Genomic DNA, 187072 nt, shown 5'->3' on the forward strand with positions numbered 1-187072 from the left:
GGGTCTTGACCACCTTGCGGATGTACCGCGCGTCCCGCTCACCCCGGTCGGCGATCACCCGGTCCCGGATGGCGTCCAGCTCCTTGCCGATGATCTCGATGTCCTCGGCGGTGAGGTGGGCGATCGGGTTGACGGCCTTCTTCTGGATCACGGTCACGTCGGTGGCCTCCTGTCAGAGTTCGATGTCGCAGGTACCGGCGGCCGCCGACACGCAGGTCTGGATGAGTACGCCGTCGCCGGGGAGGGCCGTGGTGAGGTCGCCGTTGCGCAGGTCACGGACCGCGCCCTGGCGCAGCGGGACCACGCAGCCGAAGCAGATCCCCATCCGGCAGCCCGACGGCATGAGCACCCCGGCGTTCTCGCCGGCGTCGAGGATGGGGGTGGCCCCGTCGGCCTCGACGGTCACGCCGGCACCGGTGAAGGTGAGCGTGCCGCCCTCCCCCGCGGAGATCACCGTGGGCCGGAACCGTTCGGTGTGCAGCCGGTCGGCCAGGCCCCGGGCGGACCAGTGTGCCTCGACCGCGTCGAGCAGGCCGACCGGCCCGCACGCCCAGGTCTGCCGCTGCGCGTGGTCGGGCACGAGGTCGTCCAGTTCGTGGACGCCGAGCAGCCCGTCGGTGTCGGTGTGCCGCTCAATCAGCCGCAGCGCACCGCGCGCGGCGAGCGCCCGCAGCTCCGCGCCGAAGACGACGTCGTCCTCGGTCGGTGCCGAGTGCACCAGCACGACGTCGGTCTGGGCCGGCAGGCCGGCACGGAGCATCGCCATGACCGGGGTGATACCGCTGCCGGCGGTGAGGAAGAGGATCCGCTCGGGGACCGCCTCGGGCAGCACGAAGTCGCCCTGCGCCTGGTCGAGCTGGACGATCGTGCCGGGCCGGACCCGGCGGACGAGGTGGTTGCTGACCTTGCCGTCCGGGATCGCCTTCACCGTGATCGCGATCCGGTGCGACGCGCCGCCGGGCACCGAGGTGAGCGAGTACGCCCGCCACTGGCGTACCCCGTCGACGTCCACGCCGAGGCGCACGTACTGCCCCGGCCGGTGGCCCCGCCAGCTGCGGCCGGGCTCGATGACCACGGTCGCGGCGTCCCGGGTCTCGGCGCGCACCGCGACGATCCGGCCACGCAGGGCGGCGCCGGCCCGCAGCGGCGCGACCAGGTCGAGGTAGTCATCCGGCAGCAGCGGGGTGGTGACCGTCTCGGCCAGCCGCAGCAGCCGGCGCCGGAAGGTGGCCTTCGGGCGGGCGGTTGTGGTCATGTGACCAGGGTGACTACCCGATCGCATAACATCTTGTCCGACAAAGGTGAATCAATCACAGGTTTTTGTGCGGAGAGAACAAGATGCTGGACGAGTCCGGAACGACACGCCACGCCGGCCACCTCGAACTGGACGAACGGGTCGCCTCCCGACTCCGCGAGCGCCTCCCCGTGGTGGCCGAGCGGACGGTCAGCGCCATCACCGGAGAGGTGCCCGCCTACTCCGGTGCGCTGAAGGGCGCCATGCGGGAGAAGATCGAGAAAGCCGTCCGGATCGCCCTCGGCACCTTCCTGCAGCTCATCGAGGGCGCGCAGTCGACCGACCCCAGCACCCCGCTGGCCCCGGCCCTGGAGGCCGCGTACGCCCTCGGCAGCGGGGAGGCCCGCTCCGGGCGGAGCATGGACGCGCTGCTGGCCGCGTACCGGGTGGGCGCCCGGGTGGCGTGGCGGGAGGTCTCCACCACCACCGTACGTTGGGGGCTGGCCGCCGGGACGGTGGCCGAGTTCGCCGAGCTGATGTTCGCGTACATCGACGAGCTGTCGGCGGCCAGCGTAGCCGGACACGCGGACGAACTGGCCAGCGCCGGCCGGGCCCGGCGCCGGAACCTGGAACGTCTCGCCCAGCAGCTGCTCGCCGGGGAACCCGAGGAGACCCTGCGGCGCAGCGCGGAGCGGGCCGACTGGCCACTGCCGCAGACGCTCACCGTCGTACTGCTGCCACGCCGGAACCTGCGCGCGGTGCTCGCCCTGCTCAGCACACACACCCTGGAGAGCGGCGAGGACCTGCCCGGGATGGACCCGGTCGAGGAACTGGCCGTCCTGCTGGTGCCGGACATGCACGGCGGCCGGCGCCGGCAGCTCACCCGGCTGCTGTTCGGGCACCGGGCGGTGCTCGGCCCGGCCCGGCCGTGGCACCGGGTCGCCACCTCCTACCAGCGCGCCACCCGGGCGCTGGCGCTCGGCCTCGGCGCGCCGGACGCCGGGCCGGTCGACACCGAGCAACACCTCGCCGAACTGCTGCTCAGCATGGACCCGGAGGGGCTGGCCGACCTGCGCGCCCAGGCGCTGCGCCCGCTGGCGTCGCTGCCCCCCGCCACCGCGCACCGGCTCGCCGAGACACTGCGGTCCTGGCTGCTGCATCAGGGCCGCCGCGACGACGTGGCGGCCGACCTGTTCGTGCACCCGCAGACCGTCCGCTACCGGATGGGCAAGCTGCGCGAGCTGTACGGCGACCGGCTGCACGATCCGGCCACCGTCCTCGACCTCACTCTCGCCCTGGCCGTGCCGCCGACCCCGCCGGAGGCCGCCTGAACAGGGACGACGGACCCGCTCACCGCAGGCCCTCCGGCCCTGTCCCCGGCCGTCCACGCCGGGAAGGATAGCCAGGGGACACGAGTAGCGAGGGGGCCGCGACCATGATCCAGCCATCGGCCGGGAGGGAGCAGGCGCCCACGGTACGGATGTTCGAGGCGGCGGCCCGGCAGTCCCTCCACGCACCCTCCGTGTTCAACACCCAGCCCTGGCGCTGGCGGGTCACCCCGGACGCCCTCGAACTGCGGGCCGACCCCGACCGGCAACTCGGCACCACCGACCCGGACGGCCGGCTGCTGGCACTGAGCTGCGGCACCGCCCTGCACCACGCCCGGGTGTCGCTGGCCGCCGCCGGCTGTCGCGTCACCGTCGCACGGCTTCCCGACGCGGGCGACCCGGCGCTGCTGGCCCGGCTGCGCACCACCGACCCGGTCGGCCTGGACATCACGGCAGGTCGCCTGGTGGCCGCCATCCCCCGGCGACGCACCGACCGCCGCGCGTACAGCGACCGGCCGGTGCCCGACACGCTGCTGTCCCAGTTGCGCGCCGCGGTCGAGGCCGAGGACACCCACCTGCACGTCGTCCGGCCCGACCAGATGCCGATGCTGGCCGTCTCCACCGCCCGCGCCGCCGACGCCGAGCTGGCCGACCCGGCGTACCTGGAGGAACTGCGCAGGTGGACCGACCGGCCGGCCGGCAGTGGCGACGGCGTGCCCACCGCCACGGCCGTCCGCCCCGCACCCCGACGGGTGCCGCTACGCGACTACGCACCCGCCGGCGCCGCCGGGCTGAGTGCCGGTGCCGACTTCGACCGGGGCGCGGCGTACGTGATCCTCTTCGGCGTCCGGGACGACCACGCGGCCTGGCTGCGGGGCGGTGAGGCACTGTCGGCGCTGCTGCTCACCGCGACCGCCGAGGGGCTGGCCACCGCACCGATCAGCGACGCGATCGAGCTGGCCTGGCCGCGCCGGATGATGCGCGACCTGCTGGCCGGGGTGGGCGAGCCGTACCTGGTGGTCCGGGTGGGCTGGGGACCCGACGCCGACCTGCCGCCCGTGCCCCGGCGGACACCCACCGACGTGATCGAGATCGACGCCTGACGGCGGGGCGGCGCGGACGGCCGCCGGCGACGTCCGACCTTCTATCCTGGGTCTGGTGAGCGCCCCGCCCCGTCAGGCCCCGGCCGACCTGCTGGTCCACCTGCGCCGGGCCCGGGACCACCTGGACCGGCACTACGCCCAGCCGCTGGACCTGGCCACCGTCGCCGCGGTCGCGGGGGTCAGCAAGTACCACTTCCAACGGCTCTTCACCGTCACCTACGGCCTCTCCCCCGCCGCCCACCTGTCCCGCCGCCGGATCGAGCGGGCCCAGGACCTGCTGCGGGCCACCAACCTCACCGTCACCGAGGTCTGCCACGCCGTCGGATTCGCCAGCCTCGGCTCGTTCAGCAGCCGCTTCCGGGACCTCGTCGGGGAGACGCCGAGCGAGTTCCAGCGCCGCTGGGCCGCGACCGGGGCGCCACGCATCCCGGGATGCTTCGTGCTGATGTGGGGGCTCGCCGAACGCCGCCGCTCCGCAAGCGAAGAGAAGCCGGGCTGACCAGCCAGTTCCTAGGCTGGTCGCATGATTACCAACATCTCGATCATCAGCCTGCTGGTCAAGGACATCGACGCGGCCAAGGCGTTCTACCTCGACGTGCTCGGGTTCGTCGAGCAGAACGACATCACCGTGGGCGACGGCGCCTACCGGTGGTGCACGATCACCCACCCGAGCCAGCCGGAGCTGCAGGTGCAGCTGACCCTGCCCGGCCCGCCGTACTCGCCGGAGGTGGCGGCCACCCTCCGGCGTGCGCAGGACGAGGGCAGCCTGTTCGGCCTCGGGCTCGACGTCGACGACTGCCGCAAGACCCACGACGAACTGCGTGCCAAGGGCGTCGAGTTCATCCAGGAACCGGCCGAGCGGCCGTACGGGGTGGAGGCGGTCGCCCGCGACAACTCCGGCAACTGGCTGGTCCTGGTGGAGCGCCGCGAGTTCGATCCCGCCGCCATGGGCTGACCCCGGAGGGCGGTCCGCGGAGGAAGCAGTAACCGCTGCGGCGATCGGGAATACCGACTTGCGGTCCGACTTCGCCGTCGCCCCTTGTCGTTTCCCGGCATCACAGCACAGGAGGTGGATGATCTAGGCAGCCGGTGGCATAGTCAGCAGTGCCCGGCACGCTGGGCCGAGGGGAGAGACGGTGCCTCGCCATCCGGACACCTTGATCAGGCCGAACACCGTGCTCAGCGGTGCCCGGAAACGATTACCTTCGCCGATACGCCCCGGCCAGTGCATGTCCCGGACCGAGCTGGCCGACGCAGTAAACACCGCGCTCGATTGGCTCTACCCGCACCGGGACCTCGCGGCGCACTACGTCGATTTCCGCTGGGTCGGCAAGTTGGAGCGTGGTGAGCATCGCTGGCCCAGCGAAGCACGCCGCGCAGCACTGCGCCAGGTTTTTGGCGCCCTGACCGACTTGGACCTCGACCTCTACAGCCCTCGACGTAGCGAGGGGACGTACGCCGCTGAAGAGGTGTCCAAGGCTCGACCCGGTAGTTGGGATGAGGCCATCCACCTGCTACGCGAGCAGTGGCACCTTCTGGTTCAGAACGACAAGATGTTCGGCCCCGAGTACGCCCTGATGGGTGTCACCAGGCAACTGTTTGCGATCCAGGATCTCCTGCATGAGGTGCCCTTAGCGCTACGCCCCGCCGCCGTCCGCCTCGCCGCCCAGTACGCCGAGTCCGCCGCCTGGCTCAATCAATCCCTGAACGAGCACGCGGCAGGCAACCGCTGGACACAGCAAGCGCTCTCCTGGGCGGGGCAGATCGCGGACCCGGTCATGACCGCGTGGGCCACCTACCGCAGCAGCCAACAACGGCTGACGAGCGGAAACCCCGTCCAGGCCCTCGGGGAGGCTGAAACGGCGATGCGCTACGACCAGAAGCTGCCCGGACCGATGCGGGCCGCGCTTCGTGTTCAACACGCGCACGCTCTGGCCGCCACAGGCGAGCACCGCGCGGCCATGCGCCTGCTGGACAACGCACATCGCTGGGCAGCGGACCGCCGCCCAGGCAAACCCGAAGGCGAACACGGCTCCTACTGCACCAGCGGCTACATCGAAGTACACCGCGGAGCATGCCTTCGGCTGGCACGGCGACCAGACGAGGCAATCACCGTACTGGAAGAAGCCCTTCCCACGATCCCGCAGCGGCACCGCCAAGACTTCGCAGCCGCTCTGCTGAACAAAGCCGCAGCCCACGCGGCAGCGAAACAACCCGACCGGGCCTCCTCGACGGCACACCACGCGCTACCGATTGCGCGAAGAACGGGATCTCGACGAATCCTGTACGAACTCGCGCAACTCGGCATCGCAGTCAGCGGCCACCAGCACCTGCCAGAGGTCCGCGCCTTCCTCGACGACCTCAAGGAGGCCATCTGATGGCATCCGCCGCCGAACTGGCCGCGATGCGGCAGGCGATCATGCTGTCATCGTTCGGCCTGGGCACCACGAGCCCAAACCCGCCCGTCGGCTGTGTCATCCTCGACCGCCACGGTAAGGCCGTAGGTGCCGGTTACCACCGGCGCAAAGGAGAAGCCCACGCGGAGGCGAACGCCCTTGCCGTGGCGGGGGCCGCAGCGCGAGGCGGCACAGCCGTCGTCACGCTCGAACCCTGCAACCACATCGGTGTCACCCCAGCCTGCCGCCAGGAGCTCATCAACGCCGGCATCGCCCGAGTCGTCATCAGCGTCATCGACCCGACCTCCCGAGGCGACGGAGGCGCCGCCGTGCTAACAGCCCACGGCATCGACGTTGAAACCAGCGTGATCCCTGACGAAACACTCGCCGTCCTCGGCCCCTGGCTCACCGCCACCCGTCGCCATCGCCCCTACCTGACCTGGGCCTACACGCTCGGTGAGGACAGCCACGACCTCAACGAGCAGCTAACCACGGACCTGCGCAGCGGGGCGGACCTCGTGCTCAGTGGCAAGGCAATCGAGGAGGGCGTACCCGGCGGCCATGCACCCGAGCACTTCACGGCGCCCAAAGACCTGACTGGCGATCTCGCTCGCTGGCTTTCGACCTGCTATGCCACCGGCTCTCGCGCCATCCTCGCTGTGGGAGCTCACCATTCCGGTGCGCTTCACGACAACCTCGACTGCGTCGATGAGATCGTGGTCGCCGTGGAAAATACCCCACCGATGGACGGTCTCGCTGCAACCACCGCGGACCTCACATCTGCGGGTTTCGAGTTGGACGGCGTTCGCCCCGCTGGTGCAGGTGTGCGTATTCGCCTTCGCCGACCCAAGCCGGTACCTGTACCGCGAGCTGATGATCCACTCCAGGTCGCACAAGAGGCGGCATCCGGCCTGCACTGAGACCACCACATGCCGCACATGGAGTCGATCAAGGTCCAGGGGCGGCCGGAGGCCGCTCAGCGGGGCAGCGCCGGGGCTGACTCCGAGGGGCCGACGGCCGGCGGCGCCAACCGGTCGTACCGGTCGGCCACGTACGACAGCGCGGTGAGCAGGCCGCCACTGGTCATCTCCGCCGGACGGCCACCGGCCGCCCGGTCGACCCGGACCGGCATCCGGCCGGCCCGGGCCCAGGCCAGCCGCCCCCCGGCGGTGATGTAGCCGCGCGCCTGCCCCGCGTTGTCCGGGTGCAGGCAGTACGGGATGTCGAGGTAGCCGCGTTCGAAGGCCCGGAGCAGGCCCACCCCGACGTCGGGGCTGAGTTCCAGCACCGCCTCGACCAGCGCCCGCGCCTCGGCGTAGATCCCGGTGTCCTCGACGCCGGTGGTGGCCGGCGGCTCGGCGGCGGCGACCCGGGCGGCGTGTTCCAGCGCCGCCACGTTCTCCTCGATCGTCGGGATGCGGTGCGCCTCGGCCGGGGTCTTCACGATCAGGCGGGCCGCTCCCCCGCGTACGGCGAGCCGGGCGGCGGCGCCGAGCAGCCCGAGCGCCCCCTCGGTGGTGCGCGGATACACCCCCATGTAGGTGTAGAGCACGAGGTGACTGTCCAGTTCGGGCAGCAGTTCGTCGACCAGCCGGTGCAGCGCGGCCAGCGCCTCCTCGTCCTGCTCCGGGCAGGTCTGCTGGGCGTAGCTCAGCGACACGCTGCGCAGCCCGTGCTGCCGGAAGAACATGCCCTCCAGCACGGCCACGGCTACCAGCAGGCTGGGCGGGCAGAGCTGCCCGAGCAGGCAACCGCCGAAGCTCTCCAGGTGCGGCTCGACGCCGATGTCGCGCAGCCGGGTGTAGGCGGCGCAGCAGCGCGCCCAACTGTCGACGGCGTCACGCAGCGGCACCCGGCTGTACGGCAGGCAGTACGAGACGGGGCCACCCTCGGTGGCGTCCACCCCGGTGCGCAGCAGCGCGGCGAAGATCTCCTCGGGCAGCGCCGAGCCGTGTCGTACCTGCACCGGCATGCCGTACGGCTGCGCGGCGGCGAGCACCCAGCGGGTCACCTCCATCGGGTGCGCGACGATCGGATAGCCGTTCAGGGGCGATCCGTCGGCGAGCGCACGCACCGCCGCCGCGTGGTCCCCGACCCGGGTGTAGCTGTCCAGCGTGACGGTGCCCGCGGTTGTCGCCCGGGCCCGGGCCACCGCGGTCAGCCCGGCGCGCATGGCGGCCGGGTCGCCGAAGCCCATCCGGGGCTGCACGACCAGCTCGCCCCGGTCCCGCGCGGCGGCGACGGCCGCGGCGAACGGCCCACGCGGCACACCGGCTCCCCCGGCGCTCACGCCACCCGTCCGGCCACCGGAAGTTCGAGGCGGCCGAGGTACTCTAGGAACCGGTCCTGGTCGGCGGCGTCGTCGAAGACGGCGGTGTAGCCGGCCGCGAAGAGCGCGTCGACCTGAGTCCCGGTCAGCCGGCCGGCGACGCCGAGCTTGCCGCCGATGACGATCGGCAGATCGGCCAGCGCCGGGTCGGCGCGCAGCACGGCGGCCAGCCGCTTGCCGTCGGTCCAGCCGTGCCCGTTGACGCTGGAGACCACCACCAGGTCCGGGTTGTGCCGATGGCACTCGGCGGCGAACAGTTGCTCAGGTACGCAGGCACCGAGGTTGATCACCCGGTGTCCGGCCTCCTCGAGCAGCAGTTGCAGGTAGACCAGGTTCCAGGTGTGCGCGTCGGAGGAGACCGTGCCGAGCAGCACGGTGCGCCCACCATCGCCCGGCGCCGGGCGGGCCGGGGCCGGGCGGACCGGCACCGGCACGGTCACCGGCGTACCCCGACGGTGGCCAGGGCGTCGAGGAAACCGTCGAGCCGCTCCAGGCCCCAGTACCGGTGCCGCCCGGCGATGAAGTACGGCACCGCGAAGATGTCGTCGTCGTAGGCGCTGGCCAGGGCCTGCAGGGCCGCCTCACGCAGGGCCGGGTCGGCCACGGCCGCCTTCGCCCCGTCCGGGTCGATCCCGGCCTCGATAGCGATGTTGGCCAGCACGACCGGGTCGCTGATGTTCTCGCCACGCTCCCAGCGGGCCCGCACCGCCGCCTGGTAGAACGCCCAGCCGTGCCCCTGCTGCTGGGCGTACAGCCAGGCCAGGTGCGGCACCGCCCAGTCGACGTCCATGTCGGCCGGCCACACCATCCGGTAGCCGAACCGCCGCACCAGCCGGTTGGTGTCGGCCAGCAGGTATTCGTGCTTGGCCCGGCTGATCGGCGTGTCCAGGAAGTCCGAGTCCGCCTCGGCCAGTGCGGCGCGCAGCCCGCCGTCCGGAACCCAGTGCGGCACGAAGGTGATGGCGTCCGGCGCTTCCGGCCAGCGTTCCGTGAGCTGGCGTACGGCGAGCCAGCTGCGCGGGCTGCGGAACGAGAAGTAGAGCCGGGGAGGCTTACGCATGTCGGGGGGTCTCCTCAGGTACAGGCGACGGTCGGTACGGACACCGCGAGAAACCGCCGGATCTCGGCGGTCACCGCGGCGGCCTGCTCCAGGTGGCAGAAGTGACCGCCGTCGGGCCTGGTGTGCACGGTCGCCACCGGCATCGCCCGGCGGAACGCGTCGGTGCGGGCGCCGGCGAGAGCGGCGTCGGTGGCACCACTGACCACCAGGGTCGGCACCGTGACGGTGTCGAGGGCCAGGTCGGTGGTGGTGATGAACTGGTGGAGCAGAGCGACGAAGCCGAGTGGGCCGACCCGGTCGAGCGCCTTGGCGACCATGGTGTCGACCAGTTCCGGGTCCAGCGGGCGCCGCCGCTCACCCAGCTTGAGCCGGATCCCCTCCCCGATCACGGCGCGGAACCGGGCGAGTTCCCGGTCGAAGAGCCGCCAGTCGATCGGGTCGTCGGGGGGACGGAAGTACGGGGCGAGGAGCACCACGGCGGCTGGCGTCGGCCGGTCCGCCTGGGCGAGGAGTTCCAGCAGCGCGTTCGCCCCGAACGAGTGGCCCACCAGCAGGGCGGGCGGCTCGGGGAGCAGCGCCAGGGCGTGCCGCAGCAGGTCGGCCGGGCCGGTGTGGTGCACCCAGCCGTACGCGGCGCCGGCCCGCCAGGGCAGGCAGAGGGCGTACGGGGTGAAGGGGATGTCACCGCGCAGCGCGTCGACGAACGGCTGCCAGGTGTGCCAGGAGTCTTCCAGTCCGTGGACGAGCACCAGCGCCGGGCCGCTGCCCGGGCCGCGGTGCACGGCGAGGGTTTCGCCGTCGCGCTCCACCTCGACGACGGGATACCAGGTCACGGCGTACCTCCGAGCCTCGCCCGCCGCGGGGTGGCCAGCTCGTGGCGGCTCCCCGCGGCGGGACCGGGGCGATCGATGTGGGTCAGTCCTGCCAGCCCGCGTACTGCTTGACGACGTCGTGGACGGCGCGCAGGTTCTCCATCTTGGGCAGCTCGGTCTGCGGGATCTCGATCTTGTACATCTTCTCCAGCCGCGCCAGGATCTCGATGGCCCGCAGCGAGTCCGCGTCGTGGTCGTCGACGAAGTGGCTGGTCTCGGTGATCTCCTCGGGCTCGACCTCGAGCACCTCGGCGACGACCTCGCGCAACTCGTTCATCCGGTCGCTCATGACCTGGGTCATCGTGTTGCTTCCCTTCTCTGGTGTGGTTGCTGGCTCAGCCGGTCGGCCCGGCGGCCAGTTCGGTGTCCGGCCGGGCGACCGCGAGCATCGAGCCGACGACGGCGATCCGCCGCTCACCGACCCAGGTCTCGCCGCGCATGACCGCGCTGTTGGGCTTGAGCGACTCCACGACCACCTCGTGGCGCATGACGTCGCCCGGGTACGCGGCGCCGAGGAACTCGAAGTCCCGGGCCGCGCCGAACACGAGGGTGCCGTCCGTGGCCTCACCGGCGGCCCGGGCGGTGAGCATCCAGAGCACCGCCCCGGCCTGCCCGAGCGACTCCACCATCAGCGACGCCGGGTAGGCGTACGCCTCCGTCGGCAGGCCGTCGGCGAGACCGGCGAAGCACGGTTCGCTTCCGCTGACCGCCTTGATCGCCACGATGCGGCGGCCGGGCTCCACCTCGAGCACCCGGTCGACCTGGAGGATCGGGTGCCGGTGCGGCAGGATCGCGGTGAGGTCGGCGTACTCAAGCATCGGCCGGCTCCGTCCGCACGCGCAGCTCCAGGGTGACCTTCGCGGTGGCCGCGCCGTCACCGCGGCGGCAGTCGGCGACCGCCCGGATCAGCCGCGGGTCGCCCGGGTCGGCGCTCAGCCGGCAGGAGACGGTGAGCACGTCACCGGGGAGCAGCGGCGCCTTGAAGCGCACCGACCGCACGGCGGCCAGCGCCACCCGGGCGTCCGGGCCGCGGTCGGCCTCGACCGCCCGCCGGGCCGCCTGGTAGACCGACTCCACGGTGAACACTCCCGGATAGATGGGAAAGCCGGGGTAGTGGCCCTCCAGGTACGGGTCGGTGGCCACGATCCGCTTGATCGCGGTGACCCCGTCCGCGCCGGGTTCCACCTCGTCGACCGCGTCGAGTGGCGCGGCGAAACTGCGGCTCATGACCCTCCTCCTGTGATCCGCTGGCGGTATTGCACCGGTGCCGGCTCGAGGCCGGCTTAAGGTCGGCTCGGGCCGTCAGAGCACGATCCCGCCGTCGACCTGCAGCACCTGCCCGGTGATGTACGCGGCCCGGTCGGAGGCCAGGAAGGACACCAGCTCCGCGACGTCGGCCGGCTGGCCGAGCCGACGCAGCGGGACCATGCCGACGGCCTTCGCGCGGGCCTTCTCGGGCAGGCCGGCGGTCATGTCCGTCTCGATGAACCCGGGCGCCACCACGTTCACCCGGATCCCGTACGGGCCGAGTTCCTTGGCCAGGGCCCGGCTCATCGAGTTGATCCCGCCCTTGCTCGCCGAGTAGTTGGCCTGGGTGGCGTTGCCGTACACCCCGGCGACCGAGGACATGTTGATCACCGTGCCGCTCTTGCGCTTCATGAAGCCGAACACCACCGACCGGCAGAAGTTGTAGGTGCCGGTGAGGTTGGTGCCCACCACCGCCTCCCAATCGGCGAACGGCATCAGCACCAGCGGCTTGTCCCGGACGATGCCGGCGCTGTTGACCAGCACCTCCACCGACCCGAGTTCCGCCTCGGCGGCGGCGACGAACTCCGTCACCGCCTCCGGGTCGGCCACGTCGCACGGGGCGTGGAAGCAGCGGACGCCCCGCTGCTTGATGGCGTCGGCGGTCTCCGCCGCCGCCTCGCCGCCGCTGCGGTAACAGAACGCCACGTCGTACCCGTCGTCGGCCAGCCGCAGCGCCACCGCGCGGCCGATGCCGCGCGAGCCGCCGGTGACCAGCGCGGTGCGCTGCTCCATCAGGTCCTCCTAGCGGTCCGCGCCGGCGCCGTCGGCGGCCATCGCGGCGATCAGGCTCTTCGGGCGCATGTCGCTCCACTCGCGCTCGACGTGGTCGAGGCAGGCCTGCCGGCTGTCCGCGCCGAAGGCGGTGTGCCAGCCGTCGGGCACCGGCACGAACGACGGCCACAGCGAGTGCTGGCCCTCGTCGTTGACCAGCACCACGTACCGGCCCTCCTCGTTCTCGAACGGGTTGCTGCTGCTCATCGCGGTTCTTCCTTTCGCTCGGTGCCGGCGCCGTCCCCGGCGTCGGCGGTGGTCCGGCCGCCGGCCGGGCCGGGACCGGCCGCGGCGTCGATCTCGCCCAGCCGCTCGGCCAGCACCCGGCCGACGGCGGCCAGCGGTTCCGGCTGGGTCATGTCGTTGTGCTGGCAGTCGATGTCGTGCACCCGCACCGCACCGGACAGGTGCGGCCGCCACGCCGCCACCGGGTCCGTCCGGGGCGCCCGGTCGCGGGTGGCGACGAAGAGCAGCGCGTCGAGGTCGACGTGCCCCGGCCGGTGCTCCCGGGCCAGCCGGGAGTTGTTGGCGAACACCTCGTACAGGGCGGTGACATGCCGGGCCTCCAGTCGGCCGAGCACCCCCTCGTTGCGGCTGAGCAGCTCGGCGACCTGCTCCTCGTCGACCGCCGGCCCAGCTGCGGCGTCGGCCGGGTAGCCGGCCAGTTGCAGCATCCCGGCCAGGAACTCGGTCCGGTTCAGGATCGCCGGTTCGGCCAGCTCCGCCTCGGTCTTCGGGAACGAGTCCAGCAGCGCCAGCAGCGCCACCTGTTCGCCGTCGGCCCGCAGCCGGGCGGCGATCTCGTGGGCGACCAGCCCGCCGAACGACCAGCCCAGCAGGTGGTACGGGCCGGCCGGCTGGATCTCGCGGATCCGGGCCAGGTAGTCCCCGGCGATCTGCCCGACGTCGCCCGGCAGCTCCTCGCGCTCGGCCAGGCCCCGCGACTGCAGCCCGTAGATCGGCCGGTCGGTGAGGTGCCCCATCAGGCCCGAGTACGACCAGCTGAAGCCGCTGGCCGGGTGGACGCAGAACAGCGGCGGGCGGGCCCCGTGCCGGCGCAGCGGCAGCAGCACGTCGAACGCGCCCCGGCCATCGTCGGCGGTGTCGAGCCGGTCGGCCAGCTCGGCCACCGTCGGCGCCTCGAACAGGGTCCGGATCGCCAGGTCCACCTCGAAGGTGGCGCGTACCCGGCTGATCAGCCGGGTGGCCAGCAGCGAGTGGCCGCCCAGGTCGAAGAAGCCGTCGTCGATGCCTACCTCGGGCACGCCGAGCACCTCGGCGAAGAGGCCGCACAGCACCCGCTCCCGGTGGCTGCGCGGGGCGCGGCGGTCGGCTCCGGCGCCGGTGGCGGCGGCGCCCGGCAGCGGCAGCGCAGCCCGGTTCAGCTTGCCGTTCGGGGTCAGCGGCAGCTCGTCCAGGACCACCACGGCCGCCGGCACCATGTACTCCGGCATCGCCGCGGCCACCGCCGCGCGCAACTCGGCCGGCCGCGGGGTCCGGCCGGGCGCCGGTACGACGTATCCGACCAGCCGCTGGTCGCCGGGACGGTCCTCGCGGACGATCACCGTGCCGCGCGCCACGTCCTGGTGGCCGGCCAGCACGGCCTCGATCTCACCCAGCTCGATCCGGAACCCGCGCAGCTTGACCTGGTCGTCGACCCGGCGCAGGAACATCAGCTCGCCGGTGTCGGTCCACCGCACGATGTCGCCGGTGCGGTACATCCGGGTGCCGGGCGCACCGAACGGGTCGGCCACGAACTTCCCGGCGGTCTGGTCCGGCCGGGACAGGTAGCCGCGGGCCAGGCCGCCACCGGCGACGTACAGCTCGCCGGGCACGCCGGGCGGCACCGGCCGCAGCCGGGCGTCGAGCACGTACAGCCGGGTGTTGGCCAGCGGCCCGCCGATCGGCAGCGGGCCCGGCGGGACCGCCGCGCACGGCTCGATCCGGTACTCGGTGCAGTTGACCGTGGTCTCGGTCGGGCCGTACATGTTGTACACCGCCACGCCCGGGTGCTCGCGGCGCCACTCGTCGACCACCTCACCGAGCAGCAGCTCGCCGCCGAGCAGCAGTTCCGCGGTCGGGGCGTAGTCGTCCGGCAGGGCGGCCAGCAGCGGCAGGTGGCTGGGGGTCGCCTTGAGGAAGGTGCAGGCGTGCCGGCTCAGCCGCTGCCGGGTGGCCGGGTCGTCGTCCAGGCCGGCGACGTGCACCGTGCCGCCCACGGTCAGTGGCACCCACATACCGGTGACGCTCAGGTCGAACGACACCGACGAGTGCAGCAGTGCGCTGCCGCGTACGCCCTGGTAGTCGCCGCCGGCGAAGGTGAGGTAGTCGGTGAGCGAGCGGTGCTCGATCACCACGCCCTTCGGCCGGCCGGTGGAGCCGGAGGTGTAGATGACGTACGCCGGATTGTTGAGCCGCGCCGCGACCCGGTCGGCGTCGGTGAGCGGCCCGGCGGCGAGGCCGTCCGGGTCGCACTCCTCCACCAGCAGCCGGGGCACCCCGTCGGCGGGCAGCTCGGCGGCCGTGGCCGCGTCGGTGAGCAGCAGCGCCGGCGCGGTGTCGGCGAGCATGAAGGCGATCCGGTCGGCCGGGTAGCCCGGGTCGACCGGGACGTACGCGCCGCCGGCCTTGAGCACCGCCAGCAGCCAGCAGACCAGGCGGGCCGAGCGGGGCAGCGCCACCGCGACGAACCGCTCCGGGCCGACGCCGCGCCCGACCAGCAGCCGGGCCAGCCGGTTGGTGTACGCGTCCAGCTCGGCGTAGGTCAGCTCGGTCTCCGCGTCGACCAGGGCCGGCGCATCCGGGGTCCGGGCGACCTGCCCGGCGAACAGCTCCGGCAGGGTCGCGGCGGGCACCGGGGCGGCGGTGTCGTTCCAGGTCACCAGCACCTGCTCGCGTTCCGCCCCGGTGAGCAGGTCCACCGCGCCGATCGGCTGGTCCGGGTCGGCGGCGAGGGCGGTGAGCATGGTGAGCAGCCGGTCGGCGATCCGCTCGACGGTGTGCTGGTCGAACAGGTCGGCGCTGTACTCGATCCGGCCGGCCAGCCCGGCCGGGGCACCCGCCTCGTCCTGCTGCTCGGCGAGGCTGACGTTCAGGTCGAACTTGGCCCCGCCGGTGGCCGCCGGCAGCCCGGACACGGTCAGCCCGGGCAGCTCCACGTCGAGGCGGGCGTGGTTGTGCACCGCCAGCACGACCTGGAACAGCGGGTGCCGGGCCACCGACCGGGTCGGGTTCAGCACCTCGACCAGCCGCTCGAACGGCACGTCCGCGTGGGCGTACGCGGCCAGGTCGGTGGCGCGGACCCGGTCCAGCAGCTCGCCGAAGGTCGGGTCGCCGGCGGTGTCGGTCCGCAGCACCAGCGTGTTGACGAAGAAGCCGATCAGCCCGTCGACGGCCTCGTCGATCCGGCCCGCGATCGGCGTGCCCAACGGGATGTCCTCCCCGGCGCCGAGCCGGGTGAGCAGCGCCGCCAGGGCAGCCTGGGCCACCATGAACAGGCTCGCCTGCCGCTCGCGGGCCAGGCCGGTCAGCCGGGTGTGCAGCTCGGCCGGCACCGCGAAGGTCACGCTGCCGCCGCGCCGGCTGGCCGCCGCCGGGCGGGGCCGGTCGACCGGCAGCTCAAGCTGCTCGGGCAGCCCGGTCAGGGCCTGCGCCCAGTAGCCGGTCTGCCGGCTGGCCAGGCTGTCCGGGTCGGCCTCGTCGCCGAGCACCGCACGCTGCCAGAGCGCGAAGTCGGCGTACTGGACCGCCAACGCGGGCAGGTCGGGCGCCCGTCCGCCGCGGCGGGCGGTGTACGCGGCGGCCAGGTCGGCCGAGAGCGGCCCGGCCGACTGCCCGTCGCTGGCGATGTGGTGCATGAGCAGCAGCAGGACGTGCTCGTCGGCGGCGAGGCGGAACAGGTCGGCGCGCAGCGGCGGCTCGCCGGCCAGGTCGAACCGGTGCCCGATCGCGGCGGCCAGCGCAGCTGGCAGCTCCGCCTCGGTGGCGTCGTGCTCGGTCAGCTCCGGCACCGCCGCCGCCGGGTCGAGGACCCGCTGGTACGGCTCGCCGTCGACCTCGACGAAGACGGTACGCAGCGTCTCGTGCCGGGCCGTCACGTCGACCAGCGCGGCGTGCAGCGCGGCCCGGTCCAGCTCGCCGGTCAGCCGCAGTGCCAGCGGCACGTTGTAGCTGACGTCGGACTCGTCGAAGCGGTTGAGGAACCACAGTCGACGCTGGGCGTACGACACCGGCACCAGCTCCGGACGCGGGCCCGGGCGCAGCGGCGGTCGGATCTCCCCGCCGGCCAGCAGCCGCGCGGCGAGGCCGGCCACGGTCGGCGTCTCGAAGACCGCCCGGATCGGCAGCTCCACGCCGAAGACCGCGCGGATCCGGTTGACGATCCGGGTGGCCAGCAGCGAGTGGCCGCCGAGGGCGAAGAAGTCGTCGTCCACGCCGACCCGCTCGACGCCGAGCACCTCGGCGAAGACGCCGCAGAGCAGCTCCTCCTGTGGGGTGCGAGCGGCCCGCCCGCCGCCGGAACCGAAGTCCACCGAGGGCAGCGCCTTGCGGTCGACCTTGCCGTTCTTGCTCAGCGGCAGCGCGTCCAGCCGGACCACCACCGAGGGCACCATCGCGTCGGGCAGCCGGGCGGCGACGTGGTCGCGTACCGCCTCGGGGTCGGTGTCGCCGACGACGTACCCGACGAGCCGGTTGGTGCCGGCCGGGTCGGTGTTCACCGCCACGGCGGCGGCGGTGACCCCGGCCGCCGCGCGTAGCGCCGCCTCGACCTCGCCCAGCTCGATCCGCTGGCCGCGGATCTTGACCTGGTCGTCGTTGCGGCCGAGGAACTCCAGCTGCCCGTCGGGGCGGTGGCGGACCCGGTCACCGGTGCGGTAGAGGCGGGCACCGGGCCGGGCGGAGAACGGGTCGGCGACGAAGACCGTGGCGGTACGCCGCGGATCGCCGAGGTAGCCGAAGCCGACCCCGACGCCGCCGACGCAGAGCTCACCGGGCACGCCGGGCGGGACCGGCTGCAGGTTGGCGTCGAGGACGTACAGCTCGGTGTTGCGGATGGACCGGCCGATCGGCACCCGGTCCGCGTCGGCGTCGGCCGGGGTGGCGATGATCGCGTGGGTGACGTCGTCGGAGCACTCGGTCGGCCCGTACGCGTTCATCAGCGGGATTCCCGGGAACCGGGCCAGCCAGCGGTGGCACAGCTGCGGCGGCAGCGCCTCGCCGGTGACCATCAGCCAGCGCAGCTTCGCCAGCTCGGGCAGCGGGGCGCCGGCGTCCCAGGCGTCCAGCGCGGTACGCAGCAGCGACGGCACCACCTCGAGGATGGTCACCCCGTGCCGGTCCACCCGGCCGAACAGGGCGCCCGGGTCCAGCGCGGTGTCGTCGTCGACCACGTCGACGCTGCCGCCGGTGAGCAGCGAGGAGAGCATCTGCCAGACCGAGACGTCGAAGGTGAGCGCCGCGTTCTGCACCACCACGTCGGCGTCGGTGAGGTCCAGGTCCTCCACCTTGGCCAGCAGGTGGTTCAGCATCCCCCGCCGGTGCACCATGGCGCCCTTGGGCCGGCCGGTGGAGCCGGAGGTGAAGATGACGTACGCCAGGTCTGCCAGGCCGGCGGCGAGCGGCGCCGGGGCGGCCGGCGGGCCGGCCTGGGGCAGCGGCAGGACGGTGACCGGGACGCCGGCGGCGGCGACCACCTCGGCGGCCAGCGCCTCGTGTGCCCGGTCGACCAGCAGCCAGCGGGTGCCGCTGTCGACCAGCAGGTCGGCGTTGCGGGACACCGGCGAGCGCACATCCAGCGGCAGGTAGGCGCCGTCGGCGGCGAGCGCGGCCAGCACCCCGGTGACCGCGTCGGCGCCCCGATCGGTCAGCAGCGCGACCAGCGAGCCCCGCCCGACGCCGGCGGCCCGCAGCCGGGCGGCCAGTTCGTCGACCCGGGCGAGCAGCCCGGCGTAGGTGAGCGTCTCCCGGGGGTCGGTCACGGCGACCGCGTCGGGGCGCCGCGCGGCGACCGCGCGGATCAGGGTCAGCGAGTCCTCGTCCGGCAGCGGCCGGACGGTGTCGTTCCAGTCGACGAGCAGCCGTTGCCGTTCGGCCGGGCCGACCACGTCCACGGCGCCGATCGGGGCGTCCGGGGTGGCCACGGCCGCCTCCAGCATCCGGACGAACCCGGCGAGGATCCGCTCGGCGGTGCCCTCGTCGAACAGGTCCCGGCTGTAGTCCAGCCGACCGTCGATGCCGCCGGCCGTCGCCGGACGTTCGGTGAGGTCGATCGACAGGTCGAACTGGGCCGCGTGCGCCCCGACGTTGTCCACGGCGACGCGCAGGCCGGGCAGGTCCAGGTCCACCGTGGCGTTGTTCTGCAGCACCAGCATGACCTGGAACAGCGGGTTGCGAGCCATCGACCGGGGCGGGTTGAGCACCTCGACCAGCCGCTCGAACGGGGTGTCCTGGTGCGAGTACGCGGTCAGGTCGGCCTCACGGACCCGGTCCAGCAGCTGCCGGAAGGTGGGGTTGCCGGCGGTGTCGGTACGCAGCACCAGCGTGTTGACGAACATGCCGACCAGTTCGTCGAGCGCGTCGTCGGTACGGCCGGCGATCGGGCTGCCGATCGGCACGTCGGTGCCGGCGCCGAGCCGGGTGAGCAGGGCGGCCAGGGCCGCCTGGCACACCATGAACAGGCTGGCCCCGGTGGCGTGCACCAGCGCGTTGAGCCGCTCGTGCAGGGCCGGCTCGATGACGAAGCTCAGCATGCCGCCCTGGTGGCTGGCGACCGGCGGGCGGGGCCGGTCCGCCGGCAGGGTCAGCTCGTCCGGCATGCCGGCCAGCGCGTCCCGCCAGAACCGCACCTGCTGCGCGATCTCGCTGTCCGGGTCGGACTCGTCGCCGAGCACCTCGCGCTGCCAGAGGGCGTAGTCGGCGTACTGCACGGGCAGCGGGGTGAGCTCCGGCGCCCGCCCGGCGACCCGGGCGGCGTACCCGGCGGAGAAGTCCCGGCCCAGCGGGGCCATCGACCAGCCGTCACCGGCGATGTGGTGCAGCACCAGCAGCAGGAAGTACTCGCCGGCCGGCTGGTCGGCGGCGGTGAGGGCGAACAGCCGCGCCCGCAGCGGCGGGTCGACGGCCAGGTCGAACCCGCGCCGGGTCTCATCGAGTATCAGCTCCCGGACCCCGGCCGGGTCGGCCGGCTCCACGGTGATCTCCGGGCAGGCCGCCTCGGCGTCCAGGATCACCTGGTACGGGTCGCCGTCGGCGTCCGGGTAGACGGTACGCAGACTCTCGTGGCGCTCGAGCACGTCACGCAGCGCGGACCGCAGCGCGGCCACGTCCAGCTCACCGGTCAGCCGCAGCAGGATCGGGATCTTGTACGGCGAGTCGGCGCCGGAGAGCCGGTTGATGAACCAGAGCCGGTTCTGCGCGTACGACAGCGGGGTCCGCTCCGGGCGGGCCATCGGCTCCAGCGCCCGTCGGGCCTGCCGGGCGCCGCCGAGCCGGGCGGCGAGACCCGCCACGGTGGGCGACTCGAACAGGTCCCGGATGGCCAGTTCGGCGTTCAGCGCGGTGCGGATCCGGCTGACAAGGCGGGTGGCCAGCAGGGAGTGGCCGCCGAGGGCGAAGAAGCTGTCCTCGATGCCGACCTCGGGCAGGCCGAGCACGTCGGCGAAGAGCGAGCAGAGCGCCTCCTCGGTCGGGGTGCGCGGCGCCCGGCGGGTCGAGCCGGCCGCGTAGTCGGGCGCCGGCAGGGCGCGTCGGTCGACCTTGCCGTTGCCGGTCAGCGGCAGGGTGTCCAGCACCACCACCGCGGCCGGGACCATGTACTCGGGCAGTACCTCAGCCGCGTACCCGCGCAGCGCGGCCGGGTCGGGTGCCGCCGCGTCGGCGGCCGGTACGACGTACGCGACCAGCCGCTTGTCGCCGGGCCGGTCCTCGCGGACCAGCACGGCGACCTGGCCCAGGGCGGGATCGCGGGCCAGCACCGCCTCGATCTCGCCGAGTTCGATGCGGAAGCCGCGGATCTTCACCTGCTCGTCGGCGCGGCCGACGAACTCCAGCGTGCCGTCGGGCCGCCAGCGCACCACGTCGCCGGTGCGGTACATCCGGTGGCCGGCGGTCCCCGCGCCGACGGCGCCGAACGGGTCGGCCACGAACCGTTCCGCGGTCAACCGGGGCCGGTTCAGGTAGCCGCGGGACAGTCCGGCGCCGGCGAGGTACAGCTCACCGGCCACCCCGGGCGGGGTGGGGCGCAGGTAGTCGTCCAGCACGTACAGCCGCATGTTGTCCAGCGGCCGGCCGATCGGCACCGAGTCGGGCACCTCGGCCACGGTGCGCATCAGGTGGTGCGAGGCGAACGTGGTGGTCTCGGTCGGGCCGTAGCCGTCGCCGACGACGAGGTCCGGGCAGGCGGCCAGCACCCGGCGCACCATCGGCGCGGGCACCACGTCGCCACCGGTCCAGACCTCCCGGATCTGGGCGAACGCCTCCGGGGACTCCTCGGCCAGCAGCCGGAACAGACCGGCGGTCAGCCAGAGCGCGCCGACCCCGCCACCGGTGAGGACGGCGCGTAGGTCGTCCATGCTCAGCTCGCCGGGCGGCGCCACGACCAGTTCACCGCCGTTCAGCAGCGGCACCCACAGCTCGTACGTGGAGGCGTCGAAGGCCAGCGGCGAGTGCAGCAGCACCCGGCGCTGCCGGTCGGTACGCCAGGCCCGGTCGGCGGCGAGGCTGAGCACGTCGTGGTGGGTGACCATGACGCCCTTGGGGGTGCCGGTCGACCCGGAGGTGTACATGACGTAGGCGAGCTGCCGCGGGTGGGCGGGCCGGCCCGGGTCGGCGTCCGGGCGGGCGGCGATCCCGGCGGCGGCGTCGCCGTCGACCGTCACCACGGTCATCCCGTGGTCGAACCGCAGGCCGGCCATGGCCCGGTCGGTGAGCAGCACCGAGCTGGCGGTGTCGGTGGCGATGTGGGTCAACCGGTGGGCCGGGTAGCGCGGGTCCAGCGGCACGTACGCGGCGCCGGCCTTGAGGATCGCCAGCACCGACACCACCTGGTCGATGGAGCGTTCCTGGAGCAGGGCGACCCGGTCCTCGACGGCGACGCCGAGCGCCACCAGATGCTGGGCCAGCCGGTTGGCCCGGCCGTCCAGTTCCCGGTACGTCAGCGTGACGCCGTCGGCGGCGCGTACGGCGACCTGGTCGGGGGTGCGGGCGGCCCGCGCGGCGAACCGGGCGGCCACCCCGCCGGCCAGCGCCGGCTCGGGCTGGGCGGTCGCGTTCCAGTCGGCCAGCACCAGCCGCCGCTCGGCCGCGTCGAGGACGTCCAGCCGCCCGACCGGGATGTCCAGGTCGGCGGCGACGCCGCCGAGCAGCCGCAGCAGCCGGTCGGCGAGGCGCCGGGCCGCCTCGGCCGGGAAGAGGTCGACGCGGTGGTCCAGTTGCAGCCGCAGCCGCTCGCCGGGGATCGCGGTGACGGTGAGCGGGTAGTGGGTGGCGTCCCGCCCGGACACCCCGGTCAGCCGCAGGCCGCTGCCGGGCAGGCTGAGCAGCTTCGGGTCGAGGGGGTAGTTCTCGAACACCACCAGGGTGTCGAAGAGGTCACCGTGCCCGGCCAGCCGCTGCACCTCGGTCAGCGGCAGATGCTGGTGCGCCATCAGCGCGGACTGCTGGTCCTGCAGGCGCAGCAGCAGTCGGGCGACCGGCTCGGCCGGGTCCAGGCGCAGCCGTACCGGCAGGGTGTTGATGAACAACCCGACCATGGTCTCCACCCCGGCCAGCTCCGGTGGGCGGCCGGAGACGGTGCCGCCGAAGACCACGTCACCGCGACCGGTCAGCGCGCCGAGCAGCACGCCCCACACGCCCTGCAGGATGGTGTTGAGGGTGACGCCGTACCGGCGGGCCTGCGCCTGGAGTGCGGCGGTCAGCTCGGCAGGCAGGTCGACGGTGATCCGGTCGGGCAGTTCCGGGGCCCGGCCCGGGTCGGCCGGGGCGAGCAGGGTCGGCTCGGCCAGCCCCGCGAGGGCGTCGGCCCAGGCCCGCTCGGCGGTCGCCCGGTCCTGGGCGCCGAGCCACGCCAGGTAGTCGCGGTAGGGGGCCACCCGGGGCAGCTGCCGGCCGTCGCCGGCCGCGGCGTACAGGGCCAGCAGCTCCCGCATCAGCGTCGGCACCGACCAGCCGTCGAGCAGGATGTGGTGGTTGGTGAGCACCAGCCGGTACGCGGTGGCGCCCAGGCGCAGCAGGGTGAACCGCAGCAGCGGCGGGCGGGCCAGGTCGAAGCCCTCGGCGCGGTCGGCGGCGAGCAGCTCGCGGACCCGCTCGTCCGGCCCGGTGCCGGTCAGCTCCCGCAGGTCGTGCTCCCGCCAGCCGGCGCGGATCCCGTCCACCACGACCTGCACCGACTCGCCGGAGGAACGTTGGCGGAAGCCGGCCCGCAGGTTGGCGTGCCGGGCCAGCAGGGCGTCGGCGGCGTCGCGCAGGGCCACCGCGTCCAGCTCGCCGGCCAGGTCGAAGCAGAGCTGCACGGTGTAGACGTCGCGGTCCGGCCCGTCGTACAGGGCGTGGAACAGCAGCCCCTCCTGCAGCGCGGAGAGCGGCAGCAGGTCACTCGCGGCCGGTTGGGCCGCCTCGATCGCCTCGATCTCCTCCTGGGACAGGGCCAGCAGCAGGTCGGACGGGGTGTGCCCGCCGGCGCCGGGGGCGGCGGCGTGCTCGACCAGGGCGTCCAGCGCGGCCAGCCAGTCGTCGGCCAGCTCGCGTACCTCCGCCTCGGCGAGCAGGCTCTGCGGCCAGGAGAAGGTCGCCGACAGGCGGGGACCGTCGGCGTGGTCCCGGGTGACCGCGTTGACCTCGATGGCGTGCGGCACCGGCAGGCCGCCGTCCGCGCCGCCGCCGAGGGCCTCGGTGTCCGCGGCGACCGCCCAGTCGGTGTCCCCGCCGTCGGCGGTGGCGAACCGGCCGAGGTAGTTGAAGCCGATCTGCGCGGCCGGCCGGTCGGCCAGCCGGCGGGCGGTGTCGGCGTTGAGGTGGCGCAGCAGGCCGTACCCGATGCCGTTGTCCGGCACCGCGCGGAGCTGTTCCTTGACCCGCTTGACGGCCCGTCCGGCAGCGGCGCCACCGGCGAACGCCTCGGCCAGGTCGAGCCGGCCGAGGTCGAGCCGGACCGGGTACATGCTGGTGAACCAGCCGACGGTGCGGGACAGGTCCAGGCCGGCGGCCAGCTCCTCCCGGCCGTGGCCCTCCAGGTCGACCAGCAGGCCGGCGGCGTCCGCCGCGTCGCGCCGGCCCCGCCACCGGGTGACCGCGAGGGCGAGCGCGGTGAGCAGCACGTCGTTGACCCGGCCGTGGAAGGCCGCCGGCACCCGGGTCAGCAGCGGTGCGGTGCGCTCCGCGGGCAGGGTGACGGTCAGCAGCCGGCCGGTGTCCACGGTGTCCCGCGACGGGTCGAGCGGCCGCCCGGCGAGCGGGATCCCGGCGGTGCCGAGCCGGTCCAGCCAGCCGTCCAGCTCGGCGGCCCGTTCCGGGCGCGCGGCCTCGGCGACCAGATGTTCCGCGAAGCGGCGCAGCGAGGTCCGCACCGGTTCCAGTTCGGGGGTACGTCCGGCGGCGACCGCCTGTGCGGCGGCGGCCAGGTCGGGCAGCAGGATCCGCCACGACACCCCGTCGACGACCAGGTGATGCAGCGCCAGCAGCAGCCGGCCGGGGCGGTCGGGGCCGGCGTCGAACCACATCGCCTGCACGACCCGGCCGTCGCCGGGGGCCAACCGGGCCTGGACGCCCTTGGCCTGTTCCTCGATCAGCGCTCGCAGCTCGCCGGCGTCCCGGCCGGTCGCGTCGACCCGGGTCACCAGCTCGGCGGCGGCCACGCCGCCCCGCGGGCCGATCACCTGCCGCCAGCCGCCCGGCTCGTCGCGGACCAGCCGCAGCCGCAGCGCGTCGTGGTGGTCGACCAGCGCCTGCACGGCCGCGACCAGGTGCTCCGGCCGCAGCCCGGCCGGGGTGTTGACCAGCATCGACTGGTGGAAGCCGTCGATCGGGCCGCCCCGCTCGCGCAGCCAGTGCACGATCGGGGTCAGCGGCACCTCACCCGTGCCGTCCTCGGCGGGGACCGGCGCGGTGTCCTCCGCCGCCGCGGCGGCGGCGAGACCGGCCACGGTGCGGTGCACGAAGACGTCCCGAGGGCTGAACGACAGCCCCGCCTTGCGGGCCCGGCTGACCAGCTGGATCGACACGATGCTGTCGCCGCCGAGGTCGAAGAAGCTCTCGTCGACGCCCACCGCGTCAAGCCCGAGCACCTCGGCGAAGAGCTCGGCGAGCAGCGTCTCGCGCTCGCTGGCCGGGGCCCGGCCGCCGCCCGAGCCGGTGAACCCGGGGGCCGGCAGCGCCCGCCGGTCGAGCTTCCCGCTCGGGGTCAGCGGCAACGCCGGCAGGCCCACGACGGCCGCCGGCACCATGTAATCGGGGAGGCTGGCACCGACGTGCGCCCGCAGCGCGGCCGGGTCGACCAGCGCGCCGGCGACCGGCACCACGTACCCGACCAGGCGCTTCACGCCCGGCTGGTCCTCCCGCGCGACAACCGCGACCTGCGCGACGGCCGGGTGGCGGGACAGCACCGTCTCGATCTCGCCCGGTTCGACCCGGAAGCCACGGATCTTCACCTGGGCGTCGGCCCGGCCGACGAACTCCAGCGTCCCGTCGGCGCGCCAGCGCACCACGTCGCCGGTGCGGTACATCCGGCGGCCGGGCTCGGCGCCGAACGGGTCCGCCACGAACCGCTCGGCGGTCAGCGCCGGCCGGTCCAGGTAGCCGCGGGCCAGCCCGGCCCCGGCGATGTACAGCTCACCGGGCACGCCCGGCGGGACCGGGCGCAGGAACCGGTCGAGGACGTATGCCCGGGCCCCGGCGACCGGGGCGCCGATCGGCGGGGCACCGGCCCCGGGTGCCAGCGGCGCGCTGAGCGTCGCGGCCACGGTGATCTCCGTCGGCCCGTACGCGTTGACCATGCGCCGGCCGGACGCGAACCGGGCGACCAGGTCCTCGCCGCAGGCGTCGCCGCCGACCACCAGGGTGCGCAGCACCGGCGGCGCCACGTCGGGCAGGCCGGCGAGCGCGGCCGGCGGGATGAGCGCGTGGGTCACCCGCTGACCGGTCAGCACGGCGGCCAGGTCGTCGCCCACCAGCGGCCCCGGCGGCGGTACGACCAGCGCCGCCCCGGCGCCGAAGGCGGCGCAGAGTTCCAGCACCGACGCGTCGAAGCTGGGCGAGGAGAACTGCAGCACCCGACTGGTGGCGTCGACGTCGAAGCCGGCCACGATCGCGGCGGTGAAGCTGGGCAGCCCGGCGTGGGTGACCACCACGCCCTTCGGCCTGCCGGTCGAGCCGGAGGTGTAGATGAGGTACGCGGGGTGCTCGGGCCGCAACGGGGCCGCGCGTTCCGCGTCGGTGACCGGACCGGCGGGCCGGGCCGACCAGGCCGCCACGGTGGACGGCTCGTCGAGCAGCAGCCGGGGCACGTCGATGTCGGGCAACTCGACTCCGGTCAGCGCGGCCACCAGCACCGGCCGCGCGTCGGTGAGCATGAACGCGATGCGGTCCGCCGGATAGTCCGGGTCGACCGGCAGCCACGCGCCGCCGGCCTTGCTGACCGCGAGCGCGGCGGTGACGAGTTCCGGGCTGCGCGGCAGGGCGAGGGCGACCACCCGTTCGGGGCCGACGCCGTGCTCGATCAGCAGCCGGGCCAGCCGGTCGGCGGCCTCGTCCACCTCGGCGTACGACATGGTGTCGTCGTCACCGATCAGGGCCGGCGCCTGCGGCCGGGCCGCGACCTGGGCGGCGAGCAGCTCGGGGAAGGTGCGCGCCGGCACCGGCGGCGGCCCGGCGGCCCAGGTGCCGAGGACGGCCGCCCGCTCGGCGTCGTCGAGCACGTCGAGCGCGCCAACCTGGGTCTGCGGCGCTTCGACGACGGCGGTGAGCAGGCGGACCAGGCGGTCGGCGACGCGCCGGGCGTCCGGTCCGTCCAGCAGGTCCGGCCGGTGGTCCAGCCGCAGGGTGAGCCGCTCACCGGGCAGCACGGCCAGGGTCAGCGGGTAGTGGGTGGCGTCGTGGCCGGCTACGGCGGTGACCCGCAGGCCGGTGCCGGGCAGGTCCAGCGCGGCCGGATCGAGGGGGTAGTTCTCGAACACGGTCAGCGTGTCGAACAGCTCGCCGTCGCCGGTGCCGGCGAGCCGGCGGATCTCGGCGAGCCCGACGTGCTGGTGCGCCATCAGCGCCGACTGCTCGTCCTGCACCCGGGCCAGCAGGGCGGCCAGGGACTCGGCCGGGTCGACCCGGACCCGTACCGGCACGGTGTTGATGAACAGCCCGAGCATCGACTCGACACCGGGCAGCTCCGGCGGACGGCCGGCGACGGTGGCGCCGAAGACCAGGTCGTCGTCGCCGGTGAGGGTGCCGAGCAGCAGTGCCCAGGCGCCCTGGACGACGGTGTTGAGGGTGACACCGAGCTTGCGGGCGGCGGCGGTGAGCCTGGCGGTGAGTTCGGCGGGCAGGGGCACGGTGAGCTGTTCGGGAGTGGCCGGGGGCCGCGCCGGGTCGGCCGGTACGAGCAGGGTCGGCCCGGCCAGCCCGCCCAGCGCGTCCCGCCAGGCCCGGTCGGCGGCGGCCCGGTCCTGCCGGTCGAGCCAGCCGAGGTAGTCGCGGTACGGGGTGACCGGCGGCAGCGTCCGGTCCTGCCCGCCGGCGGCGTAGTGCGCGAACAGCTCCTTGGCCAGCAGCGGCATCGACCAGCCGTCGAGCAGCACGTGGTGGTTGGTGAGCACCAGCTTCGCCCGCTCCGGCCCGGTCCGGATCAGCGCGGCACGCAGCAGCGGCGGGCGGGCCAGGTCGAACCCGGCGGTACGGTCGGCGGCGAGCAGCCGGGCCACCTCGTCGTCGCGGTCCACCGTGGCGTGGCCGGTCAGGTCGTGCTCCTGCCAGGCCGGGGCGACCTCGCGGGGCACCACGGCGACCGACTCCCCGGTCTTGCGCTGCCGGATGCCGACCCGCAGGTTGGCGTGCCGGGCCAGGACCGCGCCGACGGCGCGGCGCATCCGGTCGCCGTCGACCGGACCGGTCAGGTCCAGCGCGAACTGGACGGTGTAGAGGTCCGACGCCGATCCGTCGTACAGCGCGTGGAACAGCAGCCCCTGCTGCAACGGTGACAGCGGCAGGATGTCCTCGACGCGCGACTGCTTCCCCACGGTTATCCCCACTCCGCTTCCAGTTCGTCCTCGAACTCGTCGATCTCGTCCTGGGACAGCGAGGCCAGCGTCAGGTCGGACGGGGTGTGCCCGCCGGTCCCGCCGGCCGTGGCGTACGCCACGATCCCGACCAGGGCCGTCCGCCAGTCGTCGGCGAGTTGCCGGACGTCGCTGTCGTCGAGCAGCCCGCCCGGCCACCGCCACACCGCGGTGAGCCGCGGGCCGTCGGCGGTGTCGGCGGTCCAGGCGGCGACCTCGATCGGGTACGCCACCGGCTGTGCCGGGTCCGCGCCGCCGCCGATCCGCCCGGCGGAGCCGCGCCCGTCGGCGCCGCCCAGCCGGCCGAGGTAGTTGAACATGAGCTGCGGCTCGGCCAGTTCGGCCAGCACCCCGGCGGTCTCGCTGTTCAGGTGTCGAAGCAGGCCGTGGCCGAGGCCGTCGTCGGGCGTGGCCCGCAGTTGTTCCTTGACCCGCTTGAGTGCGGTTCCGACGGTCATCCCGCCGTCGCGCACCTGGTGCCACTCCACCGCCCCCGGATCGAGGCGGACTGGAGCCAGGCTCGTGAACCAGCCGACGGTGCGGGACAGGTCGACGCCGGGCACGTCGTCGGCGCGGCCGTGCCGCTCCAGGTCCACCAGCACCGCCGGGTCGGTGCCCGGGCCGCGCCGCTGCCGCCGGTGCGCCACCGCGAGGGCCAGCGCCGCCAGCAGCGCGTCGTCGACCCGGGCGTGGAACAGCGCCGGTACGGCGGTCAGTAACGGTTCGGTGTGCTCGGCGGGCAGCTCGACGGAGATCTCCGCGAGGGTGGCGACGGTGTCCCGGGCCGGGTCCAGCGGACGGCCGGCCAGGGGCGGCTCCGCATGGTCGAGCAGCTTGGTCCACAGTGGCAGCTCGGCCAGCCGGGCGGGGCTGTGCGCGTCGCGGACCAGGTGCTCCGCCCATTCGCGCAGCGAGGTGCCGACCGGGGTGAGTCGGGGCGGCGTGCCGGGCGCGGCGTCGAGTGCGGTGGCCAGGTCGGGCAGCAGGATCCGCCACGAGACGCCGTCGACGACCAGGTGGTGGGCCAGGACCAGGAGCTGTCCCGACGGTTCGCACCAGACGACGTGCAGCATCCGGCCGGCGACCGGGTCCAGGGTGTCCCGGGCCGCCTCGGCCAGCGCGGCGAGGTCGAAGCCCTCGTCGGTGGTGTGCACGTGCGTGATCAGGTCGGCGGCGGCCATGCTGCCGCGCGGGCCGATCACCAGCCCCCGCTGCCCGGCCGGGCCGGTCAGCCGCATCCGCAGGGCGTCGTGGTGGTCGAGCAGCGCCTGCACCGCGTCGCGCAGCCGGTCGGCGGTCAGTCCGGCCGACGTGGGCACCACCACCGACTGGTGGAACCCGCCCAGCGGGCCGGCCCGGTCCAGCCACCAGCGGGCGATCGGGGTCAGCGGCAGCTCGCCGATGCCGGCGTCGGGATCGGTCGCGGCACTGCCGGCCGCCTCGCGGGCCACCGCGGCCAGCGCCGCCACGGTCTTGTGGGTGAACACCTCGCGCGGGGTGAGTTCCAGCCCGGCCTGCCGGGCCCGGCTGACCAGCTGGATGGAGACGATGCTGTCGCCGCCGAGGTCGAAGAAGCTGTCGTCGACGGCCACCCGGGGCAACCCGAGCACCTCGGCGACGAGACCGGCGAGAAGTTCCTCGCGCGGGGTTGACGGGGCCCGCCCGTCGGTGCTGACCCCGGCGAAGTCGGGGGCCGGCAACGCCGCCCGGTCGAGCTTGCCGTTGGCGGTCACCGGCAGGGCGTCCAGGGCCAGCACCGCCGCCGGGACCATGTACTCCGGCAGCCGCGCGGCGACGTGCTCGCGCAGCACGGCCGCGTCGACCTGCTCCCCGGCGGCCGGTACGGCGTACGCGACGAGCCGCTTCACGCCCGGCTGGTCCTCCCGGGCGAGGACCACGCACTGCCCCACCGACGGGTGCTCGGTGAGCGTCGCCTCGATCTCGCCCAGCTCGATCCGGAAGCCGCGGATCTTGACCTGGTGGTCGGTCCGGCCCACGTACTCCAGCACCCCGTCGGGGCGCCAGCGCACCACGTCCCCGGTCCGGTACATCCGCTCCCCCGCCGTGACGGACGGGTCGGTGGCGGCCAGCTCGGCGGCGAACGGGTCGGCGACGAACCGCTGCGCGGTGAGCCCGGCCCGGCCCCGGTAGCCGCGGGCCAGCTGCACGCCGGCCAGGTACAGCTCGCCGGCCACGCCGGGCGGCACCGGCCGGAGGAGCCCGTCCAGCACGTACAGCCGGGTGTTCCAGACCGGCGCGCCGATCGGCACGCTCCGCTCCCCCGGCCGGCACGGCCAGTACGTGACGTCGACCGACGCCTCGGTCGGGCCGTACAGGTTGTGCAGTCCGATCCCGTGCGCGCCGGCCGGGTCGAGGGTGGCGAAGAACCGTTCGGCCAGGTCGGCGGGGAGCGCCTCGCCGCTGCAGATCACCCGGCGCAGACCGGTGCAGCCGGCGGCGGCCGGTTCGGCCAGGAACGCGGCCAGCATGGACGGTACGAAGTGCAGCGTGGTGACCCGTTCGGCACGGATCAGTCCGGCCAGGTACGCCGGGTCCTTGTGTCCCTCGGGTCGGGCCACCACCAGGGTGGCGCCGACGATGGTGGCCCAGAAGAACTCCCAGACCGACACGTCGAAGCCGGACGGGGTCTTCTGCAACACCCGGTCGGCCGGGGTGAGCCGGTACTCGTGCTGCATCCAGGCCAGCCGGTTGACGATGCCCGCGTGCGGCACCACCACGCCCTTCGGGCGGCCGGTCGAACCGGAGGTGTAGATCATGTACGCCGGGTTGGCCGGACGCAGCGGCCCGGTCCGGTCGGCGTCGGTCAGCGCGGCCGGGGAGCGCTCCGCCACGGCCTGGCGTACCTCGTCAGTGTCGAGGACCAGGCCGGCGCCGAGCGCCGCGGTGGCCGTTGTGGTGAGCAGCAGCGCCGGACGCGCGTCGTCGAGCAGGTACGCGATCCGGTCGGCCGGGTAGTCCGGGTCGACCGGCAGGTACGCCGCACCGGCCTTCAGCACCGCCCACAGCGCGACGACCAGTTCCAGCGAGCGGGGCACCGCCACGGCGACGAACCGTTCCGGGCCGGTGCCGTGGCCGATCAGCAGCCGGGCCAGCCGGTTGCTCGCCTCGTCCAGTTCGCGGAAGCTCAGGCTGGTCCTGTCGAAGACCACCGCGACGGCGTCCGGGGTGGTGGTGGCCTGCCGGGCCAGCAGGTCGGGCAGCGTGGCCGCGTCGACCGGGTGCCGGGTGGCGTTCCAGCCGACGAGCACCTGGTGGCGTTCGTCCGGCGTGGTCGGGTCGAGCCGGCCCACCGGCCTGGACGGCTCGGCGGCGATGTCGGCCAGCAGCCGGTGCATCCGCTCCAGCAGCGCCCCGGCGGCGGTCTCGTCGATCAGGTCGGGCCGGTACTCCAGGCGCAGCCCCAGCCGGTCGCCGGGGACCAGCACCAGGGTCAGCGGGTAGTGGGTGGCGTCGAGCCCGTGCACCCCGCGTACGGCCAGCCCGGTGCCGGCCAGGTCGAGCGCGGACGGGTCGACCGGGTAGTTCTCGAAGACCACGAGGGTGTCGAAGAGTTCGCCGTGCCCGGCCAGCCGCTGGATGTCGGGCAGGCCGAGGTGCTGGTGCGGTTGCAGCACGCTCTGCCGCTCCTGCAACCCGGCGAGCAGGGCGCCGACCGGTTCGGCCGGGTCCAGGCGGACCCGTACCGGCAGGGTGTTGATGAAGAGGCCGACCATGGTCTCCACGCCGGGCAGCTCGGCCGGGCGGCCGGCGACGGTGGCGCCGAAGACCACGTCGTCGCGGCCGGTGAGGCTACCGACGAGCACCGCCCAGGCGCCCTGCACGACCGTGTTGAGGGTGACCCCCGCCGCCCGGGCCGTGCCGGTCAGGGCCTCGGTGAGCGCCGCCGGCACCTCGCGCAGCAGCTTGGCCGGCGGCACCGGGCCGCGCTCGCCCGCCGCCGGCGCCACCAGGGTCGGCTCGGCCAGGCCGGCGAGGGCGTCGCGCCATGCCGCCTCGGCCGCGGGCACGTCCTGCCGGGTCCGCCAGGCGGGGTACGCTCGCGCGTCGGTGACCGGCGGCAGCGCGCCGGTACGCCCGCCCGTGCGGTACAGCGCGAAGAGTTCCCCGGCGAGCACCGGCATCGACCAGCCGTCGAGCAGGATGTGGTGGTTGGTCAGCACCAGCCGGTACCGCCGGCCGGGCAACCGGACGAGGGTGAAGCGCAGCAGCGGCGGGCGGGTCAGGTCGAAGCGTTCCGCCCGGTCGGCGGCGAGCAGCTCGGTGAGCCGGGCGTCCACGTCGGCCGGGGCGGTCCCGGTCAGGTCCGGTTCGCGCCAGTCCACCTCGACCGTCTCCGGCACCACCTGCACCGGCCGGCGCAGGTCGCGGTGGGTGAAGCCGGCGCGCAGTCCGGGGTGCCGGTCGAGCAGCGCCTGGGCGGCGGTACGCAGCCGTACGCCGTCCAGCTCGCCGTCGAGGTCGAAGACGAACTGCACGGTGTAGAGGTCGGGGGCCTGCTCGTCGTAGGCGGACAGGAACAGCAGCCCCTCCTGGAGCGGGCCGAGCGGCAGCACGTCGGCCAGCGCCGGGTAGCGCTGTTCCAGCCGTTCCACCTCGTCCTGGTCGAGCTCGACCAGGGGCAGGTCGGACGGGGTACGGCCGCCGGCGCCCGGCCGGGTCGCGTACTCGGTGACCGCCTCGATCGCGGCGAGCCAGCCGTCGGCGAGGTCCCGCACGTCGCCGTCGGTGAGCACCCCGTCCGGCCAGCTCCACTCGGCGGTGAGCCGGGGCCCGTCCGGGCCGTCCACCACCACCGCGTTGATCTCCAGCGGGTGGGCCACCGGCAGCGCGCTCGCCCCGCCGGCGGCGACCTCGCCGGCGACGGTCAGCAGCGACCAGTCGGCACCGTCGTCGGCGGTGAGCCGGCCGAGGTAGTTGAAGCCGATCTGCGCAGCCGTCCCCGAGGCGGACGTGTCGGGGCGGCCGGCCGGACCGGCGGCCCGCAGCTGTTCCTTGATCCGTTTCACCGCGCGGTCGGCGGCCGGCCCGCCCGCGAGGGCCTCGGCCGGGTCGAGGTCGCCGAGGTCGAGCCGCGCCGGGGCGAGCCGGGTGAACCAGCCGACGGTCCGGGACAGGTCCAGCCCGTCCACACCGTCCCGGCCGTGCCCCTCGACGTCGACCAGCAGGCCCCCGCCGGCGGCGGCGTCGTGGCGGCGCCGCCGGTCCGTCACGCTGACCGCCAGCGCGGCCAGGAGCAGGTCGTCGACGCCGGCGTGCCACCGGGGCGCGGCGGTACGCAGCAGCGCCTCGGTACGCGCCACCGGCAGCGTCACGGTCCGGCGGCGGGCCGCCGCCTCGGTGTCGTCCGGGCCGACCGGTCGCCGCCCGAGCGGCGGGTCCACGACCGACGGGGCCGGTCCGGTCGGCGTACCGGCCGCGGAACGCTCCACGACCCGGCGTGCCCAGGTGCGGTACGAGGTGGGGACCGGCGCCAACCGGGGTGGCGTGCCGGCCGTCGCCGCGGCCACGGCGGCGCCCAGGTCATCGAGCAGCATCCGCCACGAGACGCCGTCCACGGCGAGGTGGTGCACGGCGAGCACCAGCCAGCCGGAGCGGTCCGGGCCGGCGTCGCCCCACACCGCGCGCAGCAGCCGCCCGTCGCCCGGGCACAGCCCCGACAGCGCCTCCGCCCGGGCGGCGCCGACCGCTGCCGGGTCCGGCTCCGCGGCGGTGGGCACCCGGCGCAGGCAGTCGACGGCGGAGACCGCGCCCCGGTGCGGGACGGCCAGCCGCCACGCCGCGCCGTCGCGGTGCAGGGTCATCCGCAGGGCGTCGTGGTGGTCGAGCAGCTCCTGCAACCCGGCCGCCAGGTCCGCCTCACGCAGCCCGCCGGGGGTACGCACGACGACGCTCTGCGCGACGCCGTCGACCGGGTGGTCAGCGCCCGCCCGGCCACGCAGCCACTCGACGATCGGCGGCAGGGGCACCTCCCCGAGCGCGGCGTCCGGGTCCTCGGTCTCGGCCGAAGCGAGCTCACCGGCCACCCCGGCCAGGGCCGCCACCGTCCGGTGGGTGAACACGTCACGCGGGGTGAGGCGCAGCCCGGCCTGCCGGGCCCGGCTGACCAGTTGGATGGAGACGATGCTGTCCCCGCCCAGGTCGAAGAAGCTGTCCTCGGCGCCGACCCCGGGCAGCCCCAGCACCTCGGCGAAGAGCCCGGCCAGCAACTCCTCCCGCGGGTTGGCCGCGGCCCGTCCGGCGCCGGCCGCCGAGGCGAAGTCCGGTGCGGGCAGGGCGCGGCGGTCCAGCTTGCCGGTGGGGTTCAGCGGCAACGCGTCCAGCAGCACGAACGCCGCCGGCACCATGTACTCCGGCAGCGTCGCGGCGACGTGCTCACGGAGCTGGGCCGGGGTCGGGGCGGGCGCGGCACCGGCCGGGACCAGGTATCCGACGAGCTGGGCGGTGACCCCTCCGTCGACGCGGGCCACCACCGCGGCCCGGGCCACGTCCGGGTGGGCCAGCAGCACCGACTCGATCTCGCCCAGCTCGATCCGGTAACCGCGCACCTTGACCTGGTGGTCGATCCGGCCGAGATAGTCGAGGTGGCCGTCCGCCCGCCAGCGGACCAGGTCGCCGGTGCGGTACATCCGGGCGCCGGGCGGGCCGAACGGGTCGGCGACGAAGCGTTCGGCGGAGAGCCGTGGCCGGTTGAGGTAGCCGCGGGCCAGTCCGGCGCCGGCCAGGTACAGCTCACCGACGGTGCCGGGCGGCACCGGACGCAGCGCGCTGTCCAGCACGTACACCCGGGTGTTGGTGGTGGGCCGGCCGATCGGCGGGGCGGCGTCACCGGCGAGATCGCCGCCGTACCAGGCGGTGGAGTAGACGGTGGCCTCGGTCGGGCCGTAGATGTTCGCCACCCGGGCCCCGGGCAGCGCCGCGTTGATGTCCCGGACCGCCTGGGCGGACAGCGCCTCGCCGGCGAGCACCACCGAGTCGGCGTGCGCGTCGACCGCGCCGCCGGCCAGCAGCTGCGCGAACGCCGACGGCACCGCGCTGATCAGGCTGCCGGACCAGCCGTCGGCCCGCTCGGCGAGCGCGAGCAGGTCGTCGACCACCTCGATCTCGCCGCCGCAGGCGAGCGGGCCGAACATCTCGAAGACCGAGACGTCGAAGTTGAGCGAGGTGCTGGCGAGCACCCGGGACAGCGCGGCCGGGCCGATCTCCGCGACCGCCCAGCAGGCCAGGTCGACCGCGTTGTCGTGGCTGACCACCACGCCCTTCGGCCGGCCGGTGGAGCCGGAGGTGTAGATGACGTACGCCGGGTGGGCCGCGCGCAGCGGCCGCAGCCGCTCGGCGTCGGTCAGGTCGGTGCCGTCCTGCTCGCCGAGCAGGGCGACGACGGCGGGCTCGTCGAGCCGCAGCAGCCGGTCCGGGTCGCGTACCGGCAGCCCGTCACCGGCGCCACCGACGGTGAGCACCAGCCGGGGGTCCGCGTCGGCGAGCATGAACTCGATCCGGTCCGGCGGGTAGCGCAGGTCGACCGGCAGGTACCCGGCACCGGCCTTGAGGACGGCGAGCAGGGCGACCATCATCTGCGCCGACCGGGGCAGCGCCAGCGCGACCAGCCGCTCGGGTCCGGCGCCGCGGGCGACCAGCAGCCGGGCCAGCCGGTTGGCGGCGGCGTTGAGCTGGGCGTAGGTCAGCGTGGTCGGGCCGCAGGTCACCGCCGGGGCGTCGGGGGTGCGCGCCACCTGCTGTTCGATCAGCTCGGGCAGCCGTACGTCCGGCGCCGGCCGGCCGGTGTCGTTCCAGTCGCGCAGCACCAGCCGACGCTCGGCGGCGCCGACCAGGTCGAGCCGGCCGACCGGGGTGTCCGGCGCGTCCGCCGTGACGCGGGCGAAGGTGTCGAGGAACGCGGCGAGGCGCTCGGCGTGCCGGCCGACCTGCTCGTCGGCGTAGAGGTCGGGGTTGGCGTCCAGATCCAGCCGGACGTCGCTGTCGCCGCGCCGGGCGTCGAGCACGACGGCCAGGTCGTCGACCGGCCCACCGGCGAGGTTGTGGTCGGTGCCGGTGGCGGCACCGAACCTGGTGCCGGTCCCACCGGCGTCGAGCAGAAGGTTGACGTGCGGGCCGAGCAGCGACGCGCCGCCGGTCAGGCCCAGGTCGCGGTGCAGGTCCTCGAACCGGTAGCGCTGGTGGCGCAGCACGTCGTGCAGCTCCCGGGAGACACCGGCGACGAGCGCGCCGAGGGTGGCCTCGGCGCGTACCGCGAGGCGCAGCGGCGCGATCGCGGAGACCATCCCGGGTGTGGCCCGGGCCGCGGCACCCTGCCGGGCGGTCAGCGGCAGCGCGAGCACCACGTCCTCGTTGCCGGTCAACCCGTGGAAGTACGCCGCCACCGCGGCCACCACCACCGCCGGTACGGCGACGCCGTGCTCCCGGGCCGCCGCCCGCAGCCGGCCCATCGTCGCCGGATCCAGCGCGGCGGTACGCCGGACGAGCCGGCGCGGGGTGGCCGGCCGCCGGTCGGCGAGGCTGGCCGGGTTGGGCCGGTCGGCGAACCGTGCGGTCCAGTACCCGCGGTCACGGTCGAACTTCTCGCCGGCCCGGTAGGTGGCCTCCGCCTCAGCCAGCGCCCGCAGCGGCCCGAACGGCGACGGCGCGGGCTCGTCGCCGGCGGCGAGTGCGGTGTGGACCTCGGCCACCCGCCGGGCCACCAGCACCATGCCGTACCCGTCGAGGGCCAGGTGGTGGTAGCACTGGTACCACAGGGTCCGGTCGTCGGCGACGCGCAGCAGCGCGTACCGGAACAGCGGCGCCTGTCCCGGGTCGACCGGCCGGGCGGCGTCGGCCCGCATCCAGTCCAGCGCGGCGGCGTACGGGTCGGCCTCCCCGCGCAGGTCGAGCACCGGCAGCGTCCACTCGACCGTCGGCGCCACCGACAGCACGGGCTGCCCCTCGACGGGCTCCTCGACCCGGATCCGCAGGGCATCGGTGTCGGCGACGGTACGCTGCAGCGCCGCCTCGAACACCGCGTGGTCGAGCGGGCCGGTCAGGTCGGCGTACTCGGCGAGGTTGTAGATCGGGTTGTCCGGGTCGAGCCGCTGGGCCAGCCAGACCCCGAACTGCGCGGTGGTCAGCGGGCAGCGCACATCCTCGTGGTCGGGCACAGCAGTCCTCCGGAGCTACGGACGTGTTCGCGGGTGGCTGGATGCTCGGTGGGGCACCGTCCGGCCGCCCCGCCCAAGGGGGGAGTGGGCGGGGCGGCCGGCGGGTCCGTGGGGTCAGCGACCCCGGGCGGCCGCCCGGTAGGCGTGGGTGGCCAGCGCCGCGCTCATCACCAGCAGCGCGCAGATCAGCAGCAGCGAGGCGGCGACCGGGTGCCGCATCGGCAGGGCGTCGCCGGCCGAGCCCGGGTTGCCGAACAGGTCCCGGCAGGCGGCGACGACGGCGGAGAGCGGGTTCCACTCGCACACCGCGCGCAGCCAGGCCGGCAGCCCGCGCAGCGGGATGAACGCGTTGGACAGGAACGTCATCGGCATGACGACGAGGAAGGCCACCGCGCTGACCGCCTCGGCGGAGCGCAGCCGCAGCCCGAGGAGGACCCCGAGCCAGGAGGCGGCGAAGCCGAGCAGCAGCAACAGCCCGAAGCCGGCGAGCACCTGCGGCAGCCCGGCGTGCGTACGCCAGCCCATCGCGAAGCCCACCGCCGCCATGGCGACGCAGGCGACCACCACCCGGGTGAGGTCGGCCACGGTCCGGGCCAGCGGTACGGCGAGCCCGGCGATCGGCAGCGACCGGAACCGGTCGTCGATGCCGTTACCCAGGTCGTCGACCACGCCGAGCGCGGTGTGCTGCAGGTTGGTGAGCATCATCTGGGCGAAGATGCCGGCCATCAGGAACTCCCGGTAGCCGCCACCCTGCACCTCGATGACGCTGCCGAAGAGGTAACCGAAGATCACCACGTACGCGACCGGCATCACGGTCACGCCGAGCAGCCGCATCGGCACCCGGGAGAGGTGACGCAGGTGCCGGCCGACCAGGGCCGACGTCTCGACGGCGAGGGTGCTCATGCCGCTGCCTCCGGCTTCTCGGCGGTGCTCCGCCCGGTGAGGGAGAGAAAGACGTCGTCCAGGGTCGGCGCGCAGCTCGCGAAGGACTCGACGTCGATCTTGGCGACATCCAGCGCCGTCGCCACGGCCGCGATGCCGGTCAGCCCGTCGGTCAACGGCAGCCGCAGGCTCGCCCCGTCGTCGTCGAGGACCGGTTGGTGCGCCGAGACGGTGGCGAGGGCGGCCACGGCCTCGGACCGCTGCCCGCCGTCGCGCAGCCGGATCTGCACCTGATCGTCGCCGACCTTGCGCTTCAGCTCGTCGGGCGTGCCCTCGGCGATCACCTTCCCGCCGTCGAGGACCAGGATCCGGTCGGCGAGCTGGTCGGCCTCCTCCAGGTACTGCGTGGTCAGCAGCACCGTGGTGCCGGCCGCCACCTGCTCGCGGACCATCGTCCACAGGGTGCGGCGGTTGGTGATGTCCAGGCCGGTGGTGGGCTCGTCGAGCACCAGCACCGGCGGGTCGGCGACCAGGCTCGCGGCCAGGTCGAGCCGGCGTCGCATGCCTCCGGAGTAGGTACGGGCTGCCCGGCCGGCGGCGTCGGTGAGCGCGAAGCGCTCCAGCAGTTCGTCGGCCCGGGCGCGGGCCGCCCGGCGGCCGAGGTGGTGCAGGACGCCGATCAGGACGAGGTTCTCCCGGCCGGTCAGCAGCTCGTCCACGGCCGCGTACTGGCCGGTGAGGCCGACCCGCCGGCGTACCTCGCGCGGTTCCCGGACCACGTCGTGCCCGCAGACCCGGGCGGTGCCGCCGTCCGGCTCCAGCAGCGTCGACAGGATCCGCACCATGGTGGTCTTGCCGGCGCCGTTCGGTCCGAGCAGGCCGAGCACCGTGCCGGCCGGTACGGCGAGGTCCACCCCGGCCAGCGCGGTGTGGCTGCCGTAGTTCTTGCGAAGCCCCTCGGCCTCGATCGTCAGGTCCATGTAGCCACCCCCTCGGTCAGTTCGCCAGCGGGAAGAAATCGGCGATGGATCGGCCACCGCCGGCGGCGCGTACCCGCTCGAAGGCCCACGCCCCGACGGCGAGGTCGAGCACCCCGAGGCCGAAGGGCGCGAAGATCGCGGCCCGGTCGGGGTCCCGGTGGACCCGGCCGCGCAGCACGTCGGCGATGGTGCCGGCGACGAAGTCCCGGTGCCCCACCCGCTGTTCGGCCAGGTGCAGCGAGGTCCGCTCGCGGACCGCGTGGTCGACGTCGTCGGTGATGTTCTGGGCGGCGAGCACGATCTCCGGCGACAGGTCGCGCAGGGACAGGTGCAGCACCACCGGGCGGTGGGCGATCAGCGCCGGGTCGTGCAGGTGCGGCTCGCCGGCCACGGTGGCGAGCACCACGAGGTCGGCGGCGAAGGCGTCGGCGGCCTCGGGGACCACCTTGACCGCGTCCACCCCGTCGGCCCGCACGGTCGCGGCGAACCGCTCGGCCGCCGCCGGGTCCAGGTCGAACAGCCGGTACTCGCCGATCTCCCAGTCCAGGTCGCGCAGGAAGCGGCGAACGTGCTCGGCGATCAGGCCGGTGCCGATGAAGCCGACGCTGGCCACGCGCCGGCCGCCGACCAGCGCCTCGGCGCCGAGCACCGCGGAGCCCGCGGTGCGGGTCGCGGAGATCAGCGAGGACTCCAGGCAGGCGTACGGGTAGCCGGTGGCCAGGTCGTTGAGCAGCAGCACCGCCGAGGCCCGCGGGATGCCGTGCGCGGTGTTCCCGGGGAAGCTGGCGATCCACTTGATGCCGGCCACCTCGAAGTCGCCGCCGAGGTAGGCGGGCAGGGCGATGATCCGGTCCCGGGGCAGCCGCGGGAAGCGCAGGAAGCTGCTGTGCGGCAGCTCGCTGGTCGCCTCGTCGTGGGCGAGGTAGCAGCGGCGTACCGCGTCCAGGCAGGCGGGCCGGTCGGCCTCGACGGCGGCGGCCACCTCGGCGGCGGTCACCACCGTGAACGGCTGGACGGTCGGTGGGTGGGTCTCGGTCACTGAGGTTCCTCTCACACCAGCGCCACGGACTGGCCGCGGTCGCGTTCGGCGACGAAGCGGTCGACCCACTCCGGGTCGTAGACGGTGTCGGCGTAGCCGGTGCCTCGGTCGGCACACAGGAACGCGACGGTCGGGCGGGGCCCCCGGTGGTCGGCGAAGTACCGCTCGATCGCGCTGTAGACGCTGCCGGTCGAGCCGCCCGTGTACAGGCCGTGCCGCTCGAACAGCTCGTGGCAGCCGCGTACGGCGTCCACCTCGGGCACGATCATCACGTCGTCGATGCTGGCCTTGCCGACCAGCGGCGGCACGATGCTGGAGCCGAGCCCGGGCAGGCGCCGCCTGGCCGGCGAGTTGCCGAAGATGACCGACCCCTCGGCGTCCACGGCGACCACCCAGGCGTCCGGGCGCAGCCGCTTGAGCCGGGTGGAGAGCCCGGCGACGGTGCCGCCGGTGCTCACCCCGACGAAGAGGTAGTCGATGCGGGGCAGGTCCGCGCAGAGCTCGGCGCCGGTGAGCAGGTCGTGCGCCGCCAGGGCGTCCGGGTTGGCGTACTGGTTGGGCCAGTAGACCGAGGGCAGTTCCGCCTGCAGTTCCTCGACCCGCTGCAGCCGGGTGGACAGGTAACCGCCCGTCGCGTCCGGCTCGGTGACCTTCTCCACCCGGTCACACAGCCGGCGCAGGTACGCCTCGGTGCTGGCGTTGACGTTCGGGTCGATCACCGGAACGAAGGTCAGCCCCAGCCAACGGCAGAACGAGGCGAGCGAGATGGCGAAGTTGCCCGACGACGACTCCACGATGGTGGTCCGCTCGGTGACGTCGCCGCGCTCGACCGCCCGCTTCAGGATCCAGTACGCCGAACGGTCCTTGGAGCTGCCGTTCGGGTTGACGTACTCCAACTTGGCGTACAGGTCCAGCCGGTCGTGACGCAGCTGCACCAGCGGGGTACGCGGCATCGCCCGCCCGACCATGGCCAGGCGGCCCAGCAGCGCCTCACGGCTCACGGCTATCACTTCCGCACTGGAACATCACTCGTACTCCCGGTCCGGCTCGAAGGAGGCCCGGCGGCACACGTCAGGTGACGCGGCGGGGCATGGGACGCCCGCCCACGGTCGGTCACCCGCCTCGGGGTGGGCTCGGATCGGGATCGGGGACGGCTAGCAGGCGGCTCGAGCCGCCGGCCGGCCCGCCTCCCGGCGGAGCGAGCCGCCGCCGGCGCCCGGTCACCGTCGAGCCACGGTCGATCCCGCTTCGAGGGCGGCCCGACAGGCTGGTTCCCGTGCGACACCGGCGGCCGCCACGAGAGGCCGCCCGGGCCGGACCCGACCGGAGGCCGGCCAGGATCGCACCGCAGCGGGGCGTGGACCGCGGACCAGCGGCCGACGATCTCGGCCCGGTACTCGCCGACGCCCGGGGTACACCCGGGGTGCCGGCGCGGCCCGCCTTGCTGCCCCGGATCCCCCACGTCGAGGTCGGCCCGAGCCGGTCGCGCCGGCGGCCAGCGGTTCCGGCAGCTCCCGTGCCCCGGACCCGGCTCGAACCGGTTGCCGCCCGACGCCGCGTGCCCGGAGGGCGGCGGACGCCGGACGGCACCGACCGGCCGGCGGCCTCAGGGACAGCGGATCACCTGGCCGGCGTAGGTCAGCCCGCCGCCGAAGCCGAGCAGCAGCACCGGCGCCCCGCTGGGCACCTCCCGCCGCTCCACCAGCTTCGCCAGGGCGATCGGCGTGCTCGCCGACGACGTGTTGCCGGACGAGACGATGTCCCGGGCGATGACGGCCTGCTCGACCCCGAGGTCCCGGGCGACCGAGTTGATGATCCGCAGGTTCGCCTGGTGCGGCACGAATCCGGCCAGTTCCTCCGGCTTGATGCCGGCCCGCAGGCAGGCCTCCTCCGCGATCGGCGCGAGCGCGGTGGTGGCCCAGTGGAACACGGTCTGGCCGTCCTGCGCGATCCGCGCCTCGCGACCCTCGATGCGGATCGCCGGCCCACGCTGGGCGGACCCACCCCACACCACCGGGCCGACGCCCGGCTCGTCGGCGCCGACCAGCACCGCCGCTCCCGCACCGTCGCCGAAGAGGATGCAGGTGCTGCGGTCCTGCCAGTCGATGAAGTCGGTCAGCCGTTCCGCCCCGACCACCAGCGCGGTGCCGGCGGCGCCGGCGCGGATCGCGTGGTCGGCGGTGGCGAGCGCGTAGGAGAAGCCGGAGCAGGCGGTGTTGATGTCGTAGGCGGCCTGCCCCGTCATGTCCAGGTTCGCAGCTACCCGGCTCGCCACGTTGGGTACCCGGTCGATGGACGTGCAGGTGGCGACCACCACCAGGTCCACGTCCGCGGGCTGGACGCCGGCCGCGCCGAGCGCCTTGCCGGCGGCGGCGGTCGCCATGTCCGCCACCGACTGGTCCTCCGCGACGTGCCGCTGCTCGATGCCGACCCGGCTGCGGATCCACGCGTCGTCGGTGTCGACCATCTGGGAGAGCTGCTCGTTGGTGAGTACCCGCGGCGGTTGGTAGTACCCGAGCCCGGCGATGCGGGATCCCTGCCAGGTGCGCACTGTGGTCTCCTTCTCTGCCCGGCTAGCCGCAGCCGCCGGGCTCGTCGTGGTCGAACGAGCCGACCGTCGCCAGCGCCGCCACCGGCAGGCTGTTCAGCAGGTCGGTCGACCCGTCCGCCGGGTCCGCGTCGCGCAGCGCCCGCACCGCCGCCTCGACCTCGGCGATCCGGTCCACGCCCCAGTAGCGCTGCCGGTCGACGATGAACAGCGGGATGCCGAACACCTCGTCGTGGTGCGCGCCGACCAGCGCCGCCACGCCCAGTTCCCGGATCCGGTCGTCGTCGACCGCGGCCATCAGCTCGGCGCCGGGCAGCCCCGCCGCGTCGCAGGCGGCCCGCAGCACCGCCGGGTCGCTGATGTTGTCGCCCCGGTCCCAGCGGGCCTCGGTGACGACCCGGTAGAACTGCCGCTCGCAGCCCAGTTCGCGGGCGCGCAGCCAGCCCAGCGCGGACGGCTCCCACCAGGGCGCGACGTCCACCGGCCAGACCAGGCGGTAGCCGAAGCCGGCGGCGAGCCGCTTGGTGTCGTGCAGGATGTACAGGTGCTTGGCCTTGGACATCACCGTGTAGTGGAAGTCCGCGCCGTGCGCGTCCAGGCCGGCCCGGGTACGGGTGTCCGGGTCCCAGAAGGGCACATACTCGAACCGGTCGGCGAAGTCGGGCACGCGCTCCTCGAGCTGCCGTAGCGCCATCCAGCTGAACGGGCTCTGGAACGAGAAGTACACCCGCGGTCGGCCGGTCACGACTCGCTCCACAGCAGCGCGGCCTGCGTCTCCGCGTCCATCACGGCGACCTGGCCGGCGTCCGGTCCGCTGGCCACCCCGTACCCGTGGGTGATCGAGGCGGTGGCCGTGTGCACGATCCGGCCGTCGCGGACGACGTAGCAGTCCATCCGGCCGGTGAACATGACGTCCTTGACGATGTCGTCGACGGTGAAGACGGTGTGCAGCTCCTCCTCCAGGTACGCGTCGGCGAGCAGCCGCACCTGGGACCGGGTCACGGCCGGGATCCAGTTGCGTTCGGTGAGCATCCGCCGGATCGAGAGACCCCGCGCGGCGAGGTACCGGTGCACCACCTCCTCCAGGTCGCGTACGTAGCCGGAGTGCTGCAACCGGTCGGAGAACTGGCAGTGCGGGTACGGGATGGTCTCGCTCCACGTGAAGCCCGGCCGGAACGCGGCGGGCTGCTCGGCCGGCGGGCGCAGGGCGGCGACGTCGGCCACCACCCGGCTCGCGAACTCCGCCGGCGGATCGCCGACGGTCCCGGCGGGCGCGACGAACGCGACTCGGACCTTGCCCTTGAGCACCGGCACCGGCTGTCCGGCCCGCTGCACGGTCAGCGTGACGGTGAAGGTGTCCTCGGCGCTGTTGCCGCCCGGCGCGAGCGTCGCCTCGGCGTACACCTCGTCGTCGACGAAGACCGGGCCGGGCAGCCGGACCGAGTGCTCCACGAAGGACAGCTGCACGCCGGAGCCGTGGAACAGCTCGCCGGGGCCGGTCCCCCGGTCGCGGTAGTACTGCAGCACCGCGTCCTCGGCCAGGTACACGAACTGCTTGAAGCCGACCCAGGTGCCGATGTTGGCACCCTCGTACCGCGGCCGGCCGCGGTACGTGGTCGGGTGGGCGTCGAGGGCGACGGTCATACAGAAACCTCCATGATCGGACCGGTCGACGCCGGCGCCGGCACGACTCGGTCGAGGAACTCGGCACACTCGGCGGCCACCTCGGTCGCCTGCGTGATGTGACAGAAGTGGCCGTAGTGCAGGCGGATCCGGACGTCGACCGCCGGCATCACGGCCAGTGAGCTGGCCCGTATCCCGGCCAGCCGCTGGTCGCCCTGGCCGGCCAGGACGAGGGTCGGCGTGCCGACCTGGCGCAGCGCGGGTCGCGGCGTCGCGAGGAGCCGGTCGAGCACCACCTCGGCGGCGCCGTCGGGAACCCGTTGCAGGGCCTTGTCCACCATCGACGCGAGCACGTCGTCGGCGACGTGGGCGGCGCGCGGGCCGAGCCGGGCGCGCAGCCCGTCGGCCACCACCTGCCGGATCGCCGCCCGGGTGCGGGCGATCAGCACCGGGTGCGGGGCCTGCTCGGCGGGGCGGACCAGTGGTGCGAGGAGCACGGCGGCGCGGATCGCGGGCTCCGGCCGGGTGGCCAGGTGGTCCAGTACGGCGTTGGCGCCGAAGGAGTGGCCGATGAGGACGTCAACGGGTTCGGGCAGGGCCACCAGCGCCTGCCGCAGCCACCGGGCCGGTCCGGCCGACGGGTCCGCCCAGTCCACCAGCGACCGGCCCGAGTCGGCGCTCCACGGGGCGTCCCCGACGTACCACCGGTGGCCGGGGCCGAGCGCCGCGGCCAGGTCGTGCCAGGTGGTCCCGTTGTCGGCCAGGCCGTGTACCGCCGCCACCACCCGCCCGCGCCCGGGAGCCGGGTCGGCTCCGGGCGCGGTGAGCAGGCGCCAGGTCATGTCGCGTCCCCGTCGCGGTACAGCCGCGCGGTGGCGTATCCGTCGCCGGCCGAGCCGCAGGTCAGCACCGCCTCGCAGCCGTCGTCGACGCCGACCGGGCGGGTGGCCGGGTCGGTCAGCCACCGGGTGGCGAGCGCGGCCTGCAGCACCCCGGTCGCGCCGTAGCCGGCGTCGAACAGGACGGCCAGGTCGTCGCCGGGTCCGCTGTCGCGGGCCAGCCGGATGGTCGGCGGGCCGTCGGCCGGCATCACCTCCGGTGCGCGGTGCCGGCGTACGGAGTGCAACCGCACCCCGCCGGGCCGCTCGGCCGGGGCGAGGATCACGCAGGCGGCGGTCCCCTGCGGCGGGCCCGGCGGCAGGCCGGTGGCGGCGCGCAGCCCGGTCGCGATCTGGTCGGCCGGTTCGGTGCCCACCACGATCACGCGGGGCGCCCGCCCGCTGCGCACCAGCAGGGCGCCGAGCCGCACCGCGTCGAGCCCGCCGGTCGCGCCGGAGCAGACCATCAGGTTGGGGCCGGTGAAGCCGTACCGGATGGCGATGCTGCTGGCGATGATGTTGCTGGACGCGTTCGGCGCCTGCATCGGGCTCACCCCGCGCAGGTCGTCCGCGCGCACCTGGTCGACGATGTCGCAGACGGTGGCGACGTTGCCGAGGTTGGAACTGACCACCACGGCCGTGCCGGCGGCGCCCGGAACCGGCGCGGTCGGCCGGCCCGGCGGCAGGCCCAGAGCCCGGTGTACGGCGCACATCGCGATCCGCACCGCCGGCTCCTTGAACAGCAGGCCCTTGCGACCGAGCAGGGTGTGCGCCTCGTCGGGGCCGCAGTCCGGCTCGGTGGCCGTGGCGATCAGCCGGTCCGGGGCGATCCCGGGCACGTGTACCGCCGCGGCCTGGACCGCCACCTGGTCACCGCTCACGCCGCACCTCCACCAGGCAGACGGCGTTCACGCCGCCGAATCCGAACGCGTTGACCTGGGCCACCCGGGCGTCGGTGGCGGCCGGTTCGCCGACCACCAGGTTCAGCGGGGCCGCCTCGGCGATCGGCGTCCGCAGCCCGACCACCGGCGGCACCCGGCCGTGCCGCAGCGCCTCGACGGCGACGAGCAGGCTCATCAACCCGGCGCTGCCGGAGGTGTGCCCGATCGCGCCCTTGATCCCGGTGATCAGCGGTCCGGGGCCGGCGTCGGCGAAGATCCCGGCCAGCACGCCCGCCTCGGTCGGGTCGTTCAACGCGGTGCCGGTGCCGTGGGCCAACACCAGGCCGATGTCGGTCGGGCTCAGGCCGGCCCGCCGGTAGGCGTCGGTCATCGCCGCCCGCAGGCCGTCCGGGTCGGGCGCGGTCTCGTGGTACGCGTCGCACGACATGCCCACCCCGCGCAGCAGCACCGCCGCGTCGGTGTCCGGGGCCCGCTGCACCACGACGGCCACCGCGCCGTCGCCGAGCAGCACCCCCTTCCGCTCGGCGTCGAACGGACGTACCGCGTCGCTGGACTCGTCGCCGACCCGCCCGATCATGGCGAGCATGCTCTCGGTCATCGCGTCCGCGCCGCAGGCCAGCACCGCGTCGGCCTCGTCGAGCTCGATCAGGTCGGCGGCGAGCGCGAGCGCGTGCGACGAGGCCGAGCAGGCGTTGGAGACGGTGACGACGTCCTCGACGCCGGGCAACGCACCGCGTACGGCGGCGCCGAAGTGCAGCGCGTCCGGTTCCACCGGCTGCCCGTCGGCCCGCCACCGCTCCACGGCCCGCAGTTCGCGCAGCCCGGTGCCGACGATCGCGACGACGCGCTGCCGGGTGCAGTCGAGGCCGGCTTCCCGCGCCGCCGCCGCCACGCAGCCGGCCAGCCAGGCGCTGGCGCGGTAGGGCTGCTCCGGGCCGGCCGCGTCGACGTGGTAGCCGTGGCGGACGTTGACCCTGGCGGGGGCGACGTACCGCAGCGGCTGCCGGCCGGATTCCCCGGCCAGCAACGCCTGGTAGGTCTCGGCGGTGTCGCCGAGGCTGGTGCGCATGGCGCTACCGGTGATCGCGAGCGGCACGCCCGTTCCCCCTCAGCAGGGCGGCGCCGACGGAACCGTCGGCGGTGCTGGCCACGATCAGCGAGAGGCAGCCGTCGGGTTCGGGCGCGCCCCGGTGGTGGGCCAGCACGGCGGCGACCTGGAGCGCTCCGGCGGCGGTCGGGCAGTTGCCGGCGAGGTCGGTGATCGCCACCCGGTCCGCGTCGGGGCCGACGGTCAGGTCGAGGGCGTCCTCGTCGGCGGCCGCCCCGGAGGTGACCACTGTGGCCAGTTCGTCGGGGGCGACGCCGGCCTGGTGCAGCACCCGGCGTACCCGCTCGGCGAGCGCCGTGGCGGGGTCGGCCCGCCCACCGGTGTGGCCGAGGTCGACGGCGAGGATCTCCGCTACCGGCTCCCGGCCGGCGGCCCGCATGGCGGCGGCGTCCTCGACCAGGAAGACCGCGCCGCCCTCGCCGCCGGTGGTGGTCGGCGCGTCGCCGGCCCGGTGGGCGGCCCACGCCGCGTGCGGGGTGTACTCCTCCATCGCCCCGACCAGCAGCGCCTCCGCGCGGCCGCGCCCGAGCATCGTCATCGCGTAGCGGAGTGCGGCGAGGGTCGCCATCCCGCCGCCGGCGAGGGTGGCGTTGATCCCGCGCAGCCCGTGCCAGATCGCCGCCTGGCCGGCCGCGCAGTTGAGCACGGTGTTGGGGAACAGGATCGGGTTGACCAGGTAGGGCTTCTCCTCCACCAGCGTGTCGCGGCTGTAGTCGCTGGTCGACTGGAGGCTGCCGACTCCGGTGCCGAGCACCACGCCGACCCGGTCCCGGTTGTCGTCGCCGACGACGAGGTCGCTGTCGGCGAGCGCCTGGCGGCAGCCCAGCACCGCGAAGGCGGTCCGCCGGTCGAGGAAGCTGGTGCCCTTGCGGCCCAAATGGTCTCGGGCCCGGAACCCGGCCAGGGCGTACGCCCGGGGGTCCGGAACCGGCGCGTCGGTCAGCTTCGCCGCGTCGACCGTGGCGTCGCGCCCGGTACGCAGCCCGGCGGTGAACTCGTCGGCGCCCAGCCCGTACGCGGAGAGCACGCCCCAGCCGGAGACGCCGAGCACGAGGGTGGAGGTACGCGGATCGGTGGTCACGGTCATGCGAGCCGTCCAAGGATCGTGATGGCGTTGTTGCCGCCGAAGGCGAAACCGTTGACCTGGACGACGCGCGGCTGTTCGGCGCGCGCCTCGTTCGGCACCACGTCCAGGCCGGGCATTGCCGGGTCGGTGGTCACGTGGTTGATGGTCGGGGCGAGAAAGCCGGACGAGATGGCCAGTGCCCCGGCGAGGGCGCTGAACCCGCTCGCCGCGCCCATGGTGTGGCCGAGCATCGACTTGACCGAGCTCATCGGGGGCATCCGGTCGCCGAAGACCTCGCGCACCGCCTCGTACTCGGCGGAGTCGTTGGCGGGGGTGGCGGTGCCGTGGGCGCAGATGAAGTCGACCTCGTCGGGCTTGATGCCGGCGTCCCGGTGGGCCAGCCGCATGCAGCGGGCCACGCTCGCCGCGTCCGGCGCGGTCGGGTGCTTGGCGTCGCAGGTGAGCCCGTAGCCGAGCACCTCGCAGTAGATGTGGGCGCCGCGGTCCCGGGCCGAGTCCAGGCTCTCCAGGAACAGCGCGACGCCGCCCTCGGCGGTGATCACTCCGGCCCGGTCCCGGTCGAACGGCGCGCACCGCTCGGCGGCGAGCGCGCCCAACCGGTAGAAGCCGGCGTGCGCCCACCGGCACACCGAGTCGGCCCCGCCGACCATCATGTAGTCCTGTTCGCCGGTGGCGATGGCGTCGAAGGCGTACCCGAGGGCGTAGTTGCTCGCCGAGCACGCGGTCGAGACGGTCAGCGTGGTGCCGGTCAGGCCGAGTTCGCGGCTGACCGCCTCGGCGACCCGTCCCGCGGGCAGTTGGCGGGCCAGCGCCGGGCTCGTGTCCGGGTAACCGTGGTTCAACCACTGCTCGGTGAGCCGCTCCACGACCTGGGATTCGCCGCTGGTCGTACCCATGCAGACGCCGAACCGGTCGGACCGGTCCGGTAGATCGGTGGCCCGCGCGTCGTTGAGTGCGAGCCGGGCCGCCGCGGCCGCGAAGAGGCTGCTGCGGCCCCAGTCCGCCGGGTCGAGCCGGGCGACCATCCGATCCGGCTCGAACTCGTGCACCTCGCCGGCCCGTTCGGTGAGGAAGCCGGTGGTGTCGAAGCTGGCGATCGGCGTGATCCCGCTGCGCCCGGCGCGCAGTGCCGTCGTGAAGGCGTCGATGCCTATGCCGATGCTCGACACCGGCCCGAGCCCGGTTACCACAACCCGTCGGTTCATCACCCAGGAGTCCTTCGTGAGTCCTTGGGCCGCGCCCGGCGGCGAGCGCGGCGCGCCGCCCCGTCATCCGCAGCGTGGTCGGGTTCTCACCGTCGAGCCATCGCCTTGTGGCGGCCTCGCGGCGGCCTCGACATCGCCTCGAACGCGCCGGCGCCGAAGTCGAGCGAGGGTAGAGGCCGTTTCGAGGGCGAGGGCCGAGCCTGGCGGCGGCGGACGCGCCCGGCCCGACGTGCGCCGATACGATCCCGCTGGACCGACGAACCCGACCAACCGGGAGGACCGTTGACCCGCACAACCGCAACGAACACCGACGGCCGGCGTGGCGGCGGCACGGCCGCCCCGGCGGGACGGAACCGCGTCCGGCCGGGCGCGTGGGCCGGACACGGCGCCTGTCTCTGGTCGCTCCTGTTCGCCGCGCTGAGCTTCTACTGGGCGGCTGGTGGGCTGGTCGGCGCGGGCACCATCGGCCCGGCGGTCGAGGGCCCGGCGCTGGCCCGCGAGCCGGCCTTCGTGGCCGTGTTGTGGGCCACCGCGGTGCTCAAGCTGATCGCCGCGGCACTCGCCCTCGCACTGGTCCACGAACGTCCACGATGGGCACCACGGTGGCTGCTGCTGCTCGCCGGCTGGGGCGCCGCCGCGCTGCTCTCGCTGTACGCCGTGGCCAACCTGGCGCAACACCTGCTGATCGTGGCCGGGGTGATCGCGGTTCCCGCCGGGCTGGGCAGGGCGGCGCTGCCCTGGCACCTGGGGCTCTGGGATCCGATCTGGCTCGCCGGTGGTCTGCTGTTCACTCTCACGGCAATCCGCTACTCGCGGCTCACCTCACGAACAACACAGCACAAATTGGTGAACTAGTGCCTTAGTGTGGCAAGGGATCTTGCAGACTTGCCAGGACGCAATGGAAACTTGCCTCTCGCGGAGACAGTTCGGCGAAGGGTAAGAGACTAATGGATCCAAGCGCGCTCGCCACGGGATTCGCCATCGCGAGCGCGTTCGAGGCCCAACACGACACCGTTGTGGACACTTTCCGTAAGCGCCTCATCGAGGTCTGCGGCCCGTTGGGATTGGAAGAACCGCTTCTCAACCAGGCAATCGCCCAAGCCCGCCAGGTCCTGGCCGATGTGACTGAGAGTGTCCGAACTGGACAGATCCAGGTCAACGAGACGGCGATCGCCCTCGTCTGGCAGAGCGGAGCGGCCGGGGTGCACAGCTTGCACCCGGTCGAGTCGCTGCGGGCCGCGACCGAGCTGTTCGAGCCGGCCCTCGACGCGGTGATCGAGACCGCCGCCGGCCACCCGGATGCCACCTGCATCATCCGCACCGCCACCCAGGCCCTGCAGCGCAGCGTCATGACGCGGGTCCGCTGGGCCTCCGAGTCGTACATGGCGTTTTTGCTCGACGGCGTCCACCAGGCCCAGCTCGCCGAGCGGCGGCGGATGGCCCGCGAGCTGCACGACCGGGTCGGCGGCTCGGCCAGCGTGGTGAACCGCAACCTGGAACTGGCCAGGACGTACGCGGAGACCGATCCCGACCGGTGCCAGAGCAAGGTGGACGTGGCCTACCAGGCCAGCGTGCACACCCTGGAGGCGGTCCGGGGCGTCGCCACCGACCTGCGGTTGGAGTCCAGGTTCGACAACCTGGCGCGGGCGTTGCGCGGCTTCCTCGACGCCATGGCCGAGGGCAACGCGACGGTCGACCTCAAGGTCAGCGGGGACGAGTCCTGGGCCTCCCCCGAGGTGCTGGCCGAGGTCTTCCTGGTGGTCCGCGAGGCGCTGCGCAACGCCTTCCGCCACTCGTACGCGAGCACCGTCCTGAGTCACGTGGACATCGCACCGCACGAGATTCGCGCCTGGGTCAGCGACGACGGCGTAGGGTTCGATCCCGACCGCGGCGTACGCGGCGGCGGAAGTGGACTGGCCTCGATGCGGGAACGGATCGAACTGCTCGGTGGAAAGCTCGCCCTGCACAGCGTGCCGGGGCACGGCACCCGGATCGAGGCGTACATCCCTTTGACCAGGACGGTAAAATGACGCCGATTTCCGAGCCCGCCAGCGCGACCAGGATCCTGCTCGTCGACGACCACGCGCTGTTCCGGCACGGCCTTCGCGAGCTGCTCACGATGGAACCGGACCTGACCGTGATCGGTGAGGCCGGCAACGGGGCCGAGGCCGTGGCGTTCGTCGCCGCGCACCAGCCGGACGTCATGCTGCTCGACGTGGGCATCCCCGGCGATCACGCCGCCACCACCATCACCCGGGCCCTCGCGGCGGCACCGGCCACTCGCATCATCATCCTGAGCATGTTCGACGAGCCGACCGTGGTGAAGGAGCTGCTCGGTGCCGGCGCCCGGGCGTACCTGCTGAAGAGTGTGACCCGCGACGACCTCGTCGCGACGTTGCGCAGCGTGCGGACCGACCCCGACCGGATCATGCTGTCGATCTCGCGGGAGAGCTTCGAGCAGGTCAGTGACACCAGCGCCAAGGTCCTCTCGGATCGCGAGGTGGAGATCGTCGAACTGGTGGCGCAGGCGTACAGCAACTCGCAGATCGCCCGGCGGCTGGAGATCACCGAGGGCACGGTCAAGCGGCACCTGCGCAACGTGTTCACCAAGCTGGGCGCGGTGTCCCGGATCGACGCGGTGAACAAGGCCATCGCGATGAACCTGCTCAGCCCGGAGAAGCCGGCGGCGCCGCGACTGCGCCTCTGACCGCGTCCGGCGCCGGCCCGTCGGGGAGCCCGCTCCGCCGGCATCGCCGGGCGGCCGACGCCCCCGTCCCACCGGGTCCGGACACGCCGGGCGGGGGTCGGGGGCATCGGCGTACGGGTCAGCCCGCGGCCACGAGCAGTCGCGCCGGGGTGCCGTTCAGCACCTGTCGCTGAAGTTCCTGCAATTCCGGCGTCGGCTCGAGACCCAGTTCGTCCGAGAGGGTCTGCCGGAGGTTCCGGTACGCGTGCAGCGCCTCCGCCCGCCGGCCACACCGGTTCAGCGCGGTGATCAGCTGGGCGTGGAACCATTCGTTGAACGGGTGGGCCGCGACCAGGCCCCGCAGTTCGGTGATGAGTTCCCGGTAGCGGCCCAGCCGGGCGTCCGCCTCGATGCGCAGCTCCAGCGCCCGCATCCGCAGTTCGCCGAGGTGCGCGACGTCGGCGGCCATGGAGTCCTCGACGTGGACGTCGGCGAGCACCGGCCCCCGCCACAGGGACAGCGCCTGGCGCAGTCGCTGGGCGGCCTCGGCCGCCCGCCCGCCGTCCAGCAGGGCACCGCCCTCGTCGCAGAGGCGGGCGAAGACGGTGGTGTCGAGCTGTTCCTCGCCGAGCGAGAGCAGGTAGCCGGTCGGTCGGGTGATCAGGAGCTGGTCCGCGGACCCGGCGACGCCCACCCGCTCGAACAACGCCCGGAGCTGGTAGACGTACGTCTGGGTGGTGGTGGCGGCGCTCCGGGGTGGCCGGTCGCCCCACAACCAGTCGAAGATGGCGTCCTGGCTCACCGTGTGGTTGGCACGGAGCAGCAGCAGCGCGAGGACGGCACGGACCTTGGGTGCGGTCGGCGTGCAGTCAACGCCCTGGTGACGGACTTCCAGGCTGCCGAGGATGTTGAAGCGGAGCATTTTGTGACCCTCTTCTCTCTGCATCTGGCATAGACGCTAACCGTCCCCTGGCCATCCTCAAGATCTCTGCTTCCAAGGAGAGCGCCACCAGACCCATCGGGCCTCATCGATACCACTTTAGAGGTATCGCACGGTGTCCGACGGTACGCAAATTTGACGCGTCAAATTTGTCGGAAGCGAATAACGAAAAGCGCCGCCGCCTCCGTGCCGGCACCGCGGCTCACTCCGTACGCGCGCTGGCCTCGGCGAGTTCCTTGATGTTGAGCAGTTGCTTTCGGCCCATGAGCGCGTCACCGACCGCCAGCGCGGCCCGGCGGGCCCGTTCGAAAGCGGTGGTGGCACCGACGTCGAGCCGCCCGACCAGCCGGGTTCCGGCCGCGGTCGGGGTAACCCGGTAGGTCACCGCCACCTCGCCGTAGCTGCGCCGGTGCCGCTGGGCGATCAGCCCGGTGAGATGCTCGTCGCGGACGAACTCGACCACCTCGAAGATGAGGAACTTCTGGCCGACCGCCAGGTCCTCGGCACCCGGGGTGAGGGTCCGGGGACTGCGCCGGCCCGGGTTGTCGACCAGGTCGTAGCTGTACGGCGCCACCTTGAACTGGCACAGCCACCGGTACACCACCGGGACCGGCGCAGCCACGTCGATGGCCCGGACGAACGAACGGAACGGCACGGTCAGGTGGCGATCACACGGATACTCGGCCGCCACCTCCTCCGGCGTGGCGTTCCACACCCAAGGGTCCCATCGCCGCTTTTTCTCTCGCAGCACCGCTGATCGCCTCCGCATCCACCGGCCTGGCCGCGCCAGGGCCGAACATCGATCCGTACGCACAACTTCCGCCCGCCATCGTGACCACGGACGGGTCGAGCCGACGTCGATGACCGGTCGAGGTCGGCTCCTTCTCCGGCACGCCGGCGTCGCCAACGGTGAGGTGGTGCCGGTCGTTCGAGCCTGATCGAAGTCCCCTGTCCCGGGGCGCGCCCCGGTCCGAGGCTGTCTGCTGACGGGCGCGTCCGGCGCCCCGGGCGGCCGAGGTGGGTGTCATGGCGGGTGTGTCGCGCCAGTCACGGTCATGGTGGTACGCGGTCGCGGTCCCGGCCGTCCTCGCGGCCGCGGTCGCCGGAGTGCTGGGTGCGGGCCGGGACACCACACCGCCGACCGGCGACCGCGGCGCGGCCGGGTCGCAACCGGCGGCGACCGCGCCGGCCCCGTCCGCACCGGCCCGGTCCACGCCGGCCGCGGAGGTGCTGCACGACGCCACGCAGCTGCTGATCCGCGACTGCATGCAGCGCCGCGGGTTCCGCTACTGGCCGGTGCCCTGGCGCCCGGTGCCGGAGCTGCGCGAGTTCCCGTACGTCCTCGACGACGTGTCCTACGCCCGCCGCTACGGCTACGGCGGGGTGCTGGAACGCCGGTTACAGGCGGCGTTGGCGGCCGACCCGAATGCCCGGTACTCCCGGGAACTACCGCAGGAACGCGGTGCGGCCGCCGTACGCGCCATCAACGGCGACCCCGGGGAGCCGGACGCCCTGCGCGCGACGCTGCCGGCCGGCGGCGTGCTGCGCCGCAGCAGCCACAGCTGCACCTCGGAGGCGGAGCGCCACCTCTACGGCGACCTGCCCACCTGGTACCGCGCCGCCAAGACCACCGACAACCTCCCGGGGCTGCGCGTCGGCCGGGTGCTCGCCGACCCCCGCTACGCCGCCGGCGTGACGGAGTGGCGGCGTTGCATGCGCGCCGCCGGGCACGAACACGCCGACCCGGCCGCCGCCCGCGCGTCGGTGCCCGAGCCGGCGTCCGACACCGTCCCGGCCGGCGAGGTCCGGCTGGCCGTGGCCGAGGCGACCTGCGCCACGGACACCGGGCTCGGCCGGCTCGCCCGGCGGCTCGACGCCGAGCACCGGCGCGCCGTCGAACGGCAGTTCCGCACCGAAGTGGCCGACCGGCTCCGCCTCGAAGGCGCCGCGCTGCCGCGCGCCCGTGCCGTGCTGGCCGCCGGCTGACACCCCCCAGAGACGTCCGCGGCAGACCGCCACGGGCAGGATCCGACCGGAAGGAAACACCATGAGAGCAGTACGGTCCGCACTGGCCACCTTGCTCGCGGCGATGGCCGCGCTGGCCCTCACCGCCACCGCCGCGCACGCCGCGCCCAAGCCGGCACCGCACGCCGACGCGCAGCGCGCGGCGGCCGGCAGCGGCTACCTGTACGTTAGCCAGGACGCCAACTGGGCGGGCCGGTGGTGCTGGTGGTACAACGCCGACACCAACTGGGACACCATCAACGTCGCCGAGAACGCCAACTGCGACAACAACAACCGGGCCAGCATGCGCAACCTGGCGTCCTCGGCGTGGAACGACTCGAACACCGGCCGGCCGGTCGCCCTCTACATCCACCCCAACTACTCCGGCGCGTACGCCTGCCTGGGTGCCGGCGACGCATGGGACAACCTCACCGGAGCCTGGTTCACCTGGGGCTCCAACCGCGACGGCTACATGCAGAACGCCAACGACAACATCGCCTCCCACCGGTGGCTGTCGAGCTGCAGCGTCGGCTGACAGGCGACACCCCCGCACGGGGCGGCAGCCGTTCGGCTGCCGCCCCGTCCGGCCGTCGCTCGTCGTCCGTCGGTGTTCCGCCCCGCCGCCGGATGTCGACATTCGTCGATGTCGTAGATGAGACTGAGAGCGGCGGTCGATCTCGGAACACTGTCTGCCATGCGGACACTGCGGATCCACTTCACGGCCGAAGACCTCAGCCGCACCCGGCTGGCGGTCCAGTCGGATCCACTGTGGGAGATCGTCTGCAGTCTGCACCGCCTGCAGACCCGCGCCGGCCACGCCGGTTACGCCGGCTGGCACCGGCAGGTGCGCCGGGACCTGCAACGGGCCGGCCTCGTCGCGCTGATCCGCGAGCGGCTGCTGCCCATCGCGCCGCTCGACCGGTACTTCCCGGACTTCCTGACGCCCGGCCCGGTCACCGACCTCGGCGAGGGAATCGACCGGGTGCTCGGCACCCCGGCCCGGCGGATCCGCACCGAACTGGGGCGGATGGCGGCCCCGATCAACGGTGGCTGGCTGGGCGACCTGGCCGCCGGCCGACTCGCCGCCCTGCACGGCCTCGGCGATGCGCTGCGCGCCTACTTCCGGGTCGCGGTCGCCCCGTACCGGGCGCAGATCGGCGCCGCCGTCTCCGGCGAACGGGCCCTGCGCGGGGCTCGGGTGCTCGACACCGGCGCCGGGCAGATCCTCGACGACCTGGGCCCGGACGTGCGCTGGGACCCGCCGGTGCTGTCCGTGCACGGTTACCCGGAGGACCGGGAGATGCACCTCGACGGCCGGGGGATCGCACTGACCCCGTCGTACTTCTGTTGGCACGCGCCGATCGCGCTGGCCGACCCCGAACTCCCCCCGACCCTGGTCTACCCGGCTCGCCGGCAGCGACCGGACCCGACGGCCGGGCCGGCGTCACCGGCCGACCCGGAACGCCGGCTCGGCCCGCTGCTCGGCCACACCCGCCTGGCCGTCCTGCGCGCTGCCGCCAGCGGCGCCACCACCGGCGAACTGTCCCGGCGCGCCGGCATCTCGCCGGCCACCACCAGCCACCACACCACGATCCTGCGCGAGGCCGGGCTCATCACCAGCCAGCGGCACGGCAACCTCGTGCTGCACCGCCTCACCGCCATGGGCGAGACGCTGCTGGGCGACATACCGCCGCACCCTGGTGCGCCATTGGGTTCCGGCGGCGACACCCGTGACATCCGGTGAGTCCCGGGACCGCCGGTCCGTGCTCGGTCGTCCCCGGCTCGCCGACCGGTCCGTGCTCGCCACCAGCAGCGAAGACCACGCCCTGCGGCTGTGGGAGGTGGCGCCCTCTGACGATCTTTGGCCGCGGGCGGTTGGCCGCTAGGACGCCTGGCGGACGGGCATGTCGGCCAGCCAGACGTCGGCCAGGTCGCTGAGGGGGACGTCGAGGGCCTGGCTGAGGCCGACCACAGTGCCGAACGCCGGTGCGGGAAGGCGGCCCGCCTCGATCTTGCGCAGCGTCTCGGGGGAGATGCCAGCCGCCAGGGCCACCTCGACGAGGCTGCGGCCGGACCGCGCGGCCCGGAGGGCAGCTCCGAGGCGCTGGCCCGCGGCGATCTGCTCGGCGGTGAGTGGTTGGCGAACCATGCCAGCAGGATATCCCCCCGAGCACCCGGAACTGGCGTGGTATAAAAATACCGCATGGGGAGAGGGAGGCTGCCGTGATCGAGCTCAAGACCGCCGAGGAGATCAGCCAGATGGCGGTGACCGGCCAGTTCGTCGGCGAGTTGCTCGCCGAGCTGGGCGACATCGCCGCAGTCGGCGTCAACCTGATGGACCTCGAACATCACGCCCGCCGCCGGGTCAAGGAACGCGGCGCCGAATCCTGCTACTGGGACTACGCCCCCTCGTTCGGCCGCGGCCCGTTCCGCAACGTGCTGTGCCTGTCGGTCAACGACGCGGTGCTGCACGGCCTGCCGCACGACTATGTTTTGCGGGACGGTGACCTGCTCAGCATCGACATGGCGGTCGGCATCGACGGCTGGGTCGCCGACTCCGCGCTCTCCGTCATCGTCGGCACCCCCGACCCGGCCGACCTGAAGCTGATCGAGGCCACCGAGGTCGCACTGGAGGCCGGCATCACCGCCGCCCAGGCCGGCGGCCGCCTCGGCGACGTCTCCGCCGCGATCAGGGAGGTCGCCCACTCCTACGGCTACGGCGTCAACGCCGAGTTCGGCGGCCACGGCATCGGCCGCACCATGCACGAGGCGCCACACGTCGCCAACAACGGCCGCGCCCGCCGCGGCATGAAACTCCACCCCGGCCTCACCATCGCCATCGAGCCCTGGTTCTGCCGCTCCACCGACAAGATCAGGTTCGACAACGACGGCTGGACGATCCGCTCCGCCGACGGCTCCCGCACCGCCCACTCCGAACACACAGTCGCCATCACGGCTTCCGGCCCCCAGGTCCTGACCCGCCGCCCCACTCGCGGCGTCACCTCGGCCGATACCACCAAAAAGCCCGCCGCGGCCTCCTGACCGGCTGCCGCCATGGCGTGACTCAGGGAAACGTCCACTCCGTGGACGGCAGCCACCGCCGCATCTCGGGTCCGCACCACCACCGAGGCTCGGCGGTGGCTGCCGGTCAGGGCAGGATCTCGACGTACCCGTCGGTTCCGTGCACGCGGATCCGCTGCCCGTCCCGGATCAGCCGGGTGGCATCCGCCACACCGACGACGGCTGGCAGGCCGTACTCCCGGGCGATCACCGCGCCGTGGGTCATCAACCCTCCGACCTCCGTCACCAAGCCCGTGGCAGCGACAAAGAGGGGCGTCCAGCTGGGGTCCGTGTGGGCCGTGACGAGGATGTCGCCCGGTTCGAGATCGGCCCGTGCCATGTCGAGGATGACGCGGGCTCGCCCTTCGACGGTCCCAGCGGAGACCGGTAGGCCGATCAGCGCGTCGGCCGGCATGTCGTCGCGTCGGTACGTCCCGGCGATGACCTCGCCATCCGACGTGAGCACCCGGGGCGGCGTGAGCGCCTGATACGACCTGAACGCGTCCTTGCGCCGGCCGATGAGCTGGTCATCCACGCGGTTCGTGCGCACGACGTCGTGGAGCTCCTGGAACGTGAGATAGAAGATGTCCTCCTTCGCACGAAGTACGCGGGCCCGCACCAGGCGCTCGGCTTCCTCCAACAAGGCCTGCTTGTACACGAAGTAGCGGCTGACCATGCCGTACTTCGGATACTCCCGGTACCCGATGAAGGTCCGGACCCGGTCGATCATCCGCTTCGTCTCTTCGGCCCTGCGCTCCCCGTCCGGCAGGGCCCGCAAGCGTTCCAGCAGCTCCTGCTCCTTCTCCCAGGCCTCCTGCCGGCCCCGCTCGAAACGCCGCTCGCCGGCTCCCGGCTCGAAGTTCTTGATGTTGCCGAGGATCATCGGCACGAGCGTGGAGGGCCGTTCACTCCAGCGCGGCCGGGTGATGTCGATCTCGCCGACGCAGCGCATGCCGTACCTGTCGAGCCAGGTCTCGATGGCGTCACGCGTTTCCCGCCCGCCGGTGAGCTTGGGCAGCTCGTCCAGGAAGCCCTCGTCCTCGACGTGCTGCAGAAACGCCACCACCTCCGGATATGGGCGAATCACGTCAGCGACGTCCAGGAGCGCCAGCCCCATCTCCGACGTGACGTTGTGGGGCACGGACTGGGTGAGCGCGTCCGCCGCGTTCTTCTCCCCCAGCCATGCCTCCAACTGCTCGTTGAGCCACCACGTGGCCTCCATCGCCGACATGAACACCTGATGGCTCTGCCGATCGAACAAGATCCGCCTCAGCTCCTGCATGTCCGCCCGGATGAAGTCGAGCAGCGCCTCTCCGGACTTCGTGCGGATGTCGCGTTCGGAGGCGGCGATGGATGCCTCGCTGCGCCCGATCAGCTCGGTGACGATGGCCGGATCGGTCTCGATCGGGGCTGGCGCGCCGCCAAGCAGTGGCCCGGGGGGACCCTCGTCAGGGAGCGGCCGGATGAAGCCGTCGCGCTCGAGGATGGTCTGCAGCGCGTCCCCGGTCAGCGGATCGGACTTCCCCACGAGCTCCAGGAGGCCGGCGCGGCTCGCCGGCGAGGCCAGCCTCTGGGTGACGTCGACGAACAGGCGGCCGCCGGCCTCGGCCATGGGCGCCGGGGTCGTCATCTGCCAGAAGGAGAGCCCCAGGGGCTTCATGGGGTCGGTCATCATCTGCTGATGGCCGACAGAGAGGTAGACGTGGTTCTCCCGGTCGCCGGACTCGGGGATGGGGAACAGCGTGGTGATCGGCCGACTCTGGACGATCCGGAAGCCGCCGTCGACCAGGCACCATTCGATGTCCTGGGGACGGCCGAAATGCGCTTCGATCCGCCGGCCGAGCTGCGCGAGCCGCACGACCTGCGCATCCGTCAGCGCCGGCTGCTCCTGCCGCTGCGGGTCGATCGCCACTTCCTGGGTCCCGCCAGCCGGCAGGGCGTGAATGGCGCGCTGTTTGGCGGCGACCGCCTTGGCGACGACCTCGCCGTCGCGCACCTTGAAGACGTCCGGGTTCACCAGGCCGGAGACCAGGGCCTCGCCGAGGCCGAAGCTGGCGTCCACGGAGGTGACCTTCCGGTTGCCCGTCACGGGGTCGGCCGTGAACAGGATGCCGGCCGCGTCCGGGAAGACCATCTGCTGCACGACCACGGCCATGTGGACCGTGCGCTGGTCGATGCCGTTCCGCAGGCGGTAGGTCACGGCCCGCTCGGTGAACAGCGACGCCCAGCACCGGCTGACGTGCTGGAGGACCGCGGCCGGGCCCACGACGTTGAGGTACGTGTCCTGCTGGCCGGCGAAGGAGGCCGTCGGCAGGTCCTCTGCCGTCGCGCTGGATCGGACGGCGTAGGCCGCCTGTTCACCGAGCCGGGCGAGGGCGCGGGTGATCGCCGCCGTCAGATCGTCCGGGATGGCGATCCCTTCGATGGTCCGGCGGATCTCCGCGCTGAGCGTCCGGATCGCCTCCCGGTCGTCCGGGTTCAGGCGCGCCAGCTGTTCGAGCCGATCGCCGATCGACGGCACTTCCGCCATGATCCGCCGGAAGGCGTCCGTCGTCACACAAAAGCCCGTCGGCACGCGGGCGCCTTCGATCCGCGACAGCCCGCCCAGGTGCGCGCCCTTGCCGCCAACGACCGCGACCCGCGTCTCATCAACCTCTTGAAGATCCACCACGTACTGCTCGATCATTGCGACACCTCCGAGGCAGCCGTGCTCCCCGCCAGTCCCAGCACTGGTTCGACGTCACCGCGTCCCCCATACGTCGACAACAACACAGGCACGTCGCGCCCCCCATTTCCGCAGGTCGTGGCCTCGGCCGACGATTCTGCGCCACAACAGGGGTCTTGCCGCAAGCCCCCCGGTGCGTTATACGTTAGAAGTGGCAAGGAGAGAGATCTCCTTGCCTTTGCCTTTGTCGTCCACCGGAACTGACCAGCCGCGGTGGAGCCAAGCTCGCCCAAACGGACGCGGCGTAGGCCAACCACGGCCGCCCGAAGCCGGACCCCGACCTCAGCCGGCGAAAGCGGTCTGGGTCCCGACCTGGGCAACGACGCCACGACCCGGCGCAGGTCCCAACCCCGGCAAAGGTGACTCGACCGGCTGCTGACCCCACCAGCGCCTACTGAGGCTTGTCCAGGTACCCGTACACCAGAAAGGGTCGTGGCATGTCCAGCGACCGTCTCATCCGCATCCACGGCGCCGAGTTCCAGGCCATGGCCGAGAGGGTCCTGCGGGTCACCGAGCTCACCTCCCGCCTGAACGTCCTGCCCTTCGAGGACGAAGCAGGCAAGGCGGAACTGTTCGAACAGATCCTCGGCAAGCCGCTGCCGCCGAGAGTCACGATCTACCCGCCCTTCTACACGGACCACGGCCTTCGCCTCGACCTCGCCGAGCGCGTGTTCGTCAACCAGAACTGCACGTTCCTGGACTACGCCGGCATCCGGCTCGGCGAACGCGTGATGGTCGGCCCGAAGGTCACGTTCATCACTGTCGGTCACCCGGTCGATCCCGAGGAGCGACGGGGGTGGCTCAGCGGCGGGCCCATCGACGTGGCGGAGAACGTCTGGATCGGCGCCGGTGCCACGATCCTGCCCGGTGTCAGCATTGGCCGTGACGCCGTGGTCGCCGCCGGCGCGGTCGTGGCCGATGACGTTCCGCCGGCAAGCCTGGTGACCGGCACCAAGGCAACCGTGCGCCGACGGTGGTGAAGGAGAGGGCCGTCCGAAGCTCGTATAGTCACGCGGTGGACCTGGAGCACGTGGGGCAGGCGTATTCGTCCGTCGCGGACCTCTACATCGAGCTGTTCGGTAGCAGTCAACAAGTACACGTCGATGACCTCGCCTTCATCGAGCGACACCTGTCGAACCGGTCCGGCACGGTGCTCGATCTGGGCTGTGGACCTGGCCATATCACCGGCCACCTTCGCTCGCTGGGCGTCGACGCGCAGGGAATTGACCTGGTTCCCGAGTTCATCGCCCATGCAAGGACGGCCCACCCGAACGGCAAGTACCAGCTTGGGTCGATGGAAACGCTCGACGTTGCGGACCACTCCGTCGCCGGCATCCTGGCCTGGTATTCGTTGATCCATCTACCGCCGGAGGATCTCGGGGGCGTGCTCGCCGAGTTCCGGCGAGCGGTGGCCCCGGACGGAGCGTTGGTGGTCGGTTTCTTCGACGGCGATGAGGTCAGCGCCTTTGACCACAAGGTTGTGACAGCCTATCGCTGGCCCGTTGACGAACTTTCGGAGCGGCTGACGCGGGCCGGCTTCACGACAGTCGAGCATGTTCGGCGCCCCAGCGACGGCACTCACCGGCCGCTCGCCGCGATCGCCGCGATCGCGGCCGACGTCTGAGCGGAGTCCGCGAGCCCAAGTGCACCCTCGTCATTCTGCTTCCAATTTCATGGGACAGATATTCCCGCAGTTCCTTCTGGATGGTGGCGTTCGCGGTGGTTGGGGCGCTCACAGCGAGGCGGCCGCGGCGAAGGTGCATACCGCCGCGGCAAGGATCAGCGTATGCAAGATCATGTGCTCGAGGTTTGGCCGTGGCCGGTCGCCGATGGGTGGCAGCACGGTAAGGGTGTGCGCGTAGGTGCGGGCGTGCAACTGCGACCAGGAGACGCCGTTTCCTGCCGTCGCCCACGGAGCGGTCACGCCGATGAGGTACGGCATCCACCACAGCATCAGGCCGCCGAGGGCGATGAGCAGTTCGAGGGCGCCGGCGATGTATCCCAGCGCGGGCAACGAGGTCGCCGCCGCCGCTACGAGGAGGGCGGCGGGCAGCGTCATCACCGGCGCATTCACCAGGATCTCCACCACCTGCTCTGAGCGCTTCGCGTCCCGCACGTTGTTGAACGGGTACAGGTCGACCAGTGTGGTGACGAGGAAGTAGGCGACTGTGGTGAGGAGCAGGGCCAGCGCGAGCGCGAGCATGTTGGCCTCCATGGGTGCCCTCCGGCGGCGATCCACCGGATGCGGCGCCACTCTCTTACGGCGTAAGACAGCACTTGATTGATAGTGTGTCTTACGCCGTAAGAGGGGTCAAGGAGTGGGCCGTGGCAGATCGCCGTACCGGCACCAAGGCGGGCTTGAGCCGCGAACGAGTACTCGACGCCGCGTTGGAGTACCTGGACACGTACGGGCTTCCCGCCTTGTCGATGCGGAAGCTGGGCGCACACCTGGGTGTCGAGGCGATGACGCTCTACCACTACGTTCCGAACAAGAATGCCCTGCTCGACGGGCTCGTCGATCGGGTCATGGTGTTGGCCTTCGCCGGACTGGAGGAGCCGGTCCCGGGCCGGACACGATCGTGGGTGCCGTGGATGCGGCGGTTCGCCCATGCATTGAGGGCGGCGTTGCTGGCCCATCCCGGGGTACTGCCGTTGGCCGCCACCCGGCCGGTGAACTCCCCCGACGCGTTGCGCATGTCGGAGCGGTGGCTGGCCGTGATGCGGGCGGCCGGGCTCCCGTTGGGCCGGGCTATGGACGTGGTCAACGTGCTGGCCACCTTCACCATCGGGCACACCCTCGCCGAGGTCGGCCAGACACCCGGCCACGAAGGCTCCGAGCCCGACCTCGACCAACACGCCGACGACCTCGATCCGCACGAGTTCCCGAACCTCACCGAGGTCATCCGCACCCGCGCCGGGCTCGACTTCGACCAGCGGTTCGGACAAGCTGTCGACATCCTGCTCGGCGGCTACGCCGCACTGGATGCCGGTGACGCGCAGTCGCCTTGACCACGCTCCGAGGCCATCGGGCCGGCGCAGGTCAACGTGCGGTGGGTCCGCTCTGGTAGGCATCGCCGGCTTCCCAGATCCAGGCGGCGATACCGACCCGGTTGCGGACCCCGAGTTTCTGCTGGATTCCGGCGAGATGGTTCTTGACGGTGCCAGCGGCGATGAACAGCTCGGCCGCGATCTCGGCGTTCGTCCGGCCCTGGGCGACCAGCCGTGCGACCTCGCGCTCGCGCGTGGTCAGCGGCATCGGCTCCGCGTTGCGGGGCCCTGGAGCTGGCGGTGTGGTCAGGTGCCGCAGTAGGCGGACAGTGACTTGCGGGCTGATGAGCGCGTCGCCGGCCATCGCGGCGCGTACGGCCTCGGTGAGCAGGGTTGGCCCGGACCGTTTGAGCAGGAAGCCGCACGCTCCGTTACGCAGCGCCGCGTGTACGTACTCGTCGAGGTCGAACGAGGTCACCACGACGATCCGGAGCGGGTCGGGGGCCTGCGGGCCGGCGAGGATACGGGTGAGTTCCAGGCCGTCCACCCGGGGCATCCGGATGTCGGCGAGCACCACGTCGGGCCGAAGGTGGCGGGCCTGCTCGACGGCCGAGGCGCCGTCCGCGGCCTCGCCGACCACGATCATGTCGGGTTGGGCGTCGAGGATGATGCGGTACGCGACGCGGATGTTCTCCTGGTCGTCGGCGATGAGGATCCTGATCCGGTGGTCCGTCATGGTGTTACTGCCCGATCGGGGCGGCGGCGGGACGCGGGTGCAGCGGAAGAGCCGCGGTGACCCGCCAGCCGACCGACTCGGCCGGTCCGGTGCTCAGCGTGCCGCCGAGGGCCTCCACTCGGGCGGCCAGACCGGCCAGCCCGTGTCCGCCGCGCCCCGGTCCGGCGGGCACCCGGCCGGCCAGCCCGCCGTTGTCGGAGATCTCAACCCGAACCCGGTCGCCGGTCGTTCGGGCGACCGTCACCTGGACACGCTCGGCGCCGGTGGCGTGCCGGCGGACGTTGGTGAGCGCCTCCACGACAATCCGATACACCGTCGTGGCAACCTCGGGTGGTAAGACGGGTGATGCGCCGGTGGCCGGCGCCAGTTCGGGGTCGAGGGCGAGGTGGGCGGTGATCGGCCCGGTGGCGGTGAACCGGTCGACGAGCCCCGGCAGGTCGTCCATCGTGGGTTTCGGCAGTCGCGGCACGCTGTTCGCATCGGACTCGCTGGCCGCCTCGGCATGGAGGAGATGGACGGTACGGTCCACGGTCCTCAACGCGCGTAGCGCTGTTCGTTCGATCCGGCGAAGCACGTCCCCGACTCCGGCCCCAGCCACGGCACCCTCGACAAGAACCTGCCCAGCCTGTGCCTGCAGGAGCATCTCGTTGATGTCGTGGACGACGAAGTCGTGCAGGTCATCGGCCAACTCCAGCCGCTGGACGCGGCGGGCCGCGGCGACCGCCCGGGTGCCGCGCTTGTCCAGCGCCCGCAGGTACAACCCGACAACGACGGCGAGCACCGGGAGCATCGCCCAGGCGGCGTAGCCGCCAACGGACTGCGTCGACCAGGTCGGAATGCCGAATCGCAGCAGCCACAGCGGAACGGCGAGTCCCGTCAGGGTTCCGGCCACGATCGCGACGGGGGCCCGCGAGCCCCGCACCACCAGTACGGTCAGGGCCAGCAGCACGACCGTCTCCACGAGAGCCAGCATGTTCGCCAGGGTCATGCCCTCGGAGTACGGTCTGCCCCACGCCAGCACCGCGGCGTCGGCGGCGATCGACACCACGCCCGCCCCGGCTGCGGCCACCCCACGCCTGTCCAGCCCGTGCATGGGATCGAGGGTAGACCCCGGCCGCCGGTCCGCACCCGTGCCGAACGGCACATCGACATCCGCTCCCAGAGGGGGCCGCCTGCCGGATGGCAGGTGCTCAAGCCGCCCGCCCTCGCCTACCACCTGCGCCGACGCGGCCCCTGCCCCCACTGCGGCCGTACCTGAGTGCCAGCCGGCCGCCGCGCCGCACGAAGGATGGCGAGCCATGGCATCAACTGGGCCCCGAGCGGCGCCAGGGCCAGCGCGACGCCGTATCCAACGCCGGCCAGGAAGAGCTGCTGAGAGGCGCGCTTCTCGCCACGCCGGTCAACGATACTCACGACGCCGGGGCCGGTGGCCGGCCAGCTCAGCAGATTGGGGTCCTTCATACCGGGCGGGTACACGTCCAGTCGGTATGCGGGCGGCACGGTGGGCGGCCGGCGATCGGTCGCGGACAGCTCGTCGAACTGCAGCTGCTCGGTAAGTTCCTGAGTCGTGACCTGCGCCTGATACTGCGACGCGTGGACAGTTGCGTTGGACTGACCCCTGGTCCGAACGAACTCGTCGAAGAGGTTCCGATCCGCGACCGCCCTCGGCACGGACGGCGGCGAGAGCGTGGTGCGTACGCCGTCACGGGTGGCGAAGGTGCCCGCCATTCGCAGGAACAGCCGCACGTCCAGTGAGCCGGGCTGCCGAGAGTCGAGCCAGCCGTCGATCGCCTGCCCCTTGATCATGCTGCCCTGTGAGAAGGTGGTGAAGCTTCTCGCCGGGGGCTCGAGAAGGATCAGCTGCTTGCGCTCCTCGCGATCTGGTACGTGGAAGAAGCTGAGCACGGTCGCCGAATCGACCTCGCGCCCATCGGCGGTGACGCGCCCAGGTGCCGTAGCCAGCTCCGGGTCCGGTGGCATCGTGGTGAGTGTTGCGTCGCCGGTGAGCTGCAGGCAGACCCGGGCGAGGTCGGCGGAGTCCGCGGCGGCAATTCTGAGCTCAAGCTGCACGGCCATTGGATAGGCCCGCCCACCGTTGAGGTAGTAGTCGTCGCTGCCGATGAAGGTCACGGTTCCCGACACAGAGTTGGTGGCGGAGGGAACGATGACCTGCACCGAGCCCGAGTCTTGCGGGATCTCGAGGTCGCCCTGCGATCCGTTCCGATAGATGATCGAGGAGTAGGCGAAAGTCAACGCGCCGGTGAGCATGAGCGCCCCGGCCAGCGCGATTCGCGCCCAGCTCAGCCCGGATGGACCGGTCCGGCCGGACTCCGGCGACGGTACGGAGTCCGCGTCCGACCGCAGCGTGCTCAGATCCACCGCGCCTCGCGTATCCATCGAGACAACAGTAGGGAGGATCAGCAAGCCGAAACCGATCGGTCATCTGCCCCAGCGAGGTGGCCGTGGCCAACCGTCGGGTCTCCGGTCAGGCTCGCGTCCGGAACGGGGCAAGGGTGGCGCGGACCTGGTCGCCCGCGCCCCAGTCGTCGTCGAACTGGGCCAGCACGGCGAGGTGTTGTCGCAGCTGGACAATCGGCATGCGGGCCCGCCAGCCGCCATCGAGGGAGGTCAGTTCCGCATAGACCTCGAAGAACCGTTGCGCCTCGGGCGGGGGCGCGGTGGACCACACGTGGGCGAGGTCGACCTCCGCCCACAGGTAGGACACGGCCGGGTCGATCAGCGCGGGCTGCCCGTCCGGGGTGGCCAGGACGTTCTGTGCCCACAGGTCGCCGTGCGTCAGGCAGGCCGGCCGGTCCGGCAGCAGGTCGGGCAGCCGGTGACACAGCCGCTCCAGCGCCGCCCGGTCTCCGGCGTCGAGTGCCGCCTCGACCCGAGGCTGCCCGAGCCACCGAAGCAGCCGGTGCTGCGCGAAGAATGCAAAGCCGTCGTCAGTCCAGGTGTTGATCTGCCGGCGGCGGCCCAGCCAGTTGTCGCGGTGCCATCCGAAACGAGGATGGGTCGTGCTCATGTGGAGGCCGGCGAGCGCGTGCGCGAACTGCTCCCAGAAGGTCTCGCTGCGCGGCCTCGGCCGCAGCATCGACAACACGAGCAGATCCCGGTCCGCCAGGATCACCTCGGGTGTCGCCACGCCGCCGAGCTCGCGCAGGACGGCCAGCCCTTCGGCCTCCGCGACGAAGACGTCGTCGGCCGGCGTGTCGGCGAAGGCCTTGACGAACACCGACGGCGCGTTCCGGCGGGTGGCTATGCCCGCGAGCGCGGCGAGCCCACCCGTCGCCGGCTCCACCGTGACGACGTCACGCATCCCGGACCGGAGCAGGCATTCCAGCAGAAACTCCGTCGAGCGTACGATGACCGGCTCCTCCCTGTCCGGGGTGCTGGTTCGCCAGATCCTAGGTGAACAACGGTTGCCCGCCTCCGGAGGACCGACCTGCGTGGTCGAGGTCCGACGACCCGGCATACCGCCGTCCGGGCGTTCAGTGGGGAAACGCGCGGGGGATGCGCGCGCTGAGGAGTTCGTCGCGGAACGCTTGGATGCGCGTGATGACCTGTCGCCTGCCGACAGTGTTCTCGATGCGGTCGAGGTAAAGGCATCGGGCGGCGAGTTTGTCGAGGTCGACGGTGAAGTAGATCGCCATCAGCGGGTTGACGAACAGGTCGCCTCCGTCGGTGCGCCGGGTAAAGCGTACGTCTCCGAACGCGCCGCTGGTGGCGGCGGCGATCTGCCCTTGGACGATGCTCGGCCGGTCCGGGGTGGCGGCCTGGGCGTCGGCGACAGCATCGCGGTACAGCGCCGCCTCCCAGCTGGAACCGGGGATGGACAGGGCACCGAGGTAACCCCCGTCGCGGTCGAGTGCGGCGAGGTTCTCCAGCACCTGGACGTGGTTGACGCCGTCGTAGGCGTCGATCCCGAAACCGAGACTGGACACCAGCTTGACCGGCCCGTCCAGCGCGGCCACGGCGGCCAGGCTGGTGATGTCCTCCACGGGGGTGCCGAGGTCGCTTTCGTCACCACGCAGCAGGACATCGGTGCCGCCGTCGACCAGCACCACCGCGTCGATGTCGAGTTGTTCGATCAGGTACCGGTATGCCGCCCGTAACGGCTGGACGCCGAGCGGCGGAAAGGCGTACACGGTCGACGGCATCTCGTGAGCCGCCAGCCACCGGGCGAGCGTCCGTTCGGGGAAGTACCAGTCCGGGCTGGTCGTGTCCGGCCGCACCGCCACGACGTGCTCCGCCACCCACGCGTCCCGGTCGATCAACTCGAGCTGGGAGAAGGACAGGCTGGCCAGGTGCACCTGCGCGCCGCCGCGCCACAGGGAGAACGCCAACGGCAGGCCGGCGTACACGTCGAACCCCCCGCCCGCGCCGGCGATGAGGATGCTCCGCGCCGGAGCCAGCGCGGCGAACAGCGGCGGAACGGCCAACGAGAACGCACCGGGTTCGGCGGGCAGCGCGACAGGATTGGGCACCGCCCAATGATCAACCACGCGTCCAGGCCCTCGTGGCCCCCTGCGACCGGCAACAGCGATCGGGCGCCAGGGCGGTCACGTCGTCGTGACCGCCCTCGGGCCGGTTTTAGTAGCGCCAATCGGTTTGTTGTGCAAACCTATTGGCATGACCACTGATTCGGTACCCGCCGGCGGTGACCCCCGCCGGCTACTGGCTGACGCGCGCGACCTCGCGCGCCGGGTCCGTCTTGACCAGCGGGTGACATGGCTGCCGCTGCTGGTGCTGGCCCTGGTGATCTTCGGAGCGATCCCGGCGTACCGGTACGGCCATGTCGTCAGCGACTGCCAGACGGTGAACGACGGCGAGGTGTGCAACGTCTGGCTCCAGACCGTGACGTTCTACTGGTTGGCGGCGCTGGCTCTGGCGTATCTGGTGATCGCCGGCGGGTACCTGCGGGTGGCCCGGGCCCGGGGCGTGGACGCCCGGGTGCTGCCCTACGCCGTCATCGGCATCGCGCTCGTCGGGCTGGGCTTCGCCTTCGCGGCGGTGTGGGTCCGCCTCAACCCGCTGACCTTCCCGGAGGAGCCGTCCGCCCTCGCCCAGTCCCTGTTCCGGCTGCTCGACCCGCCGGGCGCGATCGGGTTGGCCCTGCTGGTGCTGGCCTGGCTGGAGCGGCACGTCGCGCTGCTGCTGTTCGCCATCGGGTACCTGACGGTGGTGCTGGTGCCGATCAACTTCGGCTGGGGCACGCACTGGGGCCCACACACCTGGTTCATACCCCAGCTGGTCATCAACGGCGGCACACTGCTGCTGGGCAGCGCCGGCTTCGCACTGGCGCAACGGCTGCGGCGGCCCCGATGACCGACCCCGCCAACACCCCCGATCCGGACGAGACTGAATCCCCGCACCCGGTCACCGGCCTGGACGACGTGGTGCACCAACGGGTCCGGCTCGGCATCCTCACCATCGCGCACGAGGCCCGCCGAGTCGAGTTCGGCTACCTACGCACCCAGCTGGAACTGACCGCCGGAAACCTCTCCCAGCACCTGACCGTGCTGGAGAACGCCGGCCTGGTCCAGGTCGAGAAGGGCTACGCCGGACGGCGTGGCCGGACCTGGATCACTCTCACCGCCGCCGGCAACACCGCCCTCGCCGAAGAGATCGAGCGCCTGAAGCTGCTCATCGCGCGGGTCCAGACCACCGACACCCCGCGGGACCGATGACCATCGCACCGACCCGCCGACACCCGCTCGCAACCGGAGCCGCCGTGCCGCTCGGCGGCGCCGGCCGCGAGATCCGACCAGCGGGGCGCGAGCCAGGCGCCGCCCGGGGGTAGGTGGGGGCACTATCGTTCTGGCGTGCACATCCGTTTTGACGTCCCAGCCGATCCCGCCTACCCAGGACGCGTGGCCGCTGCGCTCAGCAGTGTTCGACTACGCAAGTACGGTTATATCGGCGCGGTGCTGGCGGCGGTCGGGGCGATCGGTTTCGCTGTCTCGCTGGGGTTCGGGTGGGGCGACAAGGTCTCACCGCTGTTCATGGCGATGGTCGTGGGTGGCCTGCTGTCGATGCTGTACTCGCCGTGGGTGCGGTTGCGCGCCCGCCGCCGTTCCAGTCAGTACGCGGTCGAGGGCGCCTACGACATCACCGACGACAACATCATGATGCGCAGCGGCTCGGAGTCCGGCGGCATCGCCTGGGACGGGGTCGCCCGGGTAAGGGACACCCCTGAGTTCTGGATCGTGTACGTCGGCCGGATGCCCGCGACCGTGATCCCTCGCCGTTTGATGTCCGCCGAGGACGCCGAGACGTTGCGGGCCCATATGACCAAACGCGGGCTGCTCCAGCCTCGGTGAACTCAGGACCGGCACAAGCTACAGCCCGTTCCAGCTGGAGGAACGGGCCGTAGCCGTGCTCAAGGGGCGGCGGGGAGCCGACGATCAGATGGTGAAGCCGCCGTCGACGTTGACCGTCGCCCCGGTGATGTAGCGCCCGTCCGAGCCGGCGAGGAACGCCACCGCGGCGGCCACGTCGGCTGGTTCGGCGTAGTGCCCCAGGGCGGTGAACCCGTTGATCGCGTCGGCGTTGGGGCCGTCGGCCGGGTTCAGTTCGGTGTCCGTTGCTCCTGGATTTACCAGATTCACCGTGATGGCCCTGCCGCCGAGCTCGCGCCCGAGCGCTTTGGTCAGGCCGATCAGGGCGGTCTTGCTCATCGCGTACAGCGAGAAGCCCGGGAAGACTGCCCGTTCGGCCATGTTGCTGCCGATGTTGATGATCCGCCCACCGGCCGCCATGTGGCGTACCGCGGCCTGCGAAGCGACGAACGGTGCCCGGATGTTGACCGCGACAGTCTGTTCGAACTCTTCCAGGCTCAATTGCTCCACCGGTCCGAGCAGGAACGCGCCGGCATTGTTGACCAGGACGTCCAATCGACCAAACTCCCCGGCGACCCGGTCCACGGCCGCGACCACCGCCGCCGGGTCGGAACTGTCCGCCTGCACGGCGACCGCCCGCCGTCCCGCGGCCTTGATCTGGTCCACCACGTCGTCGGCGCGCTGCTGATTCTGCTGGAAGGTCAGCGCCACATCGGCGCCCTCCTCGGCCAAGCGCAACGCCACGGCGGCACCGATGCCACGACCCCCACCGGTGACCAGAGCTACCTTGCCGTCAAGTGTCTTGTGCATGCCGGAAAGCCTGGTCGACAAGGGGCCAGCCGTCTGGCGGCGGTCGGACGCTGCGTTCGGCTGCGCCACCGCCGGCGTGCATTGCCAGCGGCAGAAGAGCGTCATCGCCGGCCGCGACGGCAGGGCTGCCGATCGAGCCCCGCGGCAGTAGAGTGCCCGCCGTGAAGACATTGATCGGCCGTCTCGTCCTGCCCGGGATCTGCGTGCTGCTCGGCTGGGGCGTCTACGCGTTCGGCGGGATCGGAGAGGGCGACGAGCTGCGCTGCGGCGACCGCGTCATGAGGACCACTGACACGTGCGAGCACGTCACCAACGGCGCGACGCGCACCAACGACTACGACCAGGAGAAGGCCGAAAGCGAGCGCCTGTCCAACCTGGTGAAGAACGCTGGCCTCGGCATCATGGGGCTGGCCGGGCTGTCAATGCTGTACGTGCTGGTCAGCAGCGGCGTGCAGGCGGCTCGGAAGAAGACACCCGCACAGCTGCAGTAGCGCGAACGGTGGCCCTCTCCAAGTGCTGTGCGAGTCCGACAAGCGGCCGTGGCGCCGAGAGGCGGGCAGCTACGCCTGGTACGCCGACACGCCGAGCAGCTGGTCCACCGTCACGAACCGGTAGCCTCGGGCCAGCAGCCCGTCGATCGTCTCCCGCACCGCTACGACCGTTTCGGCGCGGTTGCCGCCCCGGCTGTCGAACCCGTCGTGGAAGATGAGAATCGAGCCGGGGCGCGTCTTGGCGACGGCGCGGCGGGCCATCCGCACGCCGGACGGCTGGAACACCTCCAGCGCATGGCCGAATTCACCGGCGACCGGATGCAGGCCACCTCGGCGCAACATCCGCAGCAGGCCCGGCTGGCGCCACAGCCAGGGTGTGCGGGCCAGCGCCGGGGTTCGGCCGGTGACTCGCGCCAGGATGCGTTGGGTCCGCTCGACCTCGCGCTCGTACGCTCTCGGCCGCAGGTACGTGCCGAACCGGTGGCTCAGCGAATGGTTGCCCAGGACGTGGCCGGCGTCGATCGCGCGTAGGGCGACCTCGGGGTGGCGCTCGACGCACCGTCCGACGTGGAAGAAGGTCGCCCGGATGCCGCGTGCCGCCAGGATGTCGAGGATCTGGGAGGTGTACGGCTCGTTCGGGCCGTCGTCGAACGTCAACGCCACCACTCGTTCGGCGGCCGGGCCACGGTAGGGGTAATCGCGCGAAGACGGGGCGAACGGCGACATCAGCAGCCAGTACGCCGCGCCGATGGCCAGCAGCAACAGCCCGATCAGGACGATCATCGGGCCTCCTCGCGGCCGGCCGCCAGGGCTACCTCGAACGACCCCGCGTGGTCGCGGAACGCCGGCGCCGATCCGAGCACGCGCCGCCCCGCGATCCGGTTCACGGCGTAGGTCAGCAGGTAGTGCACCGGCAGGGTCACGAACAGGTTGTACGCGAGCCCGCGGGTGAGCCTCCGACCCGATGTACTGGTCGGGTTGTCATGGTCGTAGACGACCCGCCCCTTCTTCCGTAGCCGACGTAGCTGGTCGAGCTCGTCGCCGCCCTGCGTCAGGCTGGTGTCATAACCCGTCCAGGCCTCGCGGCGGAAAGCGATGTTCGTCGCGCTCGCGTAAACGGCGCGGCCGGTCAGTCGGTAGACGCCGTTGACCGCTCCGAACAGCATCCGGCCGTAGAGCCGGCCCCACCGAGGACCGTCTTCGTACTGGCAAGGGCCGACGACCGCGACGATGCGGCCATCGCTGCGAAACCCGGCGTCGATACGGCTGAGCCAATCGCGGCTGTGGACCGTATCGGCGTCGGTGGAGACGATGATCTCACCACGCGCCGCCTCCGTGCCGCGCTGGCGGGCGTTGCACACCCCGGGCACCGGCTCGACCACCACTCGCGCGCCGAGGTCGCGGGCGATGTCCGCGGTCTCGTCCGTGCAGTTGTTGTCAACCACGATGACCTCGCACACTCCGTCGAAGTCCTGCTTCTGCAGGGACAGGAGTGCGTCAGTGAGATAACCGGCCTCGTTGAAGCACGGGATGACGACGGTGAACCTGGGCCTCTCTGGCATGCGAATCAGTATTGGGCGGCGGATCCGCCGAAACGATCCGGAACTCCCCCGACTTCAGCCGGGGGCTGTCCCCCCTAGGCGCATCGGGCTTCCCCCTAGGAGGCAGGCGACAGCCAGGTGTGGACGGCGATCGAGGTGGTATTCGGATGTCTCTGGCGAGGAACGGAGGCCCGTGTGGCTGTCAAGACCGAAGAGCGGGTGGGTATCGCAGGTGTCCGACCGTTCACGATTGAGGTCCCCGAGGCGGAACTCGAGGCGCTACGGACGCGCATCAGGGCCACGCGCTGGCCCGAGAGGCAGACCGTCGATGATCAGTCGCAGGGCGTACCGCTCGAAACAAGCCAGGCGCTCGCGCGCTATTGGGAGAAGGAGTACGACTGGCGCAAGGTCGAGGCGAGGCTGAATGCATTACCGAACTTCATCACCGAGATCGACGGGCTCGACATCCACTTCATCCACGTCCGATCGAAACACGAGGGCGCCCTGCCACTCATCGTCACACACGGCTGGCCCGGCTCGATCATCGAGCAGCTGAAGATCATCGGCCCGCTCACCGATCCCACGGCCCACGGCGCGAGCGCGTCGGACGCCTTCCATCTGGTGATCCCGTCCCTGCCGGGCTATGGATTCTCCGGCAAGCCGACCACGCCAGGCTGGGGCCCGGAGCACATCGCACGTGCCTGGATCGAACTGATGAAGCGCCTCGGCTACACCCGATTCGTCGCCCAAGGCGGCGACTGGGGCGCGCTCATCACCGACCTCATCGGTCTGCAGGCACCTCCGGAACTGCTCGGCATTCACACCAACATGCCCGGTACGGTTCCGCCCGACATCGATGCACTGATCCAGTCCGACATCACCGGGATCAACAAGGCGCCCAGCAAGCTGCCCGCCAACCTCTCGGAGGAGGAAAAGCGCGCCTGCGGGCAACTCGACTTCTTCTGGAAGCACGGAGCGTACGCTCTCGTGATGGGGACGCGACCCGAGACGTTGACTGGCCTCGCGGACTCACCCATCGCTCTGGCGAGCTTCATGCTGGACCACGACGCGGCCAGCCTGGAGCTGATCTGCCGGGCCTTCGCCGACCAGCCCGGCGGCCTCACGCGAGACGACATCCTCGACAACATCACGCTCTACTGGCTGACGAACACGGGGATTTCTGCGGCTCGTCTCTACGCGGAGAACAAGTTGTCCTTCTTGTCCGCGAAGGGCGTTTCCGTGCCAACCGCCGTGAGCGTCTTCCCGGATGAGCTCTACCAGGCGCCGCGGAGCTGGGCGGAGCGGGCGTACCCCCGTCTCATCCACTACAACCGGCTCGACCGGGGCGGGCACTTCGCGGCCTGGGAACAACCGCAGCTCCTCTCCGAAGAGCTTCGTGCGGGTTTCCGGTCGCTCCGCTAGTCGAGGCCATCAACTGTCGGGGGTTGATTGGCGGAGCGAGGCCCGTGCGGGAGACCGGGTCCACTCCATAAAGCAACCTGCGGAGGGCAGCGTGTTTCCACGCGCCGCTTCGGCCGGGTGCCGCCGGGCTCGGACGCGCGGTGACACGCGGTCCCAGCCCGGCGGCATGCAACCCCCTGAGTGTCGGTTTACGGCCGACGATCGAGGCGGCGGTGGCCGGCTGTCCCTACTGCAGCCGCACCGTCACCGTGTGCACCGCCCCATCGCCCAGGTCGATCCGGACCCGGTAGTCGCCCGCGGCAAGCCCCTTCGTGCTCCAGTTGTACGCGTACAGGCCACTGGTCTCGGCCAGACGCATGAGGTTGGCATCCTTGCCGGACGCCGAGGTCGCCGGCGTCTCGGTGCCCACCTGCCCATCGGTGACCGATGCGACGAAGACGCGTGGGGCGGCATCCAACACGGGCTTGCCGGCGGCATCGGTCAGGACGAACTTCACCGGGATGACCCGGCCGGCCTTGAACGGTGCGGTCGTGTCGCTCAGTGGATCCTCGAGTTCGCCGAACACGTACTCGACCCGATAGGTGATCGCCACTGTTGCCGTGTTGCCGGCGCGGTCGGTGGCGGTGAAGCGAACGGTGTGCGGTCCCGGCGTCCTGGTGTCGAGCTGCTCGTCACTGGCCACGTCCCCTCGGGACTCGGCGACCCCGGAGGTCGCGTCACTGGCGCTCCACGTCACCGGCACGGCCTGGTTCAGCCTCACCACCTGACCGTCGGTGACGCCGTTCACCGTGATGACCGGCGCCGTCCGATCCACGACGAACGCCACCGACGACTCCGTTCGGTTCCCCGCCTTGTCAACCGCGACGACCTTGAACTCGTAGTTCCCGTCCGCCTCGATCGGGCGACCGTCGTAGGGGCGACCGTTCAGCGTCACCGTGGTGGTGCCGGCGTGGGCGTCGGTCACCTTCACCACCGGGGTCACCGCGTGGTTGTAGACCCCGTGGTCAGCGACACCGGACACGGTGACCACGGGCGAGTCGACGTCCTTGACGAGGCTGTACTCCTCGATGATCGACTCATCGGCCCGCTTCGCGATCAGCGACAGCTTGCCTCCGGCGACCTCGACGGTGACGTACATGGCGAACTGGCCGTCGTCCATCACCGCGAAGCTGCCGTCGTTCACGGCCGAGTAGTGCTTGGGCCCGGTCGTCCCGGTCACCACGTACACGGTGCCCCCGTCGGTCTTCACGCCCGCCTTCAGCGGGTCGGTCCGGCCGTAGGAGTGGTCGTGCCCGGAGAAGACCAGGTCGATGCCCAGCTCGTCGGCCACCGGCGCCAGGGCCCTGAACAGGTCGGAGTCCTCCGGGTTGGTCGCGTACGGCGGCTGGTGGGTGACCACGACCTTCCACAGCTTGTCGGAGGCGGTCATGTCCTGCTTCAGCCAGTCCAGCTCGGCCTTCAGCGTGGCCGCGTCGTCGGTCCATCCGATCACCGCGACGTGCATGTTCTGGTAGTCCATGGAGTAGGTGCCGTCCGGGTTCGCCTTCGACCCGTTGTTGGGCTGCCCGAAGATGCGTACGGCCTTGGACCCGTCGTCGCCCATGTACTCGTGGTTGCCGAGCACCCGGACCATGTCGGCGGACCCGATCTTCTCGTGGTCGCTGAGCAGGCCCGCGATGGCATCCATCTGGGCGAACTTGCCGGCGTCATCGGTGAAGTCGCCCACGTGCATCGTGAAGTCCGGCAGCTTCGCCTGGCCCTCGATCGAGGTCAGGATCTTGTCGAACTGGGCCAGGCCGGCGCGGTCCGGCGACTGGGTGTCGCCGAACACGCTGAAGGTGAAGTCGGTCGCGTCGCTGGTAGTGGTGAACTCGCGCACGCCCGACCAGCTGACACCGTCGCCGACCCGGTACACATAGTCGGTCCCGGCGGCCAGCTTCGTGGCCGTGGCCGAGTGGGAGCGCACGACGCCGTTCTGCGCGATGTCCTCGTAGCCGGCGTAGGTCAGCTCCTTGGCGGTGCCGTCGAAGCTGGTGAACGCGGCCTCGCCGCCGGCCCGGTAGGCGGCCTTCGTGGCGACCTGCAGCACCGCGGCGTCCCGGGAGGTCAGCGGGTTCGACATCCAGGTGATGGTCTTGGTGGTCGCCGGGTCGGCACTCGCACCGGCCATGATGTTGCTCGGTGCCTGCTGCTTCAGGGGCGGGAACGACTGCGTGGTGATCGCAAACGACCTGCCCTGTTCGGTCTGGGCGAACAGGTCGTACTTCTTCACCGTGTCGGTCAGCTGCGCCGAGGTCAGAGCGCCGTCAGCACCCGTGGTGCCCAGCTTGGTCGGCTTGCCGGCCAACAGCATCGTCACCGTGGCACCGGCGACCGGCTTGCCGGCCGCATCGGTCACGGTCACCGCCCCCGGCCGTCCGACCACGGTGCTGTTGACGGCCAGCTTCAGCGCGGCGACGACATCGACCGACGCCGGCCGCGCCGAGAAGGTGGGGGCGAACTTCGACGGCCGGTCGCTGGCATAGCCGATTGTCGAGCCGGTGACCTCCCAGCTCAGCTTGGTCCCGGGTGCCACGTCGCCGGTCACCGACACCTTGACGGCCGCCAGCGTCGCGGGCCCGGCCGCGGCATTCGAGTTCACCACGTGCAGGGTGAGGACGCCGGTGGCAGCGTCATAGCCCCACGTGCTGCCCGACGCCGACGCGGCGAAGTCGACCCCCGTCACCGGGAAGTCCTTGCCGATCCGGATCTTCGTGTCGACGCGGGTGACATCGGCAGCGTCGGTGGTGGTGAGGTTCAGCCGGTAGGTCCCGCCGAGGCTGGCTACGGCGTCCGGGGAGGACAGCCCGACCGAGGTGCCCGAGCCCGTCTTCACCGTGAAGTAGCCGGTCTTGACGGTCTCGTTCCCGAAGTTGTCCTGGACGTTGACGTCGACCCGGTGGATACCGTCGGCGAAGCTCAGGTGCGACAAGCCGACCGTGTTCAGGCCCTTGTTGAGCGCGTAGACGCCCTCGGCGTTGGTGTACTCGGTGCCGTCAACCCACATCCGCACCCGGTCGTAGTTGATCCCGGTGGCGTGCTTGTCGGTGGTGTCCTCGTCGAAGGACGTCGAGATCTCCACCTGCGAGCTCGTGAAGGTCCCGCCGTCGACGTTGATGCCGTGCACGATCGGCGGGAACATGTCGTCAACGGACGCGCCGTAGGTGACCCGCACGTTGTCGATCGCCATGGACCCCTTGCGTAGCGGGTTCCCGTCCGGCATCCCCGACTTCAGCGCCATGATGCGGAACATCTGGTTGGGGAAGGTGGTGAACGGGCCGACCATGTCGTCGGGGATTTCCGCCTCGACGTACTTCCAGCCCAGCCAGTCGATGCCCTCGGTCTGCGTGGTGAAGTTGATCGGCTGGAACTGGCCCTTGGCGTCATAGATGTAGCAGCGCAGCCAGTAACCCTGGGCCTCGGGCGTCCCGTGCACCCAGGCCCCGATCGCCTTCGGGCGGCCCGGGATGGGCTTGCTGGTCGCGGGCCCGGCGTAGGCGCCGAGGGTGGCATTCAGCTGGCCCTTGGTGAAGTCGAAGTTCACCTGGAGCGCATGCTCGCCGAACCGGGTCAGGGCATCCGGGTAGGTGTTCCACTGCAGCTGGCTGACCTCACCGCGGCCTGCCGTGCTGGCCTTCCAGTCGCCGATGCCGTCCTCGAAGTCGTACAGCACGACGGGTAGCTGGCCCAGCAGCACGTGGACCGACGCCTGCAAGCCGCCCCCGGTGAGGGTCGCGGTGACCTGGGTGTCGAAGCTGCCCGACGACGCGGCGTGGAAGACATTCGCGTCATCCATCGTGCCCATCCCGACAGGGATACCGCCCCAGGCGATGTCGCCGTGCTTGAGCCGCACGTCACGGCCCTGGTAACGAGCGGTCAGCCCGAGCGGCTTCACCGCCCCATAGTCGAGGCTGATCTCTGCCTGCCCGAAGGCGAGCGTGTCCGGCAGCGCCACCTCGACCCAGGCCGAGCCGACCTGCTTCCCGTTGTGGGACAGGATCGCCTGCGTCTGGCCCTGCCTGCCGGTCGAGGTGAACAGCCCGTTCGCGTCGATTGTGCCGAACGCGGGATCCGCCAGGCTCCAGCTCAGCCCGGATGTCGGCATGGGCGCCGACGCGCCGGTGGCGTCCTGTCCCTTGGCCGAGAACTGCACGGTCGAGTTCGGCGTGACGGTCATCCCGTTCGGGGCGACAGCGGCAGACGCGAACTCGTGGGCCATCGGCGCGGAGGAGACCAGCAGGAACCCGTTGGCGACCGGACGCTCCTCGCCGTCAGAGGGGCGGTTGACGACCTGAACGGTGTCGGTGCCCGGCGTCCTGGTGGCGAAGGTCGCGCTGCCGCCACTGTCGAGGTGGATCGCGTTGTAGGCACCCAGGGACAGCATGTAGTCGGCGAAGTCCGACATGGTCAGGCCGCGGCTGAAACCGGTCTGCCGACCGTCGATCTCGGCGAAGAACATGGTGCCGTCGCGCCTGACGCCGATGCCGATGCGCGGGTCGAGGTTGTTGGGGGCGCCCTTGGTGGCGATCTGGTTCTCGTCGCGGGCACCGTTCTTGATGACCTGCGCGTCACCGGACAGTGCCTGTTGCAGGTCGTTCTTGACCTGGTTGAACAGGGTGCGGTCACCCATCAGGTAGCTGCCGTCCTTCTTCATCCCGAAGAAGAACCAGTTGGCGGCCATGTCGGCCTTGAGGACGGTGCCGTCCTTCACGACCACACCCAGTGGGTAGCCGTCAGACATGTTGTAGTAGTCGGCGTTGATAGCGGCGATGACCTGGTGGCCGGGACGCGTGGCCGCTGCGGCCTGCTTGCTCATCGGCTGCATGCCGTACCAGGGGCTGCCCTTCCCGTCGTTGGGCAGGCCCGCCTCGATGGTCAGCTCGGGGCGTTTCGGCATGTCGATGTCCAGGACGTGGGACTCCATCCGCTGGCCGTCCCGGTCGTTGAAGATGTAGTCGCTCTGAACCACGCCTGGCGCGATCTGCTGGGTGTTCTGGTTGATCGGGGTCGCAGTGATCGGCGAGGTGGGGCTGAAACCTCCCATTGCGGACGCCGACTGCGCATTGCCCACCACCAGGGCGGACGCCGCCGCAACCACCAGGATCGCCTGACTTCTCTTCCGCAAGAGTTTCATTGCCCTCTTTCACCCTTCGCCCGGTACCTGCACGAGATGCCACGCCGGGAATGCGAGCATCCGGTGAACGATCCCGGAGATCGAGTTCAACCCTGCGCGAAATAGGACGGTCGACGACTGGTGATGTCGACGCGACGGGCACTGCACGCGCTATCGGTAGCCTCGCTTGAGCAGGTACTTGGCTCCTGCCTCGAAGCCCTCGGGGCTCAGCACCTCGAAGTCGAAGGCGTCGCCGAGCCGAGCGGTCGTGTTGAACGCGACGCAGACCGCCAGCGCGTCCTCAACCTGCTCGCGTGAGACGCCGGCCGACAGCACTTCCCGCATCTCCTCGGCGCTGAGTTTTCCTTCGACGGTGAGCTTGCCGAGCATCCGCAGCGTCGCCCGCAGCGGCTCTTCCACCGGGGCCGATTCCAGGTCGGCCAGCACCGCCGCGACCATCGGCCCGTCCTGGTATGCCCGCTGAGCGGTCGCGGTGTGCGCGGCTACGCAGAACGCCGACCCGTTCACCTTGGACACGTAGGCCGCCATCAACTCCCGGTCGCCCACCGACCAGGCGGACGGCCCGCGCATCGTCTCGTGGGTGAACTCCTTCGCCCGGGCACCGTAGAAGTCGGGCCGGTAGAAGACCAACCTGGCCGCGTCTGGCACCGGGTGCCCGGAGACCAGCCGGATGAGCGCGAACAACAGCTTGGTTGCGGGGCTGTAGCCATGGTTGAGGATGTCAAGGCGCATTATCCGGCCTCTCCGTTGGCGGTTGCTTCGGCCAAGGCCGCCAGTCCCGCCTCGTACAGCCGGGCGGACTGGCCGACCGCAGCGCATATCACCAGCTCGAACAGCTGATCCTCGCTGAAGCCCGACGCCTTCGCCGCGGCGAAGTCGGCCTCGGTGACCTGCGTCGGCCTCGTGGCGACCTTGCCGACCAGCGTGTCCACCGGCGGGGACAGGCCGTCGTTACCGAAGGCACGGGCTCGCTGCTCCGTGGATGCCCTGCCCGCTCCGTTCAGGATGCGATCGACCAGCGCTCGGTGTGCTGCCCGCTTCTTGCCCTCGTCCGGCATGGCGTCCTCCGCCTCTCTGCAGCTCGGCTGTTTGCCCTCAGATATACGACGATCTGCGCGCCACCGAAACACGGCACGCGGCCAAGAAATGCCTGTCTGCCAGCCTGTCCGCCGTGGCCGCATACGGGTACACCGTGAAGGCGGCATCAGGGGGCGGCGACGTTACACCGGCCGGACCTGAACCAACCTGCCATCACCTCAGCTCTCACCTCACCCCACCGGCGAGCGGTCATGGTTCCTCCCCGCTCTGGCACTCGCGAGGAGGCCACCGCCGACCATGCGGAGAAGCCGGAATGGGCAGATGCCCGGGCGGCCACGGGACCTGGCCGCCCGGGCATCGCCGGGAGGGTGTGTTACTTGCCGCCGGACAGGGCAACCAGGGCGCTGGCGGTGCGGAAGTACGGGTTGCGGCCGAGGTCACCGATCGTGACGATGCCGAGCGCCTCCTTGAGCAGCTTGGCGCCACCGTCGCTGACCCCGGCGAGGGCGGACACCGGGGCGTCGACCAGCTCGGTGAGGTTCTTGTCCTGGAATGCCTTGTCGACCAGCTTGGTGAGGTCGGCGGTGACGGGCATGCACACTCCTTCTCCACGTAGCCTGGAATTCCCAGCTACATCGGGCGAACCGGGTTGAATTAGATCATCATCCGCGCAAAGAAGTCCACAAGGGAGCCCGGGGTCGGGGCCATCGCCAGGACGATTCCAAGCGTCGAGCCGGTCGGTACGGGTCAGGTGGCGCTCCCCGCTCGCACGCGACGATGTGCCTGGGCCCGGAAGTACGCATCCGCTGACGGCACGAACATCAACACACAGCCGGTGAGTACGGCGGCGACGTGAACAATTCGGCTCCCACCGAATACCAGGTCGATGATCCCAGCCTGCGCGATCAGGTGGGTGAGCGAATTGCCGTTCGCCAGCCACATGACCGGACCGACGGCCAGCGACAGGGTGCCGCCGATCCCCAGTGCCACGACAAGGGCCAACCGGGCCCACCCTCGGCCGGAGAACATTCGCAGCGCAACGACAGTGGCGGCGACGAAGACGGCGGTTCGGACCACCACACCGGCGGCCGCACCGTTGCCGGCTCGGCCGCTGAGCACCACGAGGATCGTTTCGAAGACGCCTGCGCCGATCGCGACCAGCCACATAGCGAGCGCTGCTCGTACGGCCGTCGGAGCCTTGTTGTCGCTTCGCATGCTGTCGATGCTGCCGAACCGGGCCGGATCCCCGCGATCCCGTTATCCGCCCAATCCATGGTGGGGTTGTCCCCCGCAGGTTGCGTACCGTCCACCACGGTAGCTGACCCGGAAGGCCGGACGACGTCGCCTCGCTCAGCCGGAAGACGGTTGGCGGCTGGCAGCACCGCTGTCCGACGGGGCCGGGTCTGGTGGTGTGCGCGGTGTGACGGGTGGATCGCCGAAGCTGGCCAGCAGCCGCTCGGCGGCGAGTGCCGGGGTGAGGGTGCCCGCGAGGACCTGCTGCTCCACGTCCGGGGCGAGCGCCCGCACCGCGGGATGGGTGCGGAGCCGGTCGAGCAGCTCATCCCGGACCATCGCCCACACCCAGCCGATCTGCTGCCGGCGGCGGCGTTCGGCGAGCTCGCCGGAAGCGGTCAGGGTGTCCTGGTGGTGGCGGATCTGCTGCCACACCTCGTCGAGGCCGGTCTGTTCCAGCGCGCTGCAGGTGACCACCGGGGGCTGCCATCCACCGTCGGCCGGGTGCAGCAGGCGCAGAGCGCCGGCGAGCTCGCGGGCGGCGCGGCGGGCGTCGGTCACGTGTGGGCCGTCGGCCTTGTTGACGGCGATGACGTCGGCGAGTTCCAGCACGCCCTTCTTGATGCCCTGGAGCTGGTCGCCGGTGCGGGCGAGGGTGAGCAGCAGGAACGTGTCGACCATTTCCGCCACGGCGGTCTCGGACTGGCCGACGCCGACGGTTTCGACCAGGACGACGTCGTAGCCGGCGGCCTCGACCACCACGATCGCCTCCCGGGTGGCCTTGGCGACGCCGCCGAGGGTGCCGGCGGTCGGCGACGGCCGGATGAAGGCGGCCGGATCGGTGGCGAGCCGGGCCATGCGGGTCTTGTCGCCCAGGATGCTGCCGCCGGTGCGGGTCGACGACGGGTCGACCGCGAGCACCGCCACCCGGTGCCCGTCGGCGGTGAGGCGGCTGCCGAGGGCGTCGATGAAGGTGGACTTGCCGACTCCGGGTACCCCGGTGATGCCGACCCGGCGGGTGCCTCCGGCGTACGGGGTGAGCGCGGCCAGCAGGCGCTGCGCCGCCGCCCGATGGTCGGGGCGGGTGGACTCGACCAGGGTGATGGCCCGAGCGATCCACGCCCGCGAGCCGGCCCGCACCCCCTCGGCGTACGCCTCGATGACCGGAGGGCGCACGGCGCCGCCGCTCATGCGTCCGGGTGACCGAGCCGTCGGGACAGCTCGGCGAGCAGGTCCAGCGCGGCCTCGGCGATGACGGTGCCGGGCGGGAAGATGGCCGCCGCGCCGGCCGCGCGCAGCGCGTCGAAGTCCTGTGGTGGGATCACGCCCCCGACGATGATCATGATGTCGTCGCGGTCCAGGGCGGCCAGTTCGTCGCGCAGGGCCGGCACCAGGGTGAGATGTCCGGCGGCCAGGCTGGAGACTCCGACGATGTGCACGTCGGCCTCGACAGCCTGCCGGGCCACCTCGGCGGGGGTCTGGAACAGCGGGCCCACGTCGACGTCGAAGCCGAGGTCGGCGAAGGCGGTGGCGATCACCTTCTGGCCGCGGTCGTGGCCGTCCTGGCCCATCTTGGCCACCAGGATGCGGGGCTGGCGCCCCTCGGCGGTGGCGAACGCCGCGGTGGCGGCGCGGACGCGCTCGATCGCGGAGACCGCGCCCGCCTCGTCCCGGTACACCCCGGAGATGGTACGGATCTGCGCGGCGTGCCGGCCGTACACCTTCTCCAGCGCCTCGGAGATCTCCCCGACGGTGGCCTTTGCCCGCGCGGCGTGGACCGCCAGGGCGAGCAGGTTTGCGTCGAGCCCTGGCCCGCGGGTGCCGTCGAGCGCGGCACCGGCCGCTCGGGTCAGCGCGTCCAGGGCCGCCGTGCAGGTCTCCTCGTCCCGTTCCGCGCGCAGTCGGCGCAGCTTCTCCACCTGCTGCGCGCGGACCGCCCGGTTGTCGACCTTGAGCACGTCGATCGGCTCATCAGCGTCGGGGCGGTACTTGTTGACTCCGATCACCGGCTGCCGGCCGGAGTCGATCCGCGCCTGGGTACGGGCGGCGGCCTCCTCGACCCGCAGCTTCGGGATGCCCTCGTCGATGGCGCGGGCCATCCCGCCGGCCTCCTCGACCTCGCGGATGTGCTGCCAGGCACGGGCGGCCAGGTCGTGGGTGAGGCGTTCCACGTACGCGCTGCCGCCCCAGGGGTCGATCACCCGGGTGGTGCCGGACTCCTGCTGGAGGACCAGTTGGGTGTTGCGGGCGATGCGGGCGGAGAAGTCGGTCGGCAGCGCCAGGGCTTCGTCGAGGGCGTTGGTGTGCAGCGACTGGGTGTGTCCCTGGGTGGCGGCCATCGCCTCGACACAAGTACGGACCACGTTGTTGAAGACGTCCTGCGCGGTCAGTGACCAGCCGGAGGTCTGGCAGTGTGCCCGCAGGCTGAGCGATTTCGGATTCTTCGGTCCGAAATCGCGGACCAGGCGGGCCCACAGCAGACGCGCGGCCCGCAGCTTCGCGACCTCCATGAAGAAATTCATCCCGATCGCCCAGAAGAACGACAGCCGGGGCGCGAACGCGTCGATGTCGAGCCCGGCGTCACGTCCCGCGCGCAGGTACTCGACCCCGTCGGCGAGGGTGTAGGCCAGTTCCAGGTCCGCGGTCGCGCCGGCCTCCTGGATGTGATAGCCCGAGATGGAGATGGAGTTGAACCGGGGCATCCGCGCCGAGGTGTAGGCGAAGATGTCGGAGATGATCCGCATCGACGGCTGCGGCGGGTAGATGTAGGTGTTGCGGACCATGAACTCCTTGAGGATGTCGTTCTGGATGGTGCCGGAGAGCTGTTCCGGTGCCACCCCCTGCTCCTCGGCCGCGACGATGTAGAGCGCCAGCACCGGCAGCACCGCACCGTTCATCGTCATCGACACGCTCATCCGGTCCAGTGGGATGCCGTCGAACAGTTGCCGCATGTCGTAGATGGAGTCGATCGCCACCCCGGCCATGCCCACGTCGCCGGCGACGCGGGGGTGGTCGGAGTCGTAGCCGCGGTGCGTCGGCAGGTCGAAGGCGACCGACAGTCCCTTCTGCCCGGCGGCCAGGTTACGCCGGTAGAAGGCATTCGACTCCTCGGCGGTGGAGAAACCCGCGTACTGGCGGACCGTCCACGGCTGAGTGGTGTACATGGTCGGATACGGGCCGCGCAGGTACGGGGCGATGCCCGGATAGGTGTCGAGGAAGTCCAGCCCGGCGAGGTCGGCGGCGGTGTACAGCGGGGCGACCGCGATACCTTCCGGGGTCTGCCAGTTCAGCGCGTCGGGCTCACCGCCGATCTCGGCACGCACCGCGTGCCGCCAGCGGCCAAGGTCGGCGTCGGCAACCGGGGCGCCGAGCTCGATGCCGGAGAAATCGGGAATCCGGCCGTCCATCACGCCACCCCCAGGTCAGACAGGGTCGTCTCCAGCACTGCCACCGCGTCGCAGCCCGCGTACAGGTAGTCGTCCACGCCGGGATGGCCGGCGGGCCGACCGGCCGCCCAAACCCGGATCGCGCCGGCGTCGGCCAAGGCCCGCGCCACCGGCTCCGCGGATTCGGCGTAACCACGGTCGGAGGAACACAGACAGGCGACGCGGGCTCCGCTGGCGGTGAACTCTGCGGCGAGCCGGGCTGGATCGTCGTCCCCGGCCGACGGCCGGGCGGCGGCGACCCCGCCCGCCGCGAAGAGGTTCGCGGCGAAGCCGGCCCGCGCGTTGTGCACCGCCGCCGGGCCCAAGGTGGCAAGGAAGACGGTGGGTCGGGCGCCGGTGGCCTCCGCGTGCGCGTCGGCCCGGTCCCGCAGCGCCTCGTACGCCTCCGCGTACCGGTGCCGGGGCAACCCGCCATCGGGCGGGCCCGGCGCGGGTGGACGGGCCGGCAGCCGCTCCTGCAGGTGCGGGAACTCGCTGACCCCGGTCAGCGGGTCCTTGCGGTGTGCCAGGTTGTCGGCCCGCCGCTGCCACGTCGCGGCGAGCCGGTCGGCGATCAGGCCGCTGTCCAGCGCCGCCGCCATCCCGCCGGCCCGCTCGATCTCGGTGAACCACGCCCAGGCCGCCTGGGCGAGTTCCTCGGTGTGCCGCTCGACGTACCACGAGCCACCCGCCGGGTCGATCACCCGGCCCACGTTCGCCTCCTCCAGCAGCAGCGACTGGGTGTTGCGGGCGATCCGCCGGGCGAAGCCGTCCGGCAGGCCCAGGCGGTGGTCGAATGGCTGCACCGTGACCGCATCCGCGCCGCCGACGCCGGCGGCGAAGCAGGCCAGCGTGGTGCGCAGCATGTTCACCCACGGGTCGCGGGCGGTCATCATCGCCGTGGACGTCACCGCGTGCTGCCGCTGCGCGCCCGCCTCGGGCGCGCCGCACACCTGCGCCACCCGCGCCCACAGCCGGCGAGCGGCGCGCAGCTTCGCGATGGTGGCGAACTGGTCGGCGGTGGCCGCGTACCGGAACTCCAGTTGCCCCAACGCTGCCGGCACGTCCATCCCGGCGTCGGTGAGTTCGCGCAGGTAGGCCACGCCGGTAGCCAGCGCGCAGCCGAGTTCCTGCGCGTCCGAGCCGCCGGCGTCGTGATAGCCGGTGGCATCGACCGTCATCGCCCGCAGGCCCGGGAAGCCGGCCGCGCACCGGCGGGCCCACTCGCCGGCTGGGCCGTCCCACCGCTGCCCGGTGCGCGCCCGCCAGCCGAGTGGGTCCACGCCGAGATTGCCCCGCACCTCGGCTGCTGGCCCACCCCGGTCCGCCAGCAGCGCGAACCACGCCGGCACCACCTCGACGGCGGAGGCTCCGGCGTCCAGCACCACCCCGGCCAGGTCCAGATAGACACCCTCCAGGGCCGCCGACAGGCCGGCCGGCGGCATCCCGCCCTCGCCGAGCACCAGCCACAGCGAAGTGGCCCCGTTCTCCAGGTCGGCGCGGACCGCCTCACCGGTGACCTTCGGGTCCGGGTCGGCGTGACGCTGCCGGATGTCCCAGCCCGCCACCACCGCGCCGGTCGCCCGCCCGCCCCGAGTGAACGGAAACAGCCCCGGCGGTCCCGGGACCGGTGTCGGGTCGCCGGCGGTGTACAGCGGTGCGAGCGTCACGTCGTCGTACCCGCGATGTGCCAGCAGTTCCTCGACCGCCTCGGTCGGGGTGTCCTCGCTGGCGAGGCCGGCCTTGCGCAGCACCCCGAGAGTCAACCGCCGCCACTGCTCATGCGTGGCGGCAGGAAAATCGGCGGCGAGCCGAAGCGTCTCCGACGGCACTGTCATGCCCGGATGGTAAGGGCGGCCGAACCCGCCCGGCGCCCGGATGTGAGAACACCAACTTCACCGGCGATCACGCGATGTGTCCGCCGGCTCACATATTGACATTGGCCGCTGTGGCGGATCAGACTGTCGCGACAACTCAACCAACGCGCGTGCGTGCGGGGGAAGTCCGGTCGAAATCCGGCGCTGGCCCGCAACGGTGGGCCGTCGAGGTGGGAGACACCCCGGCGGCGAGCCCGAATACCCGCCGCACTCGCGATCGTCCCTGCTTCCCACCCGTCGTGGCCCACGGGTCGGAGTCCGGTCGACCCTGCCCCACGGCGGTCGGCCGGGTTTCTGACGACCGCCGGGCCGGAAAGGCGCTTCCGATGGTCGTCCGCCTGAGCCGGCACTACGTGCTCGCCCTGTTCTGCGGTGTCCTCACCGCGCTCACCCTCGTCACACCAGCATCCGCCACGCCCGCGCGCGCCGCCGACCGCCCGGAGGCCGCCGCGGGCTGGCTCACCCGGCAACTCGTTGACGGGGAACGCTTCGAGGTGGTCTTCGACGGCGTCGCGTACCCCGACCAGGGGTTGACCCTCGACGCGGTGTTCGCCTTCGCCACCGCCGGTGTCGCCGACGATTCCGGCGCCAGGGCCCTGGCCTGGGTCACCCGGCCGGACGTCCGCGACGGCTACATCGGCGACGGTGCCACCGAGGCGTACGCGGGCGCCACCGCCAAGCTCGCGCTCGCCGTCGACGTACGCGGCGGTGACCCGGCCGACGTCGGCGGGGTGGACCTGATCGCCCGGCTGCGCTCCCTCCAGTCGCCCGCCGGCCGATTCACCGACCGGTCCGCGTACGGGGACTACAGCAACGCCTTCAGCCAGTCCTTCGCGATCCTCGCCCTGGGCCGCACCGCTCAGGGCGTACCCCCGGCGGCCGCTGCCTGGTTGGCCGGCACCCGGTGCACCGACGGCGGCTACCCGTTGCTGCCCGCGCAGCCGGTCTGCACGTCCGACGTGGACGCCACCGCGCTCGCGGTGCAGGCACTGCGGGCCGCCGGGCGCCGCGCCGACGCCGCCGCCGGGCTGCGCTGGCTGGCGTCCGTGCAGCGCGCCGACGGTGGCTTCGCCAACGCGGCCGGCACGGCGAACGCCAACAGCACCGGGCTCGCCGCGCAGGCGCTGCGCGACGGCGGCCGACCGCTGGCCTGGGCGCGAGCCCGCGTATTCCTGGCCGGGCTCCAGGTCGGCTGCGCCGGCACGCCCGCCGACCGGGGCGCGGTCGACTTCGACGGTGGCGCCTTCGACCCGGACACCGCCGCCCGCGCCACCGCCCAGGCCGTCCTCGGCCTGACCGGCACCGGGTACGCCCGGCTGTCCGCCACCGACGCCATGCCCGGCGCACCGGTCCCTCCCTGCCGGTGACCTGTCCCGTCTCCCGTCCACACCCAGGAGGATTCGTGTTCCCTCGCCGATTCGGCACCGGTAGACGCCTCGCCGGCCTGCTGGCCGCTGCCGTCACCGCCGTCGCCCTGACCGCCGTCGAGCCCGCACCGCGGGTCGCCCAGGCCGCCGGCTGCACCGGCACCTCGGGGGTCACCGTCGTGGTCGACTACGCCGCCCTCGGTGGCGGGGTCCAGGTCGGGTGCGCCCCCGGCGATCCGGCCACCGGGCTGGCCGCGCTCCAAGGTGCCGGCTTCACGGTGACCGGCACCGCACGCTGGGGACTGGCGTTCGTCTGCCGGATCAACGGCAAGCCGACCGCCGCGACCGAGCCGTGCGTCAACACCCCGCCGGCCACGGCGTACTGGTCGTACTGGCACGCGCCGCCCGGCGGTTCGTGGTCCTACAGCACCTCCGGTGCGACCAGCTACAACCCGGCTCCGGGCAGCGTCGAGGGCTGGTCCTTCGGCGCGGGCGCTCCGCCGAGCATCGCCGCGCCCTGACCCTAGGTCCGCGGTGTGACCTGGCGCACCGGGTGTCGGCCACCGCTCTGACGTCGCGCGACGGGGCGGCAGGGTGTCGGCACCCGGTACGCCGGGCACAACTACACAGGTCCCACAGCCGTGAGCGATATTGCGGTAGCCGCCCAGTCGTAGCCGTAGCAGCAACTGAACAAGCTGGCGCAGATCCGACCCTGATGTCACGGGCGGTGCTGGTGACCGGCAAGCGGAGAGCCCGGTCGCAGCGAGCCGAGAGCGTTGCCGTCATCGGCCGGCCCCGCCTGGGCGGATGCCGGGGAGGTGAACGTCGCGGTCGCCTGGAAATTGGCGCGGCGAGCGGCGCGGCGGAAGGCGGCGAGCACGGCTGGACCCGTGACGACGACGAGCACGGCGGTGGTGACAGCCCGGCCGGTGTCCCATCCCAGCGACGTGACGCTGAAGAAGACGAGATACCGCTGGAACTGTTCGAGCACGGGCAGGCCGGGCTGGTACGCGATGGAACTGCCCGGGTCGAGCGAGAACGGCCAGAACGACAGGTTGAGCATGAACCCGAAGCCGTATCCGGCGATCGCGGCGTAGCCGGCCAGAAGCCCGATCTCGGCCCGGCCGCGGGCCGCGGGAAGCAGGCCGGCGAACATACCGACCCAGGCGCAGCCGAACATCTGGTACGGCATCCATGGGCCGACCCCGCCGGTGAGCAACGCGGAGGTGAAAAGCGAGGTGCAGCCGAGCGCGAAGCCGAAGCCGGGCCCGTAAACGCGGCCGGCGAGGACGAGGACGAAGAAAACAGTCTCGATGCCGGCGGTGCCCGCGCCCAGCGGCCGCAACGCCGCGTTGATCGCGGACAGGACGCCGAGCATGGCCAGGGCTTTGGCGTCGATGCGGCCATCGGCGATCTCGGCGAAGACAACCGCGAGGACGAGCAGGAGCAGCGCGCCGAACATCAGCGGCGGCGTTTCGGTTGAACCGAACGTGCCGGGTGCGACGACGAAGGGCCACAGAAACGCGACGAATCCGATAAATGACGCCAGGGCGATTGTGGCGGTGGCGCGGGCGGGGACGCGGATGGCCGTCATGACCGCGCCGGCAGGTGATCGCCGGGTGATGTCGCGCCGGGGCCGGCATCAAGTGCGGCGGCGACCTGGTTGACGGTGAGGTACGGCAGCGGGGCGAGGATCTTCGCGATCTGCGGGGCGAACGTGGGTGAAGCGGTCAGCACCGTGGGCGCGGGTCCGTCCGTGACGATGTCGCCGGCGGCCATGACGACGACCCGGTCGGCTGCGGCGGTGGCGAACTCCACGTCATGGGTGGCCACGACGACGGCGTGGCCACGCGCGGCGAGCCGATCGAGGGTGCGGACCAGCGCGGCTTTGGCGCGGTAGTCGAGGCCGCGGGTCGGCTCGTCCAGCAGCAGCACCCGTGGGGTGACGGCGAGTTGCAGTGCCAGGACCAGCGCCAGTTGCTGCCCGGCGGACAGGTCACGCGGGTGCTCGGCGTCGGTGATGCCGGGAGCGATCTCATCGAGCAGGCGTCGGGCGGTTCCCGCTGGGGCGCCGTCACGGTCCGCTTGCCGGAGTTCAGCACCGACGCTGTCGAGGTACAGCAGATCGCTGGCGGTCTGCGGAACGAGGCCGACGAGGCGTCGGGATTCTGTCGGCTTGATCTTCGCCGGGTCACGGCCCGCGGTGCGAACGGTGCCGCCGGCACGCGGACCGGCGCCCTGCAGCGCCCACAACAGTGACGACTTGCCCGAGCCGTTGCGCCCCATCAGCGCCACGATCTGACCGGGGTGCAGGGTCATGGTCGCGCCCCGCACGGCGACGACAGGGCCGTGGCGGACGATGACGCCGACTGCGGCGAGCGCGATGTCCGCGGTGATGCTGCCCGGCATAGTGGTGGTCGGGGCGGAGTGGGCGGTCCGGTGGGGTGCGGGTGGGACGGCGGGCAGTCGCTGGCGAAGCACGGGTGCGCGGCGGCGGGCGTCGCGGACGGACAGCGGCGGCGGTGTCCAGCCGGCGAGGCGTCCAAGATGCACGATGGGCGGTGCGACCGTGCTGTCGGCGAGCAGGCTGGCCGGATCGCCATGCCGGACCGTGCTGTCTCCGTCGACCAGGATGAGTCGATCGGCGTAGGGGATGACCCGTTCGAGGCGGTGCTCGGCGAGCACGACGGTGATGCCCAGGTCATGGACGAGACGGGTGATGGTGGCGAGGACGTCCTCTGCGCTGGTCGGGTCGAGTGCGGAGGTCGGTTCGTCGAGCACCAGGACCCGGGGATGGGAGGTGAGGGCGGCGCCGATCGCGACTCGCTGCTGCTGCCCGCCGGACAGTTCGTGCAGGCCCCGTTCCCGGAGGTCGGCCAGGCCGAGGAGGTCGAGAGTCTCTTCGACCCGGGCGCGCATGGCGGTGGGATCCAGGGCGAGCTGCTCCATGCCGTAGGCGAGTTCTTCCTCGACGGTGTCGGTGACGAAACCGGCCACCGGATCCTGGCCGACGACGCCGACGAGTTCGGCGAACTCGCGTGGCGGGTGTTCGGCGGTCGAACGGCTGGCGACGGTAACGCGTCCGGCCAGGGTGCCGCCGGTGAAGTGCGGCACGAGACCGTTGATGGCGTTGAGGAGGGTGGACTTGCCGGAGCCGGTGTGGCCGACGACGAGACACAGCTCGCCTTCGTCGATGCTGAGGGTGACGTCCCGCAGAGCGGGCCGGTCCGCGCCGGTGTAGGTGATGGTGACGTGGTCGAATCGGATCACGGTCGGGCTCCGGCGGGGGTGATGGCGGGCAGCGGCCGGGGTGGCGGGGGCGAGGCGAAGGCGGCGATCGCCGCGACCAGAATGGCCCCGGTGGGCAGCAGCGGTAGCGTGGGCCAGCTCAGCGGGTACAGATCCGGGTTGAGCTCCGCGGGGTTGTAGCCGGTGCCGGCGCCCAGCACGACGGCGGCGGTCAGGCCACAGCCGGCGACCACCAGTTCGGGCCACTGCCAGCGGTCGGGGCGATAGCGGCTGCGCGACACCCGTCGGCCGCCGACGGCGAGCCCGGTCACGCTGAGCAGTGTCCCGGTGACGAGACCGCCCAACCCGACCGGTCGGGGAACACTCGGGTCCAGCAGGCCGTACACACCGACGCAGAGTCCGGCCATACCGGCGAGCATCAGCGCGCCGGTGACACGGCGGGACACGCGGGTCGCGGTGCCGGTGCGGCCGTATCCGCGCGCGTCCATGGCGGCGGCCAGGCGCAGCGAGCGGTCGAGCGCGTCGTGCAGGACCGGCAACGCGATCGCCCGCAGCGCTCGCAGACCCCGTGATCGACCGGCGCGTAGCCGCCGGGCCCGCGCGACTCGTTGCACGCTCTCCACGAGCTGCGGCGCGACATTCAACGCGACAGTGACGGCCACGCCGAGCTCGTACAGGGCACCGGGTAGGGCCTTCAGGGCGCGTTTCGGGTTGGCGAGGCTGTTCGCGGCGCCGATACAGCACAGCAGGCAGGCGAGGCGAAGCCCGTCCAGCGCCGCGGACAGGGTCGCTTCCAGCGACACCGGGCCGCCGATCTGGATACCTGCGTACCAGTCCGGGGTGGGCACCTGCGGCAGCCGGAACAGGATGTGGTCCTCGGGCGTGATGCCGGAGGCGAACACCGAGCGGAAGACGACCCGGATCGCGATCACGATCAGGGCCATGATCAGGTAGTAGTGGAACGCCCTGGCCCAGGGTGCCTCGGTGCGCCGAGCGGTGACGACGAATCCGAGCACCGCGAAGATCAACACGAGGAGCAGGGGGTTGGTCGTGCGGCTGGCCGCGGTGGCCAGGGCAAGCGCCCACATCCACCAGGCGACGGGATGCAGGCCGCGGGGCAGCCGCGCGGCGCGCAGCGACACCGCTGGCGTGGTCCCCGGACTCGCGTGGGTCCTGTTCACCGCGGGTTGATGGCGTCAACGTCGATGTCAGCGCGTCGTCGACGCCGGCGGGCCAGGGCGGCGCCGACGACACCCAGCACCGCAACCGCGCCGAGCGTGACGACCAGGGGGCCGGCCGAACCACGATCTGCGATCGTCGCCGCCTGGGTGGGCAACGCGTCCACCACGCTCGGCTCGGCCGCTGCGTGACCAGCGGCGTCGCTGGCCGAGGGGTTTGCGCTGGTGGTGGTCGCCGACGGCGACGCGGCGGCGGAAGCGGTGGTGACCGCAGCGCTGGGTGTGATGGCTGCGCCTACCGACGGAGGCGTTCCGCCGGGTTGGGTGCCGGTCGGCCCGGGACGCGCCGGCCGGCTGGACGGGGGTTTGGGCGTGGGCGCCTTCGGTTTGCTGGCGGGCGGGCCGGCGGTCACGGGGGTGGCGTTGTGCGCGCGGACGCTGTCCGGGCTGAACGTCGGCCGCCCTTCAGTGCCCTCGATGTTCGTCCCCCCGAAGATCCACAGGTCGACGCTGCCGGGTTTCGGCCGGTAGCTCATCGCACCGAGCTGGCTGTACTGCCAGGTGTTCGCGCCCGGGTCGGCGTGCCAGTACGACCAGTAGGCGCTTGCCGGCGGGGTGAGGATGCACTTCTCGTCGTCCGGAGTGGGGTATCGGGTGCCGTTGTTGAAGCCGGCATAACCGATCCGGCAGATGAACGCGGGGCCGTCGTGCTGCGTACCGGTGGTCTTCCAACCACCCTGGTTGAGCAGCTCGTAGCCGGTCGTCGGGGTGGTACCGCAGGACCGCATCAGCGGCCCGCCCCACCGCCGGAAGTCCACCGCGAGGATCACTCCGGAGGTGGTGGTGCACTGCCCGATCGCCAGTGGCTCGGCGGACGCCGGGGCAGGCATCGCCAGGACGGCGCTGGCGACGGCGACGACGCACAGCGCGCCGAGGGCGGCGCCGATACGGCGGATCACGACACGTCCCTGGGCGCGCCAGCCTCCCGGCGTCGCTGACGGGCGAGTAGCAGTAGCACGACGCCCACGATGATCGCGGTGGCTGCCGCCACCACCATCGCGGCAAGCGGAAGGCCGGTGACCGGCAGGCCACCCGGCGCGGCGGTGCCGGGCCCGGTGTCACCGGATGCCGGTGGTCGCGCGGTGGTCTGCGACGGCCACGGCGAGGTTGACCGCGACGGGGACGCGGACGGCGAGGCAGTGGGGTCGACGCCGTCGTGCACGTCGCGGACCAGTGTGCCGAAGGAGATGCCGGTGGCACCACTGACGACCTGGGTCGAAGCGCGCACGTCGGAGCCGGGCTGGCCGTCGGAGGCGACGTTGAACCCGCCGTCGGGATTCTGTTGCCCGGCCAGGAACGCCAGCGCCTTACCGATGTGCGCGGCGTAGGCGGACCGTCGCAGGGTGAGGCCCTGGATGGCCAACGCGGTGGAGTTGGTCGAGTCGCCGGCCGCGCCGGGGAACCCGCCGCCTGCTTTCTGCTGGGCGGCGAGCCAGGTGAGGGCCTTGTCGACGGCGGCGGTCGCCGCCGGGTCGTCGGTCAGCAGAGCCAAGGCCATCGCGGCCATCGCGGTGCTGTCGACCTCGTCTCCGCTACCGTCAGCGGGAATCAGGCTGGGGAAGGCACCGCTCGCGCGCTGGAGCTGTCTGAGGTACTCGATCGGTGCGGTCGCGTCCTGCTGCTGCCCGGCCCGCAGCTGCGCCATGATCCCGAGAGCCTGCGAGAACACCGAGGTGGCGTAGCGGTAGTTTCCCTTCCCGGCACAGCCCGTGGCGGCGTCAACACCGGTGCAGGTGATGTCACGGAGGGCGGCGATGAGGTCATGGCCGCCGAAAGATCGTGGATCATAGCCGCTGGCCTGGGCGAGGAGCGCAACCTTGCCGATCGCGCCACCCGACGGGTACGAGGTGCCGACGCCCAGCCAGCTGTCCACCGTGAACTCGCTGTCGCCGACCTTGCCGCCACCGCGGATGAACTCGATGATCGCCCGCAGCTTCGAGTCATCTCGCCCCGTCGCGGCCAAGGCGAACGCACCGTCGATGGAGAGGCCGAAGTCGGGGTAGCCAGGGAACGACTCATAATATCGGCCGTCGATGAGCTGCTTCGGCCCGACGAGCCACTCCACCCCCTTGGCGAGGTCTGGTGTGGGGCCCTGTGGTGGCTCGCCGCCGAGCGGGTGACTCAGAGTCGCGAGGTTGCCTCCGGCCAGCGTGGCGACCGCCCCCGAGGTTGCCACCAGGTCGGATTCGGTGATCGTGGTGTCCGCCGCGAGTCCTCCGTCGCCGGTGATGCGTGCGGTGAGGAAGGCGATCGCCTCGGCAGCCGGTTGGGTGGCGGCGGTCGCGATCAGCCCTTGCGCCGCGAGAGCCGTCACATACGTCTCGGGCGCGGCGGCACCGACGTAGGGCAGGAAGCCGCCGCCGGGCTGCTGCGCTCCGGTCAGGTACTGCCTGGCAGCGGTAATCGCGGCGTCGTGGCCACCGAGAACGGTCAACGCGAGAAGCGCCGTCCCGGTGTTCGCCGGGTCCTGCGTGCACAGTTCGCCAGGAGCGATCAGGGAATCAGCGAATCCGCCGCCGGCGCACTGCCACTGCAGCAGCCGCTCGACCGTCGACGCCGGAGGGGTGATCCCGGCGCGGCGCAGCGCCAGCAGTGCTGTCGCGTGTGCCGACGGGGACGAGGATCCGGCGAAGTCTCCCGCGGCCGCGCAGCCTGCCAACGGGTCGAGGGCAGTACACACCCGGTCGGTGAGCACCGCCGTCAGGTCGCGTCCACCGAACGTGTGCGGATCGCCACCGGTGATCGTGACGAGCAGCGACAGGCTGGCGGCGTTGTACTGATTCGGGGGCGCGGCAGCGCCGTCGGGGAAGACTGCCGCGTCGACGTGCGCGGCGAGGTAGTCGAGCAGCTTCGCCAGCGCGGGATCCTGACCACCCGCGGCGGCGAGCGCGGTGGCCACGACGATGGTGCGGGTGAAGTCGACCGTCTCCCAATCGGCGTCGTACACGTGATCGCCGTCGGTCAGATTCCCGGCCAGGAAGGCGGTCGCGGCGGCGATCTGGGCCGGGGTGGGCTGGGCACCGGGGCCGCCGGGCCCGATGGTGGGTGTGGCGGTCGCAGGCGGGGTGGTGCCGGCAGCGCGGACCTCATCCGGGGTGAAGGTCGGCTGACCCGTGGTGCCGCCCACGTCGGTGCCGCCGTAGACCCAGGCCTGCACCTCGCCGTGGCCGGGCACCTTGGCCATGGCGCCCAGCGGGCTGTAGGTCCAGGTTCGCTGGCCGGGTGGGGCGAACCAGTAGGACCAGTAGGCCGTCGCGGGTGGGGTCAGCGTGCACGCCTCCTGGTCGGGCTTGGGGTACTGGGTGCCCGCTTCGAAGGTGGCGTTGCCGATCCGGCAGATGAATCCGGGTCCGTCGTGGACAGTCCCGGTGGTGGTGAAACCCGCCTCGTGCAACAGATCGAAACCTGTGGTCGGCGTGGCGTCACAACCACGCAGCACCTGACCGCCCCAGGGGCGGAAATCGACAGCGACGACGGCGCCGTTGGCCGGTGTACACGACTCGATCGGGTCAGCCGCGGCCGGCACGGACACCACGACCGTGGTGATGCCGAGCGTGATCAGTGTCGCGAGGGAAGCCCACAGGCGGGATGATCGGCGGGCGGGAACCGGCATGACGCACTCTTCCAGGGGTGAGCGGCGCAGACGCGGACCCCGAACCGGCTCCCCGGCGCGATGCCCGCGCCGTGACCTCGACGACGCTGACGTGGCACCTCCAGCCAGGTAATCCGACTCGTCCCTGACGGGACCTACGGTTGCGGGCCAGTGCCGGAATTTGACCGGCTTCCCCTGATGCTGGAGCACCCCATCGCAACACACGCTCTTCGCCAACGTCAATCCTCGACGGGCGTCACCTGGATAACAGCAAGGCGTTGATCGATGTCGACACGCGCTCGGGGTTCGGTGAGCTGAGCCGGCGGTTCGGGCGAGGGACGTGGCTCACAGCCGGCTCCGGCACGACCGAACGATCGGTCGGAGCCTTGTAGGGTGGAGAACGGCGCTGGTTCGCCCGGTCCCTGACCGGGCGTCGTAAGAGGGAACCCGGTGGGAGTCCGGGACTGCCCCGCAGCGGTGAGTGGGAACGACCGCCGTCATCGGCACTGGGCCGCCCATGGCCTGGGAAGCGACGGCCAGTAGGAGACCGGCACGTCCGGCCGCGCCCGCGAGTCCGAAGACCTGCCCGCGCTGCGCACACGAGGGGTGTGCGCTGCCGTCGACCTCGCGGGCGGGTCGTGCGGGTGACACGCCATGGGGCGTGTCCTCGACGTGCGCTCCGGCCGGTCCGGCGGTCTGCTTCCCGAGGACGGACGACCCATGCACGACACCACCACACTCGCCGGCCGGCCGCCGTCGGCCTCGCGCCTGACCATGTCGCAGATCATGGACCAGCACCACACCAACCTGATGGGCACCGTGCACGGAGGGCGGATCCTCAACCTCATCGACTCCGTCGCCGGGGTGGTCGCCGCACGGCACTCCGACGGACCTGCGGTCACCGCCGCTATCGACGAGACCGCCTTCCTCCGCGCGGTACGGGTCGGTGACGTCGTCCACGTCGACGCCCGGATCACCTGGGCTGGTCGCAGTTCGATGGAGGTCGCCGTCAAGGTGAGCGCGGACAGGTGGGACCGAGCGGTACCGCCGGTCGATGTGGCGACCGCGCACCTGGTCATGGTCGCGGTCGACGACGACGGCCAACCCCGTGTCGTCCCGCCGCTGCTGCCGCAGACCGACGAGGACCAGCGCCGCTACCGCGAGGCGCAGATCCGCCGCGAGCACCGGCTGGCGTTGCGGCGGGCCCTGCTCGACGGCGCCGAGGAGGACTGAGACATGCTCGGACTGTCCGCGGCGACCGTCGCCGGCTACCTCGCCGCGATCACCGTCCTCATGGTCACCCCCGGCCCCGACATGATGTTCGTCCTGGCCAACGCCGCTCGCTACGGCACCCGTGCCGGGGTGGTCGCCGCTCTCGGCGTGGCGGCGGGCGAGGCGGTGCACGTCGCCGCGGTCGTCGGCGGCCTCGCCGCGCTCATCTCCGCCTCACCGGTGTTGTTCACCGCGATCCGCTGGGCCGGCGCGGCCTACCTGGTCGTTCTCGGGGTGCGGGCGCTACGAACCGCCGGCCGGCCGACCACCACCGCGCCGGAGCAGGGCGGCACCACCAGGCACGCGTTCCTCCGCGGACTGGTGACCAACCTGCTCAACCCGAAGATGATCCTGTTCAGCGTGGCGTTCCTGCCCCAGTTCGTCGACCCGGCCGCGGGTAACGCCACCGCCCAGTTGACACTGCTCGGCGCTCTCTTCGTGGTGGTGCAGCTCACCGTCGACATCGCGTTGGGCGCCGGCGCCGGCCGGCTCGCCGGCCGGATGTCCGAGGGCCGCTGGTCACGGTGGATCAACCGGATCTGCGCCGTCGCGTTCGTCGCACTCGGACTCCGGCTGGCGGCCGGCTGACAGGGACCGCAGGTGACGTACCGACACCGGGCGCATCCGGCCGCCGCCGTCGGCCACCGCCCAGGTCAATCGTGAATGGCGCACGTCCATCTTCGACCGCAGCGCCGCCGCGACGGCTCAGCGACCGGGGCTATCGGGATCAGGTCCGCCCCTGGGATCACCGACCACGGTCACCTCTCCGATGGTGATGACCTGGCGCTCGTCCTTGGCCCCGAGGAACACGTACGGGTCGCCCTGCAGTGCGGCGGCAGACTTCTCGTACACGCCGGCGCCCTGGTCCCCGGTCTCCAGCAGTATCACCCGATCACCGCGCACGTCGGCCACCGTCATCTGGTGCTGCCACCGGACGTACTGGGTGACCTTCTCTTCCCCGTCCGACTCACGGCGCACCCGCTCACCGGGTACGGCGATGTTTCGCCACGACGTGCCCGCGGGTGGGTCGGTCACCTTCGGATCGGGCTTGGGATCGGCCGTCGGAAAGGTGTAGTCGACACCGCCGGCCGCCTTCACCTCGTCGTGACCGGCGACCGCCCGGGCCCAGGTCTTGTCGATCCGGAACAGCACCGCGCCCGGGTGCAGGAACTCGGGAGCGACCCGACCGAAGTACATCCCGGCAGGTCGCTTGGTCGGATCCTTGGCATCGCTGCTGAAGAAGGCGGCGTTCGCCGCGATACCGCCGGGTAGGCGTACCCCCTGGTCAGCCATGATCGCCTCGGACAGTTCGTTGCACACGACGCCCAGCGCGATGTTGGCCGAGAAGCCGGTCATCCTGGTCCTAGCTCGCTCGAACATCTCCGCGCGCCAGCCGGTCGAGCCGAACGCGGGCCCGCGCTCGCCCGGGGCGATGTCCTTCGCGTTCTGCGACAGCCAGAGGTTGAGCACCCGCTGCCAGATCGCGTCCTCGTCGCTGGGCTTACCACCCTCTCCCTTCGGGACCGCGGCCGGTTTGTTCCAGTCCGGGTTGGTGTTGGCCGGATCGACCCGCAGATCCGTCTGGTAGACGATCCGTTGCCACGCCCAGAGCGGCACCTGGTTCTGCTCGCGCATCGCCTTGATCCGGCCGAGCGCCTCGCCGGTGGACAGCGTGAAGAACGCCGCCTGGGCCGCTTTCCCGATCCCCGGGTCGCGGGTCTTGGCCAGCGCCCAGAGGAGCCGCTGAGGCGAGTAGTAGGAGCCGTGCGCACTCTTGCCGCCGCCCTGATCGGTTCGGCCGTAGCGCATACCGGCGAACTCAATCATCGCCGTGGCCACCCAGTCCGGTAGGCCGAGCTCCAGGCCCAAACGAGTGATCTCGGTTTCCAGCGCGGCGAGGGACTGACCGGGCGTGGCGTGCTTGGACCTCCACTGCTTGGCCACCGCGAGCTTCGTGGCGGCGTCACGCTCGGCCCGCTTCAGCATCGCCTCGAGTTCCTGGGCCCGCTTGGTCTCCTCGGGTGTCTTTCTCCCCAGGCCGGTCAGTTTCGCCTGTTCCGCCCGGACCTCGCTGAGGATCTTCTCCAGTGTGGCCTCCTTCGTCACCGGATCGAGCTGGTCCAGCTCAATGGACTGGTACAGGCCAACGAACTTCTCCAGCATCTGCCGCCGGAACGGAAACAGCGCGCCCTGCAGATCCGGATTGCTCGACAGCCGACCGCCCCCGGGCGGGGTGAAGGTCGTCGCCGCCTTCGCCGCCGGATCCGGAAGGAGAGCTGCGGGGTCCTGCTGGCGTTGCACCACCGGCGCGCCACCGACGCCCCACCCGGGGGCGACCATGCCCCGCTGCACGACCCGGGTGACGGCCCCGTTGCCCGCCACGCGCTGCAGCCGCAACATCGACGCGGCCGCGGCCAGTTCGTCGTCACGCGACCGTCCCCCGCTGGCGGGTGGGGACTGACCTGGCTGCGGTGTCCGGTGGATCTTCGCCCGAGGGTGCATGCTGATCTCTCCCCCGATGGCAGGCTCGTGGGGTCAATCTAGGGACGCCAGGCGGCCGGATCAACGCGGCGAAGTCGGGCGGTGAGGCACACTTGCCTTCCCGAAAGGGCAGGAGCCATGCCGACAAGCGCAACGCGAGCCGCGTGCCGGAGTCCGTCTGCCGAGGCACGCGGGTCCCACAACCACTCGGCAGAGGTGGTGCAGTGAGGGTCGACCGGCGAGACGATGCATCCGGGCGCCCGCCGCACGAAATCGGGGTCGCCGTCTCCGGTCTGATGTGGACTATGGAATGCGGGCGACCAAGCCGTAGTTGGCGACCTCGTGCGGGGCGGGACGCGGCTGGGGCTCGTCCTCGGCGCGCCACTCGCTCACCGCGCAGACGCCCGGGTCCACGAGTTCGAGCCCGTCGAACAGCGCCGTGAACTCCTCCCGCGTCCGCGGCACGATATCGGCGCGGCCGGCCGCCCTCATCTGCTCGTATCCGGCGCGGGCCCGCGCGTCGGCGAGGTCCATGGTGCCGTGGCTCGCCGCGACGTAACTACCCGACGGCAGCGCCTCGACCAGGCGGCGCACAAGCGCGGCGGTCTGCTCCTCACCGTCGATGAAGTGCAGGACGGCGATGAGCATGAGCGCGACCGGCTGCGACAGGTCGAGCGTGGCGAGCAGGTCGGGGTGACCGAGGATCTTGTCCGGCTCCCGCAGGTCGGCCTCGAGGTAGGCGGTGCGGCCCTCGGGTGCGCTGGTGAGCAGCGCGCGGGCGTGCACCATGACCATCGGGTCGTTGTCGACGTAGACGATCCGCGACTCGGGTGCCACCGACTGGGCGACCTCGTGGGTGTTGTTCGCGGTGGGCAGCCCGGTACCGATATCGAGGAACTGCCGAATGCCCGCGTCGCGCGCCAGGAATGTCGCGGCCCGGCGCAGGAAGGCTCGGTTCTCCAGGGCGGCCAGCCGGACCGTGGGGAAGAGCTTGACCATCTCGTCGCCCGCGGCCCGGTCGGCCGCGAAGTTGTCCTTGCCGCCCAGCCAGTAGTTGTATCGACGGGCGGGGTGCGGCACGCTCGTGTCGAGTCCATCGTAGATCGCGCTGTCCTTGCCTGCTGGCTTGACCACGGGCGGCCCCCTTCGAGCGTGCTGCTGCGGCTGGCCAAGCCTATGTCACCCGCCGACGTGCCGGGGGGCGGTCGTCGCGACGGACTCGCCCGGCCCGCCAGCGTTACCTGAGAAGGAAGGCCGCTGCCGGGTGCGGAGATCGCCCGCGCCCAGCCACCATCGATGACCATCCGCAATGGACAGATGCCGGAGGTACGAGACGTCCCTCAGCAATCGGCGGTGGCGGTGGACCAGGTGCGGTAGCCGCCGTCGAGGTTGGCCGCGTCCCGGCCGGTGCCGATCAGCAGGGTGGCGGCGGTGTGCCCCCGGACGCCGAGCTGACAGTAGACGATCAGTTCACCGTCGGGCAGTTCGTCGAGACGCTCGCGCAGCTCGTCGACGGGCACGTTCAGCGAGCCGCGGATGTGGCCGGCGGCGTGCTCGGCCGCGGTCCGCACGTCGAGCAGGTGCACCCCGGCGGCGACCCGGTCGGCGACCTCGTGCCACTGCACCGTACGGGTGGTGCCGGTGCGGATGTTCTCCGCGATGTAGCCGAGCATGTTGACCGGATCCTTGGCCGAGCCGTACTGGGGTGCGTACGCCAACTCGAGGTCGGCGAGGTCGTCGGCGGACAGCCCCGCGTACAGCGCGGTGGCGAGCACGTCGACGCGCTTGTCCACTCCCTCGCCGCCGACGCCCTGTGCACCGAGGATCGACCCGGTCTGCGGGTCGAAGAGCAGCTTGAGCGCCATCGGCACAGCGCCGGGATAGTAGCCCGCGTGGGAGGTCGGATGGGTATGCACGGGCTGGCAGGGGCGACCGGCGGTACGCAGGCGCTTCTCGTTCCATCCGGTGACGGCGACGGTGAGGTCGAAGACCCGCACGATGGCGGTGCCGATTCGCCCGGTCAGCTTGACCGGGCGGCCGGCGATGGCGTCGGCAACCAGGCGGCCCTGGCGGTTGGCGGTGTTGGCCAGTGATACCGGGATCGTCCCGTGGTCGAGTCGGTCGGTCTTCTCGACGGCATCGCCGAGTGCGTAGATGCGTGGATCAGTGGTACGCATCGACTCGTCCACGGCGATGCCGCCGCGCCGGCCCAGCGCCAGGCCCGCCTGCCGGGCCAACCCGGTTTCCGGGCGTACACCGACGGCGAGCACGACCACGTCCGCGGGGAGCAGCTGCCCGTCGTCGAGCTCGACGGCGTCGGGCAGCACCGCCGTCAGGCCGGCGCCGAGCACGAGGCGCACCCCGTTCCGGCGCAGCTCGGCGTGCACGACGGCGGCCAGCTCGGGGTCGATCGGGGCGAGAACCTGATTGTCCAGTTCGACCACGCTGACCTGCAATCCGCGCCGGTGCAGTTTTTCGGCCGTCTCCAGCCCGATGAAGCCCCCACCGACGACGACGGCGCTGGCCGGGCGCTGCTCGGTCAGGAGCGCGGTGAGGCGATCGGCATCGGCCACCGTGCGCAGTGTGTGGGCCCGCTCGATGCCGGGCAGGTCCGGCGCGAACGGTGCCGCGCCCGGGCTGAGCACCAACCGGTCCCAGGGCTCGTCGTACTCGGCTGCGTTGTCCAGGTCGCGCACGCGTACCGTCTGGGCCTGCCGGTCGATTGCGACGACCTCGGTGCGGACCCGCACGTCCAGCCCGAATCGGGCACGCAGGCTCTGCGGTGTCTGCAGCAGCAGATCCCGGCGGTCGGCGATCACGCCACCGACGTGGTACGCCAGGCCGCAGTTCGCGTACGACACGTCACTGCCGCGCTCGAACACGACGATCTCGTGCTCCGGTCCCAGCCGGCTCAGTCGGGTAGCAGCCGACACGCCACCGGCTACCGCGCCCACGATGACAACCTTCACCGTCCACCGCCTTGCGTCTCTCCCAGTGCCCGAACATTACCCCCGGGGGTATACGAGGTGACCAGGGTCCAACGGCCCGTCCAGCGTGACCTGGGCGACGGACACCGGCTCGGGCATCTCCCCGCGAGTCGGGCCACAATCCCGGCGCGTCAGAGGTCGGCGACGGCGGTCGGCTCCGCGCCCACGGGCAGGTTCGCGATCGTCGCGCATTCGGCCGGTGGCGTGATCGGCGCCGAGGTCGCCCGGCTCGCGCCCGAACGTGTCAGCGCGTTCCTGGCGGTGGCTGCCGTGGTCCCCGAGCCCGGAGGATCGTTCATCTCGGCGATGCCGGCACCGAATCGGTGGGTGCTGGACGCGGCGATGCGGCTCGCCGGGACCCGTCCACCGAATTCTGCGATCCGCCGCCGCCTTGCGCACCGCCTCGACGACCAGACTGCTGACCGCATCATCGCGGACTTCGCCCCCGAGTCGCCTGGCCTGTATCGCGACAGGACCGCCCATCGCTCGTGGAGCGGCGTGCGGGGCTACGTACTTACCACTCAGGACCGCGAAGTGCCGATCGCGCTGCAACAGCGATGCGCCCGACGGCTCGGCCACGCTTGGGGGGACCGCCTCGACACCGGTCACCTACCCATGCTTGAAGACCCCAAGGCTCTGGTTGGCTCGATCGCCCGATTCCTCGATTCGCGACCTTGAACTCGACACCCATGGCGGCCAGTCCCGCTGCGGTGTCTCAGACCAGGAGAGTCTCCCGCATCCTCGCGCCCAGGTTGATTGCGCCGACCAACCGCGGACCGGTCGGATCGTGAATGTCGGTGGTGCTGTTGCGGCGCATCAGCTCGCGGACCGGAGGCGGCAAGCGGGGCGGGTCGTCGATGGCCGCGAGGACCTGCCCGGCGGTCGAGATCAGTCGATCGCCCAGGGCGGCCGCATCGGTGTCCACCCGCACCCGGCCGTACTCCCAGCCAGCGGTGGTGAGGTCGAGCACCTCGAACACGCGGGTCAGGATCGGGCCAGGGTCGGTCACCCGGCTGAGCCGGGGCGCCCGGCTGCCGACCACCGCGACGGCGGCGGCCACCTGCGCGTACGGGTGGAGGCCGCACGGCAGCGTGAACAGCGGCCACCGCAGCGCCGGTCCGGCCTCCTTCCACAGCGGCCGGTAGTTTCGGCGGTGCACCAGAAGCCGCCGGCCCGTCCGTCGGTGTACGTCGTGGGCCTGGGCCTGTAGGTCCGCGTGGGCCTCGTCGGCGGCCACGCTCACGATCCGGGCCGCCACCACCAGGCCGTCGTCGTCGTTCAGCATCCGGGTGATCGCCTCGACCTGTTCCGGGAAGCGGACCTGCGAGCGGGGGCCGTACCGCTGCCGAACATCCTGCAGTAGCGCCTCCTGCCGCCCCGGGTTGAGCTGGACCCGCCTGCTACCCAGTAACTGCCGGAGCCAACGCATCTCGCCTCGTTTCAGCAACCGTTCCGGATCGCGGCAATGCTAGTGCGCCGGACGTCCCTCGTATTGTGGTGGGGTGGCTGAGCGATCTCTGACCTTGATGGCGGTGCACGCGCACCCCGACGACGAGGCGACCAGCACCGGCGGCGTCCTCGCCCGCTATGCGGCGGAGGGGATCACGACGGTGCTCGTGACCTGCACGGACGGGCGGTGCGGCGATGGGCCCGGCGGGGTCAAGCCGGGCGACCCGGGGCACGACCCGGAGGCCGTGGTAGCGATGCGCCAGGCCGAGTTGACGGCCAGTTGCGAGGCGTTGAAGGTCACGCACCTGGAGACGCTCGGCTATGCCGACTCCGGGATGATGGGTTGGGCGACCAACGACGCGCCTGGCGCGTTCTGGAACACGCCGGTGGCGGAGGCGGCCGACCGGCTGACCGAGTTGATCCGGCGCTATCGGCCCGACGTCGTCGTCACCTATGACGAAAACGGCTTCTACGGCCATCCGGATCACATCCAGGCGCACCGCATCACGATGGCCGCCGTCGAGCGGACGAACATCCCCGCGAAGGTGTACTGGACCACCATGCCGCGCAGTGCCTTCCAGGAGTTCGGCCGGGTCATGAAGGAGATTGGCGTCGAGTTTCCCGAGCCGGACGGGCCGTCGGAGGAGATGCCGCAGCTCGGCCTGCCCGACGACGAGATCACCACCTGGGTGGACACGAGCGGCTACGGCGCGCAGAAGTTCGCATCGTTGGCTGCACACGCCAGTCAGGCCGAGAACATCTTCTTCCTGCAACTCGGCGAAACACGATTCACCGAGCTGATGGGCGTGGAGACCTTCGTCCGGGTCCGCGACATCACCGATGCGCCGGCGCCCGAGGACGACCTGTTCGCCGGACTGCGCTGACCGGGCCACGCCGGGTCCTTGCACCGCTCCCAACGATGACAACGTCACCTGCCGGCCGAGGGGCCATGCCAGCGGCCGGGGCCACGCGCAGCGCCGCGGGCCCCGGCCGCGGACTCACCCGAGCGGGGGCGCCGGCTGCCGCAGCAGCCGGGGTATTCGCCGACCGAGCAGCAGGCAGTGCGGCAGTGCGACCGCGACCAGGATCGCGACTTCCGGCGGCCGGTGGTGGCGGAACATGACGCCGCCGACCAGGACCAGCGCGATCGCCGCGATCGACAGGGCGATCACCCCGTGAAAGCGGCCCACCTCGGAATGTGGCCAGTCGGCGGGGTCGGCCGGCTCGGGCGCGTCCGGCACCGCGCGGCGGTATCCGGCGAACACCCGGGAGGCCCAGGCGCTGGTGGGCTTGCGACCGTAGCTGTTCAGGGCCACCACGACGCCGAGCAGCACCAGGACGTACCCGGCCGCGAAGGCCGCCTCGCCGCTCATCGAGGCACCGGTCCGGAGGGTTGTTCCTCGACCGTCGCGCCGGTAGACGCCGTTGCCTCGCCGTCGAGGCCATCGCCACCGTCAGCGGAGTGGCCGTCCGGCACGATCTCGGTGAACAGCAGCGTCTCGGGCGGCTCCTCGGGCGATCGCGTCCTGCTGACCCGGTGACGGATACCCAGCCAGGCCATCCACAGCAGCGGCAGCACCCCGCCGACCATGAAGACCACGTCGCCGGGCAGGCGCAGCCACTCCAGGAACATGTTGGTGTCGCCCTGCAGGTAGCCGAGGCTGCGGCCGTCCGCGTACCCGGCGTCGACGACCTTGTACAGCTGCAGGGCTCCGGCGGGCAGCAGCGTGGCGAACGACATCCATGCCAGGCCCAGGTTGAGCGACCAGAACGACACCGCGGCCAGCCGGTCCGACCAGCGTTGCTCGGGGATGAGATAACGCAGCACGAACATGGCGAAGCCGACAGCCAGCATGCCGTACACGCCCATCATCGCGGCGTGGGCGTGGTTGGCGGTGAGCCCGGTGCCGATCTCGTAGTAGGAGACGATCGGCAGGTTGATCAGGAAACCGAACACGCCGGCGCCCAGGAAGTTCCAGAAGCCGACCGCGGCGAGGAACATGACCGCCCACCGGTGCGGGAACGGCGTGCTCGACGCGCTCTTGCGACGGGCACCCAGCTGCAGGAAGCTCCACGCCTCCACGGTCAGGAACAGCAGCGGTACGACCTCCAGGGCGGAGAACGTCGCGCCGAGGGCGAGGTGCTCGGCCGGCTCACCGGAGAAGTACAGGTGGTGCATGGTGCCGACGACGCCGCCCGCGCTGTACAGGACGATGTCGAGGAAGATCACCGAGAGGGCGACCCGCTCGCGTACGACGCCGAGCAGCACGAACAGGTAGGCGACGGTGGCGGTGGTGAACAGCTCGAGGAAGTCCTCGACCCACAGGTGCACCACGATGAACCGCCAGAAGTCGGCGGCGGTGAACTGGCTGTCCGGGCTGGCGAGCAGGCCCACGGCGTAGAACGCCGGCAGGGCGAGGGCGGCCAGGAAGAACAGCCACGGCAGGTTGGCGACGTGTTCGGTGCGCAACCGCCGGCGCAGGCCGCGGAACAGGATCGCCACCCAGATGACCATGCCGAGGATCAGCAGCACCTGCCAGACGCGTCCGAGGTCGAGGTATTCCCAGCCCTGGTTGCCGAGGTAGCTCCAGAGCGGGCCGAGCCAGCCCCGCATGCCGGCCAACTCGCCGAGGAGGCTGCCGACGACGACCACGACGAGGGCGCCGAGCAGCAGCCGGGTCAGCAGGGCCTGCCGGCGCGGCTCCCAGCCGCGGGCGATCAGGGGCGCGAGGAAGATGCCGATGGCCAGGAACGACGTGACCACCCAGAAGATGGACAACTGCACGTGCCAGGTGCGGGTCAGGTTGTAGGGCAGCCACTCGCCGAGCGGGATTCCGAAGAAGCTGCCCAGGTCGGCCCGGTAGTGCTGGGTTGCGGAGCCGAGCAGGGTCTGGACGAGGAAGAGCCCGGCCATGACGAAGAAGAACCAGGCGGTGGCGCGCTGCGCGGGGGTCAGCCGCACGGTGCTCGGGGCGTGGAAACGCAGTTCGCGGTGGTCGCGGTGGTGCCAGCCGAGGAAGTTCCACCGGCCGAAGGCGGCGAAGAGTGCGCCGGCGCCGACCAGCAGGAAGATCAGCGACAGTACGCTCCACGTCACCGTGTGCCCGGTCGGTTCGTTGTCGACCAGGGGCTCGGCGGGCCAGTTGTTGGTGTAGGAGTACGTCTTGCCCGGCCGGTCGGTGGCGGACGCCCACGCTGTCCAGCCGAAGTACGCGGTCAGGTCGTGGATCTCGGCGGGGTCGGTCACCGCGTTGGGACGGAGCCCCTGCTTGCCCTCGGGTGAGCCGAGCAGTTCGGCGTAGTGGGTGGTCAGTTCGGTGAAGGCCTTGGCCTGGGCGGCGCTCCAGACCAGCGTGCCGGTCTGCGCGTCGTACCGGTTGGTCCGGAATTCCTCGACGGTGCGGGCATGTCCGGCCTCGGCGCCGCCGTGCTGCTCCTGCACCGCGGTGGCGGCGCGGTGCAGATAGTCGGCGGTGAAGTCGGGGCCGAGGTATGCACCGTGGCCGAAGATCGAGCCGTACTGCATGAGGCCGTTGCGCAGGAATGCTTCCTGGCCCTGCCGGATGTCGTCGCCGGTGAACAGCACCTGACCGTCGGGCGTGGTCACCTGTTCGGGGATCGGCGGCTGGGCCTGGTATGTACGCATCGCCAAGAACCCGAGAACGAAGAATCCGCCGAGCGTCACGAGGATGGCCGCCTGCACCCAGCCCCGGCCGATCATGCGTGGTCGCCTGCCCTCCGGGGCGCGGGTCGGTGGCCTTGCCGGGTCGGGGGCTTCGTCGGTGGGGACTTCTGACATCACCATGCGATCTCCTCAGGACGGCCGCCACGTCGCCGTGCAGCGACCGGTACGAACCGAGCGACCGCAGAGTAGGACGAGATAACTAGTAATAACCAGGGTCCTTTGTCAAAATAATCGTGGGGGTTCGCAGCGGGCTGCCGGTGGTCATCGCGGTCCGCGAGCGGCGGACCGAGATCGGTTTGCGCCGCGCGCTGGGCGCGGCCCGTCGGCATGTGGCCGGGCAGTTCCTCATCGAATCGCCGGACCCTCGACGGGGAGCGGCCTCACGGCCCGGTCCTCGACCAGAACGGACCGGCTCGGCGGGATCGGTCAGCCCGCCGAGCCGGTCACGCTGCGGCCAGCGCCTCGGTCGGGGACAGCCGGGCCGCGCGGATCGCCGGGTAGAGCCCGGCGACGCCACCGATCACCACGGTCGCGGCGAGGGCTCCAGCGGTCGCCCAGGCCGGCACGACGGCGGGCCAGGCCTGATAGGCGGCGTACCCGGCGGTGACCAGGACGCCGAGGAGCACTCCGCCCACACCGCCGAGCGCGGACAGCAGGAGCGACTCGGCGAGGAACTGCACCCGGATCTGCCCTCGGGTGGCGCCGAGCGAGCGGCGTAGCCCGATCTCGGCCCGGCGCTCCAGCACCGAGATGACCATCGTGTTGGCCACACCGACGCCGCCGACCAGCAGCGCCACCGCGCCCAGGCCGAGCAGTAACCCGTTCAGGGTGGCGTTGGCCGCTCGGCGGGCGGCCAGGACGTCCGAGGGGCGGGACACGTCGACGTCGCCGGGTGCCCGCGGGTTGGCGGTGGCGGCGAGGACGGCGCGTACCGCCTCGACCTGGCTTTCCCGTGACCGGGTGTAGACGGTCGTCGCCCGTCCGTCGAAGCCGAACAGGTCGGTGGCGATGTCCCAGCCGATCAGCACGGTCGTATCCAGTTCGTGCGCGAGCGCCACCGGGTTGAGCACGCCGATCACGGTGAACGGTTCGCCGCCGACCAGGATCTGCGCCCGCGGACCGGGCCGGCCGATGCCGAGCCGGTCGGCCGCGGCGGCGCCCAGCACCGCCGCGGGGTACCGGCCCGTCGCGCCGTTGAGCCAGGTGCCGCCGCGCAGACCCGCGCCGACGCTGTCCGGCAGGCCCACGCGGGCGGCCAGCACGGACAATCCGTTGGTCTCCACCTTGGGGATCCTGTCCGAGCGGTACACCTTGGCGTTGCTGATCGCCCCGGTCGCGGAGACAGCGGTGACCGGGCCGATCCGCGCGATCATCGCCTCGGCCTCGGTGGGTAGCTTGGCGTTCTGGCCGTCGATGGTCCGCCCGGGGGCGACGGTGAGCAGGTTCGTGCCGAGCGCGGCGAGCTGGCGGTCGAGCTCTTCGCGGGAAGACGACGAGACGCCCACGACGGCGACCATCGCGGCGATGCCGATCGCGATGCCGAGCGCGGACAGCAGCGCCCGGGCCGGGCGGGAGCGCAGGCCGGCCGCAGCGACCCGGACCACGTCGCGGGGGGCCATTCGGGCGGGCGAGAGCCGGGGTCGAGCCGGGTGAACGGTCGTCATCGGGCCACTCCCGCCGCCTGCTCGGCGACCACCTTGCCGTCGCGCACGTGGACCTGGCGGTCGAGACCCGCGGCGAGCTCACGGTCGTGGGTGATGACCACGACCGTCGTACCGGCTGAGCGCAGCTCGCGCAGCACGGCCATGACGCCCTGCCCGGACGCGGAGTCGAGGTTGCCGGTCGGCTCGTCGGCGAGCAGCAGCGCGGGTCCGCCGACCACCGCCCGGGCGATCGCCACCCGCTGCTTTTCCCCGCCGGACAGCTCGTGGGGCTCGTGGTCGAGCCGGTGTCCGAGCCCGACCCGCTGCAACGCGGCCGCCGCCCGCCGCCTGCGCTCCTTCATCGGTACGCCCGCGTAGAGCAGGCCGTCGGCCACGTTGTCCAGCACCGGCACCCCGGCAGCGAGGTGGAACTGCTGGAACACGAACCCGATCCGGCTGGCGCGCAGAGCCGAGAGCTGCCGGTCGGACAGCCGCGACACGTCGTGGCCGTCGACCACCACCCGACCGGAGGTGGGCCGGTCGAGCGTGCCCAACATGTGCAGCATGGTGGACTTGCCCGAGCCGGACGGGCCGACCACCGCGACCAGGTCGCCGGCACGGATGGTCAGGTTGACACCGGCGAGCGCGTGGACGTCGCCGGGGTACACCTTCGTCACGTCGGTCAGTTCGATCATCGTGGCATCCCCACGGTCATGCCCTCGGTCAGCCCGTCGCCGGTGACCTCGACCCGTCCGCCGGCGAACAGGCCGGTCTCCACCCCGAGGTAGCGCGTGGTGGACCCCTCGACGACTTCGAGGCCGTAGCCACCCTCGGCCAACGCCACCAGCGCCGCGACCGGCACGGTGAGCACGTCCTCGCGCTCGGACGCGGTGAAGACGACGTTGACCACCGCCGCCTCGATCCCCGCCGCCCCCGTGGGATCTCCCAGCGAGACACGGGCCTCGATCCAGGTCTCCGCCTGGCGGCCCGCGTCGGTCGGCTGCTCGATCACGGTGTGGACCCGTTCCACCCGGCCGGCCACCTGCTTGCCGTCCGGCATCTGGACCTGCACGTTGACGCCCCTACGGGCCAGGCGTTGCTTGGATATTTCCAACCGGACCGTCACCTGGCGCCCGGTCCCGGTGTACTGCAGCACCTCTTGCCCGTCGCCGGTGGACTGGTTCACCCCGGCCGTTACCGTGTCGATGCGGATCTTGCCCGGCGCGAACAGCACCCGCCCCAGCTCGACCTGGCCGGTCCGAGACAGGCCGAGGTCCTTCTGCCATCGCCTCACCGCCTTCGCGGTGCCGGCCGTGTACCTGTCGTCCACCGTGAATCCGCCGTAGCCTAGGGCCTTCAGGTTCTCCTCCAGTTGCCGTACGTCCGCGCCGACGGCGCCCGGGCCGAGCCCTCGGTACGCGGCGAGGTCGCCGTACATCAGCACCACCGGCGCGTTGTCCACCCGGTAGATCGGCTGGCCCCGGCCGATGAGGTCGCCGGCCAGCGGCACCCTGGTCACCACGCCCGCGATTCGCCCGGCGAGCGCGGTCTTCGACTCGTACCCGAGGTCACCGGACACCACGTCGGTGTCCAGCATCGTCTGTCGGGTCACCAGCGCGGTGCCGGGCGGCAGGTCCGCCGCCCGCGGCGCACCCGCGCCATCCCCGCCGAACCCGACCGCGGCCGCGGCCGCCGCTCCCGCCGCGAGTACGACGGCGCCGCCCGCTGCGACGGCCCGACCGCGCCGCCGTCGGCCGCCGGAATGGTCGGTCAACAGGACTCCACTGCTCATCTCCCCGACGCTCCTGGTGAGGGCGACCTGCCGTCGTGCCAGAAGCAACTCGCCTCCGCCTGCTCGTACTGCGGGTCCTGGCGGATCGACTCGGGAACCTCACGGCTGAGGTCGGCCTTCGGGTCGGGGAAGTTCTCCACCCCGTTGGCCCGCATGCACCGCGACTCCTCGCGCGCCAACTGGAGCTTCTGGGTTGCCAGCTCCGGAGGTGGCACGGGTCTGTACTGCTTGCAGGCCTCCTCCGCGTTGCGCAACGTGTCCTCGTCCACCCCGTCCTTGTTCAACCCGCCCCCGATCCGGACATTGCCGTCGACGACTTCGGGGTCGGGCATCGGTACGCCGTTCGCCCGCATGCACCGCACGTACCCGATTGCTTGCTCAAGCTCGCTGAGACTCGGCGTCGGGCTCGGCGCCGCTGTACCGCTCACCGAGGCCACGCCCGCACCGTCGTCGGCTTGCGAGCAGGCCGCCGCCGCAACCAGTACCAGTGGCAGCAGGATGCCAGCCAGGAGACGTTTTCTCATTGCTTCAGTGCAGCTACCGGGCGGCAACAGCACCGTCACAGCGGCTGTAACGTCGGTGTAATGCCCGATCGCCGAGACTGCTGAGCAGGGGGTGCCGGGTGCGGGTGCTGCTGATCGAGGACGAGGTGCTGCTGGCCGAGCAGGTCGCGGACGGGCTGCGGGACCGGGGCATCGCGGTCGACCTCGCCGCCGACGGGCTCGACGGCCTGCACAAGGCCGGCACGAACCGGTACGACGTGGTCGTGCTCGACCGCGACCTGCCGCTCGTGCACGGCGACCAGGTGTGCACCGCTCTGACCACGGGCGGCAGTGACGCCCGGATCCTCATGCTCACCGCAGCCGGGGAGGCGGCGGACCGGGTCGCCGGCCTGATGCTCGGCGCCGACGACTACCTGCCCAAGCCGTTCGTCTTCGACGAGTTGGTGCTGCGCATCCGTGCCCTGGCCCGCCGGGCCAACAACGCGCCCAGGGTCCTGCGGCACGCCGGCCTGACCTTCGACACCGCGCGGCGCGTCGTCACCCGCGACGGTCGCATCATCCCACTGACCACGAAGGAGCTGTCCGTGCTGGAGATCCTGATGAGTGCCCACGGCGCCGTGGTCAGCGCCGAGGACCTGCTGGAACGGGCGTGGGACGAGCACGCTGACCCGTTCACCGCCACCGTGCGGGTGACCGTCGCCCGGCTGCGTCGCAAGCTCGGCGACCCGCCGCTGATCGAGACCGTCGTCGGCGCGGGATACCGCCTGTGAAACCGCGTCCGTCGATCCGCCTGCGGCTGACCCTCGTGTACGCCGTCGTGCTCGTAGGGGCCTGCGCGGCGCTCCTCGCGCTCAACTACGCGCTGCTCTACAACAGCCTCTACCGCAACCCGAACGAGCCGGACGCAGCCGAGATCAGCGCGATGGAGACCGAGCCCCATTTCACGGATGAAGCCGCGAAGCTCGCCTCGATAAAGGCCGAGCTGGCCAATATGGAGCGGCTGCGCCGTAAGACGTTGCTGAACACCGCGGGCACCTCAGCGGTCGGGCTTGGGGTCACCGCGCTGTTGGGACTCGGCGTCTCCTGGGTCGTCGCCGGACGCATGCTCCGGCCCCTGCGGACCCTCACCGCCGCCACCCGGCGGATCTCCCAGGACCGGCTGCACGAACGCGTCGCGCTCACCGGCCCGCACGACGAGCTCAAGGAACTGGCCGACACCTTCGACGAGATGGTTGCCCGGCTGGAATCCTCCTTCAACAGCCAGCGCAGGTTCGTCGCCGACGCCTCGCACGAGCTGCGCACACCCCTCGCGATCGTGCGGACCGGCGCCGAGGTGCAGCTGGCCAAGCGAGAGAGCACGACCGCACAATGGGAGGCCGTGGGCCGGCGCATGCTGACCGCGACCGGCCGGGCCGAACGCCTGTTGGACGGCCTGCTGGCACTGGCGCGCAGCGACAGCGGCGTCATCGCTCACGACCCCCACGACCTCGCGGTCGCGGCGGCCGTCGCGGTGAGCGAGGCGGACGGCGAAGCCGAGCGCGCCCAGCTGACCGTCACCACCGACCTGCGCCCGGCCCCGGTCAACGGCGACCCGGCCCTGCTGGACCGCCTGGTCAGCAACCTGGTCGACAACGCGATCCGGCACAACAATCCGGGCGGCTGGATCGAGGTGTCCACCGGGCGCCGCGACGGGGATGCAATCGTCACAGTGCGCAACACCGGTGACCAGATCCCGCCGGAAGTGGTCGATCGGCTGTTCGAGCCGTTCCAGCGGCTGTCATCCGACCGTAGCGCGGGCTCCCGCTCGGTCGGCCTGGGCCTGGCAATCGTCCGGTCCATCGTCCGGGCGCATGGCGGCACGGTGGTGGCGGCGCCGAACGCCGGGGGCGGGCTGACGGTCACCGTCACCCTTCCTGCTCCGGCAACCCCTTGATCAGCCGGAACGCAACGGTGCTGGTAGGCGGCGACAGGGATCGGCGGCGGCCGAACCAGGTGCAACCTGTGGCCTCCCCAGGGCCACTATGAGTTGCCTCCTCTGATCAGCCACCCGAACGCAACCACAGAAGCCAGCATCCCACACATGAAGATAAGGGGCGCGAATTCGTCGATCGGCCCACTCATCATCGAATTCAACTCATCGGCAAGGGGTGTCCTGTAAAGCACGAAGATGGAAAGGTAAACCACCGGCACCATGGCGAGGATTACGCCGGCCAAGATCCTTCGCATCATCTTCCATTCATGTGGTCATCCATCCGACCGACCCCGCTGGTCAGCTCCGACAGTGCCACCGAAGTCTCAGCTCAGACCGTCAGCGTCAGCACGCGGTGCTTCCACTCGACCGTCGTGCTCACCCGGGAAGATGCCCCTCCGGTAGTCGGTTCTGCAGCACGAACGTCGTCACGCTCTGGGCCGGAAGGGACGCCGTGAAGTGGTTACCCGTCACCCTCGGGGCCGGGAACTTCTCAAGGTTGCGGTCCGCGTCCGTCACCCATGCGTCGATCGCCGACGCGCTCGTACCCACGAGGTGGATTCGCTGCTCAGCGGCGGTCGTGTTGGTATTGATGGCGACGACGGTCACCTTGCCGTCAGCGCCCAGGTAGGCGGATGTGAGGACGCCGGGCTGCGCCTCCTTGGTGGCCTCGACGCGGACATCTCCGGGCCGCACAAACTTCGTGTAGTGGCCCATCATGTAGCCGCGCTTGCTGATCGTGCCATCCTCGAGGATGGGGCCGTAGCTTCGGCGGATGTACCACCAGACGTACGCCTGGAACTGCGCGTCGGCCATCGCGTGGTGGATGTTCTCCGCGACCGACAGCGCCTCGGGCCACCGCTGCGCCGAGTCGGTCTCGCTGTTGGGCGTGTAGAGCTCGGTCATCCACAGCTCCTTGCCGACGCCCTTCTCCTCGAAAAGGGGGTACCGGAAGTCGGCGTACTGCGTGCCGTACAGGTGCGTCCCGAGGATGTCCATGTTGGCCAGTGCACCGGGGTCGTTGAGGATCGGGTCCGACATGTTCTTCTTGTACTGGAACGACTCGGGCGCGATGACGCGCGTCGAGATCACGCCCGCGTAGTCGCGCAGGAAGCGCACGATCTCCTCAGGCGTCCACCAGGTCCAGTCGAACGCATAGTCTGGCTCGTTCTGGACCGAAATGCCGTACAGCTCGACACCATTGGCGCGCATGTACTCCACGAAGTCGTTCAGGTAACGCGCGTACTCGGCGTACCTGTCGTGGGCAAGGCGCCTCGCCTGCGTCGCGTCCGTGTACGGCGCCGCGGTCATGTTGTCGAGGCTCGGCCCGCCGTCGCCGGTGGTCTGCAGCCGCACGACATTCATCCCCGGCGTCATCTGCACGTGGACGAGCTTCAGCTCCCACGTCGACTCACTGCCGGTCGCCCCGAACTCGACGTCGCTCGCGACGAGGTTGTCGTTGACGTACAGGTCCATCGCGCGCGTGCCGCTCGCGAGCGCGTAGCGGAATCCGAACGTCTTCAGACCGGCAGAGCCGATGACGACGTTGTTCCATTGCACACTCGCGCCCGCGTCGGCCGTGAAGTCGACGTAACCCGTGCCGTTGAAGCCCGGAGCCGTGGTCGCGGTGACGCCGTTGACGAGCGTCCCGGCCTCCGCCTCGTAGACGCTACCGATGAGCACCGGCGCCTTCTCGAACGTCTCGACGAGGTCGGCCGGCGGGTTCCACGGCGCCGCGATGACCGACGCACCCTTGCCCGCCGCAGCCTGCGCCGTCGCGAGGGTGCGCGACCAGTCGGCGCGGTCCTCGGGCACGGGGATCCGCAGGATCGACAAACCCAGGTCGTCCTGGCCGTTGTCGAAGGCCGTGTCACGTTGGGACGGCGTCAGATCATCGATCCACAGCGGGTGGTTCATGCCTCCGAAGCCGCGGATGCTCTGCCGCTGCTCTCTGACCTTCACCACGACGCTGTCGGCCTTCGTCGACGCGACTGCCGACGACGAGGGTGCCGTGGTGAGGGATCCCGCGACGGCAACCGCCGCTGCGGCGGCGATGAGCGCGAACCTGAACCGCGATGTGGTGCCGGATAGCTTCATCACCATGAAGTCTCTCCCCTGATTCCACCGGTCGGTCGCCCCATGCCCGGCAGAGCAGCAATCTGGGTTCCCTGGCCGCGAGATCAATCTCCGGGCGCCTCAGGCTAGGCCGAGAGCACCATCGACACAAGGATATCCTTCGATGCAGGACGCGCCAGGCCGGCCCGACTGTCCGAATGGCACCGGGCTGCCGAGCAGTTCCCGTGGGTACGGTGTGCGCTGTGACTCGCGTGCGCAATCCGATCCTTCCCGGCTGTTATCCCGACCCGTCGGTCTGCCGGGTGGGTGCCTCGTTCTACCTGGTGACCTCGACGTTCGAGTACTTTCCCGGCCTGCCCGTCTTCCGCAGCTCGGACCTGGTGAGTTGGGAGCAGGTAGGGCATGTGATCGATCGACCCGGGCAGCTCGACTACCAGGGGTTGCGCCACTCACACGGCCTGTACGCTCCCACGATTCGGCACCACGACGGCGTCTTCTGGGTCGTGTGCACACTGGTCGGCACGCCCGACGGGAAGCCGGGCGGGAACTTCGTGGTTACCGCGACCGACCCGGCGGGTCCGTGGTCAGACCCGGTCTGGCTGGACGAGGACGGCATCGATCCGTCCCTCTTCTTCGACGACGACGGCCGGGTCTGGCTGCACGGCACACGCCCGGCACGCGAGCCGCGGTGGCCCGGGCAGACCGAGGTGTGGGTGCGTGAGTTCGACCCGATCACCAGGAAGCTGACCGGCGCCGAGCACGTGATCTGGAGCGGTGCGGTGCTCGGCGCCGTGTGGGCTGAGGGCCCGCACCTGTACAAGGTGGACGGCTCTTACTACCTGCTCGCGGCAGAGGGCGGCACCGAGTTCCATCACGCGACGTCGGTGGCAAGGGCGGAGTCCGTCACCGGGCCGTACGTGGGGAACAGGTCCAACCCTGTGCTCACCCACCGGCACCTGGGCCGCGGCATGGACGTCGTCGGCGTCGGGCATGCCGACCTCGTGCAGGCCGCAGACGGTTCGTGGTGGGCGCTGCTGCTCGGCATGCGGCCGTACGGCGGGTACCACTACAACCTGGGCCGCGAGACGTTCCTCGTACCTGTGGTCTGGGAGGACGGGTGGCCGGTATTCGCCCCCGGTGCCGGCCGGGTCCCGGACGAGGTCGAGGTGCCATTCGCCGGTCAACCGCTTCCGGGCGAAGCGCAGGGCTCGACGTCCGGCGTCGTGCCGCCCAGCAGCCTGCGCTGGACGTCGCTTCGCGGGCCCGCGGCGGACTTCGCCACCCCGGACGGCGAGGGCTGGACGCTCGCGGTGCGGCCCGCCACCCTCGCCGAGCCGGTCACACCGGCGTTCCTGGGCGTACGCCAGCAGCACCAGGACGTCAACGTGCGCGCCATCGTCATCGCGCCCCTGGCTCCCGGGGAGGAGGCGGGTCTCGTGGTGCGGCAGAACGAACGCGACCACGTAAGACTCGCCATCACCGCCGGCGACGACGGCGCCCGGCGGGTGCTCGCCATCCACCGCCGCGCCGACGTCGAGACCGTCATCGGCGAGCTGCCCACGCCCGCGCCCGACGCCCCGGTGAGGCTGGTGATCAGCACACACGGGCAGGAATACTCGCTGCTCGCGGCTCTCGACGGCGGCGAGCCCAACCTCGTCGCGGTGGCCGACGGGACGACGCTGGACACCAACGCCACCGGCGGGTTTACCGGGATCTGGCTGGGCGTCTACGCCACCAGCAACGGTCGGCCGACATCCACCCGCGTCCGCGTGGAACAGTTCGAGTACGCACCTCGCGCGCTGTCCCCACGACGCTGAGCGTCGCTTCCGCTTCGAAGGAACGGAAGGGGTTCATCGAGATGGGTAGCTTCCCGGGCGATGTATGCGGAAACCGGCACCGGGAGCCGGGCCGATATGACCGGGCTCCCTTGCTGATCAGTACGGGCGGAGCGACGTGAAGAACTGGGTCAGTTCGCGGGCGAGCAGCTCCGGTTCCTCGGGTACCGCGTTCCGGCGCCCGGACACGATCGAGGCGGGAGGTCAGGCCGGGTACGCGTGGGTTTCGGTGGCCTTGACCGCGGCCCACACCTGCCGTCCCGGGGTGAGCTGCAGGTGGGCGGCGGCGGCCGGGGTGATGTCAGCGGCGGCTGGGATCGGTCCGGCGAGTTGGACGCGCAGGTTGTCGCCGTGGCGCTGGATCCCGGTGATCGTGGCCGGCCAGGTGTTGCGGGCGCTGCCGTCGGGCCGTTGGAGGTGCAGCGCGACGGCGGTGGGCGGGAAGACCACGAAGGCGTCGCCGTCGAGCCGGTCGTCGCAGGTGAGGCTGAACGTGTCGGTGAGGTGGACGGTGTGGCCGTCGGCGCGTCCGCGGTACAGGTTGAGCCCGACAAGGCGGGCGACGTAGTCGGTGCGGGGTCGGGCGGTGACTGTGGCGGCGTCGCCCTCCTGCACGAGCCGGCCGTCCTCGACGATGACAAGCCGGTCGGCGAGCACGAGCGCGTCGAGCGGGTCGTGGGTGACCAGCAGCGTCGCTCCGGGGTGGGCGGCGAGGTGGCGGTGCAGTTCGGCGCGGGTGTCCAGGCGGGTGCGGGCGTCGAGTGCGGCGAGGGGCTCGTCGAGCAACAGCAGGGTCGGGTCGACGGCGAGGGCGCGGGCGAGCGCGACGCGCTGCGCCTGCCCACCGGAGAGCTGCCGGGGTTTGCGGCGGCCGTGTTCGGCGAGCCCGACCCGGGCCAGCCACGACTGAGCCTGAGCACGCGCGGCAGGGCGTTGGAAGCCGCGACGGCGGAGCCCGAACGCGACGTTGTCCACGGCGGTCAGGTGCGGGAAGAGCAGGTAGTCCTGGAACACCACGCCGATCGGGCGGTCCTCGGGCGGCGTCCACACCCGGCGCTCGGGCCGGTCCAGGTCGCCGCCGGCGAGGGTCAGGTGGCCGTCGGTGAGTGGTTGCAGGCCGGCGAGGGCGCGCAGGGCGGTCGTCTTGCCCGCGCCGTTGGGGCCGAGCAGCGCCACGACTTCCCCGGCGGCGATGCGCAGCGCGACGTCGAGACGGAACGCGCCCCGGTCGACGACCAGGTGCGCGTCGAGCATCGGACCGTCGACCGAAGTCCGGGTCACCGTGACCGGTTCGGGAATGCTGGTCATGCGCTGCGGATCCAGCGGTCGCGCAGCCCGGCGAGGATGGCCACGGAGACGGTGAGCAGGATGAGGCTGAGCACGATGGCGGCGTCCAGGTCGGTTTCCAGGGCCAGGTACACGGCCAGGGGCATGGTCTGGGTGGTGCCGGGATAGTTGCCGGCGAAGGTGATCGTCGCCCCGAATTCGCCCAGCGCACGGGCCCAGCACAGCACGGCTCCGGCGGCGATCCCGGGTGCGACCAGCGGCAGCGTCACGTGGGTGAACGTCGTCCACCGGCTGGCACCGAGGGTCGCGGCGGCTTCCTCGTACCGGCGGTCGGCCCCGCGCAGCGCGCCCTCCACGGCGATGATCAGGAACGGCATCGCCACGAACGCTTCGGCCAGCACAACGCCGGTCGTGGTGAACGGCAGCGTGATGCCGAACGTGCTGTCGAGCCAGCTGCCGAGCAGGCCGCGGCGGCCGAAGACCAGCAGCAGCGCCACACCGCCGACGACTGGCGGCAGCACCAGCGGGACGGTGACGAGCGCACGGACCAGCCGCCGGCCGGGGAACTCGACCCGGGCGAGGAGCCACGCGAGCGGGACGCCGAGGGTGAGACACAGCAGCGTCGCCAGGGTGGCGCATTGCAGGGACAGCCACAGGGCGGTGAGTACGCCGGGTTCGGTCAGTCGCTGCGGCAGGGTCGCCCACGGTGCCCGGATCAGCAGCCCGGCAAGCGGGAGCACCAGGAACAAGAGGCCGAGTACGGCAGGCAGCAGCAGCGCGGCGGGCACTTGTCGGCGTGGAGTGTTGCGGCGGGACGGGGTGGTCGCGTGCCGCCCCGCCGCGACGGTATCGGTGTCGGTCACGGGGCCTGGAAACCGGCCTCGGTCAACACCGCCTTACCCTCCTCGGACAGCACGTAGGCGACGAATGCCTTCGCGCCGTCCGCGTTCTTGGCCCCCTTGAGCACGACGATCGGGTAGTCGTTGACAGCGCCCGCCGACTCGGGGAACTCGATGCCGTCGACATCGCCCGCGGCGGCCTTCGCGTCGGTGCGGTACACCAGCGCGGCGTCGACCTCGCCGAGCTTCACCTTCGACAACGCGGCCTTGACGTCCTGCTCCAGCGTCACCGGGGTGAGCTTGACTCCGCCGGTGTCGAGCGCTTTCTTCGCTGCGGCGCCGCAGGGCACCTGCTCGGCGCAGAGCGCGACCTTCACCCCGGGCTTGGTCAGGTCCGCCAGGCCCGTGACGCCCTTCGGGTTGCCCTTCGGCACGGCGATGACGAGCTGGTTCTTCACGAACGTGGTCGGGGTGCCGTCGGCGTTGCCGGCGTCGGTCACCGTCTCCATGTTCTTCGGGGCGGCGGACGCGAACACGTCCGCTGGCGCGCCCTGGTTGATCTGCGTGGCGAGCGCGGAACTGCCGGCGAAGTTGAACTTCACCGTGGCACCGGGATGCGCGGCCTCGAAGTCATTGCCGAGTTTGGTGAACGTCTCCGTCAGTGACGCCGCGGCGAACACGTTGACCGTGCCGGTGACGCCCGCGCTGGCGCTCGCGCTGCTCTGCGCGCCCGTCGTGTCGTTGCGGCTGCAGCCGGTAACGGCGACCAACGCCGACACCGCCAGTGCGGTCAGCGTGGTCCGGAGTCGATGCGATCTCACGTGGTCCTCCCCTTGGTCGCCGCGGCCGGGGTGGACCTTTCCACCACCACCGTGGTCGATTTGATCACTGCGACCGCAACCGAGCCGACCTGCAGGTCCAACTGGTCGACGGCCTCGCGGCTCATCAGCGACACCAGCCGGAACGGCCCGGCCTGGATGTCGACCTGCGCCATGACGGTGTCCTTCACCACCGCGGTGACGATGCCCCGCAGCCGGTTCCGTGCAGACGACGCGTCGGCCCGAGCGTCCGCTTCACTGGCTTGGCCACGGACGAACGCGGCGAGTTCGGCCCCGTCGATCGTCCGGTGGCCGTTGTCGTCCCGGGTCGCGCTCAGCCGGCCGGCGTCGACCCAACGACGGACCGTGTCGGGGCTGACCCCGAGCAGTTCGGCTGCCTCGCCGATCCGAAATACCGTCACACTGGCACCTTAGCGCCCGGCACTTGCCAAGCAGAAGTGGCCCATCAAGCCGCATCTTCGGCTGCCCATAGCGCGTTGGGTGCCGCATCTGCATGATGGGTGCATGACCGGCAATCGGGAGACAGTGCCTGCCGGGCAGCGACTGACCGACGACCAACGCGACCGCTGGCACACCGTCCTCGACCACCTTGCCGCCGCGCTCCCGGACAGGGCCGCCCAGGTCGTCGTCGACGGCACCGACGGTGGCGCCGCTCTCCTCGCCGACCGGCTCGCCGGACGGCTGCGGGCCGCCGGCCGGCGCTGCATCCGACTCGCCGCCGCCAACTGCGCCACCGAGGACGACGGGTGGCGCGACCGCACCGCCGACAGAGTTGTCATCGCCGACGGCGCCCGGTGGCGCGACCGGCTCCCGGCCACAGCCTGGGACCTGACCATCTGGGTCCGCACACCATCAGGCGACACCACGTCCGGCGGCTACCGAGGCGACAGCACCGACGCGGTCGTCGACCTGCACGACCGCACCTGGCCGGTGATCCGTCACCTCGACCCCCGGCTTGTCCCCAGCGGCGTGTGGTACCGCACCGAATCGCAGGCGTTCTTCGCCGCCCGCGCCGCCACCTGGGACACCAAGTTCGGCAACGACCTACCCGCTTACGCGGCTGCCGTCACCGAAGCCGGGCTCAGACCGGGTGGGGTGGTCCTCGACGTAGGCTGCGGCACCGGCCGCGCCTTCCCCGCCCTGCGCGACGCGGTCGGCCCACACGGCACGGTCCTCGGCGTTGACCTCACCCCACAGATGCTCACCGCCGCCCGCGACCGCGCCCACCGATACGGGACCACGCTCGTCCTGGCCGACGCCCGCCAACTGCCGTTCGCCGACGCCACCGCTGACGCCGTCTTCGCCGCCGGACTCATCACCCACCTGCCCGACCCCGACGCCGGCCTCACCGAGCTGGCCCGCATCGCCCGCCCCGGCGGCAGACTCGTACTGTTCCACCCTTCCGGCCGCGCCGCCCTCGCCGCCCGCCACGGCCGCACCCTGCGCCCGGACGAACCACTCGCCGAACCCGTTCTCCGCGCCACCACAGCACGCACCGGCTGGCACCTGACCAGCTACGACGACCCACCCCACCGGTTCCACGCCGTCGCGATACGCCATTGACGCTCTGGCCGTGGCCAGCACGTTTAGGCCGACGCCGTCCTGGTATTCGCAACGTGACTGCCTCTGGTCGTGGCGTCGGCACCTGGACTCCCGTCGCCCGCAGGCCAGCCTGGGCAGAAACGAACACCGAACGCAGCAGGGAAGGAATCTGATGAACGGCCGACCGAACATCGTCCTCGTACACGGCGCATGGGCCGACGGCTCCTGCTGGAGCGGGGTTATCGAGCGCCTACAGGCCGACGGCTACCAGGTGACGGCCCCGCAGTTTCCCCTGACCTCGACGGCCGACGATGTTGCCCGGCTACGTCAGGTCCTCGCCCTGCAGGATGGCCCCACGATCGTGGCCGGGCACTCCTACGGCGGCCAGATCATGACCGCCCTCGGCACCGACGCGCCGAACGTTGCCGGCCTGGTATACATCGCGGCCTTCGGGCTCGACCAGGGGGAATCGCTCGGCGCTCTGCTGTCGCAGGGTCCCACACCGCCGGCGCTGGAGCACCTGTTCACCGACAAGCAGGGCTTCATGTGGCAGCCGCAGGACGAGTTCGTCCAACACTTCGCGGCCGACGTCGACCCCGCCCAGGCCAAGGTGCTGCACGCCGTGCAGCAGCCTACTGCCGGCTCCACATTCTCCGAAGCGATGGGCGTGCCGGCCTGGAAGTCGCTACCGTCCTGGTACCTGATCGCCACGCAGGACCAGGCGATCCCGCCGGACGCGCAGCGCATGTTCGCCAGCCGCATGGGTGCGACCACCACCGAGGTCCCTGCCAGCCACCTCGCGATGGTTTCTCACCCCGACGAGGCGACACAGCTCATCAGGACGGCAGCCGAAGCCCGGACTGCGGTGCCCTCAGGTCGAGCACGCAGATGACGAGAGGCCACAGGCTGCGGTGGAGCCCGCTGTGATCGGTCGCGCCCACCGCATGGGGTTGGGCCGGCCCGAGCCGGAGCGGCCCCTGATGGATGCCCGGCGCGGGAGTGGTCACGGAACGGATCCGAACGTGTGGAGGGCCCAATCCGCGAAGCTGGTCCAACCAACCTCGGGGTAGGCGGCATGCAGCGCGGCGATGTCCACCTGGTAGCCCGGCCCATTCAAGAACGCCCACATCGCGTGCATGTCCGGATTGCCGATCCCGGCCAGTGGCACCGACTCATGGCGCACTTCCCGTCCCAGCGCCGCGCTCAGCGCGGCCGCCATCTGGGCGGGGGTAGGGGCATCGCTGGCCAGCTCGATGCGCCGCCCGGCGTAGGGGGCGGGGTTGAGAAGTACCTGCGCGGCGAAAACGCCGTGGTCGGCGCGGGCAAGCTGCTGCAGCGGCCGATCCGCCGGCAGCGGCAGATCGAGCACCCCACCGCGAATGCGATCCGCCCCGCCGAGGGCGTTGTCGAAGAAGTACGTCGGCCCCAGAATCGTGTAGGGCACCTCGCCGGCAGCCAGCTCCGTTTCGATGCGCGCCTTGCTGTCGAAGTGCGGCACACCGCTTCCCTGGTCGGCGCCGGCCACTGAACTGAACACCAGGTGCGGCACTTGAGCTTCGCCGGCGGCTGCCAAGATCGCCCGCCCCTGGGCCACCTCGGCATCCACGCCCGCCTCGAACGGAGTCGTCAATGCGAAGGTCGGTCCCGCGCCGGCCATCGCCCCGGCCAGCGAGCTGCGATCATCCAGCGACCCCGCGACCACCTCGACACCCCGGTCGGCCAACCGGCGAGCCGCCGCCCGCTGCGGATCGCGCACCAGCGCCCGCACCCGGGCCCCGCGGCCCAACAACGCCTCGGTTACGGCGCTACCCTGACCGCCCGTCGCCCCGAGCACCAAGATCGGCCCATCGGCCATCAAAGACACCTCTTCTCGGCGAGCAAGCGCGACGACCGGTCGTCGCCGCGCACCACGATATCCGCGCGCCTCGGCCCTCACCCCGCCCTTGCGCATGTTCACGCGACTGCGGAGCCTCGTTCCTGGTCGTAAGACATCGATCGCGGGCTGGGCCGTCGAGTGCCTACGAAGCCCTGTGGCCCGGTCATGGCCGACAGGGTCACAGACCCTGTCGGCCCGCACTCCCGGCGCTCACGTTGTCGAGCAGGCGACCCCGTTCAATCGGAAGCCGGCTGGCGCCGGACTCGCCGATCCATTGCCGCTGTATGCCGGGCTCCACGTCGCGCCCGGCGCCAGGTTCTGCGCCCAGTCCGGCGCTTTCACGGTGAAGGTCGGTGCGCTGAAGGCCCAGGTACCGTTCCAGCCGTTGGCCAGCGATACGCCGCTAGGTGCGGTGAAGGTCAGCGTCCAGTTGGTGAACGTCGTGGTACCGGTGTTCGTCAGTGTCACGGTCGCGTTGAAGCCGCCGGACCACGAGTTGTCCACGCGGTAAGTCGCCTTGCAGGACGTACCCGCCGGGTTGCTCGGGCTCACCGTGGGCGACGCGGACGGCGACGGTGACAGCGACGGCTGCGGAGACTGCGACGGAGACTGCGACGGCTGCGGAGACTGCGACGGTGGCTTGCCCGTGGATTTGGCAGCCATGTTGGCCGAGTGCTGACGGAAGACCGCGAGTTGCGGCGCGCCGAAGACGGTGTCAAATCCGCCCCCGCCGCTGCCGTCCTTGTACCACCAGAACCCGCTGCCGTCGCCGCCGGCCGCCTCGAAGTCGCTGTAAATCTGCGTCCACCAGTTGGCCCAGTCCTGGTGGACGTTCCACTCGCCCATGTAGAACGGCTTGCCCACCACGTTGTGCGAGTCGTTGATCCAGGCTCGAATCAGCGCCTTGGTCTTGGAGATGTCCAAGCCCGCCCAGCCCTCGTCGGGATAGGGGTGCGCCGAGGTGAAGTCGATGTACGGGGACTGATGAATGTAGACGAACGGGTTGCCCTCGTTGCCGCCGAAGCCGTACTTCGATTCGTGGCCTTCCAGGCCGGTGCCGAGCATGTGGTTGCCGTCGATGCTTTTGACGTACGCGCCCATCTCGTCGACCCACGCGCGCAGGGTAGCTCCGCTGACATTCTCCTCAGGGCTGACGTCTTGATAACGCGGCTCGTTCATCAACTCCCAGGCGAAGATCGTCGGCTCGTCCTTATATTTCACCCCGCTGTAGTGGTTTGTGCGGTTCAGGGCGTAGTTCACGTAGTTCTTGTACTGCGTGAAGCAGCCAGGGCACAGCTGCTTGTTGAAGAACTTTGCCCGGCCGGGATGTCCACCCGACAGGCCCTCCCAGGACAGCCGCGTGTCGATCCCGCCATACGCCTCCCAGTAGTTCTCGAAGACCGGGATGAGCATGACGTTGTGCGCTTTGGCGGACTGGATCACATAGTCGAACAGGGCGAACTGCTGGTCGTTGTAGACGCCCTTGCTCGGTTCGAAACCGTGCCAGCTCTCGTGGCTGAACATCCACAGCCGCAGCACGGTCACCTTGTCGGCCTGCAGGTGGGCGAAGTGGGCGTCGATCCGGCCCTTGTCCATGTAGGTCGTCTCGGTATCGCCCCAGCTGCCGCCGTAGGTGAAAACGTCATAGGTGTTGGCGCCGGCGAAGTAGAAGTTCTGCCCGTTGAAGCAGAAGCGGATGCCGCAGCGCTGGGCGAAGGGCGACACCGCCGCGCCGGCACGATTGATCATTACCAGGCTGGCCAGCACCACCGCCACCACCACGGCAAGGGTGAGCATGGTAGCGCGCAGGCGCTGGTTCGACGCTAGATGGGCCTTCATAGCTGCCTGCCAATGATTCGGGGAGGAAAGGGGGAAGTGAACCGGTTAAGGCCGGAGGCTACGGGAGCGCTCCCATCGCGTCAAGTCAATGAATGTCCGGTCCTTCCGCTGCTACGGTTGCCGAGCCGAGCGCGGCATCGAACCCCGGCCCCGCACGCAACGCCGCCCTGGCCCGGCCCACACGTCAGCGTTTCGATCAGACGGCCGGCCGGTCACTGTGGGGCTGGGTCGTGTGCAGCCAGGCGCCGAACGCGGTGACCGCCTCGATGATCTGGCGGTAGCGCAGGGAGTAGAACAGGTCGAAGGTGTGCTGGGCGCCAGGCAGCTCGGCGTACACGACGGGCTGGGTGCTGGCTTCGCGGAGCCGGGTGACGAACTCATGGGTGTCCTCCACCAGGGTCAAGCTGTCCTTGTCGCCATGCAGGAACAGGAACGGCGGCGCAGCGCGGAGCCGGTCCAGCGGGGACGAGTTGGGGCCGGCGACCCGGCCGTAGTACCCGTAGAGACCGATCGCCGCGGCGACCGAGGTGTCGGCGGACTCGAAGCCCGGCTGGAACGCCGGGTCGTTCGGGGTCAGCGCGATCATCGAGGCCAGGTGGGCACCGGCCGAGCTCCCCGACACGATGATCGTACGCGGGTCGCCGCCGTGATCCGCGGCGTGGGACCGGACCCAGGCGATCACGCGCTTGGCGTCGATGTGGGCGTCGGGGAAGTGGTGAGCGGGTGCGAGCCGGTAGTTGGCGCTCACACACACCCAGCCCTGGGCGGCGAGGTGGTGGAGCAGGGCGCGGCCCTCCCAGCGCTTGTGCCCCATCCTGAAGCCGCCCCCGTGGAAGTACACCAGGACCGACCCGCCGGTGGGGCGGTCCCGGTGGTGGTAGACGTCGAGCAGGTTGCGCCTGCCAGCGTCGCCGTACGCGATGTTGCCGACCCGGACGACGTCACGACGCCTGACGGCGAACGGGGCCAGCAGGATGTGCGCCCACGGTCGGCGCGACGGCGGCAGCTCGATGCCGGCGTCGTCGGCGAGGGCCCGCCGCAGCACCGCTCCGGTCGCGAGCGCCCGCCGAATCAGGACGGCGAGGCCGGCCGCGGTCAGAACCGCGACGGCGAACGCGACCAGGCCACCGGGTGCGGCGAGGTCGCCCTGCACGAACGCGAGGACGGTGCTGGCGGCCAGCGCGTAGAGGGCGAGGAACGGCAACTCGTTGATCAGGTAAGTCACCCAGAATCCCCAGTAGCTCTGGGTCGTGTGGGCGGACCGTGGCCCGATCACGGCAGTGGCGGTGCAGAACGCCAGGAGCGCGACGGAGACGACGTATCCGATCGGCAGGATGGCCATCCTTACCGGTAGTTCCGTCGGCCGGGCAGCCCGATGATCAGCGCGGCGCCGACGGTCAGGTGCATGCCGAGCAACACCAGCCGGCCACTGGTGCCGACGCCGCTGCCGAGCGGGCCGACCAGCGAGAGCACCAGCACGATCAGCGCGATGATCCGGAAGATTCGGGCGGGGCGGCGGACGGTACGTTCCAGCAGCGCGAGCAGGCCCCAGGCGGCCAGGCCGGCGATCAGCGCGGCCACCACGACGGCGGTCGGGCCGATGTGCTGGGTGGTGTCGCCCTGGCGGACGGCGAGGTCGATGCTGGCCCAGGGATCGTTGACGACCCACAGGAGGAGAGCGCCGGCCGCCGCTCCGGCGATGGTGATCGCGCGGCCGGTACGCCGTGCGGTGGTCCTGGTCGTGTCGGTCTGCTGCATGTCGTTCGTCATGCCGATGAGCGTCGCGGTTCGGGCCGGGTGGACACATCGGACCGCGAGCTGCGTCGGCCCTCTCCTAGGAGAACTCGACCACCAACTTTGGAAGGTGTCGGCGCCCGACACCCGCCGGTTAGCCTCGCCCGGGTGAACAGCTTCTCCCCCGGTCCAGAAGACCGGGACCGCCGCCCCGGCACCACGGCCCTCGCCGCGATGCTGGGCGCGTCTGGCGTGCTGGTCGCGGCGACGATCCTCGGCTGGTGGAGCGACCACCCGCCCGGGCCGCTGCTCGCGCTCGACCTCACGGCCGGCGCGCTGAGCTGGCTACTGACGCCGCTGGCGCTGTGGCGGCCGGCCGCCACCACGGCCGTGCTCAGCATGCTGGCAGCGGTGTCGCCGGCGGCCACCCCACCGGCCACGATCGGCGCGCTGCAGGTCGCGCGGCGCCGGCCCTACCCGGTGGCGATCGCCGTGTCGGCGGCCGGGCTCGCCGCTCACGCGGTCCAGGGTGCCTGGCGGTCCACCGGCGGCATTTCGTACGGCTGGTGGCTGGCGCTGGTCACCATAGGCTACGGTGCGCTGCTCGGCTGGGGCGCGTGGGCGAGGGCCCGCGAAGCGCTGATCCGCTCACTGCACGAGCGGGCCCGCCGCGCCGAGGCGGAGCAGGGCCGCCGGGTGGCCGAGGCGCGCATGCTGGAGCGCCGCAAGATCGCCCGGGAGATGCATGACGTCCTCGCCCACCGCCTGTCGTTGCTGGCCACGTTCGCCGGCGCGATGGAGTACCGTCCGGACTCCGCACCCGAGCAGTTGTCCCGGGCCGCGGGGGTCGTCCGGGACGGCGTGCACCAGGCGCTCGACGAGCTGCGCGAGGTGATCTCGCTGCTGCGCGACGACGACCCGCCGCACAGCGACGGCAGCCGCCCGCAGCCGGTGCTGGCCGACGTCCCGCGCCTGGTCGAGGAATCCCGCGACGCCGGCACCGAGGTGCTGCTGCGCGACGCGGTGGACGACCCGGCCGAGGCACCCCCGTCGGTGGCCCGCACGGCGTACCGGGTGATCCAGGAGGGCCTGACAAACGCCCGCAAACACGCCGCCGGCCAGCCGGTCCAGGTCGCCCTGCGCGGCGGACCCGGCGCCGGCCTGGAGATCGACGTCCGCAACGCGCTGCCGCCGGAGGGCGCGGTGCCGCCCGGATGGTCCGGGGGCGCCGGGCTGGTCGGGCTCACCGAGCGGGTGCACCTGGCCGGCGGGCGGCTCGACCACCAGGCGGTCGGCGGGGAGTTCCGGCTGCACGCCTCGATACCATGGCCGGCGTGACCCCGCCAGTGCGCGTACTCGTCGTCGACGACGACGCGCTCGTCCGCGCCGGGCTGACCATGATGCTCGACGGCGCCGAGGGCATCGCAGTGGTCGGCGAGGCCGCCGACGGCGACCAGGTGTCGGCCGCGGCCGACGCACACGCCCCCGACGTCGTGCTCATGGACCTGCGCATGCCCCGGGTCGACGGCATAACCGCCACCCGCCGCCTACGGGCGCGCTCGCGGCCGCCCGAGATCATCGTGCTGACGACGTTCGACACCGACGAGAACATCTTGCACGCGCTGCGTGCCGGGGCCAGCGGCTTCCTGCTCAAGGACACCCCGCCGGCCCGGATCGCCGAGGCGGTACGGCAGGTCGCGGCCGGCGAGCCGATCCTGTCCCCGCGGGTCACCCGCCGGCTCATGGACCGGGTCGCCGTCCAGGCCAGCGCGTACGCCCGGGCCAGGGCCACCCTCGCGGCGCTCAGTCCGCGCGAGCACGACGTCGTCGTCGCGATCGGCCAGGGCCGCAACAACGCCGAGATAGCCACCGCGCTCGCCATGACCCTGGCCACCGTGAAGACCCACGTGTCGCACATCCTGACCAAGCTCGACCTCGACAACCGTACCCAGATAGCGCTCCTCGCCCACGACGCCGGCCTCGCCTGACCGCGTGCCACCGCGTCGCGGGCTCCCCGCGAGACCCGCTCGGGCGCTCCAGCATCGTGGACACCGACGACACCTGGACCAGCTTTCTCGCGCGGTTGTCTGCCGCGATCCGCTCGCTACGCGGAGCCATTCCGACGCTGGTGTCCTTGGGGCGGAGGCTGCTCGCGGCGGCTCGCACCATCCGTGTGTCATCCGTCGGATGGCTGTGCCGCTGGCCTCAACCCGGTGGCTCGCCGGAACCGGCCAGAGTGGGTGCTCAGGTAAAGGTTGCGCCGTTGAGGGTGAACCCGGTCGGCGCGGCGTTGTCGCCGCAGTGGGTGGCCTGGTAGCCGATGGTCGTCGAACCGCCCGCCGGGATCGAGCCGTTGTAACTCACGTTGGTCGCGGTGACCTGACCGCTGGACGGCGAGTACGTGGCGTTCCAACCGGAGGTGATGGTCTGCCCGGACCCGAGGGTGAACCGCAACGACCACCCACCGCTGATCGCGGACGAGCCGGTGTTGGTGATGGTGATGTTGTTGGTCAGGCCATTGTTCCAGGCGCTGACCGTGTTGGTGACTCGGCAGGCACCGGCACTGGGGGGCGGGGTGGTCGCGGGCGGGGTCGTCGCGGGCGGGGTCGTCGCGGGCGGCGTGACCGGCGGCGTGGTCGGGGCGGAGCCCACGCTGACCGTGATGGTGGAGATGCTCCGCGCCGGGACGTTGACGGTCGCCTGTCCGTCGCCGAGAGTCACTGGCTGTGACGCGACGCCGAGGCTTTGTGAGGTAACGGTGTACTCGGCGTTCGAGATGCTCTGCGGTGTTTGGATGACGGCGTTGTTGATCGCGCTGGTCGACCGGTTGAGGATCACCAGCGTGATCTTGCCCCGACCCTGGTAGGCCGTGACCTCCAGACCAGAAGTTCTCGCACTCTTCGAAAGTGCGACGCGCTTGTCGCCGGGCCGGACGTACTTGGAGTACTGCGAGAACGCCTGGCCGCGCCGCAGGACCGTGCCCTTCGTGGTCCCGTACTGGGAGTCGCCGTCACCGATGAAGGAGTAGAAGCGGCGGGCGTACCACCAGATGTACGCGCTCCAGTTGGCCTCCATCGACCTGTGTACGGTCCGCATGATGTCGTCCAGGGTTTCGTTCCAGACCGCCGCGTTGCTGGGATTCCCCCAGATGTTCGAGCCGTTCCCGTCGGCCGCGTGCAGGTTCCACTCGGTCATCCACTGGTTCTTGCCGTACTGGGCCGCGAGCGGGTAGGCGGACAGGTTTCCGCTGTTCTCCGTGTCGTACAGGTGACCGCCGACGTAGCCGATGTTGTTGCGCGCGGCGGCGTCCTGCAGTGTCGGGTCGGAGTACGCGCGGTCGAATCTCAGGGATTCGCCAACCAGGAGTTTGGTGTCTCTGACGTTGGCGCCCTGGTCGCGGACCCAGTTACGCATCTCGGTGCCGGTCCAGTCCATAGAATCGTAGTCCGGGTGCCAGTCCGGCTCGTTCTGGACCGAGGTCACGTCGATCGTGACGCCCCGGTTCTTCATGTACTGAACGTACCCGTCCAGGTGCGCGGCATAGTCGTCGTAGTAGTCGGTCTTGAGTTTGCCGCCGTTGGTCCTGCTGTTGTTCGTCTTGAAGTTCGCGGGGGCCGTCCAGGGCGAGGCGAGGATCTTGACATCAGAGCCGTACGACTTCGCCGTCCGCAGGCTGCTCGCGTACAGGTCCCACTCGCTCGAAACCGGCGACACCACGGTCCGAATGATCGACAGACCGAGCTGCCCCTGGCCCATACCGACGAGGGTCTGGGTTTCCGCGTCCGTCCACGGGGTGCCGGAGCCGTTGAAGATCGGGGTCGCACCCCCAAACCCGTCGATCGTCTGGTAGGACGTGGCGGTATTGACGGTGATGTCAGGCGTCGCGGCCTGCGCGGGCGGGGCAACCAGAACGCCGCCCGCCAGGGTGGCCGACGCGGCCGCGGCAACCAACAGGAAACGGGACTTCTTCACGGTTTACTCCACTAGCTCGCACGACGACAATCTTGATGGGTCGATGGACCGCGGACGATGGGAACACCGGCAATGCCGAACTCGATCGGCATGGTCAACGCGATATCTTGGCCAAGAGCGCCGACCGCAAGGCGCCCTTGCCGAGCCGGGAGCAGCCCGTGACGCCGATGTCGGTGGGCAGGACGGTGCCACCGGAGGACTCGATGACATCGCTGATCCGACTCGCCCCCACGACCAGGCGGCCAGCAGCCCGGTGGCGAAGCGAATCAAATAGGCAATAATCAATGCAGTCGACAATATAGCTCGACCCTTACGCGCGCACAACCCTCGTGCGAGGCGTTCGTGGAGGCACGACGTGGGCTGGCGCTGCGCATCAACAAGGGCTCGCTGGTCGCCTGGCTGGTTGCCCTCGCCGGCCCCTGGCGCGGTGTTCAGGTTCCTGGCCACCTCGATCAGTGACGTCTTCGCCAGCAACCCCAGCCTGAGCGGCCTGATCAAGTCCGGATGGTGGTCGCAGCCACTCGGCTACTGCTCGATGGCACTACCGCACCAGGCTTCCGCCAGCGACTCCCGATGGAACTGGTGGTCACCGACGGCACCGCGCGCCGTGACGGTTGACACCGGCGCACGGCTCAGGAGACCCGCCCGCGCGAGCGGGACATGGCGGCCAGACCGAGCACCGCGAGGAGCGCGAGAGCGCTCGGGATGAGAAACACCAGCGGCAGGCCGACGGCGCCAGCGCCGAGCCCTCCGGCTGCGCCTCCCAGAGCGGAGCTCAACGCGGTCGAGCTCAAGAAAATCGCGGACGCGGTGGCGACAGCGGTCGGGAGCAACCGCTGGGCGACGATGATGCCCAACGCGGCGAAGACACCCCACACCCCGCCCATGAGGATCTGTCCGGCGAATAGCCCGGCAGCCGTACCGGTCAGGGCGAAACAGAGGTTGGCGGCCACCCCGAACGCGGCGCCCAGCACCATGAGCCGCAGCATGCCGGTCCGGCGGGCGACCACCACGGCGAGCGGCATCAGGACGATCTCGACCAGCGGTTGAATCCCGATGATGGCACCGCTGAGCTCGGACGCGAACCCTAGCCGGTCGTTCATGTAGATCGGCAAATACGCGTATTTGATTGACTCTCCGGCGTAGACGAGGACGTACAGGCCGGTGAAGGCGAGCAAGGGCAGCATCATTCGTATGCCAGGGCCGTGGGTGACGGAAGCCGCCGGTTCTCCTACCGGCACCGCCCGCGGCGTTCGCAGGATTCCGAGCGGGACAACTTGGGCGAGCGTGCAAATCGCCGTCATCAGCAACGTGAAGCGCAGCGAGGTGTGCGCGGCCAGGAACGATCCGGCGACCGGGCCGACCACCCAGCCCGCGGTCAATGCCATCCGCACCACGGCAACGACGCCGTCATTGCGCGGGTCCGGGCACACGCTCATCTCGTCGTGAAGGGCGGCGAACAACTGGGACGTGGCAGCGCCGGCGAACGCGAGCACCACGGCGCTCACCACGTACGGCATCCACAACTGCGTCGAGTAGGCGATAACTACCCAACCAGCGAATCCGGCGGCAGCACAGACACGGAACAGCCCCAAGCGCCGGCCGGTGCGATCCGACCGTGCTCCGACCAGATAGCCGGCCACCGGCGCGGTGAGGTTTGTCAGATAGAACAAGCCCGCCGCGGTCAGTGACCCACCCAACTCGTTGACCAGAAAAGACGCGATCTGAGGCGCCGCAGCCGAGAATCCAAGACCGGACAGGAACATCGCCACGGCGGCACCCCGATACAGCGGCGACGCCAACGTCAGCCGCAACGCCGAGGACGCCGCGGTGGGCTGCTCCGCCAGCGGCCCCTCGCCAACCGATCGCCGATCCGTCGTCAAGCCATCCACAGGTTCCCCCGGAGTCATTCATCGAAGGCGTCCGGCAGCGTCAGGCCGCCACCTCGGACAGCAACGGCTCCGGACGCCAACTCCGCAGCGACGAATCACCGCTGACCTGGTCACGGCCAACCCGACTGCCGGACAGCACGCTAGGGGCGAGAGCGGTTCCAACAACAGCGCTCGAACGGGCCAGTACGCCCGAGAGGCTGAACGGGTCACCGGCACCCGGCCACTCCACCGGGACACGCACGTTCACCCAGGTCACCGCGCACCTTGCCAAGACGGCTCGCGTACCGCCCATCCGGTTTCACGTTTCCCAGCTCACGCGCTGTTGGTGGGCTTGGCTGGACTCCAACCCCGCGATCGAGGGAACGTGAAACGCTCGGTCACTCATCTCAAATAGCCGACTGCGGCGGAGCCGGATGCGATCCGGACCTGGTACCCCCAGCGTTGCAGGACCTGAGCCATCCTGCCCGCACCAGCCGGGTTCGCCGAGTGGACGTGCACGACGCCGATGTCGAACGGGCGACCTTCGAAGGCCGCACGCTCCAATACCTCCACCACCGGCCAGATGGTGTCGGCCTCACCGAGGTCGTGATCGAGCCACAGCTCGGCCAGCCGTTCGTCGCGGTGGCGTTCGAGGAGGGCGACCCCTGCGGCACTGCTGCGTGCCACTTCGGCGCAACGGCCGTCAACGAAGGAACGCAGGTCGTCAATCAGGACGATTCGCTGAGGCTTGCTGCCATCCACGGGACCATGGTGCCGCACCTCGCGCGCATGGGCGGTCGCGAGTGGATGCGGGCGAGGCGTATCCAGATGGTTTGATGGGCTCGTGGCGGGGTGGTGGACAGTCGTCGGAACGCTCGGCGGTGTGTTGGTGACGGCTGTGGTCGGGCTGGTCACGGCCATGCTGACGCATCGGTGGCAGCAGGAGCGACTGCGCTTGGAAGAACGGTTCGTTTCCGAGCGGGAGTTGCGGGCCACTCGGCGCGAGGTGTACGCGCGATACCTTGTGACGGCTCAGAGACTGTTCGACACGGGGAATGCCCTGTATCGGCAACGCGCCGCCTCGCCCGCGGACGTTGCTGACGTGGTCGCCACGCCGCCGGCGGAGCTGCGCGACCCAATCGCGTGCAATGAGGCTGCGAGAGTCGAAGTCATGCTGCTCGCGACAGGTCCCGTACGGGCGGCTCTCGAGGCCTACGACCGCGCGCTATGGGACCTGTGGCCCCGGATGGCGTCCGGCACGGACCGCGTCAACCAGCCGGTCTGCACGCAGCTGTACCACCAGCTCGTGCAGGCGATGCATGGTGAGATCCAAGGCAGCTGACTGGCGGATCGGCGCGTCCTGACCGACACCGGCAGAGCGCTCCCGGGCTTCTGCGCCGCCCTTAGCCGACAGCGCCTGTGGCGGCGCGCGTACTGGCTGGCCGGCGGCGAACTCGGCGAGACGTGCCTACCAGCAGGCCGTCCGGAACGCCCCCGAAACTTTCCGATCCCCACTGCCCATCAGGCTGGATCGGCACCGCAGAGGAGCCTGGCGATCGGGTTCTGGCCAGGGGAGTCGACGAGCAACAGACTTCCGGATCCGTTCCGGAAATTCTTGACAGGTGGGTTGCCACTCGATGACGATGGTTCATCGACGGCCGTTAGCGCCGTCGAGCCGCACACCCCACCACCACCGCCTGGCTCGCCCGCCAGATCTCACGAGTAGGTGACACCATGAACGATGCTCCCGCCAGCCCAACGGGCCGCGGTCGCGGCCGGATCAGACTGCTCATCAGCGGCGTCAGCGCCCTCGTGCTGGCCGCCACGTCGCTGACCGTGGCCGGCATCGCCCACGCCGAAGCCGACCGGACCGTCACGTCGAACTCGACCGGCACCCACAACGGGTACTTCTACTCGTACTGGAAGGACAACGGCAACGTCACCATGACCCTGGGCGCCGGCGGCTCCTACAGCGTCCAGTGGAGCAACATGAACAACATGGTCGTCGGCAAGGGCTGGAACCCCGGCTCCAGCCACACCGTGAACTACTCCGGCTCATTCAGCCCGAACGGCAACGGCTACCTCGCACTGTACGGCTGGACCAGAAACCCGCTCATCGAGTACTACATCGTCGAGAACTTCGGCAGCTACAACCCCAGCTCCGGCGCCACCCGACTCGGCTCCGTCACCACCGACGGCAGCACCTACGACATCTACCGCACCCAACGGGTCAACCAGCCCTCCATCGAGGGCACCGCCACGTTCTACCAGTACTGGAGCGTCCGCCAGTCGCACCGCAGCAGCGGCACCATCACCACCGCCAACCACTTCAACGCCTGGAAGAACCTCGGCCTGAACCTCGGCTCCCACGACTACCAGATCATGGCCACCGAGGGCTACCAGAGCAGCGGCAGCTCCAGCATCACCGTCAGTGAAGGCTCCGGCGGCGGTGGCGGCGCCACCACGCCCCCGCCCGGTGGTGGCGGCAGCTGCACCGTCAGCGTCACGCGCAGCCAGGAGTGGACCGACCGGTTCAACGTGAACCTCGCGGTCAGCGGCAGCAACAACTGGACCGTCACGATCCGGCTGAACGGCAGCCAGAGCCTGCAGAACAGCTGGAGTGCCTCGGTCAGCGGCAGCACCGGCACGCTGACCGCCCGGCCGAACGGTTCCGGCAACAACTTCGGCATCACGCTCTACAAGAACGGCAACAACACGAACCCGACCGCCAGCTGCGCGGCGTCCTAGCACTACAACGGATCTGGGGTGTCGGCTGCGCCGGCACCCCAGATCTCTTTACGCGCAGGCTCACATCAGCGCCGCCGAAGCTGTCCCCCGTTCGCCGGTCCCCGCGGCCTTGTGCGTGGTGCACGGCAGGTGCGTCGACAATCTGGCCGTGCGCTTCGGCTTTCCTTGTGTCGGGCGCTGGCCTCACCACTACGCCCGGGCATACCGTGACCGCTCGCCGCGGCGGCTGCGGCAGCCAGCCTCCTGCCTGGTGGTGCACGCTGCCGCTCGCCTCGCCGAGGGCATCGAGGTCGAGCAGGACACGGGTGTTACGTTCCGTGACGTCGCCGAGGGGGCCTGCCGGGAACGGTGAAGCCGATCATGGTCTCGGCAGGGCACGTCGCACAGGTCACCAGGGCCAGTCACCAGGAGAGGATCTCCCATGTCCGCCACCTCCAGCACCGAGGACTACGCCACCGGCCGGGTCGCCCTCGTCACCGGGGCCAGTCGCCCGTACGGCCTCGGGGTCGCCGTCGCCCGCGAGCTCGCGGCCCACGGCTTCCATGCCATCCTGGCCGGCCGCGACCTCGACGAGACCCGGCTGCGGGCCGAGGAGATGTCCGCCGCCGGCTTCGCGGCCACCGCGGTACGCATCGACCTGAGCGATCCCGCAACCATCACCGAGGCCGCGGCGTGGCTTCGTGCCGAGTTCGGCCGGCTCGACGCGCTGATCCACAACGCCGCTCTGATGCCTGACTGGGACACGTTCCGGCTCCTGGAGGCCGATGCCGACGCCGTACATGCCGCCTTCGAAGTGTGCGTCTTCGGCCCGTGGGCACTCACCCAGGCCTGCCTGCCTCTGCTGGAGGCGGCGCCGGCAGCCCGGATCGTCACCGTGTCCAGCGGTGCCGCCATGCAGGTCCGCGCCGGCACCGCGCTGCCCCGCCCCGTCGGTGCACCGGGGTACTCGATGGCCAAATTCACCGCCGACGCCCTGACCACCTCGCTGGCCGTCGAACTGCGCGACGCCGGGATCCTGGCCAACTCCGTCGACCCTGGGCGGTTCGCCAGCCATCCCGAACTCGGCGACGACAACGACGGGCGGCCGACGGTCGAGAGCGCACGCTGGGTGGCCTGGGCGGCCATGCTGCCTGCCGGCGGGCCAACCGGTGTGCTCTTCGAGGACGGCAAGCCGGTCGACCTTGGCGCCCTCGCGGACTGACTCCGGCGAGCCGTGCTCCGCCCCAACAGTGCGAGCGCGTCTTTGAACTGCAGATCATGGCCTCGTCCGTGGCTGGGAACGCCTCGCCCTAAGCGCCGTGGATGTCCCCGACGCCCTGCGCGCGAGAGCGAACCAACCATCGGCTCCCCCGTTGGAGCAGGTCAGGGCGTTCCTCCGCGGCTACCTCGCCGACGCGGAAAGCCTGACGGAACTGCCCACGGAGTTGACCAGGCTGGCTGAGGTCAACCCGGACACCGTACGGCGGCGGTTGGATGCCCTCGATGCGCTGCTGGCCGATCCGCCCGCTGACGGCACCCTGGCCCGCCTCGTGGCCGGGGACGCCAACTGGGTGCTCGATGACGAGAGTTCGGACGCGGCCGCCGCGCGGTGGCTGACCGAGGTCGCCGACGTTGTCCGCGCCGTGGTCGCCCAGAATCCCCCCGCCTGACCCTGCCCTTGCCGCATCCACGACGTCCACTGACCAGTTTGGAGGAAGGCCCGGGCGTCATGTCTTGAGGGTTGCGTGCCAGCGCTCGATCAGGCTGGCGAACTCGTCGACGGCTTCACGGGCTTGCCGCGTGGTGGTCCCGGTCTTCAGCGCCGCCCGGTAGGCGTCCGCGGTGCGGAGAATGGCGTAGTCGGCGGCGATGTAGATGGGCGACCGCTCGCCGAGAAGGTCCAGCAGCCGGGGACGGTCCAATTCGGACTCGACCAAACGACGCTCCGCGTCGTGCGCATCCTCGGCCGGCATCCTCTGGCCGGGAATGGCATGCGGCGGGGACCATCTGAACAGAAGCAGGTGCGACCGGCCGGTCGTCCCGTCCCGGTCCCTCTCCCACGCCTCCAGGAAGGCCAGGACCGCCCGGAGGTTGCCAAGGACCGCCGCTGGTATCTCGACCAGTGGCTGGGCGGTGCTCGGGCGGGTCGCGGTCAGCCGCGCCCACAGAACAACGGTACGAATTAGTGGAAATACCACAAAGACGATGACGGACGCCAACGCGATGACAATGACGAGCCCCGCCCACGGCCCGCCGAAGTCGGTGGTGAGTCGCCAGTCCAGAATCTGCGGGATGTTGGGACCGGGGAATGAACCGACCAGGTGCCAGGTGACCGCGGCGAGCGACTCGGACGCGCTCGTCCAGCCGGCATCGGTCGCGCCGGCCCGGACATCCACGGCGCCAACGGCACGCAACAGGGTCAGCACCGCCGCCGCGGCGATGACGACGTGCACTCCGATCAGCGCATAGCCGCGTAAGTCCTCCCGCAGCAAACTCGAGGGTGACGCCCAGTCGCTGGTGCCCAGGACCGCGGGGCGCCGCAATACCCTCCACATCAGGTAAAGAAAAAAGACCGCGGACAATCCCCAGCACGCGGTGATGATCGCCCGAGCGACGGGAAAATCCCAAGGCGTCCACGTCACGTGTTCGGTGAGCCATCGCGTGGCCGGTGCATCGCTACCCACGAACCCGAGCAGGAGCGCCACGGCCACCAAGGCGTTCGGCAGTTCCTCCTCGTCCCACAGAAACACCAGTAACAGCACCGTCACCACGAGCCACACGAGCAGCGTGATTCCAATCTTGCTCCACAGCCCCCACCCACCGGCTCCGGGAAGCACCGGGTTGTCGAACCACACCAGGGCGACCGCCACCGCCAGCGTGAGCATCGCCGGCAGTTCGCGAACCCGCTGAAAGGCCCAGATGCCAAGGGCGGCAGCGACCATCATGGCAGTGACGGTCCCGGCGAGCGCGAGGATGGTCCACGAGGACCACCGCATCGCCACACCCGCTCCCGGCGCTGTCACCCCCCACACTGTGCCCACGCCCGTAGCCAGCAAGAGCAGCCAGACCGGGATCTCGACGAAGCGGAAAATGCGACGGCCACCGATCTTGCTCGCCACCGCGGCCGAATACCGCCGTTCGTTGCTTCGGCTTTCGACGAGCGCGTACACGGCGACCGCGACGCGCGCCAAGGGCGGGATCACGACCAGCTTGAAGCCGAGCACGAGCAGCCGCCCGGCGATGCCTGGGAGTACGGGCGGCTCGGTCCACTCCAGCCGGCCCGCAATGTCAAGCAGCGGAACGGAATCGACAAGGTGCCACAGGTACAGCCGCTCGATGGCCCACAGGGCGCTGTCCCCGTCGGCCATCGCTGCCGTGACGGCGGCGAACGCCTCGACGCTCACCATGACGGCCGCGGCGGAGGTGAGGAACGCCAGCAGCAAAGAGCGCCGGTGAGCCGGTTCGACCAGCGAGATGATGACGTTGCGGACGACGACTATCAGCAGTACCGATGCGAGCAGCGCCGCCACCGATGCCGCGACCCAGCGCGCCACGGGACCGCCGCCGACCGCCGCCGTCAGCACCAGCCGCAGCAACGCGACCACACCGACGGTGGCCACCATCGCCCAGGCGAACAGTCGCAACCAGCTACGCAGTGACTCGTCGGCTGCGGCGTCGAGCCGGACCTCAGCGTGGTCGCGCCAAGCATCGAAGGTGTTGAAGGCTGAGTTCAGCATCTGCTGCATCCGCCGCACGGCCGATTTCACGACCGTATCCTCTCATCGACATAGAGTGCGATGGCTGCGCCGCCGCGAGCGACCTGGCTACGGCCAAGGCGACCCACACGTGCGGACCACCGCGGTGCGGCGTTCGGCCCACACCAGCAGCGGCATCACCAGCGACACCGCCACCACGGCCAGGACAGATGAGTACTTCGTCGCGGGATCCCCCAGGGTGTCGCCCAACACATCCGGGGCCACCCCCTGCACCAGCAGGCAGCAGGTAACCACCGCTCCATGAAAGCGGGGCGAACTCAGCTCGCCGACTCCGCTGGCAGGTGACGGGCGAGTAGCTGGGCGAGGTGTTCCGCGGACCGGTCGGCGAGCGCGTCGAGCTGGGTACGGCAGCTGAAGCCGTCGGCGAGCACGACAGCGTCGGCCGCCGCACCGCGTACCGCGGGCAGCAGGTCGTGCTCCGCGACGGCGACGGAAACCTCGTGGTGGCCCCGTTCGACGCCGAAGTTGCCAGCGAGGCCGCAGCAGCCGCCGAGGCGCTGGACCGCGACGCCGGCCCGCTTCAGCAGTGCCGCGTCGGCGTCCCAGCCCAGCACGGCGTGGTGGTGGCAGTGCGGCTGGGCGACGGCGGTGGCCCCGGCCAGGTCCGGCGGGGTCCAGCCGGGAGTGGCGGTCAGCAGCTCGGCCAGCGTGCGGGTGGCCGCCGCGACCTGCGCGGCGGCGTCCGCGTCCGAGCCGTCGAGCAGTTCGAGCGCGTCGGAACGCAGCACCGCGGTGCAGGACGGTTCCAGGCCGACCACCGTCGCGCCGGCGCGTACGTGTGGGGCCAGCGCGGCGACGGTGGCCCGGACCTGCCGGCGGGCGCCGTCGAGCTGGCCGGTGGAGATCCAGGTCAGCCCGCAGCAGACCGGCTTCCCGGTCACGCGTACCCGGTAGCCCGCGTGCTCCAGCACCGCCACCGCGGCCCGCCCGACCTCGGGCGAGAAGGCGTCGGTGAAGCTGTCGACGAAGAGCACCACGTCCCCGTGCCGCCCCGGCGCGGACGGCCGGTCGCGCCGGGCGAACCAGCGCCGGAACGTCGTGGTGGCGAAGCTCGGCAGCGTACGCCGGGCGTCGACCCCGGCGGACCAGGTGATGAGCGGATGCAGCACGGTCGAACGCATCATCGCGTTGAGCACGCGAGTCACCGCCGGTGCCCGACCCACCAGCCGGGCCCAGCGCGGCAGCCAGCCGAGGACATAGTGCGACCGGGGGCGGATCCGCCTGCGGTAGCGCTGGTGCAGCGCCTCCGCCTTGTAGGCGGCCATGTCCACCCCGGTCGGGCAGTCCGCGGAGCAGCCCTTGCAGGACAGGCAGAGGTCCAGCGCGTCGTGCAGCGCGGCGGACCGCCAACCGTCCGGGCCGAGCCGTCCGGAGACAACGTCCTGCAGCACCCGGGCCCGGCCCCGAGTGGAGTCCTTCTCGTCCCTGGTGGCCAGGAACGACGGACACATCACGCCGCCGGACCCGGTGGTGTCGGCGCGGCACTTGCCGACACCGGTGCAGCGGTGGACGGCCATCGACAGGTCGCCCCGGTCGTGCCGGTAGGCGAGCGCGAGGCTGGGCAGCTCGGTGCGGCGCAGCGGCGGCGCGGCGGCGACCCGCACGTCGGCGTCCAGCGGCGCCGGCCGGACGATGACCCCCGGGTTGAGCACGTCGTGCGGGTCGAAGACCGCCTTGACCCGCTCGAAGAGGGCGATCGCGTCGGTCGAGTACATCAGCGGCAGCAGTTCGCCGCGGGCCCGCCCGTCGCCGTGCTCGCCCGACATCGACCCGCCGTGCCGGGCGGCCAGCTCTCCGGCCGCGTGGAGGAAGTCCTTGAAGACCTTCGTGCCGTCGGCCGCGGTCAGCGGGAAGTCGATGCGGATGTGCACGCAGCCGTCGCCGAAGTGCCCGTACGGCAGCCCGGTCAGCCGGTGGTCGGTCAGCAGCGCCTCGAACTCGCGCAGGTACGCCCCGAGCTTCTCGGGCGGCACCGCGGCGTCCTCCCAGCCGGCGTGGGCGGGCGCGCCGGCGGGCGTACGACCGGACAGCCCGGCCCCGTCCTCCCGGATGCGCCACAGGGCCGCCGCGTGGGCGGGATCGGTCACCACCGCCGCGTCCAGGGCGCCCGCCTCGGCGGCCAGCCGCCGCGCCGCGTCCAGCACCGCGGACCGGTCGTCGCCCGCCAGTTCCACCAGCAGCCAGCCGCCACCGCTGGGCAGCTCGGGCACCGCGGCGGCACCCCGGCGGGCGCGCACCACGTCCACGATCCGCCCGTCCAGGCCCTCGCAGGCGATCGGGGCATGCGGCAGGACGGCCGGCACCGCGTCCGCGGCCTCCGCCATGGACGGGTAGCCGAGCGCCACCAGGACCCGTACCGGGGCGTCGCGGACCAGGCGGACGCGGGCCGCGAGGGTGAGCGCCAGGGTGCCCTCGGAGCCCACGAGCGCGCGGGCCACGTCGAACCCCCGCTCGGGCAGCAGATGCTCGAGGGAGTATCCGGAGACCTGACGGCCGAACCGGCCCAGCTCGGTCCGGATCGTGGCCAGGTTTCCCCCGACCAGCTGCCGAAGGTCGGCCAGCAGCGGCGAGTCCCCGGTCGCGCCGTCGACCGCGCCGAGGCGCAGGCGCTCGCCGGTGCCGGCCACCACGTCGAGACCAAGAACGTTGTCACTGGTACGCCCGTATCCCAGGGCCCGCGACCCGCACGCGTTGTTGCCGATCATCCCGCCCAGGGTGGCCCGATTGTGGGTCGACGGGTCGGGGCCGAACCGCAGGCCGTACGGCGCCGCCGCCCGTTGCAGGCTCGACTGCACGACCCCCGGCTCGACCAGCGCGGTCCGGCTCTCCGGGTCGACCTCCAGCACCCGGTCCAGATGCCGGCTGGTGTCCACCACGATGCCAGGACCGACCGCGTTGCCGGCGATCGACGTACCGGCGCCGCGCATCGTCACCGCGACCCCGTGCTCCGTCGCGACGGCCAGCACGGCGAGCACCTCGTCGACGTGCCGGGGCAGGACGACCACCCGCGGCGCGATCCGGTACAGCGACGCGTCCGACGAGTAGAGCGAACGGCGCAACGCGGAGTCGTCGACCTCGGCGACACCGGCGCGGCGCAGCGCGCCGACGAGGTCGCGGGTGCCGCCCGTGTCCGGCGTCCGGCGTGGACCCTGCCGCGCGTCGGTCGAACCCGTACTCATCACTACCCCCGTTCGGTTGCCGCGGACAGCGCCCGCTCCACCACGTGCTCGGCGATGGCCAGCGAAGACGTCGCCGCGGGCGACGGGGCGTTGCGTACCGCGACGACCCGTCCAATGATCTCGATTCGGAAGTCGTCGACCAGGTCACCCCGCCGGTCCACGGCCTGGGCGCGAACACCGGCCGGGGCGCGGAGCAGGTCGGCGGAGGTCAGCTCGGGCACGTAGTGCCGTGCGGCGGCGACGAACCGGCCCTTGAGCAGCGACCCGAGCATCTCCTGCACCCCGGTGCGCCAGTGCCGCGCGGCCAGCCGCGGGAACCCCGGGTAGCCCAGCGTCGCGAGCAGGTCGCCGAGGCGGACGTCCCGGCGGCGGTAGCCCTCCCGCGCCAGGGCGAGCACGGCATTGGGGCCGACGTCGACGGTCCCGTCGACCCGGCGGGTGAGATGGACGCCGAGGAACGGGTACCGCGGGTCGGGTACCGGGTAGATCAAGCCCCGCACCAGCGACGACCGCTGCGGCCGCAGCCGGTAGTACTCGCCGCGGAACGGCAGGATCCGCGGCGAGGGGTCCCCGCCGGCCAGCGTGGCGAGCCGGTCGACGTGCAGCCCGGCGCAGAGGATGACCTGCTCGGCCACGACGGCCTGCCCGGTCGTGGCGACCACGACCGCGTCGCCGCGCCGGGTGATCCCGGTGACGGCGGTGGCCAGACGGACCTCGCCGCCGAGCCGGGCCACATCGGCGGCGAGGGACCGGGCGACCTGACCGAAGTCGACGACGGCCGTGTGCGGCGAGAGCAGGGCGGCTTTGCCTTGCACGTGGGGTTCCCGGTCCCGCAGGCCGTCCGGCCCCAGCAGTTGCACGCCGGGCACGCCGTTGGCCCGCGCCCGCGCGAACAGGTCGGCCAGCCGGGCCTCCTCCGTGGCGTCCCGCGCGACGATGACCTTGCCCAGCTCCTGACAGGCGATGTCGTGCTCGACGGTGTACTCGCGCAGCAGCGCGACTCCGCGCCGGCACAGCGTCGCCTTCAGCGACCCCGGCAGGTAGTACACGCCGGCGTGCACGACACCGCTGTTGTGGCCGGTCTGGTGCAGGCCGACCTGGTGCTCCTTCTCGAGCACGACGACGGCGCTGCCGGGGCGACGGATCAGCAGCTCCCGGGCGACCGCCAACCCGACGATGCCCGCACCGACCACGACGTAGCTCATGCCGTCACCTCGCTTCGCTCGGCGCCGGCACGTCCAGCCGCCCGTTGCGGCGCACCGGCAGGCTCGGGTCGTCGCCGTCGACCGCGCCGCGCAGCTCGGCGGGCAGCAGGGCGGTCGGCCAGTTCTGCAGCGCCGACGGCCGCAGCCAACGCCGGATCTCGGTGGCGCGCCACCGAGGTAGAGCATCGCGCCGTCCACGTTGGCCCGCAGATAGAAGGTGGTACCGGCGCCGAGCGCCGGCACGTCGAGGTTACCGCCGCAGGCGTCCGGCACGGCGCTGGTGGGTACCTCGCCGTGCGCCGGCGTAGGTACCGGCCCACGACCCTCCGCTGCCACATGATCCGCTCCACCCGTTTGCGGTTGACCCGCACACCCCGCTCGCAGCTCAACGGTCACCCGCGGCGATCCGTGGGCGCCGCTGCCGTCCACGTGGATGATCATGATCTGCTCGGCGAGGCATCCTCGGCGACGGCACGATCCTGCCGGCCCGGCTCGTTGGCCGTCCAGCGGTAGAACCCGGAGCGGGACACGGCCAGGATCCGGCACAGCACCGACAGCCCGTCCCCACCCGAGGCCGCCGGATCTGCCCCGGTCTGCCGCTCCCAGCTCACGGGCTCGGGCAAGCATCGTCGTTGGCCGCTGCCACCCACCTCGACAACGTCGGCCACCCTACTTCGCCTGGGCAACCGGACGCGATGCGATGATGGGTCAATGCCTCTCGGGACCGGGTCGACCGCGCAGCCGTTCGCCCATCTCCAGGCACAGCACGCGACCCTGTACCGACAGGTTCTCGACGTCTTCGTCCGGGCCAAGCAGCGTTTCACCGTGCACCTGCGCCCTGAGGACGTCGTCGCCGAGATCGGCGCCGGCCCCTCGCTGGAGAGCATTCGAGCCGCCCTGGACCAGCTCGCCGAGTGGGGCAATCTACGCGCCGACCCGGACACCGGCCGGGTCACCACGGTCGAGGACTTCCACCGGGCCCGCTATCTCTACCAGCTCAGCCCGGAGGGGCACGCGGTCGAGCAGGCGGTCGCCGCCTACGAGGCGGCGCTCGGACGGCGCGGGGCGTTGCAGTCGGTCGCGTTGTCCGACATCGCGGAGCAGCTGCGGGCGCTGCTGGTCGTCGCCGAGTCGGCCGCGGCCGGCGAGCTCCCGGACGCAGCCAAGACCCACCTGCTGATGATGAGCCTCGTCGACCGGTTCACGGGCCTGGCCGACAACGCGCAGGCGTTCATGGCGTCGCTACGCCGGGCCATCGACTTCGCCGACGCCGACGTCGCGGCATTCCTGGCATACAAGGAACAGTTGATCACCTACCTGGAACGGTTCATCGCGGATCTGGCCAACCGGGGCGCAGAGATCGCGCTGTTGGCCCGGCAGATCGAGGCCGCCGGCGTGGCCCCGCTGCTGCTGGTGGCGGCCCGACGCGAGGCCGCAGACGCGGCCCCCACCGAAGCGCCCGAAGGCACCGAGACAAGGCCGGACGCGACCGGTACCGGTGCGGAGGCCGACCCGGCAGCCGGCACCCGGGTGCCGCCCACCGCCGGTGTGACGGACGACGTCGGTGCGGACGCGGGCGGTCCCCACAGCCAGGACGCCGCCGTCGGCGAGGCGCTCGACGGATGGCGAGAGCGTTGGACCGGGCTGCGGGACTGGTTCGTCAGCACTGACGGGAGTCGCCCGTCACAGGCCCGGCTGCTGCGGACGGCCGCGATCGGGGCGATCCGGCAACTGCTCGGCACGGTGGCGGCGATCAACGAGCGGCGGTCCGGACGCTCCGACCGTACCGCCGACTTCCGCCGGCTCGCCCTCTGGTTCGCGCAGGCACCCGACGACGAGGCGGCGCACCGGCTCTGGCACACGGCGTTCGGCCTCTCCCCCGCCCGGCACCTCACCGTGACGGCCGAGACGCTCGCCGCCGTCGAGCGGCAGCCGGTGGCGGCGGCGACCCCGTGGGCGCAGGCCCCGCGGCTGGAGATCAGCCCTCGGCTGCGCCGGACCGGCTCGTACGAGCGGCGCGGCTCGCCGAACCGGGTGCTCGACCGCTCCGAGCAACGCCGCCTCCTCGCCGAGCGGATGCGGCACGAGGCGGAGCAGACCGCCCGCGCCCGCGCCGCGCTGGCCACTTCCGGCCCGGTCGCCCTCTCCGAACTGGCCCGACTCGACTCCGCCGAGTTCCGGCTCTTCCTCCAGTTGCTCGGCGACGCCCTGGCGGCCAGCCGTCCCGACCGTTCGGAGACAAGGACCACCACCTCCGACGGGACGATGGCGATACGGCTGTGTCGGGTCACCGGTGGCGCGCCGGTCCGGATCGTCACCGAGGACGGGGTCCTCGCCGGGCCGGAGCACCTCATCGAGATCGTCGATCTGGTCGGGGCCGCCCGGTGAGGGTAGGCCGCACCGCCGAGGATGTCCCCGAGGCTCGCAGGCGCCGGGCTGCCCGGCTGCTGCTCGCCCGCCCGCTGCTGGTCGCCGGCCAGACCGCCGACGACGAGTTTCGCCTGGTCCGGGCGTACGCGGCGGAGCTACGCGAGTGGTTCGACCGGGAGACCGGCTGGCGACTGCTCGCCGACGCCCAGACGGTACGGCTGATGAAGGTGACCGCCGACCCGTCCGACGGGACCCATCCGGCCCGGGTACCGCGTTCCCGTACCCCCTTCTCCCGGCAGCGGTACGTCCTCACCTGTCTCGCCCTGGCCGCGCTGGACCGCGCCGACGGGCAGGTCACCCTGGGCCGGCTGGCCGAGGAGGTGGTCGCGGCGGCAGCAGACCCGGCTCTGGTCGCGACCGGTTTCACGTTCGGGCTGGACCGCCGGGAGCGGCGGGCCGACATGGTTGCCGTGGTCCGCCTGCTGCTGCACTGGGGGGTGCTGCGCCGGGTCGCCGGAGACGAGGAGGCCTACCTCGGCGCGGGCGGCGATGTTCTCTACGACGTGGACCGGCCCGTCATCGCTGGTCTGCTCGCCACGACCCGCGGGCCATCGATGCTCGACGGGGCGACTCCGGACGATCGGCTGGCGGCGCTGACGCTGGAGGTCATACCGGACGTCGACGACGCCCGCAACCGGGCGCTGCGGCACCGGCTGACCCGGCTGCTACTGGAGCAGCCGGTGGTCTACTACGACGAACTCACCGAGCCGGAACTGGCATACCTGACGAGCCAGCGGCACGCGTTGTTGACCCGGATCACCTCGTTCACCGGATTGATCGCCGAGGTACGGCGGGAGGGGATCGCGATGGTCGACCCCGACGACGAACTCACCGACGTACGGATGCCGGCCGAGGGGATGCAGAGCCACCTGACCCTGCTGCTGGCCGAGCGGATCGCTGTCAGCGACCACGGGCTACGCGTCAGCGACCTGCACCGGCACACCCGGGAACTGGCCCGCGAACACCGGTCGTACTGGCGCAAGCACGCCACCGACCCCGGCGCGGAGGTGGAGTTGGTCGCCACGGCAATCGACGCGCTGCGCGCGCTCAAGCTGGTCACCGTCGAGCCGGCCGACGACCCGCTCGTACGGCCCCGCCCGGCGATCGCCCGGTACGCCCTGGCCCAGCCGACCATCCGCGAACCCGCCTCCGGCACCGCGCCCGCTGCGCGGCCGAGGCCAGACATCTCCGACCGAGCGGGAGGGACCGCGCCGTGACCGCTGCCCTGGCCGAGACGCTGCCGCAGCCGACTAGCCAGCGGTGGCAGCCGCTGCGCGCCGGACTGGTCGACATCTTCTACTACGACCAGGAGGAGTTCCATTTCCACGGCGGGAGCCTGCTGCTGCGCGGCAACAACGGCACCGGCAAGTCGAAGGTGCTGGCACTGACCCTGCCGTTCCTGCTCGACGGGGAGCTGGCGCCGTACCGGGTCGAACCCGACGGGGATCCGAACAAGCGGATGGAGTGGAACCTGCTGCTCGGCGGCAAGCATCCGCACCCGGAACGGCTCGGCTACACCTGGCTGGAGTTCGGCCGCCGCGACCGCGACGGCGACCGCTTCGTCACCATCGGCTGCGGCCTGAAGGCGGTCGCCGGTCGGGGCATCGCCCGGCACTGGTTCTTCGTCACCAGCCAACGGGTCGGCGTCGACCTGGCGCTGGTCAGCCCGACCGGCACCGCCCTGGCTCGGGACCGACTGCGCGACACGGTCGGCACCGCCGGCATGGTCTATGACCGGGCGGTCGACTACCGGCGGGCCGTCGACGAGGCGCTGTTCGGGCTCGGCAACCGTTACGAGGCGCTGGTCTCGCTGCTGATCCGGCTCCGGCAGCCACAGCTGTCGAAGCGGCCGGACGAGAAGAGCCTGTCCCGGGCACTGAGCGATGCGCTGCCGCCGCTGGACGAGAACCTGATCACTCAGGTCGCCGAGGCGTTCCGGGGGCTCGAAGGCGAACGGGAGACGCTGCGCGAACTCGCCGAGACGAAGCGCGCCGCCGACGACTTCCTCACCCGTTACCGCGAGTACGCCCGGGTGGCGACCCGTCGCCGCGCCGCCGTCCTGCGTCAGCAGCACAGCCGGTACGAGCACCTCGGCCGGGATCTCGCCGACGCCCAGCGCGGCTGGGAGCAGGCCGACGCCGACCTGACCGGGGCGCTGGCTCGCATCGACGAGCTGACGACCCGGTCAATGGAGCTGGGTACCCGGCTCCAGGCGCTGCGGGACAGCCCGGAGGCGCGGACCGCCGACCACCTACGCCGGTTGGCCGAGCTCACGCGGGACCGAGAGTTGATCGCCGGCCAGCAGGAGCGGCGACTCGGCGAGGCGCAGGCGGCGGCGACCCGTGCCGGGCGGGACGCGCAGGACGCGGCCCGGCGGCTGCAGGACGCCCAGAAAGCCGAGGTCGCGGCCCGAGAGCGGACGGCCCGGGACGCCACCACGGCCCGGATCGGCGACCGACACGCGGCCCGGGTGGTGGCGGCCCTGCCGCACGGTGTCGGCGAGGCGACCCGCGCCGCCGAGGAGCTGGTCGAGTCGCGGCGCGCCGCGCTGCGTACTCTCGACAGGCTGCGTAGCAGCGCCGACGCGGCGAGGGATCGGGCTGAGCGGGCCCGCGCGGAGGTGGACCGGCTCGACGCCGAGGTCGCTGACGCCGACCTGCGCATCGGGGATGCCGAGACGTCCGCGGCCGAGGCCGGCGAGGTGCTGGTCCGGCAGAGCCGGGCACACCTCACCGATCTGGTCGAGCTGCCGGTCGGCGATCCCGAGGCGGTGCTCGCCGAGCTGGAGCTCTGGGTCGCGAGCCTGGCCGGGGAGAACCCGGCGGCCCGGGAGACGGCCCGGGCCGCCCGGACCGCGACCGAGACGCTCGCCCGTGCCGACGCCGCCCTCGACGTCGAGGAGAGCGCCGCACGAGCCGAGTTGGCGCGCGACGAGGACGAGCTTCGGCAGCTCGAAGAGGGCGCGCACCGGCCACCGCCGACGCCGTACACCCGGAGCGACGCCGTGCGGCTGGACCGGCCCGGCGCTCCACTGTGGCGAGTCGTCGACTTCGCGCCGGGGATGACGGAGCAGGAGCGGGCCGGGATCGAGTCGGCCCTGGAGGCGGCGGGCATCCTCGACGCCTGGCTCGACCCGGACGGTGTGCTGCGCGACCCGGTCACCGGCGACGCCGTGCTGCGTCCCGGCCCGCCGGCCGCCGCGAACCTGGGCGCGCTGCTGCGCCCAGCGATCGACCGCGCCGATCCGGGCTGCGCCGCGCTGACCGACGAGACAGTCGCGGCCGTGCTCGTCGCGATCGGCGTCGGAGCCGGGTCGGCCGCGGCCAGCTGGGTCGACGCGAGCGGCGCCTTCCGCAACGGGATCGTCGCCGGACGGTGGGCCAAGCCGGCAGCCGAACACATCGGCGACGGCGCCCGGGAGGCGTACCGCCGGGCCCGGATCGGCCACCTGCGGGACGAGATCGACCGGCTCTCGGCGACGCTGACCACGATCGCCGAGGCGCGTGGCGAGGTGCGCGACCGGCGCGACCGGATCACCGCGGAGGCGGAGGGGCTCCCCTCCGACCAGCCGCTGCGTGAGGCGCACGCCCTGATCCGCGGCGCCTACCAGGCTCGCCGGGACACGATCGCTCGCCGGGAGGCGGCCGACGGGCGGCAGCGCCAGCGCCACGCCGAGGCGAGCGCCGCGCTGGCCGAGGCGGAAGAGTTCGCGGCCGACGTGGACCTGCCGTACGACGTCGACGAACTGGCCGTGGTCCGCGACGGGCTGCACGCGTACCAGATCGCGCTCGCCGCCTGGTGGCCGGCGGTGACCGCCACGCGGACCGCGACCAGCTATCGGGACGAGACGGCCGACCGCCACGCGGAGCTGCTGGAGCGGCTGGAACCGGCGGCGGCCGACGCGGCCCGGGCCCGCGACGCGGCGAACGCCGCCCGGGTGGAGCACGAGACCCTCGACGCCACGGCCGGCGCCTCGGTCGCCGAGTTGGAACGCCGCCTCGCCGAGACGACCGCCCTGCGGGAGCAGTGCGAACAGGAACGCCGAGAGGCCGGACGGCAGGAAGCCGCCGCCCGCGACGCCCGAGGCAGGGCCGACGGGCTGCGTGAGCGCCTCACCGAGGAACTGGAGGCGGCGACCGCCAGCCGTGACGCCGCAGTCGACGGGCTGCGCGCCTTCGCCGGCACGGGGTTGATCGCCCTGGTCTGCCCCGGGCTGGAGATACCGGACCTGGACCAGCCCTGGTCGGTGACCCCGGCGGTGACCCTGGCGCGCGGCGTCGAACGGGAACTCGCCGACGCCGACGCGGACGACCGCCGCTGGGACCGGCTGCAGCAGCAGGTGAGCGTCGAACTCAAGACGCTGACCGACAGCCTCTCCCGACACGGGCACCAGGTGCTGCCCACAGTCCGCGAGGAGACCATGGTCGTCGAGGTCACCTTCCAGGGCAGCACGCGCAGCATCGCCGACCTCTCCACCGCCCTGGTCGACGAGATCGACGAACGGCACCGGCTGCTCTCCGCACACGAGCGGGAGGTGCTGGAGACGCACCTGGTCAACGAGGTCGCCGGAGCGTTGCAGGAGCTGATCGTCGGCGCCGAGCGGCAGGTCGACGGAATGAACGCCGAGCTGGACAGCCGTCCCACCTCCACCGGGATGCGACTGCGACTGTTGTGGCGGCCGACCCGGGACGCCCCGGCCGGACTGGCCGAACTGCGGACCCGGCAGCTGCGGCAGAGCACCGACGTGTGGAACGACGAGGACCGGCGCGCGGTCGGCGCGTTCCTACAGGAGCAGATCAACCGGGAACGCCTGCGCGACGAGGCGGCGACGTGGACCGAGCAGCTCGCCCGGGCACTGGACTACCGGGCTTGGCACGAGTTCGCGATCCAGCGCCATCAGGACGGGCAGTGGCGACCGGCGACCGGTCCCGCCTCCGGCGGCGAGCGGGTCCTTGCCGCGAGCGTGCCGCTGTTCGCGGCGGCATCTTCGTACTACGGGTCGGCGGGCAACCCCCACGCGCCCCGGCTGATCGCGCTGGACGAGGCGTTCGCGGGGGTCGATGACGACTCCCGGGCCAAGTGCCTCGGCCTGCTCGCCACCTTCGACCTGGACGTGGTGATGACCAGTGAACGGGAGTGGGGCTGCTACCCGCAGGTCCCGGGCCTGGGCATCGCCCAGCTGGCCCGCCATGACGGCATCGACGCCGTCCTGGTCACGCCATGGCGGTGGGATGGCCGGGAACGGCGACTGATGACCCGTCCCGAGCCCGAGCCGCGGCCTCCGCACCAGCGCGACCCCGAGCCTGAGGATCAAGAACCGGCCGGGGCGCCGGGGCTCTGGGAGCTCGGGTGACGGACCTGGATCGGCTGCGGCGGCAGCTCGGAAATCCGGCGACCGCGCGGCTGCTCCACCGGTTACGCCGCCGGCTCACCCGGGGGCAGCCGCTGACCGGCACGCTCTCCCTCGACCAACCCAGCCCGGACGAACGCCGGGCCGTCGAAGGGTTACTGGGCCGCCCGCCCGGCCGCGGCGGCACCCTGACGGTCAACCTGGACGAGCTCGACCAGGTGGTCCGGCGCAGCGGCATGCACCCGGCGGGGTTGGCCGCCGCGGTTGAGGCGCTGACCGGGACCGTCGCCGTACTCTCCGACGTTCGGGCCGCCGAGGCAGCGGCCTGGCGCGCCGCGTCGGCGCCGCTCGCCGCGCTCGGCGAGGCCCGTGCCGAGCTGACCATGTGGTGCGCCGATCCGGGAACCGCCACGTTGCTGCGCCGGCTGGCCCGCTCGCCGGACGCGGCGGCCCGCCTTGCCACCGAGCTGGTGGCCGTGCTCGGCGCGTTGCCCACCGCCGGCGAACCGCTGACCCGGCTGGCAGCGCGGACAACAGACGACGCGCACGCCCTCGACCCGGACCGGCCGCTGGCCACCCTGGTCCGCTCGGCCATCCGGGCCACCTGGTGGGACGGCGAACCACTGCCGGAGTCGGCCGCCATGCAACGCCGGATGCTCTGGTACGCAGTCGGCGTGACCGTCGACGAACTCTCCTCCACGGTTCTCGCGGTCAACCTGCCCATCCAGCCGGGCTGCCGGCTGCACACCCTCGCCGGGCCAGCTGCGGCGCTCGGCGAACCGGTGGTGCTCACCCTGCGACAGCTCACCCGCGACGATCCGACGTTCACGGCGGACGAGGTCTATGCCTGCGAGAACCCGACCGTGCTGGCGGCCGCGGCCGACGAACTCGGCCCGGCCTGCCCGCCGCTGGTCTGCGTCAGCGGGCAGCCCACCACGGCCGCGCTACGCCTGCTCAGCGCCTTGACGTCAGCCGGCGCCCGGCTGCGCTACCACGGCGACTTCGACTGGGGCGGGCTGCGGATCGCCAACCTGCTGCATGCCCGGCTGCCCTGGCGACCGTGGCGTTACCGGGCCGAGGACTACCTCGCCGCGCTCGCGGTTCACGGCTCCACCCGACCGCTGCAGGGCAGCCGGGTCGAGGCGGCATGGGATCCCGAGCTCGCTGCCGCGATGCAGGGCCACGGGGTACGGGTGGAGGAGGAACTCGTTCTCAACGACCTCCTCGCCGATCTGTCCGGCTTCGCGAGCGCCTGAACCGGCTCCGCCCTGGCGGTGAGCAATCTCCTCGCCCATCTGCGCGTCCGCCCACCGGCGGGCGGCCATGCCGTACGCGGTGTGGCCGTGCTGCTCGCGCCACTCGGACGGCAGGGCGCCCGGCATGTAGACAGTGCCGAGGTACTGGTTGTGGAAGGGCACGCCCATCCGGCTGCGCAGCGCCCGTGGCCAGCAACCCAGCCGTCTGATCCGCCTCCAAGCGCCGGTTACGGACGGAGCGCCGCCACCACTGGCGCGCTCCTCCGCCACCCTGGAGGCGGGGATTCCACGGGCGGTACGGGGAGAGGCGTGGCGGCGGCCGGTGCGGGCACGCCAGCCCGACGGGGCGGGCGTGCCCACGATCCCTCAGCCGAAACGGAAGGTCACTTGAAGCGGATGAACTTGGAGAACTGGTTGTTGGCGGTGCCCACCGACACCGTCCGGTGGCTGTACGCGACCGCGACGTTGTAGTTGTACTCGTCGACCTCGAAGGTGCCGTTCGAGTTGACGCTGGTGACAAAGGCGACGTGACCGTAGGCGCCGCCCTGGCTGACCGCGATGTCACCGGCCTTCGGGCTGTTGTGGACCGGCACCCCGGCGCTTCCGGCGGCGACAACCCAGTCCCCGGCGTTACCCCACATGGCCCCGCCATACTGGTTGTTGAATGGCACGCCGACCCGGCTCCGCAGCGCCCAGGCCGCGAAACTGGTGCATTGCCCCTTCCAGAAGTTCCAGGGGTCGAGGCCCGTGCTCTGACCCTTGTACGGGTAGTCGTCCTTCGCCGGGTAGCTCGTTCCGGAGATCAGCTGGTGGGACGCGTTGTTGTTCTTCAGTGTGGCGTTCAGGTTCGTCTTCGCGCCGGGTGCGAGGTCCTGGTGGGCGTAGGAGGCGTCGTAGTCGCTGTTGTAGTAGACCCGCACGGTGCTGCTGGTGAGGTTCCACACGGAGGCGGCGTTGTTCTTGATGCACAGGCCCTGGCCGGCGCCGGCGCCCTTGAACTCGTAGCAGTCCGGCTGGGTGGTGCCGTAGTTGGCCAGAGATCCGGTGTGGTCGGAGACCGACCCCGCGTGGTCGCTGTTGTAGTAGTAGCAGAACTCGCCGGTGTCGCAGATTCCGTCGCGGGCGGCCGCCTGAGCGGGGGCGGTGACCGCGAGGACGCCGAGAGTTGCGCCGAGCACGCTCGCGCCGAGGGCGCTGAGGACGCGAACGGTGGTCCTGGGCATGTCCACTTTCCTTCCAACAGCGGATAAGGGCCGACCCACCCTACAAGCTATTGGTGACCTCCTCCCCACGCCTGGAGGCGGGGATTCCCGTGTCTGATCGGTGTTCACGCGGCGACCAGTTCGGGTGGTTGGCGCTTCGTAGACCGCCCAACGGCGAGGTCTCCACGCCCTGTTACCGCCAGTCCGGCGGCGAGGATGTTCTTGGCCGCGTTCACGTCGGCGTGGTCCTGGTGTCCGCAGGCGACGCACCGGAAGACCGCTTGGCTCTCGCGGGATTCCGGGGCGACATGCTTGCAGGCGTGGCAGGTCACCCGACCGGTGGTTGGCCGGCTGAGCTCGGCTGGTGGACCTACCTCCGCCCCGGCGGTCATCTGCCACCGCCACAGCTGCCCGAGGTCGCCGCCCGTACGCGCCGGCTCCCCAACGGCGCCCTGCTGGTCGCCCTCCTCGACGACCCGGCCGCTGTTGATCCGCTGCGTTACGAGGACATCCACCGGCGCTGGCTTCGGGCGGCATGACTCCTTCTGGCAGCACCCTGTGCATGGCTTCAGCGGCCCAGCGCACGTACAGCGGCATGAGGCGAATTCGGAATCCTCACCGCTGCTCATCGCCGCCGATCATGACACTCCAACGAGCTCGGGCACGCGCTCGTCGGTATGAGAGCGCGCGGGCGCGGCACCGTCATGCGTTCGGTCGGGGCAGTCGTCGACTCAGCTGCGCACGCATTAGTGATGTCCTCTGGTGCCGCCTTTGGCTTCGCATGCAGGGTCGGCGGTTCAGGGTAGGGCGGTGTGGGCTTCGGTGAGGAAGCGGTCGCGGTCGTCGCCGTGGGCGATTGCCGCGTTGTAGGCGGCGTCGATCGCGGCGACCAGCGAATCGTCATTCGCCAGGGCGATCAGGGCGGGGAACGCGGCGGCCTGCTGGCGCACGTCGGTGACGTGACGTGTGCCGGACATCCTCGCGGCCAGGTGGAGCGTGATGGTGGTGTGCGGCACCTCGGGATCGGACAATAGGCGGTTGAACGCGGCGGCACCGCTCTGCTCGGTGAAGGGTCGGAAGGTTGGGACCAAGCCCGGCGTCAAGCAGAGCCTGGGCCTCATCCCCGCTGCCGCTGAGCGCAGAGTAGTGCAGGTCCGAGCGTCCCTGGCGGTCAACCAAGTCGATCTCCTACCGCATCTCGTACTGATGGCTCAAGTTATTGAGCCCTTTCCAACCTGATCTTGCAGGTCAGGCTGGTATGCGGGGCCCCGCTCGCGACGGCATTCAAGGCTTTTTCGTCGTTCCAAGTAACGCATCGACCCGTCCAGCACACTCTACAAAAGACAGGCCACGATGGACTGTCCGAAGTGGACGGGGAGGCACATGCGATCCAGCAGAAGCAGGAAGGCGTTACTGGCCGGGGGAATCATCGGCGCGCTGCTGACGGGCACGCCCGGCATCGCGGGTGCCAGGCCGGCGGTCGCACCGCAGGCGGTCAAGCCGGCACCCGCCACCGGCGAGTCCAGGACGGTGACGCTGATCACCGGTGACCGGGTAACCGTGGCCGGCGACGGCCGGCTCGGCATTGCGCCGCGTAAGGGCGTCACGTTCCACAGCTACCGGACCGGGAAGCACCAGTTCGTCATCCCGTCCGACGCGGTGCCGTTGCTGCGGGCGGACCGACTTGACCGACGGCTGTTCGATCTGACCGAGTTGCTCGCGGCGCAGGCGGCGCGCCCGTCGTCGGTGCCGCTGATCGTGTCCGGTGCCACCGCGGTGCCCGGCCTGACCGTGCAGCGGCGACTGCCCGCGGTGCGGGGCTTCGCCGCCGAGACGCCCACCGAGTCGCTCGCCTCCCGCTGGCGGGCGACCCGCACCGGCGTGACCGCGGGCAAGATCTGGCTCGACGCCGTACGCGAGCCGGCGCTGGACCAGGGCGTCCCGCTGATCGGGGCGCCCACTGCCTGGTCGGCCGGCTACGACGGCACCGGGGTGCGCGTCGCGGTGCTCGACACGGGTATCGACGACACGCACCCCGACCTGGCCGGAAAGATCTCGGCGCGGCAGAACTTCACCGAGGGCATGGAGGACGACCGCGACCTGGTCGGCCACGGCACTCACGTCGCGTCGACCATCGCGGGTAGTGGCGCCGGCTCCGGCGGGAGGTACAAGGGTGTCGCGCCTGGCGCGTCCCTGCTAGACGGCAAGGTCTGCGTCCAGCGCGGCTGCGTGGAGTCGTGGATCGTGGCCGGTATGCAGTGGGCCGCCGAGTCCGGGGCGAGTGTGGTCAACCTGAGCCTCGGCGGGTCGAACGGTCCCGGGGTCGACCCGCTCGAGGAGGCCGTCAACGACCTGACGGCGCAGTACGGCACGCTGTTCGTCATCGCGGCGGGCAACGACGGGGACGATGAGACCGTCGGGTCCCCGGCGACCGCTGAGGCGGCGCTGGCGGTGGCGGCGTTCACCAAGTCTGATGAGCTTGCCGATTTCTCCAGCCGGGGCCCGAGCGCCGACGGTTGGGCGGTGAAGCCCGAGATTGCCGCGCCCGGGGTCGGTATCGTCGCGGCGCGCAGCAAGGACGGGTTCGTCGGCGAGCCGGGGCAGCTCTACATGCCGCTGGACGGCACGTCGATGGCGACTCCGCATGTCGCGGGCGCGGCCGCGCTGCTGCGCCAGGCCCACCCGCAGTGGGCTGCGGGGCAGCTGAAGGCGACGCTGATGGCCTCGGCCAAGCCGTCGGACGGTGTGGGCGTGTTCGCACAGGGTGCGGGTCGGGTGGACGTGGCCCGAGCGATCAGCCAGCAGGTCACGACCTCGCCGACGTCGGTGACGTTCGGGTGGCAGGAGTGGCCGCACGACAACGACGAGGTGCGCAGCAGCACCGTCACCTACCACAACAGCGGTAGCACTGCGGTGACTCTGCGGCTCGGGCTGACCACCGACGCGCCGGCCGGGATCTTCTCACTCAGTGCTGACACGGTGACGGTGCCGGCCGGCGGACAGGCGTCGGTGACGCTGAGCGCCGACACCCGCCAGGGCGGTGATGTGACCGGCGGTCTCGGCGGCCAGGTCACGGCGACCGCGGCGGGCGTCTCGGTGCAGACCCCGTTCGGCGTGGTACGGGAGGAGCTGAAGTACCCGGTGAAGGTCACCGCGACCGAACGCGGCGGCGCTCCGGCCGACGACGCGATGACGGTGCTGCTGCGCAAGGACCTGAGCTGGAGTGACATGGTCTTCGGCGCGAGCGACGACCTGCGCCTCTCCCCGGGTGAGTACTTCGCGTTCAGCTGGGTCGACGAGGAGAACGGGGGCCGCCTCAGCACCTCACAGCTGGTGTATCCGGAGCTGACCATCAACGGGCCGACGACGGTGTCGATGGACGCCCGCGGCGCGAAGGGCTTCGACGTCACGGTGCCCGACCCGAACGCGGTGCCAATGCTGGCGGCGTTCAACACGACCTACACCGTGGGCGCGGATGACAACTTCCACATTGCAGTCGGGAAGGACGACTTCGCCTCAATCTTCAGCAAGCTGATCGGGCCCAAGCCGCCGAAGGGCCTGAGCTCGCAGTTCAGCGGCACGCTGGTCAAGGTCGACGAGCAGGGCGGCCGGTCCGACACGCCGTACGTGTACAACGTTGGCTGGCACAGCGAGAGCGGCCTGCTCGAAGGGCTGGTCAAGCACCTGCGGCCGACGGACTTCGCCACGGTGCGGGCCTCGCACGCGGCGGTGGTGCCCGGCAGCACCGGTGTGAAGCTGTTCGCCTTCGCACCACGGGACGCCGACAGCAGCTGGTCCTTGGCCTGGGAGACTCCGCTTCCGTCCACCCACACCGAGTTCTATGCGAGTGACGCGCCATGGCACAACGTGTTGGTCGTGGAGGGGCCGGCCGAGGGCGACGACTGGCCGGAGACGCTGTCCACTCACGCCGCACTGGCCACCTACCGAGCCGGGCGCACCTACCAGGAACAGTGGAACAAGGGCGTGTTCGGGCCGAGCGTGGCGCCGTTCTATCCCGGCAACGTGCCGGCGGGGCGTGAGGGCGACCTCATGTACATCTCGCCTGGGCTGCTCGGCGACGGTCAGGGCCGGGCCGGCTTCGGGCAGATCACCTCGGGGCACGGGGCGCTCTACCGCAACGGCGAGCTGATCGCCGAGTCCGACCAGGAACCGGGCTTGTACGCCGAGGACGTGGCCCCGGGCGCGGCGACGTTCCGCTTCGACGGCAGCCTGGAGCGCGACTCGCGCCTGACCACCAAGCTGTCGATAAGCTGGACGTTCCGCTCGGCACACGCCGACAAACCCACGGCGCTGCCGCTGACCGCGGTCAGCTTCGCGCCCCTGCTGGACGACCACAACGTCGGCAAGGCCGGCAGCGTGTCCGTCTACCCGATGACGATCACCCAGACCGAGGGCTCGGGACAGGTGAACAAGCTGACCGTACAGGTGTCCTACGACGACGGGAAAACCTGGAAGACCGTGCCGGTGTTGAAACACGGCGGGTCGTGGCAGGTGCAGGTGACCCACCCGAAGGCCCGCGGCTTCGTGTCGCTCAAGGCCTCGGGCGCGGACGCGAAGGGCAACACCTTCGACCAGACCATCATCCGGGCGTACGAACTGCGCTGATCACCGGATGAGGGGCCCTGGCGACCACGGTCGCCAGGGCCCCAGCTCCACCGGTATTACGGCCCGCACGTGTCGGCCGTCTGGACCGGATGATCAGTCGACGCGGGTGACGCCACCGGCCGGGACGACGGTGACGGCACCGGGGGCGGCGAAGCCGCGTTCGGCGTACGCGCTGGCGACGCGGTTGCCTGGGGTGAGGTGTCACACGGAAGGCCCGCCAGCTGCTCCTGCAGGTTCCAGCCGCACCCCTGTGGGGGCTCTGCCGGGACGAGCCCCCACATGCGGCACATCAGGTTCAGGGATACTGGGCCTTGAAGTAGTCCAGGTTCGTCGGATACCCGTGCTGGGCAGGGTCCGGGATGAAGAACACCCTCGGTACGCCGTCCTTCGTCATGATGCCGAACCAGTTGCTGGTCGGATCAAACCTGACGATGTCCCCGTTGGCCTTGACCCCGGTCAGCGTGGTTGACGTCGGGTGGTGCAGCCAGTCGGTCGCCTTCTGGATGTAGCCGACCGTGTCGTGGACATCCGGGAAGTCAGCACCATGCTTGAGGTACTGATAGAAGGCGTTCGACAGGGGCGTCGTGGTCTGGCTCGCAGTCCAGACTCCGCACTGGGCGGAGCCAGCGCACAGCCACTGGAAGCTGGACACGAACTGGGCGGCTGCCGCGTCGAGTGCCACGAGCTGGACCGCCATCCGCTCCAACAAGGCGGCCAGTTCGAGATCGATCACCGCGCCGGCGATGGGGGTGATTCCCCCCACCGGGACTCCGACCATTTCCGGTGACAGCATGGGCGCAAAGAACTCCAGGATCGCCGGGCAGGCAGCGCAGTTGGCAGCCGCGATCGGGATCATCAGCATCGCAGGGATCCCGACCAGTGTCTCCAACACCAGTTCGAACAGAACGAGCCCGACGGTCGCTTGGAAAACCTCCTGGTTCTGCTTGAAGTTCGGGTTCAACACGTCCTTGAGGCAGGCGTTGTAGAAGTCGCTGCCCTTCTGGTACAGGAGCTGGCAGATGCCGCCGTTGAAGTAGGCGACCCGGGCCGGGTTCTCGATGATGCGGAAAACATTGTCCAGGCATTTCTCCGTATCGACCCCCGGCGCGGTGCAGCGGTAGCTTTGCTGGTACGCCCACCGGATCGTGTTGTCGATGGCCAGTTGCTGGGCCGCATTGGCTGCCGCGACGTAGGCGGCCGCCGCCTCCTCGGCGTTCTTGCCGGCGGCGATCGCCGCGTCGTACGCGCCGCTGGCTGACACATACGCGTCCACCGCGTAGCTCACGGCCTGCTCCGCCGACGCCGCTGCCCAGGCCGCCGACCGGGATGCCCGTTGGGCAGCGGCGGTGGCTGTCTTCGCGGCGGCCGCCGCGGTCCGGGCCGAGGCGGCGGCGCGGTCCGCCGATTCCTTCGCCTGTGCGGCCGAGACCTGTGCCTGCTGGGCGTAGCCGGCAGCCTCGTTTGCCGAGTTGACCGCCTGCTGCGCGTACGCGGCGGCCTCGGCGGCCGCCTTGCGGGCCGTGGCCGCCGTCGCCTGCGCCTCCATGGCGTGCTGCACCGCCGTGGCGGCGACCCCGGCGGCCTGCGACAGCAGCGCCGAGACCGTCGCGTCGTGGGCCGCGGTGTCCTGGTCGCGCTGGGCCGCCCCGTACTGGTTGACGTCGAGGAACTGGTCCAGGAACGCCGGCGGGCCGTCCAGCGCGATCTGCGCGGCCGCCTTGAGCTCAGGGCCGCTGTTCGGTGAGGCGATGATCTGCGTAACCTTGAGACGTTTGTCCGTGGTCGCGGCCGGGTACTGGTCGGTCTCCAGGAACCGCCGAAGCGCCGCGTCGGTCCCCGCGTCCAAGGCCTGCTGGGCCCGCTGCACGGTGACCGTGTTACCGGCGTCACGGGCGGCGGCCAGGATCTGGGCGACCGCCAGCCGGTCGTCGGTGAGCCGCCCGGGGTAGTCCTGGGTCCGGAGGAACTCCGCCACATCGGCGTCGGAACCGTTCAGCGCCGCCTGCGCGGCCGCTCGCATCGCTTGGCTGCCGGTGACGGCCAGGGCTGCCACGGTCGTCCGGTCGTCCTGGGCGGCGGCTATCGCGATCCCGGCGCCGACGAAGGACAGCGCGACCTCGTCGCTGCCGCCCAGCGCGTCCAGCGCCGCCGTCCGAGTCCAGTTCCCGTCCGAGCCGGCGAGAGCCAGGGCGACCTTTCGTGCGTCCAGCACTGCCGTGGCGTGCGGCGTGGCCGGGTTGGTGGCCTCGGCGATCAGCCGGTTGGTCTCTGCCGAGCGCTTGGCCGCCTGTTCGGCGTCCCAGCCGGCCCGCTTCTGCTGCCGAGCCACCTCCGTGGCCATGGTGATCGCGGCCTCGTCACCCTGTTCGAAGACGGTCCTGATCCGTTCGGCATCGGCCGTCCGTGCGGCGTCATACACCACTTTGGCCTGTTCGGCCGCGGCCACCGCGTCCTGTGCCGCCTGGGTCGCGGCATTGGCGTGGGCGGTGGCCCGCGTGGCGGCCTGGGCCGCCTCTCCCGCGTGCGCGGCCGCGTCCTCCGCGGCCGCCGCGGCCGCATTGGCGTTGGCCACCGCGCGGTTGGCCGCGTCTCGTGCCTTGAACGCCGCGTCCGCAGCGGTGTTGGCGAACGCGGCCGCCGCGTTCGCCGCGCGGGTGGCCCGGTTCGCGTTCGCGCGCGCCCGGGCCGCGGCGGCCTGCGCCGCCGACGCGTCTGCCCCGGCCGCCTTCGCATAGTTGTAGGCGTCGGTAGCGGCCTGTGCCGAGGCGTTCGCGTTGGCGGCCGCACCGCCGGCCTCCGACGCCGCGTAGGCGGCGAGGAAGGCCGCCTCGCCAGCAGCCTTCGCCGCCTCGGCAATCTTGCGCGTCTGTTCCGCAACCGCGCGCACCTGGACCGCCGCGTCACGGGCCCGTTGGGCTTCCGCGGCGTTCGTCGCGGCCGCTGCCGCGGCCTGGTAGGCCCGCGAGGCCGCCTCTCCGGCGCGTGCCGTAGCGGTGGCGGCCCGCGCCGCAGCCCCGGCCGCCACCCGGGCCGCCGCGGTCGCCGCCCGCGAGGCGGCCACTGCCTGCTGCGCCGCTGCCGCCGCCCGGTCTGCGGCCTCGGCCGCCCGCTGGGCCTCGGCCGCCGCCACGGCCGCGTTGTTCTGTGCCTGCCGGGTGGCCTCCGCCGCCGCCTGCGCGGCCTGCTTGGCGGCCGCTGCCTCGGCCACCGCCCGCTCGGCCTCGGCCTTGGCCGCCTGGGTCTCTGCCGCCGCCCGCGCGCCGGCCACCTCGGCCGCCTTGAGCAGGTCGGTCAGCGTCTGCGTCTCCTGGTCGCGGGCCGCCGCCACACCCCAGTCCACGTCGATGAACCGGCTGAACGCCGCCAGGGTGTTCGCGTCCAGCGCACGCCCTGCGGCCACGCGTACCTGCGGACCACCGGCCGCCATGATCTGCGCGATCCGCAGCCGTTCGTCAGTCATCTGTGGCTGCCGCCACCCCGAGTCCAGGAACGTCTCCAGCGCCTGCGGGGTGCCGGCGTCGATCGCACGCTGTCCGGCCGCCCTCAACTGCGCGCCACCGGCCGCCATCATCTGGGTGATCCGTACGCGCTGGTCGGTCACCCACGGTTGGCGCCAGCCGGAGTCCAGGAATGCACCCAGCGACGCCGGGTCCGTCGAGTCCATTGCCTGCTGTGACGCGGTGCGTATGGCCGGGCCGCCCTTGGCCAGCATCTGGGCCACGCTGAGACGGGCGTCCACCTTGCCGCGCTGCTGCCACTCGGTGTCCAGGAAGGCGCAGATCTCCGCGTCGCCCCCGAGCAATGCCTGCTCGGCCGCGGCTCGTACCTGTGATCCGCTGTCGTGCCAGGCCATCACGACTGATGCGCGATCACAGCTCGGTGCGGCCTGTGCGGCCTGGCGCGGCACGCTGACGAGCGCGACCACCAACGGCAGGGTCAACAGCGCCCGCAGGATCCTCATCGGGTTCACCATCCTTGTCATGCGGGGACCCGCAGCTGCAGCAGCGTCGTCGGTTCGTTGTTCGGGTCGACGCCCTGGCCGACGATCGCGAAGCCGGAGGGGTCGACCACGACGTTTGTTGGGGCGCCGCTGGGGGTGTCCACCACTGCGGTGAGCTGGTGGCCGTAGCCCTGCTCCTGGCCGTCGCCGCGGATCGCGTAGACGCCTGGCACCTCGAGATCCAGCCGTCCGGTCGAGCCGTTGACCTTGAAGCAGACGAGTCCGCCCCGGTCGGGACCGACCCGCTCGGTGGTAAACACCTGGATGACGCCAATGTTGTCCACCGGTGCGGTGCTGCAGTCGGCGAGCAGGATGTGCCCGTCGCCGGAGATGAGCCGCACGTTCAGCTGCGCAAGGATCTCCGCGGCCCCCGGGTAGCTGAAACGCTCCATGATGGCGTCATGGACGGTGATGGTCCGCGGCGTCACCCACACGACCTCGCGCGGGCGATCGCGGCCCACGACCCATGCGGTCCGGCTGCCCGGACGGTAGGCGGCCAGGTAGTTCGGGCCGCCCGAGTGGTCGTGGTCGAAGGCGACGATCCGGTCGGTGGCGCCCATCAGGTTGTAACCGCCGATACCGTTGCCGTTGCTGGTCAACACCTGCCGGAACGTGTTGCCCCCGTCGTGTTTGACCACGGCGATCATGCCCGCCCCCGGCCGGTACAGCACGAGATGGTCCAACTTTCCCGAGTAGTCGTAGTCGTAGGCGAGCAGCTGGTCTCGGGTGTCGGCCAGGTCGTAGTTACCGATGCCGTTGGTGCTGGTGTTGTACACGGCCGTGAACGCGGTGCCTGCGCCGTGCTTGATCACCCACGCGGTTCGGCTGCCCGGCCGGTACGCGACGAGGTGGTCCGCCTTTCCCGAATGGTCGTAGTCGAAGCCAACGATCCGGTCGGTCGTACCCTTGAGGTCGTAGCCGCCGATACCGCCCGTGCTCTTGATGATCGAGCTGAACGAGTTACCTGCGCCGTGCTTGACGACATGGACTATGCCGGCGCCCGGCCGGTACACCACGAGGTGGTCCGACTTCCCGGAATGGTCGTAGTCGAAGGCCAACACCTGATCCCGGGGGTCGGCCAGGTCGTACTCGCCGATACCCGCCCCGCTGTTGTACGCCGCCGTGAACGTGTTGCCCGCCCCGTGCCTGAGCACCCACGCGGTCCGGCTCCCCGGGCGGTACAGCAGGAGAGCGTCCAACTTCCCGGAATGGTCGTAGTCGAACGGCACGATGCGGTCGGCGGCGTTCGCAAGGTTGTAGCCACCTATACCGGCAGAACTGGTGAATATCGTGGTGTAGGTGTCGCCGACGTTGTGCTTGACGATGTGGATGATGCCCGTCCCTGGCCGGTACGCCACCAGATGGTCCAGCTTCCCGGAATGGTCGAAGTCGAACGGCACGACCTGATCCCTGACATCAGCCAGGTCGTACGAGCCGATGCCGGTCGCGCTGTTGTGGTAGGCGCGGAAGGTGGAAAGCAGATCGGGCAGGCCCGCCGTCCCGACGCCATCGACCCGCTCCACGGTGGCCTCGTGGCCGGCTTCCGGCCCGTCGAGACAGCCGCCCTGCTCGGAGTCGAGGGTGAGGCCGACGAGCTCGGGCAGCGCGCCGTCGGTCCGCAACACCGGCCCGCCCAGGTCACCCTGGCAGGCGCTCGCGTCCTGCCCGGACCAGGTGAATGAATCAGCGGCAACGGCACTGACCGCTCCCGGCGCCGCATGCGGCCGATCTGGGACCCACTCGGTTGCGGTACGGCCATAACCGGCAACCTGAACGGCGTCCCCGACCGCGGGGACGCTGCCGCTCACCGCGACCGGCGCGACGTCCGGGACTCGCAGCGCGAGCTTGGCCAACACCACATCCCGACTTCCAGCCGGGGAGATCCGCACTACCGGCAGGCTGCGGCCACCGACCGTCACGGTGGTCGGCTGGTTCGGCACGGGGCTGCTGATCTTTCCGTCAACGGCGAAGCAGCTCGCGGCCGTGATCACCCACTGCGGGGCGACCAGCGCCCCGGAACAGGCATGGGAGTCACCGACGTTCAGCCTCACCACAAACTCCGACGAGCCGGCCGGCATCACGCTGCCGCCGCTCACCGCACTGGCCGGAGTCACACCCAACGAGACACCGGCCAAACACACGGACAGGACAACCAGAACACGCCTCAACATGCCCGCACTCAATCAGGCGGCAGCTTCACATTGGCTTCACGACATCAGCACGCACCGCGTCAGCGTCACCGCACCCGGCTTGGCCACCGACGAAGAGGTGAATCAGCAGCTCCACAACATCGCGGCAGGATGCCCGACCTTGTCACCTCGCCCGTGATCTCGGGTTGGAGCCGGCCTGTTTATCGCCGCGGGCGGGACCGCGCGGATCGGTCAGCATTCCTACACTCACCGAATGAAACAGCCTCGGGTGGTCGCGCTGTGGTCCGGCTTCGGTGCCGTTGCCATGGTCTCGTCGGCGCTGGTGATGCGCCGGCCCACCGGGGAACGCCTCTCCGATCTGCACATCTACTACGGGGCGATGCGCCACCTCGGGGCCGGTCACCCACTGTACGAGTTCGTCGCAGCGAACGGCGGCCCCTTCACCTACCCACCCTTCGCTGCCCTGGTGCTCCGGCCCATCGCCATCGTGCCGGAGCCGGTGCTGCGGTGGATCTGGCTGGCGCTCACCTGTGCGGCGGTAGCCGCCATCGCCGCGGTGATCGGTCGGGTGCTCGTGCGGGACCAACCGGAGCGCCGAGCGGGGATCGCCGCGGTCGCCTGTGGACTGATGATCTCCGCGCCGGCGCAGAGCAACCTGCGGTTCGGCCAGGTCAGCATCTTCATCGTGCTGCTCGCCCTGATCGACGGGGCGGGACTGACCCCAGCCCGGTACCGGGGGGTGCTCGTCGGGATCGCCGCCGCGATCAAACTGACCCCGCTGCTGTTCGTCGTCCACTTCCTGATCTCCCGCCAGTACCGCGAGGCCGGCCGGGCGATCGCCGTGTTCGTCGGCTGCGCCGCGCTCGGAGCGGCCGTGCTGCCGGCGGACAGCTGGACGTTCTGGACCGGGACGATCATCGAGACCTCCCGGATCGGGAACCTGGCCTCGCTGGGAAACCAGTCCGTACACGGGATGCTGCTGCGGGTCGGGATCGCACCGGCGTCCCTGCCGGTGATCTGGGCGGCGTTGGTGGCGATCATCGCCGGCGTCGCCCTGCTCCGGGCCCGGCAACTGGTGGCGGAGGGACGCCCTGGCCACGCTGCCGTGCTCGTCGGGTGCGCCACTGTGGCCGCCTCGCCGGTCTCCTGGACCCACCATCAGGTCTGGCCCGTGCTCGCGGCGATGCTGCTTGTCGGCACCACAGGACCCGCCCGGCGGGTGGCCGGAGCGGCCCTGCTGGTGGTCATGACCCTCTCCCTCGGCGCGCTGTTGAGTCCGGTCTCGATGCGGCCGGGAATCCAGTTCCTGTTCGAGAACGCCCGCGTGCTCGGCGCCGTCGCGGTGTGCATGACCGGGTTCGGTGGCCTGGCGATGACCGCAGTCACCGCACGCACCTCGACGGTGGTCGCCCGGCGCTGGTTGCGGGCAGGCGTCGCGGCCGCCGCGGCGGCGGCCTTCCTGGCCGTCCAACCGCTGCCGGCCGGCGCCGATCCGACCTTCAAGGCGTACGCCCTCGCCGACGTGGGCAACCCGCGCTACTTCTTCGTCTGCCGGAGCGAAGCCGAGTGCGCGGCCTTCGCGACGGACGCCCCCGTCACCTTCGGAACCGCGACGGAGAAGACCAAGGTACGGGTCAACGGGGTGGTGACCTCGGCGGTCACCCGACTGGAATACACATCCGCTCCGGGTGGCGCGCCTCGCCAGATCCCGCTGCTACAGGCCTACCCCGGACCCCGGGTCTTCTCGTTCCGCTCCGCCAACATGGCACACGGCCAACTGGTTGCCTACGGGGCCGACGGCCAGCCCTTCGCCACGTACGACGAGGAACTGACCGCAGCCTTCCACGCCAGCACCGGCCCGCGGCCGGCCATCACGTAGGCGATGTCCTCATCCTCCTGCCAGGTGCGCACCCCCGGGTTCTGCCCGTACGCCTCGTCGGCGGTGAACCACGCGGACGCCACCCGCCGTGACGACGAGGTGGCCTCCGGGCTGTTCACCACCACCCGAGCCGACCAGCTCATCGCGAAGCTGCCGGCCGGTGCGTGGACCTGGCTGTCCTGCGGTGACTTGCTCGGCGAACGTTCGGGCCGGGCAGCGCGTCGCGCCGCAAAGACTCGACGGACCCGCAGCCGAATCTCCACCGGCTGACCGCCACCACCGCGTCGCTGAGCCGAGGCTCGTAGCGGCTGTGAACCCTGCGAGCCCGGCGACCCGAATCCGCAGGCCAAACCCCTGCCGTTCCACTCGCTCAATCACGACAGGCGCCAGATGAGGCAGGAACGCAACAAGCTCAGCCGATCGCACGAGGCACTCTACATAGAGGACGTGGCCGCTGCCCCGGGTCAATCCGGATCACGGAAAGTGGGCCAGATCCAGAAACTAGCCGCGTGGTTCCGGCTGAATCTGGTGCATCGGGAGGTCTCGGAGGAGTTGCGACCGTCGGTCAACCTTTTTCGCCGTCCCAGGGTCTTCCTTTCGTCGGTGACGCCCCGGTAAGGACTGGAGAGTGCAGGTGACGGATGACGGCTTCCGCGAGTTCGTCGAGATCCGCTACGCGGATCTGATACGGACTGCGTACCTGCTCACGGGTACTCGACACGCAGCCGAAGATCTGGTGCAAAGCGCGCTGATGCGGGTGATGCGCCGCTGGCGGCAGGTGAATGACCCGATGGCTTACGTCCGCCGAATCATGGCCAACGAGCGGGTCAGCCTGTGGCATCGGTTTGGTTCCCGGGAGTTCCTGGCCGGTGTGACCGGTGCCCGGCGGCTGCACGCCGAGCGGGGGCCGAGTCCAGACGTAGCGGACGACATCGTGGTACGCGACGAGGTGCTCACCGCGTTGCACAGCCTGCCGCCTCGTATGCGGGCGGTACTGGTGCTGCGTTACTGGGAGGACCTCCCCGAGGCGCAGATCGCCCAGACGCTTGGTTGCTCGATCGGCACGGTGAAGAGCCAGACGTCGCGGGGGCTCGCTCGGCTACGCACGGTGCTACCGGCCTCATCAGCCGAATCATCTTCATCGAATGAGCAGGCACCGCCGATGGACAGTCAGGCGCCGTTAGACGTGGCACCGGCTATGACGAGATGGAGAGGTGTGAACGATGGCCGATGAGATCAGGCAAGCGTTGGCCCGGCTCGCCGAGCCGGTGGTACCGGACCCCAACCCGTACCAGCGGTTGCTGGTCCGCGTCCGTCGGCGCCGGCAGCGGCGGATGGCAGTGACGTGCGTGGCCGGCCTAGCGGCGATGGCGATCGCCCTGCCGGCATTCGGTGCGGCTGGCCGGCAGACGGTCACCGGCGCGGCATCGTCGCCGCCGCCCGCAGTTGGGACGTACCAGCCGGCGAGCCGGATCGACAAGCCGATAGTGCGACAGTTGCTGGACTCACCGACCCGGGGCAACCTCGCCGGTGACAAGGCGCTCATCGCGGACATCGAGCGGCAGTACCGGGCGGCTCGCGCCCAGCTGCTGGTCGATCCGGCGCTCGACGAGGTGAAGGTATTGCTCGCACACGACGCGCCGGGCGCCCGGACGGTGGTGGTGGCCTTCCTCGATGACTCACACGCGCTGCTCCGCTACGGTATCGGGCAGGCTGCGGCGCCCGTGACGGAACTCCTGAGCGTGACCGGCACCCCGGACGAGCCGCAACCATTGGAACCCTACGTCTTCTTCGGCCGACAATCGCTGGTGGGCGGCCGCCACATCACCGACCTCATGGTCGGACTCGCACCGGCCGGATGTCGCGTCGAAACCTCCACCGACGGCCGAATCCAGCCGGACGGATCGGTTGCCCGCAGCTGGCAGGTGGTGAGCACCGATGGTTTCGTGGTCCGGGCGGGCCACGTGACCGAACGGTGGCGGTTCACCTGCGGCGGCGTGGTGCGGCATGCCGGTCCGGCAGAACTGGGTGTGCTCATCCCGACGGAGGCGGCATCGCCGGTTTCCACCGCCGATGCGCGCGGCTCGGTGGATGCCACACTTGCCGCCACCGCCGTGCGTGACTTGCACGGACTGATCGAGAGTCACGGACTCACCGGACCGGCACCTCAAGTGATATGGGGCGGACGGTTGCCCGACTGGGTTCCCGGCGCGCCAGCGGCCGTGCTGGTGAGTTCTTGTTCGGCCGACGCCGGCTGCGCCGCGTTGCTCAAAACCGAGGCTGGGCCGCCGCAACCGGGATCGGGGTCACCGTCCGACTACTGGACCGCCACTGGAAGCCCTGATCTGATCGTCGTCCGGGTGCCGGGAGAGACAGGCGGCGTGCTGGTCATCGGGCCGGCATCGGCGGCCCGGGTCGAACTGCTCGACGGAAAGGAGCGAACGATCGCCAGCGGCCGGCTCAACACCGGGGCGGGCGCGATACGCGTCGATCCTCGTCAGGTAGCCAAGGTGAAGGTCTTCAACAAGAACGGCCGGCCCTTGCGAACCGAGACCACACCGGGCCTCAGCGCCAACTTCAGCGAACTTGGTGAGCCGACCATGTCGGCCTGGTGACCGTGGCGTGTTGACCGCATGTCCGGTCCAGCCCAACGCCGGCCGGGCATGCGGGTCGCAACGCCCGGCAGCGACGGGCAGAGATGCAACTTACCGCCGGTCTGCGGACGTGGGCTGGGGTTCACCGAGCGCTGGGAGCGGATCCGATGGTGACCACGCGCGCCCACTCGGGCGGTGAGTCTGGCACGTAGTCGGGATCGTCCTCGTTCCACCCGGCGATCCGGGGAAACAGTCCGACGACGGTCCGGGATGGCGGTCGTGAGGTCGGCCAGGGTGTCTGCCCGTCGGTCAGTACGACGATGACGTCCGGGCGTGGTCTGTCTCGCAGCGCGCGGGCGAACCCGGCACGCAGGTCCGTACCCCCGCCACCGACCAGTGGGATGTCCTCGGCTCGGCACAGTGGGCGTACGACCTGGGCAGCCGCGTCGCACGGCAGCACAGCGACCAGGTCGCGGCGGCCGCCCACGGCCCGGGAGATCGCGGCGACCTCGAGCACGGCGCTGCCGAGTTCGGCGTCGCTGACCGAGCCGGACGTGTCGATGATGACGCAGACCCGTGGGGGTCTACGTCGCAGCGCCGGCAGGATAACGCCGGGTGCGCCGGCGGAGCGCCGCGACGGCCGGCCGTAGGTGTAGTCCTCGCCCAGGCCGGGCGCGGAGACCGCCGAGCGCACCGCCGCTCCGAGAAGTTCCCGCCAGGGCTGCGGTGGGTGGAACGCCTGTTCCGCCCACCGTCGCCAGCTCTGGGGGGCGTTTCCCGGTCGGCCGGTGATGCCCTCGGCCACTCGGAACCGCACCGCGTCTCGTTCCTGCGGGCTGAGGGCGTGCGCGCCGTCGGGTCCGAGGTCCCACTCCCGCTGCAATCCGTCGGCGCCGCTGCCGCAGTCCAGCCAGGCCAGGTGCTGGGTCCGCGGCCCGAGTCGGAACTGCCGCAGATAGTCCTCCATCAGCTGTCCCTCGGGCAGCCGTAGGGAGGCGGGATCGACGGCGCCTTCGGGGCGGACCAGCCCCTCGCCGAAGACGTCATCGTTGATCTCGCAGTCCGCCGCAATGTTCATCCGCAGCCGCTCCCCCGGCCCGGTCAACCCCCGTTCCCGGGCGACCCGATCGCCGCGCCCGTGATGGTCACGCAGGAGGTGCGAAACCTCGTGCACCCACACTCCGGCAAGCTCCTCCACCGGGGTCCGGGCCACGAACGAGGGCGAGACGTAGCACCGCCAGTGCCGGTCCACCGCCATCGTCGGCACCCTCCGCGACTCGACCACGTGCAGCGCGAACAGCGCCGTCGCCAGGTAGGGCCGAACCCGGGCGGCGTGCAGTCGCGCGGTGAAGAGCTTGTCCCGGTCCAGCGTCCCGGCGTGGTCGGTGCTCATCGGCCGGTCCCCGCGACCCGCGCCGCCGTCTGGTCGGCCCGTCGAGACAAAGACACCGCCCCGGCGAGCCGCTCGATCGACGCAGGCACGTCCCAGTCATCCTGGCGCAGCCGGGCGAGGGTGGACGCGGGCATGACCACCAGGTCCGGGGCGCCTGTCTCCAACGCCCGGGCCAGCAGGGCCCAGGCCGCGTCCCAGCGCGATCGCTCCGGACGCCGGCGTACCGCCTCCACCACACCGTCCAGAACAGCCTGGCGTAGGTCGCCCCGCTCGGGCAGCACGGCGGCGGCCGGATCAGCCAGCAGCACCTCTGGATCGGGGAGGTCCATCCGGTCCAGGCTGGCCAGCAGTTCCAGTCCAGGGCCGTCGCCAACGGCGCCTCTGACCAGCATCGACAGGACCTCCCGGGAGGCGTCGGCCGCAGTGGCGAAGGCGATCAGGCGCATGGTCATCTCCCAGCTGCGAGGCGACGGCCACGGCCCACCGCGGCCGGCCTCACCGGTGGGCAGCCGGTGCACGAGCCCCGGGCGGGCCGACAGAAGCCCACACACCGCGCGACGGGCGAGGGCGACGGCGTCCGGCAGCCGCGCCGGGTCGAGTCGGGGCAGGGCGGCCCGGGGCCAGGTCCCGCCTAGTCCCCGTACGACGACCTCGTGGTCGTGGGCCCACTGCAGGTGAACAAAGCGGTTGGCCAGTGGCGGGCTCAGCTCCCAGCCGTCGGCCGCGGAGGATCGTGGGTTGGCGGCGGCCACGATCCGGACCTCGGCCGGCAGGCGCAGGCTGCCGATCCGCCGCTCGAGCACGAGGCGGAGCAGGGCGGCCTGCACGGCGGGCGGGGCGGTCGACAGTTCGTCCAGGAACAACAGTCCGCGACCGGCGCGTACCAGGCGCACGGCCCAGTCCGGCGGCGCCATCGGCACGCCCTGGGTCGCCGGATCGTCGCCGACGACCGGCAGCCCCGAGAAGTCAGAGGGCTCGTGGACACTGGCGATCACCGTCGTGAGCGGCAGGTCCAGGGATGCGGTGAGCTGCGTCAACGCGGCGGTCTTGCCGATTCCCGGCTCGCCCCACAGCAGCACCGGCAGGTCGGCGGCCACAGCCAGGGTCAGCGCCTCCAGCTGCGGGTTGGCGCGGGTTTCGGTGGTGGTGTCGGACAGCAGCGCGATCAGGTCGGCGGCGACGTCCAGCTGCGGCCTCGGGGCGGTTTCGATCGAGGTACGGGCGAAAGGCATTTGAGATCACCTGTGAGGTCGTGGCGTGGCCGGCTCGGAGCCGGTCGAGGGGTAGATGTCCCGCTGGTCAGCGAGCGATCGCGTGACGTGGGTGGGTGCGGCGGTCACGCTTGGGCTGCCAGTCCCGGGAGCAGGGAGCAGGTCCCTGTCCGATCAGCCCGGCTCGGAACAGCCCGTACGTGATCCGTCGCAGCGCGGCGTTTTCCAGTTCCTCCCGCAGTTCTCCGCTGCGTAGGAGCGCGTCGGGTCCGAGCAGGGCCTCGACGGCGGCCAGTGCGCCGACGGTGTCGCCATGGTCCAGGCGGGCGCGGATGTCGGGAAGGCACTCCGGACGGCGGTGCGCCTCGTCGATCGCCCGCAGGCAGGGCAGCGAGGTCCCGGTCAGCGCAGCCAGTAGTTCCTCCCGGCGGATCTCCACCGGGTCGTGGTCCAACGGTGTGAGCACCCCGTCCACCAGGCCGATCCGATGCCACACACCCCGGCAGGCCACAAGACGTGACGTTGCCAACAGGGTCGGGGTGCCGGCCGCTGGCTGACCTGGCGCAAGCGCGGAGGCCACCAGCGGGTGAAGCCGGTCGACATCGATCAGCCCGCAGCGCAGCAACTCCAGGTCGGGAGCCATCCACGTCGCCGCGTCGGGCAGCGCCGGCAGCCCAGCAACGCCACCAGCCCGCGGTGCCCCGGCGATCCGCGCTGCGGGCGCCCGCAGGTCCGCGCCTGCCGGAGCGACGTCCAGGACCAGACGACGTCGAGGCCCGAGCCGCACCACCACGCCACCGCTGGTGCGACCCTCGGCCTGGAGCAGCAGCGTCGCTTCGGCCGCCCACCGGTGCACCGCGTAACCGCATTCCCGCAAGGCGTCCCATGGCGGGTCAGGGCGCATCGCGGCAGCGATGTCAGAGGGCGACTGCTCTGCCCCCGACCGGCTCCGCAACTCGTCGGTTCTCCGCGCGTCCCATAGGTGGCGGTGCAGGTCAAGGCGGAACCGACGATCGGGATGCGGATGCGGATAAGGGCATTCGCCCTCGTCGCGGGTTCCAGGCCACAACGCCAGGCTGATCCGCTGACCCGCATCCGCCCAGCCCGGTGGCGTCCGGGCCACAAGGTGCACCGGCTCGGCGCCGTCGTGTTCCGCCGGGCCGTACCGGGCCAGCGAGACGGTCAGGCCCGGGCGCAGCAGCCCGTCAGGAGCGATCCTCGGCATGTGCCAGCGCAGCAGATCCGGCGCGAGATACCGGAGATCAGCCCGCAGCCGAGCGGCCAGGTCGCCGCCGCGGCGGCGAGCCACGGCACGTAGGTCCAGATCAACGTCGACGCGAGCGGCGGCGCATGCGCCGGCCCAGTCACCGACGCGACGACAAGCGGTCGCGGATTCGATCATGGAAGGCGGTACGGCGTACTCGCGTACCCGCCGCCAGAGAGAAAGACGGGAATCCGCATTCGCGGCCGGGGAGCGCATCAGCACTCACCTTGCACGAACCGGACCCCCAATCTGAGAAAGGGATTCATCGCGGCGCAGCATAGCCCCCCGTCGTGAGCTACGCCAAGGCCCAATCCAACCTGCACCGGATCCGGATCTGTGCCATCGAGTGATACCCGGGGAGCAACCCCGAACGTCTACGTTGCTGGCACCAGCAAGATTCGGTGGGTCCACTCCAGCAGCCGGGTCACACGGAACGAGCCCGCCCAGCCGACCGACGGAGCGTTGTCCTCGTACTCGACCACCGACCAGCAATCGTCGAACGCGACCGTGTACTCCCGGTTGCCCGGGAACACGTTCGTGACGGTTCCCAGAACATGTGCGCCCACGGGGTAACGCCTGGTGATCGCGGCCCATTCCACACCCGACCAGCGGGAGAAGCGGGTCCGTCGGCCACGCATCCCGGCGTCCAACGGAAACAACCGCACCTGACCAGGCCGGTGTTGCAGCACCTCGAACAGCCCCGTCTTGCCGACCGCCGGCCAGTCGGTCGGGTCGTCCGGCAGTTGCAGGACGTCGACCCGCCCTTGCGGCAGTTGACCGAGGTCCACCAGTAGGCCTGCCCGTCCCGCGCCCATCGGGATAGCACCTACGGTGCCGCGCACCCGGTCGCCCACTGGGAAGGCGAGACGTGCAGCGAACAGCTCGTTGATGCTCATCGTCAACCGGCAGTCCTCACTTCACGGCCACATGCACAAACGCCGGCAACTCCGACACACACCCTCTAGATCATCCTAGTACGGCAGTGACGCTTCGCGATTACGCCCTTCCGATGCGCACCGGCAACTCGCCGAGACGGTCGCTCCGACAGCTACAAACCAGGTGGCCAGCCGAGCCCGCCCCGCACGTTTGAGCCAACAGATGCCGCAAGTGGCCGAGCACACCACGACGGTCCGCTTAACAGCGGGATCATCCCCGCGACGCAGTACGCGGCGGGTCCGCTGTCGCATCTGCTGGCCGCGCGCCGCCGCCAGCCAGTCGCCGCTCAGGATCCGAACCCTTTCGCCGGGCTGGCCGGACGCTATCCGCAGGCGTGGGCGTGTCTGGACGCCCTGACCGACACCTTTGCCGACAGCGGTCGCGGTCCACTGCGCCTACCGTCGGCACCCACGCCTAGCCTGCCTTGCGGCGACGAGGTAGTCATGACACCGCCGTTGGCCGACGACGCGGTGACCGTGTTCAGCGCAATCGACCCGCGCTTCGACCAAGGCTTGGTGGACCTGCTCAGGAAGGCCGCCGAAGGCGACTTCGTACTGTGTACGTCGGCGCTGAGCCGGTACTCGCGCAACAGCGAGAAACTGCACCGCATCCTCGAGTTCCTCCTCGCGCACAAGGCCACAATCCTGACCACCAACTACCTGATCCGCCCCACCGACGTCTGGGTACGCCGCGGCCGGCTCGTCAAACCAGACAGCAGCAAGCCCTTCGCCGGCGCGCTCGACACCCAGGGACTGGCCGGTACTCACCGGAAGGTAGCCGAAGGCGTCGCCGCGCAGCACGGTCTGCGCTGACTGTGAGGCGCCATCAGGCGATTACGCGTCGGTTTCAAAGGTCTTGATCATCTCCGGATGCTGACCCTCCGTGTCAGTTGGGTCAGCCGGCGGTGCCGGCGCGCCGGGTGTTGCCTCGACCGGTGGGCCAGGGCAGGCAGCCCGGCACCGTGAAAACGTCCAGGCCGTGGTCGATGGTCGACGTCGCGATCTCCAGCGTCCCGTCACCATCGAGGTCACCGATGGACGGCGTCGCCGCGACCCCGACACCGTTGCCGTTGCCGTTGCCGTTGACGTTGACGTTGACGTTGACGTTGACGTTGACGATCGGTGCGCCTGCAAGCGGTAGCGAGGCCGGCGACGGGCGCGCACGCAATCGGGCGGCCCGGACCGCTGGAGCGCCTCAGCCGACGCCAGGGGCACGGATGGCCATGTCGTCACTTGCTGCAGCCGTCCGATACGCCTTGACGGCGTCGCGAATGCGAGCGATCAGCGGGCTCGGCTCGGCGCTGGTGAGGTGTTTACCGCAGCCCACCGCTGCTGCGTGAAGATCATGATGAGTAGGGCGGCTCGGAAGCGGACCGCGAGTAGGTGGCGCTCCGAGTTCTTCGTCGGTCAGGTCCAGCCGCACTGCGTCGCCGGACGGACTGGTGCTGATGGCGGGCCGGGTAGCCCGCCACGGCGGGCGGGTCAGACGTCCCGACGAACCTCCGCGTCGACGTTGTCCTCTTCGATGACCGGCGGCGGGGCCGGTGACGTGTCCCCCGGCGAGGGTCTCGGGCAACCACCGGCGTGCGGGGTGCTCACGAACACAACGTGTCGCTCGCGGACATGACGGTAGAAGTCATCCCTCCGGGGCATCGCGCGGTTGATGGCTCTATATAAGGATCCCGGCGCCCAGTCCGGACCGCTCCGCACCGGCGGAGGGTGATTGTCCGACAGCGATGAGTGCATCTAGGGTGGGCGCGTGGCATCCCCTCCCGCCGGATCTGGTGGCCTGTACTACGACGACCGCAACACCGCCCGGCCCACTCGTGCCCGCTTCCGCTACCAGGACGAGTGCGTCGCCCTGCGATGCATCCCCAACCTGCTCTCGGAAGGGGTGACGGCTGTCGTGATCGAGTGGTCGACCGACTACATCGCCCTGCTGCCCGACGACGGTCCGGAACTGGTCTCGGTCAAACACCGCGATCCGGGCACCGGAGAGTGGTCGATGTCCGAGTTGAAGCCGGTCATTCGCGATCTGCACAGGGTGTGGCAGGCGATGGGCGAATCGTGCCGCTGCGCCTTCGCGTCGAATGCCGCACTATCCCGAGACGCGCGGAAGCGGATCGACAGTGAGCTCGGCGCCTACGTTGATGCCGACCCTGACGAGGTCGAGCGCTTCAAACGAGTGTTGTCCATGCCCGATCCACCGCTGCCGCGGCGAAGCGAGATCACCTCAGTCGGCATCCGGGACATGGGCGGCGCGCTGTCCCTCCTGGACCGCGATCCACACTACGCTGAGCAGTGCTATTACGCGCTGGTCGACCGAATCGCTGCCGTCGGCACCGAGGAGCCGCCTTCCCCGGAACAGCGCATCGCGCGACTGACCGGGTCGCTGCGCGCGGTCGCTGACCGCGGCCAACCCCAGCGCGACGAGCAGACGCTACTCATCGCCGATCTACGTGAACTGGTCGTGCGGCACCATGATGCGGCGGTCCGACACGCACCACCTCGGCTGGGCCTCCCGCCAAGGCCGGCCAGGACGCCGGGCGATGCGAGCAACGAGTGGCAGGGCGGGCAGGAGATCGGGCTTGGCGACTGCTGCTATCTGATCCACGATCCAGTGCACGTCAGGCAACCTGAGGACCGGTCGTACCGGGAGTGTTGCGCACCGGCCCGGCAGCTGGCGCCGCAGGAGCGCGACGTCCGCATCGTCCGGCTCGACGTTCTGCGTGCCGGCCGGCGCAGCGACGACCGCCGGGCCCAGTTGATCCGCGCAGCGGATCTCCAACGGCGCCTTCCCGGGCTGGCACGGATCCTCGACGTCCGGCATGACGCGGGCCAGGTGACGGTGATCGCGGAGCGCAGCGGCCCCTCCCTACCGGACACGTACGGGCCACCGCCGTACCCCGGAATCGCTCTGGACTCGCTGCTGCGCGGGCTACCGGCGGTAGCACGCACTCTCGACGCTCTGCACGACGCCGGGCACGCGCACCGCGCGCTGCACCCCGGCACTCTCCTCGTAGCGCTGAATGGGTTGATACTTCGGGATGTCGGGCTCGCGGTGGTGCCCGCCGCCGCAGGCGAAGGGCACCCGGCCTACCGGGCACCCGAGCAGGACCGACCGGCTCTGCTACCGCCGGGGCCGGTGACGGACGTGTACCAGCTCGCCGCCGTCATCTATCACTTGGCGGTCGGTCAGCCACCGGGGTCCGCTCCCCCACTGCCCACGCTGATGCGGCCGGAGCTGTCGCCTTCCCTCGATGCGCCCCTGCTGGCGGGCCTTGCCCCGACGCCGGCCGATCGACCCACCCCGCGAGACCTCGTCGCAGCCCTGACCGGTGTGCTGCGCTGCGGCGGGACGGTGCGATGCTGACGGGACTACCGACCACCTATTCACTGACCGCGCCGATCGCGTTGACGCCCGGCCGGAACTTCGCCACCCGCTTCGCACAAGCACGCCAGCAGCATCCCCACCTACCGGACCTCGCGCCGTTCACCGCGGAGCTCAACCACCTCACTCGCCTCGGCGGAGTGCCGGTGACGGTGGACGAGGCAAGGGGTGACGGACGAGCGCAGTGGATCAGGCTCTACGCTCAGCGCAGCTGCGTCGGGGTGCGTGTGTCGCCACAACAGGACGCCTTCTTCGTCGAGTTCATCGAGCCGCTGAACCTTCGTGGTCACCGTCTGCTAGCCCGCAGCCGGGTTCGCCTGGCACCACGCGGTTGGGTCTACAGTCCGCTGCTCAACAGCGTTCCCGTCGGCTGCCGAGTGCCAGACGCAGCCACCCTCCATGCCTGGCAGCAGCAGGCCGCCCCACCGGCCGCGCCGCAACGACCGGCCCGGCACGAGGCGTTCTGCGACGCGCTCGACACTGTCGTCGAGGGGGCCCGCCAGATCGAGCTGGCACAGCAGCAGGCACGACCGGCACTCACCTACTACGAGGTACGCAATGCGGCCGAGTCCCGCCGCTCGACCGCCGCCATCCACGTGTTCCTGCTGTCGCGGCCAGGACAGGTCAAACCGGGCGACATGGTGGAGCTGCGTCAGGTGCCCGATCTGCGGGGTCGGGTCCAGGGCGTCGACGGGGAGCGGCTGACGGTCCAGTTCGACGCCGCGGTACACCGACCCCGGATACCCGCCCAGGGCGAGCTGGTGATCAGCGGAAACGATGTCGTCCAGCGCGTTCAACATGCTGCTGTGGCCGCCCTACGGTCCGGTGCGACGCTCAATCCCGGGCTGCTACCGCTCCTGGCCGACCTGGACTTCGCCGGCTTCGCGGAACCGCCCGACAGCGTTGCCGCGCTGCGGCCTGTCGAGGCGCTGGACGCCGACCAGGCGGACGCCTTTCACCGTGCGCTTTCCGTGCCCGACCTGCTGCTCGTCCTCGGGCCGCCGGGCACCGGCAAGACCCGTACCATCGTCGAGATCGCGACGGCCGCCGCTGCTCGCGGCGAGCAAGTCCTGGTCGCCTCCCAGACGAACACCGCCGTTGACAACGTCATCGAACGCCTGCCCGCGGCGTTGACCGCGGTCCGGGTCGGCAACGAGACCCGCATCACCGCGGCGGTGCAGCAGATGACACTTGCCGCGACGGCATCCAAGCTGCAGCAGCGCATTCTGACCCAGTCGGAGGTGACTGCCCAACGCCTCGCGCCCTGGCTCGCCGAACCATCTGCGGCACAAATGTGGCTGCACCGCCTTACCAGCGCCATCGAGCAGGTCGGCGCGGCCCGCGCGGCACACGATGCTGCCGCAGCGGCCCAGTACGGCGCCGTCGCGGCCGTCCACGCCCGGTTGGCACCGTCGGTGGACCGGGCCGCAGCGGCTCGACAGGAAGGGGAACAGTTGGCGAGCGAGCTCGCCGCGCGGGTGCAGCGGCTGACCGTCCAGGTGCAGAAGGCACAAGGCCGCTCGACCGGTATCGCAGGATTGGTGCACCGGTGGCGGGGGGCCCGCCACCAACGTCAGCTCGATGGAGCCCTCCCCCGGCTTGCCGAGGTGGAGGCGGCCCTGACGCGGACCGTACAGGAGTTTGCCGCTCGGACTGCCGAGCTGCAGCACGCCTTGGACGACGATGCCGCTATACGTAGCGCGAAGGTACGGGTCGCCGCGGCGGACGATGTTCTCGGCCGGGCGCACGAGGACGCCCGGACGGCATCGCTTGCGTACGCTCGGCTTCTGGCTGGTGTGGTAGCCGTGCCACCGGTTCCGGAGGATCTCGACGGGCTGATCGCCTTCGCCGAACGGTGCCGCAGCAGCGAGCCGGTGCTGCGCAACCGTGCCCGGCTGCTGAATGACTGGCGGCAGCAGTTGGGTCAGCCCAGTGAGCAGCTGCACGCCGAGTTGATTCGCTACGCAGATGTCATCGGCGCCACCTGCATCGGTGTCGGGGTGCAGAAGAATCAGCTCAGCGACCTCGATTTCGACCTGGCGATTGTCGACGAGGCCGGGCAAATCCCCATCGCCTCCACCCTCGTGCCGCTGGTGCGGGCCCGCCGGGCCGTCCTGGTGGGTGATCACCAACAGCTACCACCGTTCGTCGATGACGACGTGCGGCAGTGGCTGGCCCGCGACGGTTGTGCGCCGCCCGGCACCGAACCGGCTCAGTTGATCGAACTGCTGACCCGCAGCGCCTTCGAGCGACTCATCGAGCGTGCGCCCGCACCCAACCGCGTGCTGCTGTCCCGCCAGCGTCGGATGCCGGCCGTCCTAGCTGACTTCGTCTCGGCACAGTTCTATGAGAATCGGTTGCGCACCGGCACACCGGTCCGGCCACCGTCGGCAGTGTTTCGCAGCCCACTCGCCGTGGTGGACACCGCCGACCTGCCGGCGAAGGAGCGTGCCGAGCGGCAACGCGACCGGACCGAGACGTGGCAGCTGGCCGGCTGCGACAACCTCGCCGAGGCGCGGCTCGTGCTCGACCTGGTCCAGTGGTATGGCCGGCACGACCGCGAGTGGGCAGTCATCGCACCCTACCGGGCGCAGGTGCAGTTGCTCACCATGCGGCTGGCCGAACTGCTCGGCGACAACGCGGTCGCGGACCGGATCGGCACTGTCGATGCGTTCCAGGGCCGTGAGTACGACAATGTCGTCTACAGCTTCACCCGGAGCAATCCGCAGGGGCGGGTGGGGTTCCTCAGCGAACTGCGCCGGCTCAACGTGGCCATCACCAGGGCTCGCGAGCAACTTGTGCTGGTCGGCGACATGAGCACCCTGGTTCGGGCGAACGATGGGCGCTTCCGGCACCTGGCCGGTGAGCTGTACCAATACGCCCGGAGTCACGGTGACGTCGTACCGTCGCGGCAGCTCCGTGACCGGCTCTCATGACCACACCACCGGTACGGGCGGCGCAGCTTCCGATCCGCCGCATCGCGGAGCGGGTGACCGATCTGGCCGGCGTTCAGCCACTGCAGATCCTTCCCCTTCTACTACCCGTCTGGGCCGTCGACATCAGCGCCATCATCCGCGAGGCCCAGCCGTACGAGGTTTTCGACCGCTACCTCTCCCGCGCCATCGCCGAGGCGGGGCTGAACAACGCCCGTTCGCTCGCCGGGTTCTTCGGCGTGCGACCCGCGCTGATCGAACGCGCGCTGCGCTTCCTCGCGACCATCGGCCACCTGCACCGCGACGGTGACACGCTGAGGTTGACCGAACTCGGCCACCGTTCAGTGCGGGAAGACTGCCGGTATGTGGAGAAGGAGGACAGGCAGCGGCTCTACCTCGACGGTATCACCGGATCACCGCTGCCCCGCACCCACTACTCCGGCACCGTATGGCTGGAGGAGCCGCAGCTGACACTGGCCGACGGCACGAGCTTTCATCAACTGGCAACGCTCACACCGTTTCGCGTCGACACGGTCGCGCACCTGCTGCACCGACCCGACCGCGAGGAGTTCAATCTGCCAGCTGGGCTCATAACCGCCACGCCGCACGAGGTACGACAGGCCTGGCTGCCGGCGTACGTCGTGGAATGCGTGTCATCGCTCTTGATCTTCGTTAAGGCCATTGACGGTGCAGACGGATACCTGTCCCGAGTTGTCGGACCGTTCCTCCGCGACGTGGTGACAGCCGAAGGTCGAGCCGACGCCGAGAAGGTCTGGAGGGAGTGGCTCGACGGGGCCGGCTTCCCCGACGTGCGCCCGCGTCAGCTCGCGAACGGCGTACTGCGGGCGTCCCTGCCGGCATCGGTGTTTCCGCGCCGCTACAAGTGGCACCGACTCGGGTCCTTCGAAGTACGTCGTCGGGTATTCCTGCAACTGTGGTGCGAAGACGAGGAAATCCGACGGCAGGCGGTGCTCAAACGTGCTGCCGCGATGGCACGAGCCGGCGCGGCTCGGGACCTGGACGAGCTGACCACCCGAGTGGCGGCGCTGGCACGCCAGCTCGAGGTTGCCGCACCGAGCGTCGCCGAACTTCGTCCCTACGTCGAGGACGCAGGTGTAGCCGCCGCCGCGGCCGGCGGCGTTGATGTCGGACAGGTTGCCGGAGGGTGAGGGCCGCCCGGTGGTGGGTAGCCGGCGCAGTGCGCGGATGTCGACTCGCTGACAAGGATCCGACCCCACTCCCAGAAGGTCAGCCGGGGGCGCCGGCAACGACCTTCTGAACAGCGCGGTCCGGCCATCCCGGCAGGCACATGTCCGCCTCGTCAGGCGCCGAATCGATCAGCGGGCTTGCCCCTCCCCCGTCCCCGACCCGTCGGAGTGCGGGAGCCGCTAATCGGCTGATCACGGATCCAGCCACTGCTGTCGACCGAAGCCAGGCGATACATCATCGCTTCGGTGCGCTGCCGCGCGAGTGCAGGCATCGGCAACGGCGCCCGACTCAGCGGGCCAGCAGAGCCGGTCCGACGTAGCGAGTGAATGGGGTTGCCCGGTGAGGGCTGCCAGCGCGGTGGCGACGGCGTGCAGGTCGGCTTTGATGTAGGTGGTGGTGGCGGGTCCGCGGCGGTCGGTGTGTCCGGCGTAGGCGCGAGCGACGGCGTAGCCAAAGTGCCGCTCGACCCAGGTGAGCGTGGTGTGGCGCAGCCAGTGCGTGGAGATTACCTGGGCGGCGACCCACGGTAGCTGTTGTCCGATGCGTTTCCACAGCAGGTCGTAGCGGCGGTAGGTGGCGGGGTGGCCGTTGCGGTAGCGCAGCAGCGCGGCGGTTGGTACGACGGCGCCGCGAGCTCGGGCGTGGTCGGCAAGGCGGTCGGCGAGCATCGGTGTGATGGGCTGCCAGCGTTGCGTGCCGCCCTTCTCGCGCAGACGGATCAGGGCGTGGTCGGTGTCGAGGTCGATCAGGCGTAGCGCGAGGGCGCCGCCGCGTCGGCAGGCCGTTTCGGTGTGCAGGCGCAGCAGTAGGGCGTCGAGCACAATGTCGTTGCCGCCGCTGCGGGCGGCGGCATTGATGTCGGACATTTCGTTGGGGGTGAGGGCGCGGCGGGTGTTGGGTAGCCGGCGGGGTTTGCGGATCCGGTGGGCAGGGCTGGCCACGGCGGTGAGGTAGCCGTCGGTGATGGCGCGGTTGTAGAAGGCGCGGGCGGCGGCGATGAGATGCTCGCCGGCGTGTCGGCCGTTTCGAGAGTTGCGGCGTGGGCGGGCGGCGGCGGTAACCTGTCGCATGAGGGCTTCGAGATTGCTGGCGCGCACCGCGTCGATGCGCCGATCGCCGAGGGCGGCGGCCATGCGCCGCCAGGAACTGCCGTAAGTGCGTCGGGTGCCTGTGCTCGCCGCTGCGACGACAGCAGGCAGGTAGTCGGCGACTGTCGGCACGGCAGGCCGGCTACTTCCGGTGAGGTCGGCGGCGGTGAGGCCGAGGTGCTCGAGGAGCGCTCGGGCGGTGGCGACACGATCGGGATCCGTGGTCATGAGGGCTCTCCGAGGATGCGGGCGTGCAGGTCGGCCAGGACCGCGGTGATGGTGTTTGAGGGGTGCACGAGGATGCGGTTCTGGCGGGGCAGGGCGGCCAGGAGGACGGGTTCGCCGGGTGCGATGCCGCACAGGTGTCGGGTGACGGCCGGTAGGGGCAGTTCCTCGCGGGTGCCCACGACGTGCGCGCCGTTGGGCGCGGGGGCGATGAGCACGGTGGCGTACACGACGTCTATGTGTAGGGCGAGACCGGGTTTCCAGCCCAGGGCCCGCAGCAGCGGGCGGGCGGTGACCCGGCCCGCCGCGTCGGGGCGGGCCGCGTCGAACAACACATGGCTGCCTGCCCGGACCGCAGGTGGCGGCAAAGCCGGCAGGGACGCCGGCTCCGGCGGCACGACCGGCAATGGGGTGGGGACGAGCGCTTCGACGAGCTGCTCAACATCCCGACGCCGAAGGCGGCGTCGACGGCTCATGGCTGCCACCAGCACAGCCGCACGAACATCAGCTCAGGCGGAAACGCCCCCCGATGTTCGCCATGAACATGGATGCTTCGTAACTTCGCCTGAGGATCCGCAAGGATCGGTTGATCTCTCGCGAATCTCCACGAATAGTGGTGTCCGAGGGGCAACACGAACCCTACCCCCACCGCCATTTACGGTGGCGGGAAATCTTCGGCCTACCCTACTCTAGCACTCGATCCTCCTTTATGCAGCTGGGCCCACCAGCCTCGGCGCGCCTTGTGACGGACACCGCGACGGTTGCGTCGGCGCGCTGAGGCTGGTGCTGGGCATCCCGGACGAGCGGACCAAGGCACGGACGGCAGGTCCTGTTGCCTCCTCGATGGCCGATGACCCTGCCGGACCCACGCGGACCGCCTCCCGCAGACCTCAGCGGCGACGTCAGGGACGCGCTACGCCAAGTCGCCGCCATCTGTGACCGGCGCGTCGAAGCACTCGCGCAACTAGCCGCACAGACAGCCGCACTTCGCTGAGTTGTTATCTTCGCTGGTAGCGGCTCGTTTTGGCCCGGAACTGGTGGCGACGCCGCCACCGTGGCCATCATCGATTGATGTGGTCGCTGGTTCGTCTATAGGTAATGAGGTGCGCCAGGAGATGTCGAGTCTCTGCGAGGCTGAGGGGGACGAGTCCGGCCCGGTCGGCTGTGCCTCCTTTACGCCTGGGTGGCGGTGACGGCGAGGATGGGCTTGCCCCCTGAGACTGGACGCTGGTTCAGAGGAAGGAGTGTCCCCGTTGGGGCGTCCTATCGAAGTGCGGGTCAGACCACGGCCAACGACGATGCCTTATCGGTTTCCAATCGAAGTACACGGAAGAGTTCCAGCGTGACGCGGTTGATCTGGTCCGCTCGTCGGGGCGGACGATCAACCAGGTCGCTCGTGATCAAAAGGGTCCTCAGAGGACCCGGGGTCATTGCGAGGCCGACGGGGCTTCGAGCTTGCGACGGAGGCGGGACCTCTGGTGGGGGATGGAGTCGCCCGGCGTTCCGGTCAATCGCTGCCAGAGGAACTCCAGCACCAGCGCCCTGACCTTCGCGTGCTGCTCGTTGTTGGCGGCGGCGCCGTGCCCGCCCTCGACGTTTTCGTAGTAGGACACGTCGTGGCCGTGCTCGAGCAGCCGAGCCGCCATCTTGCGGGCGTGGCCCGGATGCACCCGGTCGTCCCTTGTCGAGGTGACGAGCAGGATCGGCGGGTAGGCCGACCCGCCGCGGACGTTGTGGTAGGGCGAGTATTCCCGCAGGAAGGACCAGTCCTCCGTCCGGTCCGGGTCGCCGTACTCGGCCATCCATGAGGCGCCGGCCAGCAGCCGGTGGTAGCGCCGCATGTCCAGCACCGGCACCCGCGCGACGACCGCGCCGAAGAGCGCCGGGTAGCGGGTCAGCATCACCCCCATGAGCAGACCGCCGTTGCTGCCGCCCTCGATGCCGAGCTGCGCCGGCGTGGTGATCCCCCGCCCGACCAGGTCAGCCGCCACCGCCGCGAAGTCCTCGTACGCCCTGGGCCGGTTCTCCCGCGCCAGACCCAGTTCTCACCCTCTTCGGCGGCCAACGCGTCGACATCAAGCAGCACGTCCCATTCCGGCTCACGCCGGCGGTACTTCTCAAGGGTGGTCCGGCGCCAGAGCCCACGAGGATGTACGGCGTCCTGCCAGAAGTCGTAGTAGTAGCGGTCCCCGCGCCAACCCGGATAGGGAATCCGGTCGTCGGCGTCGAGCACCTGCCGGATCTCAGCCCGCAACTCGGCGAACCGCTCACCCTCGGTCAACGCGGCCACACTCTCCACGTTGCGGTCCCGGACCCACCCGGCAGCTTCCGCCCCGTCGAGGTCCTCCAGCCAGAGGTACAGGTCATCGCCCTCATCGGTCGCCACCTAGCCACTGAGCCATTCCGTGCAAGCGGGTGGTAGCAGTCAGTAGCCGCCTGGAATGCCGGGAAGGCGTGAGACGCGCCAGATCAGGTCCGGTACGAAGAGAAGACGCAGAACCTCGATACGAAGTGGTCCTTCCACAGATCAACTTCA

General features: G+C 71.4%; 146 protein-coding genes, 1 pseudogene and 3 riboswitches (1 of these 150 cut by a window edge). Of the genes and pseudogenes, 52 read left to right on the forward strand and 95 right to left on the reverse strand.

The genetic code is table 11. The features are described 5' to 3' along the window. Together ACIRG9_RS07220 and ACIRG9_RS07225 are read right to left on the reverse strand one after the other, a co-directional pair. Nucleotides 1-157, reverse strand: the start of a protein-coding gene (locus ACIRG9_RS07220) for a fatty acid desaturase family protein (RefSeq protein WP_402851466.1). 986 nt of this gene lie to the left of the window's left edge; the window shows 157 of its 1143 coding nt (coding positions 1-157); it begins with the start codon at nt 155-157; the stop codon falls past the left edge of the window. A gap of 15 nt (nt 158-172) precedes the next feature. Next, complete coding sequence (locus ACIRG9_RS07225; RefSeq protein WP_402851469.1) at nt 173-1255, reverse strand: ferredoxin reductase; 1083 nt, start codon at nt 1253-1255, stop codon at nt 173-175. 83 nt (nt 1256-1338) lie between these two features. Between ACIRG9_RS07225 and ACIRG9_RS07230 the strand changes: the two genes are divergently transcribed. The 6 genes from ACIRG9_RS07230 to ribD all read left to right on the forward strand — a co-directional run bounded on the left by ACIRG9_RS07230 (nt 1339) and on the right by ribD (nt 6981). Then, the gene (locus ACIRG9_RS07230) at nt 1339-2565 is read left to right on the forward strand and encodes a PucR family transcriptional regulator (RefSeq protein WP_402851471.1); all 1227 of its coding nucleotides are present in this window, start codon (nt 1339-1341) and stop codon (nt 2563-2565) included. A gap of 104 nt (nt 2566-2669) precedes the next feature. Next, the gene (locus tag ACIRG9_RS07235; RefSeq protein WP_402851473.1) at nt 2670-3665 is read left to right on the forward strand and encodes an Acg family FMN-binding oxidoreductase; all 996 of its coding nucleotides are present in this window, start codon (nt 2670-2672) and stop codon (nt 3663-3665) included. Nucleotides 3666-3720: 55 nt separating this feature from the next. After that, nucleotides 3721-4164 (forward strand): helix-turn-helix domain-containing protein, encoded by a 444-nt coding sequence (locus ACIRG9_RS07240; RefSeq protein ID WP_402851476.1) that lies wholly within the window; start codon nt 3721-3723, stop codon nt 4162-4164. Nucleotides 4165-4188: 24 nt separating this feature from the next. After that, nucleotides 4189-4620, forward strand: coding sequence for a VOC family protein (locus ACIRG9_RS07245; protein ID WP_402851478.1), 432 nt, complete (start codon nt 4189-4191; stop codon nt 4618-4620). A gap of 274 nt (nt 4621-4894) precedes the next feature. Beyond that, nucleotides 4895-6043, forward strand: a complete 1149-nt coding sequence (locus tag ACIRG9_RS07250) for a hypothetical protein (RefSeq protein ID WP_402851480.1) — start codon at nt 4895-4897, stop codon at nt 6041-6043. Beyond that, nucleotides 6043-6981: a bifunctional diaminohydroxyphosphoribosylaminopyrimidine deaminase/5-amino-6-(5-phosphoribosylamino)uracil reductase RibD gene (ribD, locus tag ACIRG9_RS07255; RefSeq protein ID WP_402851483.1), complete on the forward strand. Its 939-nt coding sequence runs from the start codon at nt 6043-6045 to the stop codon at nt 6979-6981. Before ACIRG9_RS07250 ends, ribD begins: the two co-directional genes overlap by 1 nt. Before the next feature lie 56 nt (nt 6982-7037). Here the strand turns inward: ribD and ACIRG9_RS07260 are convergent, their stop codons facing one another. From ACIRG9_RS07260 to ACIRG9_RS07370, 23 genes are all read right to left on the reverse strand, one after another. Further along, nucleotides 7038-8330 carry a methylaspartate mutase gene (locus ACIRG9_RS07260; protein WP_402851486.1) on the reverse strand — a complete coding sequence of 431 codons (1293 nt, stop codon included), beginning with the start codon at nt 8328-8330 and terminating at the stop codon, nt 7038-7040. Between the two features lie 17 nt (nt 8331-8347). Further along, nucleotides 8348-8830: a cobalamin B12-binding domain-containing protein gene (locus ACIRG9_RS07265; protein WP_402851489.1), complete on the reverse strand. Its 483-nt coding sequence runs from the start codon at nt 8828-8830 to the stop codon at nt 8348-8350. Beyond that, nucleotides 8827-9450, reverse strand: coding sequence for a DsbA family protein (locus ACIRG9_RS07270; protein WP_402851492.1), 624 nt, complete (start codon nt 9448-9450; stop codon nt 8827-8829). Before ACIRG9_RS07270 ends, ACIRG9_RS07265 begins: the two co-directional genes overlap by 4 nt. Nucleotides 9451-9464: 14 nt before the next feature. Beyond that, on the reverse strand, nt 9465-10283 hold the full coding sequence (locus tag ACIRG9_RS07275) for an alpha/beta fold hydrolase (RefSeq protein ID WP_402851494.1): 819 nt from the start codon (nt 10281-10283) through the stop codon (nt 9465-9467). A gap of 82 nt (nt 10284-10365) precedes the next feature. Next, nucleotides 10366-10623: an acyl carrier protein gene (locus ACIRG9_RS07280; RefSeq protein WP_402851497.1), complete on the reverse strand. Its 258-nt coding sequence runs from the start codon at nt 10621-10623 to the stop codon at nt 10366-10368. Nucleotides 10624-10657: 34 nt separating this feature from the next. After that, nucleotides 10658-11140, reverse strand: coding sequence for a 3-hydroxyacyl-ACP dehydratase FabZ family protein (locus tag ACIRG9_RS07285; protein ID WP_402851500.1), 483 nt, complete (start codon nt 11138-11140; stop codon nt 10658-10660). Beyond that, a complete protein-coding gene (locus ACIRG9_RS07290) occupies nt 11133-11549 on the reverse strand; it encodes a 3-hydroxyacyl-ACP dehydratase FabZ family protein (RefSeq protein WP_402851502.1) in 417 nt (138 codons plus the stop codon). The genes ACIRG9_RS07285 and ACIRG9_RS07290 overlap by 8 nt, the downstream gene beginning before the upstream one ends. Before the next feature lie 75 nt (nt 11550-11624). Continuing rightward, the gene (gene fabG / locus ACIRG9_RS07295) at nt 11625-12365 is read right to left on the reverse strand and encodes a 3-oxoacyl-[acyl-carrier-protein] reductase (RefSeq protein WP_402851912.1); all 741 of its coding nucleotides are present in this window, start codon (nt 12363-12365) and stop codon (nt 11625-11627) included. A 6-nt stretch (nt 12366-12371) separates the two neighbouring features. Further along, on the reverse strand, nt 12372-12608 hold the full coding sequence (locus ACIRG9_RS07300) for an MbtH family protein (protein ID WP_402851504.1): 237 nt from the start codon (nt 12606-12608) through the stop codon (nt 12372-12374). Beyond that, nucleotides 12605-27622: an amino acid adenylation domain-containing protein gene (locus ACIRG9_RS07305; RefSeq protein ID WP_402851507.1), complete on the reverse strand. Its 15018-nt coding sequence runs from the start codon at nt 27620-27622 to the stop codon at nt 12605-12607. The genes ACIRG9_RS07300 and ACIRG9_RS07305 overlap by 4 nt, the downstream gene beginning before the upstream one ends. Before the next feature lie 2 nt (nt 27623-27624). Continuing rightward, on the reverse strand, nt 27625-36831 hold the full coding sequence (locus ACIRG9_RS07310) for an amino acid adenylation domain-containing protein (protein ID WP_402851510.1): 9207 nt from the start codon (nt 36829-36831) through the stop codon (nt 27625-27627). 114 nt (nt 36832-36945) lie between these two features. Further along, nucleotides 36946-37734 (reverse strand): ABC transporter permease, encoded by a 789-nt coding sequence (locus ACIRG9_RS07315; protein ID WP_402851513.1) that lies wholly within the window; start codon nt 37732-37734, stop codon nt 36946-36948. After that, nucleotides 37731-38693, reverse strand: coding sequence for an ATP-binding cassette domain-containing protein (locus ACIRG9_RS07320; protein WP_402851516.1), 963 nt, complete (start codon nt 38691-38693; stop codon nt 37731-37733). Before ACIRG9_RS07320 ends, ACIRG9_RS07315 begins: the two co-directional genes overlap by 4 nt. Before the next feature lie 16 nt (nt 38694-38709). Continuing rightward, nucleotides 38710-39732, reverse strand: coding sequence for a 2,3-diaminopropionate biosynthesis protein SbnB (sbnB, locus tag ACIRG9_RS07325; protein WP_402851519.1), 1023 nt, complete (start codon nt 39730-39732; stop codon nt 38710-38712). Between the two features lie 11 nt (nt 39733-39743). Continuing rightward, nucleotides 39744-40733, reverse strand: a complete 990-nt coding sequence (gene sbnA / locus ACIRG9_RS07330) for a 2,3-diaminopropionate biosynthesis protein SbnA (protein ID WP_402851522.1) — start codon at nt 40731-40733, stop codon at nt 39744-39746. Nucleotides 40734-41338: 605 nt separating this feature from the next. After that, nucleotides 41339-42283 carry a beta-ketoacyl-ACP synthase III gene (locus tag ACIRG9_RS07335; RefSeq protein WP_402851524.1) on the reverse strand — a complete coding sequence of 315 codons (945 nt, stop codon included), beginning with the start codon at nt 42281-42283 and terminating at the stop codon, nt 41339-41341. Between the two features lie 22 nt (nt 42284-42305). After that, on the reverse strand, nt 42306-43025 hold the full coding sequence (locus tag ACIRG9_RS07340; protein ID WP_402851527.1) for a 2-hydroxychromene-2-carboxylate isomerase: 720 nt from the start codon (nt 43023-43025) through the stop codon (nt 42306-42308). Then, nucleotides 43022-43924 carry a thioesterase gene (locus ACIRG9_RS07345; RefSeq protein ID WP_402851530.1) on the reverse strand — a complete coding sequence of 301 codons (903 nt, stop codon included), beginning with the start codon at nt 43922-43924 and terminating at the stop codon, nt 43022-43024. The genes ACIRG9_RS07340 and ACIRG9_RS07345 overlap by 4 nt, the downstream gene beginning before the upstream one ends. Beyond that, nucleotides 43921-44745, reverse strand: a complete 825-nt coding sequence (locus ACIRG9_RS07350) for an alpha/beta fold hydrolase (RefSeq protein WP_402851533.1) — start codon at nt 44743-44745, stop codon at nt 43921-43923. Before ACIRG9_RS07350 ends, ACIRG9_RS07345 begins: the two co-directional genes overlap by 4 nt. Further along, nucleotides 44742-45662 (reverse strand): beta-ketoacyl synthase N-terminal-like domain-containing protein, encoded by a 921-nt coding sequence (locus tag ACIRG9_RS07355; RefSeq protein ID WP_402851536.1) that lies wholly within the window; start codon nt 45660-45662, stop codon nt 44742-44744. The genes ACIRG9_RS07350 and ACIRG9_RS07355 overlap by 4 nt, the downstream gene beginning before the upstream one ends. Continuing rightward, nucleotides 45652-46779, reverse strand: a complete 1128-nt coding sequence (locus tag ACIRG9_RS07360; protein WP_402851539.1) for a beta-ketoacyl synthase N-terminal-like domain-containing protein — start codon at nt 46777-46779, stop codon at nt 45652-45654. The genes ACIRG9_RS07355 and ACIRG9_RS07360 overlap by 11 nt, the downstream gene beginning before the upstream one ends. Then, nucleotides 46757-47878: a beta-ketoacyl synthase N-terminal-like domain-containing protein gene (locus tag ACIRG9_RS07365; RefSeq protein ID WP_402851541.1), complete on the reverse strand. Its 1122-nt coding sequence runs from the start codon at nt 47876-47878 to the stop codon at nt 46757-46759. Before ACIRG9_RS07365 ends, ACIRG9_RS07360 begins: the two co-directional genes overlap by 23 nt. Beyond that, a complete protein-coding gene (locus ACIRG9_RS07370) occupies nt 47875-49083 on the reverse strand; it encodes a beta-ketoacyl-[acyl-carrier-protein] synthase family protein (RefSeq protein ID WP_402851543.1) in 1209 nt (402 codons plus the stop codon). Before ACIRG9_RS07370 ends, ACIRG9_RS07365 begins: the two co-directional genes overlap by 4 nt. Nucleotides 49084-49365: 282 nt before the next feature. Here ACIRG9_RS07370 and ACIRG9_RS07375 point away from each other — a divergent pair, with 282 nt between their 5' ends. From ACIRG9_RS07375 to ACIRG9_RS07385, 3 genes are all read left to right on the forward strand, one after another. Next, nucleotides 49366-49938 carry a DUF3995 domain-containing protein gene (locus ACIRG9_RS07375; RefSeq protein WP_402851546.1) on the forward strand — a complete coding sequence of 191 codons (573 nt, stop codon included), beginning with the start codon at nt 49366-49368 and terminating at the stop codon, nt 49936-49938. A gap of 266 nt (nt 49939-50204) precedes the next feature. After that, entirely contained in the window at nt 50205-51113 is a 909-nt protein-coding gene (locus ACIRG9_RS07380) for a sensor histidine kinase (protein WP_402851548.1), read from the forward strand. Then, nucleotides 51110-51790 carry a response regulator gene (locus tag ACIRG9_RS07385; protein ID WP_402851550.1) on the forward strand — a complete coding sequence of 227 codons (681 nt, stop codon included), beginning with the start codon at nt 51110-51112 and terminating at the stop codon, nt 51788-51790. Before ACIRG9_RS07380 ends, ACIRG9_RS07385 begins: the two co-directional genes overlap by 4 nt. Before the next feature lie 118 nt (nt 51791-51908). Here ACIRG9_RS07385 and ACIRG9_RS07390 read toward each other — a convergent pair whose 3' ends face one another. Next, the gene (locus ACIRG9_RS07390; RefSeq protein ID WP_402851553.1) at nt 51909-52691 is read right to left on the reverse strand and encodes a BTAD domain-containing putative transcriptional regulator; all 783 of its coding nucleotides are present in this window, start codon (nt 52689-52691) and stop codon (nt 51909-51911) included. Between the two features lie 220 nt (nt 52692-52911). Beyond that, nucleotides 52912-53424, reverse strand: a complete 513-nt coding sequence (locus ACIRG9_RS07395; RefSeq protein WP_402851556.1) for a hypothetical protein — start codon at nt 53422-53424, stop codon at nt 52912-52914. 311 nt (nt 53425-53735) lie between these two features. Here ACIRG9_RS07395 and ACIRG9_RS07400 point away from each other — a divergent pair, with 311 nt between their 5' ends. The 3 genes from ACIRG9_RS07400 to ACIRG9_RS07410 all read left to right on the forward strand — a co-directional run bounded on the left by ACIRG9_RS07400 (nt 53736) and on the right by ACIRG9_RS07410 (nt 56457). After that, on the forward strand, nt 53736-54695 hold the full coding sequence (locus ACIRG9_RS07400; protein WP_402851559.1) for a hypothetical protein: 960 nt from the start codon (nt 53736-53738) through the stop codon (nt 54693-54695). Between the two features lie 61 nt (nt 54696-54756). After that, nucleotides 54757-55248, forward strand: a complete 492-nt coding sequence (locus tag ACIRG9_RS07405) for a hypothetical protein (protein ID WP_402851562.1) — start codon at nt 54757-54759, stop codon at nt 55246-55248. Nucleotides 55249-55407: 159 nt separating this feature from the next. Beyond that, the gene (locus tag ACIRG9_RS07410) at nt 55408-56457 is read left to right on the forward strand and encodes an ArsR/SmtB family transcription factor (protein WP_402851564.1); all 1050 of its coding nucleotides are present in this window, start codon (nt 55408-55410) and stop codon (nt 56455-56457) included. A gap of 138 nt (nt 56458-56595) precedes the next feature. Here the strand turns inward: ACIRG9_RS07410 and ACIRG9_RS07415 are convergent, their stop codons facing one another. Continuing rightward, complete coding sequence (locus ACIRG9_RS07415) at nt 56596-56862, reverse strand: helix-turn-helix domain-containing protein (RefSeq protein WP_402851566.1); 267 nt, start codon at nt 56860-56862, stop codon at nt 56596-56598. Nucleotides 56863-56936: 74 nt separating this feature from the next. Between ACIRG9_RS07415 and map the strand changes: the two genes are divergently transcribed. Then, entirely contained in the window at nt 56937-57755 is an 819-nt protein-coding gene (gene map / locus ACIRG9_RS07420) for a type I methionyl aminopeptidase (RefSeq protein ID WP_402851569.1), read from the forward strand. A gap of 106 nt (nt 57756-57861) precedes the next feature. Here the strand turns inward: map and rph are convergent, their stop codons facing one another. Next, nucleotides 57862-60459: a rifamycin-inactivating phosphotransferase gene (rph, locus tag ACIRG9_RS07425; protein WP_402851572.1), complete on the reverse strand. Its 2598-nt coding sequence runs from the start codon at nt 60457-60459 to the stop codon at nt 57862-57864. 476 nt (nt 60460-60935) lie between these two features. Between rph and ACIRG9_RS07430 the strand changes: the two genes are divergently transcribed. Both ACIRG9_RS07430 and ACIRG9_RS07435 read left to right on the forward strand, forming a co-directional pair. After that, nucleotides 60936-61478, forward strand: coding sequence for a DapH/DapD/GlmU-related protein (locus ACIRG9_RS07430; protein ID WP_402851575.1), 543 nt, complete (start codon nt 60936-60938; stop codon nt 61476-61478). Between the two features lie 35 nt (nt 61479-61513). Then, nucleotides 61514-62122, forward strand: a complete 609-nt coding sequence (locus tag ACIRG9_RS07435) for a class I SAM-dependent methyltransferase (protein WP_402851578.1) — start codon at nt 61514-61516, stop codon at nt 62120-62122. 108 nt (nt 62123-62230) lie between these two features. Here the strand turns inward: ACIRG9_RS07435 and ACIRG9_RS07440 are convergent, their stop codons facing one another. Next, nucleotides 62231-62701, reverse strand: coding sequence for a hypothetical protein (locus ACIRG9_RS07440; protein WP_402851581.1), 471 nt, complete (start codon nt 62699-62701; stop codon nt 62231-62233). Nucleotides 62702-62823: 122 nt separating this feature from the next. On the opposite strand from ACIRG9_RS07440, the gene ACIRG9_RS07445 reads away from it, so the two are divergent. Continuing rightward, nucleotides 62824-63507: a TetR/AcrR family transcriptional regulator C-terminal domain-containing protein gene (locus tag ACIRG9_RS07445; protein ID WP_402851584.1), complete on the forward strand. Its 684-nt coding sequence runs from the start codon at nt 62824-62826 to the stop codon at nt 63505-63507. Nucleotides 63508-63538: 31 nt separating this feature from the next. Here the strand turns inward: ACIRG9_RS07445 and ACIRG9_RS07450 are convergent, their stop codons facing one another. The 5 genes from ACIRG9_RS07450 to ACIRG9_RS07470 all read right to left on the reverse strand — a co-directional run bounded on the left by ACIRG9_RS07450 (nt 63539) and on the right by ACIRG9_RS07470 (nt 68712). After that, nucleotides 63539-64222, reverse strand: a complete 684-nt coding sequence (locus ACIRG9_RS07450; RefSeq protein WP_402851587.1) for a response regulator — start codon at nt 64220-64222, stop codon at nt 63539-63541. Nucleotides 64223-64226: 4 nt separating this feature from the next. Then, nucleotides 64227-65315: a sensor histidine kinase gene (locus ACIRG9_RS07455; protein WP_402851590.1), complete on the reverse strand. Its 1089-nt coding sequence runs from the start codon at nt 65313-65315 to the stop codon at nt 64227-64229. Nucleotides 65316-65431: 116 nt separating this feature from the next. Further along, on the reverse strand, nt 65432-66490 hold the full coding sequence (locus ACIRG9_RS07460) for a hypothetical protein (protein ID WP_402851593.1): 1059 nt from the start codon (nt 66488-66490) through the stop codon (nt 65432-65434). 217 nt (nt 66491-66707) lie between these two features. After that, nucleotides 66708-67544 carry a fructosamine kinase family protein gene (locus tag ACIRG9_RS07465; RefSeq protein WP_402851596.1) on the reverse strand — a complete coding sequence of 279 codons (837 nt, stop codon included), beginning with the start codon at nt 67542-67544 and terminating at the stop codon, nt 66708-66710. A 172-nt stretch (nt 67545-67716) separates the two neighbouring features. Next, a complete protein-coding gene (locus ACIRG9_RS07470) occupies nt 67717-68712 on the reverse strand; it encodes a DUF1152 domain-containing protein (RefSeq protein ID WP_402851598.1) in 996 nt (331 codons plus the stop codon). Nucleotides 68713-68857: 145 nt separating this feature from the next. Between ACIRG9_RS07470 and ACIRG9_RS07475 the strand changes: the two genes are divergently transcribed. The 3 genes from ACIRG9_RS07475 to ACIRG9_RS07485 all read left to right on the forward strand — a co-directional run bounded on the left by ACIRG9_RS07475 (nt 68858) and on the right by ACIRG9_RS07485 (nt 70548). Further along, nucleotides 68858-69553: a hypothetical protein gene (locus ACIRG9_RS07475; protein ID WP_402851601.1), complete on the forward strand. Its 696-nt coding sequence runs from the start codon at nt 68858-68860 to the stop codon at nt 69551-69553. Continuing rightward, a complete protein-coding gene (locus ACIRG9_RS07480; protein ID WP_402851604.1) occupies nt 69550-69915 on the forward strand; it encodes a transcriptional regulator in 366 nt (121 codons plus the stop codon). Before ACIRG9_RS07475 ends, ACIRG9_RS07480 begins: the two co-directional genes overlap by 4 nt. Nucleotides 69916-70050: 135 nt before the next feature. Then, nucleotides 70051-70548 carry a YcxB family protein gene (locus ACIRG9_RS07485; protein WP_402851606.1) on the forward strand — a complete coding sequence of 166 codons (498 nt, stop codon included), beginning with the start codon at nt 70051-70053 and terminating at the stop codon, nt 70546-70548. An 84-nt stretch (nt 70549-70632) separates the two neighbouring features. Here the strand turns inward: ACIRG9_RS07485 and ACIRG9_RS07490 are convergent, their stop codons facing one another. Then, nucleotides 70633-71376, reverse strand: coding sequence for an SDR family NAD(P)-dependent oxidoreductase (locus ACIRG9_RS07490; RefSeq protein WP_402851915.1), 744 nt, complete (start codon nt 71374-71376; stop codon nt 70633-70635). A 161-nt stretch (nt 71377-71537) separates the two neighbouring features. Here ACIRG9_RS07490 and ACIRG9_RS07495 point away from each other — a divergent pair, with 161 nt between their 5' ends. Continuing rightward, on the forward strand, nt 71538-71867 hold the full coding sequence (locus ACIRG9_RS07495) for a hypothetical protein (RefSeq protein ID WP_402851609.1): 330 nt from the start codon (nt 71538-71540) through the stop codon (nt 71865-71867). A gap of 69 nt (nt 71868-71936) precedes the next feature. Here ACIRG9_RS07495 and ACIRG9_RS07500 read toward each other — a convergent pair whose 3' ends face one another. Then, nucleotides 71937-72650, reverse strand: coding sequence for a polysaccharide deacetylase family protein (locus ACIRG9_RS07500; RefSeq protein ID WP_402851612.1), 714 nt, complete (start codon nt 72648-72650; stop codon nt 71937-71939). Continuing rightward, a complete protein-coding gene (locus ACIRG9_RS07505) occupies nt 72647-73429 on the reverse strand; it encodes a glycosyltransferase (RefSeq protein WP_402851615.1) in 783 nt (260 codons plus the stop codon). The genes ACIRG9_RS07500 and ACIRG9_RS07505 overlap by 4 nt, the downstream gene beginning before the upstream one ends. Nucleotides 73430-73603: 174 nt before the next feature. On the opposite strand from ACIRG9_RS07505, the gene ACIRG9_RS07510 reads away from it, so the two are divergent. Further along, complete coding sequence (locus ACIRG9_RS07510; protein WP_402851618.1) at nt 73604-74830, forward strand: epoxide hydrolase family protein; 1227 nt, start codon at nt 73604-73606, stop codon at nt 74828-74830. 226 nt (nt 74831-75056) lie between these two features. Here ACIRG9_RS07510 and ACIRG9_RS07515 read toward each other — a convergent pair whose 3' ends face one another. The 8 genes from ACIRG9_RS07515 to ACIRG9_RS07550 form a co-directional block, all read right to left on the reverse strand. After that, a complete protein-coding gene (locus tag ACIRG9_RS07515; RefSeq protein ID WP_402851621.1) occupies nt 75057-80003 on the reverse strand; it encodes a phosphodiester glycosidase family protein in 4947 nt (1648 codons plus the stop codon). 150 nt (nt 80004-80153) lie between these two features. Continuing rightward, nucleotides 80154-80735, reverse strand: a complete 582-nt coding sequence (locus ACIRG9_RS07520; RefSeq protein WP_402851624.1) for a carboxymuconolactone decarboxylase family protein — start codon at nt 80733-80735, stop codon at nt 80154-80156. Further along, entirely contained in the window at nt 80735-81061 is a 327-nt protein-coding gene (locus tag ACIRG9_RS07525) for a hypothetical protein (RefSeq protein WP_402851626.1), read from the reverse strand. The genes ACIRG9_RS07520 and ACIRG9_RS07525 overlap by 1 nt, the downstream gene beginning before the upstream one ends. Nucleotides 81062-81414: 353 nt before the next feature. After that, nucleotides 81415-81636: a hypothetical protein gene (locus ACIRG9_RS07530; RefSeq protein WP_402851629.1), complete on the reverse strand. Its 222-nt coding sequence runs from the start codon at nt 81634-81636 to the stop codon at nt 81415-81417. A 152-nt stretch (nt 81637-81788) separates the two neighbouring features. Then, the gene (locus ACIRG9_RS07535) at nt 81789-82208 is read right to left on the reverse strand and encodes a hypothetical protein (protein WP_402851632.1); all 420 of its coding nucleotides are present in this window, start codon (nt 82206-82208) and stop codon (nt 81789-81791) included. Between the two features lie 183 nt (nt 82209-82391). Then, on the reverse strand, nt 82392-83450 hold the full coding sequence (meaB, locus tag ACIRG9_RS07540) for a methylmalonyl Co-A mutase-associated GTPase MeaB (RefSeq protein WP_402851635.1): 1059 nt from the start codon (nt 83448-83450) through the stop codon (nt 82392-82394). 11 nt (nt 83451-83461) lie between these two features. Beyond that, nucleotides 83462-85681 (reverse strand): methylmalonyl-CoA mutase, encoded by a 2220-nt coding sequence (scpA, locus tag ACIRG9_RS07545; protein ID WP_402851638.1) that lies wholly within the window; start codon nt 85679-85681, stop codon nt 83462-83464. Next, nucleotides 85681-87537, reverse strand: coding sequence for a methylmalonyl-CoA mutase family protein (locus tag ACIRG9_RS07550; RefSeq protein ID WP_402851641.1), 1857 nt, complete (start codon nt 87535-87537; stop codon nt 85681-85683). Before ACIRG9_RS07550 ends, scpA begins: the two co-directional genes overlap by 1 nt. 94 nt (nt 87538-87631) lie before the next feature. Continuing rightward, nucleotides 87632-87801, forward strand: a riboswitch (cobalamin riboswitch). A 101-nt stretch (nt 87802-87902) separates the two neighbouring features. Between ACIRG9_RS07550 and ACIRG9_RS07555 the strand changes: the two genes are divergently transcribed. Both ACIRG9_RS07555 and ACIRG9_RS07560 read left to right on the forward strand, forming a co-directional pair. After that, entirely contained in the window at nt 87903-88943 is a 1041-nt protein-coding gene (locus ACIRG9_RS07555; RefSeq protein ID WP_402851644.1) for a peptidase, read from the forward strand. Between the two features lie 35 nt (nt 88944-88978). Beyond that, complete coding sequence (locus tag ACIRG9_RS07560) at nt 88979-89464, forward strand: hypothetical protein (RefSeq protein WP_402851647.1); 486 nt, start codon at nt 88979-88981, stop codon at nt 89462-89464. A 197-nt stretch (nt 89465-89661) separates the two neighbouring features. Here the strand turns inward: ACIRG9_RS07560 and ACIRG9_RS07565 are convergent, their stop codons facing one another. The 5 genes from ACIRG9_RS07565 to ACIRG9_RS07585 are packed head-to-tail and all read right to left on the reverse strand — an operon-like array spanning nt 89662 to nt 97043. Next, nucleotides 89662-90537 carry an ECF transporter S component gene (locus ACIRG9_RS07565; protein WP_402851650.1) on the reverse strand — a complete coding sequence of 292 codons (876 nt, stop codon included), beginning with the start codon at nt 90535-90537 and terminating at the stop codon, nt 89662-89664. Then, nucleotides 90534-92213: an ABC transporter ATP-binding protein gene (locus tag ACIRG9_RS07570; protein WP_402851652.1), complete on the reverse strand. Its 1680-nt coding sequence runs from the start codon at nt 92211-92213 to the stop codon at nt 90534-90536. The genes ACIRG9_RS07565 and ACIRG9_RS07570 overlap by 4 nt, the downstream gene beginning before the upstream one ends. After that, nucleotides 92210-93373 carry an energy-coupling factor transporter transmembrane component T gene (locus ACIRG9_RS07575; RefSeq protein ID WP_402851655.1) on the reverse strand — a complete coding sequence of 388 codons (1164 nt, stop codon included), beginning with the start codon at nt 93371-93373 and terminating at the stop codon, nt 92210-92212. The genes ACIRG9_RS07570 and ACIRG9_RS07575 overlap by 4 nt, the downstream gene beginning before the upstream one ends. Further along, on the reverse strand, nt 93370-94329 hold the full coding sequence (locus ACIRG9_RS07580) for a hypothetical protein (protein ID WP_402851658.1): 960 nt from the start codon (nt 94327-94329) through the stop codon (nt 93370-93372). Before ACIRG9_RS07580 ends, ACIRG9_RS07575 begins: the two co-directional genes overlap by 4 nt. Further along, nucleotides 94326-97043: a prenyltransferase/squalene oxidase repeat-containing protein gene (locus tag ACIRG9_RS07585; protein WP_402851661.1), complete on the reverse strand. Its 2718-nt coding sequence runs from the start codon at nt 97041-97043 to the stop codon at nt 94326-94328. Before ACIRG9_RS07585 ends, ACIRG9_RS07580 begins: the two co-directional genes overlap by 4 nt. Before the next feature lie 85 nt (nt 97044-97128). Then, a riboswitch (cobalamin riboswitch) is annotated at nt 97129-97261 on the reverse strand. A gap of 151 nt (nt 97262-97412) precedes the next feature. Then, a riboswitch (cobalamin riboswitch) is annotated at nt 97413-97627 on the forward strand. Nucleotides 97628-97742: 115 nt separating this feature from the next. On the opposite strand from ACIRG9_RS07585, the gene ACIRG9_RS07590 reads away from it, so the two are divergent. Together ACIRG9_RS07590 and ACIRG9_RS07595 are read left to right on the forward strand one after the other, a co-directional pair. After that, nucleotides 97743-98255, forward strand: coding sequence for an acyl-CoA thioesterase (locus tag ACIRG9_RS07590; protein ID WP_402851918.1), 513 nt, complete (start codon nt 97743-97745; stop codon nt 98253-98255). A gap of 3 nt (nt 98256-98258) precedes the next feature. Then, complete coding sequence (locus tag ACIRG9_RS07595) at nt 98259-98882, forward strand: LysE family translocator (protein WP_402851663.1); 624 nt, start codon at nt 98259-98261, stop codon at nt 98880-98882. A 117-nt stretch (nt 98883-98999) separates the two neighbouring features. Here the strand turns inward: ACIRG9_RS07595 and ACIRG9_RS07600 are convergent, their stop codons facing one another. From ACIRG9_RS07600 to ACIRG9_RS07610, 3 genes are all read right to left on the reverse strand, one after another. Then, on the reverse strand, nt 99000-100796 hold the full coding sequence (locus tag ACIRG9_RS07600) for a hypothetical protein (protein ID WP_402851666.1): 1797 nt from the start codon (nt 100794-100796) through the stop codon (nt 99000-99002). A gap of 282 nt (nt 100797-101078) precedes the next feature. Beyond that, nucleotides 101079-101909, reverse strand: a complete 831-nt coding sequence (locus ACIRG9_RS07605; protein WP_402851668.1) for an SAM-dependent methyltransferase — start codon at nt 101907-101909, stop codon at nt 101079-101081. Between the two features lie 206 nt (nt 101910-102115). Then, nucleotides 102116-103744 (reverse strand): FAD-dependent oxidoreductase, encoded by a 1629-nt coding sequence (locus tag ACIRG9_RS07610; protein ID WP_402851671.1) that lies wholly within the window; start codon nt 103742-103744, stop codon nt 102116-102118. A gap of 57 nt (nt 103745-103801) precedes the next feature. Here ACIRG9_RS07610 and ACIRG9_RS07615 point away from each other — a divergent pair, with 57 nt between their 5' ends. Beyond that, the gene (locus ACIRG9_RS07615; protein ID WP_402851674.1) at nt 103802-104440 is read left to right on the forward strand and encodes an alpha/beta fold hydrolase; all 639 of its coding nucleotides are present in this window, start codon (nt 103802-103804) and stop codon (nt 104438-104440) included. Nucleotides 104441-104477: 37 nt separating this feature from the next. On the opposite strand, the gene ACIRG9_RS07620 is transcribed toward ACIRG9_RS07615, so the two are convergent. After that, nucleotides 104478-105191, reverse strand: coding sequence for a hypothetical protein (locus ACIRG9_RS07620; protein WP_402851677.1), 714 nt, complete (start codon nt 105189-105191; stop codon nt 104478-104480). A 73-nt stretch (nt 105192-105264) separates the two neighbouring features. Here ACIRG9_RS07620 and ACIRG9_RS07625 point away from each other — a divergent pair, with 73 nt between their 5' ends. Then, complete coding sequence (locus ACIRG9_RS07625; protein WP_402851680.1) at nt 105265-106095, forward strand: PIG-L family deacetylase; 831 nt, start codon at nt 105265-105267, stop codon at nt 106093-106095. 114 nt (nt 106096-106209) lie between these two features. Here ACIRG9_RS07625 and ACIRG9_RS07630 read toward each other — a convergent pair whose 3' ends face one another. The 6 genes from ACIRG9_RS07630 to ACIRG9_RS07655 form a co-directional block, all read right to left on the reverse strand. Next, nucleotides 106210-106584 (reverse strand): hypothetical protein, encoded by a 375-nt coding sequence (locus ACIRG9_RS07630; RefSeq protein ID WP_402851683.1) that lies wholly within the window; start codon nt 106582-106584, stop codon nt 106210-106212. Then, the gene (locus ACIRG9_RS07635; RefSeq protein WP_402851685.1) at nt 106581-109016 is read right to left on the reverse strand and encodes a nitric-oxide reductase large subunit; all 2436 of its coding nucleotides are present in this window, start codon (nt 109014-109016) and stop codon (nt 106581-106583) included. The genes ACIRG9_RS07630 and ACIRG9_RS07635 overlap by 4 nt, the downstream gene beginning before the upstream one ends. A gap of 323 nt (nt 109017-109339) precedes the next feature. Then, complete coding sequence (locus ACIRG9_RS07640) at nt 109340-110560, reverse strand: ABC transporter permease (protein WP_402851688.1); 1221 nt, start codon at nt 110558-110560, stop codon at nt 109340-109342. Then, a complete protein-coding gene (locus ACIRG9_RS07645; protein WP_402851691.1) occupies nt 110557-111234 on the reverse strand; it encodes an ABC transporter ATP-binding protein in 678 nt (225 codons plus the stop codon). Before ACIRG9_RS07645 ends, ACIRG9_RS07640 begins: the two co-directional genes overlap by 4 nt. Next, nucleotides 111231-112331, reverse strand: a complete 1101-nt coding sequence (locus ACIRG9_RS07650) for a peptidoglycan-binding protein (protein ID WP_402851693.1) — start codon at nt 112329-112331, stop codon at nt 111231-111233. Before ACIRG9_RS07650 ends, ACIRG9_RS07645 begins: the two co-directional genes overlap by 4 nt. Continuing rightward, nucleotides 112328-112855 carry a hypothetical protein gene (locus ACIRG9_RS07655; protein WP_402851696.1) on the reverse strand — a complete coding sequence of 176 codons (528 nt, stop codon included), beginning with the start codon at nt 112853-112855 and terminating at the stop codon, nt 112328-112330. The genes ACIRG9_RS07650 and ACIRG9_RS07655 overlap by 4 nt, the downstream gene beginning before the upstream one ends. 98 nt (nt 112856-112953) lie before the next feature. Here ACIRG9_RS07655 and ACIRG9_RS07660 point away from each other — a divergent pair, with 98 nt between their 5' ends. Both ACIRG9_RS07660 and ACIRG9_RS07665 read left to right on the forward strand, forming a co-directional pair. Next, a complete protein-coding gene (locus ACIRG9_RS07660) occupies nt 112954-113604 on the forward strand; it encodes a response regulator transcription factor (RefSeq protein ID WP_402851699.1) in 651 nt (216 codons plus the stop codon). Next, nucleotides 113601-114767 carry a sensor histidine kinase gene (locus ACIRG9_RS07665; RefSeq protein WP_402851702.1) on the forward strand — a complete coding sequence of 389 codons (1167 nt, stop codon included), beginning with the start codon at nt 113601-113603 and terminating at the stop codon, nt 114765-114767. The genes ACIRG9_RS07660 and ACIRG9_RS07665 overlap by 4 nt, the downstream gene beginning before the upstream one ends. 414 nt (nt 114768-115181) lie before the next feature. On the opposite strand, the gene ACIRG9_RS07670 is transcribed toward ACIRG9_RS07665, so the two are convergent. Then, nucleotides 115182-116906: a carbohydrate-binding protein gene (locus tag ACIRG9_RS07670; protein WP_402851705.1), complete on the reverse strand. Its 1725-nt coding sequence runs from the start codon at nt 116904-116906 to the stop codon at nt 115182-115184. A gap of 215 nt (nt 116907-117121) precedes the next feature. On the opposite strand from ACIRG9_RS07670, the gene ACIRG9_RS07675 reads away from it, so the two are divergent. Continuing rightward, entirely contained in the window at nt 117122-118696 is a 1575-nt protein-coding gene (locus ACIRG9_RS07675; RefSeq protein ID WP_402851708.1) for a glycoside hydrolase family 43 protein, read from the forward strand. Between the two features lie 222 nt (nt 118697-118918). On the opposite strand, the gene ACIRG9_RS07680 is transcribed toward ACIRG9_RS07675, so the two are convergent. From ACIRG9_RS07680 to ACIRG9_RS07695, 4 genes are all read right to left on the reverse strand, one after another. Then, nucleotides 118919-120022, reverse strand: a complete 1104-nt coding sequence (locus ACIRG9_RS07680) for an ABC transporter ATP-binding protein (RefSeq protein ID WP_402851711.1) — start codon at nt 120020-120022, stop codon at nt 118919-118921. Then, complete coding sequence (locus tag ACIRG9_RS07685) at nt 120019-120789, reverse strand: ABC transporter permease (protein WP_402851920.1); 771 nt, start codon at nt 120787-120789, stop codon at nt 120019-120021. The genes ACIRG9_RS07680 and ACIRG9_RS07685 overlap by 4 nt, the downstream gene beginning before the upstream one ends. 71 nt (nt 120790-120860) lie before the next feature. Further along, a complete protein-coding gene (gene modA, locus ACIRG9_RS07690; protein WP_402851714.1) occupies nt 120861-121661 on the reverse strand; it encodes a molybdate ABC transporter substrate-binding protein in 801 nt (266 codons plus the stop codon). Then, on the reverse strand, nt 121658-122080 hold the full coding sequence (locus ACIRG9_RS07695; protein WP_402851716.1) for a MerR family DNA-binding transcriptional regulator: 423 nt from the start codon (nt 122078-122080) through the stop codon (nt 121658-121660). The genes modA and ACIRG9_RS07695 overlap by 4 nt, the downstream gene beginning before the upstream one ends. A 103-nt stretch (nt 122081-122183) precedes the next feature. Between ACIRG9_RS07695 and ACIRG9_RS07700 the strand changes: the two genes are divergently transcribed. Together ACIRG9_RS07700 and ACIRG9_RS07705 are read left to right on the forward strand one after the other, a co-directional pair. After that, a complete protein-coding gene (locus ACIRG9_RS07700) occupies nt 122184-123242 on the forward strand; it encodes a class I SAM-dependent methyltransferase (RefSeq protein ID WP_402851718.1) in 1059 nt (352 codons plus the stop codon). 151 nt (nt 123243-123393) lie between these two features. Further along, on the forward strand, nt 123394-124113 hold the full coding sequence (locus ACIRG9_RS07705) for an alpha/beta fold hydrolase (protein WP_402851720.1): 720 nt from the start codon (nt 123394-123396) through the stop codon (nt 124111-124113). Nucleotides 124114-124224: 111 nt separating this feature from the next. Here ACIRG9_RS07705 and ACIRG9_RS07710 read toward each other — a convergent pair whose 3' ends face one another. The 4 genes from ACIRG9_RS07710 to ACIRG9_RS07725 form a co-directional block, all read right to left on the reverse strand. Then, nucleotides 124225-125172, reverse strand: a complete 948-nt coding sequence (locus ACIRG9_RS07710; RefSeq protein ID WP_402851923.1) for an NmrA/HSCARG family protein — start codon at nt 125170-125172, stop codon at nt 124225-124227. Nucleotides 125173-125307: 135 nt separating this feature from the next. Next, on the reverse strand, nt 125308-126936 hold the full coding sequence (locus ACIRG9_RS07715) for a cellulose binding domain-containing protein (protein WP_402851722.1): 1629 nt from the start codon (nt 126934-126936) through the stop codon (nt 125308-125310). A gap of 196 nt (nt 126937-127132) precedes the next feature. Then, entirely contained in the window at nt 127133-128278 is a 1146-nt protein-coding gene (locus ACIRG9_RS07720) for an alpha/beta hydrolase (protein ID WP_402851724.1), read from the reverse strand. A gap of 2 nt (nt 128279-128280) precedes the next feature. Then, complete coding sequence (locus ACIRG9_RS07725) at nt 128281-128706, reverse strand: DUF6069 family protein (protein WP_402851727.1); 426 nt, start codon at nt 128704-128706, stop codon at nt 128281-128283. Between the two features lie 132 nt (nt 128707-128838). Between ACIRG9_RS07725 and ACIRG9_RS07730 the strand changes: the two genes are divergently transcribed. Further along, the gene (locus tag ACIRG9_RS07730) at nt 128839-130008 is read left to right on the forward strand and encodes a sensor histidine kinase (RefSeq protein ID WP_402851730.1); all 1170 of its coding nucleotides are present in this window, start codon (nt 128839-128841) and stop codon (nt 130006-130008) included. Further along, nucleotides 129996-130658, forward strand: coding sequence for a response regulator (locus tag ACIRG9_RS07735; protein WP_402851733.1), 663 nt, complete (start codon nt 129996-129998; stop codon nt 130656-130658). Before ACIRG9_RS07730 ends, ACIRG9_RS07735 begins: the two co-directional genes overlap by 13 nt. A gap of 256 nt (nt 130659-130914) precedes the next feature. On the opposite strand, the gene ACIRG9_RS07740 is transcribed toward ACIRG9_RS07735, so the two are convergent. From ACIRG9_RS07740 to ACIRG9_RS07755, 4 genes are all read right to left on the reverse strand, one after another. Then, complete coding sequence (locus ACIRG9_RS07740) at nt 130915-132642, reverse strand: cellulose binding domain-containing protein (protein WP_402851735.1); 1728 nt, start codon at nt 132640-132642, stop codon at nt 130915-130917. A 94-nt stretch (nt 132643-132736) separates the two neighbouring features. Further along, nucleotides 132737-132874 (reverse strand): hypothetical protein, encoded by a 138-nt coding sequence (locus tag ACIRG9_RS07745; RefSeq protein ID WP_402851738.1) that lies wholly within the window; start codon nt 132872-132874, stop codon nt 132737-132739. 400 nt (nt 132875-133274) lie between these two features. Further along, entirely contained in the window at nt 133275-134525 is a 1251-nt protein-coding gene (locus tag ACIRG9_RS07750; RefSeq protein WP_402851741.1) for an MFS transporter, read from the reverse strand. A 390-nt stretch (nt 134526-134915) separates the two neighbouring features. Beyond that, the gene (locus tag ACIRG9_RS07755) at nt 134916-135275 is read right to left on the reverse strand and encodes a cyclic-phosphate processing receiver domain-containing protein (RefSeq protein ID WP_402851744.1); all 360 of its coding nucleotides are present in this window, start codon (nt 135273-135275) and stop codon (nt 134916-134918) included. A gap of 127 nt (nt 135276-135402) precedes the next feature. Here ACIRG9_RS07755 and ACIRG9_RS07760 point away from each other — a divergent pair, with 127 nt between their 5' ends. The 4 genes from ACIRG9_RS07760 to ACIRG9_RS07775 all read left to right on the forward strand — a co-directional run bounded on the left by ACIRG9_RS07760 (nt 135403) and on the right by ACIRG9_RS07775 (nt 138910). Further along, the gene (locus tag ACIRG9_RS07760) at nt 135403-135855 is read left to right on the forward strand and encodes a hypothetical protein (RefSeq protein WP_402851748.1); all 453 of its coding nucleotides are present in this window, start codon (nt 135403-135405) and stop codon (nt 135853-135855) included. Nucleotides 135856-136247: 392 nt separating this feature from the next. Beyond that, the gene (locus tag ACIRG9_RS07765) at nt 136248-137261 is read left to right on the forward strand and encodes a glycoside hydrolase family 11 protein (RefSeq protein WP_402851750.1); all 1014 of its coding nucleotides are present in this window, start codon (nt 136248-136250) and stop codon (nt 137259-137261) included. 421 nt (nt 137262-137682) lie between these two features. Further along, nucleotides 137683-138462, forward strand: a complete 780-nt coding sequence (locus ACIRG9_RS07770; protein ID WP_402851753.1) for an SDR family NAD(P)-dependent oxidoreductase — start codon at nt 137683-137685, stop codon at nt 138460-138462. Between the two features lie 151 nt (nt 138463-138613). Then, nucleotides 138614-138910, forward strand: a complete 297-nt coding sequence (locus ACIRG9_RS07775) for a hypothetical protein (RefSeq protein WP_402851755.1) — start codon at nt 138614-138616, stop codon at nt 138908-138910. 57 nt (nt 138911-138967) lie between these two features. Here the strand turns inward: ACIRG9_RS07775 and ACIRG9_RS07780 are convergent, their stop codons facing one another. From ACIRG9_RS07780 to ACIRG9_RS07800, 5 genes are all read right to left on the reverse strand, one after another. Continuing rightward, on the reverse strand, nt 138968-141007 hold the full coding sequence (locus tag ACIRG9_RS07780) for a hypothetical protein (RefSeq protein WP_402851758.1): 2040 nt from the start codon (nt 141005-141007) through the stop codon (nt 138968-138970). A gap of 57 nt (nt 141008-141064) precedes the next feature. Continuing rightward, a complete protein-coding gene (locus ACIRG9_RS07785; RefSeq protein ID WP_402851761.1) occupies nt 141065-141250 on the reverse strand; it encodes a hypothetical protein in 186 nt (61 codons plus the stop codon). A 23-nt stretch (nt 141251-141273) separates the two neighbouring features. Next, complete coding sequence (locus ACIRG9_RS07790; RefSeq protein ID WP_402851764.1) at nt 141274-144195, reverse strand: FAD-binding and (Fe-S)-binding domain-containing protein; 2922 nt, start codon at nt 144193-144195, stop codon at nt 141274-141276. 2 nt (nt 144196-144197) lie between these two features. Then, nucleotides 144198-145400 (reverse strand): L-2-hydroxyglutarate oxidase, encoded by a 1203-nt coding sequence (gene lhgO, locus ACIRG9_RS07795; protein WP_402851767.1) that lies wholly within the window; start codon nt 145398-145400, stop codon nt 144198-144200. Between the two features lie 437 nt (nt 145401-145837). Continuing rightward, nucleotides 145838-146023 carry a hypothetical protein gene (locus ACIRG9_RS07800; protein WP_402851770.1) on the reverse strand — a complete coding sequence of 62 codons (186 nt, stop codon included), beginning with the start codon at nt 146021-146023 and terminating at the stop codon, nt 145838-145840. 88 nt (nt 146024-146111) lie between these two features. Here ACIRG9_RS07800 and ACIRG9_RS07805 point away from each other — a divergent pair, with 88 nt between their 5' ends. The 4 genes from ACIRG9_RS07805 to ACIRG9_RS07820 are packed head-to-tail and all read left to right on the forward strand — an operon-like array spanning nt 146112 to nt 154436. Next, the gene (locus tag ACIRG9_RS07805) at nt 146112-147788 is read left to right on the forward strand and encodes a TIGR02677 family protein (RefSeq protein ID WP_402851773.1); all 1677 of its coding nucleotides are present in this window, start codon (nt 146112-146114) and stop codon (nt 147786-147788) included. Next, nucleotides 147785-149047 (forward strand): TIGR02678 family protein, encoded by a 1263-nt coding sequence (locus tag ACIRG9_RS07810; RefSeq protein ID WP_402851776.1) that lies wholly within the window; start codon nt 147785-147787, stop codon nt 149045-149047. Before ACIRG9_RS07805 ends, ACIRG9_RS07810 begins: the two co-directional genes overlap by 4 nt. After that, nucleotides 149044-153183 (forward strand): TIGR02680 family protein, encoded by a 4140-nt coding sequence (locus tag ACIRG9_RS07815; protein ID WP_402851779.1) that lies wholly within the window; start codon nt 149044-149046, stop codon nt 153181-153183. The genes ACIRG9_RS07810 and ACIRG9_RS07815 overlap by 4 nt, the downstream gene beginning before the upstream one ends. Then, nucleotides 153180-154436, forward strand: a complete 1257-nt coding sequence (locus ACIRG9_RS07820) for a TIGR02679 family protein (protein WP_402851782.1) — start codon at nt 153180-153182, stop codon at nt 154434-154436. The genes ACIRG9_RS07815 and ACIRG9_RS07820 overlap by 4 nt, the downstream gene beginning before the upstream one ends. Nucleotides 154437-154819: 383 nt before the next feature. Here the strand turns inward: ACIRG9_RS07820 and ACIRG9_RS07825 are convergent, their stop codons facing one another. Together ACIRG9_RS07825 and ACIRG9_RS07830 are read right to left on the reverse strand one after the other, a co-directional pair. Further along, entirely contained in the window at nt 154820-155659 is an 840-nt protein-coding gene (locus tag ACIRG9_RS07825; RefSeq protein ID WP_402851785.1) for a CHAP domain-containing protein, read from the reverse strand. Between the two features lie 104 nt (nt 155660-155763). Then, the gene (locus tag ACIRG9_RS07830) at nt 155764-156030 is read right to left on the reverse strand and encodes a zinc ribbon domain-containing protein (RefSeq protein ID WP_402851926.1); all 267 of its coding nucleotides are present in this window, start codon (nt 156028-156030) and stop codon (nt 155764-155766) included. On the opposite strand from ACIRG9_RS07830, the gene ACIRG9_RS07835 reads away from it, so the two are divergent. Then, complete coding sequence (locus tag ACIRG9_RS07835) at nt 155959-156177, forward strand: hypothetical protein (RefSeq protein ID WP_402851929.1); 219 nt, start codon at nt 155959-155961, stop codon at nt 156175-156177. The two genes, ACIRG9_RS07830 and ACIRG9_RS07835, sit on opposite strands and share 72 nt — an antisense overlap. Before the next feature lie 258 nt (nt 156178-156435). On the opposite strand, the gene ACIRG9_RS07840 is transcribed toward ACIRG9_RS07835, so the two are convergent. Next, nucleotides 156436-156654, reverse strand: a complete 219-nt coding sequence (locus tag ACIRG9_RS07840; RefSeq protein ID WP_402851788.1) for a hypothetical protein — start codon at nt 156652-156654, stop codon at nt 156436-156438. Nucleotides 156655-157021: 367 nt separating this feature from the next. Here ACIRG9_RS07840 and ACIRG9_RS07845 point away from each other — a divergent pair, with 367 nt between their 5' ends. Next, a complete protein-coding gene (locus ACIRG9_RS07845) occupies nt 157022-160264 on the forward strand; it encodes a S8 family peptidase (protein WP_402851791.1) in 3243 nt (1080 codons plus the stop codon). A gap of 295 nt (nt 160265-160559) precedes the next feature. On the opposite strand, the gene ACIRG9_RS07850 is transcribed toward ACIRG9_RS07845, so the two are convergent. The 3 genes and pseudogenes from ACIRG9_RS07850 to ACIRG9_RS07860 all read right to left on the reverse strand — a co-directional run. Continuing rightward, nucleotides 160560-164225 (reverse strand): hypothetical protein, encoded by a 3666-nt coding sequence (locus ACIRG9_RS07850; RefSeq protein ID WP_402851794.1) that lies wholly within the window; start codon nt 164223-164225, stop codon nt 160560-160562. Between the two features lie 17 nt (nt 164226-164242). Next, a complete protein-coding gene (locus ACIRG9_RS07855) occupies nt 164243-165889 on the reverse strand; it encodes a hypothetical protein (RefSeq protein ID WP_402851932.1) in 1647 nt (548 codons plus the stop codon). A 6-nt stretch (nt 165890-165895) separates the two neighbouring features. Continuing rightward, nucleotides 165896-166435: pseudogene (locus ACIRG9_RS07860) on the reverse strand (trypsin-like serine protease); the annotation flags it as partial. A 232-nt stretch (nt 166436-166667) separates the two neighbouring features. Between ACIRG9_RS07860 and ACIRG9_RS07865 the strand changes: the two are divergent. The 4 genes from ACIRG9_RS07865 to ACIRG9_RS07880 all read left to right on the forward strand — a co-directional run bounded on the left by ACIRG9_RS07865 (nt 166668) and on the right by ACIRG9_RS07880 (nt 170908). Next, nucleotides 166668-168293: a glycosyltransferase 87 family protein gene (locus tag ACIRG9_RS07865; RefSeq protein WP_402851797.1), complete on the forward strand. Its 1626-nt coding sequence runs from the start codon at nt 166668-166670 to the stop codon at nt 168291-168293. Between the two features lie 24 nt (nt 168294-168317). Further along, entirely contained in the window at nt 168318-168563 is a 246-nt protein-coding gene (locus tag ACIRG9_RS07870; protein ID WP_402851800.1) for a hypothetical protein, read from the forward strand. A 358-nt stretch (nt 168564-168921) separates the two neighbouring features. Beyond that, nucleotides 168922-169527 carry a SigE family RNA polymerase sigma factor gene (locus ACIRG9_RS07875; RefSeq protein ID WP_402851802.1) on the forward strand — a complete coding sequence of 202 codons (606 nt, stop codon included), beginning with the start codon at nt 168922-168924 and terminating at the stop codon, nt 169525-169527. Beyond that, the gene (locus ACIRG9_RS07880; RefSeq protein ID WP_402851804.1) at nt 169517-170908 is read left to right on the forward strand and encodes a hypothetical protein; all 1392 of its coding nucleotides are present in this window, start codon (nt 169517-169519) and stop codon (nt 170906-170908) included. Before ACIRG9_RS07875 ends, ACIRG9_RS07880 begins: the two co-directional genes overlap by 11 nt. Before the next feature lie 121 nt (nt 170909-171029). Here the strand turns inward: ACIRG9_RS07880 and ACIRG9_RS07885 are convergent, their stop codons facing one another. The 4 genes from ACIRG9_RS07885 to ACIRG9_RS07900 form a co-directional block, all read right to left on the reverse strand. Then, nucleotides 171030-172280 carry a VWA-like domain-containing protein gene (locus tag ACIRG9_RS07885; RefSeq protein WP_402851806.1) on the reverse strand — a complete coding sequence of 417 codons (1251 nt, stop codon included), beginning with the start codon at nt 172278-172280 and terminating at the stop codon, nt 171030-171032. Continuing rightward, nucleotides 172277-173512, reverse strand: a complete 1236-nt coding sequence (locus ACIRG9_RS07890) for an AAA family ATPase (RefSeq protein WP_402851809.1) — start codon at nt 173510-173512, stop codon at nt 172277-172279. Before ACIRG9_RS07890 ends, ACIRG9_RS07885 begins: the two co-directional genes overlap by 4 nt. A 67-nt stretch (nt 173513-173579) precedes the next feature. Continuing rightward, the gene (locus ACIRG9_RS07895) at nt 173580-174971 is read right to left on the reverse strand and encodes a hypothetical protein (protein WP_402851812.1); all 1392 of its coding nucleotides are present in this window, start codon (nt 174969-174971) and stop codon (nt 173580-173582) included. A gap of 158 nt (nt 174972-175129) precedes the next feature. Next, entirely contained in the window at nt 175130-175657 is a 528-nt protein-coding gene (locus tag ACIRG9_RS07900; RefSeq protein ID WP_402851814.1) for a hypothetical protein, read from the reverse strand. 477 nt (nt 175658-176134) lie between these two features. Between ACIRG9_RS07900 and ACIRG9_RS07905 the strand changes: the two genes are divergently transcribed. Next, nucleotides 176135-176503, forward strand: coding sequence for a recombinase family protein (locus ACIRG9_RS07905; protein ID WP_402851817.1), 369 nt, complete (start codon nt 176135-176137; stop codon nt 176501-176503). A gap of 82 nt (nt 176504-176585) precedes the next feature. Here the strand turns inward: ACIRG9_RS07905 and ACIRG9_RS07910 are convergent, their stop codons facing one another. Beyond that, the gene (locus ACIRG9_RS07910; protein ID WP_402851819.1) at nt 176586-176858 is read right to left on the reverse strand and encodes a hypothetical protein; all 273 of its coding nucleotides are present in this window, start codon (nt 176856-176858) and stop codon (nt 176586-176588) included. A gap of 591 nt (nt 176859-177449) precedes the next feature. On the opposite strand from ACIRG9_RS07910, the gene ACIRG9_RS07915 reads away from it, so the two are divergent. Then, nucleotides 177450-179063: a hypothetical protein gene (locus ACIRG9_RS07915; protein WP_402851822.1), complete on the forward strand. Its 1614-nt coding sequence runs from the start codon at nt 177450-177452 to the stop codon at nt 179061-179063. 314 nt (nt 179064-179377) lie between these two features. Here ACIRG9_RS07915 and ACIRG9_RS07920 read toward each other — a convergent pair whose 3' ends face one another. Then, nucleotides 179378-179881 carry a hypothetical protein gene (locus tag ACIRG9_RS07920; RefSeq protein WP_402851825.1) on the reverse strand — a complete coding sequence of 168 codons (504 nt, stop codon included), beginning with the start codon at nt 179879-179881 and terminating at the stop codon, nt 179378-179380. On the opposite strand from ACIRG9_RS07920, the gene ACIRG9_RS07925 reads away from it, so the two are divergent. Next, nucleotides 179843-182017: a DEAD/DEAH box helicase gene (locus ACIRG9_RS07925; RefSeq protein ID WP_402851827.1), complete on the forward strand. Its 2175-nt coding sequence runs from the start codon at nt 179843-179845 to the stop codon at nt 182015-182017. The genes ACIRG9_RS07920 and ACIRG9_RS07925 overlap by 39 nt on opposite strands. After that, entirely contained in the window at nt 182014-183183 is a 1170-nt protein-coding gene (locus ACIRG9_RS07930; RefSeq protein ID WP_402851830.1) for a hypothetical protein, read from the forward strand. The genes ACIRG9_RS07925 and ACIRG9_RS07930 overlap by 4 nt, the downstream gene beginning before the upstream one ends. A gap of 231 nt (nt 183184-183414) precedes the next feature. Here the strand turns inward: ACIRG9_RS07930 and ACIRG9_RS07935 are convergent, their stop codons facing one another. The 4 genes from ACIRG9_RS07935 to ACIRG9_RS07950 form a co-directional block, all read right to left on the reverse strand. Then, the gene (locus ACIRG9_RS07935; protein WP_402851833.1) at nt 183415-184539 is read right to left on the reverse strand and encodes a tyrosine-type recombinase/integrase; all 1125 of its coding nucleotides are present in this window, start codon (nt 184537-184539) and stop codon (nt 183415-183417) included. Continuing rightward, nucleotides 184536-184871 (reverse strand): hypothetical protein, encoded by a 336-nt coding sequence (locus tag ACIRG9_RS07940; RefSeq protein ID WP_402851836.1) that lies wholly within the window; start codon nt 184869-184871, stop codon nt 184536-184538. Before ACIRG9_RS07940 ends, ACIRG9_RS07935 begins: the two co-directional genes overlap by 4 nt. 1092 nt (nt 184872-185963) lie before the next feature. After that, nucleotides 185964-186527, reverse strand: a complete 564-nt coding sequence (locus ACIRG9_RS07945; RefSeq protein ID WP_402851839.1) for a prolyl oligopeptidase family serine peptidase — start codon at nt 186525-186527, stop codon at nt 185964-185966. After that, the gene (locus ACIRG9_RS07950; protein WP_402851842.1) at nt 186437-186922 is read right to left on the reverse strand and encodes a hypothetical protein; all 486 of its coding nucleotides are present in this window, start codon (nt 186920-186922) and stop codon (nt 186437-186439) included. Before ACIRG9_RS07950 ends, ACIRG9_RS07945 begins: the two co-directional genes overlap by 91 nt. Between the last annotated feature and the right edge of the window lie 150 nt (nt 186923-187072).

It is taken from the genome of Micromonospora sp. NPDC093277 (genome assembly GCF_044765245.1).
GTDB lineage: Bacteria > Actinomycetota > Actinomycetes > Mycobacteriales > Micromonosporaceae > Micromonospora.

What these genes read in the sequence shown, in the direction of transcription:
- ACIRG9_RS07225 (WP_402851469.1), bottom strand. Translation starts at nt 1,255, where the DNA reads ATGACCACAACCGCCCGCCCGAAGGCCACCTTCCGGCGCCGGCTGCTG.
- ACIRG9_RS07230 (WP_402851471.1), top strand. Translation starts at nt 1,339, where the DNA reads ATGCTGGACGAGTCCGGAACGACACGCCACGCCGGCCACCTCGAACTG.
- ACIRG9_RS07235 (WP_402851473.1), top strand. Translation starts at nt 2,670, where the DNA reads ATGATCCAGCCATCGGCCGGGAGGGAGCAGGCGCCCACGGTACGGATG.
- ACIRG9_RS07245 (WP_402851478.1), top strand. Translation starts at nt 4,189, where the DNA reads ATGATTACCAACATCTCGATCATCAGCCTGCTGGTCAAGGACATCGAC.
- ACIRG9_RS07250 (WP_402851480.1), top strand. Translation starts at nt 4,895, where the DNA reads ATGTCCCGGACCGAGCTGGCCGACGCAGTAAACACCGCGCTCGATTGG.
- ribD (WP_402851483.1), top strand. Translation starts at nt 6,043, where the DNA reads ATGGCATCCGCCGCCGAACTGGCCGCGATGCGGCAGGCGATCATGCTG.
- ACIRG9_RS07270 (WP_402851492.1), bottom strand. Translation starts at nt 9,450, where the DNA reads ATGCGTAAGCCTCCCCGGCTCTACTTCTCGTTCCGCAGCCCGCGCAGC.
- ACIRG9_RS07280 (WP_402851497.1), bottom strand. Translation starts at nt 10,623, where the DNA reads ATGACCCAGGTCATGAGCGACCGGATGAACGAGTTGCGCGAGGTCGTC.
- ACIRG9_RS07285 (WP_402851500.1), bottom strand. Translation starts at nt 11,140, where the DNA reads ATGCTTGAGTACGCCGACCTCACCGCGATCCTGCCGCACCGGCACCCG.
- ACIRG9_RS07290 (WP_402851502.1), bottom strand. Translation starts at nt 11,549, where the DNA reads ATGAGCCGCAGTTTCGCCGCGCCACTCGACGCGGTCGACGAGGTGGAA.
- ACIRG9_RS07300 (WP_402851504.1), bottom strand. Translation starts at nt 12,608, where the DNA reads ATGAGCAGCAGCAACCCGTTCGAGAACGAGGAGGGCCGGTACGTGGTG.
- ACIRG9_RS07315 (WP_402851513.1), bottom strand. Translation starts at nt 37,734, where the DNA reads ATGAGCACCCTCGCCGTCGAGACGTCGGCCCTGGTCGGCCGGCACCTG.
- ACIRG9_RS07320 (WP_402851516.1), bottom strand. Translation starts at nt 38,693, where the DNA reads ATGGACCTGACGATCGAGGCCGAGGGGCTTCGCAAGAACTACGGCAGC.
- ACIRG9_RS07345 (WP_402851530.1), bottom strand. Translation starts at nt 43,924, where the DNA reads ATGACCGTCGCCCTCGACGCCCACCCGACCACGTACCGCGGCCGGCCG.
- ACIRG9_RS07350 (WP_402851533.1), bottom strand. Translation starts at nt 44,745, where the DNA reads ATGACCTGGCGCCTGCTCACCGCGCCCGGAGCCGACCCGGCTCCCGGG.
- ACIRG9_RS07365 (WP_402851541.1), bottom strand. Translation starts at nt 47,878, where the DNA reads ATGACCGTGACCACCGATCCGCGTACCTCCACCCTCGTGCTCGGCGTC.
- ACIRG9_RS07370 (WP_402851543.1), bottom strand. Translation starts at nt 49,083, where the DNA reads ATGAACCGACGGGTTGTGGTAACCGGGCTCGGGCCGGTGTCGAGCATC.
- ACIRG9_RS07385 (WP_402851550.1), top strand. Translation starts at nt 51,110, where the DNA reads ATGACGCCGATTTCCGAGCCCGCCAGCGCGACCAGGATCCTGCTCGTC.
- ACIRG9_RS07390 (WP_402851553.1), bottom strand. Translation starts at nt 52,691, where the DNA reads ATGCTCCGCTTCAACATCCTCGGCAGCCTGGAAGTCCGTCACCAGGGC.
- ACIRG9_RS07400 (WP_402851559.1), top strand. Translation starts at nt 53,736, where the DNA reads ATGGCGGGTGTGTCGCGCCAGTCACGGTCATGGTGGTACGCGGTCGCG.
- ACIRG9_RS07405 (WP_402851562.1), top strand. Translation starts at nt 54,757, where the DNA reads ATGAGAGCAGTACGGTCCGCACTGGCCACCTTGCTCGCGGCGATGGCC.
- ACIRG9_RS07410 (WP_402851564.1), top strand. Translation starts at nt 55,408, where the DNA reads ATGCGGACACTGCGGATCCACTTCACGGCCGAAGACCTCAGCCGCACC.
- ACIRG9_RS07415 (WP_402851566.1), bottom strand. Translation starts at nt 56,862, where the DNA reads ATGGTTCGCCAACCACTCACCGCCGAGCAGATCGCCGCGGGCCAGCGC.
- rph (WP_402851572.1), bottom strand. Translation starts at nt 60,459, where the DNA reads ATGATCGAGCAGTACGTGGTGGATCTTCAAGAGGTTGATGAGACGCGG.
- ACIRG9_RS07430 (WP_402851575.1), top strand. Translation starts at nt 60,936, where the DNA reads ATGTCCAGCGACCGTCTCATCCGCATCCACGGCGCCGAGTTCCAGGCC.
- ACIRG9_RS07440 (WP_402851581.1), bottom strand. Translation starts at nt 62,701, where the DNA reads ATGCTCGCGCTCGCGCTGGCCCTGCTCCTCACCACAGTCGCCTACTTC.
- ACIRG9_RS07450 (WP_402851587.1), bottom strand. Translation starts at nt 64,222, where the DNA reads ATGACGGACCACCGGATCAGGATCCTCATCGCCGACGACCAGGAGAAC.
- ACIRG9_RS07455 (WP_402851590.1), bottom strand. Translation starts at nt 65,315, where the DNA reads ATGCACGGGCTGGACAGGCGTGGGGTGGCCGCAGCCGGGGCGGGCGTG.
- ACIRG9_RS07460 (WP_402851593.1), bottom strand. Translation starts at nt 66,490, where the DNA reads ATGCTCACCGGCGCGTTGACTTTCGCCTACTCCTCGATCATCTATCGG.
- ACIRG9_RS07465 (WP_402851596.1), bottom strand. Translation starts at nt 67,544, where the DNA reads ATGCGTGACGTCGTCACGGTGGAGCCGGCGACGGGTGGGCTCGCCGCG.
- ACIRG9_RS07475 (WP_402851601.1), top strand. Translation starts at nt 68,858, where the DNA reads ATGACCACTGATTCGGTACCCGCCGGCGGTGACCCCCGCCGGCTACTG.
- ACIRG9_RS07480 (WP_402851604.1), top strand. Translation starts at nt 69,550, where the DNA reads ATGACCGACCCCGCCAACACCCCCGATCCGGACGAGACTGAATCCCCG.
- ACIRG9_RS07490 (WP_402851915.1), bottom strand. Translation starts at nt 71,376, where the DNA reads ATGCACAAGACACTTGACGGCAAGGTAGCTCTGGTCACCGGTGGGGGT.
- ACIRG9_RS07500 (WP_402851612.1), bottom strand. Translation starts at nt 72,650, where the DNA reads ATGATCGTCCTGATCGGGCTGTTGCTGCTGGCCATCGGCGCGGCGTAC.
- ACIRG9_RS07505 (WP_402851615.1), bottom strand. Translation starts at nt 73,429, where the DNA reads ATGCCAGAGAGGCCCAGGTTCACCGTCGTCATCCCGTGCTTCAACGAG.
- ACIRG9_RS07515 (WP_402851621.1), bottom strand. Translation starts at nt 80,003, where the DNA reads ATGAAACTCTTGCGGAAGAGAAGTCAGGCGATCCTGGTGGTTGCGGCG.
- ACIRG9_RS07520 (WP_402851624.1), bottom strand. Translation starts at nt 80,735, where the DNA reads ATGCGCCTTGACATCCTCAACCATGGCTACAGCCCCGCAACCAAGCTG.
- ACIRG9_RS07525 (WP_402851626.1), bottom strand. Translation starts at nt 81,061, where the DNA reads ATGCCGGACGAGGGCAAGAAGCGGGCAGCACACCGAGCGCTGGTCGAT.
- ACIRG9_RS07530 (WP_402851629.1), bottom strand. Translation starts at nt 81,636, where the DNA reads ATGCCCGTCACCGCCGACCTCACCAAGCTGGTCGACAAGGCATTCCAG.
- ACIRG9_RS07535 (WP_402851632.1), bottom strand. Translation starts at nt 82,208, where the DNA reads ATGTGGCTGGTCGCGATCGGCGCAGGCGTCTTCGAAACGATCCTCGTG.
- scpA (WP_402851638.1), bottom strand. Translation starts at nt 85,681, where the DNA reads ATGGACGGCCGGATTCCCGATTTCTCCGGCATCGAGCTCGGCGCCCCG.
- ACIRG9_RS07550 (WP_402851641.1), bottom strand. Translation starts at nt 87,537, where the DNA reads ATGACAGTGCCGTCGGAGACGCTTCGGCTCGCCGCCGATTTTCCTGCC.
- ACIRG9_RS07555 (WP_402851644.1), top strand. Translation starts at nt 87,903, where the DNA reads ATGGTCGTCCGCCTGAGCCGGCACTACGTGCTCGCCCTGTTCTGCGGT.
- ACIRG9_RS07565 (WP_402851650.1), bottom strand. Translation starts at nt 90,537, where the DNA reads ATGACGGCCATCCGCGTCCCCGCCCGCGCCACCGCCACAATCGCCCTG.
- ACIRG9_RS07585 (WP_402851661.1), bottom strand. Translation starts at nt 97,043, where the DNA reads ATGCCGGTTCCCGCCCGCCGATCATCCCGCCTGTGGGCTTCCCTCGCG.
- ACIRG9_RS07590 (WP_402851918.1), top strand. Translation starts at nt 97,743, where the DNA reads ATGCACGACACCACCACACTCGCCGGCCGGCCGCCGTCGGCCTCGCGC.
- ACIRG9_RS07595 (WP_402851663.1), top strand. Translation starts at nt 98,259, where the DNA reads ATGCTCGGACTGTCCGCGGCGACCGTCGCCGGCTACCTCGCCGCGATC.
- ACIRG9_RS07600 (WP_402851666.1), bottom strand. Translation starts at nt 100,796, where the DNA reads ATGCACCCTCGGGCGAAGATCCACCGGACACCGCAGCCAGGTCAGTCC.
- ACIRG9_RS07620 (WP_402851677.1), bottom strand. Translation starts at nt 105,191, where the DNA reads ATGCGTTGGCTCCGGCAGTTACTGGGTAGCAGGCGGGTCCAGCTCAAC.
- ACIRG9_RS07630 (WP_402851683.1), bottom strand. Translation starts at nt 106,584, where the DNA reads ATGAGCGGCGAGGCGGCCTTCGCGGCCGGGTACGTCCTGGTGCTGCTC.
- ACIRG9_RS07635 (WP_402851685.1), bottom strand. Translation starts at nt 109,016, where the DNA reads ATGGTGATGTCAGAAGTCCCCACCGACGAAGCCCCCGACCCGGCAAGG.
- ACIRG9_RS07640 (WP_402851688.1), bottom strand. Translation starts at nt 110,560, where the DNA reads ATGACGACCGTTCACCCGGCTCGACCCCGGCTCTCGCCCGCCCGAATG.
- ACIRG9_RS07645 (WP_402851691.1), bottom strand. Translation starts at nt 111,234, where the DNA reads ATGATCGAACTGACCGACGTGACGAAGGTGTACCCCGGCGACGTCCAC.
- ACIRG9_RS07650 (WP_402851693.1), bottom strand. Translation starts at nt 112,331, where the DNA reads ATGAGCAGTGGAGTCCTGTTGACCGACCATTCCGGCGGCCGACGGCGG.
- ACIRG9_RS07655 (WP_402851696.1), bottom strand. Translation starts at nt 112,855, where the DNA reads ATGAGAAAACGTCTCCTGGCTGGCATCCTGCTGCCACTGGTACTGGTT.
- ACIRG9_RS07670 (WP_402851705.1), bottom strand. Translation starts at nt 116,906, where the DNA reads ATGGTGATGAAGCTATCCGGCACCACATCGCGGTTCAGGTTCGCGCTC.
- ACIRG9_RS07680 (WP_402851711.1), bottom strand. Translation starts at nt 120,022, where the DNA reads ATGACCAGCATTCCCGAACCGGTCACGGTGACCCGGACTTCGGTCGAC.
- ACIRG9_RS07700 (WP_402851718.1), top strand. Translation starts at nt 122,184, where the DNA reads ATGACCGGCAATCGGGAGACAGTGCCTGCCGGGCAGCGACTGACCGAC.
- ACIRG9_RS07705 (WP_402851720.1), top strand. Translation starts at nt 123,394, where the DNA reads ATGAACGGCCGACCGAACATCGTCCTCGTACACGGCGCATGGGCCGAC.
- ACIRG9_RS07710 (WP_402851923.1), bottom strand. Translation starts at nt 125,172, where the DNA reads ATGCGCAAGGGCGGGGTGAGGGCCGAGGCGCGCGGATATCGTGGTGCG.
- ACIRG9_RS07715 (WP_402851722.1), bottom strand. Translation starts at nt 126,936, where the DNA reads ATGAAGGCCCATCTAGCGTCGAACCAGCGCCTGCGCGCTACCATGCTC.
- ACIRG9_RS07720 (WP_402851724.1), bottom strand. Translation starts at nt 128,278, where the DNA reads ATGGCCATCCTGCCGATCGGATACGTCGTCTCCGTCGCGCTCCTGGCG.
- ACIRG9_RS07725 (WP_402851727.1), bottom strand. Translation starts at nt 128,706, where the DNA reads ATGACGAACGACATGCAGCAGACCGACACGACCAGGACCACCGCACGG.
- ACIRG9_RS07735 (WP_402851733.1), top strand. Translation starts at nt 129,996, where the DNA reads ATGGCCGGCGTGACCCCGCCAGTGCGCGTACTCGTCGTCGACGACGAC.
- ACIRG9_RS07765 (WP_402851750.1), top strand. Translation starts at nt 136,248, where the DNA reads ATGAACGATGCTCCCGCCAGCCCAACGGGCCGCGGTCGCGGCCGGATC.
- ACIRG9_RS07770 (WP_402851753.1), top strand. Translation starts at nt 137,683, where the DNA reads ATGTCCGCCACCTCCAGCACCGAGGACTACGCCACCGGCCGGGTCGCC.
- ACIRG9_RS07790 (WP_402851764.1), bottom strand. Translation starts at nt 144,195, where the DNA reads ATGAGTACGGGTTCGACCGACGCGCGGCAGGGTCCACGCCGGACGCCG.
- lhgO (WP_402851767.1), bottom strand. Translation starts at nt 145,400, where the DNA reads ATGAGCTACGTCGTGGTCGGTGCGGGCATCGTCGGGTTGGCGGTCGCC.
- ACIRG9_RS07805 (WP_402851773.1), top strand. Translation starts at nt 146,112, where the DNA reads ATGCCTCTCGGGACCGGGTCGACCGCGCAGCCGTTCGCCCATCTCCAG.
- ACIRG9_RS07825 (WP_402851785.1), bottom strand. Translation starts at nt 155,659, where the DNA reads ATGCCCAGGACCACCGTTCGCGTCCTCAGCGCCCTCGGCGCGAGCGTG.
- ACIRG9_RS07830 (WP_402851926.1), bottom strand. Translation starts at nt 156,030, where the DNA reads ATGACCGCCGGGGCGGAGGTAGGTCCACCAGCCGAGCTCAGCCGGCCA.
- ACIRG9_RS07845 (WP_402851791.1), top strand. Translation starts at nt 157,022, where the DNA reads ATGCGATCCAGCAGAAGCAGGAAGGCGTTACTGGCCGGGGGAATCATC.
- ACIRG9_RS07850 (WP_402851794.1), bottom strand. Translation starts at nt 164,225, where the DNA reads ATGAGGATCCTGCGGGCGCTGTTGACCCTGCCGTTGGTGGTCGCGCTC.
- ACIRG9_RS07865 (WP_402851797.1), top strand. Translation starts at nt 166,668, where the DNA reads ATGAAACAGCCTCGGGTGGTCGCGCTGTGGTCCGGCTTCGGTGCCGTT.
- ACIRG9_RS07880 (WP_402851804.1), top strand. Translation starts at nt 169,517, where the DNA reads ATGGCCGATGAGATCAGGCAAGCGTTGGCCCGGCTCGCCGAGCCGGTG.
- ACIRG9_RS07885 (WP_402851806.1), bottom strand. Translation starts at nt 172,280, where the DNA reads ATGAGCACCGACCACGCCGGGACGCTGGACCGGGACAAGCTCTTCACC.
- ACIRG9_RS07890 (WP_402851809.1), bottom strand. Translation starts at nt 173,512, where the DNA reads ATGCCTTTCGCCCGTACCTCGATCGAAACCGCCCCGAGGCCGCAGCTG.
- ACIRG9_RS07895 (WP_402851812.1), bottom strand. Translation starts at nt 174,971, where the DNA reads ATGCGCTCCCCGGCCGCGAATGCGGATTCCCGTCTTTCTCTCTGGCGG.
- ACIRG9_RS07905 (WP_402851817.1), top strand. Translation starts at nt 176,135, where the DNA reads ATGACACCGCCGTTGGCCGACGACGCGGTGACCGTGTTCAGCGCAATC.
- ACIRG9_RS07920 (WP_402851825.1), bottom strand. Translation starts at nt 179,881, where the DNA reads ATGTTGAACGCGCTGGACGACATCGTTTCCGCTGATCACCAGCTCGCC.
- ACIRG9_RS07930 (WP_402851830.1), top strand. Translation starts at nt 182,014, where the DNA reads ATGACCACACCACCGGTACGGGCGGCGCAGCTTCCGATCCGCCGCATC.
- ACIRG9_RS07935 (WP_402851833.1), bottom strand. Translation starts at nt 184,539, where the DNA reads ATGACCACGGATCCCGATCGTGTCGCCACCGCCCGAGCGCTCCTCGAG.